Source organism: Kutzneria sp. NPDC052558 (assembly GCF_044547355.1).
GTDB lineage: Bacteria > Actinomycetota > Actinomycetes > Mycobacteriales > Pseudonocardiaceae > Kutzneria.
Genome location: NZ_JBIUAG010000016.1, coordinates 1 through 220,670 on the forward strand (window position 1 = coordinate 1; position 220,670 = coordinate 220,670).

The 220,670-nt window shown below is 70.7% G+C and carries 187 protein-coding genes and 3 pseudogenes; 82 read left to right on the forward strand and 108 right to left on the reverse strand.

Annotated features, from left to right (window positions below):
• Nucleotides 1-183: 183 nt before the first annotated feature.
• The 8 genes and pseudogenes from ACIG5F_RS27000 to ACIG5F_RS27035 form a co-directional block, all read right to left on the reverse strand.
• Complete coding sequence (locus ACIG5F_RS27000) at nucleotides 184-1,248, reverse strand: HAD-IIIC family phosphatase (protein ID WP_396522071.1); 1,065 nt, start codon at nucleotides 1,246-1,248, stop codon at nucleotides 184-186.
• Nucleotides 1,245-2,351 (reverse strand): acyl-CoA dehydrogenase family protein, encoded by a 1,107-nt coding sequence (locus ACIG5F_RS27005; protein WP_396522073.1) that lies wholly within the window; start codon nucleotides 2,349-2,351, stop codon nucleotides 1,245-1,247. Before ACIG5F_RS27005 ends, ACIG5F_RS27000 begins: the two co-directional genes overlap by 4 nt.
• Nucleotides 2,344-2,598, reverse strand: coding sequence for an acyl carrier protein (locus ACIG5F_RS27010; RefSeq protein WP_396522075.1), 255 nt, complete (start codon nucleotides 2,596-2,598; stop codon nucleotides 2,344-2,346). Before ACIG5F_RS27010 ends, ACIG5F_RS27005 begins: the two co-directional genes overlap by 8 nt.
• Complete coding sequence (locus tag ACIG5F_RS27015) at nucleotides 2,595-3,455, reverse strand: 3-hydroxyacyl-CoA dehydrogenase family protein (RefSeq protein ID WP_396522077.1); 861 nt, start codon at nucleotides 3,453-3,455, stop codon at nucleotides 2,595-2,597. Before ACIG5F_RS27015 ends, ACIG5F_RS27010 begins: the two co-directional genes overlap by 4 nt.
• Nucleotides 3,452-5,149, reverse strand: a complete 1,698-nt coding sequence (locus ACIG5F_RS27020; protein WP_396522079.1) for a type I polyketide synthase — start codon at nucleotides 5,147-5,149, stop codon at nucleotides 3,452-3,454. The genes ACIG5F_RS27015 and ACIG5F_RS27020 overlap by 4 nt, the downstream gene beginning before the upstream one ends.
• A pseudogene (locus ACIG5F_RS27025) lies at nucleotides 5,146-14,322 on the reverse strand (SDR family NAD(P)-dependent oxidoreductase); the annotation flags it as partial. The gene ACIG5F_RS27020 and the pseudogene ACIG5F_RS27025, both read right to left, overlap by 4 nt.
• Before the next feature lie 92 nt (nucleotides 14,323-14,414).
• A pseudogene (locus ACIG5F_RS27030) lies at nucleotides 14,415-18,911 on the reverse strand (SDR family NAD(P)-dependent oxidoreductase); the annotation flags it as partial.
• A 33-nt stretch (nucleotides 18,912-18,944) separates the two neighbouring features.
• Entirely contained in the window at nucleotides 18,945-23,870 is a 4,926-nt protein-coding gene (locus ACIG5F_RS27035; RefSeq protein ID WP_396522425.1) for a beta-ketoacyl synthase N-terminal-like domain-containing protein, read from the reverse strand.
• 640 nt (nucleotides 23,871-24,510) lie between these two features.
• On the opposite strand from ACIG5F_RS27035, the gene ACIG5F_RS27040 reads away from it, so the two are divergent.
• The gene (locus ACIG5F_RS27040; RefSeq protein ID WP_396522081.1) at nucleotides 24,511-25,185 is read left to right on the forward strand and encodes a Crp/Fnr family transcriptional regulator; all 675 of its coding nucleotides are present in this window, start codon (nucleotides 24,511-24,513) and stop codon (nucleotides 25,183-25,185) included.
• A 238-nt stretch (nucleotides 25,186-25,423) separates the two neighbouring features.
• On the opposite strand, the gene ACIG5F_RS27045 is transcribed toward ACIG5F_RS27040, so the two are convergent.
• Both ACIG5F_RS27045 and ACIG5F_RS27050 read right to left on the reverse strand, forming a co-directional pair.
• Nucleotides 25,424-26,434 (reverse strand): hypothetical protein, encoded by a 1,011-nt coding sequence (locus tag ACIG5F_RS27045; RefSeq protein WP_396522082.1) that lies wholly within the window; start codon nucleotides 26,432-26,434, stop codon nucleotides 25,424-25,426.
• On the reverse strand, nucleotides 26,431-27,048 hold the full coding sequence (locus tag ACIG5F_RS27050; protein WP_396522084.1) for a hypothetical protein: 618 nt from the start codon (nucleotides 27,046-27,048) through the stop codon (nucleotides 26,431-26,433). The genes ACIG5F_RS27045 and ACIG5F_RS27050 overlap by 4 nt, the downstream gene beginning before the upstream one ends.
• A 76-nt stretch (nucleotides 27,049-27,124) precedes the next feature.
• On the opposite strand from ACIG5F_RS27050, the gene ACIG5F_RS27055 reads away from it, so the two are divergent.
• A complete protein-coding gene (locus ACIG5F_RS27055; RefSeq protein WP_396522086.1) occupies nucleotides 27,125-27,289 on the forward strand; it encodes a hypothetical protein in 165 nt (54 codons plus the stop codon).
• Here the strand turns inward: ACIG5F_RS27055 and ACIG5F_RS27060 are convergent.
• On the reverse strand, nucleotides 27,233-28,138 hold the full coding sequence (locus ACIG5F_RS27060) for a hypothetical protein (RefSeq protein ID WP_396522088.1): 906 nt from the start codon (nucleotides 28,136-28,138) through the stop codon (nucleotides 27,233-27,235). The two genes, ACIG5F_RS27055 and ACIG5F_RS27060, sit on opposite strands and share 57 nt — an antisense overlap.
• Nucleotides 28,139-28,259: 121 nt before the next feature.
• On the opposite strand from ACIG5F_RS27060, the gene ACIG5F_RS27065 reads away from it, so the two are divergent.
• Nucleotides 28,260-29,213 (forward strand): hypothetical protein, encoded by a 954-nt coding sequence (locus ACIG5F_RS27065; RefSeq protein ID WP_396522090.1) that lies wholly within the window; start codon nucleotides 28,260-28,262, stop codon nucleotides 29,211-29,213.
• Here the strand turns inward: ACIG5F_RS27065 and ACIG5F_RS27070 are convergent.
• Nucleotides 29,207-32,968 carry a hypothetical protein gene (locus ACIG5F_RS27070; RefSeq protein WP_396522092.1) on the reverse strand — a complete coding sequence of 1,254 codons (3,762 nt, stop codon included), beginning with the start codon at nucleotides 32,966-32,968 and terminating at the stop codon, nucleotides 29,207-29,209. The genes ACIG5F_RS27065 and ACIG5F_RS27070 overlap by 7 nt on opposite strands.
• Nucleotides 32,969-33,014: 46 nt before the next feature.
• Here ACIG5F_RS27070 and ACIG5F_RS27075 point away from each other — a divergent pair, with 46 nt between their 5' ends.
• Both ACIG5F_RS27075 and ACIG5F_RS27080 read left to right on the forward strand, forming a co-directional pair.
• The gene (locus ACIG5F_RS27075) at nucleotides 33,015-33,365 is read left to right on the forward strand and encodes a hypothetical protein (RefSeq protein ID WP_396522094.1); all 351 of its coding nucleotides are present in this window, start codon (nucleotides 33,015-33,017) and stop codon (nucleotides 33,363-33,365) included.
• A 50-nt stretch (nucleotides 33,366-33,415) separates the two neighbouring features.
• Nucleotides 33,416-37,012, forward strand: coding sequence for an AAA domain-containing protein (locus ACIG5F_RS27080; protein ID WP_396522096.1), 3,597 nt, complete (start codon nucleotides 33,416-33,418; stop codon nucleotides 37,010-37,012).
• 33 nt (nucleotides 37,013-37,045) lie between these two features.
• Here the strand turns inward: ACIG5F_RS27080 and ACIG5F_RS27085 are convergent, their stop codons facing one another.
• From ACIG5F_RS27085 to ACIG5F_RS27105, 5 genes are read right to left on the reverse strand one after another with little or no spacing between them, the layout of a single operon-like run.
• On the reverse strand, nucleotides 37,046-37,345 hold the full coding sequence (locus ACIG5F_RS27085; protein ID WP_396522098.1) for an STAS domain-containing protein: 300 nt from the start codon (nucleotides 37,343-37,345) through the stop codon (nucleotides 37,046-37,048).
• A gap of 9 nt (nucleotides 37,346-37,354) precedes the next feature.
• Nucleotides 37,355-38,260: an SRPBCC family protein gene (locus ACIG5F_RS27090; protein ID WP_396522100.1), complete on the reverse strand. Its 906-nt coding sequence runs from the start codon at nucleotides 38,258-38,260 to the stop codon at nucleotides 37,355-37,357.
• A 26-nt stretch (nucleotides 38,261-38,286) separates the two neighbouring features.
• Entirely contained in the window at nucleotides 38,287-39,294 is a 1,008-nt protein-coding gene (locus ACIG5F_RS27095) for an S-adenosylmethionine:tRNA ribosyltransferase-isomerase (protein ID WP_396522102.1), read from the reverse strand.
• A complete protein-coding gene (locus ACIG5F_RS27100; RefSeq protein ID WP_396522104.1) occupies nucleotides 39,291-39,629 on the reverse strand; it encodes a VOC family protein in 339 nt (112 codons plus the stop codon). Before ACIG5F_RS27100 ends, ACIG5F_RS27095 begins: the two co-directional genes overlap by 4 nt.
• Entirely contained in the window at nucleotides 39,626-40,291 is a 666-nt protein-coding gene (locus tag ACIG5F_RS27105) for an SDR family oxidoreductase (protein ID WP_396522105.1), read from the reverse strand. The genes ACIG5F_RS27100 and ACIG5F_RS27105 overlap by 4 nt, the downstream gene beginning before the upstream one ends.
• A gap of 156 nt (nucleotides 40,292-40,447) precedes the next feature.
• Here ACIG5F_RS27105 and ACIG5F_RS27110 point away from each other — a divergent pair, with 156 nt between their 5' ends.
• Nucleotides 40,448-41,581, forward strand: coding sequence for a GAF domain-containing sensor histidine kinase (locus ACIG5F_RS27110; RefSeq protein WP_396522107.1), 1,134 nt, complete (start codon nucleotides 40,448-40,450; stop codon nucleotides 41,579-41,581).
• The gene (locus tag ACIG5F_RS27115; protein WP_396522109.1) at nucleotides 41,574-42,203 is read left to right on the forward strand and encodes a response regulator; all 630 of its coding nucleotides are present in this window, start codon (nucleotides 41,574-41,576) and stop codon (nucleotides 42,201-42,203) included. The genes ACIG5F_RS27110 and ACIG5F_RS27115 overlap by 8 nt, the downstream gene beginning before the upstream one ends.
• 170 nt (nucleotides 42,204-42,373) lie before the next feature.
• Here the strand turns inward: ACIG5F_RS27115 and ACIG5F_RS27120 are convergent, their stop codons facing one another.
• Both ACIG5F_RS27120 and ACIG5F_RS27125 read right to left on the reverse strand, forming a co-directional pair.
• A complete protein-coding gene (locus ACIG5F_RS27120) occupies nucleotides 42,374-43,438 on the reverse strand; it encodes a class I SAM-dependent methyltransferase (protein ID WP_396522111.1) in 1,065 nt (354 codons plus the stop codon).
• A 20-nt stretch (nucleotides 43,439-43,458) separates the two neighbouring features.
• Nucleotides 43,459-44,001, reverse strand: coding sequence for an ABATE domain-containing protein (locus ACIG5F_RS27125; RefSeq protein WP_396522113.1), 543 nt, complete (start codon nucleotides 43,999-44,001; stop codon nucleotides 43,459-43,461).
• A 79-nt stretch (nucleotides 44,002-44,080) separates the two neighbouring features.
• Here ACIG5F_RS27125 and ACIG5F_RS27130 point away from each other — a divergent pair, with 79 nt between their 5' ends.
• Together ACIG5F_RS27130 and ACIG5F_RS27135 are read left to right on the forward strand one after the other, a co-directional pair.
• The gene (locus tag ACIG5F_RS27130; RefSeq protein ID WP_396522115.1) at nucleotides 44,081-44,812 is read left to right on the forward strand and encodes a metallophosphoesterase; all 732 of its coding nucleotides are present in this window, start codon (nucleotides 44,081-44,083) and stop codon (nucleotides 44,810-44,812) included.
• Nucleotides 44,812-45,387, forward strand: coding sequence for a LysE family translocator (locus ACIG5F_RS27135; protein ID WP_396522117.1), 576 nt, complete (start codon nucleotides 44,812-44,814; stop codon nucleotides 45,385-45,387). Before ACIG5F_RS27130 ends, ACIG5F_RS27135 begins: the two co-directional genes overlap by 1 nt.
• A 5-nt stretch (nucleotides 45,388-45,392) precedes the next feature.
• Here ACIG5F_RS27135 and ACIG5F_RS27140 read toward each other — a convergent pair whose 3' ends face one another.
• Together ACIG5F_RS27140 and ACIG5F_RS27145 are read right to left on the reverse strand one after the other, a co-directional pair.
• A complete protein-coding gene (locus ACIG5F_RS27140) occupies nucleotides 45,393-46,754 on the reverse strand; it encodes a radical SAM protein (RefSeq protein ID WP_396522119.1) in 1,362 nt (453 codons plus the stop codon).
• On the reverse strand, nucleotides 46,754-49,282 hold the full coding sequence (locus ACIG5F_RS27145) for a glycosyltransferase (protein ID WP_396522121.1): 2,529 nt from the start codon (nucleotides 49,280-49,282) through the stop codon (nucleotides 46,754-46,756). Before ACIG5F_RS27145 ends, ACIG5F_RS27140 begins: the two co-directional genes overlap by 1 nt.
• 210 nt (nucleotides 49,283-49,492) lie before the next feature.
• Between ACIG5F_RS27145 and ACIG5F_RS27150 the strand changes: the two genes are divergently transcribed.
• The gene (locus ACIG5F_RS27150) at nucleotides 49,493-50,623 is read left to right on the forward strand and encodes a low temperature requirement protein A (RefSeq protein ID WP_396522123.1); all 1,131 of its coding nucleotides are present in this window, start codon (nucleotides 49,493-49,495) and stop codon (nucleotides 50,621-50,623) included.
• Here ACIG5F_RS27150 and ACIG5F_RS27155 read toward each other — a convergent pair.
• The 15 genes from ACIG5F_RS27155 to ACIG5F_RS27225 all read right to left on the reverse strand — a co-directional run bounded on the left by ACIG5F_RS27155 (nucleotide 50,565) and on the right by ACIG5F_RS27225 (nucleotide 65,155).
• Nucleotides 50,565-51,593 carry a LacI family DNA-binding transcriptional regulator gene (locus ACIG5F_RS27155; RefSeq protein ID WP_396522125.1) on the reverse strand — a complete coding sequence of 343 codons (1,029 nt, stop codon included), beginning with the start codon at nucleotides 51,591-51,593 and terminating at the stop codon, nucleotides 50,565-50,567. The genes ACIG5F_RS27150 and ACIG5F_RS27155 overlap by 59 nt on opposite strands.
• A 24-nt stretch (nucleotides 51,594-51,617) precedes the next feature.
• Nucleotides 51,618-52,448: a sugar phosphate isomerase/epimerase family protein gene (locus ACIG5F_RS27160; protein ID WP_396522126.1), complete on the reverse strand. Its 831-nt coding sequence runs from the start codon at nucleotides 52,446-52,448 to the stop codon at nucleotides 51,618-51,620.
• Nucleotides 52,445-53,473: a dihydrodipicolinate synthase family protein gene (locus ACIG5F_RS27165; RefSeq protein ID WP_396522128.1), complete on the reverse strand. Its 1,029-nt coding sequence runs from the start codon at nucleotides 53,471-53,473 to the stop codon at nucleotides 52,445-52,447. Before ACIG5F_RS27165 ends, ACIG5F_RS27160 begins: the two co-directional genes overlap by 4 nt.
• Complete coding sequence (locus ACIG5F_RS27170; protein WP_396522130.1) at nucleotides 53,470-54,621, reverse strand: Gfo/Idh/MocA family protein; 1,152 nt, start codon at nucleotides 54,619-54,621, stop codon at nucleotides 53,470-53,472. The genes ACIG5F_RS27165 and ACIG5F_RS27170 overlap by 4 nt, the downstream gene beginning before the upstream one ends.
• A gap of 162 nt (nucleotides 54,622-54,783) precedes the next feature.
• Nucleotides 54,784-55,089: a hypothetical protein gene (locus ACIG5F_RS27175; protein WP_396522132.1), complete on the reverse strand. Its 306-nt coding sequence runs from the start codon at nucleotides 55,087-55,089 to the stop codon at nucleotides 54,784-54,786.
• Nucleotides 55,090-55,164: 75 nt separating this feature from the next.
• On the reverse strand, nucleotides 55,165-55,524 hold the full coding sequence (locus ACIG5F_RS27180) for a helix-turn-helix domain-containing protein (protein ID WP_396522134.1): 360 nt from the start codon (nucleotides 55,522-55,524) through the stop codon (nucleotides 55,165-55,167).
• 94 nt (nucleotides 55,525-55,618) lie between these two features.
• The gene (locus ACIG5F_RS27185; RefSeq protein ID WP_396522136.1) at nucleotides 55,619-57,049 is read right to left on the reverse strand and encodes a wax ester/triacylglycerol synthase family O-acyltransferase; all 1,431 of its coding nucleotides are present in this window, start codon (nucleotides 57,047-57,049) and stop codon (nucleotides 55,619-55,621) included.
• 8 nt (nucleotides 57,050-57,057) lie between these two features.
• Nucleotides 57,058-57,993, reverse strand: coding sequence for an alpha/beta fold hydrolase (locus ACIG5F_RS27190; protein WP_396522138.1), 936 nt, complete (start codon nucleotides 57,991-57,993; stop codon nucleotides 57,058-57,060).
• Nucleotides 57,990-58,769, reverse strand: coding sequence for an esterase/lipase family protein (locus tag ACIG5F_RS27195; protein ID WP_396522140.1), 780 nt, complete (start codon nucleotides 58,767-58,769; stop codon nucleotides 57,990-57,992). Before ACIG5F_RS27195 ends, ACIG5F_RS27190 begins: the two co-directional genes overlap by 4 nt.
• A gap of 120 nt (nucleotides 58,770-58,889) precedes the next feature.
• Complete coding sequence (locus ACIG5F_RS27200) at nucleotides 58,890-60,788, reverse strand: 4-alpha-glucanotransferase (RefSeq protein WP_396522142.1); 1,899 nt, start codon at nucleotides 60,786-60,788, stop codon at nucleotides 58,890-58,892.
• 33 nt (nucleotides 60,789-60,821) lie between these two features.
• A complete protein-coding gene (locus ACIG5F_RS27205; protein ID WP_396522427.1) occupies nucleotides 60,822-61,325 on the reverse strand; it encodes a DoxX family protein in 504 nt (167 codons plus the stop codon).
• 60 nt (nucleotides 61,326-61,385) lie between these two features.
• Nucleotides 61,386-62,021 carry a GAF domain-containing protein gene (locus ACIG5F_RS27210; protein ID WP_396522143.1) on the reverse strand — a complete coding sequence of 212 codons (636 nt, stop codon included), beginning with the start codon at nucleotides 62,019-62,021 and terminating at the stop codon, nucleotides 61,386-61,388.
• Between the two features lie 33 nt (nucleotides 62,022-62,054).
• Nucleotides 62,055-62,801, reverse strand: coding sequence for an aspartate/glutamate racemase family protein (locus ACIG5F_RS27215; RefSeq protein ID WP_396522145.1), 747 nt, complete (start codon nucleotides 62,799-62,801; stop codon nucleotides 62,055-62,057).
• Complete coding sequence (locus tag ACIG5F_RS27220; RefSeq protein WP_396522147.1) at nucleotides 62,795-64,237, reverse strand: NCS1 family nucleobase:cation symporter-1; 1,443 nt, start codon at nucleotides 64,235-64,237, stop codon at nucleotides 62,795-62,797. Before ACIG5F_RS27220 ends, ACIG5F_RS27215 begins: the two co-directional genes overlap by 7 nt.
• A gap of 237 nt (nucleotides 64,238-64,474) precedes the next feature.
• Nucleotides 64,475-65,155, reverse strand: a complete 681-nt coding sequence (locus ACIG5F_RS27225; protein WP_396522149.1) for a GntR family transcriptional regulator — start codon at nucleotides 65,153-65,155, stop codon at nucleotides 64,475-64,477.
• A 103-nt stretch (nucleotides 65,156-65,258) separates the two neighbouring features.
• Between ACIG5F_RS27225 and ACIG5F_RS27230 the strand changes: the two genes are divergently transcribed.
• Nucleotides 65,259-66,899: a phospholipid carrier-dependent glycosyltransferase gene (locus tag ACIG5F_RS27230; protein WP_396522151.1), complete on the forward strand. Its 1,641-nt coding sequence runs from the start codon at nucleotides 65,259-65,261 to the stop codon at nucleotides 66,897-66,899.
• Here the strand turns inward: ACIG5F_RS27230 and ACIG5F_RS27235 are convergent.
• From ACIG5F_RS27235 to ACIG5F_RS27245, 3 genes are read right to left on the reverse strand one after another with little or no spacing between them, the layout of a single operon-like run.
• On the reverse strand, nucleotides 66,896-68,818 hold the full coding sequence (locus ACIG5F_RS27235; RefSeq protein ID WP_396522153.1) for an ABC transporter ATP-binding protein: 1,923 nt from the start codon (nucleotides 68,816-68,818) through the stop codon (nucleotides 66,896-66,898). The two genes, ACIG5F_RS27230 and ACIG5F_RS27235, sit on opposite strands and share 4 nt — an antisense overlap.
• Nucleotides 68,815-70,632 (reverse strand): ABC transporter ATP-binding protein, encoded by a 1,818-nt coding sequence (locus tag ACIG5F_RS27240; RefSeq protein WP_396522155.1) that lies wholly within the window; start codon nucleotides 70,630-70,632, stop codon nucleotides 68,815-68,817. Before ACIG5F_RS27240 ends, ACIG5F_RS27235 begins: the two co-directional genes overlap by 4 nt.
• A complete protein-coding gene (locus ACIG5F_RS27245; RefSeq protein ID WP_396522157.1) occupies nucleotides 70,629-71,105 on the reverse strand; it encodes a MarR family winged helix-turn-helix transcriptional regulator in 477 nt (158 codons plus the stop codon). Before ACIG5F_RS27245 ends, ACIG5F_RS27240 begins: the two co-directional genes overlap by 4 nt.
• 146 nt (nucleotides 71,106-71,251) lie before the next feature.
• Here ACIG5F_RS27245 and ACIG5F_RS27250 point away from each other — a divergent pair, with 146 nt between their 5' ends.
• Nucleotides 71,252-71,566, forward strand: coding sequence for a hypothetical protein (locus ACIG5F_RS27250; protein WP_396522159.1), 315 nt, complete (start codon nucleotides 71,252-71,254; stop codon nucleotides 71,564-71,566).
• A gap of 102 nt (nucleotides 71,567-71,668) precedes the next feature.
• On the opposite strand, the gene ACIG5F_RS27255 is transcribed toward ACIG5F_RS27250, so the two are convergent.
• Both ACIG5F_RS27255 and ACIG5F_RS27260 read right to left on the reverse strand, forming a co-directional pair.
• The gene (locus tag ACIG5F_RS27255; RefSeq protein WP_396522161.1) at nucleotides 71,669-74,173 is read right to left on the reverse strand and encodes a DEAD/DEAH box helicase; all 2,505 of its coding nucleotides are present in this window, start codon (nucleotides 74,171-74,173) and stop codon (nucleotides 71,669-71,671) included.
• 40 nt (nucleotides 74,174-74,213) lie between these two features.
• Nucleotides 74,214-74,708, reverse strand: a complete 495-nt coding sequence (locus ACIG5F_RS27260) for a MarR family winged helix-turn-helix transcriptional regulator (protein WP_396522163.1) — start codon at nucleotides 74,706-74,708, stop codon at nucleotides 74,214-74,216.
• A 71-nt stretch (nucleotides 74,709-74,779) separates the two neighbouring features.
• On the opposite strand from ACIG5F_RS27260, the gene ACIG5F_RS27265 reads away from it, so the two are divergent.
• Nucleotides 74,780-75,907: an amidohydrolase family protein gene (locus tag ACIG5F_RS27265; RefSeq protein ID WP_396522165.1), complete on the forward strand. Its 1,128-nt coding sequence runs from the start codon at nucleotides 74,780-74,782 to the stop codon at nucleotides 75,905-75,907.
• Nucleotides 75,908-75,948: 41 nt separating this feature from the next.
• On the opposite strand, the gene ACIG5F_RS27270 is transcribed toward ACIG5F_RS27265, so the two are convergent.
• Together ACIG5F_RS27270 and ACIG5F_RS27275 are read right to left on the reverse strand one after the other, a co-directional pair.
• Nucleotides 75,949-76,323, reverse strand: coding sequence for a VOC family protein (locus ACIG5F_RS27270; RefSeq protein WP_396522167.1), 375 nt, complete (start codon nucleotides 76,321-76,323; stop codon nucleotides 75,949-75,951).
• Nucleotides 76,324-76,325: 2 nt separating this feature from the next.
• Nucleotides 76,326-77,438, reverse strand: a complete 1,113-nt coding sequence (locus tag ACIG5F_RS27275) for an amidohydrolase family protein (protein ID WP_396522169.1) — start codon at nucleotides 77,436-77,438, stop codon at nucleotides 76,326-76,328.
• A gap of 451 nt (nucleotides 77,439-77,889) precedes the next feature.
• On the opposite strand from ACIG5F_RS27275, the gene ACIG5F_RS27280 reads away from it, so the two are divergent.
• Complete coding sequence (locus tag ACIG5F_RS27280; protein ID WP_396522171.1) at nucleotides 77,890-79,035, forward strand: DUF222 domain-containing protein; 1,146 nt, start codon at nucleotides 77,890-77,892, stop codon at nucleotides 79,033-79,035.
• Nucleotides 79,036-79,627: 592 nt separating this feature from the next.
• Here ACIG5F_RS27280 and kstR read toward each other — a convergent pair.
• Complete coding sequence (gene kstR, locus ACIG5F_RS27285) at nucleotides 79,628-80,227, reverse strand: cholesterol catabolism transcriptional regulator KstR (RefSeq protein ID WP_396522173.1); 600 nt, start codon at nucleotides 80,225-80,227, stop codon at nucleotides 79,628-79,630.
• Between the two features lie 173 nt (nucleotides 80,228-80,400).
• On the opposite strand from kstR, the gene ACIG5F_RS27290 reads away from it, so the two are divergent.
• The 7 genes from ACIG5F_RS27290 (at nucleotide 80,401) to ACIG5F_RS27320 (ending at nucleotide 88,746) form a co-directional block, all read left to right on the forward strand.
• Nucleotides 80,401-82,362 carry an acyl-CoA dehydrogenase family protein gene (locus ACIG5F_RS27290; RefSeq protein WP_396522175.1) on the forward strand — a complete coding sequence of 654 codons (1,962 nt, stop codon included), beginning with the start codon at nucleotides 80,401-80,403 and terminating at the stop codon, nucleotides 82,360-82,362.
• 43 nt (nucleotides 82,363-82,405) lie between these two features.
• A complete protein-coding gene (locus ACIG5F_RS27295) occupies nucleotides 82,406-83,344 on the forward strand; it encodes an acyl-CoA dehydrogenase family protein (protein WP_396522177.1) in 939 nt (312 codons plus the stop codon).
• Nucleotides 83,329-84,483: an acyl-CoA dehydrogenase family protein gene (locus ACIG5F_RS27300; RefSeq protein ID WP_396522178.1), complete on the forward strand. Its 1,155-nt coding sequence runs from the start codon at nucleotides 83,329-83,331 to the stop codon at nucleotides 84,481-84,483. The genes ACIG5F_RS27295 and ACIG5F_RS27300 overlap by 16 nt, the downstream gene beginning before the upstream one ends.
• Complete coding sequence (locus tag ACIG5F_RS27305) at nucleotides 84,480-85,367, forward strand: bifunctional MaoC family dehydratase N-terminal/OB-fold nucleic acid binding domain-containing protein (protein WP_396522180.1); 888 nt, start codon at nucleotides 84,480-84,482, stop codon at nucleotides 85,365-85,367. The genes ACIG5F_RS27300 and ACIG5F_RS27305 overlap by 4 nt, the downstream gene beginning before the upstream one ends.
• Nucleotides 85,364-85,735: a MaoC family dehydratase gene (locus ACIG5F_RS27310; protein ID WP_396522182.1), complete on the forward strand. Its 372-nt coding sequence runs from the start codon at nucleotides 85,364-85,366 to the stop codon at nucleotides 85,733-85,735. The genes ACIG5F_RS27305 and ACIG5F_RS27310 overlap by 4 nt, the downstream gene beginning before the upstream one ends.
• Nucleotides 85,732-86,892, forward strand: coding sequence for a lipid-transfer protein (locus tag ACIG5F_RS27315; RefSeq protein ID WP_396522184.1), 1,161 nt, complete (start codon nucleotides 85,732-85,734; stop codon nucleotides 86,890-86,892). Before ACIG5F_RS27310 ends, ACIG5F_RS27315 begins: the two co-directional genes overlap by 4 nt.
• A gap of 90 nt (nucleotides 86,893-86,982) precedes the next feature.
• Nucleotides 86,983-88,746, forward strand: coding sequence for a caspase domain-containing protein (locus ACIG5F_RS27320; protein ID WP_396522185.1), 1,764 nt, complete (start codon nucleotides 86,983-86,985; stop codon nucleotides 88,744-88,746).
• Here ACIG5F_RS27320 and ACIG5F_RS27325 read toward each other — a convergent pair.
• Nucleotides 88,709-89,524 carry a MaoC/PaaZ C-terminal domain-containing protein gene (locus ACIG5F_RS27325; protein ID WP_396522187.1) on the reverse strand — a complete coding sequence of 272 codons (816 nt, stop codon included), beginning with the start codon at nucleotides 89,522-89,524 and terminating at the stop codon, nucleotides 88,709-88,711. The genes ACIG5F_RS27320 and ACIG5F_RS27325 overlap by 38 nt on opposite strands.
• Nucleotides 89,514-91,142, reverse strand: a complete 1,629-nt coding sequence (gene kstD, locus ACIG5F_RS27330; RefSeq protein WP_396522189.1) for a 3-oxosteroid 1-dehydrogenase — start codon at nucleotides 91,140-91,142, stop codon at nucleotides 89,514-89,516. The genes ACIG5F_RS27325 and kstD overlap by 11 nt, the downstream gene beginning before the upstream one ends.
• 84 nt (nucleotides 91,143-91,226) lie before the next feature.
• Here kstD and ACIG5F_RS27335 point away from each other — a divergent pair, with 84 nt between their 5' ends.
• From ACIG5F_RS27335 to ACIG5F_RS27360, 6 genes are read left to right on the forward strand one after another with little or no spacing between them, the layout of a single operon-like run.
• Nucleotides 91,227-92,714 (forward strand): FAD-binding protein, encoded by a 1,488-nt coding sequence (locus ACIG5F_RS27335; protein WP_396522191.1) that lies wholly within the window; start codon nucleotides 91,227-91,229, stop codon nucleotides 92,712-92,714.
• Nucleotides 92,701-93,504, forward strand: a complete 804-nt coding sequence (locus ACIG5F_RS27340) for a 2-keto-4-pentenoate hydratase (protein ID WP_396522193.1) — start codon at nucleotides 92,701-92,703, stop codon at nucleotides 93,502-93,504. The genes ACIG5F_RS27335 and ACIG5F_RS27340 overlap by 14 nt, the downstream gene beginning before the upstream one ends.
• Nucleotides 93,501-94,382 carry an acetaldehyde dehydrogenase (acetylating) gene (locus ACIG5F_RS27345; protein WP_396522194.1) on the forward strand — a complete coding sequence of 294 codons (882 nt, stop codon included), beginning with the start codon at nucleotides 93,501-93,503 and terminating at the stop codon, nucleotides 94,380-94,382. The genes ACIG5F_RS27340 and ACIG5F_RS27345 overlap by 4 nt, the downstream gene beginning before the upstream one ends.
• Nucleotides 94,383-94,385: 3 nt before the next feature.
• A complete protein-coding gene (gene dmpG, locus ACIG5F_RS27350; protein WP_396522196.1) occupies nucleotides 94,386-95,387 on the forward strand; it encodes a 4-hydroxy-2-oxovalerate aldolase in 1,002 nt (333 codons plus the stop codon).
• Nucleotides 95,388-95,396: 9 nt separating this feature from the next.
• On the forward strand, nucleotides 95,397-96,227 hold the full coding sequence (locus ACIG5F_RS27355) for a DUF1932 domain-containing protein (RefSeq protein WP_396522198.1): 831 nt from the start codon (nucleotides 95,397-95,399) through the stop codon (nucleotides 96,225-96,227).
• 59 nt (nucleotides 96,228-96,286) lie between these two features.
• Entirely contained in the window at nucleotides 96,287-97,468 is a 1,182-nt protein-coding gene (locus ACIG5F_RS27360) for an ATP/GTP-binding protein (protein ID WP_396522200.1), read from the forward strand.
• A gap of 64 nt (nucleotides 97,469-97,532) precedes the next feature.
• Here ACIG5F_RS27360 and ACIG5F_RS27365 read toward each other — a convergent pair whose 3' ends face one another.
• Genes ACIG5F_RS27365 through ACIG5F_RS27375 form a run of 3 tightly spaced genes read right to left on the reverse strand, consistent with a single transcriptional unit; the run spans nucleotide 97,533 to nucleotide 99,719 of the window.
• Entirely contained in the window at nucleotides 97,533-98,288 is a 756-nt protein-coding gene (locus ACIG5F_RS27365) for an SDR family oxidoreductase (RefSeq protein ID WP_396522202.1), read from the reverse strand.
• Between the two features lie 31 nt (nucleotides 98,289-98,319).
• The gene (locus ACIG5F_RS27370) at nucleotides 98,320-98,745 is read right to left on the reverse strand and encodes an ABA4-like family protein (RefSeq protein ID WP_396522204.1); all 426 of its coding nucleotides are present in this window, start codon (nucleotides 98,743-98,745) and stop codon (nucleotides 98,320-98,322) included.
• Nucleotides 98,742-99,719, reverse strand: a complete 978-nt coding sequence (locus ACIG5F_RS27375) for a hypothetical protein (protein ID WP_396522206.1) — start codon at nucleotides 99,717-99,719, stop codon at nucleotides 98,742-98,744. Before ACIG5F_RS27375 ends, ACIG5F_RS27370 begins: the two co-directional genes overlap by 4 nt.
• Before the next feature lie 890 nt (nucleotides 99,720-100,609).
• On the opposite strand from ACIG5F_RS27375, the gene ACIG5F_RS27380 reads away from it, so the two are divergent.
• Nucleotides 100,610-101,707 carry a sensor histidine kinase gene (locus ACIG5F_RS27380; protein WP_396522208.1) on the forward strand — a complete coding sequence of 366 codons (1,098 nt, stop codon included), beginning with the start codon at nucleotides 100,610-100,612 and terminating at the stop codon, nucleotides 101,705-101,707.
• Nucleotides 101,661-102,311: a response regulator gene (locus tag ACIG5F_RS27385; protein WP_396522209.1), complete on the forward strand. Its 651-nt coding sequence runs from the start codon at nucleotides 101,661-101,663 to the stop codon at nucleotides 102,309-102,311. Before ACIG5F_RS27380 ends, ACIG5F_RS27385 begins: the two co-directional genes overlap by 47 nt.
• 43 nt (nucleotides 102,312-102,354) lie before the next feature.
• On the opposite strand, the gene ACIG5F_RS27390 is transcribed toward ACIG5F_RS27385, so the two are convergent.
• From ACIG5F_RS27390 to ACIG5F_RS27400, 3 genes are read right to left on the reverse strand one after another with little or no spacing between them, the layout of a single operon-like run.
• Complete coding sequence (locus ACIG5F_RS27390) at nucleotides 102,355-103,440, reverse strand: beta-ketoacyl synthase N-terminal-like domain-containing protein (protein ID WP_396522211.1); 1,086 nt, start codon at nucleotides 103,438-103,440, stop codon at nucleotides 102,355-102,357.
• Nucleotides 103,437-104,660 carry a beta-ketoacyl-[acyl-carrier-protein] synthase family protein gene (locus tag ACIG5F_RS27395; RefSeq protein WP_396522213.1) on the reverse strand — a complete coding sequence of 408 codons (1,224 nt, stop codon included), beginning with the start codon at nucleotides 104,658-104,660 and terminating at the stop codon, nucleotides 103,437-103,439. Before ACIG5F_RS27395 ends, ACIG5F_RS27390 begins: the two co-directional genes overlap by 4 nt.
• Entirely contained in the window at nucleotides 104,653-104,928 is a 276-nt protein-coding gene (locus ACIG5F_RS27400) for an acyl carrier protein (RefSeq protein WP_396522215.1), read from the reverse strand. The genes ACIG5F_RS27395 and ACIG5F_RS27400 overlap by 8 nt, the downstream gene beginning before the upstream one ends.
• A 235-nt stretch (nucleotides 104,929-105,163) precedes the next feature.
• Here ACIG5F_RS27400 and ACIG5F_RS27405 point away from each other — a divergent pair, with 235 nt between their 5' ends.
• From ACIG5F_RS27405 to ACIG5F_RS27425, 5 genes are read left to right on the forward strand one after another with little or no spacing between them, the layout of a single operon-like run.
• Nucleotides 105,164-106,135 carry an AfsA-related hotdog domain-containing protein gene (locus ACIG5F_RS27405; protein WP_396522217.1) on the forward strand — a complete coding sequence of 324 codons (972 nt, stop codon included), beginning with the start codon at nucleotides 105,164-105,166 and terminating at the stop codon, nucleotides 106,133-106,135.
• Complete coding sequence (locus ACIG5F_RS27410) at nucleotides 106,132-106,782, forward strand: HAD family hydrolase (protein ID WP_396522219.1); 651 nt, start codon at nucleotides 106,132-106,134, stop codon at nucleotides 106,780-106,782. Before ACIG5F_RS27405 ends, ACIG5F_RS27410 begins: the two co-directional genes overlap by 4 nt.
• Nucleotides 106,779-107,483: a 3-oxoacyl-ACP reductase FabG gene (gene fabG / locus ACIG5F_RS27415; RefSeq protein ID WP_396522221.1), complete on the forward strand. Its 705-nt coding sequence runs from the start codon at nucleotides 106,779-106,781 to the stop codon at nucleotides 107,481-107,483. The genes ACIG5F_RS27410 and fabG overlap by 4 nt, the downstream gene beginning before the upstream one ends.
• A gap of 27 nt (nucleotides 107,484-107,510) precedes the next feature.
• Entirely contained in the window at nucleotides 107,511-108,023 is a 513-nt protein-coding gene (locus tag ACIG5F_RS27420; RefSeq protein ID WP_396522222.1) for an ester cyclase, read from the forward strand.
• A gap of 58 nt (nucleotides 108,024-108,081) precedes the next feature.
• Nucleotides 108,082-108,423, forward strand: a complete 342-nt coding sequence (locus ACIG5F_RS27425) for a hypothetical protein (protein ID WP_396522224.1) — start codon at nucleotides 108,082-108,084, stop codon at nucleotides 108,421-108,423.
• Between the two features lie 26 nt (nucleotides 108,424-108,449).
• Here the strand turns inward: ACIG5F_RS27425 and ACIG5F_RS27430 are convergent, their stop codons facing one another.
• From ACIG5F_RS27430 to ACIG5F_RS27440, 3 genes are all read right to left on the reverse strand, one after another.
• A complete protein-coding gene (locus ACIG5F_RS27430; RefSeq protein ID WP_396522226.1) occupies nucleotides 108,450-109,604 on the reverse strand; it encodes a DUF222 domain-containing protein in 1,155 nt (384 codons plus the stop codon).
• Between the two features lie 738 nt (nucleotides 109,605-110,342).
• Complete coding sequence (locus tag ACIG5F_RS27435) at nucleotides 110,343-111,371, reverse strand: TIGR03617 family F420-dependent LLM class oxidoreductase (protein ID WP_396522227.1); 1,029 nt, start codon at nucleotides 111,369-111,371, stop codon at nucleotides 110,343-110,345.
• 31 nt (nucleotides 111,372-111,402) lie between these two features.
• Nucleotides 111,403-112,218 carry a BTAD domain-containing putative transcriptional regulator gene (locus ACIG5F_RS27440; RefSeq protein WP_396522228.1) on the reverse strand — a complete coding sequence of 272 codons (816 nt, stop codon included), beginning with the start codon at nucleotides 112,216-112,218 and terminating at the stop codon, nucleotides 111,403-111,405.
• Between the two features lie 229 nt (nucleotides 112,219-112,447).
• Between ACIG5F_RS27440 and ACIG5F_RS27445 the strand changes: the two genes are divergently transcribed.
• From ACIG5F_RS27445 to ACIG5F_RS27475, 7 genes are all read left to right on the forward strand, one after another.
• On the forward strand, nucleotides 112,448-112,900 hold the full coding sequence (locus tag ACIG5F_RS27445) for a MaoC family dehydratase N-terminal domain-containing protein (RefSeq protein WP_396522230.1): 453 nt from the start codon (nucleotides 112,448-112,450) through the stop codon (nucleotides 112,898-112,900).
• Nucleotides 112,897-113,340, forward strand: coding sequence for a MaoC/PaaZ C-terminal domain-containing protein (locus ACIG5F_RS27450; protein ID WP_396522232.1), 444 nt, complete (start codon nucleotides 112,897-112,899; stop codon nucleotides 113,338-113,340). Before ACIG5F_RS27445 ends, ACIG5F_RS27450 begins: the two co-directional genes overlap by 4 nt.
• 234 nt (nucleotides 113,341-113,574) lie before the next feature.
• The gene (locus ACIG5F_RS27455; RefSeq protein ID WP_396522234.1) at nucleotides 113,575-115,038 is read left to right on the forward strand and encodes an FAD-binding protein; all 1,464 of its coding nucleotides are present in this window, start codon (nucleotides 113,575-113,577) and stop codon (nucleotides 115,036-115,038) included.
• A gap of 24 nt (nucleotides 115,039-115,062) precedes the next feature.
• The gene (locus tag ACIG5F_RS27460) at nucleotides 115,063-116,112 is read left to right on the forward strand and encodes a substrate-binding domain-containing protein (protein WP_396522236.1); all 1,050 of its coding nucleotides are present in this window, start codon (nucleotides 115,063-115,065) and stop codon (nucleotides 116,110-116,112) included.
• A gap of 121 nt (nucleotides 116,113-116,233) precedes the next feature.
• On the forward strand, nucleotides 116,234-116,647 hold the full coding sequence (locus ACIG5F_RS27465) for a MaoC family dehydratase N-terminal domain-containing protein (protein WP_396522238.1): 414 nt from the start codon (nucleotides 116,234-116,236) through the stop codon (nucleotides 116,645-116,647).
• Nucleotides 116,644-117,066, forward strand: a complete 423-nt coding sequence (locus ACIG5F_RS27470; RefSeq protein WP_396522240.1) for a MaoC/PaaZ C-terminal domain-containing protein — start codon at nucleotides 116,644-116,646, stop codon at nucleotides 117,064-117,066. The genes ACIG5F_RS27465 and ACIG5F_RS27470 overlap by 4 nt, the downstream gene beginning before the upstream one ends.
• Nucleotides 117,067-117,069: 3 nt before the next feature.
• Nucleotides 117,070-118,122, forward strand: coding sequence for a lactonase family protein (locus ACIG5F_RS27475; protein WP_396522242.1), 1,053 nt, complete (start codon nucleotides 117,070-117,072; stop codon nucleotides 118,120-118,122).
• A gap of 60 nt (nucleotides 118,123-118,182) precedes the next feature.
• Here ACIG5F_RS27475 and ACIG5F_RS27480 read toward each other — a convergent pair whose 3' ends face one another.
• Complete coding sequence (locus ACIG5F_RS27480; protein WP_396522244.1) at nucleotides 118,183-119,586, reverse strand: MFS transporter; 1,404 nt, start codon at nucleotides 119,584-119,586, stop codon at nucleotides 118,183-118,185.
• A 140-nt stretch (nucleotides 119,587-119,726) separates the two neighbouring features.
• On the opposite strand from ACIG5F_RS27480, the gene ACIG5F_RS27485 reads away from it, so the two are divergent.
• Both ACIG5F_RS27485 and ACIG5F_RS27490 read left to right on the forward strand, forming a co-directional pair.
• On the forward strand, nucleotides 119,727-121,901 hold the full coding sequence (locus ACIG5F_RS27485; RefSeq protein WP_396522246.1) for an MMPL family transporter: 2,175 nt from the start codon (nucleotides 119,727-119,729) through the stop codon (nucleotides 121,899-121,901).
• A gap of 22 nt (nucleotides 121,902-121,923) precedes the next feature.
• On the forward strand, nucleotides 121,924-122,949 hold the full coding sequence (locus tag ACIG5F_RS27490; RefSeq protein WP_396522248.1) for an aldo/keto reductase: 1,026 nt from the start codon (nucleotides 121,924-121,926) through the stop codon (nucleotides 122,947-122,949).
• 295 nt (nucleotides 122,950-123,244) lie between these two features.
• Here ACIG5F_RS27490 and ACIG5F_RS27495 read toward each other — a convergent pair whose 3' ends face one another.
• The 9 genes from ACIG5F_RS27495 to ACIG5F_RS27535 all read right to left on the reverse strand — a co-directional run bounded on the left by ACIG5F_RS27495 (nucleotide 123,245) and on the right by ACIG5F_RS27535 (nucleotide 129,745).
• Nucleotides 123,245-123,499: a hypothetical protein gene (locus tag ACIG5F_RS27495; protein ID WP_396522250.1), complete on the reverse strand. Its 255-nt coding sequence runs from the start codon at nucleotides 123,497-123,499 to the stop codon at nucleotides 123,245-123,247.
• A gap of 8 nt (nucleotides 123,500-123,507) precedes the next feature.
• Nucleotides 123,508-124,485 (reverse strand): TNT domain-containing protein, encoded by a 978-nt coding sequence (locus ACIG5F_RS27500; protein WP_396522252.1) that lies wholly within the window; start codon nucleotides 124,483-124,485, stop codon nucleotides 123,508-123,510.
• Entirely contained in the window at nucleotides 124,482-125,261 is a 780-nt protein-coding gene (locus ACIG5F_RS27505; RefSeq protein ID WP_396522254.1) for an ESX secretion-associated protein EspG, read from the reverse strand. The genes ACIG5F_RS27500 and ACIG5F_RS27505 overlap by 4 nt, the downstream gene beginning before the upstream one ends.
• Before the next feature lie 33 nt (nucleotides 125,262-125,294).
• Nucleotides 125,295-126,533: a WXG100 family type VII secretion target gene (locus ACIG5F_RS27510; protein ID WP_396522256.1), complete on the reverse strand. Its 1,239-nt coding sequence runs from the start codon at nucleotides 126,531-126,533 to the stop codon at nucleotides 125,295-125,297.
• Nucleotides 126,533-127,132 carry a DUF3558 domain-containing protein gene (locus ACIG5F_RS27515; RefSeq protein WP_396522258.1) on the reverse strand — a complete coding sequence of 200 codons (600 nt, stop codon included), beginning with the start codon at nucleotides 127,130-127,132 and terminating at the stop codon, nucleotides 126,533-126,535. The genes ACIG5F_RS27510 and ACIG5F_RS27515 overlap by 1 nt, the downstream gene beginning before the upstream one ends.
• Nucleotides 127,133-127,162: 30 nt before the next feature.
• A complete protein-coding gene (locus ACIG5F_RS27520) occupies nucleotides 127,163-127,639 on the reverse strand; it encodes a hypothetical protein (protein ID WP_396522260.1) in 477 nt (158 codons plus the stop codon).
• Nucleotides 127,640-127,873: 234 nt separating this feature from the next.
• Complete coding sequence (locus ACIG5F_RS27525; protein WP_396522262.1) at nucleotides 127,874-128,110, reverse strand: hypothetical protein; 237 nt, start codon at nucleotides 128,108-128,110, stop codon at nucleotides 127,874-127,876.
• A gap of 531 nt (nucleotides 128,111-128,641) precedes the next feature.
• On the reverse strand, nucleotides 128,642-129,094 hold the full coding sequence (locus tag ACIG5F_RS27530) for an N-acetyltransferase (RefSeq protein ID WP_396522264.1): 453 nt from the start codon (nucleotides 129,092-129,094) through the stop codon (nucleotides 128,642-128,644).
• Between the two features lie 30 nt (nucleotides 129,095-129,124).
• Nucleotides 129,125-129,745, reverse strand: coding sequence for a MerR family transcriptional regulator (locus ACIG5F_RS27535; RefSeq protein ID WP_396522429.1), 621 nt, complete (start codon nucleotides 129,743-129,745; stop codon nucleotides 129,125-129,127).
• A gap of 132 nt (nucleotides 129,746-129,877) precedes the next feature.
• Between ACIG5F_RS27535 and ACIG5F_RS27540 the strand changes: the two genes are divergently transcribed.
• From ACIG5F_RS27540 to ACIG5F_RS27550, 3 genes are all read left to right on the forward strand, one after another.
• Nucleotides 129,878-132,043 carry an MMPL family transporter gene (locus tag ACIG5F_RS27540; RefSeq protein WP_396522266.1) on the forward strand — a complete coding sequence of 722 codons (2,166 nt, stop codon included), beginning with the start codon at nucleotides 129,878-129,880 and terminating at the stop codon, nucleotides 132,041-132,043.
• A gap of 169 nt (nucleotides 132,044-132,212) precedes the next feature.
• Nucleotides 132,213-132,932: an acetate uptake transporter gene (locus ACIG5F_RS27545; protein WP_396522268.1), complete on the forward strand. Its 720-nt coding sequence runs from the start codon at nucleotides 132,213-132,215 to the stop codon at nucleotides 132,930-132,932.
• A gap of 17 nt (nucleotides 132,933-132,949) precedes the next feature.
• A complete protein-coding gene (locus ACIG5F_RS27550) occupies nucleotides 132,950-133,597 on the forward strand; it encodes a phosphotransferase (protein ID WP_396522270.1) in 648 nt (215 codons plus the stop codon).
• On the opposite strand, the gene ACIG5F_RS27555 is transcribed toward ACIG5F_RS27550, so the two are convergent.
• Nucleotides 133,569-134,147 (reverse strand): TetR/AcrR family transcriptional regulator, encoded by a 579-nt coding sequence (locus ACIG5F_RS27555; protein ID WP_396522272.1) that lies wholly within the window; start codon nucleotides 134,145-134,147, stop codon nucleotides 133,569-133,571. The two genes, ACIG5F_RS27550 and ACIG5F_RS27555, sit on opposite strands and share 29 nt — an antisense overlap.
• A 141-nt stretch (nucleotides 134,148-134,288) precedes the next feature.
• On the opposite strand from ACIG5F_RS27555, the gene ACIG5F_RS27560 reads away from it, so the two are divergent.
• From ACIG5F_RS27560 to ACIG5F_RS27570, 3 genes are read left to right on the forward strand one after another with little or no spacing between them, the layout of a single operon-like run.
• Nucleotides 134,289-134,837, forward strand: a complete 549-nt coding sequence (locus tag ACIG5F_RS27560; protein WP_396522274.1) for a hypothetical protein — start codon at nucleotides 134,289-134,291, stop codon at nucleotides 134,835-134,837.
• Nucleotides 134,838-134,877: 40 nt separating this feature from the next.
• On the forward strand, nucleotides 134,878-135,654 hold the full coding sequence (locus tag ACIG5F_RS27565) for a class I SAM-dependent methyltransferase (protein WP_396522275.1): 777 nt from the start codon (nucleotides 134,878-134,880) through the stop codon (nucleotides 135,652-135,654).
• Nucleotides 135,655-135,664: 10 nt separating this feature from the next.
• Nucleotides 135,665-136,564, forward strand: a complete 900-nt coding sequence (locus ACIG5F_RS27570; protein ID WP_396522277.1) for an LLM class flavin-dependent oxidoreductase — start codon at nucleotides 135,665-135,667, stop codon at nucleotides 136,562-136,564.
• Between the two features lie 6 nt (nucleotides 136,565-136,570).
• Here the strand turns inward: ACIG5F_RS27570 and ACIG5F_RS27575 are convergent, their stop codons facing one another.
• Both ACIG5F_RS27575 and ACIG5F_RS27580 read right to left on the reverse strand, forming a co-directional pair.
• Complete coding sequence (locus ACIG5F_RS27575) at nucleotides 136,571-136,726, reverse strand: hypothetical protein (RefSeq protein WP_396522279.1); 156 nt, start codon at nucleotides 136,724-136,726, stop codon at nucleotides 136,571-136,573.
• A complete protein-coding gene (locus ACIG5F_RS27580) occupies nucleotides 136,704-137,729 on the reverse strand; it encodes an Lrp/AsnC family transcriptional regulator (protein ID WP_396522281.1) in 1,026 nt (341 codons plus the stop codon). The genes ACIG5F_RS27575 and ACIG5F_RS27580 overlap by 23 nt, the downstream gene beginning before the upstream one ends.
• Nucleotides 137,730-137,821: 92 nt before the next feature.
• Here ACIG5F_RS27580 and ACIG5F_RS27585 point away from each other — a divergent pair, with 92 nt between their 5' ends.
• Nucleotides 137,822-139,501 carry a CocE/NonD family hydrolase gene (locus tag ACIG5F_RS27585; protein WP_396522283.1) on the forward strand — a complete coding sequence of 560 codons (1,680 nt, stop codon included), beginning with the start codon at nucleotides 137,822-137,824 and terminating at the stop codon, nucleotides 139,499-139,501.
• On the opposite strand, the gene ACIG5F_RS27590 is transcribed toward ACIG5F_RS27585, so the two are convergent.
• The 3 genes from ACIG5F_RS27590 to ACIG5F_RS27600 are packed head-to-tail and all read right to left on the reverse strand — an operon-like array spanning nucleotide 139,498 to nucleotide 141,795.
• Entirely contained in the window at nucleotides 139,498-140,442 is a 945-nt protein-coding gene (locus ACIG5F_RS27590) for a 2Fe-2S iron-sulfur cluster-binding protein (RefSeq protein WP_396522285.1), read from the reverse strand. The two genes, ACIG5F_RS27585 and ACIG5F_RS27590, sit on opposite strands and share 4 nt — an antisense overlap.
• Entirely contained in the window at nucleotides 140,435-140,674 is a 240-nt protein-coding gene (locus ACIG5F_RS27595) for a hypothetical protein (RefSeq protein ID WP_396522287.1), read from the reverse strand. Before ACIG5F_RS27595 ends, ACIG5F_RS27590 begins: the two co-directional genes overlap by 8 nt.
• A complete protein-coding gene (locus tag ACIG5F_RS27600; RefSeq protein WP_396522289.1) occupies nucleotides 140,671-141,795 on the reverse strand; it encodes a Rieske 2Fe-2S domain-containing protein in 1,125 nt (374 codons plus the stop codon). Before ACIG5F_RS27600 ends, ACIG5F_RS27595 begins: the two co-directional genes overlap by 4 nt.
• Nucleotides 141,796-141,898: 103 nt before the next feature.
• Between ACIG5F_RS27600 and hsaA the strand changes: the two genes are divergently transcribed.
• From hsaA to ACIG5F_RS27645, 9 genes are all read left to right on the forward strand, one after another.
• Nucleotides 141,899-143,065: a 3-hydroxy-9,10-secoandrosta-1,3,5(10)-triene-9,17-dione monooxygenase oxygenase subunit gene (hsaA, locus tag ACIG5F_RS27605; protein ID WP_396522291.1), complete on the forward strand. Its 1,167-nt coding sequence runs from the start codon at nucleotides 141,899-141,901 to the stop codon at nucleotides 143,063-143,065.
• Complete coding sequence (gene hsaD, locus ACIG5F_RS27610; RefSeq protein WP_396522293.1) at nucleotides 143,062-143,886, forward strand: 4,5:9,10-diseco-3-hydroxy-5,9,17-trioxoandrosta-1(10),2-diene-4-oate hydrolase; 825 nt, start codon at nucleotides 143,062-143,064, stop codon at nucleotides 143,884-143,886. Before hsaA ends, hsaD begins: the two co-directional genes overlap by 4 nt.
• A 4-nt stretch (nucleotides 143,887-143,890) precedes the next feature.
• Complete coding sequence (gene hsaC / locus ACIG5F_RS27615) at nucleotides 143,891-144,790, forward strand: iron-dependent extradiol dioxygenase HsaC (protein ID WP_396522295.1); 900 nt, start codon at nucleotides 143,891-143,893, stop codon at nucleotides 144,788-144,790.
• Nucleotides 144,791-145,318, forward strand: a complete 528-nt coding sequence (gene hsaB, locus ACIG5F_RS27620; protein ID WP_396522297.1) for a 3-hydroxy-9,10-secoandrosta-1,3,5(10)-triene-9,17-dione monooxygenase reductase subunit — start codon at nucleotides 144,791-144,793, stop codon at nucleotides 145,316-145,318.
• An 81-nt stretch (nucleotides 145,319-145,399) separates the two neighbouring features.
• On the forward strand, nucleotides 145,400-146,632 hold the full coding sequence (locus ACIG5F_RS27625; protein WP_396522299.1) for a cytochrome P450: 1,233 nt from the start codon (nucleotides 145,400-145,402) through the stop codon (nucleotides 146,630-146,632).
• Nucleotides 146,633-146,649: 17 nt separating this feature from the next.
• Nucleotides 146,650-146,844, forward strand: a complete 195-nt coding sequence (locus ACIG5F_RS27630) for a ferredoxin (RefSeq protein ID WP_396522301.1) — start codon at nucleotides 146,650-146,652, stop codon at nucleotides 146,842-146,844.
• A gap of 79 nt (nucleotides 146,845-146,923) precedes the next feature.
• A complete protein-coding gene (locus ACIG5F_RS27635) occupies nucleotides 146,924-149,710 on the forward strand; it encodes a BTAD domain-containing putative transcriptional regulator (protein ID WP_396522303.1) in 2,787 nt (928 codons plus the stop codon).
• A gap of 158 nt (nucleotides 149,711-149,868) precedes the next feature.
• Nucleotides 149,869-150,603, forward strand: a complete 735-nt coding sequence (locus ACIG5F_RS27640; RefSeq protein ID WP_396522305.1) for a sugar phosphate isomerase/epimerase family protein — start codon at nucleotides 149,869-149,871, stop codon at nucleotides 150,601-150,603.
• The gene (locus ACIG5F_RS27645) at nucleotides 150,600-151,709 is read left to right on the forward strand and encodes a Gfo/Idh/MocA family protein (RefSeq protein WP_396522307.1); all 1,110 of its coding nucleotides are present in this window, start codon (nucleotides 150,600-150,602) and stop codon (nucleotides 151,707-151,709) included. Before ACIG5F_RS27640 ends, ACIG5F_RS27645 begins: the two co-directional genes overlap by 4 nt.
• Nucleotides 151,710-151,959: 250 nt before the next feature.
• On the opposite strand, the gene ACIG5F_RS27650 is transcribed toward ACIG5F_RS27645, so the two are convergent.
• On the reverse strand, nucleotides 151,960-152,568 hold the full coding sequence (locus tag ACIG5F_RS27650) for a TetR/AcrR family transcriptional regulator (RefSeq protein ID WP_396522309.1): 609 nt from the start codon (nucleotides 152,566-152,568) through the stop codon (nucleotides 151,960-151,962).
• 95 nt (nucleotides 152,569-152,663) lie between these two features.
• Between ACIG5F_RS27650 and ACIG5F_RS27655 the strand changes: the two genes are divergently transcribed.
• On the forward strand, nucleotides 152,664-153,434 hold the full coding sequence (locus ACIG5F_RS27655) for a DeoR/GlpR family DNA-binding transcription regulator (RefSeq protein ID WP_396522311.1): 771 nt from the start codon (nucleotides 152,664-152,666) through the stop codon (nucleotides 153,432-153,434).
• Nucleotides 153,434-154,633 (forward strand): MFS transporter, encoded by a 1,200-nt coding sequence (locus tag ACIG5F_RS27660; protein ID WP_396522313.1) that lies wholly within the window; start codon nucleotides 153,434-153,436, stop codon nucleotides 154,631-154,633. The genes ACIG5F_RS27655 and ACIG5F_RS27660 overlap by 1 nt, the downstream gene beginning before the upstream one ends.
• On the opposite strand, the gene ACIG5F_RS27665 is transcribed toward ACIG5F_RS27660, so the two are convergent.
• Both ACIG5F_RS27665 and ACIG5F_RS27670 read right to left on the reverse strand, forming a co-directional pair.
• The gene (locus ACIG5F_RS27665) at nucleotides 154,612-156,453 is read right to left on the reverse strand and encodes a maleylacetate reductase and hydroxyquinol 1,2-dioxygenase domain-containing protein (protein ID WP_396522315.1); all 1,842 of its coding nucleotides are present in this window, start codon (nucleotides 156,451-156,453) and stop codon (nucleotides 154,612-154,614) included. The genes ACIG5F_RS27660 and ACIG5F_RS27665 overlap by 22 nt on opposite strands.
• A gap of 198 nt (nucleotides 156,454-156,651) precedes the next feature.
• Complete coding sequence (locus tag ACIG5F_RS27670; protein ID WP_396522317.1) at nucleotides 156,652-157,296, reverse strand: class I SAM-dependent methyltransferase; 645 nt, start codon at nucleotides 157,294-157,296, stop codon at nucleotides 156,652-156,654.
• 71 nt (nucleotides 157,297-157,367) lie between these two features.
• Here ACIG5F_RS27670 and ACIG5F_RS27675 point away from each other — a divergent pair, with 71 nt between their 5' ends.
• Nucleotides 157,368-158,309, forward strand: a complete 942-nt coding sequence (locus tag ACIG5F_RS27675; RefSeq protein WP_396522319.1) for an Lrp/AsnC family transcriptional regulator — start codon at nucleotides 157,368-157,370, stop codon at nucleotides 158,307-158,309.
• Here the strand turns inward: ACIG5F_RS27675 and ACIG5F_RS27680 are convergent.
• On the reverse strand, nucleotides 158,265-158,804 hold the full coding sequence (locus ACIG5F_RS27680; RefSeq protein ID WP_396522321.1) for a TetR/AcrR family transcriptional regulator: 540 nt from the start codon (nucleotides 158,802-158,804) through the stop codon (nucleotides 158,265-158,267). The two genes, ACIG5F_RS27675 and ACIG5F_RS27680, sit on opposite strands and share 45 nt — an antisense overlap.
• Before the next feature lie 78 nt (nucleotides 158,805-158,882).
• Here ACIG5F_RS27680 and ACIG5F_RS27685 point away from each other — a divergent pair, with 78 nt between their 5' ends.
• Both ACIG5F_RS27685 and ACIG5F_RS27690 read left to right on the forward strand, forming a co-directional pair.
• Complete coding sequence (locus tag ACIG5F_RS27685; protein WP_396522323.1) at nucleotides 158,883-159,302, forward strand: DUF1348 family protein; 420 nt, start codon at nucleotides 158,883-158,885, stop codon at nucleotides 159,300-159,302.
• A 10-nt stretch (nucleotides 159,303-159,312) separates the two neighbouring features.
• Complete coding sequence (locus ACIG5F_RS27690; RefSeq protein ID WP_396522325.1) at nucleotides 159,313-160,545, forward strand: amidohydrolase; 1,233 nt, start codon at nucleotides 159,313-159,315, stop codon at nucleotides 160,543-160,545.
• On the opposite strand, the gene ACIG5F_RS27695 is transcribed toward ACIG5F_RS27690, so the two are convergent.
• From ACIG5F_RS27695 to ACIG5F_RS27745, 11 genes and pseudogenes are all read right to left on the reverse strand, one after another.
• Nucleotides 160,542-160,700: a hypothetical protein gene (locus ACIG5F_RS27695; RefSeq protein WP_396522327.1), complete on the reverse strand. Its 159-nt coding sequence runs from the start codon at nucleotides 160,698-160,700 to the stop codon at nucleotides 160,542-160,544. The genes ACIG5F_RS27690 and ACIG5F_RS27695 overlap by 4 nt on opposite strands.
• A gap of 86 nt (nucleotides 160,701-160,786) precedes the next feature.
• The gene (locus ACIG5F_RS27700; protein ID WP_396522329.1) at nucleotides 160,787-161,086 is read right to left on the reverse strand and encodes a hypothetical protein; all 300 of its coding nucleotides are present in this window, start codon (nucleotides 161,084-161,086) and stop codon (nucleotides 160,787-160,789) included.
• Nucleotides 161,087-161,124: 38 nt separating this feature from the next.
• Complete coding sequence (locus ACIG5F_RS27705) at nucleotides 161,125-161,610, reverse strand: hypothetical protein (RefSeq protein WP_396522331.1); 486 nt, start codon at nucleotides 161,608-161,610, stop codon at nucleotides 161,125-161,127.
• A gap of 281 nt (nucleotides 161,611-161,891) precedes the next feature.
• On the reverse strand, nucleotides 161,892-163,274 hold the full coding sequence (locus tag ACIG5F_RS27710; RefSeq protein WP_396522333.1) for a sialidase family protein: 1,383 nt from the start codon (nucleotides 163,272-163,274) through the stop codon (nucleotides 161,892-161,894).
• Nucleotides 163,275-163,307: 33 nt separating this feature from the next.
• Nucleotides 163,308-163,973 (reverse strand): YoaK family protein, encoded by a 666-nt coding sequence (locus ACIG5F_RS27715; protein WP_396522335.1) that lies wholly within the window; start codon nucleotides 163,971-163,973, stop codon nucleotides 163,308-163,310.
• Nucleotides 163,974-163,984: 11 nt separating this feature from the next.
• Complete coding sequence (locus ACIG5F_RS27720; protein WP_396522431.1) at nucleotides 163,985-165,316, reverse strand: serine hydrolase domain-containing protein; 1,332 nt, start codon at nucleotides 165,314-165,316, stop codon at nucleotides 163,985-163,987.
• A gap of 69 nt (nucleotides 165,317-165,385) precedes the next feature.
• Entirely contained in the window at nucleotides 165,386-166,750 is a 1,365-nt protein-coding gene (locus ACIG5F_RS27725) for a ricin-type beta-trefoil lectin domain protein (protein WP_396522337.1), read from the reverse strand.
• A complete protein-coding gene (locus tag ACIG5F_RS27730) occupies nucleotides 166,747-167,811 on the reverse strand; it encodes a ricin-type beta-trefoil lectin domain protein (protein WP_396522339.1) in 1,065 nt (354 codons plus the stop codon). The genes ACIG5F_RS27725 and ACIG5F_RS27730 overlap by 4 nt, the downstream gene beginning before the upstream one ends.
• Nucleotides 167,811-169,046, reverse strand: coding sequence for a ricin-type beta-trefoil lectin domain protein (locus ACIG5F_RS27735; RefSeq protein ID WP_396522341.1), 1,236 nt, complete (start codon nucleotides 169,044-169,046; stop codon nucleotides 167,811-167,813). The genes ACIG5F_RS27730 and ACIG5F_RS27735 overlap by 1 nt, the downstream gene beginning before the upstream one ends.
• Nucleotides 169,047-169,365: 319 nt before the next feature.
• Nucleotides 169,366-170,136 (reverse strand): annotated as a pseudogene (locus tag ACIG5F_RS27740) (family 16 glycosylhydrolase); the annotation flags it as partial.
• 305 nt (nucleotides 170,137-170,441) lie between these two features.
• A complete protein-coding gene (locus ACIG5F_RS27745) occupies nucleotides 170,442-171,668 on the reverse strand; it encodes an ROK family protein (RefSeq protein ID WP_396522343.1) in 1,227 nt (408 codons plus the stop codon).
• A gap of 524 nt (nucleotides 171,669-172,192) precedes the next feature.
• Here ACIG5F_RS27745 and ACIG5F_RS27750 point away from each other — a divergent pair.
• The 10 genes from ACIG5F_RS27750 (at nucleotide 172,193) to ACIG5F_RS27795 (ending at nucleotide 184,611) form a co-directional block, all read left to right on the forward strand.
• The gene (locus ACIG5F_RS27750; protein WP_396522345.1) at nucleotides 172,193-173,866 is read left to right on the forward strand and encodes an ABC transporter substrate-binding protein; all 1,674 of its coding nucleotides are present in this window, start codon (nucleotides 172,193-172,195) and stop codon (nucleotides 173,864-173,866) included.
• 1 nt (nucleotide 173,867) lies between these two features.
• Entirely contained in the window at nucleotides 173,868-174,899 is a 1,032-nt protein-coding gene (locus tag ACIG5F_RS27755) for an ABC transporter ATP-binding protein (RefSeq protein ID WP_396522347.1), read from the forward strand.
• Nucleotides 174,896-175,876 carry an ABC transporter permease gene (locus tag ACIG5F_RS27760; protein WP_396522349.1) on the forward strand — a complete coding sequence of 327 codons (981 nt, stop codon included), beginning with the start codon at nucleotides 174,896-174,898 and terminating at the stop codon, nucleotides 175,874-175,876. Before ACIG5F_RS27755 ends, ACIG5F_RS27760 begins: the two co-directional genes overlap by 4 nt.
• A gap of 3 nt (nucleotides 175,877-175,879) precedes the next feature.
• Nucleotides 175,880-176,851 carry an ABC transporter permease gene (locus tag ACIG5F_RS27765; RefSeq protein WP_396522351.1) on the forward strand — a complete coding sequence of 324 codons (972 nt, stop codon included), beginning with the start codon at nucleotides 175,880-175,882 and terminating at the stop codon, nucleotides 176,849-176,851.
• Nucleotides 176,851-177,846 (forward strand): ABC transporter ATP-binding protein, encoded by a 996-nt coding sequence (locus ACIG5F_RS27770; RefSeq protein WP_396522353.1) that lies wholly within the window; start codon nucleotides 176,851-176,853, stop codon nucleotides 177,844-177,846. The genes ACIG5F_RS27765 and ACIG5F_RS27770 overlap by 1 nt, the downstream gene beginning before the upstream one ends.
• Before the next feature lie 28 nt (nucleotides 177,847-177,874).
• The gene (locus ACIG5F_RS27775) at nucleotides 177,875-179,272 is read left to right on the forward strand and encodes a GH1 family beta-glucosidase (RefSeq protein ID WP_396522355.1); all 1,398 of its coding nucleotides are present in this window, start codon (nucleotides 177,875-177,877) and stop codon (nucleotides 179,270-179,272) included.
• Nucleotides 179,273-179,535: 263 nt separating this feature from the next.
• On the forward strand, nucleotides 179,536-180,708 hold the full coding sequence (locus ACIG5F_RS27780; RefSeq protein ID WP_396522357.1) for a DUF3089 domain-containing protein: 1,173 nt from the start codon (nucleotides 179,536-179,538) through the stop codon (nucleotides 180,706-180,708).
• A gap of 73 nt (nucleotides 180,709-180,781) precedes the next feature.
• Nucleotides 180,782-181,060 carry a hypothetical protein gene (locus ACIG5F_RS27785; protein WP_396522359.1) on the forward strand — a complete coding sequence of 93 codons (279 nt, stop codon included), beginning with the start codon at nucleotides 180,782-180,784 and terminating at the stop codon, nucleotides 181,058-181,060.
• Nucleotides 181,057-181,935: a methyltransferase gene (locus tag ACIG5F_RS27790; protein ID WP_396522361.1), complete on the forward strand. Its 879-nt coding sequence runs from the start codon at nucleotides 181,057-181,059 to the stop codon at nucleotides 181,933-181,935. The genes ACIG5F_RS27785 and ACIG5F_RS27790 overlap by 4 nt, the downstream gene beginning before the upstream one ends.
• A 24-nt stretch (nucleotides 181,936-181,959) precedes the next feature.
• Nucleotides 181,960-184,611 (forward strand): ATP-binding protein, encoded by a 2,652-nt coding sequence (locus ACIG5F_RS27795; RefSeq protein ID WP_396522363.1) that lies wholly within the window; start codon nucleotides 181,960-181,962, stop codon nucleotides 184,609-184,611.
• Here the strand turns inward: ACIG5F_RS27795 and ACIG5F_RS27800 are convergent.
• The 6 genes from ACIG5F_RS27800 to ACIG5F_RS27825 all read right to left on the reverse strand — a co-directional run bounded on the left by ACIG5F_RS27800 (nucleotide 184,577) and on the right by ACIG5F_RS27825 (nucleotide 192,346).
• Entirely contained in the window at nucleotides 184,577-185,716 is a 1,140-nt protein-coding gene (locus ACIG5F_RS27800) for a YcaO-like family protein (RefSeq protein ID WP_396522365.1), read from the reverse strand. The two genes, ACIG5F_RS27795 and ACIG5F_RS27800, sit on opposite strands and share 35 nt — an antisense overlap.
• 384 nt (nucleotides 185,717-186,100) lie before the next feature.
• On the reverse strand, nucleotides 186,101-187,258 hold the full coding sequence (locus ACIG5F_RS27805) for a DUF222 domain-containing protein (RefSeq protein WP_396522367.1): 1,158 nt from the start codon (nucleotides 187,256-187,258) through the stop codon (nucleotides 186,101-186,103).
• A gap of 625 nt (nucleotides 187,259-187,883) precedes the next feature.
• Nucleotides 187,884-188,780, reverse strand: a complete 897-nt coding sequence (locus ACIG5F_RS27810) for a GlxA family transcriptional regulator (RefSeq protein WP_396522369.1) — start codon at nucleotides 188,778-188,780, stop codon at nucleotides 187,884-187,886.
• A 7-nt stretch (nucleotides 188,781-188,787) separates the two neighbouring features.
• Complete coding sequence (locus ACIG5F_RS27815; RefSeq protein WP_396522371.1) at nucleotides 188,788-189,336, reverse strand: cysteine hydrolase family protein; 549 nt, start codon at nucleotides 189,334-189,336, stop codon at nucleotides 188,788-188,790.
• Nucleotides 189,337-189,422: 86 nt separating this feature from the next.
• A complete protein-coding gene (locus tag ACIG5F_RS27820) occupies nucleotides 189,423-191,054 on the reverse strand; it encodes a copper resistance CopC/CopD family protein (protein ID WP_396522373.1) in 1,632 nt (543 codons plus the stop codon).
• On the reverse strand, nucleotides 191,051-192,346 hold the full coding sequence (locus ACIG5F_RS27825; RefSeq protein ID WP_396522375.1) for a DUF1775 domain-containing protein: 1,296 nt from the start codon (nucleotides 192,344-192,346) through the stop codon (nucleotides 191,051-191,053). Before ACIG5F_RS27825 ends, ACIG5F_RS27820 begins: the two co-directional genes overlap by 4 nt.
• 113 nt (nucleotides 192,347-192,459) lie before the next feature.
• On the opposite strand from ACIG5F_RS27825, the gene ACIG5F_RS27830 reads away from it, so the two are divergent.
• Both ACIG5F_RS27830 and ACIG5F_RS27835 read left to right on the forward strand, forming a co-directional pair.
• Nucleotides 192,460-192,996 (forward strand): sigma-70 family RNA polymerase sigma factor, encoded by a 537-nt coding sequence (locus ACIG5F_RS27830; protein ID WP_396522377.1) that lies wholly within the window; start codon nucleotides 192,460-192,462, stop codon nucleotides 192,994-192,996.
• Between the two features lie 89 nt (nucleotides 192,997-193,085).
• Entirely contained in the window at nucleotides 193,086-193,817 is a 732-nt protein-coding gene (locus tag ACIG5F_RS27835; protein WP_396522379.1) for a polyprenol monophosphomannose synthase, read from the forward strand.
• Here ACIG5F_RS27835 and ACIG5F_RS27840 read toward each other — a convergent pair.
• Genes ACIG5F_RS27840 through ACIG5F_RS27855 form a run of 4 tightly spaced genes read right to left on the reverse strand, consistent with a single transcriptional unit; the run spans nucleotide 193,814 to nucleotide 198,418 of the window.
• A complete protein-coding gene (locus ACIG5F_RS27840) occupies nucleotides 193,814-194,689 on the reverse strand; it encodes an NlpC/P60 family protein (RefSeq protein ID WP_396522381.1) in 876 nt (291 codons plus the stop codon). The genes ACIG5F_RS27835 and ACIG5F_RS27840 overlap by 4 nt on opposite strands.
• Nucleotides 194,690-194,698: 9 nt before the next feature.
• Nucleotides 194,699-195,181 (reverse strand): poly-gamma-glutamate biosynthesis protein PgsC/CapC, encoded by a 483-nt coding sequence (locus tag ACIG5F_RS27845; protein ID WP_396522383.1) that lies wholly within the window; start codon nucleotides 195,179-195,181, stop codon nucleotides 194,699-194,701.
• Nucleotides 195,178-196,353, reverse strand: coding sequence for a poly-gamma-glutamate synthase PgsB (gene pgsB / locus ACIG5F_RS27850; RefSeq protein ID WP_396522385.1), 1,176 nt, complete (start codon nucleotides 196,351-196,353; stop codon nucleotides 195,178-195,180). The genes ACIG5F_RS27845 and pgsB overlap by 4 nt, the downstream gene beginning before the upstream one ends.
• Nucleotides 196,354-196,363: 10 nt before the next feature.
• Nucleotides 196,364-198,418, reverse strand: a complete 2,055-nt coding sequence (locus ACIG5F_RS27855) for a HAMP domain-containing protein (RefSeq protein WP_396522387.1) — start codon at nucleotides 198,416-198,418, stop codon at nucleotides 196,364-196,366.
• A gap of 265 nt (nucleotides 198,419-198,683) precedes the next feature.
• Between ACIG5F_RS27855 and ACIG5F_RS27860 the strand changes: the two genes are divergently transcribed.
• Both ACIG5F_RS27860 and ACIG5F_RS27865 read left to right on the forward strand, forming a co-directional pair.
• Nucleotides 198,684-199,568, forward strand: a complete 885-nt coding sequence (locus ACIG5F_RS27860; RefSeq protein ID WP_396522389.1) for a hypothetical protein — start codon at nucleotides 198,684-198,686, stop codon at nucleotides 199,566-199,568.
• Nucleotides 199,565-201,217 (forward strand): ArnT family glycosyltransferase, encoded by a 1,653-nt coding sequence (locus tag ACIG5F_RS27865; protein WP_396522391.1) that lies wholly within the window; start codon nucleotides 199,565-199,567, stop codon nucleotides 201,215-201,217. The genes ACIG5F_RS27860 and ACIG5F_RS27865 overlap by 4 nt, the downstream gene beginning before the upstream one ends.
• Here ACIG5F_RS27865 and ACIG5F_RS27870 read toward each other — a convergent pair.
• The 4 genes from ACIG5F_RS27870 to ACIG5F_RS27885 all read right to left on the reverse strand — a co-directional run bounded on the left by ACIG5F_RS27870 (nucleotide 201,201) and on the right by ACIG5F_RS27885 (nucleotide 205,961).
• Entirely contained in the window at nucleotides 201,201-202,616 is a 1,416-nt protein-coding gene (locus ACIG5F_RS27870; RefSeq protein WP_396522393.1) for a serine/threonine-protein kinase, read from the reverse strand. The genes ACIG5F_RS27865 and ACIG5F_RS27870 overlap by 17 nt on opposite strands.
• Nucleotides 202,617-202,741: 125 nt before the next feature.
• Complete coding sequence (locus ACIG5F_RS27875; RefSeq protein ID WP_396522395.1) at nucleotides 202,742-204,160, reverse strand: DUF4153 domain-containing protein; 1,419 nt, start codon at nucleotides 204,158-204,160, stop codon at nucleotides 202,742-202,744.
• 95 nt (nucleotides 204,161-204,255) lie between these two features.
• Nucleotides 204,256-205,278 carry an ATP-binding protein gene (locus ACIG5F_RS27880; protein WP_396522397.1) on the reverse strand — a complete coding sequence of 341 codons (1,023 nt, stop codon included), beginning with the start codon at nucleotides 205,276-205,278 and terminating at the stop codon, nucleotides 204,256-204,258.
• Nucleotides 205,275-205,961, reverse strand: a complete 687-nt coding sequence (locus tag ACIG5F_RS27885; RefSeq protein WP_396522399.1) for a response regulator — start codon at nucleotides 205,959-205,961, stop codon at nucleotides 205,275-205,277. Before ACIG5F_RS27885 ends, ACIG5F_RS27880 begins: the two co-directional genes overlap by 4 nt.
• 76 nt (nucleotides 205,962-206,037) lie before the next feature.
• Here ACIG5F_RS27885 and ACIG5F_RS27890 point away from each other — a divergent pair, with 76 nt between their 5' ends.
• On the forward strand, nucleotides 206,038-207,516 hold the full coding sequence (locus ACIG5F_RS27890) for a serine/threonine-protein kinase (RefSeq protein WP_396522401.1): 1,479 nt from the start codon (nucleotides 206,038-206,040) through the stop codon (nucleotides 207,514-207,516).
• Between the two features lie 161 nt (nucleotides 207,517-207,677).
• On the opposite strand, the gene ACIG5F_RS27895 is transcribed toward ACIG5F_RS27890, so the two are convergent.
• The gene (locus tag ACIG5F_RS27895) at nucleotides 207,678-211,007 is read right to left on the reverse strand and encodes an indolepyruvate ferredoxin oxidoreductase family protein (protein WP_396522403.1); all 3,330 of its coding nucleotides are present in this window, start codon (nucleotides 211,005-211,007) and stop codon (nucleotides 207,678-207,680) included.
• 133 nt (nucleotides 211,008-211,140) lie between these two features.
• Between ACIG5F_RS27895 and ACIG5F_RS27900 the strand changes: the two genes are divergently transcribed.
• Nucleotides 211,141-211,611 (forward strand): Lrp/AsnC family transcriptional regulator, encoded by a 471-nt coding sequence (locus tag ACIG5F_RS27900; protein WP_396522405.1) that lies wholly within the window; start codon nucleotides 211,141-211,143, stop codon nucleotides 211,609-211,611.
• 35 nt (nucleotides 211,612-211,646) lie between these two features.
• On the opposite strand, the gene ACIG5F_RS27905 is transcribed toward ACIG5F_RS27900, so the two are convergent.
• Nucleotides 211,647-212,084 carry a DUF5997 family protein gene (locus tag ACIG5F_RS27905; protein WP_396522407.1) on the reverse strand — a complete coding sequence of 146 codons (438 nt, stop codon included), beginning with the start codon at nucleotides 212,082-212,084 and terminating at the stop codon, nucleotides 211,647-211,649.
• A 32-nt stretch (nucleotides 212,085-212,116) separates the two neighbouring features.
• On the opposite strand from ACIG5F_RS27905, the gene ACIG5F_RS27910 reads away from it, so the two are divergent.
• Nucleotides 212,117-212,902, forward strand: coding sequence for a LysR family transcriptional regulator substrate-binding protein (locus tag ACIG5F_RS27910; protein ID WP_396522409.1), 786 nt, complete (start codon nucleotides 212,117-212,119; stop codon nucleotides 212,900-212,902).
• A 190-nt stretch (nucleotides 212,903-213,092) separates the two neighbouring features.
• On the opposite strand, the gene ACIG5F_RS27915 is transcribed toward ACIG5F_RS27910, so the two are convergent.
• Both ACIG5F_RS27915 and ACIG5F_RS27920 read right to left on the reverse strand, forming a co-directional pair.
• Nucleotides 213,093-213,941 carry an alpha/beta fold hydrolase gene (locus tag ACIG5F_RS27915; protein ID WP_396522411.1) on the reverse strand — a complete coding sequence of 283 codons (849 nt, stop codon included), beginning with the start codon at nucleotides 213,939-213,941 and terminating at the stop codon, nucleotides 213,093-213,095.
• Nucleotides 213,942-214,085: 144 nt separating this feature from the next.
• Nucleotides 214,086-214,289, reverse strand: a complete 204-nt coding sequence (locus tag ACIG5F_RS27920; protein WP_396522413.1) for a cold-shock protein — start codon at nucleotides 214,287-214,289, stop codon at nucleotides 214,086-214,088.
• Nucleotides 214,290-214,592: 303 nt separating this feature from the next.
• Between ACIG5F_RS27920 and ACIG5F_RS27925 the strand changes: the two genes are divergently transcribed.
• Nucleotides 214,593-215,705, forward strand: a complete 1,113-nt coding sequence (locus ACIG5F_RS27925) for a hypothetical protein (protein WP_396522415.1) — start codon at nucleotides 214,593-214,595, stop codon at nucleotides 215,703-215,705.
• On the opposite strand, the gene ACIG5F_RS27930 is transcribed toward ACIG5F_RS27925, so the two are convergent.
• The 4 genes from ACIG5F_RS27930 to ACIG5F_RS27945 are packed head-to-tail and all read right to left on the reverse strand — an operon-like array spanning nucleotide 215,659 to nucleotide 220,304.
• Complete coding sequence (locus ACIG5F_RS27930; protein ID WP_396522417.1) at nucleotides 215,659-216,147, reverse strand: sarcosine oxidase subunit gamma; 489 nt, start codon at nucleotides 216,145-216,147, stop codon at nucleotides 215,659-215,661. The two genes, ACIG5F_RS27925 and ACIG5F_RS27930, sit on opposite strands and share 47 nt — an antisense overlap.
• Nucleotides 216,137-218,845, reverse strand: coding sequence for a 2Fe-2S iron-sulfur cluster-binding protein (locus ACIG5F_RS27935; protein ID WP_396522419.1), 2,709 nt, complete (start codon nucleotides 218,843-218,845; stop codon nucleotides 216,137-216,139). Before ACIG5F_RS27935 ends, ACIG5F_RS27930 begins: the two co-directional genes overlap by 11 nt.
• Nucleotides 218,842-219,084 (reverse strand): sarcosine oxidase subunit delta, encoded by a 243-nt coding sequence (locus ACIG5F_RS27940; RefSeq protein ID WP_396522421.1) that lies wholly within the window; start codon nucleotides 219,082-219,084, stop codon nucleotides 218,842-218,844. Before ACIG5F_RS27940 ends, ACIG5F_RS27935 begins: the two co-directional genes overlap by 4 nt.
• 14 nt (nucleotides 219,085-219,098) lie before the next feature.
• A complete protein-coding gene (locus ACIG5F_RS27945) occupies nucleotides 219,099-220,304 on the reverse strand; it encodes a sarcosine oxidase subunit beta family protein (protein WP_396522423.1) in 1,206 nt (401 codons plus the stop codon).
• Nucleotides 220,305-220,670 lie beyond the last annotated feature (366 nt).

Sequence of the window (220,670 nt, forward strand, 5' to 3'; positions counted from 1 at the left end):
AAAACCTCCGCCACAAACCGGGTCAACTCGTCATTGAGCGACTCCACCTGACCAAGATCCACAGCACAAGATCAAACCACACTCCCTGACAAAGTACTGTTCGGTGTCATGAAGGGGCCCTTCCTCACGTTCAACGTCAGTATGGGGCCCTTCATGACATCAAAACCGCTGCTGAGGCGGGAGCTAGACCGGGGCGGCGACGTCGGTGGCCACCACGGTCACCGTGGGTGAGGGCTGCTGGCGGGACGGGATCAGGTGCAGGCGCTGGATGTCCTCGCCGCCGGCGACGGCGGACCGGCAGGCGCAGTCCTGGTCGTCGAAGCCGGCGAACCGGTAGGCGATCTCCATCATGCGATTGCGGTCCGTGCGGCGGAAATCGGCGATCAGGTGCACGCCGGCCCGGGCGGCCTGGTCGGTCAGCCAGGACAGGATGGTCGAGCCGGCGCCCCAGGTGACGACCCGGCAGGACGTGGCCAGCAGCTTGAGATGCCAGGCCGGACCCAACTTCTCCAACAGCACGATGCCGACGGCGCCGTGATCGCCGAAGCGGTCGGACATGGTGACGACGAGCACCTCGTGCCGGGGATCGGTCAGCAGGCCCCGAAGTGTGCTGTCCGAGTAGTGCACGCCGGTGGCGTTCATCTGGCTGGTGCGCAGCGTGAGCTCTTCCAGCCGGGTCAACGCCTCCTCGCCGGCCGGGTCGATGGTCATGCGCAGCTCCAGCGACCGCAGGAACTGCTCGTCCGGCCCGGTGAACTCGCTGCGGGCGGCGGTGCGCCGCTGCCCGGCCTGGTACATCTGCCGCCGCCGCCGGGAATCCACCGTGATGGACGTTGGCGTGAACTCGGGAAGGTCCATAAGGGACAGTGCGTCCTCGGCCCGGTAGCACCGGACCTCGGGTAGCGCGTAGGCGACCTCGGCCCGCTCGGCCGCCTGGTCGTCGACGAAGGCCACCGTGTCGAGGGCGAAGTTGAGCTCCTCGGCGATCTCCCGCACCGACACCGACTTCGCGCCCCAGCCGATCCGCGGGGTCAGGAAGTACTCGGCCACGCCCAGCTTCTCCAGCCGGGCCCAGGCCAGGTCGTGGTCGTTCTTGCTGGCCACGGCGTGCAGGATGCCCCGCCCGTCCAACTCGGCCAGAACCTCCTTGACGCCTTCGGCCAGTTCTACGTCGCCGTCCTCGAGGAGAGTGCCACGCCAGAGCGTGTTGTCCAGGTCCCACACCACGCACTTGACGACCTTGCTCACGCGCGCTCCCCCTTCCGGCTGACGGCGTGCTGCGCCAGCAGCAGCCGGCACAGCTCGCTGCTGCCCTCGATGATCTCCATCAGCTTGGCGTCCCGATAAGCCCGTGCGACAACGTGCCCGTCCAGGCTGCCGGCCGAGGCCAGGACCTGCACGGCGGTCGCCGCGCCGGCGGCGGCCTGGGTGGCGCTGACGTGCTTGGCCAGCACGGCGGCGGTCACCATCTCCGGCGATCCCTCGTCCCAGCACCGGCTCGCGTGCTCGCAAGCCCGCCGGGCCGTCTGCTCGGCCACGTACAGATCGGCCAGGTGTCCGGCGACGAGCTGGTGGCTGGCCAGCGGCTGGCCGAACTGCTCGCGCCTGGCGGCGTGCCCGGTCGCGGCGGCGAGGCAGGCGGCGAGGATGCCGACACAGCCCCAGGCCACCGACATCCGGCCGTACGCCAGCGCCGAGGTCACCAGCAGCGGCAGCGCCGCGCCGGCCCCGCCGAGCACGTTCTCGGCCGGCAAGCGAACGCTGTCAAGCCGGATGTTGGCGTGGCCGGCGGCCCGACAGCCCAGGGGATCGACGATCCGCTCGATGGTCACGCCCGGCGCATCGGCCGGCACCAGCGCGGCGGCGGCCCCGTCCTCGTACCGTCCAAACACGACAATCACGTCGGCGTAGTGGGCGGCCGTCGTCCAAACCTTGTGTCCGTTGACCATCACCTCGTCACCGTCGGCGGTGATCGTCGTCTCCATGGCCGACAGGTCGCTGCCGGCATGGCGTTCGCTGAAACCGACGGCAGCGAGCGTGCCGGTGGCCAAGCGCCGCAGGTGATTCTCACGCTGGCGCCGGTCGCCCAGGCGTTGGATGGTCCAAGCGGCCATGCCCTGCGAGGTCATGACGCTGCGCAGGGAACTGCACAGCCGGCCGACCTCGGCGGTGAATTCGCCGTTCTCCCGGCTGCTCAACCCGAGTCCGCCGTGCTTGACCGGAACCTGCGCGCACAGCAGGCCGTTCTCGCCCAGCTTGAGCAGCACGTCCGCCGGCAGCAGGCCGGTGCGGTCCCACTCGTCGGCCCGGTCCCCGACCAGATCGCCGACCAGCGCGGCCCGATCAGTCATCGGTCTCGAGCCGCAACCGGGCCACCAGCTCGGACATCGCCGTCACCGTGCGGAAGTTGGCCAGTTGCAGGTCCGGCCCCGCCACCTCGATGTCGAACGTGCTTTCCAGCTGCACCACCAGTTCCATGGCGAACAGCGAGGACAGCCCGCCCTCGGCGAACAGGTCCCGGTCCACGGTCCACTCCTGGCCGGTCCGCTCGCGCAGGAAGGCCAGCAGCTTGTCCTGGACCTCGGTGTTCGTGCTCATGACAGCGCGTCTCCGTACTCGTAGAAGCCACGTCCGGTCTTGCGGCCGAAGTGGCCGTCGCGGACCTTGGACAGCAACAGCTCGCAGGGCCGGCAGCTCTCGTCGCCGGTGCGTTCGTGCAGCACCCGCAGGGAGTCGACGAGGTTGTCGATGCCGATCAGGTCGGCCGTGCGCAGCGGGCCGGTGGGGTGGCCCAGGCAGCCCTGCATCAGGGCGTCCACTTCGGACACCGAGGCGGTGCCCTCCTGCACCACCCGGGCGGCGTTGTTGATCATCGGGTGGAGCAGCCGACTGGTCACGAAGCCGGGCGCGTCGCTGACGACGATCACCTTGCGCCGCCAGGACTCCAGCACTCGGACGGCGGCCTGTTCGGCGGCATCGCCGGTGCGGCGGCCGCGGGCCAGTTCGACCGTGCTGATCAGGTACGACGGGTTCATGAAGTGCACGCCGAGCAGGTCCTCGGGCCGGGCCACGGCGTCGGCCAGCTCGTCGATCGGGATTGAGGACGTGTTGGTCACCACCGGCGTGCCGGGCTTGACCGCGACCGCGACCCGTCCGAGCACCTCGGCCTTGAGGGCAGCGTCCTCGGTGATCGCCTCGATCACGGCCAGCACCGGGCGGGCGGCAAGCGCCTCGGCCAGGTCGACGGACGTCGTCAGCTCGGCCGGCTTGACGCCTTCCGGCGCGGCGCCCATCAGCTGGGCCATGCGCTGGCCCTTGGCGATGGTCCGGCGGGCGGCGGTCAGCGCTTCCTCAGTCGTGTCAACGAGAGTCACGGGTGTGCCGTGCACCAGGGCGAGGGTGGCGATGCCCGTCCCCATCACGCCGGCCCCCAGGATCACCAGCGCGTCTGTCATCGAGCCTCCTTCTCCAGCCAGAACCGTCGGCGCTGGAAGGCGTACGTGGGCAAGGCCACGAGCCGCCCGTCGGATACGTCCATAGTGGAATCGTCAGTGCCGTGGCCGTCGGCCACGGCGGCCAGGCCGTTCAAGAGCGATGCGGTGTCCACACCGGACACTGTGGCCCGGTGGGCCAGCTTGGCCCGCCGGGACAGCGAATACGCCACGTCGACCGGGTCCAGGTCCTCGTGTTTGGTGCAGTGCTCCAGCAGCCGAGCCGCCTGCGCGCGCAACGCGTCGGGGGTGTGCCCGGACAGCGGCCAGACGATGGTCGTCGGGGCGGGCTTGGCCGGCGCTGGTTGCTCCGGCTCGGGTTGTTCCAGGAGCACGTGGGCCAAGGTGCCGTTGACGCCGAACGCCGACACCGCCGCCCGGCGCGGCTTTCCGGTGGCCGGCCAGGGTTCCGCCTCGGTGAGCAGTCGCAGCGCACCCTCGGACCAGTCCACCTGCGGGGTGGGTTGGTCGACGTGCAGGGTGCGGGGGAGCAGCCCGTGACGCATGGCCTGGACCATCTTGATCACGCCGCCGACCCCGGCCGCTGCCTGTGTGTGGCCGAAGTTCGACTTCATCGAGCCGACAAGCACCGGATTGGCCCGCTGCTGGCCGTAAATCGTCAGCAGCGCGTTGGCCTCGATCGGGTCGCCGACCGGGGTCGCCGTGCCGTGCGCCTCCACGGCGTCGACCTCGGCCGGCGTCAGGCCGGCGTCGGCCAGGGCGGCTCGGATCAGCCGCTCCTGGGACGGCCCGTTCGGCGCGGTGAAGCCGTTTCCGCTGCCACTCTGGGCCACCGCGCTGCCGCGCACGATGGCCAACACCGGATGGCCGTTGCGCCGCGCGTCGGACAGCCGCTCGACCACCACGAGGCCGATGCCCTCGCCCAACCCCATGCCGTCGGCCGAGGCGGCGAACGACTTGCAGCGGGCGTCGGGGGACAGGGCGTCGTCGTAACGGGCGCTCTCCTCGAACATCTCCGTCGTCGCCATCACCGCCACCCCGCCGGCCAGGGCCAGTGAGCATTCGTTGCGGCGCAAGGCCTGTACGGCCAGGTGCAGAGCCACCAGCGACGAGGAGCAGGCCGTGTCCAGGGACATCGTCGGGCCCTCGAAGCCGTAGGTGTAGGCCAGCCGGCCGACCGCGATGCTGCCGGCGCTGCCGAAGTAGGTGTGCCCGGCCACCGGCGCCGGCCGGGGCAGCCGGTAGCTGTAGTCGTGGAAGATCACCCCGGCGTACACGCCGGTTCTGGTGCCGCGCAACGAGGCCGGGTCGATGCCGGCCCGCTCGAACGCCTCCCACGACGTCTCCAGCAGCAGCCGCTGCTGTGGATCGGCGGCCAGCGCCTCGTCGTCGGTCAGGCCGAAGAACTCCGGGTCGAAGTCGGCGACGTCGTGCAGGAAACCGCCGCCGGGCAGGCCTTCGGTGTGCCAACCCCGGTCGGCGGGCACGGCCCCGATGGCATCCCGGCCCTGGGCCACGAAATCCCAGAGCTCGTCCGGCGTCGTGACACCGCCGGGGAACCGGCAGGCCATGCCGACGATGGCCACCGGTTCGTCCCGGCGCGAGGCCTGCTGCTTGAGCCGCTCGTTCTCCCGCATGGCCGCCCGCAGCGCGGCCGCCAGTCTGTCGACATCGACGCTCTTGGGATCAACGGTCACGAGCGGTCGCCTTCCAGGGCCAGATCGATCAGCGCGGACAGGTCCATCGAGTCCAGGCCGTCCGCTTCCGGGAACAGTTGCCCGCGAAGGAAACCGGCCATGGTGACCGGCGTGGGGTGGTCGAAGGCCACGGTGGCCCGCAACCGCAGGCCGGTGGCCGCGCCGAGGCGGTTGCGCATCTCGACCGACGTCAACGAGTCGAAGCCGAGCTCCTTGAACGTCTTGTCCGGTATGACCTCCGCGCCCGAGGCGTGCCCGAGCGCGCCGGCCACGACCCCGCGCACCAGCTCCAGCAACGCCTCCTCCTGCGCGGCCGGGCTCAGGCCGGCCAGGCGCTCGGCCGGCGAGGCCTCGTTTGCCGCCACATCCTGGACGATGCGACGGGCAGTGGTGCGGATCAGGTTGCGCAGCACCGAAGGCAGCGGCGTGACGTTGGCGCGGGCCCGCAGCACCGCGTGGTCCAGCCGCAGCGGGAACACCACTGGCTGGGTCCCGCTGATCGCCGCGTCGAACAGCGCGAGGCCGTCGGCGGCGGAGATCGGCAGCACTCCGGTGCGGGCCATGCGGTCGGTGAGCCCGCCGCGATCCAGGTGCCGGGTCATGCCACTGGCCTGGGACCAGTAGCCCCAACCCAGGCTGACCGCCGGCAATCCGCTGGCTCGGCGTTGGGCCGCCAGGGCGTCCAGATAGGCGTTGGCCGCCGCGTAGTTGCCCTGGCCGGCGCCGGCCAGCACCGACGCCGCCGAGGAGTAGAGCACGAACGCCTTCAGCGGCTGGTCCTTGGTCAGCTCGTGCAGGGCCAGCGCCGCATCGGCCTTGGGCCGCAGCACGGTGTCGATCTGCGCCGGGGTCAGCGCCGTGACCAGGCCGTCGTCGAGCACACCGGCGGTGTGGATCACGGCAGTGAGCGGGCGGTCCACCGTGGCCAACAACTCGGCCAGCGCGGTCCGGTCGGCCACGTCACAAACGGCGATCCGCACCTGGGCCCCGGCGTCGGTCAGCCCCGCCGCCAGTTCCGTTGCGCCCTCGGCGTTTTCGCCGCTGCGGCTGACCAGCAGCAGGTGCCGAACGCCACGGTTGGCGACCAGGTGCCGGGCCAGCAGGCCGGCCAGGGAGCCGGTGCCGCCGGTGACCAGGACCGTGCCCTCGGGATCGAACGGCTCGGGTTTGCTTGCCGGTGCGGCCATTCGGACCAGCCGAGGCGCGAGCAGTCGGCCATCACGGATGATCACCTGGGGCTCGGTGGTCGCCGCCGCCGGCGAGACGTCGCTGCCGTCGGTGTCGACCAGGAGGAACCGGTCCGGGTGCTCCGACTGCGCGGACCGGATCAGGCCCCACACCGGGGCGTGCGCCAGATCGGTCACGTCATCGGTGGGCACGGCCCTTCGAGTGACCACCGCGAGCCGCGAATCGGCGAACCTCTCCTCGGCCAGCCACTTCTGCACGGCCGCAGCCGCCTGGGCGGTCGCCGCGTGGGGATCGGTCGCGTGCAGGGTGAGGAACACCAGCGGCGGAACGAGACCGATCGCGTCCAGGTCGTCGACGAGCACGTGCTCCGGAATCGTTGCTCGTGACGGAATGTGGACGAAGTCCAGGCCGTACAGGGAATCGCTCACTGACGCCGGCTTCGGCGCGCCGTAGGTCAGGGATTCCACCGACGCCACCGGTTGGCCGAACTGGTCGGCCAGCTGCACGGAGACGGCGTTGTCGCCGATCTTCGTCGTCCGGACCCGCAGGGCCCGGGCCCCGGCGGCGTACAGCGAGAACCCTTGCCAGTGAACGGGAATCCGGTCGGTCGACACGGCGGCGGCCAACAGCGCGGGGTGGATGAGGAACCGGTTGTCGTCCTCGTCGATCCGCACTTCGGCGAAGGTCTCGTCGCCGTGCCGCCACATCCGGTCGCCATCCAGGACCGCGCCCGGCGGCGGCCATTCGGTCATGTCGAACTCCGGCACGGCCGCGCCGACCGCCAGCACACCCGTGGCGTTGGCCACCCACGCCTCGCCGTCGGCCTTGGAGTGCAAGGTGAAGGCTCGGCGATCCTCGGCGTCGGCCGACCCGATCCGAAGTTGGAGCTGACGGGCCCCTTCGGTCGGGACCACCAGCGCAGCGCCGAGTTCCAGCTCGGCCAGGACATCGCAGCCGACCTCGTCACCGGCCCGAATGGACAGTTCGACCAAGGCCGCGGCCGGCAGCGTTTCCCCGGCCGGCCACGGCTGGTTCGCGGCCAGCCGCCCCTGCGCCACCAAGCCGTCGCCGTCGGCCAGCGACAGCGTCGAGGTCAGCAGCGGATGGCCCAGCGGGCTGTCCTCGACCTGCTGCCCGGCGTAGTCCGGCCAGAACCGGCTGCGCTGGAACGGATACGTCGGCAGCTCCACCCGGCGGACGCTGCCCTCGGCGAAGGTCGCCGACCAGTCCGCCGGCACGCCCCGCACGTGCAGCTCGGCCAGCGCGGTGAGCATCCGCTGGCGGCCGTTCTCGTTGCGCCGCAACGACCCCAGGACCGTCGCCGTGGGCGCGGCCTCGTCGAGGATCTCCTGGATCGGCACCGCCATGGTCGGATGTGGGCTCACCTCAAGGAAAATCCGGTGCCCGGCGTCGAGCAGCCCGTGGACGGCGTCCTCGAACCGCACCGGCTCCCGCATGTTGGCCAGCCAGTACGCCCCGTCCAGCGTGCCGGCGGCCTGACGGGAACCGGTGACCGACGAGAAGAATGGGACCGATCCCGGCCGAGCGGTGACCGGGGCCAGCACCGCGGCTACCTCGTCCCGGATGCGGTCGACCTGGTCGCAGTGCGTCGCCACCGAGGACGCCACCACACGGGCCCGGATTCCCTCGGCGGTCAGCTCCGCCACCAGCTTCTCCACCGTCGCCACATCACCGGCGACGGTGACCGAGGTGGGGGAGTTCACCCCGGCCACGCTCAGCGCACCGCCGAAAGCCGCGAGCCGGTCCCGGATCCGGTCGACCGGCAGCGAGACCGAGGCCAGCACTCCCTTGCCCACCAAGTGTTCCTGTAACAACCGGCTGCGCAGGCCGACCACGCGGGCGGCGTCGGCGAGGTCGATCTCACCGGCCACGTAGGCGGCGGCGATCTCGCCCTGGCTGGACCCGGTCACGGCCGCCGGCGCCACGCCCCACGACCGCCACACCGCCGCCAGCGACACCATCACCGAGAACAAGGTCGGCTGGAGCACGTCGATCCGGGCCAGCGGCGGCGCGTCCGGCGCACCCCGCACCACGTCCAGCACCGACCAGCCCAGCAAGGACTCGAACGCCGCCGAGCACGTCGTCAGCTCGGCGCGGAACACCGGCGAGGTCTCCAGCAGGTCGCGGCACATGCCTTCCCACTGGGAACCCTGGCCGGGGAACACGAACACGACCTCGGCCTCGCCCCGGGCCACGCCGCGCACGACGTTCTCCGCCGCCGCGCCGGAAGCCAGCGCCGCCAGCCCGGCCCGCACGTCACCGCCGACGATCACGGCCCGGTGATCATGCGTAGTTCGCGTCGTGGCCAGGGAATAGCCGACGTCGGCCGGCCTGAAGGCCGTGACCGCTTCGTCCAGACCGGCGGCCTGGGCGGCCAGGGCTTGATCGGTCTTGGCCGACAACGGAAGCGCGACGATCTCGTCCGCCGGGGCCTGGGGCACAACGGGTTCCGGGGTCGACACCTGCTCCACGATGATGTGGGCGTTGGTGCCGGACAGGCCGAACGAGGAGACGCCGAACCGGCGCGGATGCCCGGTCGCCGGCCAAGGCCGGGCCTCAGTCAGCAACTCCACGTTTCCGGCGGTCCAGTCCACGTGCGGCGTCGGCTCGGCGACATGCAGGGTCTTGGGCAGCACCCCGTGCCGCATGGCCAGCACCATCTTCATCACGCCGGCCACCCCGGCCGCCGCCTGGGCGTGGCCGATGTTGGACTTCAGCGACCCCAGCCACAGCGGGGTCTCCCGGTCCTGGCCGTAGGTGGCCAGAATCGCTTGCGCCTCAATGGGATCGCCGAGCTTGGTGCCGGTGCCGTGGGCCTCGACGACGTCGATGTCGGCGGCGGTCATCCCGGCGTCGGCCAGCGCCGCCCGGATCACCCGCTGCTGTGACGGACCATTGGGCGCGGACAGGCCGTTGGACGCCCCGTCCTGGTTGACCGCGCTGCCGCGGATCACCGCCAGCACCTCGTGGCCGTTGCGCTCGGCGTCGGACAGCCGCTCCAGCAACAGCAGCCCCAGGCCCTCGGAGAGCACGGTTCCATCGGCGTCGCCGGAGAACGCCCGGCAGACCCCGTCGGCGGCCAGCCCCTGCTGGCGGCTGAACTCCACGTAGCTGAGCAGGGACGACATGGTGGTCACGCCGCCGGCCAACGCCAGCGGGCATTCGCCGTGCCGCAGCGCCTGCACGGCCAGGTGGATCGCCGACAGCGAGGACGAGCAGGCCGTGTCCACGGTCATCGCCGGGCCCTCCAGCCCGAATACGTAGGCGACCCGGCCCGACATAACGCTCGCGGCGTTACCGACGCCGGCGTAGCCGCCGGTCAGGTCGTCGCCGCGCAGCACGTGGGCGGCGTAGTCCTGGATGTTGCTGCCCACGAACACGCCGGTCCGGCTGCCGCGCAGCGTCGCCGGGTCGATGGCCGCCCGCTCCAGCAGCTCCCACGAGGCCTCCAGCAGCAGCCGCTGCTGCGGGTCGATGATCAGCGCCTCACGCGGGTTGATCTCGAAGAACGCCGGGTCGAAGTCGGCGAACCCGGCCAGGAAACCGCCGCGCCAGACATAGGACTTGTTGGGCGTGCCCGGCTCGGCGTCGTACCAGCTCCGGTCCCAGCCCCGGTCGGACGGGAACGAGCCGACCACGTCCCGGCCCTCGTCGACCAGCTGCCAGAGCTGCTCGGGTGAGGTCACGCCGCCGGGGAACCGGCAGCTCATGGCCACGATCGCGATCGGCTCGTCGACGGCCCTGGCGACCGTGGTCGCGGTGACCGGCTCGTCGGCCTCGCCCAGCAGCTCGGACCGGATGAAGCCGGCCAGCGTCTCGGGGGTGGGGTAGTCGAACACCAGCGTGGCCGGCAGCCGGAAGCCGACCTCCGCATTGAGCCGGTTGCGGACCTCGACTGCCGTCAGCGAGTCGATGCCCAGATCCTTGAACGGCCGCTTGGGCGACACCGCCTCGGGGCCGGTGAATCCGAGGACCAGCGCCGCGTGGCCGCGCACGAGATCGAGCAGCGCCCGGTGGCGCTCGGGCGCGGACAGGGCCAGCAACCGTTGCCGCAGTGGGGAATCCGCCTCCGTGTCATCGGATTCCAGGAGCCGCCGGGCCTCCGGCACGCCGAGCAGCAGCGGGCGCGGCCCGGCCGAGGCGAAGACGGGAACGAACCGCTCCCAGTCGACCTCGGCCACCGTCACGGTGGTCTCGTCGTGGGCCAGGGCCTGCCGCAGCGCCTCGCAGGCTACCGTCGGGCGGAGGAAACCCGTGCCGCGCAACCGGTGTTCGGACTGGTCGCCGCCGATGTCCCACAGCCCCCAGGCGATCGAGGTCGCCCGCAGCCCCCGGGCCCGCCGCCGCTGGGCCAGCGCGTCGAGGTGGGCGTTGGCGGCGGCGTAGGCGGCGTGATCGCCGCTGCCCCAGACGCCGGTGACCGAGGAGAACAGGACAAACGCGTCCAGGTCGTAGTCGAAGACCTCGTCCAGGAGCTCGGCGACGCCGGCCTTGGACACCACCACCTCGGCGTATTCCTCTTGTCTCAGCCGGGTTATCGGCGCCAGCCGACCGAGGCCGGCGGCGTGCACCACGGCCCGGATCGGCGCGAACGCCCGCAACAGGGACGACAGCTCGTCGCGGTCGGTGAGGTCGTGGTCGATGACGCCGAGCTCCGCGCCGTGCTGTTCGAGCTCGGCCCGGAGCTCCTCCTGATCGGGCCCGGCGCCGGCGAGCACGATGCGCTCGGCGCCCTCGCGGGCCAGCCACCGCACGACGTGCGAGGTGACCGGGCTGCCGTCGCCGGTGACCAGGATCGTGCCGGCCGGCTGCCAATCCCGGCTCGGGGGAACCGATCCGAGCGGCGCCCGCCGCAACCGTCGCATGTGGACATTGCCGTCGCGGATCGCCAGCTGATCCTCTTGCCGGGCGTCGGCCAGCACGGCGCGCAGCCGGGCCAGCGTCTGGTCGTCGAGTTCGTCGGGCAGATCGACCAGGCCGCCCCACAGCTGCGGGTGTTCGAGGGCGACCACCCGGCCCAGACCCCAGATCTGGGCCTGTTCCGGCCGTTGCGTTTCGCCGTGCACCGACACTGCGCCCGAGGTCAGGCACCACAGCCGCGTGTGGCCGCCGACCAGCGCCTGCACCACTTCCAGCACGCCGAGTGCCGGCAGCAATGCCACAACGTTGTCGTAGCCGGGGAGTGTGTCGGTCCCGAACCGCACCTCGGCCCCCAGGGCCTGGGCGATGGCCTCGGCCCGCTCGTCGCCCGGGGTGGCCAGCACCAGCCAACTGCCGGTCGGCGCGGCCTCGGCGTGCGGGAACTCCTCCCAGGCGACGCGATACCGCAGTCCGTCCACAATGGATGGAGCGGCCGATGTGCCGGCCTCCAGCCAGTAACGCTGCCGCTGGAAGGCATAAGTGGGCAAGTCGACATGGTGACCGGCCACCGGCCAGGTCACGTCGACGCCGCCGACGTACAGCTCGGCGACACTGCGCTGGAACCGGGACTCGCCGCCGTCGTCGCGGCGCAGCGTTCCGGTGACCAGGGCCTCGATCCCGGCCGCCTCGGCGGTCTCCTGGATCGCGGCCGTCAGCACCGGATGCGGGCTCATCTCCACAAAGACCGTGTGCTCGGCTCGGAGCAGCGCATCGACGGTGTCGGCGAAGCGCACGGTCTGGCGAAGATTCCGGTACCAGTACTCGGCATCGAAGGTCGACGTGTCGACAACGTCACCGGTCACCGTGGACCACAGCGGTGTCGTCGCGGCGACCGGCGTGATCGACGCCATGGCCGCCAACAGCCGGTCCTTGATCGACTCGACCTGCTCCGAGTGCGAGGCGTAGTCCACGGGAATGCGCCGGACCCGAACCTCCGCCGGCTCCAACTCGGCGAACAGCTCGTCCAGCGCCGCCGGCTCGCCGGCCACGACGACCGCCGTCGGCCCGTTGACTGCCGCGACCGAGATTCGGCCTTCCCAGCGGCGAATCCGCGCCGTCACGTCGTCCACGGCGAGCGCCACCGACATCATGCCGCCGCGCCCGGCCAGATCCTCGGCGATGGCCTGGCTCCGCAGGACCACCACCGCCGCCGCGTCGTCAAGACTGAGCGCACCGGCCACACAGGCCGCCGCAATCTCCCCTTGAGACGAGCCCACCACCGCGTCCGGCTCGACCCCGTACGACCGCCACAGCAAGGCCAGCGACACCATCACCGCGAACAGCGCCGGCTGGACCACATCGACCCGCTCCAGCAGTGCGGAATCGGCCAGCACCTCCCGTAGCGACCAGTCGACCAGCCCGTCGAACACGGCCTCGCACTCGGCCATCCGCTCCGCGAACACCGGCGACTCGGCCATCAGCTCGACCGCCATGCCGGCCCATTGCGCGCCCTGACCGGGGAAAACGAAGACGGTCTTGCCGCGTTCGGGCGCGACAACACCTTGCACCAGCCCGTTGGCCGGCCGCCCGTCGGCCAGGGCAGCCAGCGCCTCACCCCGGCCATCGGCCAGGATCACCGCCCGGTGCTCGTGACTGTCCCGCGTCGTGGCCAGGGAGTAGGCGATGTCGGTGTCGTTGGGGTCCACAGCCTGCACGTGGGCGAGCAGGCGCGAGGCCTGGGCCTGGAGGGCGGCGGCGGAACGGCCGGAGAGTACCCACGGGGCGGTGGTTTCCCCGGACGCGACCGGCTCGGCCGAGGCCGGCGCCTGCTCGATGATCACGTGGGCGTTGGTGCCGGAGATGCCGAACGCGGACACGGCGGCCCGGCGCGGGCGGTCGACGGTCGGCCACGGCTGGGCCTCGGTCAAAGGGGACACGGCGCCGGCGGACCAGTCGACGTGCGGCGTGGGCTGCTCGATGTGCAGGGTCTTGGGCAGCACCCCGTGCCGCAGGGCCTGCACCATCTTGATCACGCCCGCGACGCCGGCGGCGGCCTGGGCGTGACCGATGTTGGACTTGACGGAACCGATCCACAATGGACGGTCAGCCGGGCGGGCGCGGCCGTAGGCGGCCAGCAGGGCCGAGGCCTCGATGGGGTCGCCGAGGGTGGTGCCGGTGCCGTGGGCCTCAACGGCGTCGACGTCGGCAGGGGAGAGGCCGGCGCTGTCCAGGGCGTCGCGGATCACCCGTTCCTGGGCGGGACGGCTGGGCGCGCTGAGGCCGTTGGACGCGCCGTCCTGGTTGATCGCGGAGCCGCGGATCACGGCCAGCACCCGGTGGCCGTTGCGCTCGGCGTCGGAAAGCCGTTCCAGCACCAGCATTCCGACGCCCTCGGCCCAGGCCATGCCGTCGGCGGAGGCGGCGAAGGCCTTGCAGCGGCCGTCCGCCGCCAGGCCACGCTGCCGGCTGAACTCGATGAACCCGCGAGCGGTGGCCAACACCGCCACGCCGCCGGCCAATGCCAGCGTGGACTCGCCGCGGCGCAGCGACTGGGCGGCCAAATGCAGCGACACCAACGAAGACGAGCAGGCGGTGTCCACGGTGATCGCCGGGCCCTCCAGCCCGAGCGTGTAGGCGACCCGGCCCGAGGCCACGCTCATCGCGTCGCCGGTGATCAGATAGCCGGAGACCTCCTCGGCCACGTCCTGATCACGGGTTCCGTACCCCATGTAGCACATGCCGACGAACACGCCGGTGCGGCTGCCCCGCAGCGCCGACGGCCGAATTCCGGCCCGTTCCAACGCCTCCCACGACGCCTCCAGCAGCTGGCGCTGCTGCGGGTCCATGCCCAGCGCCTCGCGCGGCGAGATGCCGAAGAACTCGGGGTCGAAATCCGCCGCGTCATGGAGGAAACCGCCGTGCCGGACGTAGGTGCGGCCGGGCTTGCCGGGCTCCGGGTCGTACAGCGCGTCGAGGTGCCAACCCCGGTCGCCGGGGGCCTCGGAGATCACGTCCACGCCGTCGGCGACCACCCGCCACAGGTCCTCGGGCGAGCCGACGCCGCCGGGATAGCGGCAGGCCATGCCGACGATCGCGATCGGCTCGCGGTCGGCCTCCTCCAGCTCCCGCACCCGCCGGCTGGCCTGGCGCAGCTCGACCGTGGCCTGCTTGAGGACGTGGCGGAGCTTCTCCTCGTTCATGAGATGCCGAACTCCTTGCTGAGCACGTCGAACACGTCCTCGTCGGCGGTCAACTCGTCGTCGGCGGACGGCCCGTCGTCGAGGGTTCGCAGCAGCGCCCGCAGCCGGGCCGCGACCTCGGTCCGGATCGCCCCGTCGGGTTCGGCGGCCGCGATCGTGGCCTGGAAGCGCTCCAGTTCCTGGAGAAGGTCCGTCGGCTGGTCCTCGGGGACGAGCTCGGAGACCAGGTGTTCGGCCAGCCGCGCCGGGGCCGCGTGGTCGAACGCCACCGTGACCGACAGCCGCAGGCCGGTCGCCGTGGTCAGGCGGTTGCGCAGCTCGACCGCGGTCAGCGAGTCGAAACCGATGTCCTTGAACGCCTGGTCGGCCCGGACGTCGTCGGGCGAGTCGTGGCCGAGCACCGCCGCGGCCTCGGTCCGGATCAGGGTCAGCACCGTGCGCAGCCGGTCGTCGGCCGACAGCGGCGCGAGACGCCCCCGTAGCCCGGGATCCGTTGTCTCCTCGACGTTTCCGTCGATCGCGCGGGCCGCTTCCGGGATCTCGGTGAGCAGCGGGCTCGGCCGCCGGGCGGTGAAGCTGGGGGCGAACCGGTCCCAGCGCACGTCGGCCACCGCCACGCAGGCCTCGCCCAGGGCAACGGCCTGTCGCAGGGCCAGGATGTTGAGCTCCGGGGCCATCGGCGGAAGTCCAACGGCGTCAAGCTGTTCCCGCTGCCCCGGGGCGGAGGCCATGCCGCCGCCGGCCCAGGAGCCCCAGGCCACCGAGGTCGCGGCCAGGCCCCGGGCGCGGCGGTTCTCGGCCAGCGCGTCGAGATGGGCGTTGGCGGCGGCGTAAGCGCCCTGCCCGCCCGCGCCCCACACGCTCGACAGCGAGGAGAACAGCACGAAGGCGTCGAGTTCCTTGTCTCCCAACAGTTCGTCCAGGTGCGTGGCGCCGATGGCCTTGGACGCCATGGTCGCCGCGATGTCGTCGGCGGCCAGGTCGTTGATCGGCACGGCCTCGCCGATGCCGGCGGCGTGCACCACGGCGGTGAGCTCACCCGGCAGTTTTGCCAGCAGGGCTTGGAGTTCGTCCCGATTCGCGACGTCACAGGCGGTGATCGTGGCGGCGGCCCCGAGTTCGGCCTGAAGCTCGGCCGCGCCCGGGGCGTTCGGGCCGCGCCGGCTGGCCAGGACCACGTGCTCCGCGCCATCCCGCACCAGCCACCGGGCGATGTTCGCCCCGGCCGCGCCGGTGCCGCCGGTGACCAGCACCGTGCCGCGCGGCCGCCATTCGCCGACGGCACGGTCGGTGGGCAGCGGCGCGTGGCGCAGGCGTCGCACGAAGATGCCGGCCGGCCGGATCCGGATCTGGTCCTCGGGACCGGACAGCACCGCCGCCAGGCGTGCAGCGACGGCGTCGTCCACGTGTTCGGGCAGGTCGACGAGGCCGCCCCACCGCTGCGGGTGTTCCAGGCCGATGACCCGGCCGAGCCCCCAGACCTGGGCCAGCTCCGGCTTGGTCGCGGCCTCTCGGGTCAGACACCACAGTGGACGGTCGATGCCGGCATCGCCTAATGACTGGGTCAGAGTCAGCGTTCCCGCCAGCCCTAGCTCCGCCACCACGATGTTCACGTCCACACCGGACAGTGCCGCCGCCAGCTTCTCCCGGTTGGCGATCTCCAGGTCGATCACCCGCGCGCCTTGGGCGATGAGCCCCCGCCGCACGTCGTCGGAACCGGTGTCCGACACCAACAGCACCGTGCCCGGGTTGACCGGTGCGGGATCGGCGATGCCTTGCCAGTCGACCCGGTAGCGCCAGCGGTCCACTGTGGACACCGAAGCGTGGTTGAGTCGCGGGGCCTCCAGGAAGAACCGTCGGCGCTGGAACGGATAGGTGGGCAGGTCGACCCGGTTGCCCGGCGTCGGCCAGGTCACGTCCACGCCACGGACGTGCAGCTCGGCGGCGCTGGCCAGCATCCGGCGCGGGCCGTTGGTGTCGCGGTGCAGGGAGCCGACGGCGATCACGTCCCGGTCCAGGGCCTCGGCCGTCTGCTGCACCGCCACGGTCATCACCGGATGCGGGCTGACCTCGACGAACGTGCCGAAGCCTGCCTCGGTCAGCTGCTCGACCGCCGACCGGAACCACACCGTCTGGCGCAGGTTGCGGAACCAGTAGCCGGCGTCCATGGTCGGCCCGTCCACCCACTGACGGTCTACAGTGGAGTAGATCGGCAGCTTCGGGGTCAGCGGCGTGACCGGGGCCAGCACCTCGGCCAACTCGGCCCGGATCTCCTCCACCTGGCCGGAATGGCCGGCGAAGTCCACTCCCGGCAGCTGCCACCGCATCAACTTGGCCTTGGACAACGCCTTGTTCAGCTTGGACAGCGACTCGGCGTCGCCGGCGACCGTCACGTTGGCCGGACCGTTGACGCCGGCGACCCACAGCCCCGCGTCCCAGCGGTCCGACAGCTCGCGGACCTGCTCCTCGGGCGCGAGCACGGTCTGCATCGTGCCGCGTCCGCGCAGGGCCAGCAGGGCCCGGCTGCGCAGCGCGACAATCCTGGCCGCATCGGACAAGGACAGCGCCCCGGCGACGTAGGCGGCGGCGATCTCGCCCTGCGAATGGCCGACCACGGCGTCGGGCCGCACGCCCAGCCACTCCCACATCTTGGTCAGCGCGGCCAGCATGGAGAACAGCACCGGCTGCACCACGTCGACCCGGTCCATCGACGGCGCACCGTCGGCGCCTCTGATCACGTCCAGCACCGACCAACCCGTCAGCGGCTGAAGCGCTTCGTTGCAGGCGGTCAGCTCGTCGCGGAAAACCTCGTTGGACGCCACCAGGTCCCGGCCCATGCCGGGCCATTGCGTGCCCTGGCCCGGATACACGAACACGATCCGGCCGGTGTCGCCGGCAATCCCGGGCGTGAGCCCGGACAGGCCTTCGGTGAGCTCTGCCCGAGTGTCGCCGATGACCACCGCGCGGCGCTCGAATCTGGCCCTGGCGGCCAGGGAATGCGCGATGTCGGCCGGGTCGGCGTCGACCGTGCGCAGCCGTGCGACCTGATCCTGGAACGCGGCCTCGGATCGGGCCGACAGCACCCAGGTCATCGGCGTCGGCACGGCCCGGGCGGAAGTCTCCTCGGCCTGCGGCTGCTCCAGGATGATGTGGGCGTTGGTGCCGGAGATGCCGAACGCGGAGACGGCGGCCCGGCGCGGCCGGTCGGCCTCGGGCCAGGGCTGGTGCTCGGCCAACAGCTCGATGGACCCGGTGCTCCAGTCGACCTGGGGCGAGGGCGCGTCGATGTGCAGGGACTTCGGGAACGTCCCGTGCCGCATGGCCTGCGCCATCTTGATGACGCCGGCGACCCCGGCGGCGGCCTGGGTGTGGCCGATGTTGGACTTGACCGAGCCCAGGCGCAGGGGACTGGCGCGCTGCTGGCCGTAGGTGGCCAACAACGCCGAAGCCTCGATGGGATCGCCGAGGGTGGTGCCGGTGCCGTGCGCCTCGACGACGTCGATGTCCGAAGTGGACAGACCGGCGTCGGCCAGGGCTTGGCGGATGACCTGTTGCTGGGCCAGGCCATTGGGCGCGGTCAGGCCGTTGGACGCGCCGTCCTGGTTGATGGCCGAGCCGCGGATCAGGGCGTGGACGGGATGGCCGTTGCGCCGGGCGTCGGAAAGCCGTTCCAGCACCAGCATTCCCGCGCCCTCGCCCAGCCCGACCCCGTCGGCGGCCGCGGCGAAAGCCTTGCACCGGCCGTCCGGCGCGAGGCCGCGCTGCCGGCTGAACTCCAGGAACGCGGTGGGCGTGAACATCAGCGTGACACCGCCGGCCAGGGCCAGCGAGCATTCGCCGCGACGCAAGGACTGCACGGCCAGATGCGCCGCCGTCAGCGACGAGGAGCAGGCGGTGTCGACGCTGACCGCCGGCCCCTCCAAACCGAAGGTGTAGGACAGTCGGCCGGACAACACGGCGAAGGTGTTGACAGTGCCCAGATAGCCCTCAAGCTCCGGCGGCGCGCCGGGCAGGCGGCTGGCGTAGTCCTGGTACGTGGCGCCGACGAACACGCCGGATCGACTGCCCCGCAACGAGGTCGGGTCGATGCCGGCCCGCTCCAGCGCCTCCCAGGCGATCTCCAGCGCCACCCGGTGCTGCGGGTCCATGGCCAGCGCCTCGCGGGGCGAGATGCCGAAGAACTCCGCGTCGAAGTCGGCGGCGTCGTGCAGGAAACCGCCTTCCGTGCTGTAGGTGCGGCCGGGCTGGCTCGGGTCGGGGTCGTACAGGCCGGCCACGTCCCAGCCGCGATCGGTGGGGAAGCCGGACACGGCGTCCACACCGTCGGAGACGATCTGCCACAGTCGCTCCGGCGTGGCCGCCCCGCCGGGATAGCGACAGGCCATGCCCACGATCGCGATCGGCTCGCGGTCGGCCTCCTCCAGCTCGCGCACCCGCTCCCGGGCGCGGCGCAAGTCGGCCACGGCCCGGTTCAGGTAGTCGCGGAGCTTCTGTTCCTCATGCATGGCGGGTCGCTCTCCAGTGCGTCATGACGAGCCGAGCTCGCGGTCGAGCAGCGCGAACATCTCCTCGTTGCTGACCGAGGTGATGTCGTCGCCGGCGGTCGGCTCGATCCGGCGCAGCAGGGTGCGCAGCCGGTCGGCCAGCGCGACCCGGGACTCGTCGTCCAGCGTGTCCACCGACAGCTCCAGCTGGGCCAGGTCGTCCCGCCGGTGGAACTCCTCGGCGATGTGCGCGGCCAGCTCGGCCGGCGTGGGGAAGTCGAACACCAGGGTGTCCCGCAGGTTGCGCCCGGTCGCGGCCCGCAAGCGTTTGCCGAGCGTGGTCACGGTCAGCGAGTCGAAGCCGAGCTCCTTGAACGTGCGGGTGTCGGCCACCACCCCGGCGTGGCCGAGCACGGTCGCGACCTCGGTGCGGACCAGGTTGCGCAGCACCCGGCCGCGGTCCTCGTCGGGCATCGCGGCCAGCCGGTCGGCCAGCGACCGGTCCGGCTCCGGCAGTCGGGACGCCGAGTCCTCCGGCCAGAACCGGGTGTGGGTGAACTGGCGGGTGGGCGCCGGCGGCGCGGGGAACTCCGCCGGCTCTTCGAGGATGAGGTGGGCGTTGGTGCCGGAGAAGCCGAACGAGGACACGCCGGCCCGCCGTGGCCGGTCCTCGACCGGCCACGGCACGGACTCGGTGAGCAGCTCCACCGCGCCGGCCGTCCAGTCCACTTGGGATGATGGCCGGTCGACGTGCAGGGTCTTGGGCAGCACCCCGTGCCGCATGGCCTGCGCCATCTTGATGACGCCGGCGACTCCGGCCGCCGCCTGGGCGTGGCCGATGTTGGACTTCAGCGACCCCAGCCGGAGCGGGGTGACCCGGTCCTGGCCGTAGGTGGCGATCAGCGCCTGGGCCTCGATCGGGTCGCCCAGCACGGTTCCGGTGCCGTGGGCCTCGACGGCGTCCACATCGGACGGTCGCAGGCTGGCGTTGGCCAGGGCCTGGCGGATCAGCTGCTGCTGGGCCAGGCCGTTGGGCGCGGTGATGCCGTTGGACGCGCCGTCCTGGTTGACCGCGGAGCCGCGGATCAGGGCGTGGATGGGATGGCCGTTGCGGCGGGCGTCGGAAACCCGTTCCAGCAGAAGGAAACCCACACCCTCGGACCAGGTGGTGCCGTCGGCCGCCTCGGCGAACGACTTGATCCGGCCGTCGGCGGCGAGACCCCGCTGCTGGCTGAAGGCGATGAACGGCTCGGGCGTGGCCATCACCGTGACGCCGCCGGCCAGCGCCAGCGGGCACTCGCCGCGACGAAGCGACTGGGCGGCAAGGTGAATCGCGACCAGGGACGACGAGCAGGCGGTGTCGACGCTGAGCGCCGGCCCCTCCATGCCGTAGGTGTAGGCCACCCGGCCGGACAGCATGCTGCCGGTGGTGAGGTATCCGACCGCCTCCGGCTGCTGCCGCAGCAGCTGCGCGTAGTCGTTGCGGTCGGCGCCGATGAACACGCCGGATCGGCTGCCGCGCAGGGATTCCGGGTCGATGCCGGCGCGCTCGAACGCCTCCCAGGTGGTCTCCAGCACCAGTCGCTGCTGCGGGTCCATGGCCAGCGCCTCGCGGGGCGAGATGCCGAAGAACTCCGCGTCGAAGCCGGCCACGTCGTCGAGAAAGCCGCCGGACCGCGAGTAGGAGGTGTACGGGTGGTCGGGGTCCGGGTCGTACAGGGCGTCCAGGTCCCAGCCGCGATCAGCCGGGAATTCCGAGATCAGGTCCAGGCCCTCGGCCACCGCCCGCCACAGGTCCTCGGGCGAGCCGATGCCCCCGGGATAGCGGCAGCTCATGGCGATGACCGCGATGTCCTCATCGTCCACAACGGACTCGTCTACCGGAGCCTGCTCGACTGTCGTTGGCGCGCCGAGGAAACCGGCGAGGCTGGTGGCGGAAGGGTGGTCGTACAGGGCCGTCACCGGCACCGCAGTGCCGGTCGCCTCGGCCAGCTGCTCGGACAGCAGCATCAGCCCGATGGAGTCGAAGCCCAGGTCCTTGAAGGCCAGGTCCGGGGCCACCTGGTCGGGGGAGTCGTGGCCGAGCACGTCGGCCATCTCCTTCAACACCACGTCGAGCAGGCCCGCCGGCGCTTGAGGGTCGGCCGGTTCCGCCACGGTCGGCGCAGTGGCCTCGGCCTGACCCGGCCGGGAGCCGTAGTTCAGCCAGAAACGCTTGTGCTGGAAGGCATATGTCGGCAGTGGCACGATCCGGCCGGTCAGCACTGCTCCCCAGTCGATCGCCACGCCGCGCACGTGCAGCTCGCCGAGGGCCGCGAGCATCGACCGCGTCTCCGGCTGGAGTTTGGTCGACACCGGTACGACCGCCGCCGAGCCCGTCGGCAGGCATGCCTGGGCCATCGCCGACAGGGCGCCGGACGGCCCGATCTCGACGAAATCGGTCACGCCCTCGGCGTGCAGCCAGCGCACACTGTCGTGGAACCGCACGGCTTCCCGGGCATGCCGGACCCAGTACTCGGCGTCGACCACCTCGACCGGGTCGCCGGTCAGGTTCGACACCAGGGCGATCTGCGGGGCCCGGAACTCGATCTGCTCGGCGACGGCCCGGAACTCGGCGAGCATCGGCTCCATGCGGGCCGAGTGGAACGCGTGGCTGACGTTGAGCCGCTTGCACTTGTCCGGCAACCGATCCGTCACCGCCGACACCGCGTCCTCGTCGCCGGACAGCACCACGGCCCGGGGGCCGTTCACCGCCGCGATATCGACGCCGTCACGCAGCAGCGGGCGGACTTCCTTCTCAGACGCCTGGACGGCGACCATGACGCCGCCGGTCGGCAGCGCCTGCATCAACCGGCCGCGCGCCGTCACCAGCTTGACCGCGTCCGGCAAGGAAAGCACGCCGGCCACATGGGCGGCGGCCAGCTCACCGATCGAATGCCCGGCCACGAACTCCGGCGTCATGCCCCAGTGCGCCAACGACCGGAAAGCCGCCACCTGGAAGGCGAACAGCGCCGGCTGGGTGTACTCCGTCTGGTCGAGCCGATCGGTGTCGGACCCGTACACCACGTCCCGCAGCGCCGGGTCGAATTGCCGGCTGACCTCGTCGAACGCGGCGCGGAACACCGGAAACCGTTCGCGCAGCTCAAGTCCCATGTGCGGGCGCTGCGATCCCTGGCCGCTGAACAGGAACGCCACCCGTCGCTCCGCGCCGGTGACCCGCGGGGGCGTCGGTCCCAGCGCGGACAGCCCTCGTACCAGACTGTCACGGTCGGCCGCGAGCAGCACCGCCCGGTGCTCGAGGGCGGATCGGCTGGTGGCCAAGGACAACGCGACATCGTCGAGCCGCAGCTCCGGGTGATCATCCAGGTGCGCGACGAGCCGACGGGCCTGCTCCGGCAGCGCCGCCGCCGTTCGGGCCGACAGCACGAACGGCCGCAGCACACGGGTTTCCTCGACCGTGGGCGGTTGATCCTCGGCCGGGGCCTCTTCGACGATCACGTGCGCGTTGGTGCCGCTCGCACCGAAGCCGGACACGCCGATCCGACGCGGCTGGTCACCGCGCGGCCACGGCCTCGCCTCGGTCAGCAGCCGGACCGAGCCGGCCGACCAGTCCACGTGCGGCGACGGCGCGTCCACGTGCAGGGTCTGCGGCAGCGTCTCGTTTCGCAGCGCCAGCACGGACTTCACCACGCCGACGACCCCGGCCGCCGCCTGCGCGTGTCCGATGTTGGACTTCAGCGAGCCCAACCACAGCGGCTGTGAGCGGTCCTGGCCGTAGGCGGCGATCAGGGCCTGGGCCTCGATTGGATCACCGAGCGCGGTCCCGGTCCCGTGCGCCTCGACCGCGTCGACGTCGGCCGGCGTGAGGCCGGCGTCGGCCAGCGCCCGCCGGATCACCCGCTGCTGCGAGGGGCCGTTGGGGGCGGTCAGGCCGTTGGACGCGCCGTCCTGGTTGACCGCGGAGCCGCGGATCACGGCGTGCACGGGGTGGCCGTTGCGGCGCGCGTCCGACAGCCGCTCCAGCACCAGCATGCCCGCGCCCTCGGCCCAGCCCGTGCCGTCCGCCGCGGCCGCGAAGGACTTGCACCGCCCGTCCATGGACAGCCCGCGCTTGCGGCTGAATTCGGTGAACACGCCAGGGCTCGTCATCACCGTCGCACCGCCGGTCAGCGCCAGCGCGCATTCCCCACGGCGCAGCGAGTGGGCGGCCAGATGTATCGACACCAGCGATGCGGAACAGGCCGTGTCCACGGTTATCGCCGGCCCGGTCAGCCCGAGTGAGTAGGCTATTCGCCCGGAAGCCATGCTCGTGAACGAGCCGGTGAGCGCGTAGCCCTCGATCTGCTTCGGGGCCCACTCCATTCCGCGCTGGTAATCCTGGTAGATGATGCCGGTGAACACCCCGGTGTCGCTGTCGCGGAGACCGGCCGCGTCGATGCCCGCGTTCTCGATCGCCTCCCAGGCGATTTCCAGCAGCAGCCGCTGCTGCGGATCCATGCCCAGCGCCTCGCGCGGCGAGATCCCGAAGAACTCCGCGTCGAATCCGGCCGGGTCCCGCAGGAAACCGCCCTGACGGGTGATGGATGTGCCCGATCGCGTCGGGTCGGGGTCGTGCAGATCCGGGTCCCACCCGCGGTCGGCCGGGAACTCGCCCACCGCGTCCACGCCGGCGGCGACCAGCTCCCACAGGTCCTCGGGCGACTCCACGCCGCCGGGCAGGCGGCAGGCCATCCCCACGATGGCAATGGGTTCCTCGGCCGGGGCCGGCGCCGGGCCGGCCGCGTCGGCGGCGGCCGGTCCGGCCGGCTCCGCCACCAGCACGCCCAGTAGGTATTCCACCAGAGATTGGGGGTGCGGGTAGTCGAAAAGCACTGTGGCCGGTATCTTCAGCCCGAGTTCCGAGCCGAGTTCGTCCCGGAATCGACTGGCCCGGTCGCGGCTGACACCCATTCTCCGGAACGGGACCATCGGGCCGAACGCGTCCGATCCGACGAGTTGGCGCACCACGCCCAGGACGGAACGGCGGCGTTCCGCGTGCGACATTCGGTCCAGTCGATCCCGCACGGTCCTCCCGTAGTCGACCATGCAGCCACACGCCTTCTATTCATCGGACTTCGCCCCCTGCGGTCAAAGAGTGCATGTGACCGGATCCGCAGGCAAGGGACAGCATCTTGACAGGTGAACAACGGGCATGCTCTCGGGTGGTTCGGTCACCGCCGGGTCGCGGGCATTGAGTCCTTCGGGGGCTGCTGGTAACATAACGCCCCAATCTCGCGGATGTTCACGTTTGGGCAGGTTTGCGCGGCTTTTTGTCCCCCGCGGCCGTTGGTGGCAGATTCGGACGCTGTCGACGGATCCTCTGGGAAGGGCGGCCCACAGCTCCCCGGAAGTGCGACCGGACGTGTGACCAGAAACGCGGCCATGGCGGTGACGGCGATCATCGCGGCGTGCGCGGCGCCGGCGATCCGACGGCCGTGACCAGCTTCACCTGCGCCAGCACCTACTCCTAGCCTCGGCCGACCGGACGAAGCCGGCATCTCGGCCCTCGTCGAGCTTGAGTCGAGCGGATCCGCGTTCGCCGGCCGCCGACCGGCGCTACGGTGACCGGATGGATGATCCGGTCACCGGGAGTCTGCTCGCCTATCTCGCCGCCGCGGACCGGGAACACCTGGTGGGCGGCGGCGTCCGCCGGGCCTACGCCGCCGACGAGGTGCTCATCCGCGAGGGCGATCCGGCCGACTTCGTGCACGTGATCATCGCCGGCTGGGTGCGGGTGTCCACGGTGCTGCCCGACGGCCGGGAACTGGTCTACGCCCTGCGCGGTCCCGGGGATGTGTTGGGGGAGTTGGCCGCCCTGCACGGTTGGGACCGCACCGCCTCGGTGCGCAGCATCGAGCCGACCACCGTGGCCCAGCTGACCGCCGCCCAGTTCCAGGCCGCCCTGCGGGCCCGGCCCGAGACCGGCATCGCGGTGATCAAGACGCTCGCCTACCGCCTGCGCGAGGCCGAGTTGGCCCGGGTCGGGGCCGTGCACCTGGACATCAGCCACCGCCTGGCCCGCCACCTCGCCACCCTGATGGCGGAGCGCGGCCGGCCGTCGGCCGAGGGCATCGTGATCGCGACGCCGTTCACCCAGGAGGAGATCGCCAACCAGCTCGGGGCCTCCCGCCGCGCGGTCGCCCGCGCCATGGCCATGCTCCGAACCCGGGGAGTCCTCACCACCGCCCGCCGCCGCATCGTCGTCAGCCGCCCCGACGTGCTGCGGGCGCTGGCCCGGCGCTGAGTGCCACATGGCACATTCGCGCCGTGCCGCGCGGCGCTGATCGGAATTCCTCTTTCTCCCATGCTGAACGCAGGTCGGATTCGCCGCAGCGAATTCCCGGCCTCGTTCGGAGAAAGAGGGAGGGAATGTCATGGAGAGTCACCTCATCGTGCTGATCGCCGGCCTCGTCCGGCTCTGATCGGCGCATACCCTCGCGACGCCCGCCGACCGGCCACTCCCCGGTCGGCGGGCGCCTTTCCTATTCCGGCACGAACAGCCACGCCCGTTCGCTGAAGCCCTTTCCGGGAATGTCCACGTCGATCTCGGCAAACGGGCCGAATCCGTCACAACCGTGCCGGATCACGTCCCGGAACAGCGTCCGCGACACCATCACGACGTGGTCGGCGTGGTCGTGCACGGTGAGCGCGGCCCGCAACGGCGGCGAGTCGAGCATCCGGTGCACGGCGATCGTGGCGCCCCCGACCCAGCCGTTCACGCTGGGTGTGAGCAGGCCACGGTCCATCGCCATCCGGATCCGCAGCCGCTCGTGCCGGTCCAGCCCGCGGTTGACCTCCCGCATCGCCTTGGCCACTCCCTCCAGGAGCAGCGGCACCACCGTGGCCTCGTCGAGCCCGTCGGGCAGAATCGCGAACTGGCTGTCCCCGGCCCCTTCGATCAGCACCGCCGATTCGTCCACGCCCGCGTGCGTCCGGGCCTGCCGCAATACCTCCAGCAGCCGCTCCTGGGCCAGCATGGCCTCCGAATTGGCGAATCGGCTGTAGCGCTCTATGTCCGCCGCCAGACACAGGCGCACCCGCGGCTGCCCCGTTTTCAACGGCCGTCGCGCCGGCGCGACCAGCCGGAACTGCCACAGCCGTGGAATACGGTGGTGATCGAGCGGCCGACGCCCCAAGGCGAATCCACGCCGGGCGAAGGACATGTCCACGCGAATCGTCAGCTCGATTTCCCGCGGCGCCGACTTCAGGGGCAGAAACGCCTGGAGGACGGCCGGCGCCGCCGGCAGCGGCGGGCCGTCGAGCCGGCCGAGGGTCCAGCCGAAGGTCGACTCCCCGATGCCGGAGACCGACCGCGGCGCCGGGCCGGACAGGTCCGTCACCGCGACGGCCGGCGAGACCTGACCCCGCACGTGCGTCACCACCCGGGACCAGCCCGCGGCCGCCGGGCCCGGCGTCAGCACCACCCCCAGCACCGCCACCTCCGAACCCGGGGCGACGGCCACCGGCAGGCAGCTCACGACGGTCGCGTTCACCGTAGCGACGGGGTGCGGGCGACCCGGGTGAGGTAGCCGGCGTGCGGGGCGATCAGGGCGGCGCCGGCTCGGCCGTGCGCGATGTCCGCCGGGGTCGCGGTCAGCGCCGAATGCACGCGCGGATCCGTGGCCAGGGCCAGGATCCGGTCCCGCACCCGCAGCGCGGACTGGTCGGCGCACACGAGGTCGTAGCACTCGAACTGCCGCAGCTGCCGGTACGGCCTGTCCAGCACCTCCACCTCGGTGCGGAACCGAGCGAAGCTCAGATGCCGCACACCTGGTGCCAGGCCGGGAAACCCCGCCTCGGCGAGTTCCCGGCGCAGGCACTCCGCCGCGTCCTCGCGGTACGCGCCGCTGTCGAACCAGCGCAGCAACTCCGGCAGCGACCGAGCCGGCACCTCACCGCGCAGGTCGTCCCGGTCGCTGCGGAAACCCAGCCGCCCCAACACTTCCGTGGCCGGCCCGAAGTGCCTGAACACCCCACCCGGCGGTGTGAACGCCCCCGGCCGGGACCGGGCCTCGAACAGCACGATGCCCTCGCCGTCCCGGATCCTCAGCATCGCGGCGAAGGACACCCGGACCAACGGCGGAGCCGAACCCGGCAGCCGGACCATGGTCCCCACCTCCTCTCGTGTTCCGCCGGCACGTCCGTCAGTGACCGGCGACGTCGTTCGCGGAGGGACCGAACCGATGACCAGACGAGACCGGCCGCTGTCGGCCCGGCAACGGCAGCTGCTGCTGGAGCTGCTGCGCGCCGAGCTGCGCGCCGCCGCCGACCGGCCCGAGCCGCCTTCCGCCTCACCCGACGATGTCGACGACGGCATCGACGATCCCGGCCAGTCGGACGGCGGGTAGCCCGTGGAAAGCCCGCCCCACCACGTCGACCGCCACCGCGCGGGGATCCTCGCCGGCGTCGACCCGCCGGCAGATCAACCACATCGCGAGCTTGGCGGTGTGCTCCTCGTCCACGCCGGCCGGGGCCAGCGCCAGCGGGGTCGACACCTCGTGCATCGGTGTCGGGGTCTGCTTGCGCCCCAAGGGTTGTTCGATGTTCCTCTGGTGCCACGACGGCCGGCTGCGCATGGCCGCCAGCACCTGCTCGACCTCCCGGTGCACGGTCTCGGCGGCGCCGGACCAGTCGCCGGTCACCCGGGCCCGGCGCTCCGTCCACGCGTCGAGCGGCCACAGCTGGTGGCCGGCGGTCATCGGCACGCCGACCCATTCCATGACGTGCAGGGCCAGCGCGGTGAGCCAGGGATCGTCGCCCAGGCGGTCCGAGAGCCACCCCGGGACCCTCGGCCGCTGGGGCGCCCCGAGCAGGCCGCGCCGCCGGCGGTAGCCGTCGATCGTGGCCGCCCGGGCCATCTTGGCGATCCACGCCTCCAGGTCGTGGATCGGCGTCGTCGCCCGGCGGCGCACGCCGTCCATCACCGCCTCCACGTCGTCGTGGAAACCGTCGACGCAGTCCGCCGACAGACGCGTCACCCGACTGGCGCATCGCCGGTGACCGCGGCGTAATTCCAACGGTTTGGTAAGGCGGTCGAAAACGATCGGCCACACGAGTGAATACAACGCCTCGTTCAGCTTGGCCTGCCTAGCATTGGCCGGGCTGGCCAGCCGCGCGCCGAGGCGTCCGCCGCGGGCGAGTTCACGCAGCTCGTCGAGGTCGCCCCGGTGGACGACGGGAGTGTGCGCTGCCGACACCGACGATCTCCTCGCCCATCCGGATGCCCTGTCCGGGTGGATGGTGGCGTGGCCGCGGCGTCGGGACTGGCCAATCCCTGGCCGTTCTCGGCCGGGGCCGGCCATCGACCGTGGAGGGGGCATGACGGGGTTCGAGGCGGAGCTGACCCGCGAGTTCATCGTGCTGCGGCGGGGGCGCGGGCTGCACCGCGCGGCCGTGCACGACCTGATCGGGCCGGCGGCCGCGCGCTGGGCCGACATTCCGCCGGGCTGCTCGAACGCCGAGGTCAGACGGCTGGTCAACGCCGCCGTCGCCGGGATCCCGGAGACCGACCTGGTGGCGGAGGACCGGCGGGTCGTCCTGGTGGCCCTTGCGCTGGACCGGGAGTTGCAGGCCGGCACCCTGTCCAGCCGCACCGAGTTGCTGGCCACCGAGTTCCGCTGGTCCGAGCGGACCGCGCGGCGGCGCATCGACGACGCGTTCGCCAAGCTGGCCCAGGCCATCGCCCGGCGCATCGACCCGTCCGATCCCGAGCGGGGCTGGGCCGTGCGCCAGCTGCGGGCGCTGGTGCGGCTGGACCGGTCGACCCCCGAGGTCATCGAGGAACGCACCATCGTCGCCACCCGCGACGCCGTCTCGCAGATCGTCGCCCGCTTCAGCGTGCCGCGCCGCCCCGACGGTGCCGACCTCGACCGCGAGGTGCACGCCGAGATCCAGCACGGGGCCCGCATCGTCGCCCACAACCGCCTGGGCCCCAGCCACTTCCGCTACCTGCTGGAGCTGCCCCGGCCGCTGGCCCGCAACGAGGAGCACACGTATTCCATCGTGTTCCAGGTCCGCGACGGGCAGCCCATCGCCGACCACTACGTGTTCAATCCGCTGGTCAGCTGCTCCCTGTTCGAGACCCGCGTCCGCTTCGACGCCACCCGCCGGCCGGTCGCCGTCTGGCGCACCGACCGGGCCTCGCCCCGCACCCTGCCCCACCACGGCATCCCCGACGGCCCGCTGCTCGCCCTGGACGGGGCCGACGAGGTCATGGCCCGCTTCGACCGCCCCGAACAGGGCTTCAGCTACGGGGTCAGCTGGCGCTACTGATCAGAGGTCAAGTACTCCAACGCTTTCTGCAGCACTGGTTCGCTCCGGCCGCCCGCGATGTGCTCCCTGATCACCGGCACGGCTTCGGTCAGGCCGACCGTCGCCGCCGCGTGGGCCCAGTCCACCAGGTTCTCATCGGTCACCGCGTGGAGCAGCTTCTCCTTGGCCGTCTCCCCGAACACGTGATCGGGCCGTTCCTCGCCGTTCAGCAGGAACCCGTAACTGGACAGGGCGTCGATCGCCAACTCCACCTCGCCCTCGTTCAGCAACGCTTCGTGTTCCTCAGGCCGGCCGTGGCAGATCCCCAACGCCACCGACCACGGCCAGAACCGCCGTTCCGCGATGTCACGATCCCGTACGATCCGGCCTGCACGTAGCGCCAGCTTGATTCCTCGCATCCGGTCGATCCAGAACACCGATGCCAATACTGCCGCTGGTCCCTCCAATTCGCTGGGATGGACGTGGTGCAGCATCCGCAACGTGAAGTTCTCCACCCAATCCAGGTCGCCTACGCTGAACGCCGCCGCCGCGATCAGCAGCCGGTCGTTCCTCGGTGGATCCCCGATCCGGTCCAGAATCTCGGAAGCCCGCCCCTGCGCGAGAAGATGATGCGCCGCCAATGCGGCCTCCTCAGTCGAGCCGTGCTCGACCAGATCGAGCCACTCGTCCGGCCCGCCTTCGATCGTAGGTGCCTCGCCGAGTTCCGTGGCAATCATGCCGAAACCGAAGCGCAGCCGGATATACCAGCTTCGGCGCCGTTGCGCGTCAAGATTCTGGAGCAGACCGATCTGCTCGAACCGAAGGGAGATCGCTTCTCCCACGCTGTCCAGCGAGCGCAGTTGGAGCTCGGTGTCGGCGAGGCGGGTGGAACACGCGTCCGCGTATGCGCTCAGCGTCCGCCGGGCAGGGATGACGTCGATTTTCAGGAGGGTTCGCATAGCGACCAGGTTCATCGGCCACGGGCTGCGGTCGGATATCTGCTCCGCCACGACAAGGCTGAGTTCTTTCAGGTCGGCCCGTCGCACGACGTCGCAGGCGACTTCACGCATGCCGGGATCGGTCTCATGGTTGAGGAGCGACTCGAGTGTCGCGATGAGTTCGGCGGCCGCGGAATGACGGGGTTGGCCGGGGCGCGCTTTGTCCGTCAGTGCTTCAAGTTTGCGTAGGGCCCGCGTTCGCGCGTGCTTGGAGATGGTGCCGTCCAGTGCGATCTGGGCCAACGCGGCATGCTGACGCAACAACTTCAGGACGGTGAGGATGATGGCGGCCCTGACGATACTGGCGGTCCGCAGACGGGCAAGTTGGTCGGCGACGAACGCGCTTAGGGTCTCGGTCGGACAGTTCGCCGCCGAAGCGAGCAGTTCTGCCTTCCAGATCGGGTTGGGAATGGCGTTGGCCAGGGATGCGACCTCGTTCGCGGACACCTCGGGAAGCTCGACGAAGGCGATGACGGCATCGCGCCACTGGATCTCCTCAGCCAGCCTGTGAATGCGATCGGGGTCGGATTCCTCATGCCGGAGGCCCAGTGCGGCGAGGTGATCGCGGTCGCCGCGCTCTGCGAATCTCACCTCGGTGTCGTCGGCGATGATCAGCCCCGATCGGATGAGCTTCGGATGGATCGGACCAGGGGGAACGTCTTCGAGCAAGGCGATCGCCACGGCCTCGCCTGCTCGCAACGCCTCCTCGTCGCCGTCCACCTTGGCCAGCAACATGGCCCGGTGCAGGTCCACTGGTGAGTCCGGCATCCCGTGTAGCGCCAGGTAATCCGCCAGCAATGACAGCGTTCGGGGGTGTTGGATGTTCAGCCGCCGCCAGGCGGGGTCGGTGAGCAGCGTGTCCATCAGCCTGTTGACGCCCAGTTCCGGAACGCGGCGCCACAAGTAGATCTCGATGGCTTGCTCGTCGAGGCCCCTGAGCTGGGCGTGTCCGAAGCCGGCCGTCGGGTCGCCGGAGGCGAGGATGGGCATCGTCGGATACCTGTCCCGCAGGTCGGCCAGCTGGTCGGGGGAGGCGTCGTCGAGGATGAGGTGTCGGACGCCAAGCCGGGCCTCCTCCGCGTCGATCATGGACTCCTGGAAGTCCTGGGCGTGCGCGAACAGCGGCACCCGCGCCGATTCGTCGGCGAGCAAGCGTCGGCCGGATTCTCTCAGGACGGTGGTCTTGCCGCTGCCCGGCGGGCCACTCACCACGACGTGGTACTCGGAGGACATGAGCTTGTCGATGGAAGGTGAGTAAGGGTCGGAGAGGTCCATGGTGAGGTCCACGTAGTGCTCGACAGTCAGCTCACGGGCCAGCTCCGGCATGCCCTCGCGCAGCTTGCGCCGCAGGTGCCGCTGCAGGAGCGACACCGCCTCGTTGACGTGGTGGTCCCAGTGCTCGAACGGGTCGCCGTCCGTCAGCCATTCCGTGGCGACGGCGGCCATCGCCGTGACGGCATGCAGCTTGGCGACGCTCTGACTGTCGTCCGACCACTTGAGCGTGCGGTGCGCGGAGAGGAGCAGCTGAGCGAGGTGATCACGCCACCAGACCGGTCGGGCCTTCTCCGGGTAGACGCGGTGCGCCTGCGTGCGGATGGTCAGCAGCACCCGCAGCGCGTCGTGGTTGTCGGCGGGAACGAATTCTCGGCAGGCGTCGAGCACTTCCTCCGCGGTGACGCCGAGGTGCAGCAGGCGGCTGCCGATGGCCAGGGCGCGTTGCAGGCGGATCAGCCCGGCCGGATCGCGCGCGGCGTAGACGTCCCGCAGCAGCGAGACCTCCAGCCAGGCGAAGTCCAACTGCTGCGGCAGGTCGGCGGCGAACTCGGCATAGTCGATCAGGTACGGCCGGCCGTTGACGACCAGCACGTTGCGGGCGTTGAGATCCCCGTGCGACCTGGAGGTGACGCGGCTGGTGATGGTCTCGGTCAGCACCCGTGGCAGGGCGGCGAACAGGTCGGCGCACGACAGCGCCGGTTCCGGCAGCAGCTCTCGACGGGCCAGTCCCCGGCTGACCTCGACGATTCCCTGACCCTGTCGGGCATCCTTGCCGTCGACCCTGATCTGGACGTGGTCGTGTTCGGACAGTGTGAAACGGATCCGCCGGCCCGGCGCGATGTCATCGGCCGCGCCGGTCAGGGCACGGCGGAAGATCTTGTTCGGCATCGGCGCCTCGGCGGTCCCGGGGTCGGAGCGGATCTCCAGCACCGGACCCAGCCGGCGGTTCAAGCGGGCCAGCGAGGTCGGTTGGTCCTCCACGTGATGCGCATTGTGCAAGGTCACCGCGATGCCTCTGAACAACTGTTCGATCACTGCCACGGTCTCGTCCACCCGGGCCGGATCGCGGGCGATCTCCTCCAGGGACTGCAGTGCCGCCGAAGCGTCACCGTTGTACTCGGCTGCGTCGCCGTAGACGACCGCGCCGCAGTCGTACGGCCCGCGCCGTCGAGTATCGACGACGTCGCGGGAAGCGGCGAACACCGGTGCGAAAAAGGCGTTGTTGAATTGGCTGATCTCCTGCCATCCCCGCCATTCCCGGGCCATCACGTCGATGCGGTCGACCTTGAGCACGCGACTGAGCACGACCTGCCCGGTCGACAGCTCCACGTGCAGTGCGAGGCTGCCACTGCGGCCGTTGCCGAAAACCTTGCGCACCTTGACATACCCCACCGGATGCCGCCAGGCTCCCGTCCCGTCGAAGTCGATCTGGTTGAGGGCGAAACGAACCCGATCCTGGTCGTGCTCATCGAGCACGCCGTCGGCGAAAACGACTTCCGGCACGGGCACCATCCTCCACACCGCACTGACGGACAGGGACACCACCCCGATGACGTTTCACCCGGACGAGCGAGCACAATGGTCCGGCATCTGCCGCGACGCCAGGCGGATCGCGGTCGCCGCCGACACTCTCGGATTCGGGGCCCAGCTGCGGAAACTGCGCGCGCAGCCGGGCTCCCTGCCCGAGTGGCGGCGGCTGATGGCGGACATCGAGGCGGCGACCCGAGGCGCGGACGGGCACATCACCAAGGGGGACAACGTAAGACGACGCCGACTGCTGGCCGCGGACGAGGACGCCTACGTCTGCCCGACCGACCGCTGCGATCGGCGCGAGCCGTGGACGGCGGTCGGTGGCACGCCGCAGTGCGGCCTGCTCGGCCGGCCGATGACCGAGAGCTGACCGCGTCCGTCAGAACCGTGTGTCGGGCGAACCTGGGAGGAAGGCGGGCGATGAAAGGGCCGCAACGACGGCGGGCGCTGCTCATCGGCACCGCCAACTACCAGTGCGACAGCTACGACCAGCTGCTGTGCGCGGAGACGGACGTCAAGCAGCTGTTCCGCGCGCTACACGACTCGCGGATCGGCGCGTTCGACCGGGTCGAGGTTCGTCAGGACCTGACCGCGGACCGGATGCGCCAGGAGATCGCGGACTTCCTGGAGGATCTGGCCGAGAATGAGCTCGGGCTGCTCTACATCAGCGGCCACGGCGTTCGGCTGGCCGGCCTGACCGGCGAGTTCCACTTCATCGCCGCCGACACCGACGACAACGTCCAGCGCACCGGCGTCGACGCCGGCTATGTCAACGAGCGGCTGGAACAGTGCCGGGCCCAGCAGAAGGTCGCCATCCTGGACTGCTGCCACAGCGGAGGTTTCGTTCGCGGGCACACCACCAAGGGCAAGGCGGGCCAGGATCCGATGCTCGCGCCGCGGGACGTGTACATCATGTCGTCCTGCCTGGACGATCAGGAGTCCTACGCCGGGGCCGTCACCGAGGACGGTCCGGAGCCGTCGAAGTTCACCGGGGCGCTGCTCAAGGCCCTACACAGCAGCGACGCCGACGCCAGCGGCGACGGCATGGTCTCCGCGCACGACCTGTTCGAGCAGACCAGGAAGCTGCTCAAGCAGACGTTCAAAGGCCTACAACTGCCGGTCTACTCGGCACTCAACATCACCGAGCAGATCTACATCGCCCACAGCTTCCGCGGCCCGCTGCCCCGAACGTCGGCGATCGCCGTGCCCGCGCCGACATCATCCGCGCCGGCCCCGGAGACCATGGGGACCTGGCCGAAGCTCCTGGAGTACTACCGCAGGTGCATCGGCGCGGAAGCGACCTCCCTCCAGCTGATGGGCGTGACGGAGACAGGGGAGAGCTACGTCTGCCTCGACGGCGAGGAGCGGCTGCTGTCGGGCAATGTGGACGAGGACGGGTCGATGCCCGTGCCGCCCGAGGCCGCCGAGCTGGTCGAACGGGCCATCGAGGAGGAAAGCGATCTGTGGTGCGGCTATCCGGCTGTGGTGGTGACGGAGTCACCGGACGGCCGGCGGTTGCCCACGCACCAGTTCGCGCCGCTGTTCATCCGCCGGGTCGAGGTCAGGGTCGAGGGCGACGAGCTGCGGCTCGCCCCGGTCGGCGCGCCCGAGCTGCATCCGCAGCTGCGCGGCGGCGCCCCCGACGACTTCCGGCCGATGTGGCGCGGCGGCGGGCACATCGAGATGGTGCGGGAGATCAACAGCGCCCTGGCCAAGTACGCCGAGCTGCCGGCGATGGGCAACCTCGACCCGGGCGCGCTCGAACCCGTGATCGACATCCGCACGCCGAACTCGGGCGCCCGCAACTCGGCGGTGCTGTTCGCGGTCAAGGACGAGAAGCAGGCCGGTGCGCAGATCATGACCGAGCTGGACGCGATCGCGGGCAAGGCCACGGCTATCGACCGGACCGCCCTCGGAGCACTGCTCGGCCCGCTCACCGGCGTGGACGGTCGGCCGTGGGAGCCGGTCACGCCGATGCCGCTCAACGAGGGCCAGCAGGCGATCATCGAGTCGGCCATGGACAACCGGCTGACCGTGGCCACCGGTCCGCCCGGCACCGGCAAGAGCCAGCTGGTCGCCAATCTCGTCGCCACCGCCGTGGCCAATGGCCAGAAGGTCCTGGTCGCCTCCACCAACAACGCCGCGGTCAACGTCGTCTGGGAGCGGTGCGAGCAGCTGGCGCCCGGTTCCGTGGTCCGCACCGGCAGTACCCGGCCGGTCAACTATCGCGAGGAGGAACGGAACTCCCTTCAACAGCTCGCCACCGTCACGCCGCCGAGGACGAACGCCAGCACTGCCTGGGCCCAGCTAGCGATGGCGCGAGCCGACCTGGACGTGGTCAAGAAGACCATGGGGCACAAGGCCGAACTCGAGCGACGACTCCTGGGTGCCGGGCAGCGGCGGCAGCAGGCGGCGACGGATCTCGGCGCGGTTCCCGGCCAGCTGCGCGCGGCGTTCGCGGACGTCACGGACCTGGGTGGCCGCGCGGTCAAGGCTGGCCGAGTGGCTCAGGCACGCTTGTTCGGCACCTGGCGACGGCGGCGGTTCCTGAAATCCCTGCGTTGGCACCAGGAGCCTACGCCCGAGGTGTGTGCCGCCTTGGCGGCGTGGTTCGGCGTGGAGGCGGAGTGGGTGCGTGAACGGGCGCTCGCCGCCCAGCTGCCGCCGGACGACACGGAGACCCAGGCCCTCGCGCGATGCCAGCAGGCTGTCCAGGACGCGTCCCGGCAGCTGCTCGACACCGTCGTGCGTCACCGGGCGACCGTCGGCAAGGCGAAGATCCTGGGGTTGATGAACGCTTCCGCCTCGGCCAAGCCCGACTGGCCGGACGTGCCGCCGGCGTTGGTGGCGGTCGGCGGCTGGGCGGTCACCACCCGCAGCATCCGCCGCTTTCCCACCCAGGAGGCCCTGTTCGACCTGGTGATCATCGACGAGGCCAGCCAGTGCACGATCCCGGACGTCATTCCCGCGCTGTTCCGGGCGAAACGAGCGCTGATCATCGGCGACGCCATGCAGCTGGCCCCGGTGGTGACCCTGAAGCCCGCGTTGGAGGCCCAGATCCGGCGCGAGGTCGGCATCGCGGCGGACTGGCTGGAGACACGCCGCCTGACCTACCACCGGCACTCGTCGTTCCACGCCTTCGACAGTGCCCGGGGCGGCAGTCTGTTGCTGGACGAGCACTTCCGCTGCCACCCGGACATCGCGGCGATCGCCAACCGGCACTTCTACGGCAACCAGCTGACCGTGTTCACCGACGTGCGGGGCCTGCGGAGGTTGCCGGACCGCGACGCGGGTGTGATCTGGGCCCAGCGGCCGGGCCGGCCTGTGCGTGGCATGCGGGGTTCGTGGGTCAACCACGACGAGGCCCGGCGCGTGCTGGCGGTTGTGGCCAAGTTGCGAGCGGACCTGCCGCCGGGCAGCGACATCGGCGTGGTCACGCCGTACGCCGCTCAGGCGGCGCTGCTGAAGCGCCACCTCCGTGACCAGCCCGACGTGCTGGTGGGAACCGTGCACACCTTCCAGGGCGGTGAGCGTGATGCCATGGTCTTCTCGCTGGTGGCCAGCCAGGACATGCCGGCGGGCAGCCGGTCGTGGCTCAACCGCCAGCTGAACCTCTGGAACGTCGGGATCACCCGGGCGAAGTCGCATCTGCTCGTGGTCGGTGACCAGCAGCTGTGGCAGCAGGAGCGTGGCCTCGGCGGCGTGCTCGCGGACGCGGCCGAGCAGGCGAAGGACCGGCAGCCCGGCGGCCCCGACGACGAGCTGTCGAGGCTGCTCTTCGCCCGGCTGAGCGGTCCGTCGGTCACGGTCGAGCTGAACACGACGGTGCACGGACACCGCGCCGACGCCGTTGTCCTCGGTGCCGAGCCGACGCGGGCTGTGTTGCTCGATCGGGGCAGCCCGGATGCCTTCCCGGCGCGGCACCTGCGACGCCAGCACGTTCGTACCGACCTGATCGGCGGTGTCCGGTTGCCGGCGTGGCGGCTGTTCGCCGAGGACGTACAGCCGCTGCCCTGAGGAAAACTGTCCGGATAGCGAGGAATGTCGTCTTCAGAGGCCGAGCAGGCCGTCGATGCCGGTCACGCGCATGACCTTGAGCAGGTGGGCCTGGGGGTTGGCGACGGTGAAGGCGATGCCGCGCTGCTCGGCGGCCTGGCGGCCGGACAGCAGCACGCGCAGGCCGGTGGAGTCCATGAAGGAGACCGCGGCCAGGTCGATTCTCACGGCCTGCGCGCCGGCGGTGGACACGGCCTCGGTGACCGCCTCCTCCAGGCCCGGCGCGGTTCCCAGGTCCACCTCGCCGGACACGGCGAGGACCACGGTCTCCGTCCCTTCGCTGCTGATTCGCACCCGGCAACCCTACTTGCGTCCGTTCAGGTGGCGCAGGGCCGTGTCCAGGTCCGGATGCCGGAACACGTGCCCGACGGGTGGCGTGGCGATCCGGTCGGGGGCGTGCGCGGCCGGCAGGTGGGCGGTGAAGTCTTTGCGCGGCAAGGGATTGGGCGACACCGCGTCGACGTCGCCGCGGACGTCGGTGAGCAGGGTGAACAGGAACACGCCGGCCAGATCGTCCAGTGAGATCCAGTTCACCAGGCGGTCCCCGGCGGCCAGCAGCGGCGTCCGGCGGCGGACCAGACCGCCCGAGGGGTAGCTGACCCGAGCCGTGCGGTCACCGACCGTCACCTTGCCGGTGGTGAGGTCGATGCGGGCCCCGCCGTCGGCGACGAGCCGGTGGCCGCCCGTGGTGAGCAGCGCCTTGAGCGTCTCCGCGACCGCCGGGTCACCGCCCGTGACCGTGACGTCGAGCCGCGGGCCGTCGAGACGGTGGTGCAGGGCGAGGTCCCCGGCCAGCTGCCGATGCCGGTACTGGAACATCCGGAACAGCCTGAGCTCGACGAACGGGGCCGCGAAGGTGGCGAGCGGCAGGTCGTAGCCGATCTCGTCGACCAGCTTGGTCCCCAGCGGCACCTTGAAGAACCGGTGACGGTGCGTCCACGACCGGAACGGCCCGCGCTCCTGCACGTCGGTGAACTCGTGCGGCGGCTGGTAGCCGGTGTGCCGCGCCACCCAGCGCGGCCGCAGCGGCCCCGGCACGTCCAGCTCCATCACCGCGCGTGACCCCTCGGTGAGGTCCGGCGCCTCGGTCACGATGCGCACCGGCTCCCACGGTGGCGTCAGCCGGCGCATCGCGCCCGGGCGCTCGTGCCAGCCGTACACCTCCGCCACCGGGTAGGGGAAGGTCGTGGCGAACACGAACGTCTCCATGCCCCCAGTCTGCCCCGGCCCGGTGCTTACGGCAGGAGCAGGTTCACATCGCCGAACTCGTGCCACAGGTAGCCCTCGCGCACGGCCTCGGTGTAGCAGGCCAGCAGCAGCGGCTCGTCGGCGATCGCGGCCAGCATGTCCAGGTGCGAGGCCATCGGCTCGTGGAAGCCGGTGAGCAGCCCGTCCACCACCCGCACACCCCGCTCCGGCGTTATCACCAGGTCGGTCCAGCCCCGGGCCGCCACCACCTCGTCCCCGACCACGGCGCTCTCCAGCGCCCGCACGGCGGTGGTGCCCAGGCCGATGACCCGGTGGCCGGCGGCGCGGGCCTGGTTGACCACGCGGGCGGTCGTCGCCGACACGGAAAACCGCTCAGGGTAAGGACGTTCGTGCGCCTCGGGGGAGGCGACGCCGGTGTGCAGCAGGATCGGCGCGAACTGGACGCCGGCGGTCACCAGCCGGGTGACGATCCGGTCGGTGAAGGGCCGGGACGCGCTGGGCATCTCGGCGCTGCCCGGATGCTCGGCGAAAACCGTCTGGTAGTAAGGGAGCGGCCAGGACCGCGGCACGTAGCCGTAGCGGATGGGCACGCCGTGGTCGAGCAGATACCTTGGCACGGAAGGGACATCGAACACCGCCGTCCACAGTCGACCCCGCGAGTACGGCTCTAGCAATGTGACCGTGGCCCCGCCGGGGAGGTCGTAGCGCTGCCCGGCGACGCCGTCCGGGAACGGGCCGTCGGCGGTGCGCAGCTCGATGAGCCAGCTGCCGTCGGGTTGCTGCGTCGAGACATGCAGGCGCAGTTCGGCGTTGAGCACCGGCACCGCCGCCGGCATCGTCGCCGACGTGTTGACCACCAGCACGTCGCCGGGCGTCAACAGGGTCGGCAGCTCGTCGAACCGGTGATGGCTGACCTCGCCGGACGCCCGCCTGCCGACCATCAGCCGCACGCCGTCGCGGGCCAGCCCCCGAGCCTCGGGCGGTTCGTGCGCCTCCAGCTCCGCGGGCAGCGTGAATTCCACTGTCGCAGTCATCGCTCACTCCAGATCATCACGGTCGCCCCGGCCGGGCCGCGCACCTCGAAGCCGTAGTGGCCCCGGGGATAGCGGCCCGGACCGCGCACCAACTCCTCGGTCCGCAGGGCGGCGTAGGCCTCGTCCACCTCGGCGTCCGTGGCCAGCTCGAAGGCCAGCGGCGCGGGCTTGTCCCTGGCCCTGGCCAACTCCACGTAAGCGCCGTCGGCGGCCTTCAGCACGACCCCGTCCGCAAATTGGTCCACTTCGGACAGTCCAAGTCGGACTGTGTAGAACGTGGTGGCCGCCGCCAGGTCCTCGACCTCGTACGGCAACCATAGGGCGATCGGCTTCACAGCCGGATCCGCCCCGACTCCGGGCGTTCGGTCAGCAGCTTCACGTACGCCGGGACCACGGCCTCCGGCAGCTGCCGATCGCTGATGTCCTCGCCGGGAAAGGCGTCCTGGTGCATCTTCGTGCGCAGGTTGCCGGGATCGACCACCCACACCCGCAGCGCCGGCGCCTCCACCGCCAGCACCTTGCCGATCTGCTCCAGCGCCGCCTTGGCCGAGCCGTATCCACCCCACCCGGGATACGGTTCGACGGCGGCGTCGGAGGTGACAAAAACGACCGCGCCGTCCCGCTCCAGCAGCGTCGGCAGCGCCTGCTGGGTCAACGCCAGCTGGGCCAGCACGTTCACCTCGTACACCTCGCGCAGCCGGTCCAGCGGGAACTCCGACAGCGCCGGCAGCGGACTCGGCCCCAGCACGCCGGCGTTGTTGACCAGCAGGTCCGGGCCGCCCAGCTCCTCGGCCGCCGCCACCAGCTCGGCCCGGTGGCCGGCGTCGGCGATGTCGCCCGGGATCGCCCGGACCGGGCCGTCCAGCTGGTCGGCGGCGGCGTGCAGGTCCTCGGCCCCCCTGGCGTCGAGGACCAGGCCCCAGCCGGCGTCGGACAGGCCGTGGGCCAGGGCGAGCCCCAGCCCGCGGGACGCGCCGGTGATGATCGCGACGGGCATGCCCCGTCACCTCCTCGCTGTGTCGTTCGTGCTCGTCATCGACGCTAGGCGGCCGAGGAGGCGCCGCCATCGGGCTCGGGGTCCGCCCGGTCTACGACCTTGGACCTAGGACCGCCGCCCGATCCGCCCGCGCCCGGGACTGGGTACGGTGTCGCCATGGGCACGTGCGACCGGGAAGAGCTGCGCGATCTGAGCGCGGCCGTGCTGGCCGTGACCGCGCGGCGGTCGGTGCGCGAGGTGTTGCAGACCATCCTGACCTCCTCGCGGCGGCTGCTCGACGCCCGCTACGCGGCGCTGGGCGTGCCGGACGAGAACGGCTCGTTCGCCGAGTTCCTGGCCGACGGCATCACCGACGAGCAGTGGCAGGCGATCGGCCCGGTGCCGCGCCAGCACGGGCTGCTCGGCGTGCTGCTGCGTGACCCGAATCCGGTGCGGCTGCGGGACATCCGGGAACACCCGCAGTTCGACTGGTGGCCGGCGGCGCACCCGGTGCTGACCGACTTCCTCGGCATGCCGATCACCGACGGGGACGAGATCCTCGGCGAGCTGTTCCTGGCCAACAAGAACACGCCCGGCGGCTTCAGCGCCGAGGACGAGGAGCTGCTGCGGCTGCTGGCCGCGCACGCCGCCATCGCCATCATCAACGCCCGCCTGTACGAGCGCAGCCGTGAACTGTCCATTGTGGCCGAACGCAACCGGATCGCCCGCGAGCTGCACGACGCCGTGACCCAGAAGCTGTTCTCCCTGCGGCTGACCGCCGACGCCGCGGCGGCGCTGGTCGACCGTGATCCGGCACGGGCGACGGTCGAGCTCGGCACCGTGCGGCGGCTGGCGGCCGAGGTCAGCGACGAGCTTCGGGCGGTGGTGGTCGGATTGCTGCCGGTCGACCTGTCCGGCGACGGGCTGGATGCCGCGCTGCGCAAGCAGGCCGAGCTGCTGGACCGGGTGCACGAGGCCGAGGTGGCCTTCGTCGGCTGCCCGGTGCCGAAGCTGACCTCCGCGCGGCGCGAGGCGCTCTACCGGATCGCCCAGGAGGCCCTGCACAACGCCCTGCGACACGGCCGTCCCGGGCGCGTCGAGATCGACCTCGCGTCCGCCGACGGGCAGGTTGTCTTGCAGGTCAGGGATGACGGCGTCGGCTTCGATCCCGCGCTGTCCGAGCAGGCGGCCCGGAAACTCGGGCTGTCGTCCATGCGGGAACGGGCCCGCAGCGTCGGCGGCCGGTTGACCGTCACCTCCGCGCCCGGCGGCGGCACGACCGTGCGGGTGGAGGTGGCGACCGGTGGCTGAGCCGATCAAGGTGTTGGTGGTGGACGATCATCCGGTGGTCCGGCAGGGGCTGCGCACCTTCCTCGACCTCCAGGACGACATCACGGTGGTGGGCGAGGCGGCCGACGGGCAGTCCTGTGTGGACGCCGTCGGGGAGTTGGCGCCGGATGTCGTGCTGCTGGACCTGAAGATGCCAGGCAGCGGCGGAGTCGAGGCGCTGCACGGACTTCGGGCCGCCGGTAGCTCGGCCAAGGTGCTGGTGATCACCAGTTTCACCGACCCCGTGGCGGTCCTGCCGGCCGTCCGCGCCGGCGCCGCCGGCTACGTCTACAAGGACGTCGACCCGCCGGCCCTGGCCGCCGCCATCCGGGCCGTGCACGCCGGGCACGTGCTGCTGCATCCCGATGTCGCCCGCCTGCTCGCCGCCGGCGAGGCCCAGCCCTCCGGCGTGCACCTGACCGGGCGGGAACGGGAGGTGCTGGGCGAGCTGGCCCGGGGCCGCTCCAACCGGGAGATCGCCAAATCCCTTGTGCTGTCGGAGAAGACGGTCAAGACCCACGTCAGCGCCATCCTGTCCAAGCTCGGCGTGCAGGACCGCACCCAGGCCGCCCTGCACGCCGTGCGCACAGGATTGCTGGACTAACCCCCTCGCCCCTCGCCCCCCCAAGATCAAGGGACCGATCCTCTCGTTCAACGTCAGGAAGGACCCCATCACCGCATCCAACGTCATGAAGGGGCCCTTCCTGACGTTGAACGTCAGGAAGGGGCCCTTCATGACACCGAAAAACGCCAGGAAAGGGCCTTTCACTGGCGTCAGTTGCGGACCAGGAGCACCCGGTAGGCGTTGGACCAGCCGTGCTTGCGGCCGTACGGGGCGAACAGCCGGTCGGCCAGGAACAGCAGGATCATCGCCGGCACGGTGAGGACCATGCTGGCCATGCGGGCGATCCGGTGCGCCAGGCTCGGGGGCTTCGGCCGCCAGGGCACGTTGTTGCCGCCGACGGTCCAGTTGGCCCAGAGCATGAAGGCCGTGACCATGTCGATGGGCCCGTGCGGTTCGGCGCGCTGCTCGTCGACGACCGTGAAGCCGGCTTCCGCGGCGGCCGCCTTGAGGTTGGCGATGGGCATGAGGTTGAGGTGCTGGGGTTGCAGCCACGGCATCCAGTACTTGCCGAGCACCCGGCCCCACTTGCACTCCGGATCGGGCAGCTCGATCACCAGGTAGCCCCCGGGGTTCAGCACCGAGGCGGCGGCGGTGAGTTCGGCGCGGGGGTCGAGGGTGTGCTCCAGGTAGTGGAACATGCTGAGCACGTCGTAGTTTCCGGCCAGCTCGGCGGTCATCTCCGGGAAATTTCCCCGAAATCCCCGCGTGATCCGGCCGTGCTCCTGGGCCAGCTCGACGCCGGCGCTCAGGTCGAGGCCGTGGAACTCGGTGTCGGGCAACACTTCCGCGGCGGCCTTGCAGAAATGGCCGTGACCGGTGCCGACGTCCAGCCAGCGCTTGGGGGAGTGGCGCCTGGTCAGCAGGGACGCCCGGTCGCGCAGGCCGGCGGAGTTGCCCTCGAACATGCCGGCCATCTGCTTCTCGCCGAGGCCGTCGTAGCAGTCGCGGTAGTAGAAATCCAGGCCGGCCAGGCTCAGCCGCGGATTCTGGAAGATGTGCCGGCAGTCGTCGCACTGGGCCAGTTCGAACCGGCCGGGCTTATGCTGCAACAGGTCCACGGTGCGCAGCCGGGTGGACAGCCGCGTGCCGCCGCACCACGGGCAGTCGTCGCGCCGGGGCTCGAAGAAGCGGTCCAGCCCGGCCTCGATGTCGGCCAGGTACTGGGGACGCCGCGCGGCGACAGGATCCGTCTCCGGCAGGGAGGAAGCGGTCATGTGGCGCAGCGTAGCGGCGATCAGCGCTCGTTGTCAGCGCGCTGTCGGTGGTAAAAACGGGCTGCCCGGGCCCGGTTGGCGCACGAGGTCTTGCAGAACTCCTGACGGCCATGGGTCTTCACGAAGTAGCGGACGCAGCGCGGCGCGGTGCAGGCGGTGAGTTTGGCTCTGTCCGGCCCGGACAGGAACTCGATGGCGGATCGGGCGTATCCGGCGAGCAGCCGGGCCCGCGCGTCCTCGTGCACGGAGCGAAAGCTCGCCAGCGGAGCGTCCGACCAGGAGAGTTGCGGCGCGACCGGGTCCAGCGCGGCGGCGTTGTTCACCACGGACAACGCCTCGTCCACGGGCATCAGCCGATGGGCGTCGGCCGGGCTCACCGGCCCCGGCCGCACGGCGTGGGCGAACAGGGCCCGGATCGCCCGCCGCAGGGCGATCAGCTCCGGCAGCACGTCCTCGTCGACGTCGGGCCGCCACTGCCGCGCCGCCTCGACGGTCGCGAGATCGTCGGCCACGCCGCCGTGACCGTCGTGGCGGATCGTGCTCGCCAGTTCCAGTGCGTCCATCGCCCTTGACCGCCTCCTTGGCCATCACCTACCGTGCCTAACGGTAAACAGTGGAATTACCGTTCACAAGGGGGGCGACATGACCGCGCTGTTCGCACAGATCAGCGACCTGCACCTGGACGGCTCCGAGCGGGCGGCCGACCGGGCGCGGCGGACGATCGACTACGTCAACGGCCTGGCCGGCCCGCTCGACGCGCTGCTGGTCACCGGCGACATCGCCGACAACGGCACCGAAGCCGAGTACGAGGAGGTCCGGGAGCTGCTGGCCACGGTCGAGGCCCCGGTGCTGACCTGCCCGGGCAACCACGACGTGCGCGGCCCCTACCGCAAGGCGCTGCTGGGCGAGGAGCCGAGCGGCGGCCCGATCAACCGCCGGCACGACGTCGCCGGCCTGACCATCCTGATGGTTGACGCGACCGTGCCGGAGCGCGGCCACGGCTATCTCGACGACGAGACCGCCGAGTGGATCCACGGCCAGCTCGGCGAGGACACGCCGGCCCTGATCGTCCTGCACCACCCGCCGGCCCGGATCTACGAGCCGTTCGTGGACACGATCCTGCTGCACGAGCCCGACCGCCTGGCCGCCGTCGTCGAGGCCCACCCGCAGGTGCTCGCCGTGCTCACCGGCCACGCGCACACCGCCTGCGCCACCACTTTCGCCGGCCGGCCGCTGATCGTCGCGCCCTCAGTGACCTACGCCCTGCGCATGCCGTGGGAGGGCGGCTCCCTCGACAACTGGGACCAGCCGCCGGGCGTGGCTTTCCATGTGGTGGACGGCAATCGCGTCACCACGCACTTCCGGGTCGCGTGATGAACCCTTATGCCGTCGCCGGTTTCCTGGCGGCGGTTTTTCCGATCACCGCCACACCCGGCGCCAGCGTCGCCCTGCTCATCCAGGGCGGCCGGCGTCGGGCGCTGCCGGTCATCGCCGGCACCATCAGCGGTCTGTACGTGCACGCGACGCTGGCGGTGCTGGGGTTGTCGGCGATCGTGATGCAGTCCAGCGAGGCCTTCGCGGTTGTCCGCATCGTCGGCGCGGTCTACCTCGTCGGCCTCGGCCTGTGGACCTGGTTTGCCACCGGTAGCTCGAAACCTCGGCCCAGGTCGGAGCCGAGTTACGTGAAAGCGTTGCTGGCCAACGTGCTCAACCCCAAGGCCGCCTCCATCTACCTAACTCTGGTGCCGCAGTTCGTGACACCGCAGGAGAACCTGGCGGTCCAGATCTCCGTGCTGGTCACGGCGCACGCGGTGCTGGCCGTGGTGTGGTTGTCGCTGTGGGCCTTCTTTCTCGGCCGGCTGCCCCGCAAGGAGGCGTTCCGCCGGTGGATGAGGCGGGTCACCGGCACGGTGCTGGTGGCGTTGGGGGTGCGCGCCGCAGTCACCTGACGTGCTCAGAACTCCGTGTTGATGATCGCTTCCACCAGCGTCTCGCCGACCGGGGTCAGCGTGACGGCGTCGGCCGACAGCACGGCCAGGCCGCGGTCCTCCAGCGAGCGGAAGCGCGACGCCCACGGTTCGTCGAACAGAGATCGGCCGAACCGGTCGCGGTGCAGGGAATCCCGCAGCGGCTGTAGGGACGTCATGGCCATCTTGATCGCCCGGTTCTCCTGGCCGTCGGGCGAGAACGCCGTCGCCGAGCCGATCGGCACCCGGCCGGCCTCCACCGCGGCGGCGTAGGTCTGCCAGTTGACGTCGGTGATCGCCTCCGACCGGCGGCAGCTGGAGCTGCCGCCCAGCCCGATGGCCACCTCGGCGTCCTGCCGGTCCTGGTCGACCATGATGGACTTCCACTTCTCCGGCCCGATCCCGCCGGAGGCGAAGTACATGGTCGGATGCTCGACGTAGCCGGCGTCGCGCAGGCCCTCGGTCAGCACCGCCCGCATCTCGTACTGCTCGTCCAGCGTGGGCCAGAAATGCCCGTCCCGCGCCAGCTTCTCCCGGTAGCTGTCGACCTGCCAGGCGGCCGGCTTCTCGCCGGCCACGCCGGTGCGCGTCTCGGCGTACGACTTGAGGTGCAACTTGGTGCACACCACCGAGTTCACGCCGGTCTCCAGCACCACGTCGAGATCCCGGCGCACGCTGTCCACGGTCTGGTCCAACAGCCCGTACATCAGGTCGATGCTGATCCGCTCGAACCCGACCCGCTGCGCCTGCTTGATGAAGTCCACGCACATCTGCGAGGTGTGCTCCCGGCCACACAGCTTGAGCACCGGGTCGTCGAAGGACTGCACGCCGCAGGACAGCTTGGTGCAACCCAAGGAGGCCAACAACTCCAGCTTCTCGGTGGTGAACGTGCTCGGATCGCCCTCGAACCGGATGGTCGACTCCGGCCCGAAGTTGAAGCTGGACTTGTAGAAGTCCAGCAGCCGGGCGATGTCCGCGGGCGGCAGCAGCGACGGCGTGCCGCCGAAGACGTTGAACTCGCCGATCGGGGCGCCGGCCAGCGAGGGCACCTTGTCCAGCCACAGCTGGGCCTCCCGGATGTTCCAGTCGGCCCACTGGGTCAGCTTGCCCGGGTCGCCCTTGACCAGCACCACCGGGTACTGGCAGAACCGGCAGCGGTAGGCGCAGGTCGGGATGTACGACCAGAGATGGATCGGCGCGGTGTCGCGCAGTTGCTCGTCCAGGTCGGCCAGGAAGGCCTCGGGGGAGTAGTCCGGGGTGTCGCCGGGGAACACGTGCGCCCCGAACGGATCCCGCGTCACGTACTCCAGCAGGTGGGCGTTCTCCTTCTCCTGCAAGGCCTGCAACATCAGAACACCCCGCCGTTGCCGAAGTAGTTGTGAGCCTCGCCGGACTCCCGGTCCTCGCAGTAGTAGCGGACGAACTCCCGGAACCGCTCCGGCGGCACCCCGTCGAAACAGGCCGGCAGCGGCGGCGGATAGCCGATGTCCTCGCCCACGGTGGCCCGCAGCCGGGCGAAGATCTCGTCGCGGAACTCGAAGTACAGCCGGTAGGACGGGGTCTTGTAGGCGTGGATCGGGGTGAAGTCGACCACCCGCATCTCGTCGGCGATCTCCTCGATCCGGGTCCGCAGCCGCCGGGCCAGGTCGGCCCCGAAGAACTCGACCACGTCCTCGGAGTCCACAAGGGACGGTGTCAGCAGCAGCGGCAGGATGGTGTTCTTGGGCGTGAAGTCCTTGATGGAGAACTCGTGCGCCTGGCGGGCCTGCGCCTCGGTCAGGTCGACGTCGCGGGTGCTGGGCCGCTCGGGGCGGATGTCCCGCATGACGATGATGCCGTCGTTGCCGTAGGCCCGGCCGGTGATCACCTCGTCGATGGCGTGGTCGACCCGGCGCGGGTTGATCTCCACCCGGGCCGTCGGCGCGTACACGATGTCCTCGCCGCTGCCCCGCACCCGGATGCCGAAGTCCCAGTCGTCGGACAGGTGGTTGACGAACCGTCCGTCGTGGAGCTGGTAGAAGATCTCGATGCCGCCGACCTTCTCGTAGACGTCCCGGTCGACCGCGAAGCCCTTGCCGTCGGGGAAGCCGCCGAACAGCGCGAAGGTCACGGCCCGGCAGCGCAGCGTGCGCTGGATGGCGTCCCACAGCCGCGGCCGCTCGGTGAAGTGCTCCTGGTTGTAGTAGTAGTCGCAGACGCCGATGGCCGCCTTGTTGGCCTCCATGGTGCGGAACAGCTCCGGCAGCCAGCGCCGGTCCACCCGGCAGTCGGCGTCGGCCGAGACCAGGTAGTAGCGGGTGCCGGCGGCCCGGCCCAGGCGCTTGGCCGCGAAGTCCATGCCGGTCTTGCGGGCGCAGGCCACGCCCTGCTCCGGCTCGTCGAGCACGTGGATCTTCAGGTCCGGGTGCGCCCGCGCGAACGCCGCCGCCACCGCGACCGTGTCGTCGGTGGAGTTGTTGTCCACCAACACCACGTCGTACAGGTCCTTGTCCAGCTCCTGCTCGTGCAGACTGGCCAGCACGGCCGGCAGGTTGCGCGCCTCGTTGAACACCGGCAGCACCACCGAGAGCCGGGTCCGGGTGGCCAGCATGTCGTCGACCAGCTGCTCGGTCCGGTCCCGGTCGAAGTGCTGCCGGCCGATCCGGTGGTTGTGTTCCGCCATGCGCGCACGCTTCCCTTCGTCCCGCAGCAGTTCCGCGACACTGTCCACAAAGGAGTCATCGGGCAGGTCGGCGACCAGCACCGGGGCCTGCAACCCCAGGTGGCCGTAGACCGTGTGGTACAGCTCGTAGTCACTGGTCAGATAGGGCACCCCGGAGGCGATCGCCTCGCCGATCGGGTTGCCGTAGCTCTCGTAGTCGTAGGAGGTGAGGAACGAGACCACAGTGGCCTCGGCCAGCAGGTCCCGGATCGAGAACGACCGCCCGGTGCGCACCTCGCGCGGCGCCAGCCGGCCGCCGAAGACCACCCGGTCGGCCACGCCCAGCCGGTCGGCCAGCCGGCTCAGGTTCTCGTGCTCCACGGGATCCTCGGCCGGATCGCCGGCCACGAACAGCCACGTGCCGGGCAGTCGGGAGATCAGGTGCAGGTCCCGGTCGATGCGCTTCTGCGGGATCACCCTCGTGCAGCGGGCGATCAGCGGCGCCCCGGCCGGAATCCCGAAGTGCCGGCGGAAGCCCGGGTTCGGGCAGGTCGGCGAGTGGTCGAAGGTGTTGGGCAGCACGGCGATCTCCCGCAGCCCGGGGGCCCAGGAGAGCGTTTTCCGCCTGGCCTCCTCGTGCAGGGCGACGTACTGGATGTGCGGCGAGTCGGCCGGGCGGGTGGCGTGCGGATACGGGTAGCGGCCGTACTTGCCGGTGCCGGGCTCGCTCTGCCACATCAGGTCGTGGTCGCGCCACAGCACGAACCGGCCCAGCCCCTCCTCGCGCCCGTAGCGCTCGATGGCCAGGCACAGCGCCCGGGTGTAGGTGATGTTCTCCGGCAGCGTGCCGTTCTCCACCGCCACGAAGGTCACGCCGGCCCGCCGCCACGCCGCCACGATCCGGTCGGCGATCCGCTCGGCCAGCGCCGTCACCTTGGGCAGCAGCTCGGTGCGGCCGGCGGCGACCACCTCGCGCAGCACCGCCGACACGAACTCCGCGTCGTAGCCCTCGATGCCGGTCAGGTCCACCCGGTCCAGCCGCACCCACTCCGGCAGCGCCGAGGATTCCTCCCGATAAGGGCGGAAGAAGGCGTTCTTGTCGGCCTTGATGTCGTAGCCCAGGTCCAGCCGCACCCGGAAGCCCCGGTCGCGCAACACCGATGCCGTCTTCACGAACTCGACGACGAGTCCGGAGATCGGGGTCGCGTCGAACGAGATTCCCCACAGCACCGACATGTCCTGCACGCTAACGCCCGATGAGCCCACCTCGACCGTCTACCCGTTCAGATCTGCCCGGAACCCCCGTTCGAGCTGCGATCGCCGACGACAACCACTACGCTGCCCCCGCGAGATGCCCGCCCGGCGTCACACCGAATGTGTGAAACGGATTCAACAGTTCGGCAGGACGCTGGGCGTGACTCGCCGGGGTTTGCGAGAGTGTGCGGCGTGACTACGTGGTATCGGCGGATGGCGCCGCGGGCGATGCACGAGGTGCATCGGGTGTCGACGCCGCTGGAGCTGTTCTTCGACCTGTGCTTCGTGGTCGCCGTCTCGCAGGCGGCGGCCCAGCTGCACCACGCCCTGGCCGGCGACCACGTGGGCGTCGGCGTCCTGCACTACGTGATGATCTTCTTCGCCATCTGGTGGGCGTGGATGAACTTCAGCTGGTTCGCCTCGGCCTACGACACCGACGACGGCGTCTACCGGGTGACCACGCTGGTGCAGATCACCGGCGTGCTGATCCTGGCCGCCGGCGTGCCGAGGGCCTTCGATGGCGACTGGCGCATCGGCATCGCCGGCTACGTGGTGATGCGGCTGGCCCTGGTCAGCCAGTGGCTGCGGGCCGCCCGCTCCGACCCCGAACGGCGCCGCACGGCCCGGCGCTACGCCGCCGGCATCGCGGCCGTGCAGGTCGGCTGGGTGCTGTGGCCGCTGCTGCCGGTGTGGGTGTTCGTGCCGCTGGGCCTGGTCGAGGTGCTCATCCCGGTCTGGGCCGAGCGGACCGCCATGACCACCTGGCACCCCCACCACATCACCGAGCGCTACAGCCTGTTCACGCTGATCGTGCTGGGCGAGTCGGTGCTGGCCGCGACCACCGCCACCCAGGCCGCGCTGGACTCCGGCACCGCCATCGGGGAGCTGCTCGCCCTCGCGGCCAGCGGCCTGGTCATCGTGTTCGGCATGTGGTGGCTGTACTTCGACCGGCCCGCCCAGTACCTGCTCACGTCGCTGCGGACCTCGATCACCTGGGGCTACAGCCACTACGTGGTGTTCGCCTCGGCGGCGGCGGTCGGCGCCGGGCTGGAGGAGGCCGTCGCCGCGCACGACCACATCGGCTGGGCCGTCGCCCTGCCGGTGGCGGTCTACGTGCTCAGCGTCTGGGCCCTGCAAGTGCGGCCCCGCAAGGAGTACCTGTGCGACGCCGTCCACCTGGCGGCGGTCGTGCTGATCCTGCTGACGCCGCTGACCCCGTGGGCGGTGCCCGGCACCGCCGCGGTGATGGCGGTGCTGATCGTGGTCAGCGTGATCCTGGGGCAGCGGTCGACTCTCGAACCACCAGCGCGGTCGGCACTGTGATCACGGTCCGCGGCTCGGCCGGGCCGAAGGCCAGCTCCACCGCCTTGCGCCCGATCTCCTCCAGCGGCACGTGCACGGTGGTCAGGTTCGGCCACAGGTCCAGGGCGGTGGGCAGGTTGTCGTAGCCGGCCAGCGACACGTCGTCCGGCACCCGCTGCCCGGCCTCCCGCAGCGCCTGGGCCGCGCCCGCGGCGACGAGGTCGTTGGCCGCCAGCACGGCGGTGAACTCGCGGCCCTCGGCCAGCAGCCGGGCCACCGCCTCGCGGCCGGACTGGCGGCTGAAGTCGCCGTGCACGACCAGCTCCTCGGCCGGCTCGACGCCGGCTTCGGCCACAGTGGACCGGAAGCCGGCCAGCCGGGCCGTGGTCGTGGTGCGGCGGTCCGGCCCGGTGAGGTAGGCGATGCGGCGGTGGCCCAGCTCCAGCAGGTGCCGGGTGACCGCCGCCGACCCGCCCTCGTTGTCGATCTGCACGACGTCGCCGGGCGCGTCCTCGCTCGGGGCGGGCCGCCCGCACAGCACCAGGCGGGTGCCGGTGCTGCGCAGCCCCTTGGCCCGGGCGGTCGCCTCGGCCAGGTACTCCTCGTCCTCCGGGGCCGCCCCGACCAGGATCACCGCGTCGGCCCGGTGCCCCCGCATCAGCTCCAGGAACGCGAACTCCTGGGTGGGATCGCCCTCGGAGTTGCAGATCACCGACAGCCGGCTGGTCTCGGCGGCCGCGCCCTGGATGCCCCGGGCGATGCCGGCGAAGAACGGGTCGGAGGCGTCGTTGAGCACCACGCCGACGATGCCGCTTGTGCTGTGCAGCAGGGCCCGGGCGTGCGCGTTGACCACGTAGTCGAGCTCGCGCACGGCCTCCTGCACCCGCTGGCGCGTGCTCTCGGCGACCGGGTAGTTGCCGTTGAGCACCCGGGACACCGTGGCCGGCGACACCCCGGCGCGGGCGGCCACTTCGACCAGCGTGACGGGCATTCGGCCACCCCCGGGTTCGTCCTGTCAGAGCAGGTGATCACGGTAGCGCTGAACGACCTCCGCCAGCACCTCGACCCCGCGGCGCGTCCACAGTCCGGGGTTGAAGATCTCGACCTCGACCGGGCCGCCGTGGCCGGTGGCGTCGACCAGTTCGCGGATCTCCCGCAGCGGCACGTGCCCGTCGCCGAGCTGGCCCCGGCCCAGCAGCACGCCCTCGGGCAGCGGCGTGGTCCAGTCGGCCACCTGGAACAGGGCGAGCCGCCCGGTCGCGCCGGCCCGCTGTACTTGCGCGTTCAGTTCGGGATCCCACCAGCAGTGGTAGGTGTCCACGACCACGCCGACCTGCTCGGCCGGGAACGGCAGCGCCAGGTCGATGGCCTGGGCCAGGGTGGACACCACGCAGCGGTCCGAGCAGAACATCGGGTGCAGCGGCTCGATCGCCAGTGTGACGCCCCGTTCGCCGGCGTACGGGGCCAGCTCGCCGAGCGCGTCGGCGACCCGCTGCCGGGCGCCGGCCAGGTCCCGGTCGCCGTCGCCAAGCCCGCCGGAGACGAGGACCAGTACTGGGCAGTTCAGTTCGGCTGCCTCGTCTATGGCTCGGCGGTTGTCGTCGAGCGCGGCTTTGCGAGCCACCGGCGCGGCCACGGTGTAGAAGCCGCCCCGGCACAGGCTCGTCACCTTCAGCCCGGCGTCCCGAACCAGCCGGGCCGTGCGCTCAAGGCCGTATTCCGCCACGGGCGCCCGCCACAGCGCCACGTTCGGCACGCCGAGGTCGACGCAGCCGGCGACGAGCTCCTCGACCGACCACTGCTTGATCGTCTCGCTGTTGACACTCAGCCTGGCCAGGTCGCTCACCGCAGGGCCGCCCGCTTGGCCGCCAGCTCGGGATCGGCGAACAGGTCCAGCTCGGCCGCCAGCTCGTGGCAGCGCCGGAGATGCTCGGCGGAGCGAGCGGTCTCCAGGCCGGCGAGCATGGTGAAGTGGTCCTGGTGGCCGGCCAGCCAGGCCAGGAACACCACGCCCGTCTTGTAGAACCGGGTCGGGGCCTCGAACACGTGTCGTGCCAACGGAACCGTCGGCTCCAGCTCGGCCAGGAAACCCGCGGAGTCGCCGGCGTCCAAAAAGGACATCGCCCGCCGGGCCACCACCGCGAGCGGGTCGAAGACGCCCAGCAGGGCGTCGCTGTGGCCGTGCTCGTCGCCGGCGATCAGGCGCGGGTAGTTGAAGTCGTCGCCGGTATAGCAGCGCACGCCCGGCGGCAGCCGGCGGCGCAGCGCGATCTCCCGGTCGGCGTCAAGCAGCGAGATCTTCACGCCGTCCACGCGGTCGGAGTTGGCCTCGATCACCGACAGGAACGTCTCGGTGGCCGCGTCCAGGTCCTCGCTGCCCCAGTAGCCGGTCAGCGCCGGGTCGAACATCGGGCCCAGCCAGTGCAGGATCGCCTTGCCCGACAACTGTCCCAGCAGCCGGCCGTACACCTCGTGGTAGTCGTCGGCGTCCCGGGCGATCTCGGCCAGCTGCCGGCTGGCCATGAGGATCGGTTGCGCCCCAACGCTTTCCACCACCGACAGCTGCTCGGTGTAGGCGGCGGTCACCTCGTCGAGGCCGGTCGGCGGGGCGGCCAGCTGGTCGGTGCCGGCGCCGCAGGCGAGCAGGCCGCCCTCGGCGTTGGCGTCGGCCGCGCTGCGCTTGATCAGCTCCGCCGCGGTCGCCCAGTCCAGGCCCATGCCGCGCTGCGCGGTGTCCATCGCCTCGGCCACGCCCAGGCCCTGCCGCCACAGGTGATGGCGAAACGCCAGCGTGGCATCCCAGTCCAGGGCAGTGGAATCGTTCGGGTCGGCGACGACGTGAGCGGCGGCGAAGATCGTCCGGGCCGTCATGGCGTCAGCTCCGGGATCTCGATCCGACGGCCCTCGGCCGCCGACTTCAGGCCCAGCTCGGCCAGTTGCACGCCGCGCGCGCCGGCCAGCAGGTCCCAGTGCCACGGCTCGTCCAGCACCACGTGCCGTAGGAACAGTTCCCACTGCGCCTTGAAGCCGTTGTCGAATTCGGCGTTGTCCGGCACCTCCTGCCACTGCGCGCGGAAGTCCACCGGGGACGGCAGATCGGGGTTCCACACCGCCTTCGGCGTGATGGAGCGGTGCTGCACGCGGCAGTGCCGCAGGCCGGCGACGGCGCTGCCCTCTGTTCCGTCCACATGGAACTCGACCAGCTCGTCCCGGTTCACCCGGGTGGCCCACGAGGAGTTGATCTGGGCCACGATTCCGTTGTCCAGCTCGAAAATCCCGTACGCCGCGTCGTCGGCGGTGGCCTCGTAGGCGAGGCCGCGCTCGTCCACCCGTTCCGGGATGTGGGTGGCGGTAAGCGCTTGCACGCTGCGGACCGGGCCGAAGATCTCCCGTAACACGTACTGCCAGTGGCAGAACATGTCGAGCACGATGCCGCCGCCCTGGTCGGCCCGGTAGTTCCAGGACGGGCGCTGGGCCGGCTGCCAGTCGCCCTCGAAGACCCAGTAGCCGAACTCGCCGCGCACCGACAGGATCCGGCCGAAGAAGCCGCCGTCCACCAGCCGCTTCAGCTTGCGCAGGCCGGGCAGGAACAGCTTGTCCTGCACCACTCCGGTCTTCACGCCCTTGGCCGCCGCCACCCGGGCCAGTTCCAGCGCGCCGGCAAGGGATTGCGCCGTCGGCTTCTCGCAGTACACGTGCTTGCCCGCGTCGATCGCCGCCAGCACCGCCTCGCGGCGGGCCGAGGTCACCTGGGCGTCGAAGTAGATCTCCACGTCGGGCTCGGCCAACGCCTTGGCCACGTCCGTCGTCCACCGCTCGATCCCGTGCCGCTCGGCCAGCGCCCGGATCCGGTCCTCGTTGCGGCCGACGAGCACCGGCTCGGGCCAGATGACGGTACCGTCGGTGACAGCAAGGCCGCCTTGCTCCCGGATGGCCAGCACGGAGCGGAGCAGATGCTGGTTGTAGCCCATCCGTCCGGTCACGCCGTTCATGGCCACCCCGACGGTCCTCCGCGCCACGCGCCACCTCCCGACAGAAAAGCCTTTCTATCGGCGAGGCTAGGAGGGCTGGTGCGGGGTGTCAACAAACACCACCCGCATGCGTCCCCCTTCCGGCACACGTGAGTGGCTCAGGTGGCCCTGGGAGCCACCTGAGCCACTCACGTGGGGACCTGAAGGAGGTCAGCCGGCGACCTTCTCCTCGGCCTTGGTCTCGGCCTGGCCCAGCAGGCGGGCGGTGAAGTCGCGCTGGGCGACCAGGACGCGCTCGGCCAGGGCGAAGTTGGCCTCGACGATCTCGGCCGGCTGGGGCAGGGCGGAGCCCAAGGCGGTGACGGTCTTGGCGATGTCCTCGACGAAGGGGACCTTGCTCAGGTCGACCAGCGAGGTCAGGCGGGTGACACCGTCGGACACGGCGTCGCCGGTCTTCTGCACGGCCGCGACGTACTGGTCGCCGAACTGCTGGGTCATCTCGCTGTACGTGGTCATGGCAGTCTTCTCCCTTAGAGGTGGTGACGTGAACAGGGCATGGCGGGGCCACGCGGATACTTCAAGTGCGACCGGTCAGCTGTCGCCGACCATGGCCTTGTAGGTCTGGGCGAGCGCGGACTTCTGCGCCGGGCTCAGCCGCTCGTCGGCGGCGATGGCCGCCAGCACGGTGGTCTCGGTGGCCGCCTCGTCGCCGTCCTGGTCCAGCCAGCCGAGCCGGCGGAACAGGTCGTCGGCGGAGATGCCCAGGCCTTCGGCGATCGATTTGAGGACCTCGGCCGACGGCCGGTAGAGACCCCGTTCGACCTGGCTCAGGTACGAGTCGGACACGTTGGTGACCCGGGCGAGGTGACGCAGCGAGAGGCGAGCCACCTCGCGCTGCGCCCGGATGTACTTGCCGAGGTCGGAGAGCGCCTCACTGTGCTGGTCCGGCATCTCCGACCTCCCTCGCTTCCGGTTGCTGACATAAGTCAACCACGCGGTGCGTGGTACGTCAAGCACCTGCGAAGTGGCCTACGCAACTGCGCGGTTACCGGGCGGCGGCCGCCTTGAGCAGCAGGTTGAGCTCGTCCACGAGGTAAGTGGCCAGGGTGTCGATGTCCGGCACCAGCTCCCGGCAGGCCACCAGCCCGAAGTGCAGCTCGCCCAGGTAGCCGACCAGGGTGATGTTCAGGCCCTGCCCGTCCAGGATCACCGACATCGGGTACTGGGCCAGCATCCGCGCCCCGGCCAGGTACACCGGCACGTTCGGCCCGGGCACGTTGGAGATGCAGACGTTGAACGGCGGCAGCCGGTGCATCATGCCGGTGGCGAAGGCGACCCGGGCCACCCGAGCGGTCAGCGCCGGCGGCGCGAAGTCGGAGATGTCGTCGACCAGCCCCTGGGGAATGGTCGCCTGCTGGGCCTTGGCGATCTTGGTGGCCTCGTGCACCACGGCCAGCCGCTGCTCCGGGTCCTCCAGGTGGGTCGGCAGCGCGGCCAGCATCGCCGACACCCGGTTGCCCATCGCGCCCTTGGCCGCCGCGTCCCGCACCGACACCGGGATCATGGCGTTGAGCGGGTTGGCCGGCAGCGCGTCGTGATCGGCCAGCCAGTGCCGCAGCGCGCCGGCCGACATGGCCATCACCACGTCGTTGACCGAGGTGCCGAAGGCGTTCTTGACCGTCTTCACGTCGGCCAGGCTCACGCTGCGGAAGGCCACCCGGCGGTGCGGGGTGATCTTCTTGTTGAACGGGGTCGAGGGCGCGAGGCCCAGCGTGGTCGGGATGACGCTGCCGTCGCCGCGGTTGAGCCCCAGCATCTCGCCGACCAGCGGGCTGACCAGCGGGGCCAGCGTCGGCACCTTGCGCACGAACTCCCCGGCCAGCTGCACGGTCTGCACCGGCCGCCAGGCCAGCCGGGCCGCCGCCCGGGCCATCAGGGTCAGCGGGCCGGGCGGCCGGGCCGGCGTGAACTCCTTGGCCGGCGGCAGTTTCCGCCCCTCCGGCTTCAGATCCAGCAGCACGGTGAGCAGCTCGGCCCCGGACACGCCGTCGATCGCCGCGTGGTGCACCTTGGTGTAGACGGCGACCAGCCCGTCGGCCAGGCCGGTGATCAGGTAGGTCTCCCACAGCGGCCGGCGGCGGTCCAGCGGGCGGGCGTGCAGGCGGGCCAGCTGCTCGGTGAGCTGGGCCTGCGAGCCCGGGCTGGGCAGCGCCACCTCGCGGATGTGGTACTCGATGTCGAACTCGGGATCGTCCACCCAGTACGGCTGGTCCAGTCCCAGCGGCACCTCCAGCAGCTTGCGCCGCATCACCGGCACCAGTGGCAGCCGCTGCCCCAGCACCTCGGTGAGCAGCGCCAGGTCCAGCGGCCGGGGCGCGTCGCTCGGGTCGAGTATGCAGACACCGCCGACGTGGCCGGTGGAATTGGTGGTCTCCAGGGCGAGGAACGCGGCGTCCAGTCCGGTGAGTTGCTGCATGGCACCCTTCACTTTCCGGCGATGGTGGTGGTGCGTGCGAGCCAGGTCGACACGGCGTCGATCACCGTTGCCGGCGACTCCAGTTGGGGCGTGTGGCCGACGCCGGGCAGGAACAGGGAGTCCCAGGTCGGGTTGGCCGCCGCGGCCCGGCGGGCGGCGGCGATCGGCACCAGCCGGTCCTCGGCGCCGCTGATCAGCAGCACCGGCGCGGAGATGCCGGCCATGATCCGCCGGTAGCGGTCGCCCCGGGACAGCAATCGCAGCAGCGACCGGGTGGCGCCGAGGAAGGACTCCTCCTTGCCGGGAATCTCGCGGCGCTGGTCGACCATCGCCACCGAGGCCTCGGTCAGCTGCGGATCGGCCTTGCGCGGATCGGCCAGCACCAGGTTGTGCATGCGCAGCACCTGTTGTCGTGACGACAGCCGGGACTGCATGAGCCGCATGGACAACTCGCCGAGGCCGGGCATCAGGTACGCGGAGAACATGGCCGCGACCCGCAGGTCCGGGCGGACGGTCGTGGGCGGCAGCGCCGGGTCGAGCAGCACCAGCCCGGCGACCGTCTCCGGGTTGTTGTGGGCCTGTAGCACGGAGATCACGCCGCCCATGGAGTTGCCGACCAGCACCACCGGCCCGCCGACGACCTCGTTGACGAAGCTGTTGAGCAGCCCCACGTTGGCCCGGATCGACGTGCTGCGCGGCGCGCCCGGGGTGAGGCCGAAACCCCGCAGGTCCAGGGCGACCGCGCGGCGGCCCTTGGCCAGCGCCTTGGCCACCAGCGACCAGTTCAGGTGCGAGCCGCCGAGGCCGTGCACGAACACGATCGGCGGGGCGTCACCCTCGCCGCCGAAGTCGACCCAGTGAACCGGTCCGTTCAGGTCGGTGATCCAGCCGCGCGCGCCCCACGGTTCGGCGAACGTCCACGGGGCCGGCTTGTGGGCCGTCACGCCGCCGCCGCCGGATAGAAGGCGCGGGTCCAGCCGGTCGGCCGGAACGGCCGCCAGCCGTTCGCCGGCTGGGCCAGCCGGTCGGCGATCACCCACAGCGTCAGCGGGTCGACGCCGAAGCCCAGGTGGCCGCAGGTGACCTCGACGTTCTCCCGGTCCGCCGCCGGCTCCTGCATGCAGGCCCGCCAGTCAACGATGCCGTCCGACCTGGAGTACAGCGCGGTGGACGGCACCGGGATCGGCCGGCCCAGCTCGTGCCGCTTGGGCACCCGGTCGGGATGGGCGTGCCGGTGGGAGCCGCGCCGGAAGGCGTACTCGGCGCGGCTCTGCCGGGAGTCGACCAGCGCGAACGGGCTGGCCATGGTGATCACCTGGCGGACCAGGTGCGGGTGGTCGCGCCCCAGCTCACGGGCGTAGATGCCGCCCAGGCTCCAGCCGACCACCGAGACCGGGCCGCCGGTGCGGGCGGCCAGGTCGGCCAGCAGCACCGGCATGCCGTCCAGCACCGCCTCGGTCGGGCCGATGTTGCGGCCAAGGCCCCAGCCCCGCGTGGTGTAGCCGAGCCGGGACAGATACCAGCGCAGCGGCTCGTTGCTGGTGTCGTCGGCCATCAATCCCGGTAACAGCAGCACACCGTGCCCGTCGCCCCTGGGTGCGCGTGACAGCAGCGGCGCCGCGAACGGCAGCGCGCCGAAGGTCATCGCGCCGCGGACCGGCTCGGTCAGGAACCAGTGCAGGGACGGACGGTGCGTCGTTGCACGTCGGGCACCAGACATGGCTGCCCCTCTCGTCTCGGCGGGGCGTTTCACCGTTGTTCACATTGCGTTATCTCCGCATGGTAGGAAGCCCGTCCTGCTCGAGGCAATGCGGAAGGGGATCTTCGGGCAGATGTCCTGTCACCGATCTCGCATCGTGCTCACGGCGCGTGACACCCGCGGGTCGGCCAGGAACGCCGCTACGTCAACCGGGAACGGGATACGCCAATTCGGGTACTCGTCGACGGTGCCGGGGAGATTGGGCTGGCGGGTCTCGCCGATCACGTCGTACGGGGACGCCAACACCAGCCGGCACGGGGTGCCGGCCAGCAGGGCGTGCATCGCGACGATCACGTCCTCCTCGGCGGCGCTCTCGTCCAGGCCGAGAACGGCCAGCAGCTCCCGGCGTTCCTTGGCGGCGTTGGCGTATTCGGCGTCCACGTCGCCGGCCAGCACGCCCAACTCGGCCCGGACCCGCACGTGCTCGCTGCGCAGGAAACCGGCCGCCGTGGGCAGGTCGTGGGTGCTGATGCTGGCCGTCGCCTCCTGCGGCCAGTCCTGCTGCGGCACGAGGTTCCCGTCGTCGTCGCGCTCGAACCAGAGCACCGCCGAGGACAGCATGTTGTTGGCGTGCAAGGTTTCCGTGACGACGGGCTCGACCGTGCCCAGGTCCTCGCCGATCACCGCCGCCTGCGCGCGGTGGGCCTCAAGGGCCAGGATGCCGGTCATCGCGTCGGCGTCGTAGCGGACGTACGTGCCCCGCCGGGCGTCGCCGCCGGGGATCCACCACAGCCGCCACAGGCCGGCGATGTGGTCGATGCGCAGGCCCTGCGAGTGCCGGAACACCGCCCGCAGCAGGTCGCGGTACGGCTTGTAGCCGGCCTCGGCCAGCCGTCGCGGATGCCAGGGCGGCAGCGACCAGTTCTGGCCCTGCTGGTTGAAGGCGTCGGGCGGGGCCCCGACCGTGACGCCCGTGGCCAGCACGTCCTGCAGCGCCCAGGCGTCCGCGCCGCCCGGGTCCACGCCCACCGGCAGGTCGTGCACGATGCCGACCGCCATGCCCTCGGCCGCCTCGCGGGCCGTTTCCAGCTGCTGGTCGCACAGTTGCTGAAGCCAGGCGTGGAAGCCGACGCGCTCCGGATCGGCTTGGGCGCGGACTTCGGGGTTGTCCGGGTGACGCAGTTCCTCCGGCCATTCCCGGTAGTCGGCCCCGTGCACCTCGGCCAGGGCGCAGTAGAGCGCGAAGTCGTCGCCCGCCGGCGTGGTCGCCGGCTTCAGCAGCTCAAGCGCCTTGATCTTGGCGTCCCAGACCTGGTCGTAGTCGATCAGCTCCGGCTCGTGGTCCGGCTTCAACGCATCGACGGCCGCCTTCGTGGCGTCGTCGGCCCGCCGGTACTCGGCCGTCTCGGTGACGCGGAGGTAGACCGGATTGGTGTGCCGGCGGCTGGAGGGGGAGTAGGGGGAGGGCTGGATCGGGTGCACCGGGGCCACCGCGTGCATCGGGTTCAGCAACACCACCCCGGCGCCGTTGTCCTTGGACCAGGTGACGAAGTCGGTCAGGTCGCGGAGGTCGCCCACGCCCCAGGAGCCCGTGGAGTGCATCGCGTACAGCTGGAGCATCCAGCCCCAGGTCCGGGGCGGTTCCGGCAGGCTCTTCGGCGCCACCACCAGCGTGATCTCACGGTCCCCGGCGGTCAGCGTGTGCCAGCCCAGCGGCAGGTCCCCGGGAATCTCGTCCCCGATCTCCAGGGTCTCGCCGTCCTCGGTCCGCACCGTCGCCGATGCCAGGAAAGGCCCGTTACCGGCGTGGGGGAGGGGGAGGGGGTGGCCCTGGCGGAGCACGATGGTCGGAGGGAGTGTGTCCGCTGTGACCTGGGCCAATGCCGTTCGGATGGCCTCCGGTCCGCTCGCGTCGACACCGAGCTTGGCCAGCACCTCGACCACCACGTCGGCGGCCACCTCGATGCGGCGGCGCTCGCTGCCCTCGTACCAGGTGGCGACCCCGTGGGCGTCGGCCAGCTTCACCAGCTGATCATCCATGGACCCCATTCTGTCGGGGTCGCGACCGCGGCGTCAGAACAGGGAGCCCACCGCCGCCGCCCCGCCGAAGGCCAGCACGAGTCCGCCGATGGCGAAACCGAGCGGCTTGCGCCGCCACGCGGTGTGCCGGTCCAGGGCGTACCAGCCGGGGCCGGCCATCAGCAGCGCGAGGGCGACGACCGCCAGGACCAGCTCCAGCTCGAAACCCTCGCCCGAAGTGAACCCACCCGTCCACTTGGCCTTGACCGCGCTGACCGCCACCCCCAGCAGGCCGGCCGCGGCCAGCGGCGTGAACAGGCCCAGCACGATCAGCACCGAGCCGGCGACCTCGGTGATCCCGGTCAGCCAGGTCAGGAACTCGATGTTGCGGCTGAAGCCGTAGCCCTGAAGCAGCACGCCGAACCGCGCCAGGCCCGGGCCGCCGAACCAGCCGAACACCTGCATCAGGCCGTGCGCCCCCATCGCCGCCGCCAGCATCAGCCGCAGCGCCAGCAGACCGAAGTCCAGCCCGCCGTTCTCGTCCGACCACCGGGACATGCTCGTCACCCGGACACCCTAGCCACCCCGGCGAGTCCCGCTCACAGACACACCGAAACGTCAGCCGGTTGCCTGTTCTGGGCCCTGTACCTCGGGTGACAGCATGGCCAACTCCCCGGCGACGACCTCGCCGGCGAGTTGGCTGTAGAGGCGCATGCCGCGCAGGTCCCGCTCGGGCGGGCGGCCGGGCCACGGCAGGTGGGTGGAGATCATGCCGATCAGCCGGCCGGTTCCGTCGAGCAGCGGCGTGGACACGACCGAGCGCACGCCGGCGATCCGGAAGACCCGCCGGTGCGGCGCGGACGTCAGGTCCTGTTTGACGTCGTCGACGACCACCTGCACGCCCCGCAGCGCCGCGCGCCCGCACACCGAGCCCGAGTCCCGGACCACGGCGAAGTGGTCAAGGAACTCGGCCCCGAAGCCGGACTGGGTGACCAGCACCAGCGAATCCTCGTCGGGGTCGAGCAGTTGGATGTTGCCGGCCTCGGCCCCCATCAAGGTCAGCGCGCCGTCGAGGACCTTGGGTAGCACCGCGTCCAGCCCCTGGGCGTCGAACAGCTCGCCGGTGACCTCGCTCAGCCCCGAGGGCACGCCGGCGCCGAGTTCGAGGTCGGCGGCCACCCGGCCGACCGGCGGCGTGCGGTAGTAGGTCGTCACGTGTCGCAACGGCCCCAGCAGGTTCTGCCCCGTGCGCATCGACCACGTCCTCGCCTGGACGGAACCTCCAGGCTACGACGTGACCGGCCCGCCCGACTCCGCCGAACGTGCCCGTCCCACCGCGAACTCGGCGAGCAGACCGGTGTAGGGCTTGGGCGGGGGAGGGGCGTACTCGTGCCGGGATCCGGTGCGCAGGCCCATCGCGACCAGCGACTGCGCCTGGAGGGTGGCGGCGGCGACGCCGTCGATCACCGGCAGCCCGATCTCGGCGGTCAGACGCGCCGCCAAGTCCGCCATGCCGGCACACCCGAGCACGATGGCGTCGCACCCGTCCTGCACGGCGGCGGTGCGGCACTCCTCGGTGATGGCCTTCTCGGCGAGGGCGACCTCCAGCACCGGCACCTCGCAGGCCCGAACCCGGCGGCAGAGCCGGGCCAGGCCGTAGCGGTCGGCCAGATCCCAGGCGCGGCCGGCGGTTCTGGCCAAGGTGGTGACGACGGTGAAACCCCGGCCCAGGAACGACGCGGCGTGCATGGCGGCCTCGGCGACGCCCACGACCGGGCCGTCGGCGATCTCGCGGGCGGCGTCCAGGCCGGGGTCGCCGAAGCAGGCGATCACGTAGCCGTCCGCGCCGGCGATCTCGGCCAGCACCCCCGGCACGCTCAGCGCCTCGTCGTAGTGGCTCTCGATGGACGCCGGCCCCATCCGCGAGGTCACGGCCCGGATCGTGGTGCCGGGAGCGGCGACGCCGAGGGCGGCCTGCCCGATGATCGCCGTCATGTCCGCGCTGGTGTTGGGATTCACCACTTTGATCAGCACTTCGGCGACACCGCCCGGTAGACGACCAGGCTCAGGCCCATGCCGATGAACCAGCTGTACGGGGCCACGGCGGCCAGGCCGGGAGCCAGCACGGGCGTGACGGCGACGGCCGCGCCGACCACGGTGGCGATGATCGCCCGCGGGTTGAAACCCCTGCGGTACCAGTAGGTTCCGGTCGGGGACATGCTGAACAGGTCGGCGACGTCGATCACCTGCCGGCGCACCAGGTAGTAGTCGGCGATCAGCACCCCGAACAGCGGGCCGATGAACGCGCCCAGCGTCTCCAGGGTGTAGTGGATGACCTCCGGGTTGTCGTAGAGGTTCCACGGCGTGATCAGCACCGAGCCGACCGCGGCGATCATGCCGCCGGTGCGCCAGCTGATCCGCTGCGGGCTGAGGTTGGAGAAGTCGAAGGCCGGCGAGATGAAGTTGGCGACGATGTTGATGCCGATGGTGGCGGTGGTGAACGTCAACGCCCCCAACACGATCGCCGTGGTGCTGTCGATGCGGGCCACCGTCTGCACCGGGTCGGTGATCAGCTGCCCGAACACCGGCACGGTCAGCGAGGCCGTCACCACCACCAGCACCGAGAAGGCCAGGAAGTTCACCGGCAGGCCCAGCAGGTTGCCGCGCCGGACCGCCGCGAAGGAGCGGCCGTAGCGGGAGAAGTCGCCGAAGTTCAGCATCGGGCCGGAGAAGTACGACACCACAAGGGCGATCGCCCCGAGCATCACCGGAATCACGTCCAGGCCCTGGTATTTCACCGCCCCCAGGTCGAGGTCGATCGCGCCCCAGCCGGCCCGGTAGAGCAGGTAGCCGGCGAGCAGGATCATCACCACGTACACCGCCGGGCCGCAGAAGTCGATGAACCGGCGGATCGTGTTCATGCCGGTCCAGAACACCGCCGCCTGCAACACCCACAGCAGCATGAACGAGCCCCAGCCCAGCGCCGACAACCCGAGAAAACCGTGCCGCCCCACGTCCGCCAACGGGGTCAACGTCGGAAAGAGCTTGAGCAGCAACACATCCAGCGCCGCCGAGGCGAGATAGGTCTGGATGCCGTACCAGGCGACGGCGATCAGCCCGCGGATCAGCGCCGGGATGTTCGCGCCCAGCACCCCGAAGGCGGCCCGGCAGATCACCGGGTACGGCACCGCCGCCGCCTGGCTGGGCTTGGCCACCAGGTTGCAGAACACCTGCACGATGACGATGCCCACCAGCAGCGCCACCAGCACCTGCCAGCTGCTCAGTCCCAGCAGGAACAGGCTGCCGGCGGTCACGTAGCCGCCGACGCTGTGCACGTCCGACATCCAGAACGCGAAGATGTTGTATGCGCCCCAACGCTGTTCGGCCAGAGGCTGGAGATCGTCGTTGGCCAGCCGGGGATCGGGCTCGGTCGCGGCGGTGTCCTCGGTGCGGGCCAGGATCTCGGTCATGGGCGCTCCTAGGTTCGGTTGCAGCGAACGCTAGGAGCGCCGTGTTACGACCCGGTGACGCGAACCATATATGTCAGCCCGTCAGCGAACTGGCGGCGTCGCGGATGATGTCCAGCACCTACTCCGGCTGCGAGAGCATCGGCACGTGGCTGCTGTCGATCTCGTGGGTCTTCGCGCCCATGCGCTTGGCCGCGAACCGCTCCAGATCAGGTGATGGCGGCGTGCGGCCGAACATGGTCAGGCGAACAGGCCCGTGTCGCTCGGCAGCGAGTCCAGGGCCACGCGCAATCCGCCGTGATGGGCGCGGGCCGCAGTGAGCAACGCCTCAGTGTCGCGGGCCAGGAACGCCGCCAGGATCTCGTCGTGATCCCGTTGCAGCGCCCCGCGTTCGGCCGCCGTCAGGTGCGTCATGGATTGCAGCGGCTCGGTGATGTTCCAGGCCGATTCGAACATGCCCAGCAGCCGGCGCATGCCGCACGGCGTCACCAGCGCGAGGTGGAATCGGCGGCTCTCCCGGTGATACGCCTGCGCGTCGCCGTCCCGGACCGCCCGCGCCATCGCCTGATGCGCCTGTTTCACCGCTTCGTCGGCTTTGTCGTCGGCGGCCTTCACCGAGGCGGTCAACGCCGCCGTCTCCAGCACCTCCCGTACGAGGTACATCTCCCGCAGCTCGGCCGGCGTCAGCTTCGCCACCGTGTACCCCAGGTTGGGCCGGTGCTCGACCAAGCCCTCGCCGATCAGCGTCTTCAGCGACTCGCGGACCGGGATCACGCTCACCCCGAACACCGCCGCCACCTCGTCCAGCGGAATCGCCGACCCGGGCGGCACCCCGCCGTCCAGCAGGCACCGCCGCAGCTCGGCCAGGATCGCCGCCTGCGAGCTGTCCCGGTGCTCGCCCGCCAGCCTGGAGATCAGCACCGACCGTCGTCTAGGACCCGGCATCCCCGCAGTCGACCACTGAACCGCATCGCCCGGCAAGACGTGTGACCATGACAGAACGTCATCAGAAGGGATCCACCCGGTGTTGTCCTCCCCACGCCCGTGGCCCGGCGCGGACGAGACGACACCGAGGGGTCGGCCGCGGCGCTGGGCCTTCGCGCTGGCCGTCGTCGCGCTGCTGGCCCAGATGGCGATCGTGATGGTGACGACGGCGGTGGAGCAGACGCCGACCATCGACGAGCCGGTCTACGTGGGCGCCGCCGTCGCCTACCTGGACCAGCACAGCCTGCGCTACAACCCGGAGCACCCGCCGCTGGGGAAGCTGATCATCGCCGCCGGAGTGGCCTTCGCCGGCCCGCACCTCGACCGGTCGTTCGCCGGCGACGAGTCGCAGCTGGGCCAGCAGGTGCTGTACCGGTCGGGCAACGACCCGGGGCGGCTGATCCTGCTGGGCCGGCTGCCGGTGATCGTGGTGACCCTGCTGTTCGGGCTGGTGGTGCTGGCGTTCGCCCGGGACCTGGTCGGGCCGGTCGGCGGGCTGGTGGCGCTGGCCCTGTACGCCTTCTCGCCCGACGTGATCGCCAACGGGTCGCTGGCCACCCTCGACGTGCCGGTGGCCGGGTTCCTGCTGACCTCGGTGTGGCTGGTGTGGCGGGCCCGTGATCGTCCCGGCCGCTACCTTCCGCTGGCGGGGCTGGCCCTCGGCGCGGCGGTGGCGACGAAGATGAGCGCCCTGGCCGCGGTTCCGGTGGTGTTGGGGCTGGCCGTGCTGTCCTTCCGGCACGCCAGCCCCACGCGCTGGCTCCGGCGCGGCGCGGTCGCGGCCGCAGGGGTGGGGGTGCTCGCGATCGTGGTTGTCTGGGCGTCGTACCTGGTGGTGGATCCGCAGCTGCGCTGGGAGCCGCCGGCCGACGCTGCTCCCGTCGTCCATGGGCTGCGGGCGATCGTCGACTGGTTGCCGCTGCCCGAGCCCTACCGGTACGGGATGCGGTTCCAGTTCGGCCTGGAGGACCAGGTCTGGGGCACGTTCCTGTTCGGCCGGCACTACGACGGGCCGCTCTGGTACTACCTGCCCGCCGCGCTGCTGGTGAAGACGCCGTTGGGAATGCTGGCGCTCTGGGTGGCCGGCGCCGCCGTGATGCTCTCGGTTCCTCGGCTTCGGATCGCCGCGCCTTACGTGCTCGTGCCCACAGTCGTGCTGTTCGTGGCGGCGATGACCGGCAGCCGGGACCTCGGTGTCCGGTACGTCGTGTTCACCCCGATGTTCCTCGCCGTCGCCGCCGCGTTTGTGGTGATCCTCCGCGTTCGCTGGGCCCGTGTTCTCGCCGCCGCCATGGTCGCCTTCACGGCGGTCAGCTCGCTGCTGACGTTTCCGTACTACCTGCCGTACTCCAACGAGGCCTTCGGCGGGCCGGCGAACACCCACCTGGTCCTGCACGACTCCAACGTCGACTGGGGCCAGGACCTGGGCCGGCTGGCCGCGCGCCTGCGCGAGGACTACGCGGGCCAGCCGGTCTGGCTCGTCTACAAGGGCAGTGGATTGCCGTCCTACTACGGCATCCGCGCCGCCGACCCGCTCGCCGTGCCCCCGGACCAGGTCCACGGTCTGCTCGCCGTCTCCGACTCCGCGGTCGCCAAGGACGACCCGAAGCTGATGGCTCTGCTCGCCACCAGCACGCCCGTCGACGACGTCGGCCACTCCATCACGCTGTACCGCCGCTAGTGGACGTCGGCGGTTTGGCTGGTCCAGGTGGCGTACATCTGGGTGTACTTGCCGCCGGCGGCCACCAGTTCGTCGTGGCTGCCGACCTCGACGATGCGGCCCTCGTCGACCACGACGATGCGGTCGGCCTTCATCGCGGTGGAAAGCCGGTGGGCGATGAGGATGGCGGTGCGGCGCTCCAGCAGGACGTCCAGCGCGTCCTCGATCTTGGTCTCGGACTGGAGGTCCAAATTGGACGTCGCCTCGTCCAGCACCAGAACCCGGGGCTGGGCCAGGAAAGCGCGGGCCAACGCCACCAGCTGGCGTTCGCCGGAGGACAGTGACTGGCCGCGTTCCTGGACGATGGTGTCCAGGCCCTGGGGCATGCGTTCGACGACCTCGACCAGGCCGACGGCCCGCAGCGCGCCCCAGACCTGCTCGTCGGAGGCGTCGGGGCTGGCGAAGCGGACGTTGTCCCGCAGCGGCCCGGCGAACAGGAACGGTTCCTGGGGCACGACGCCGAGTTGCCGACGCAGGGACTCGATGCGGACCTCGCGCAGGTCGTGCCCGTCGATGAGCACCCGGCCCGAGGTGGGGTCGTAGAACCGGGTCACCAGTTTGGCCAGGGTGGACTTGCCGGCCCCGGTGGGCCCGACGAAGGCCACCGTCTCGCCGGCCCGGATGTCCAGCGACACGCCGGAAATCACCGGACGGTCGGGGGAGTAGCCGAACGTCACGTCGTCGAAGGTGATCTCGCCCTCGACCGGCGGCAGGTCGACCGCCCCGGCGGACTCCGGCACGGCCGGCTGGGCGCCGAGCAGGGACTTGAGCTTGGTGATGGAGGACTGCCCCTGCTGGTACATGTTGTAGAGCTGCACCAACTGCTGGATGGGCTGGAAGAACGCCCCCAGGTAGAGCAGGAACGCCACCAGCTCGCCGATGGTCAGCTGCCCGGCCGACACCATGCCGGCCCCGATGGCCAGCAGGGCCAGCTGCCCGGCCACACCGACGACCTGGGTGCCTGGACCGTAGATCGAGTTGATCCGTCCGGTTTGGACGTTGGTGTCGTAGTACCTGCCGGTGACCTGCCGGTGGTGCTCGGTGTTGCGCCGCTGCCGGTTGTGCGCGGTGACGATGCGAACACCTTGCAGGCTCTCGGAGAGGTCGGCCAGCACGGCGGCGATGTTGTCCCGCACCCGCACGTAGCCCTTGCTGGACGCGCGGTGGAACCACAGCGACATCAGCGTCAGCACCGGCACCACCAGCACGACGGTGATCAGCGCCAGCCGCACGTCGTAGGTGAACAGCACCACGGTCACCACGACCATGGTCAGGCCCTGGATGGCGAACTGCACCAGCCCGTCCTGGAGAAGTTGTTGCAGGTTCTCGATGTCGCTGGTCATCCGGGTCATGATCACGCCGGCCTTCTCGCCGGTGTAGAAGTCCAGCGACAGCCGCTGCAACTGGGTGAACACCCGCACCCGCAGGTCGTTCATCACCCACGCGGCGATCCGCCCGGTGACCTTGACCCGGATCGCCTGGGCGATGCCGGTGACCAGCAGGCTGAGCAGGAACACGCCGGCGACCACACAAAGCACCACGTAGTCCTTGGCGATGATGCCGTCGTCGATGCCGATCTGGGTCAGCTTGGGGCCGGCCTGAAGCGTCAGGGCCTCGACGACCACCAGCAGCCCGGCCCACAGCGCCATCGCCCAGTACGGCCGGACCAGCCGCCGCAGGCTGAGCTTGGCGCCGTCGGGATCGGGCCGCCCGTGCTCGAAGACGACCTCGGGCTCGGGATGCTCGGGCTCGGTCTTGAGCAGTTTGTCCACGCCGGCCTGCATTTCCGACGGCACGCCGGCGAACGGCAGCCCCGACGCGCCGGCCCGCGCGGCGCCGAACATCGGACCGCCGCCGCCTCCACCTCCGGGAAACGTCATCGCGCCACACCCCCCAACTCGTGAACATCGCCCTCGTGAACATTGCCCTCGTGAACATTGCCCTGGGCCAACACTTCGGCGTACAAGGGCGTGCTCTCCAACAGTTCCGCGTGCGTGCCGTCGGCCACGATCCGGCCCTCGTCCAGCAGCACCACCCGGTCGGCCAGGCTGATCGTGGACAGCCGGTGCGCGATGATCAGCGTGGTGCGGCCGGCGAACAGGGTCCGCAGCCCGGCGTGGATCTCCTGCTCCACCTGGACGTCGATGGCGCTGGTGGCGTCGTCCAGGATCAGCACCGGCGGGTTGACCAGCAGGGTCCGGGCGATCGCGATGCGCTGCCGCTGCCCGCCGGACAGGGTGTAGCCGCGTTCGCCGACCACGGTGTCGTAGCCCTGCGCCAACTCGGTGATGAACTCGTGCGCGCCGGCCAGCTTGGCCACCAGTTCGATCTCGGCGATCTCCGCGTCCGGCCGCCCGTAGGCGATGTTGTCCCGCACCGAGGCCGAGAACAGGAAGGGCTCGTCCAGCACGATGCCCACGGTGTCGCGCAGGCTGTGCAGGGTCACGCCCCGCACGTCGTGGCCGTCGACGCTGACCGAACCCTCGCGCACGTCGTAGAACCGCGGCAGCAGTCTGGCCACAGTGGACTTTCCGCTGCCGGTCCGGCCGACCAGGGCGACGGTCTCGCCGCTGTCCAGCCGCAGCGAGAACCCGTCCAGCACATCGGGTCCGTCGCCGTAGCCGAAGCGCACGCCGTCGAAGACCACGTCGCCGCGGGCCTCGGTCAGCGGCACGGCGTCCGTGGCGTCCACGATCTCCGGCTTCTCGTCGAGCACCTCGTACAGGCGCTTGGCCGATGCCGACGCCCGCTGCCCCATCATGATCAGCATGCCGAGCATGGTGAACGGGATCTGCAACATCAGCAGGTAGGAGTTGAAGGCCAGGATGGCGCCGACGCCCAGATTGCCCTGGATGGCCAGGAATCCGCCGTACAGCAGCACGATCGCCATGCCCACCCGGGGCAGGTTCTGGGTGGCCGGCGTCCACCGGGCCCGCAGGTCGGCGTCCTTGACATAGGCCCAGCGCACCTTGATCGCGGCCCGTTGCAGCAGCGACAGCTGCCGTCGTTCGGCCGCGAACGACTTGACCACGCGCACGCCGTTGACGTTCTCGTCGACCACGGTGGCCACGTCGGCCAGCCGGGCCTGGATCAGCCACGACACCGGGAACATTGAGCGCTGCATCTGCCGGCTGGTCACGAACACCAGCGGCATCGGCAGCATGGCCAGGATGGCCAGCGGCATGCTGATGGCCAGCATGTAGCCGAAGGCGACCACGGCGATGCCGCACTGCACCAGCATGAACGGCGCGAAGGCCAGGTACATCTGCACCGAGCGGATGTCGGAGTTGGCCCGGGAGATCAGCTGCCCGGTCTGCGAGCGGTCGTAGAACGGGAACGACAGCCCGGTCAGGTGCTCGTACATCAGGTTGCGCAGGTCGTACTCGATCTTGTACGCGGTGCGGAACAGCAGCTGCCGGGCGAAGAAGCCGGCGATCAGCATGACCGCGGTCAGCCCGACCAGCCACCACATGTAGGTCGACAGCGGCACGGTGTGGGCGACGATCGAGTTGTCCAGGGCGTCCTGGATCAGCGTCGGCACCTGCACCGACACCAGCAGGCTCAGCGCCGACGAGGCCAGCGCCGTGCCGAACATCCACTTGTGCGCCCCGAGCAGCGGCAGTGCCCGCCGCAGCCACGACTTCCGCGGATCCGGGTCGATCGCGGCGGTCGGCGGCGGATACGTCTTGCTCACCGGCATTCCCCCCTCTGCGCGCCCTCGCGGGCGGCCCATTCGGCTTGTCTGGCGCGTCCCAGCGCCTGGTGCCACAGCGTCAGCGCGGCCATCGCCTGGTCGGCCTGCTCCTCGTCGAGGAACGTGGCCAGCCCGGCCAGATGGCCGCGGATGGCGTCGTTGGCCGCGGCCAGCAGGCGCCGGCCGGCGTCGGTGACCTCGTGCGTGACCTTGCGCCGGTCGGTCGGGTCCGGCTCGCGCCGCACGTATCCGCCCGCGACCAGCCCGTCCATCACCGCGGTGACGGTGGCCGGCTTGACCGACAGCATCCACGCCACCCGTGACGCCGTCGACGGATTTGCCGCCGTCAGCACGGACAGCATCCGGTACTGAGGCAGCGTCAGCTCCACGCGCAGCAGCGCGCGCTCGGCGACGCGGGCCAGCCGGGCCAGCACCATGCCCGGTTCGACGGTTTCGGGTGTTTCGGGTGTCACATATTCAGGGTATCAAATACTGAGTCTACATCCGTAGTTGTGGATGTACGGGGTTTCCCGGATGTCGTGACGGGCGGTGAAGCAGCACCATGGCCGTGCCCGGGGGGACTGGGCACAGCACCACAGGTGAGGGGAGAGAGGGCGGGATGGTTTCGGTGGACGTGGCCACGGCCGTGGCGGGGCTCGACGAGTCGCTCCAGGCGCTGCCGGCCACGATGATCAGCGCGCTGAACGGCTGGCGCCTGGTCAACCCGGAGCACGACCCGGACGACCCGGCCAGCCAGGAGACCTACTCCTTCCCGGAGTGGCTGGTGCGGTCGAGCGTGCGGGCCGGCCGGGCCGAGGCGATGGCCATCGCCGCCCTGGAGGCGGTCAAGGCATTGGCCGCCGTCCAACCGGGGCTCGACCCGGACGAGGTGCTCGAGCTGATCGAGCGCCGGGTCGACGCCGCGATCTCCTGATTGGCCGGGGAGGGCCGGTCAGGAGCGCCCTGAAGGGGATTCCGACCCGTCGGGTGGGGGCCGGAGTTCCCTTCAGGTGGACGGCCGAGCGATCGGCGGCCGTCAGGAGGTGAGGGGGCCGACGTCCGTGACGGTGATCGCCGCCGTCCCGGATTCGTCGGACCCCAACAGGTCCACCTCGGCGCTGATGCCCCAGTCGTGGTCGCCGGCGGGGTCGTCGAACACCTGCCGGACCAGCCAGCGCTCCGGCTCGATCTCGATCTGCAACAGCTGCGGCCCACGGGCGTTGGGCCCGGTGCCGATGCGGTCGTACTCCTCGAAGTACGGCTCCAGCGCCTCCTGCCAGGCCTGCGCGTCCCAGCCGTACTCGGAGTCCAGCTCGCCCAGGTCGTAGTAGCGGCGCAGCGCGGCCAGCTCGACCCGGCGGAACAGCGCGTTGCGCACCAGCACCCGGAAGGCCCGCTCGTTGGTGGTGACCGCCGGCGGCCGCTCGTCGAGCGGCTTGTCCAGCTGCTCCTCGGGATTGGCCAGCTTCTCCCACTCGTCGATGAGGCTGGAGTCGACCTGCCGGACCAGCTCGCCCAGCCACTCCACCAGGTCGGTGAGCTCCTCGGTCTTGGCCTCGTCCGGCACCGTCTGCCGCAGCGCCTTGAACGCGTCGGCCAGGTAGCGCAGCACCAGGCCCTCGGACCGGGCCAGCTGGTAGAAGCCGATGTACTCGGTGAACGTCATGGCCCGCTCGAACATGTCACGGACCACGGCCTTGGGCGACAGGTGGTGGTCGAGCACCCACGGGTGCCCGCGCCGGTAGGCGTCGTAGGCCGCGTTGAGCAGCTCCTCCAGCGGCTTCGGGTAGGTGACGTCCTCCAGCAGCGCCATCCGCTCGTCGTACTCGATGCCGTCGGCCTTCATCCTGTTGACGGCGTCGCCGCGGGCCTTGAACTGCTGCGCCGACAACACCTGGCGCGGGTCGTCCAGCGTCGCCTCGATGATCGACACGACGTCCAGCGCGTACGTGGGGGAGTCCCGGTCGAGCAGGTCGACCGAGGCCAGGGCCAGCGGCGACAGCGGCTGGTTGAGGGCGAAGTCCAGTTGCAGGTCGACGGTGACGCGGATGGTCCGGCCCTGCTCGTCGGGCTCGTCCAGTTTCTCGACCACGCCGGCGGCCAGCAGCGCCCGGTACATGGCGATGGCCCGCCGGATCAGCCGGATCTGCGACTTGCGGTCCTCGTGGTTGTCCTCCAACAGGTGCCGCATGGCCTGGAAGGCGTCGCCGGGCCGGCCGATCACGTTGAGCAGCATGGAGTGGCTGACCTGGAAGCTGGAGGTCAGCGGCTCCGGCTCGGCCTCGACCAGGCGGGTGAACGTGGCCTCGCCCCAGGACACGAAGCCCTCCGGCGGCTTCTTGCGCACCACCTTGCGCCGCTTCTTGGGGTCGTCGCCGGCCTTGGCCAGGGCCTTCTCGTTCTCCACCACGTGCTCGGGGGCCTGCACGACGACCATGCCGACGGTGTCGTAGCCGGCGCGGCCGGCCCGGCCGGCGATCTGGTGGAACTCGCGGGCCTTGAGGTGGCGGGTGCGCACGCCGTCGTACTTGGACAGGGCGGTGAACAGCACGGTGCGGATCGGCACGTTGATGCCGACGCCGAGGGTGTCCGTGCCGCAGATGATCTTGAGCAGGCCGGCCTGGGCCAGCCGCTCCACCAGCCGCCGGTACTTGGGCAGCATGCCGGCGTGGTGCACGCCGATGCCGTGCCGGACCAGACGGGACAGCGTCTTGCCGAAGCCCGAGCTGAACCGGAACCGGCCGATCAGCTCGGCGATGGCGTCCTTCTCGGCCCGGGTCGAGACGTTGATGCTCATCAGGGCCTGGGCCCGTTCGATGGCCGCGGCCTGGGTGAAGTGCACGACGTAGACCGGGGCCTGCTTGGTCTGGAGCAGCTCCTCCAGGGTCTCCTGCAACGGCGTCAGCACGTAGCTGAAATGCAGCGGCACCGGCCGTTCGGCGTTCTTGACCACGGCGGTGGCGCGCCCGGTGCGGCGGGTCAGGTCCTTCTCGAATTTGGTGACGTCGCCGAGCGTGGCCGACATCAGCACGAACTGGGCCCTGGGCAGCTCCAGCAGCGGCACCTGCCAGGCCCAGCCCCGGTCCGGCTCGGAGTAGAAGTGGAACTCGTCCATCACGACCTGGCCCACGTCGGCCTCGGCCCCGTCGCGCAGCGCGATGTTGGCCAGGATCTCGGCCGTGCAGCAGATGATCGGCGCGGTCTCGTTGACGCTGGCGTCGCCGGTGAGCATGCCGACCTTGTCCGCGCCGAAGGTCTCGCACAGGGCGAAGAACTTCTCCGACACCAGGGCCTTGATCGGCGCGGTGTAGAACGTCCGCACGCCGTTGGCCAGCGCGGCGAAGTGCGCGCCGGCGGCGACGAGGCTCTTGCCGGAGCCGGTGGGCGTGCTGAGGATGACGTTCGAGCCGGAGACGACCTCGATCAGCGCCTCCTGCTGGTGCGGGTAGAGCGACAGGCCCTGCCCGTCCGCCCAGGCGGAGAAGGCCTCGTAGAGGGCGTCCGGGTCGTTGTCGGCGGGCAACTGGTCGGTGAGCGTCATGATGGCTTGATCGTGCCCTGTCGTCGGGGTCGGATGCGAATCAGGGCCGGTCGCCCAGCGCGAGCAGCACCTCGCGCAGGATGTCGGCCGCTTGGCGCGCGGTCTCGGGCGGCACGGCCTTGAGCAGCGTGCCCTGGGCTTCGGTGCTGGCGAGGACCGCGGCCTCGGCCGTGTCGGCGCCCTGCGGGGTCAGCTGCACCCAGCTGGAGCGCGCGTCGTCCGGGTCGGCCTCGCGGGTGACCAGGCCCTCCGCGGCCAGCCGCCGCAGCACGTTGCTGGTGCCGCCGGAGGACAGCAGCAGCCGGGCCGCCAGATCGGTCGGGCGCAGCCGGTGGGGCTCGCCGGTCGAGCGCAGGACCGCGAGCACGTCGTACTCGGCCTTGGTCAGCCCGAACCGGCTGAGCTGGCCGTTCGTGGCCTCGGCCAGCATGGTGTGCAGGCGGCCGGCCCGTTTGGACAGCTCCAGCTCGATGCCGGCGATCTCCGGCAGCTGGCCGCGCCAGGCGTCGAGAATGCCGTCGACCACGTCCCGCATGTCACTCAGGGTAGCTTGCGTGACGAAAGCTTTCGGTATAGCTTTTGGAAAAGCTTTCAGGGGAGGTAGTCGTGCTGGTGGTCAGGGGCGGGCACGTGCTCGGCGTGGGGATCGCCGACGTGCTGGTGGACGACGGCGTGATCGCGGGGATCGGGTCCTGTGACGCCCCGGAGGTGATCGACGCGGCCGGCCTGGTGGTGTTGCCGGGGTTCGTCGACACCCATCGGCATCTGGTGCAGGCGGCGATGCGGGGAAGCGGGGCCGACACGCCGATCGACATGTACCTGTCGGAGGTGTTGCCCAGGGTGCAAACCCTGTCCGCGGACGAGGTGCACGCCTCGGTGCTGCTGGGTGCGGCCGAGGCGTTGAACGCCGGCGTGACCACGGTGCTGGACTGGGGACACGTCGGCGATCCGGCCGTCGCCCACTCGGCGCTGACCGCGTCGGGCATCCGGGCCGTGTTCGGCGTCTACCGCGATCATGCGCATCGCTTTGCCGGGGCGCAGGGGCTGGTCACCGCGGCCGTCGCCTGCCTGTCCCCTGAGGACAGTGCGCGGGACATCGCGGTCGCCCGGTCGCTCGGGCTCGTGACCACCATGCACGTCAACGGAACCGGCGTGGTGGCCGAGATGGCGGAACTGCTCGGCCCGGACCTGCATTTCGTGCACGGCAACAACCTCGCCGACGACGAGATCAAGCTGCTGGCCGCCGCCGGCAGCGGGCTGACCGTCACGCCGGTCGTGGAATCCATGATGGGCCACGGATTCCCGGCCTACGGTCGCTTCGCCGCCGCCGGCGGCACCCCCGCCCTCGGCGTCGACGTCGTGATCAACTCGGTTGCGGATCTGTTCGAGCCGATGCGGTTGGCGCTGTGGCTCGAACGCATCCACAGCGTGGCCCGGCCGGCTTCGTCCCTGCTCGCGTCGGCGACGTTGGACGGGGCCCGGGCCATCGGTCTCGGCCCCCGGACCGGTTCCCTTGAGGTCGGCAAGCGAGCCGACCTCGTGCTGCTGGACGGCTTCGCGCACCTGCCCGCCGACCGAGTGGCCGGCGGCATCGTGGCCACCGCCGGCGTCGCCGACGTGCGCACCGTGCTGGTGGACGGTCGGGTCGTCAAACGGGACGGCGTGTTGGTCGACCACGATCTCCCGGCCCTACGCGCATCCGTGCGATCCCTGGCCCGCAAGGTTTTGGCGTAGGTGCAGTGAAAGGGCCTTGCCTGGCGTTTCTTGTGGCGCCGCTAGGCGTAGGTGAACAGGCAGAACTCGTTGCCCTCGGGGTCGGCCAGTTGCACCCAGTCCGGGTGCCGCGCGGTGACGGTGGCCCCGAGGGCGAGGAGGCGGGATAGCTCGGCCGGGTCTTCGGTGCGCAGGTCGATGTGCATGCGGTTCTTGACGACCTTGGACTCGGGGACGAGCTGGAACCAGATGCGCGGGGAGCCGGTGAGCAGGACGGTCGGGTCGTCCTCGGGGTCGGTGATGCCCTGTGCCCGCAGGTAGTCCATGGCGGCCTCGTCGTACGGGGCGATGGCGTGGTCGTCGAGGGCGGCGGCCCAGAAGCGGGCCAGCGAGGCGGGATGGCGGCAGTCGACGACGAGGTCCTTGAAGGCGGCCATGGTCAGCGGAACCTCCTTCCGTTGCGCCACACGGCTTTGATCCGACCGGCGAGGTTGTCCACGGAGAGGTCGTCGCCGTCGAGGAGGACGAGGTCGGCCCGCTTGCCGACGGCGATCTCGCCACGGTCGTCGAGCTGGAGCAGCTGGGCGGCGTGGAGAGTGGCGGCGCGGAGAGCCCCGACGGCGCCGAGGCCGGCGGAGGCCAGCAAGGTGATCTCGTTGAGGGCATTGGCATGCGGCGTCACGGGATTGTCGGTGCCCATGGCGATCGGCACGCCGGCCTCCAGGGCCAGCCGCACGGAGTGCAGGTGCTCGGGGCTGCCGATGGCGGAAAGCGTTGGCACGTAAAAGGTATCGTGCTCCACCATGGCGGCGACGGCGGCCTCGTCGAGGAAGACGCCATGCTCGATGCTGCGGGCCCCGGCGCGGGCGGCGAGCTCGGCCCCGCGAGCGCCGTGGGCGTGCACCATGACGGACCGACGCCGGCTGGCGGCCTCGGCGACCAGGGCCTGCATCTCCTCGGGCGTGAACTGCACATCGTGCTTGCTGTCGCTGCGGATGGAGCCGGTGACAGCAGCCTTGATCCAGTCCGCGCCGGCCCGCACCATGCGGCGGACGGCCGCCCGAGCCTCGTCGGGGCCGTCGAACACCGGATTGGGCATCGAGGGGTCGGAGGTGAGGTCGATCGGCCCGGTGGCCGGCGACCAGTGATCGCCGATGCCGCCGGTAGTGCCGACCTGACGCAGCGAGATCAGCAGCTGCGGCCCGTCGATCCAGCCCCGCTCCACCGCGAGCCGCAGCCCGGCGTCCGCGCCCCACGCGTCGCGCACGGTGGTGATGCCCAGGCTCAGCAGCGTGCGGAGCACGGGCACCGCCGACAGCGCCCGGGCCGAGCGCGGCAGATCCAACGGGTCCTGGCCGAGGGTCGCCGTCAGGGCCACGTGCGTGTGGCAGTCGATGAAGCCGGGGACCAGCAGCGATCCCCGGCAGTCCACCGTCTCGTCGGCCTCGGTCCCCGACCCGATGATCTCCCCGTCGATCAGCACGTCGTCGTGCACGATCTCGCCCGCGGCGACGTCGAGATAGGCGGCGGAGCGGAGCAGCGTGCGCGTCACACCGCCGAGGCTAGCGGGCGGAGTCGTTGTCGGTGGCTGGGTTTCCTGCTCTCGGGGCGGGTGTGGGTGTGGGTGTGCTTTGGGTGCCCGCGCCGCGCGGTTGCCGGGTGGGTGGGGTTTGTGGCGAGGGGCGGGGTGGAGTCTGTTTGAGGGGTGAGGGGCCGTTATCCAGCTGACTCCGGGTGGATTTTGCGCGGAGACCTCTGGGCGATGGCGTATCAAGGCGCTATCGGGCAGGCTCCGCCTGCCTCGATACGCAACAAGCTTATGCCATCGCCCCCCTCCGCGCAAAATCCACCCTCCGGAGCCTGAAGGTGAAGATGATTGTCGCCGTGGTGCTTTCGGTGGGGTCGTGATGCTGGTTGTGGGGCCGTCGTCGCGATTATGCATGAAACGGGATTTCACCCGTTAGTGGTTCGATTTCGATCTTGATCGGGAGTATTCTAGGGATATGGAAGAAATCACCCGAGAGCTGGAGTCTGCTGAGCCTTCGGGAGCGATGCTGGACCTGCTCCTCGGCGCGGATCTCTCCACTCTGACCGCTGAGCAACAAGTCACTGCGTTCGTCATGGCCCGCATGATCACGGCGGTTGCCGACCATGCCCGGTTGTGCATTCTTCGGAATTTCGACGATCTGGCCGAGATGTCCATGGCCACCCACGAGTCCGAGCAGTCCCTGTTCCGCCAGCAGGAGCGCGCCGAGGTCCTGGACCGGCTGCCTCGGCTGTGTGAGCAGCTGCGGCGCGGGGAGATCGACCTGCGCCGGCTGGAGACCGTCGATGAGCGGGTGGTCCACCTCGACCCCGCCACGATCCCCCAGATCGAAGACCAACTGGTCGAGGTCGCCGCCGAGCTCACCCGCACCCAGTTGGCCCGCCGGACCACTAAGCTCGTCGCCGAGGCTGATCCGCTGGGCTATGAGCAGCGCCGGCAGAAGGCCCGTGATAAGGAGCGGCGGATCGAGTTCTACCCGCTGCCCAACGGCATGGCCGAGCTGCGGATCCGCATGTCGGCGATCGACGCCCGGCAGTGCTACGACATCGCCACCGCCGACGCCCGCGCCTTGTGCAAGGACTGCCGCACCACCGACCAGAAACGAGTGGACGCGTTCCTGGACCGGTTCCTGGGCTACGGCATCGACCGCACAGTCCAGGTCCACGTCACCCTCTCCATGGAGACCCTGATGGGTCTGACCGAGGACTCGGGCCTGCTCGACGGGTATGGCCCGATCAGCGCCGACTCCGCCCGCGAACTGGCGATGTTGGGCCCGTGGCGCGGGGTCCTGTTGGACGAGTATCAGCGGGCCGCCGCGATGGCCACCCACCTCTACAAGCCCCCGGCCCGCTGCCGGGAGTTCACCAAACTCCGTGACGGCGGCACCTGCTGCGCACCGGGTTGCGTCAACCCCATCCAAGAAATCGACCACACCATCCCCTGGCCGAAAGGCAAAACGAACCCGGACCAGCTCAAGGGCTACTGCCAACACCACCACCACCTCAAGCACGGCGACCACACCGTCACCCTCGACGACGACGGCACCCTGCACTGGGTCACTCCCCAGGGCCGGCACTACACCACCCAACCCCACCAGTACTGACCACGCCGCATTCCCGCCCCACCCGCCGCCCGCACCGCGCTACCGTTCTTTGACAATTTCACAGCGAACCAAAAATCCCTCTCCAACAACGCGGGTCGGCGACCCGGGAAAGCGACCGGCAACACAGACTTTCCGCTTCGACAATCGGAGGGTGGATTTTGTGTGGAGGGGGGCGATGGCATAAGCTTCTTGCGTATCGAGGCAGGCGGAGCCTGCCCGATAGCGCCTTGATACGCCATCGCCCAGAGGTCTCCACACAAAATCCACCCGGAGCCACCAACCAACCGCCCCGCACCACCCCCAACTACGCAAAAACCCCAACCTCACAAAGCAAACCCCACCCTCAGCCGAATAACGTCCCCACCCCGCCCCCAACCACACAAAAACCCCACCCACAAAGCAGACTCCACCCCACCCCCAAGCACACAACGCCCCTCACCCCTCAATGCAAAAACCCCGCCCCACGGCAACCGCGCGGCGCGGGCACCCGAATCACACCCACACCCCGCACCCACACCCAACACCCTCATACCCACAGACCAGCACACACCCGACCCGGCCAAAACCCAGCCGGTCCGAGGGGCCGCCGAGCCTAGTCGCGCATCAGCAGTCGGACGGTCAGCTCCAGGCGGTTGGTGACGTCGGTGGCCGAGGCCCTCCTGGTCACCCAGGCGACCAGGTTGGACAGCCACACGTCGCCGATCACCCGGGCGATGGCCTTGTCCTCCTCGGACGGCTCGTCTTTGCCCAGTGCCAGCGTGAACAGCTCCTCGAGCTGGCGGGCGACCTGGTCTACCTCGGCGGCCGCCGAGGTGTCGGCGAACATGAAGGCCCGGGTCATGGCCTCGGCCAGGTGCGGGTCCCGTTGCATGTTGCGGGTGATCCGGCTGAGCACGTGCAGCATGCGCTCGCCCCGGGTGTCGCCGGGGATGGGGGCCCGGCGCATCCGGTCCAGGGCCCGGTCCAGCTGCGCGCCCAGGCCGGACACCAGCAGGTGGATCTTGGACGGGAAGTACCGGTACAGCGTGCCCAGCGCGACGTCGGCCCGCTCGGCCACGGCCCGCATCTGCACGGCCTCGAAGCCGCCCTTGGAGGCCAGCGCGATCGTCGCGTCGATGATCCGCCGCCGCCGGTCCCGCTGGGCCGACGAGCCGAGGTCCTCCTCGGCGATCTGGCGTGGCGTGGCTGCCATCAAGCCCCCTGCGAGCGCTCGTTGTCGGACCTCAAACTACACGATCGGAACGTGTTTCATTTTCACCGTGGCGTGTGATCACCCATACACCGGGCTGACGGGCCAGCTCACCCGGACGCCCGTCGCCCGCCTGGAGCAGTCCGGGCAACTGGAACACGTTCTATTATCGGCCGATGTCGATGGTCATCGATGACGCCGGTCGCCAGCTGCGCGACGCCGTGCTCAAAGCCGGTCCGACCTGGTCGGAGCTGGCCGCGCTCGGCCTGTTCGGCCTGGCCCTGCCCGAGCCGGCCGGGGGCCTCGGCAACCCGGTCGCCGACCTGGCGGTCGCCGTCGAGGCGGCGGCCGAGGTGCTGGCCGAGGGGCCGGTCCTTCCCACCCTCGCCGCCGGCGTCGCCCTGGCCAGAGTCCCCGACCACCCGCTGGCCGCGACACTGCTGCCCGGCATCGCCGACGGCCGCGTCGCCGTCGCCGTCCACTGTGGACACGTTGCCCTGGGCGAAACCGGGCCCATGCTGGTCAAGGACGGTGACGAGTGGGCCCTCCAGCACGTCGTGATCGACCCCGCCGACGCGGTGGATCTCCACCGCCCGCTGGGGTTTGCGCAGGTAGGGCCGATCACTGACGATCAGCGGCTGGGACCGTTGCCGGTCGAGGACATCCTCGCCACGCTGGCCGCCGCCGAGGCCTCCGGCATCGCCGACTGGTGCCTGCGCACGGCCGTCGACTACGCCAAGATCCGCACCCAGTTCGGCCGGCCCATCGGGTCCTTCCAAGCCGTGAAGCACCTGTGCGTGGAGATGCTGTGCCGGTCCGAGCGGGCGGCCGCCGTGGCCTGGGACGCCGCCCGCGCCTACGACCAGGAGCCGGCCGAGTTCCCGCTGGCCGCCGCCACCGCCGCCGCGATCGCAATCGACGCCGCCGTCGCCAACGCCAAGGACTGCATCCAGGTGCTCGGCGGCATCGGCTTCACCTGGGAGCACGACGCCCACCGCTACCTGCGCCGCGCGGTCTCGACCCGGCAGCTGCTCGGCGGCGCCGAGCGCTGGCGGCATCGGGTCGCCGAGCTGGCCAAGGCCGGTCACCGACGCACGCTCCGGCTCGACATCGACGCCGACCGCACCGAGGTACGGCACACGATCCAGGCCATTGCCGACGCCGATGACCAGCGGAAACTGTTGGCGGACACCGGGTTGCTGGCCCCGCATTGGCCGCGCCCGTACGGCCTGGACGCCGGCCCGGCCGAGCAGTTGGTCATCGACGAAGAGCTGGCCGCCGCCGGCGTGGCCCGGCCCGACCTGGTGATCGGCGCCTGGGCGGTGCCGACGATCCTCGCCCACGGCACCGAGGCCCAGCGCGACCGGTTCGCCGGGCCGACGCTGCGGGGCGAGATCACCTGGTGCCAGCTGTTCAGCGAGCCCGGCGCCGGCTCCGACCTGGCCGCCCTGCGCACCAAGGCGGAGCGGGCCGAGGGCGGCTGGACGATCACCGGGCAGAAGGTCTGGACCTCGCTGGCCCAGCACGCCGACTGGGCCATCTGCCTGGCCCGCACCAACCCCGACGCGCCCAAACACCGTGGCATCACCTACTTCCTGGTCGACATGCGCACGCCCGGCCTCGACATCCGGCCGCTGCGGGAGATCACCGGCGATGCCCGGTTCAACGAGGTCTTCCTGGACAACGTGTTCGTGCCCGACGAGTGCGTGGTCGGGGCGGTCGACGGCGGCTGGCCGCTGGCCCGCACCACGCTGGCCAACGAGCGGGTGGCGATGGGCCGTGGCTCGTCCATCGGCGACGAAGTGGAACGTGTTCTGGCCGCCGTCGAGCCCTCGGAGCGGGTCGGCGCGCTGGTCGCCGAGGGGCTGGCGCTGTCGGTGCTCGACCTGCGGGCCGCGCTGCGCCGGCTGGCCGGCCTCGACCCGGGCGCGGCCTCCAGCGTGCGCAAGCTGGTCGGCGTCCGGCACCGGCAGACCGTGGCCGAGACGGCGTTGGATCTGGACGGGCCGCTGGGCGCGGTGGCCGGCGACCACAGCCACGAGTTCCTGCTCAGCCGCTGCCTGAGCATCGCCGGCGGCACCGAGCAGGTCCTGCTCACCCTGGCCGGGGAACGGCTGCTGGGCTTGCCCAGGGCGTGACCGTGCGCTAGAACTAGAACACGTTCCAGTTTAGGGGGTGCGGGTGGACTTCACGCTCGACGACACGCGGGTCACCCTCCGCGAGGTGGCCGCCGACGTGTTCCGCGACGCCCCCGAGGCCGCCTGGTCCACGCTGGTCACGCCGGACATCGACGTGCTCAGCGCGATGGTCGTGCTGGCCGAGGCCGGCCGCGCCGCGATCTCGCTGCCCGGCCTGGCCCTGGGCGTGCTGCCCTTGGCCCGACACGGCATCGAGGTGCCCGAGGGCGCGCTGGTGACCGCCGCCCTGCACGAACCGTCCGCTCCCATGACGTCACGGCCGCGCACCACGGCCCGTGGCGGCGTGATCAACGGGGTGAAGATCGGGGTTCCCGACGCCCTCGCGGCGCACCGGATCCTGGTGCCGGTGTCCACCGACGAGGGCGTCGCCGTCGCACTCGTCGACCCGGCCGCGCCCGGCGTCACGCCGCATCCCGCCCCCACTTCCAGCGGCAGCCCCGAGTTCGGACTGCACCTGGTCGACGTGCCCTACGAGCGGACCTTCGACGGGCTGGCCGACCTGCACCGGCTGGCCCTCGTCGGGGCCTGCGCCAGCGCCGACGGCATCCTGGCCGCGGTGCTGGAGCTGACCCGCAAGCACGTCGCCACCCGTGAGCAGTTCGGCCGGCCGCTGGCCGCCTTCCAGGCCGTGGCCCAGCAGATCGCCGACGTCTACGTCGCCTCGCGATCGCTGCACCTGGCCACCTGGTCCGCGTGCTGGCGGCTGGCCGAGGGACTCGATGCCGAGTCCGATGTGGACATCGCCGCGCACTGGGTGGCCGAGGAGTTGTTGCCGGCCATCAGAACCTGCCACCACCTGCACGGCGGCCTCGGCCTCGACATCACCTACCCACTGCACCGCTACTACTCGCTCGCCAAGGACCTGGTGCGCTCCATCGGCGGCGCACGCCACCGGCTGGAGGCGCTGTGCACATCGAACTGACCGGGGCGCAACGCAAACTCCGCGACGAGCTGCGGGCCTACTTCTCCGGCCTGCTGACGCCGGCCGAGCGCGAGACGATGCTGACCGCCCGGCACGGCGAGGTCTACCGGGACGTGGTCAGACGGATGGGCCGGGACGGCTGGCTCGGTGTCGGCTGGCCGGTCGAGTACGGCGGCCGGGGCTTCGGCGAGATCGAGCAGCAGATCTTCGTCAACGAGGCGGCCCGGGCCGACGTGCCCCTGCCCTACGTGACCCTGCAAACCGTCGGCCCCACCCTGCAAGCGTTTGGCACCGACGAGCAGAAGTCCTTCTTCCTGCCCCGGATTCTGTCCGGGGACCTGCACTTCGCCATCGGCTACACCGAGCCCGGCGCCGGCACCGACCTGGCCTCGTTGCGCACCAAGGCGGTCCGCGACGGCGACCACTACGTCGTCGACGGGCAGAAGATCTTCACCACCGGCGCCCACGACGCCGACTTCATCTGGCTGGCCTGCCGCACCGATCCGGACGCCCCCAAGCACAAGGGCATCTCCATCCTGATCGTGGACACGGCCGATCCCGGGTACTCGTGGACGCCGATCATCACCTGCGACGGCGCGCACCACGTGAACGCCAGCTACTACAACGGCGTCCGGGTGCCGGCGAACCGGTTGGTGGGACAGGAGAACGCCGGCTGGCGGCTGATCACCACCCAGCTCAACCACGAGCGGGTCATGCTCGGCCCGGCCGGGCGGATGGCCGCCCTGCACGACCGCGTGCACGAGTGGGCGGCCAAGCACGACCTGCTGGCCCATGTGGACGTCGCCGCCACGCTGGCCCGGGTCCGGGCGGTCGTGCGGGTCAACGAGCTGCTGAACTGGCAGGTGGCCGGCTCGCGGTCGACCGGCCTGGACCGGGTCGCCGACGCCTCGGCCACCAAGGTGTTCGCCTCCGGCCGCACCCAGGTGATCACCGCCGAGCTGGAGGAGATCGTCGGTCGGCACGGCGACCCGGCCGACCGGGACACCGCGGACCTGGTGCGCTGGCTGGACGTGCAGGCCAAACGCAACCTGGTGCTGACCTTCGGAGGAGGCGTGGACGAGGTGCAGCGGGAACTGATCGCCACCGCCGGGCTCGGGCTGCCCCGGGTGCCGCGATGACCGGGCCCAAGCAGGTCGGGCGCCGCGAGATCCTGGCCGCCGCCCGGGAACTGGCCGAGCAGGGCGAGTGCTCGCCGCGTGTGGGCCGCGACCCGGTGAACGAGCCGATGATCAACAATTGGACGGAGGCCCTCGGGGACAGGAACTCGGCGTACCCCGCGGTCGCGCCGCCGGCCATGATCCAGGTGTGGACCATGGGCGGCCTGCACCCCGAGCGCAGCGACGACGACCCCATCGGCCGGATGATCGAGGTGCTCGACGCCGCCGGCTACACCTCCGTGGTCGCCACCAACAGCGAGCAGACCTACCACCGGCTGCTCAAGCCGGGGGAGCGGCTGTCGGTGACCAGCCACCTGGCCGACGTGGCCGGCCCCAAGCAGACCGCGCTGGGCGAGGGCTACTTCGTCACCACCCACAACACCTGGTGGTCCGGCGACGAGGCCGTGGGCGAGATGGACTGGCGGATCCTGAAGTTCAAGCCCAGGCCGAAACCCGGCGTCTCGGTGCCGCCGATGGTCAGCAGGGACACCGCCTTCTTCTGGGAAGGCACGCGGGGCAACGAGTTGCGGATCCAGCAGTGCGCGGCCTGTGGGGCGCTGCGGCACCCGCCCGGCCCGATGTGCCCGCGCTGCAACGCCCTGGACCCGACCTACACCGTCTCAAGTGGACTCGGCGAGGTCTACAGCTACGTCGTGCACCACCATCCGCAGGTGCCGGGCAAGCGCACGCCGTTTGTCATCGCCCTGGTGGAGCTGGAGGAGGGCGTGCGCATGCTGGGCGAGTTGCTCGATGTCGACCCCGAACAGGTCAAGGTCGGGCTGCCGGTGCGGGTGCGGTTCGTGCCCTCCGGCGAGTTCACGCTGCCGGCCTGGGAGGCGCGATGACCCAGCTGCCCGATCTTGTCATCGACGTCACGCCGACGTTCGTGATCAGCACCGCGCTGGCCACCCGGGACTTCCAGGACGTGCACCACGACCGGGACAAGGCCGTGCAGCGCGGGTCCAAGGACATCTTCCTCAACATCCTCACCACCACCGGGCTGGTGCAGCGCTTCGTCACCGACTGGGCCGGGCCGGACGCCTTCGTCCGCACTGTCTCGATCAAACTCGGAGTTCCCTGCTACGCCGGGGAAACGCTGACCCTGAGCGGCCACGTCGCCGCCCAGGAGGGGGCCGAGGCGACGATCGCGGTCGTCGGGCGCAACAGCCTCGGCGACCACGTCACCGGCACGGTCCGGGTGGTGCTGCCATGACCGCCGCGATCGTGGGCATCGGGGCCACCGAGTTCTCCAAGGACTCCGGCCGCAGCGAGCTCCGCCTGGCCGTGGAGTCGGTGTCGGCGGCGCTGGCCGACGCCGGGCTCACGCCGTCCGATGTGGACGGACTCGTGTCGTTCACCATGGACAGCAACGCCGAGATCGCCGTGGCCCGGGAACTCGGCATCCCCGAGCTGACCTTCTTCAGCCGCATCAACTACGGCGGCGGCGCGGCCTGCGCCACCGTGCAGCACGCGGCCATGGCCGTGGCGACCGGCATCGCCGAGGTCGTGGTCTGCTACCGGGCGTTCAACGAGCGGTCCGGCAACCGGTTCGGCCAGTTCGCCACGGCCGCCGCCACCATGCCGACTTCGTCCGGTGTGGACAACAGCTGGTCGTATCCCATGGGGTTGGGCACGCCGGCCTCGACCGTGGCCATGGTCGCGCGCCGCTATATGCACGAATTCGGGGCCACCAGCGAGGATTTCGGCCGCGTGGCGGTGACGATGCGCGAACATGCCGCCACCAACCCGAAGGCGTGGTTCCACGGCCGGCCGATCACCCTGGCCGACCACCAGGCGTCGCGCTGGATCACCGAGCCGCTGCACCTGCTCGACTGCTGCCAGGAGAGCGACGGCGGCGTCGCCATCGTGGTCACCAGCCAGGAACGGGCCCGGGACCTGGCCCAGCCGCCGGCCCTGATCTCCGCCTCGGCGCAGGGAAGTTCCGCCGACCAGTACGTGATGAGCAGCTACTACCGGGACGAGATGAGCCGCCTGCCGGAGATGGGCCTGGTCGGCCGGCAGCTGTGGCGGCAGGCCGGCTTCGGGCCGGACGAGATCGACGTCGCCGTGCTCTACGACCACTTCACCCCGTACGTGCTGATCCAGTTGGAGGAGCTGGGTTTCTGCGGCCGGGGCGAGGCCAAGGAGTTCATCGCCGACGGCCGCATCGGCCTCACCGGCACCCTGCCGCTCAACCCTCATGGCGGCCAGCTCGGCGAGGCCTACATCCACGGCATGAACGGCATCGCCGAGGCCACCCGGCAGATCCGGGGCAGCTCGGTCAACCAGGTCCGGGGCGTGGACAACGTTGTCGTCACCGCCGGCACCGGCGTGCCGACCAGCGGCCTCGTGCTCACGCGGGACCGCTGACCCTGACGTGTGACGATGCGGTCCAGGGGTTAACGTTTCGCCGGGTTCGGGCGATTCTCGGGCGGATTGCCCGAACCTGGAGGAACGGCGATGGCCGATCGGCGGGACGCACTGATCATCGCGACCGGTGAGTACGAGCACGAGGGCCTGCGCGACCTGAGATCGGCGGCGGCGGACGCGCGGGCGCTGGCCGGGGTGCTGGGGGATCCGGCCATCGGCGGGTTCGAGGTGGACGTGCTGCGCGACGCCGGCGCGCACGAGGTGCGCTCTCGTATCGAGGACTTCTTCGCCGACCGCCGGCCCGGGGACGTGCTGCTGCTGCACCTGTCCTGCCACGGCCTGAAGGGCGAGGCCGGCGACCTGTACTTCACCGCCCGCGACACCCGGCCGCAGCGCCTGGCCTCGTCGGCGATCTCGGCTGACTTCGTGCAGCAGTGCCTGCGGCTGAGCCGGTCCCGCTCCATCGTGCTGCTGCTGGACTGCTGCTACGGCGGAGCGTTCGCCAAAGGCGTCCGGGTCCGCGCGGCCGGCGACATCCCGGTGATGGACAGCTTTCCCACCGGGCGCGGCCGGGCCGTGATCACCGCGTCCAGCGCCATGGAGTTCGCCTTCGAGGGCGACGAACTGGCCGACGCCCACGAGCCCACCCCATCGGTGTTCACGTCCGCGCTGGTCGAGGGCCTGCGGACCGGCGAGGCCGACCTGGACGGCGACGGCCTGGTGGCGCTGGACGAGCTGTACGACTACGTGTTCGACAAGGTCCGCGAGCGCAATCCGGCGCAGACGCCGACCAAGTCCATCGAGATGTCCGGCGACCTCTACCTGGCCCGCAGCCGCCGCCGGGCCCGGCTGCCGGAGGAACTCATGGCCGCCCTGACCGCGCCCAACGTGTTCACCCGGCTCGGCGCGGTCAGCGGCCTGCGGGAAGTGTTGCTGGGCCAGGACATTCCGCTCGCCACCGCGGCCAGGAAGGAGCTGGACCGCATCGCCGGCCGCGAGGTGCCGCAGGTCGCCGACGCTGCGCGGGCCGCGCTGCGGGAGCTGGTGGTCGTCCCCTCGACCCGGGTGATCGAGCTGACCGAGGCCCGCCCCACCTGGCTGCTCCGCCTGGACGGGCCGCCGCTCGTGCGGCGCGGCCGCTGGCAGGTCACCGACCAGCGGATCACGGTCCGGCCGGTCGAGGCCGGCCTGGAGGTCTCGGCCCCGCCCGGGGTGCGCGGCGAGCTGCTGATCACCAGCGACGGCGGCAGCATTCCGATCCAGGTGGTGACGACCACGCCGGTGCCCATGAATCCCGGCCCCGCGCCGACCATGCCGACCTGGCAGCCATCGGGGCACCGGCCGGCGGTGAAGCCGAGCCGGCCGACGGGAGCCTTGTGGCCCGGGCAGATTCCGGTGTCGATCCTGTACGCCTTCTTCGGTCTGATGCTGGGGATCGCCCTGCTGGCCGGCACTTCGCGGTCGGCCGGCTGGTTCGGCTACGGGATTCTGGCGTTCACGGCGCTGCGCCTGGTCGAATCCTTCCGGACCGGCCTCGGCCCGATGCGCCGACGCTGGGTGTGGGGTCTGTGCGGGCTCGGTGCGCTGGCCGGGGTGTGGAGCCTCATTTCCCCCGTGGCCGGCTACGCCATCATGTTCTGGGTGGCCGCCGCCGCGATCGAGTTCTTCGGCCGGCCGCTCGACCGGATCCGGGCCGGGGCGATCGCCGCGGTGGCGGCGCCGACCTTCGTCATCATCGTCAGCGTGCACATCGATTCCGACCTCGACCGATTCCTCTACTTCCTCAACGGCCTGCTGCCGATCGCGCTGGGTCTGATCACGCTGGCGCCGCTGGTGTTCCGGCGGCTCCGGTGAGCACCAGGCGATCGTCCACATAGGTCTCGAACCGTCCGCCCCACAGCTTGGTGCGCAAGGTGTCCCCGGGGAACACCACGCCGGCGAACCGGGCCTGGAACTCCGGCACGGCCGTGCCCAGGTAGTCCACAATGGACTTGTACACCATGCCGTAGGTGCACAGGCCGTGCAGGATGGGCCGGGGGAAGCCGGCGCGGGCGGCGAACTCGGGATCGACGTGCAGGGGATTGCGGTCGCCGCAGAGCTGGTACCACAACGCCTGCTGCGGCAGGGTTTCCGTGACGAGCTCGGTGTCGGGCGGGCCGTCGGGGGCGGTGGTCCGGGCCGAGGGCCCGCGCTGGCCGCCGAAACCGCCGTGGCCACGGGCGAAGATCTCGCCGCGCATGGTGTAGAGCGGCGTGCCGGCGGGGTCGGCGACCTCGTACTCGGTGACGATCACCGCCGCCGAGCCCTTGTCGTAGACGTCGGCGATACGGCCGCAGGCGCGGGCCTTTCCGTTCACGGGCAGGGGATTGTGCACGGTGATCTGCTGCGAGCCGTGCAGGGTGGAGGCCAGGTCGATGTCGATGCCGGGGAACACCACCGCCGGCGGCTCGGTCGCGTGGAAGGTGGGCGCGACGATGCCGAAGGTCGGCAGCACGGTCAGCTGCGGCTCGAAGGCGTAGCGCAGCTCGGTGGCGCCCAGCGCCAGGTGGTAGAGGATCACGTCCGAGGCCGACCACTCGAACTCGCGGACACCCAGCGACGCGCCGACGGCGATCTCGGGATCAATGGACACCGGACTGCTCCTTCACCGCCGACATCGCCAGCGCCGCAAGGTAACCGAAGGTCATGGCCGGTCCGATGGTAGCGCCCGGCCCGGCGTAGGTGTGGCCCATCACCGAGGCGCTGGCGTTGCCGGCGGCGTACAGGCCGGCGATGGCCGAGCCGTCGGGCCGCAGCACCCGGCCCTCGGTGTCGGTGCACAGCCCGCCCTTGGTGCCGAGATCGCCGGGCACGATGCGCACGGCGTAGAACGGCGGCTTGACCAGTTCGGCCAGGCTGGGGTTGGGGCGCACCCGAGGATCCCCGTAGTAGTGGTCGTACGCGCTGTCGCCCCGGCCGAAGTCCTTGTCCTTGCCGGTCCTTGCGTAGCCGTTGAAGGTGGACACGGTGTCCCGCAGGGACTCCGCCGGCACCGAGATCGCCGAGGCCAGCTCCGCCAACGTCTCCGCCTTGTACACGGCCCCGTGTTTGTACCAGCGCCCGGGCAGCGGCCGCCGTGGCGGTATGCCGGCGAACACGTAGCGGTCACGGTAGCGTTGGTCGGAGATCAGCCACGCCGGCACGCTTGCGGTGTCCAGCATGGCATGCACAGCGTCGACATAGGGCGCGGCCTCGTTGACGAACCGCTGTCCGGAACCGTTGACCAGGATGCAGCCGGGCAAGGTCCGCTCCGACAGGCAGAAGTACGGCCCGCGGTTGAGCGGGATCGACGGCCCCCACCACGCGTCGTCCATCAGGGCCACGTCCGCGCCGAGCTCCTGCCCGGCCAGGATGCCGTCGCCCTCGTTGGCCGACGCGCCGACCGTCCAGTCGATGCCGATGTCCTGCCACTTCGAGCGCATCGCCTCGTTGCGCTCGAAACCGCCGCTGGCCAGCAGAACCCCATAGCGGGCCCGATAAGTGCCGGTCGGGGTGACCACGCCGACGACCCGGTCGCCCTCGGTCAGCAGCGACTGCATGGGCGTGCCGAGCAGCACCTCCACGCCCGCCTGGCGAAGCCCGAGCCGAAGGCCGGCGGCCAGCGCCTGCCCCATCGTCAACAACCGTTGGCCGCGTAGGCGTCCGATGATCCCGCGCACGCCGACCCGGGCCGCCCGGACCGGGCCGCGGAGGTTGCGGGCGATCAGGGTCAGCCACTTGTAGTCGGCCTGGGTGATCGGCAGCGGGCTGGGCAGGTAGGGCGGCTCCAACCGCCCCAGGTCCGCGCCGAGCCGGTTTCCGTCGAACGGACGCGGCTCGACCGACCGGCCGCGCGGCCGGCCGCCGGGCCGCTCCGGGTAGTAGTCGCTGTAGCCGGTGACCCAGCGCAGCCGCAGCGGGCTGTTGGCCAGCACGAACGACAGCATCTCGGGCCCGCGGTCGAGGTAGGCGCGCTGCCGCTCGGCCGACGCGCCCGTGCCGACGATCGACGCCAGGTAGGCCCGGGCGTCCTCGTCGCTGTCCCGCACGCCGTCGCGCGCGAGCACCTCGTTGTTGGGGATCCAGATGCCGCCGCCGGACCGGGCGGTCGAGCCGCCGAACCGGTCGGCCTTCTCCAGCACGACCGTGCTCAGGCCGCGTCGAGCCGCGGTCAGCGCGGCCGTCATGCCGGCGGCCCCGCTGCCGACGACAACGGTGTCGAACTCTGGCATGTAGAACAGGTTATAGACAAGGACGCCCAGAACGCTATGGTTGGGACCGGGAGAAACTGAAACACGTTCCACTCGGGAGGTCGGGTGCTCGCCGGGGTCGTGGTGGTCGGATTCGGGGCGGCCGGCGCGTGCGCCGCGATCGAGGCCGCCGAGGCCGGGGCGGACGTGCTGGTGATCGACCGGTTCGCCGGCGGCGGGGCGACCGCGCTGTCCGGCGGCGTGGTCTACGCCGGCGGCGGCACCACCCAGCAGGCCAAGGCCGGCATCGCCGACACCCCCGACGCCATGTACGACTACCTCGCGCACGAGGTCGGCGACGCCGTCAGCGACCGGACCCTGCGCGCCTTCTGCGACGGCAGCGCCGACATGCTGGCCTGGCTGGAGGACAAGGGCGTGCCCTTCGCCGCCAGCGTCTGCCCGTACAAGACCTCGTACCCGACCGACCGGCACTACCTCTACTTCTCCGGCAGCGAGACGCTGTACGACAAGCCGGCCCCGCGCGGGCACCGCACCGCCGGCCGTGGCACCTCGGGCAAGCTGCTGTTCCAACGGCTGGAGCGCGCGGCTGTCGACCGGGGCGTGCGGGTCCTGCGGCAGACCACGGCCCAGCGCCTGATCACCGACCCGAACGGCCGCGTCACCGGCGTGGTGTGCCGGCAGCTGACCGGCTTTGCCGCGCGGCTGCACAAGTTCCTGGGCAAGCTGGCGGCCAAGCCCGGCCTGTACGTGCCGGCACTGCGACGGCGACTGCACCGCTCGATCCGGCGCATCGAGAGCCGGCACGGCGCCGAGATCACCGTCTCCGCCCGCGACGGCGTCGTGTTGTGCGCCGGCGGTTTCATCGCCAATCCGGTGATGATGCGGGAACACGCGCCCGCCTACCGGCGGGGCCTGCCGCTCGGCACCCTCGGCGACGACGGCAGCGGCATCCGCCTCGGCGCGGAGATCGGGGCCGCCACCGCCAAGCTCGACCACGTCTCGGCCTGGCGGTTCGTCACCCCGCCCAGCGCCCTGATGAAGGGCCGGCTCATCAACGAGCGGGGCGAGGAGATCTGCGACCTGCACCGCTACGGCGCGGCCGTCGGGCACGCCATGATCACCGGGCACGGCGGCAAGGGCTGGCTGCTGGTCGACGGGCCCACCGTGGCCGAGGCCAAGCGGCAGATCCCTTGGCAGACAACGTGGTTCCAGCGGTTGCAGACCCGCTACCTGTTCGGCCGGGCCCGAACGACCGCGCCGACCCTGGACGAGCTGAGCCGGCGCACCGGCGTCACCATCGGGGATTTCGACGGCACGCCACCGTTCTCGCTGATCGACGTGTCGATCAAGCGCTCCATCGGCTACCCCTGCCCGATGCTCACCCTCGGCGGCCTGGTCGTCGACGAGGACAGCGGCGAGGTGCTCGCCGCCGACGGGCAACCCGTGCCCGGCCTCTACGCCGCCGGCCGCAACGCCGTCGGCATCTGCTCCAACTCCTACGTCAGCGGCTTGTCCCTGGCGGACTGTGTCTACTCGGGTCGACGGGCCGGCCGGCACGTCGCGGTGGTGAGGAGGTCTGGTGCTCAGCGCTGACCAGCGGGCCGACGCGGCCGACCGGCTGTGGGCCGCCGAACGGGACCGAGCCCCGATCCCGCCGCTGACCGAGAGCTGGCCGGAGATCGACGTGGTCGACGCGTACGAGATCCAGCTGCTCAACATCGGCCGGCGCGGCCGGCCGGTGCTGGGGCACAAGGTCGGCCTGTCGTCGCTGGTGATGCAGCAGATGATGGGCGTGGACGAGCCGGACTACGGGCACCTGCTCGACGACATGGCCCTCGACGAGCGCCACCGCGTGCCCGCCTTGAGGTACTGCCAGCCGCGGGTGGAGGTCGAGGTCGGCTTCGTGTTGGGCGCGGACCTGCCCGGCGCCGCCTGCACCGAGGACGACGTGCTGCAAGCGACCTCGGCGCTGGCCCCGGCGATCGAGCTGATCGACAGCCGGATCGCCGACTGGAAGATCGGGCTGGCCGACACCATCGCCGACAACGCCTCCTCGGCCGGCTTCGTGCTCGGCGCGGCCCGGGTTCCGCCCGGGGCGCTGGACATCCGCAAGATCGAGGCGACGCTGCGCCGCAACGGGGACGTGGTGGCCGAGGGCCGATCCGACGCCGTGCTGGGCAATCCGGTCACCGCCGTGGCCTGGCTGGCCCGCAAGGTCGCCGGCTTCGGCGTCCGCCTGCGGGCCGGCAACATCGTGCTGCCCGGCTCCTGCACCCGCGCCATCGACGTCCGCGCCGGCGACAAGTTCCGGGCCGACTTCACCGGCCTGGGCCGGGTTTCCCTCAACTTCGCACCGATTTCCCTCGGGGAGGGCGGGCAATGACCGCGACGGCCGCGATCGTCGGCTCCGGCAACATCGGCACCGACCTGATGCACAAGCTGCTCCGCTCCGACCTGGTCGATCCACTGTGGATGGTCGGCATCGACCCGGCCAGCGAGGGGCTCAAACAGGCCAGGGAGCACGGGTTGCGGACGTCCACCGAGGGCGTGGACTGGCTGCTGGCCCAGGACTCCTTGCCGGACCTGGTGTTCGAGGCGACCTCCGCCGCCGTGCACCGGGCCAACGCCCCGCGCTACGAGGAAGCCGGCATCAAGGCGATCGACCTCACGCCGGCGGCGATCGGCCCCTACGTCGTCCCGCCGGTCAACCTGGGGGAGCACCTCAACGCCCCCAACGTCAACCTGATCACCTGCGGCGGCCAGGCGACCATCCCGATCGTCAAGGCCGTCTCCCGCGCGGTTCCGGTCAGCTACGCGGAAATCGTCGCCACCGTGTCCTCGCGGTCGGCCGGCCCCGGCACCCGGGCCAACATCGACGAGTTCACCCGCACCACCAGCCACGGCATCGAGGTGATCGGCGGCGCGCAGCGAGGCAAGGCCATCATCGTGCTCAATCCGGCCGAACCGCCGATGGTCATGCGGGACACCATCTTCTGCGCCATTCCCGAGGACGCCGACACCGAGCTGGTGGCCGTGTCCATTCGGGACATGGTCGCCGAGGTCGCCGGCTACGTGCCCGGCTACCGGCTGCTCGACGAGCCCCAGTTCGACCCGCCCTCGGCCGCCACCGGCGGCATGGCCCGGGTCTGCGTGTTCGTCGAGGTCGAGGGGGCCGGCGACTTTCTCCCGCCGTACTCCGGAAATCTGGACATCATGACCGCCGCCGCCACCCGCGTCGGCGAGCAACTGGCGAAGGGCTGAGCGATGGACGTCCGTGTCACCGACACCTCGCTGCGGGACGGCTCGCACGCCAAGCGGCACCAGTTCACTGTGGACGATGTGCGCAACATCGTCGGGGCGCTGGACGACGCCGGCGTGCCGGTGATCGAGGTGACCCACGGCGACGGCCTGGGCGGCTCCTCGTTCATCTACGGCTTCAGCCACACCCCCGAGCAGGAGCTCATCAAGACCGCCGTCGCCACCGCCAAGAACGCCAAGATCGCGTTCCTGATGCTGCCCGGCGTCGGCGTCAAGGACGACATCCTCGTCGCCGCCGACAACGGCGCGCGGATCTGCCGCATCGCCACCCACTGCACCGAGGCCGACATCTCCGTGCAGCACTTCGGATTGGCCCGCGAACGCGGCCTGGAGACCGTCGGCTTCCTGATGATGGCCCACTCCCAGCCGCCGGAGAAACTGGCCCGACAGGCCCGGATCATGGCCGACGCCGGCTGCCAGTGCGTCTACGTCGTCGACTCGGCGGGGGCCCTGATCATGGACCAGGTCGGCGACCGCGTCTCCGCCCTCGTCGCCGAGCTCGGCTCCGACGCCCAGGTCGGCTTCCACGGCCACGAGAACCTCGGCCTCGGCGTGGCCAACTCCGTGATCGCCTACCGCGCCGGCGCCCGCCAGATCGACGGCAGCGCACGGCGATTCGGCGCCGGCGCCGGCAACACCCCGGTCGAGGCCTTCGTCGGCGTCTGCGACAAACTCGGCATCGAGACCGGCATCGACTTCTTCAAGGTCCTCGACGCCGCCGAGGACGTCGTCCGCCCGGTCATGGACCAGGAATGCCTGCTCGACCGCATGGCCCTGCTCATGGGCTACGCCGGCGTCTACTCCAGCTTCCTACGCCACGCCTACCGCCAGGCCGAGCGCTACGGCGTCTCCGGCCCCGAGATCCTCGTCCGCGCCGGCGAGCGGCGGCTGGTCGGCGGCCAGGAGGACCAGCTCATCGACATCGCCCTGGAGCTGCGCGGCCGGTAGAACTGGGCCATGACCGTTGTCACCTTGCTGCATCCCGGCGCGATGGGCGCCGCCGTCGGCCGGCAGGCCGTGTCCGCCGGCCACACCGTGTTGTGGGTCGGTTCCGGGCGCAGCGACGCCACCCGTCGGCGGGCCGCCGACGCCGGGTTGACCGAGCGGCCGGACCTGGCCTCCGCGTTGGCGGAGTCCGAGGTCGTGTTGTCGGTCTGCCCGCCCGCGTATGCCGAGGACGTGGCCCGGGAGGTCGCCGGCTTCACCGGTGTCTACGTCGAGGCCAACGCCATCGCCCCGGAGCGGTCGCTCCGCATCGCCGGGCTGCTGCCGTCGGCCCGGGTCGTCGACGGCGGCATCATCGGCGGGCCGCCCAAGCACCCTGGCGCCACCCGGCTCTACCTCTCCGGCGACGCCACCAACGTGCCCGAGCTGTTCGCCGGCACCGCCCTCGACGTCGTCGTCCTGCCCGGCGATGTCGGCGTCGCCTCCGCGCTGAAGATCGCCTACGCCTCGTACCAGAAGACCACCTGGGCCCTCGCCGCCGTCTCCCATGCCCTGGCCGCCGCCCACGGCGTCGGGGACCAGCTGCTGGCCGAGGCCGAGCGCCTGCACGCCCGCCCCCTGCTCCAGACCGAGTCCTACCCCGACATGGCCGCCCGCGGCTGGCGCTGGGCCCCCGAGATGCTCGAAGCCGCCGCCACCCTCCGCGCCGCCGGCCTCCCCACCGGCCTCGCCGAAGGCTCCGCCGAGGCCATGCGCCGCTGGGACCCGGCCAAGGACCGCCCCGACCTGCCCCTGGCCGACATCCTCAAGCTGCTTGCGCCGGGAGAGCCGACAGAGGTCTGATTTCGTCGAGACTTGACGAATTAGCCGGTCTGTCGACGGCGGCAGTGTAGTATCGAGCCGTGCTGATCCGATTCGAGGTGACGAACTTCCGGTCCATCGCGGCTCCGGTGGAGCTGTCGATGGTCGCCGTCGACCGGGATCGTCCGGCCGCCCGGAACCAGCCGATGCTGGGCGAGAGCCTGCTGCCGGTGGCGGCCGTCTACGGGCCGAACGCGTCCGGCAAGTCGAACGTCGTCACCGCGCTCCGGTGGCTGCGGGACGCCGTCGCGCACTCGCTGCGGACGTGGGAGGAGGACATTCCGACCGAGCCGTTCGCCTTCGGGTCCTGGCCGAGCCGACCCACCGAGTTCGCCTACGAGGCCGTGATCGACGGCGTCCGCTTCGAATACCTGGTCGAGCTCAACGCCATGCGAGTCGAGTTCGAGGCGCTGTTCCACTACCCGGAGAAGAAGCGCCGCCGAGTCTTCGAGCGGGCCGGCGCCGAGCTGAAGCTCCAGCGCGGGTTGGGAGCGTTGTCCGGCACACGGGAACTGCTCACGGACCGCACGCTCGCGCTGTCGGTGGCCCGTCGGTTCGACGAGCCACTGGTGACCAGCTTCGCCGACGAGCTGACCCGGATCGCCGTCGAAGGGCTGTTCGCCGAGCCCAAGACCTGGCACCAGCGCACGGTGGAGTGGTTCGAGGCCGGTGACGATCGCAGCAAGAGCCTCGCCCTGCTCCGGCTGGCCGACCTGGGCATCGAGGACGTCGTGCTGGACGTGCCGGAGCGCGGTCCGCGACGGATCTGGTTCGTGCACAACACCGAGGCCGGCACCGCGCCCTTGAACGTCATCGAGGAGTCCAAGGGCACGCTGGCCTGGTTCCGGCTGATCGGGCCGGTGCTGACCGCCCTGAGGCACGGATCGCTGCTGCTGTGCGACGAGTTGGACGCCAGCCTGCATCCGGCCCTGTCGGCCCAACTGATCGAGCTGTTCCACGACCCGATGATCAATCCGCGCGGTGCGCAGCTGGTGTTCACCTCACACGACACGAGCCTGCTCAACCACCTCAACCGGGACGAGGTGTGGCTGACGGAGAAGAACCCCGACGGCTCGACCAGGCTCGGCGCGCTGGCGGACTTCGCCGGCGAGCGGGTCCGCAAGTCGCGGAACCTGGAGAGCGCCTACCTGCACGGCCGCTTCGGCGCCATGCCCCAGCCGGACCGGGGCGAGCTGCTCCGTGAACTGGGGCTGACCGGCTGATGTCCTTGCGCCGCCGCCATCCCAAGCCGCTACGGCGTACCGTCGCCGACCACGCCGCCGTAGGTCAGAATTTTGTGGTCATGCCGCCGTCGACGGCGAGGGTCTGGCCGGTGATGAACGAGGCGGCGTCGCCGGCCAGGAAGGTGACGACGCCGGCGATCTCCTCCGGTCGTCCCCAGCGGCCGAGCGCGGTGCGGGACTCCAGCCAGCGTGCCCAGTGCGGGTCCTCGGCGAGCCGGGCGTTGACCTCGGTGGCGAAGGTGCCGGGCGCCACGGCGTTGACGGTGATGCGATGCGGGCCGAGGTCGGCGGCGAGGCCTCGGGTGAGCCCGTCGAGGCCGGCTTTGGCGGTGGCGTAGGCGATGTCGCCGAGGCGGCCGAGTTGGCCGATGACCGAGGACACGTTGACGATCCGTCCCGGTCGGCCGCGGTCGACGAGGTCGCGGGCGACCGCCTGGCACAGGGTGTACGCCGAGACCAGGTGCACGTCCAGCATCCGGGTCAGGTCCGCGGGCGTCAGCGCGTCGACGCCGCGCCGGTCTCGGTGCCCGACGTTGTTGACCAGGATGTCGATGTCGCCGAGCGCGGTCACCGCGTCCCTGGCCGCGTCGAGGTCGGTGACGTCGAACGCCGCGCCGGTCACGTCGAGTCCGTCGCCACGTAGGCGCGCCACCGCCCGGTCCAGCGTCGCCGGGTCGCGTCCGTTGAGCGCCACCCGTGCCCCGGCCCGGGCCAGACCGCGCGCCATCTCCAGCCCCAGCCCGCGGACCGAACCGGTGACCAGGGCGTTTCGGCCCGCGAGGGAGAAGTCGGACGCCATGACCACCCCGCCTTCCACTGAAACGACTGTTTCAGTGAGAGGGTACCCGGGCGGTCGTGCGGAGGCCTAGGTAGATCAGCACGCCGATGGGGGAGAGCAGGATCGTGAACACCAGGAGCGGGGCCATCAGCAGCGGATGCAGACCCCGCTCCCGCGAGTCGAGGTACATCCAGCGGCCGATGAACAGGTCCCAGGCGATGACCTGGGCCCAGATCGCGGCCGCGCCGGCCGGGGTGGCCAGGAAGGTCTGGAGCACGGCCAGGTCCGGCCGGCTGACCGCCGCCCAGAGGTCGCCGAACACCGGCAGGGCCTGGAACAGGTAGACGACCAGCGGCGGGACCATGATCCACGGGGACGAGACCACCCGGTGCGTGACCGACCAGGTCGGGGCGAAGATCATCAGCCCCCAGCACGGCACCGTCAGCAGGAAGGTCAACTGGAACAGGGATTGGATCACGTCAGCACCGCCGCCCGGCGGCGCAGCGCGAGGGCGGCGGCGACGCCCACCGCCACGACGACGACCGCCAGTGCGCCCAGGGTAAGGGCGTCGGGCCGGGCCACCGACTGGCCCCGTTCGGCCTGCCACACCAGCAGCGCGATCACCGCGAGGTAGCCGCCGGCGGCCACCCACACCAGCCGGGTGCGGACGGCGGCGTCGGCCAGCGCCGGGAACCGGCGGCCGAGCAGCGTCAGGGCGAACAGGATCAGCGGCAGCGCCTGGAGGGCGTGCAGGCCGAAGAAGTGCGGGACCCGGAGGTCGCCGACGTCCAGGTTCCAGCCGGTGATCGGCATGACCGGGCCGCCGTCGGGCGCGCCGACGCTGTGCGCGCCCATGACCCCGTCGAAGGCGCCGCTGGCCATGGCCGCGCGCTGGGACGCGGTCGGCCCGACCATCAGCGCCCCGAGCCCGGCCCCGAGCACCGACAGCAGCGCCCCGAGCTGGACCGCCCGGGTGGTGGCGCGGTCACCGACCCGCTCCGACAGCAGCATCACCGACAGGATCAGGGTGCCGACCCAGATGACCACGATGGACGTCCCCATCAGGCCGAACAGGGAGGCGTTGAACGGCGTGGTCTCGTTGAAGTGGCTCAGCTGCCCGCGCAGCACCTGGCCGACGATGATCACGTACTCCAGGGTGAACAGGCCGACCAGGCCGGTGGCCAGCAGCCCGGCGCGGCGGCGGTTGGCCGGCCCCATCCGGGACAGCAGCCAGGCCCAGCTCACCGAGTAGACCGCGATCGACACCGCGAACTTGAACGGCTTGAGCCAGATCGGCGCGCCGACCAGCACCTGCGGGTCCACCGCCACGCCGACCGCGCACACGCCGGCCATCACCGCCATCAGCGCCGACAGCGCCATCAGCGGCGGATGCCAGCCCAGGGCCCGCCGCGCCGTCGCGCCTAGGGCCATCGTGCCTGCTGGGGACGACATCGCCCCACCCCTCCCGGAATGGACAACTGAAGTATCCGTAGCTACACTATCCACTATCTAAGCCGGCCGGGGCAAGCGGCCGACCGGCGAAGACACGCAGGTGACCGCCCAGATCCGGGCCGGCGGTCGCCGGGCCGATCACCGTCCCGCCGCCGCACGTGAGTGGCTCATTTCGCCCTGGAAGCCACCTGAGCCACTCAGGTGGGGGGTTAGGGCTACATGAGTGGCTCACTTCGCCCCCGAGGCCGGCTGGGCCGCTCGGGTGCGAGGGGCCGTGTCGGCGGGGGATTGCCGGCGTCCCGAAGCCCTCGGCGCCCGCCCGCTGACGTCCGCGCGGGTATGGGCATTGCCGTGCTTTCATAATTCTTGCCGCCGGTCGGCGGGTATGTTCGACAGAACGTCGACGTCTCGCATTGCGAGTTGTTTTCCACATTCTCCCCGCGCGGGTGTCGGCAATCCTTGGGCCGTTCGCCGCAGTGTGCGGGACTCGGTCGTAACGATCATGTCAACACGGTCTGACCAGCGAGTTCACGCCGTTAACCGTGCTGCCTGCCCATTCCCTGGCGGTCACTCCGGCAATCCAACCGATCACATCGGGTCACCGATATACGCGTTGTGACCACTCGAAAGCGATACGTGAACAATCGCCGATTGGGGTCACTCTGCCGTTTGGGCGAGCTTTTGTTTTATCCCGCATTGGTGTTCCCGGCTGCGGGAATAGGTGTTAGAGTCCGAATACCGGAAATGCTATGAGGCTGGTCGACGCTGGGGGCGACGACGGGGGGCCACGTGCGCGACGGTCGCATCATCACTCAGGGGGAGAGTTCCGTTGCAGTCCGCGAAAACAAGTGCCATTGCCGAGTTCGGCACCGCGCCCGCGGGGGGTGGGCGTGTCCGAGCCGGAACGAACGGCAGCCGCAGATGAGCTCGACGGCTGCGTCGGCGAGATCCTGCGCCGAATCGAGGCGGCCATGCGGGACAGCCCGCTGGCCGCGGACCGCGAGGCCTGGTCGGAATGCCTGCGCCAGGCCGGCTTCGTGCTCGCCGACTGCGCGCGGGGACTGAGGCTGGGACAGGTGGCCGCCGACGAGGAGCAGGCGGCCCAGGCGACGAGGCTGGCCATGCTGTGCGGCCGGCAGAAGGCGACCCGGCTCTGGGCGGAGATGCTGTCCGTCACGATCGGGACGCTGAGCGAACGTCACGGCGACCGACCGGGCGCCGCGCGGCGGCTCGGCCTGGTCACGGCCATGCTGCACCGCTGCGTGGCCGGCCGGACCGTGACCGGTGTGCCCACGGAGTACGTGGCGCTGCACCGGGTGCGCGAGATCCACGCGGCCGACCGCGGCCGGCTGGCTCGCGAGATCCACGACTGGCTGGGCAACCACATCAGCCTGGCCGTGCGACATCTGGAGCTGTACGAGATCTACCAGGGCACCGGCAGTCCCCGCGCCAGCCATGAGGTGGCGCAGGCCCGCACGGTGCTCGGCGAAGTGCTCGCGGAGGCGAGGCGGCTGGTCGCGGACCTGCGACCGCAGCCGCCCGTGACCGATCTGGCGACCGCCATCGGGGCCTTCGTGCGCGCGGCCTATCCGCCGTCCGTCACTGTCCGCGTCGAGGTGGCCGGACCGGCCGACCTCATGCCCGACAGCACCAGGCAGGAGCTGTTCCTGGTGATCAGGGAGGCTCTGCGCAACACCCTGAGCCATTCGAGGGCCAACAGTGTGGTTGTGCTCGTGAACACCATCCCCGGTCAGGTCCACGCCGTCGTGGAGGACCACGGCGTCGGCTTCGACGTCCGCGCGGCCGCCGCCGGCGGCCGCGGCTACGGCCTCGTGTCCATGCGGGAGCGAACCGAGCTGCTCGGCGGCACCTTCACGCTGACCAGCGCCCCCGGGCACGGCACCCGACTGGAGATCCGAGTACCACTCTTGGAGCGGAACTATGTCGACGACAGTTCAGACGCGGACCGTGGGCATCCTCATCGCTGACGACCACACGCTGTTGCGGGAGGCGATGCGGGACGTCCTGCTGGCCGAGGACGACTTCCGGGTCGTCGGGGAGGCCGCCGACGGCGAGTCGGTGGTCGAGGTCGCCGCCCGCACCCAGCCGGACGTCGTGCTGCTGGACGTGGAGATGCCCCGGCACCACCCGGTGAACACCGTGCAGGAGCTGCTGGCCGCCTCGCCCCGGACCCGGGTGATCGTGCTCAGCATGTACGACGATCCGAGGCTGGTGCAGGAGCTGCTGGAGACCGGCATCTGCGGCTACCTGCACAAGAGCGTGAGCCGGCGGGACCTGGTCGCGGCCATCCGCGGCGCCTGCGGAGACCTCAGACGGGTCACCGTGCTGGTCTCGCAGGGCGCGTTCAGCCAGGCGCCGGTGACCACCGGGGCACTGTCCTATCGGGAGCAGGAGGTGCTGACCCTGGTGGCCAGCGCCATGAGCAACCGGCAGATTGCCGGCAAGCTGTGCATCACCGAGGGCACGGTGAAACGCCACCTGCGCAACATCTTCGGCAAGCTGGACGCGGTGTCCCGGATCGACGCGGTGAACAAGGCCGTCTCGGCGTCGATCATCCGGTCCGTGCGCTGAACACAAGTGTGGCCGGCTCCTGCGAGCCGGCCACACTTGCTTGTCAGGCACGACGGTCGCGCACCACCAGGCACCCGACGTTGCCGTCCCGGCCCACCGAGGTGACCAGCCCGACCGCGCCGTCCCCCGGGGTCCAGCGCCGCCACAACGCCAGCAGCCCGGCCAGCTGCAACGCGCCGCTGGCGCTGTAGCACTCGCCGACCACGTCCACCACGTTCACGGTGGCCGGGGTGCGGCCCAACGCCGCCTCCACGCCCCGCCGCTCGGCGTGGCTGAGCGCCGAGTCGGTGGAGGGGGCGCTGAGGCTGACCGTCGCCACGTCCGCGGCGTCCACGCCGGCCTTGGCCAACGCCCGGGTGGCGCAGGCCGCCAGGCCGTCGGCCAGCGCGCGACCGTGGAAACCGACCTCGCAGGCCGGAATCTCGGCCAGCACCCGGTTGTTCGTGGTCGCGGCGTCCTCCAGCACGAACATCGCGCAGCCCTCGCCGACCGCGGTCTGCTCGCCCAGATCGCCGGCCAGGTGCCAGGCCCAGGCCATCGGCGGGCTCAGCTCCTCCACGCCGCCGACCACCAGCCGGGTCACCCGACCCAGCCGGATCGCGGTGTCGGCGTAGCGGACCGCGCTCAGCGTGGACAGCTTGCCGCTGGCCACGGTGGCGTTCACGCCCCGCAGCTTGTTGCGGATGGCGATCTGGCCGGCCGCGCTGTTGAGCACCGTGTTCGGGAACCGCCCCGGGTGGATCAGGTACGGCTTGTCCTGCACGAGGGTGTCCCGCGCGACCTCCGTGATGCTGCGGATGCTGCCGGTCGCGGTGCCCAGCACGACACCGGTGTCGGCCGGGTCGCCCTCCTCCAGCCCGGCCAGCGCCATGCCCGAGGCCACCATGCCCAGCGTGGTCAGCCGGTCCACGTACCGCAGGCCGCGCTTTCCCAGCTCCGCCAACACTTCCTCGTCCGACACCACCCGCAGCGGCCGGGGCGGGAACTCGGCCACGATGTCCGCGGTCGGCACCGTGTGCCCCGGCTTGCCGTCGAGCAGCCGGTCGCCCAGCGCGTCCAGGCCGAGGCCCGCGCTGGACACCACCCCACATCCGGTCACGGCCAGGCTCGCCGTGGCGACCGCGGTCATGCCATCCTCCCCAACACCGTGACGACGTTGTTGCCGCCGAAGGCCAGGCCCTGGTTCTGCACGATCCGCGGCGTCGCCGGCCGGGCCACGCCCGGCACCACGTCGATGCCCGGCCCGAGGTCGGGATCGACGGTCTCCACGTTCGCGGTCGGCGGCAGGAAACCCTGCCGCAGCGCCTGGCAGCAGATGATCGCGCCGAACGCGCTGGCCGCGCCCATGGTGTGGCCGATCATCGACTTGATCGAGCTGACCGGCGGCACCCGCTCGCCGAACACCTCGCGCACGGCCCCGATCTCGGTGACGTCGTTGGTCCGGGTCCCGGTGCCGTGGGCGCAGATGTAGTCGATCTCCTCCGGTTTCACGCCGGCCGCCTGGTGGGCCTGCCGGATGCACTCGGCGATGCTGGCCGCGTCCGGGTTGACCATGTGCTTGGCGTCGCAGTTGACGCCGTAGCCCAGCACCTCGGCGTAGATCGTCGCGCCGCGGGCCAGCGCCGCCTCCAGCGGCTCCAGCAGCAGCGCCGCGCCGCCCTCGCCGGTGATGATGCCGGCCCGGTCCACGTCGAACGGCCGGCAGACCTGTTCGGCCAGCGCGCCGAGCTGGTAGAAGCCGCCGTGGCAGGACTTGTTCACCGCGTCCGCGCCGCCGGCGATCATGTAGTCGGCCTGCCCGGTGCGGACCAGGTCGTAGGCGTAGCCCAGCGCGAAGTTGCTGGCCGAGCAGGCCGTCGGAATGGTCTGCACGTCGCCGCCCAGCCCCAGTTCCACCGCCACCGCGTTGGCGATCTGGCCGGCCGGCGCCTGGCGGATCAGGTGCGGGTCGGCGGCGGCGAGGCCGTCGTTCACCCACGTCTCCACCAGGCTCTGCAACGCCTGCGACTCGCTGGCCGTGGTGCCCATGATCGTGCCGGCCTGCGGCCCGGCCAGCAGCGCCGGGTCGATGCCGGCGTCCCGGACGGCCAGCCGGGCCGCCGACGCGGCGAACTGCGCCGACCGGCCCCAGTGCGTCGGATTCACGACCTCGGTCAGCGCCGCCGGGTCGAAGTCGTGCACCTCCGCCGCCGTGACGTACGGGTATTCCGTGGTGTCGAAGCTGCGGATCGGCGACGCCCCGTTGCGGCCCTGCTTGATCGCTTCGGTGAACGCGTCGACCCCGATCCCGACGCAGCTGACCGCGCCGAGACCGGTGATCACGACGCGCCGCAGGCCCGTCTCAGACACTCTGGGGCTCCCCGGCGGTGTACTGCTGCACCAGGGCGTAGACGCTGTTCAGGTCGACCAGCTGGGCGACCTCGTCCTTGGGCAGCACGATGCCCAGCTCCTTCTCGAAGCGGGTGATGATGGTGATCAGCGACAGCGAGTCGGCGTCGTACTCGTCGATGAAGCTGCCGGTCTCGGTCAGCTCGCCGGGGGCCAGCTCCAGCTCGTTGCTGATGATGTCCCGGATCCGCCCCCGCAGGTCGGCGCCGCCGACGATCTCCTGAGTCATGTCTGCTTTCCCCTCTGTCCGAATAGCGTTCGGGCTTCAAGATATGCTGGATCGACGGTGTATCCCCATTCCACCAAAGAGGTACCGGCCGTCGTTAAAAATAGATGAACAGGCCTCTGGCCTGCGGTTATGACGTCTCGTTGTCTTTTTTGAGACGCTATTTACCGCCGATTGACGACGCCGTGCGAGCGTCCTTGGTGAAACGAACCGGTGCTTGCCAGAATGGGGTTCCGCCATGACCGCCGGAGTCGCACAACCGACCGACCGGGCCCGGCCGCCCGACCTGGCCGTGGACCGCACCATCGACCGGGCGCTGGTGCACCGCGCGTCGGTGGCCGAGGTTTTTGTCACCGACATCCAGGTCGTCGGCGAGCTCGACCACGTGGCCGCCGCCCAGCTGCCGCTCAGCCACGGCTACTACAGCGACCATGTCCGCCGGCCCGCGGTGTTCGATCCCGTGCTGCTGCTGGAAGTCGGCCGCCAGGTCGGCATCGCCGGCGCGCACCTGGTCGGCATCCCGTCCGACGTGGTGATGCTGGTCGGCGAGTTCTCCTTGCGGCTGCACGATCCTCGCGGCCTGCTGGTTGGGCGCAAGCCGGGCCGGCTGGTGATCGACACCGTCACCGAGCCGACGCGCAAGCGGGGCGGCCGGATCCGTCGTGGTCTGGTCCGTCAGGTGCTGGAGCTGGACGGAATGCCGGTCGGCACCCACACCATGGAGTGCCAGCTCGTCACGTATGCGGAGCTGGATGCCTTGCGGCACACCATGCGCGGCACCCCGGCGCCGTCCACACGGGACATGGGCACCGCCGTTGCGGCGACCCAGCTCGCCCCGCACCTGGTGGCCCGGGTCAACCCCCTGAACGTCGTTCTGTCCGATGTGGAGCGTGCGGATTCCTTTGTCACCGCGGCCGTCACGCCTCGGTACGACAACCACGCGCTGTTCGACCACGACTACGACCACATTCCGGCGATGACCCTGACCGAGGCCGCCCGCCAGTTGGCGCTGGTCGCCGTGGACGACGGCACCGGCGCGGTCGCCGCCTCGTCGTTCGTCGCCGGCATCCAGGGCCGGTTCGACCGCTTCGCCGAGCTCGACTCGCCGCTCACCGCCGCCGCCGAGGTCGCCGCCGGCGGCGATGTGCTGGTGGCGTTCCACCAGGACGGCGACGTGATCGCCTCGCTGTCCGTGGAGGTGGCGCGGTGACCGTCAAGGCCGTGTGGACCGACTTCGGCGGTGTCCTGACCCCGCCGATTTCGGTCACCCTCAAGGCTTTCTGCGTCAAGACGAGCCTCGATCCGGCCCCGCTGATGGCCGCCACCATGAAGGTCACCGCCCGCTACGGCACCGACGACATCATGCTGCCGCTGGACACCCCGCTGGTGTCCGAGGACGAGTGGCTGGGCCAGGTGCGGGCCGTGCTGCGTGAGGAGCACGGCGTCGACGCCGAGATCGACAACTTCGCCTCCGCCTGGTTCGGGGACCGTCCGGCCAATCAGGGCTGGCTGGACCGCTTGCGGGAGCTGCGGGAGAGCGGCTTGTTCGTCGGTCTGATCTCCAACATGCCGCCGGCGTGGGACCAGCACTGGCGGCGCATGGTCGATCCCGCCGGCCTGTTCGACGAGGTGCTGCTGTCGTTCGAGGTCGGCCTGCGCAAGCCCGACCGCCGCATGTTCGACCTGGCCGTCGAGCGCACCGGGATCGCCGCCGAGCACAGCGTCTTCGTCGACGACCTGGCCCGCAACTGCGATGGCGCAAGGGAAGCCGGCTGGCATGCCATCCATTTCACCGACACCGAGTCCGCCGTCGAGCAGCTGACGGCCCTGCTGGACAGCAAGGGAGAAGCACAGTGAGCCGTTCCGTTCTGGTCACCGGCGGCAACCGGGGCATCGGGCTGGCGATCGCCCGCTCGTTCGCCGACGCCGGTGACAAGGTCGCCGTCACCTATCGTTCCGGCGAGCCGCCCGAGGGCCTTTTCGGCGTGCGGTGCGATGTCACCGACACCGAGTCCGTGCAGCGGGCCTACGATGAGGTCGTCGCCCAGCACGGGGCCCCTCAGGTGCTTGTGTGCAACGCCGGCATCACCCGTGACGGCCTGCTGCTCGGACTGTCCGAAGAGGACTTCACCGCCGTCGTCGACACGAATCTGCTCGGCGCCATGCGGGCCGTGAAGGCCTGTCTGCACAACATGGTTCGGGCTCGTTGGGGCCGGATCATCCTGATCGGCTCCACCCAGGCCTTGTGGGGTTCTCCCGGCGTCACCAACTATGCCGCCTCCAAGGCCGGTCTTGCCGGCTTCGCCCGTTCTCTGGCCTGGGAGGTCGGTCAGCGCAAGGTGACCGTCAATGTCGTTTATCCGGGTCTCATCGACACCGACATGGTTTCCGGTCTCGCCCCTGAGCATCGGGACTATCTGCTCAGCATCACCGCCCTGCGCCGTTCCGGCTCGCCCGAGGAGGTCGCCCCCGTCGTGCGCTTCCTGGCCAGCGATGAGGCCAGCTTCATGACCGGCGCCCTTGTGCCTGTCAGCGGCGGCCAGGGCCTCGGTCACTGATTTCCACCATCCGAAGGGATTCCATCCATGTCCGAGGTTGACCAGATGCTGGCCCCGGTTTCCGAGCAGCTCGAGGCCGCCCAGCCCGCCGTCGCCCCCGGCCTTTTCGAGGTCGCCCTGGGCGTCGCCCGCGTGTTCGGCGAGCTCGACGAGGAGGCCGCCCAGCGTTACATCGCTGTGGATTTCATCGACCACGAGGCCTCTCCCGGCGTCGCCACCGGCCCCGCCGGCTACCTCTCCACCGCCCGTTACATGCGCAGCGCCTTTTCCGATGCCCGCTGGCAGGCCGACGACTTCATCGCCTCCGGCGACAAGTTCGCCGTCCGCGTCACTTTTTCCGGCGTCCACACCGGTGACTTCCTCGGCATCGCTGCGACCGGCAAGCCCGTCCAGGTCCAGCACCTGCACTTCTACCGTGTTCACAACGGCCAGGCCGCCGAACACTGGGGCGCCCGCGACGAGCTCGCCCTGCTCCGCCAGATCGGCCTGTTCACCCCCGACCACCCCACTCCCGCCGACGCCGGCGTAGCCACCGACTGACCGCCGCCTTGCCATAAGGGAGGGACATCCACCCCTCCCTTATGGCAGATTTCCCGCCATGACCACTCCGCCCGTGTCCCGCGTCGTCGTCCTCGACCAGCCCTTGCCCGCTCCGCTGCCCACCCACCGCGTCGAGGTCCGCCGCATCACCATCGCCCCCAACTTCGCCGCCGGCCTCCACGTCCACAACGGCCCCGTCTTCGGCAACATCGAGTCCGGCTCCGCCATCTACCAGATCGAGGGCCACCCTTCGTCGGTCCTCGGCCCCGGCGCCGTCTTCTATGAGCCCTCCGGCGTCCGCATCGCCCGCTTCGACGCCGGCCCCGAGGGCGTGACCTTCCTCGGCTACTTCCTCCTGCCCGAGGGCCTCGATGCCGACATCACCTTCCCCGACGCCTGATCAGTCCCGGGAGCGGAACCGCCGGATCAGCCCGCTTTCCGCCACCGCCCGTGTCCGTCACTGAACACGGGCAGCCCCTCGTTGATCTTCACCTTCCAGTCGCTGTGGTGGATCAGCCTGTGACAGGCGCTGCACAGCAACACCAGATTGTCCAGGCTGGTCGGCCCTCCCTCAGCCCATTCCACCACATGATGCGCGTGGCATTGCCGAGGTTTCCTTCCACATCCCGGAAACGCGCACCCCTTGTCTCGGATGATCAGTGCTCTGCGTATCGCGTTGGGGATTGTCCGGCTGGCCCGTCCGATGTCGAGGACTTCGGACTTGGCCCCCAGCACCACCCGCAGGATCGTGCTGTCGCAGGCGATCCTGCGCACCGAGGCGGCGTTGAGCGGCCCCATGCCCTCCAGATCGGCCGTCCCGCGCTGCTGCTGGAAGTCCTTGAGGGGCATGGTGAGGGCGATGTGCGGCTTCTCCCCACCCTCCTCGGGCAGGTCCTTGCATCCGGCCGCCAACTCGAGGATCTCCACCAGCGCGTCACCCTGCCGTTGCGGGGTGGTGCGGGTGTCATCAGCCGAGGTCGGTTTGGCCAAGCCGCTGACGAGGGTCTCCAGTAGCGCGGTGCTTTCCAGGTCGAGGAAGCCGTCGATCTTCGCGCCGTTGTGGCGTTTGCGGATGTTCAACTCTCGGGTGGGCTGGGCCAACTCCCGGTCGTCGGGCGCTTTCCCGTCCTGGTCCAGCAACACCAGGATCCGCTGGGCGACATCCTTGAACTGGCCGAGGTCAAGCGTCGTCACGTGTTCCACCAGCGCTGCCTCGACGCGATCCCGGTCCGGCTCGGGCGCCTCGGCGAGCGTCTTGTCCATGATGACCAGATGCTGCCGGCTGAGCTGCTCTTCCTGCGCCACGTCCCGAACGGCATCCCGTTGGAACAGCTCCGCGTACCGGACCAGTTCCCGGGCCTCTGCCCGGGTGATGTTCCAGCCGACGCTCAGGTCGGCCACGATCGCCGCCCGATCATCCTTGGTGCGGCTGGTGCGGTTCCACCATTCCCGCACAACCTCGATCTGTTCCAGGTAGTCGGCCTTACGCCGCTCCTCCAGCCACTTCCCACGTTCCCGCAGCCCCCCGTCACTCAGCCGCCACCTCTCGGTGCCGACCGACATTTCCGGGTTCGCTGACATACCCCCATCTTACCACTCCCCAGAGACCAATCCCCTTATCCGGCAATGATTACCCGATCGTGTCCACCCTGAAGATTCCTTCAGGAAAGCGCTTTCCAACCTAGCAACGCGCCCACCCCTCAAACGGCAGGCAAACAACCAAAGCCGCACCCTTCCCACGTCCCAAGCCCTCTGTAAACCGCACCGCCCACCCTCCTGCCACCGCGCCACGACCCCCACCCCCCCACCTGACTCGCCGCACCCCACCCCCAAACGGCAACCGAACAACGAAAGCCGCACCCTTCCCACGTCCCAAGCCCTCTGTAAACCGCACCACCCTCCCTCCCTGCACCGCGCTACGAACCCCACCACCCACCTGACTCGCGGCAACCGGCCCCGGGAGAGAAAAGTTGGTGTTGGGGCGAAAGAGCAGTGCACGGCCGGAGAGGAGCCCACACCAAACAGCCCCCGTCCTCGCCTGAGCGAGCACAGGGGCTGCCTGACACCAAACACCCAAAAACCCAAAAACCCCCAACCTCAAAACCCTCAACCCTCAACCCAAAACCCAAAACCCCCAACCCCGAAACCCTCAACCTCCAACCCCAAAACCAAAACCCCCAACCCCGAAATCCTCAACCCCCAACCTCGAAATCCTCAACCCCAACCTTAAAGCCAAAACCCTCAACCCCAAAACCCTAAAACCCTCAACCCCAAAACCCCAAAACCCAAACCCCAAAACCTCCAACCTCAAAACCCCAACTACCCAGCAGTCGCCTGAAGCTTCCGCAGCTCCTCATACAGCGGCCGCCACGCCTCCGGCGTCCCCCCTTGCTGGCGGAAGAACGCCAAACTGGTCGCGATTCCGTCGAACCGGTCGTGGATCTTCTTCGCCGCCACTGCCGGCTCGCCGACGATCGCGAACGTCTCCACGACCTCATCGTCGATCACGTCGACGACTTCGTCGCCACGTCCGAGGTGCGCCAGCCGGTGGAGCTCGTCGCGTAGGTCTTCCAGCCCGTGTAGCTCCAGAACCGGCGCATAGCTGGGAATCGACGCGTAATACGCGATCTCGACCTTGGCCCGCTCCACCTCGGCCCGAAGCTCCTCCTCGGTGGATCCGGTGGCGACGATGGGAGTGGCGTGCAGCTCATACCCCTCCATCGACCGGCCGGCCTTCTCCCGAGCCGCCCGCAAGGCCGGCAGGGTGTGTTCCTCCAGTAGTCGCCGGGTGCTGATGATGTGGGCGAGGAACCCGTCACCCAGTTCCCCGGCCAGTTCGGTCATCAGCGGTCCGACCCCCGCCACCAGGATCCGGGGCCGCCCGAAGGGGTTGGGGCCGGGGTTGAAGAAGGGGCTCATGACGGTGTGCCGGTAGAACTCGCCACGGAAGCGCAGCCGGCCACCGGTCTCGAAGCAGTCCCAGATGGCGTGCAGTGCCCGCACGTACTCCCGCATCCGTGCCGCCGGCTTGTCCCACGGCATGCTGAACCTACGGGTGATGTGGGTCTTGAGCTGTGATCCGATTCCCAAACTGAACCGGCCACCGGAAACGAGTTGCAGGTCGTTGGACAGCATCGCGGTGGTCATGGGGTTGCGGGCGAAGACCACGGCGAGGCCGGTGCGGATGGCGACCCGTTCGGTGCGCAGGGCGGCGGCGGTGAGGCCGATGAAGGGATCGTGCCGGGTCTCGGACATCCACAGGGAGTCGTAGCCGGCCTCCTCGACCTCCCGCGCCCAGCCGGCGAACACGTCGGGCGGTGTGGTCACGCCGTGGAAGTCGACTCTCACGGGCCCTCCTCCTGGTTGTGCAGCAACGGGTTCACCCGGCCTGGGCGCCGAGGGTCTCGGCGAAGGCGGGCCGCGGGATCCGGCTCAGGCTGCCGGCAGCGAGGATCTCGTACTGTAGGCGCTTGAGCTCGGCGGACGGTTCGATGCCGAGCTCACGGTCGAGCACGGTGTGCAGGGTGCGGTACGCGTCGAGGGCCTCGCCACGGCGACCGCAGCGCCGCAGGGCGTCGATGAGCTGAGCGTGCAGCCATTCGTTGAGGGGATCGACGGACACCAGGCCACGGAGCTCGGACACGAGTTCACGGTGGCGGCCCAGGCGCATGTCGGCCTCGACTCGGAGTTCGAGGGCACGGATGCGCAGCTCGTCCAGCTGTGCCACGTAGCGCGACAAGACACGGCCGGGCACGATGTTGCTCAGCGCGGGCCCCTGCCACAGCGCCAATGCCGAGCGCAGGGTTTGGGCGGCGCGGTCGGCGCGGCCCTCGGCCAGCAGGCCACGGCCGCGGTCGAGGAGCTGGGTGAAGACCGTGGCGTCCAATTGGGACGGATCGATCCGCAGCGCGTAGCCGCCGCCGGGCAGGGTGCTGAGCAGCTCGATGCGGTCGGCGCCGGATCCCTGCTGCTCCAACAGGGTGCGCAGGTGGTAGACGTGCGTGCGGATGGTCGCCAGCTCGGTGCGCGGCGGGTTGCCGTCCCACAGCTCTTCGGCCACTGTGGACATGTCCACCGTGTTGCCGGGGCGTAACAACAGCAGGGCAAGGAGTTTGCGGACCTTCGGGCCTCGCGGCGCGTACGGGTCCTGCCCGCCGCGCAGGGCCAGCGGCCCGAGAACGGTGAAGCCGAACATGGATAGAGCCCCCACTCTGGTTGGTGTCCTCCGGATGACGTCCCCCCAACGAGACCTGCTCCCGGATCGACGCAGCTTTTCTAGCAACGCGACGGAACCCGGGACAACGGGCTTGTCCCCAAGGGACGTGTCGCATGTGTCCAAGGAGGTACGGCCGGGGTTCGAAGTGGCACAGCGCGGCCGGCGCCGCCGACGCGAGAATCGGGGGCAGACAGAGAGGGGAGCCGGGATGGCCATCAACCCGAGCATGGTCGGCGAGGTCTTCGCCGCCCTACCGTACGAGGTGAGCCGGGAGAAGATCCGCGAGTTCGCCGAGGCGCTGCGCGACGACAACCCGGCCTATCACGACCCGGAAGCGGCGCGGGCGCTGGGCCACCCGGACGTGATCGCCCCGCCCAGCTTCCTGATGATCATATCGTTGGAGGCCGAGCGCAAGCTGGTCTACGACCCGTCCTTCGGCATCGGGGACCCGCGCCGGCTGGTGCACCGGGAGCAGCGTTTCGCCCACCGCCGCCCGGCGCACGCCGGCGACCGGCTGACCGTGGCGATCCGCGTCACCGACGTGGAATACCTGGGGGACAACGAGGTTCTGCACTTCGAGGACCGGATCACCGACGCCGGCGGCGAGCTGGTCTCCACCGCCACCTCGACCTTCGTGTCCTTCCCCGAGGAGCGCGCATGAGCACCGCCACCGTGACCGGCCGCCGCCCGCACGCCGGCGTCGAGCTCGGACCGATCGGGCCCGACCGCTCGTTCACCTTGCACCGCCGGGACCTGGTGCGCTATGCCGGTTCCTCCTGCGACTACAACCCGATCCACTACGACGACACGCTGGCCCGCGAGGTCGGCCTGGCCACGCCGATCGTGCAGGGCATGTTCACCATGGGCCTGGCGCTGACCATGGTCACGGACTGGGCCGGCGACCCGGCGGCGGTCATCGATTTCGGCGGCCGGTTCCCGAGACAGGTGCCGATGCCGAACACCGGCGAGGGCGCGGACATCGTCGCGTCCGCCGCGGTGGTCGACATCCTGGGCGCACCCTTGGTCCGCCTGTCGGTCTCGGTGCGACTGGGCGATGCCAGGGTGCTGACCATGCCGCGCGTGCTGGTGGAGCTGGCTTAGCCGCCACGGCAAGGAAATCCGGCGGGGCCACAGAGCCCCGCCGGATTCCCCTGCGACACGAGGGCGGCACAAGAACGGCCCAGGGCCACGGCCCAGGGATACGGCACAGGGACACGGCCCAGGGCAACGCAACGCAAGGCAAGGCAAGGGTCACGGTGGATTCCCCCAACGGGACCCGGCAATGTCACTAATGGTCCGGTGTGGCAACGGAATTCGGGGATTACGGTTCGAAACATGGTCACTCGACGACAGTTTCTCGCCCGACTCGGATCGGGCGTGGCGATCGTGGGATTCGCCCCGGCGACGGGCATGTGGGTCAGTTCGGCCGAAGCGGCCGCGGCGACCCCGTTCGACCGGCTGCCGCGGCTGGACGGCGCCCTGCACTTCGACGTGGACACCAGGATGGCCGACTCGGTGGATCTGGGCCGGGTCGCCAAGCAGCTGCCGCTGGCGGTGCTCAAGCCGGGCTCGGTGGCGGACATCCAGAAGATGGTGCGGTTCTGCGGCCAGCACGGCATCAAGGTGTCCATGCGCGGCCAGGGCCACAGCACCCAGGGCCAGGGCCTGACCTCGGGCCTGCTGATCGAGAGCCGCTCGCTGGCCACCATCCACTCGGTCGGCCCGCAGGGCGCCGACGTGGACTGTGGCGTGCTGTGGCGGGAGATCGTGCGGGCCGGCCTGCCGCAGGGCCTGACCGTGCCGCTGACCACCACCTACGTGGGCCTGTCGGTCGGCGGCACGCTGTCGATGGGCGGCTTCGGCGCGCGCAACGACACCGGCGTGCAGGTCGACACCGTCAGCAAACTCCAGGTGGTGACCGGAACCGGCGAGCTCGTCGAGTGTTCGGCCACGCGCAACCGGGAGCTGTTCGAGGCGGCGCTGGCCGGCATGGGCCAGTGCGGGCTGATCGTGCGGGCCACGGTCCGCACCGTCAAGGCCCACCAGCACGCCCGGATCTACCAGTTCTACTACACCGACAACACCCAGTTCTTCGCCGATCTGCGGCTGCTGGTGGACCGAGGCGAGCTGGACGGCGTCTACAACCTGTTCACGCTGACCAACGGCAAGATTCCCTACCAGCTCAACGCGATGACGTTCTACGACGACGGCGCGACGCCCGACGACGCGCACCTGCTGCGCGGCATCAGCCAGCCGCTGTCCAAGGCCACCGTGGTCAACTGCACCTACCAGCAGTGGGCCGAGCGCTACGACCCGATCATCCAGCGCTGGCGCGACACCGACGACTGGGACAACCTGATCAAGCCGTGGCAGGACGTGATCATGCCGGACTCCACGGTGGAGCGGTACGTCGGCGAGGTGATGCCGACCATGACCCCGGAGGACTTCGGGGCCACCGGCGTCGGCTTCGTGTTCCGGATCCGCCGCTCCGACCTGACCCGGCCGTTCTTCCGCGTCCCGGCGCCGGACGGCAGCGACTGGGTCTATCTGTTCGACATCCTGACCTCCTCGGCGAAACCGGGCCCGGACCCGGCCTTCGCCCGCCGGATGCTGGACCGCAACCGGCGGCTGTTCGACCGGGCCCGGCAGCTGGGCGGCGTGCGGTACCCGATCGGCTCGCTGGAGTTCGACCGGCAGGACTGGCAGCGCCACTACGGTCCACTGTGGCCGGAGCTGGTGCGCCGCAAGCGCCGCTACGACCCGCACAACATCCTCACGCCCGGCCCGGGGATCTTCTAACTGCGTTCCAGCGAAAGGAATCCCGTGCACACCACCACCAGGGCGCTGGCCTGCGCCGCGGCGCTGGCCGCCGCGGTCGCCACCGCCGCCCCCGCGGACGCGCACCCCGAGCACCGGCCGGCGCCCCGGCCGACCGACATCGTCGGCGTCGGCGGCGACATGTCCGAGACCCTGTTCGACGGCCTCGGCGACGTCTACAACGCCGAACACCCCGGCGGCAGCCGGTTCTACAGCTACGCCTCCAGCGGCCCGAGCCCGCTGACCCCGAAGCGTGGCTGCGCGCCGATCGCCCGTCCGGACGGCTCGTCGGCCGGCATCGCCGCGCTGGCCGCTCGGCAGACGCTGCCGAGCGGCCAGCCGTGCCTTGACTACGCCCGCGGCACCCGGGACAAGCAGCCGACCGACCCGAAGGCGTTGCAGTTCCTGCCTTTCGCCAGCGACGGCATCACCTGGGCCGCCAACGCGAACGGCAACGCGCCGCAGTCCATGACCCCGCCGCAGATGGCGGCCATCCTGACCTGCAAGGTCACCACCTGGGACCAGGTCGGCGGCGCCAGCCACGCCACCATCAAGCCGCTGCTGCCCGATGTGGGCGTGGGCATTCTCGGCTTCCTCAAGACGGGTCTGGGCATCGACGCGCCGGGGCCGTGCGTGGGCGAGGGTGTGCAGCAGGACAGCGGCAACGACCCGCAGGTGGCCGGCGACCCGAACGCGATCGTCTTCTACTCCATCGGCAAGTACCTGGCGCAGACCGAGTACCACCACCAGGACGAGCACGGATCGTTGACGCTGCGGGACATCGCGGGGGTGCCGCCGACCGTGTACAACCCGAAGAGCCACCGGGTGGAGCTGAACATCGGCCAGGCGCCGGGGATCCCGAACTTCCCGGTGCACACCCACCAGTACGTGGTGGTCATGCGCGACGCCGACGGCTCGCTGCCGGCGAAGACCAAGAACCTGTTCGTGGGCCAGGACAGCTGGCTGTGCCGGGACCCGTGGGCCAAGGCCCAGGTGGCCGACCACGGCTTCATGCCCCTGATCGACGGCACCTGCGGCGTCCCCTTCATCGACTGACAACAGCCCACCAAGATCAAGGGACCAAACCTCTCGTTGAACGTCAGGAAGGGCCCCTTCATGACGTTCAACGTCAGGAAGGGGCCCTTCATGACATAAAACGGCCGACCGGGAGGACCCGATGGGGCTCAACACCGAATTTCTGGGCCGGGTCTTCCCGGCCACCGAGCCGTACGAGGTGGGCCGGGAGAAGATCCGCGAGTTCGTGCGGGCCACCGGGGGCACGCCGCCGGCGGAGAATCTTGTCGCCCCGCCGACTTTTGCCGTGCTGCTGACGATGAACGCCGAGTTCCGGGTGATGTTCGACCCGGGGCTCGGGCTGGACGCGGGCCGGCTGCTGCACCGGGACCAGCGGTTCGAGCACCACCGGCCGATCGTGCCCGGCGACCGGTTGACCGTGACGGTGCGGGTGGCCGGCGTCGACGACGTCGGCGGCAACGACGTGCTCACGCTGTCCAGCAGAGTATCCACTGTGGACGATGAACCGGTCTGCACCGGCACCTCGGTGATCGTCTGCCCGAGGGCCGCGCAATGAGCGCCGTGACCGTCGGGGAAAAGCTTCCCGAGCTGCGGCAACGGATCACGCGCCTGGACCTGATCCGCTACGCCGCCGCGGCCGGCGACTTCAACCGCATCCACTGGAGCGACCGAGCCGCCGCCGCGGCCGGCCTGCCCGACGTGATCGCCCACGGCATGCTCACCCTGGCGGTGGCCATGCGGGCGGTCACGGACTGGGCCGGCGGCCTCGGCGGCGTTGTCGAGTGCACCGGCCGGTTCGCCCGCCCGGTGGTGGTGCCCGACGACGAGCACGGCGCGGAGCTGGTGGTGAACGCGGTGGTCGCCGAGGTGTTGGCCGATGCGCGGGTCCGCGTCGACATCACCGTGACCTGCCAGGGACAGAAGGTACTGACCAGATCCAGGGCGCTGGTCGCCCTGGCCTCACCGGAGGAATGAGCCATGACTGATCTGCGCCGCCCGACGCGGCTGCTCGTCGGCGGCTACGCGGGCACCGACACCCCGTCGGCCGCCGTGCACAGCGTCGCCCTCGACCTGGACATGAGCCTGCTCGGCACGGCCGAGGCGGTCGTCGACGTGCCCAACGCGTTCCATCTCGCGGCCTCGCCGAGCGGCCGAACCGTCTACGCCGCAAGCAATGTCGCCGACGGCCATGTGCACGTGCTGCGGCTGGGCGCCGGCGGTTCGGTGACCCGGATGGGCACCCGCTCGACCGAGGGCGCCGGTCCGGTGCACGTGGCCGTGCACCCGGCCGGCCGGCATCTGCTGGCCGCCAACCACGACTCGGGCACGGTGGCGGTGTTCGAGCTCGGCGACGACGAGATGGTCGGCGCGGTGACCGATGTCGTGCAGCACAAGGGATCCGGTCCGAACCCGATGGGGCAGGCCGGCCCGCACCCGCACGCCGTGGTGCCCGATCCGACCGGCGAGTGGCTGCTGGTGCCGGACAAGGGCGACGACCACGTGCACGTCTACCAGCTCGATGTGACGACCGGAAAGCTGGTGGCGCAGGGGCAGTACCGCGTCGGCTCCGGAGTCGGCCCGCGGGCGCTGGTGTTCCACCCGGACGGCGAGCACGTGTATGTCGTGGGGGAGCTGGACAACACCATCACGGTGTGCCGCTGGGAGGCCGAGAACGGCACGCTGTCGGTGTTGTCCACGGTGTCGACGCTGCCGCCCAACACCCAGTCGTGGAACGCCCCGTCGGCGCTGGTCGTGTCGAGCGACGGCCGGCAGGTTTTCGTCGGCAACCGCGGGCACGAGAGCATCGCGGTGTTCACGGTCCGGCCTGGGGGCCTGGATCTGGTGGGGCATCAGCAGTTGGGCGTGCCGGTGACCACGCTGCCGTGGGATCTGGCCCTGGACGGCGACCTGCTGTTCGCGGTGAACCAGTTGGCCGGCACCCTGGTGACGCTGCGCCTGGACGGGGCGAGGCTGGAGACGGCGGGGGAGCCGGTGGCCGTGCCGCACCCGGCGTGCATCCTGCTGGTCTGACTGCCGGTCGGACGGGACAAGACAATGCCGCCAGGACGACGTCCTGGCGGCATTGTCTTGTCAGGCCGGCACCGGCTCGGCGACCGCGGCGGCCTGGCGGGTGGCGGTCCGAGGCATCAGCACGGACAGAACCGTTGCCACCGCGAGGATCGCCACGCCGACCCACAGCGCGGCGTGCAGGCCGGCGACGAACGCCGGGGTCGAGCCGTAGCCGCCGACGCTGGAGAAGACCGCCGCCAGCACGCCGATTCCGAGCACCACCCCGACCTGGCGCATCGAGCTGTTCACGCCGGCGGCGACGCCGTCGAAGGCCGGCGGCGTGAAGTCCAGCGTCTGCCGGGCGCTGAGCGCGAAGAAGATGCCCATGCCCACGCCGGCCAGCAGCAGCGCCGGCAGCGCGGCCAGGTAGTTCATGGTCGGCCCGCTGACCAGCGCCAGCCAGGCCAGCGCCACCGCCTGCACCACGCCGCTGAGCACCATCAGCCGGTGCACGCCGACCCGTTCGGCCAGCATGCCGGCCAGCGGGGCCACCACCAGCGGCATGATCGTCCACGGCAGTGTGCGCGCCCCGGCCGTCAGGGCGGAGTAGTGCAGCACGTTCTGCAGGTACTGCATCAGTAGGAACACCGCCCCGAACATGCCGCCCTGCTGGAGCAGCGCGACCAGGTTGGCGAGGCTGAAACCCCTGGTGCGGAACAACATCGGCGGCACGACCGGGAAGCGGGACCGGTTCTCCCACAACGCGAACGCCACCAGCAGTGCCACGCCGGCCACCGCCGAGACCAGCACCAGCGGGTCGCCCCAGCCGTTCTCGCCGGCGCCGATCAGGCCGTACACCACGCCGAGCAGGCCGCCGGTGACCAGCAGCGTGCCCGGCACGTCCAGCTTGGCGTGCGGTCCGTGGCTCTCCCTGAGCCACAGCATGGCCAGCGGCACCAGCAGCACGCCGATCGGCACGTTGACCCAGAAGATCCAGTGCCAGTCGCCGAACTGCACGATCAGGCCGCCGACCACCGGGCCGAGCGCGATGGCCAGCCCGCTCATGCCGGACAGGCCGGCGATGGCCATGCCGCGGCGGCGCTCCGGGACGGCGTTGACCAGCAGGGTCAGCGCCAGCGGGAAGATCACCGAGCCGCCGGCGCCCTGGAGGGCCCGGGCGGCGACCAGCGTGCCGATCGAGTCGGCGGTGGCGGCCAGCGCGCTGGCCAGCGTGAACACGGTCAGACCGGCGACGAAGGTGGCCCGCCGGCCGAACCGGTCGCCCAGCAGGGCCGCGGTCAGCAGGAACACCGCGTAGGTCAGGGTGTAGGCGTTGACCGTCCACTCCAGGGTGGACAGCGAGCTGTGGAAGTCCCGCTGAATGGTGGGCAACGCCGTGGTCACCACCAGGTTGTCCAGCGAGGCCATGAACGCGGCCACACCGGTGATCAGGAAGGTCGGCAGCCCGGCTCCCCGCTTGGACATCGCTCCTCCAGGTGTCGGTGCCCGTGGGCCATCCGCGTGAACTGGCGCCGAAGGAACCTTGCGCACCCCCGCGGGCAATGTGGATAGTATAGGTACCGATAGTGGATATGTTAACTACCAGCCGCACGTTAGGGGAGATCATGTTCTCTGCGCTGGGTGCGTTTGTCGTCGCCAGGCGGCGCTGGGTGCTGATCGGTACCCTGATCTTCCTGGTGTTCGCCGGGATCTTCGGCGCCGGCGCGTTCTCCGGCTTCTCCGGCTCGGCCGGCTTCGACGACCCGGGCAGCCAGTCCAGCCGGGCCGACGCCCTGCTGGCCGGCCCGCTGGGCACCGGGGGCGCCGATGTCGTCGTGCTGTACGAGAACCCCAACGCCACCGTGGACGACCCGCAGTTCGCCGGGCCGGTCCAGCAGGCGCTGGCCGGGGTGCCGCGGGCCGGGCTGGCCCGGCTCGACAGCTACTGGACCACGCACGACCCGGCCTACGTCTCGGCCGACAAACACTCCACCTACGTCGAGGTCCAGTTCAGGACCACCGACGACCCGAGCCGGATCACCGCGCTGCGCCAGATCAAGAGCTCCTTCGCCGCGCCCGGCTTCCAGGTCCGCTTCGGCGGCTACACCGCGATGATCGACCAGATCAACGCCCAGACCTCGCGGGACATCGGGCTGGCCGAGGGCGTGTCCCTGCCGATCCTGTTCCTGTTGCTGATCCTGATGTTCCGCAGCCTGGTCGCCGCCTCGCTGCCACTGGCCGTCGGCATCACCGCCGCGGTCGGCTCGCTGGCCGTGCTGCGCGGCGTCATGTACTTCGTCGACCTCTACACGTTCGCCATCAACGTGGTCACGATCCTGGGACTGGGACTGGCCATCGACTACGCGCTACTCATGGTCAACCGGTTCCGGGAGGAACTGGCCGCCGGCCGCACGGTCGAGGCGGCGGTGCGCCGAACGGTGTCGACCGCCGGCCGCACCGTGGTGTTCTCCGGCCTGGCGGTGGCGATCTCGTTCATCGGCCTTGCCCTGTTCCCGTCGCGCTTCCTCCAGTCCATGGGCTACGCCGGCGTGGCCACGGTGCTGTTCGCGGTGATCAGTTCGTTGACCGTGCTGCCGGCGTTGCTGAGGGTCGTCGGCACGCGGGTCAACTCGCTGCGGATTCCGTTGCCACGCCGGCGTTCTGCTGCGCAGGTGACCGACGAGCGGCAGGGCCGCTGGTACCGGACGGCGCAGGCGATCATGCGCCGGCCGCTGGTCAGCACGGTCGGCATCGTGGTGGTGCTGCTGTTGCTGGGCACGCCGTTCCTGGGCGTGAACTGGGCCCGGCCGGGCGACTGGGTGCTGCCGGTCAACTCCGACGCCCGCGCGGTGACGCAGGTGCTGGGCAGCCAGTTCACCGCCGACCCGGCCAAGACCGTGACCGGCGTGGTGGAGTTCCCGGGCGCGGCCGACACCGCGCAGGCGGCCGACTTCGCGCAGCGGCTGGGCGCGGTGCCCGGCGTGACCAGCGCGAAAGTCACGGGCAGCAACGGAAACCTGGCCCGGGTGACCCTGGGCTACACCATGGACCCGATGTCCCCGCCGGCCGAGACCATGGTCCGCGACATCCGCGCGGTGTCGCCGCCGGCCGGCAGCCAGGCCCTGTTCACCGGCATGCCGGCGTCCCGTGTGGACATTCAGCAGATGATCGTCTCGCGGCTGCCCTGGCTGGCCCTGTTCGTCGCACTCGTGTCTTTTGTGGTGATGTTCCTTGCCTTCGGTTCGGTGGTCCTGCCGCTGAAGTCGTTGCTGATGAACCTGTTGTCGCTGTCGGCCTCGTTCGGCGCGATCAAGCTGATCTTCCAGGACGGCTGGCTGTCCGGGCCGCTGAACTTCGTGCCGGTGGGGGCGGTGGACATCAACTTCCCGGTGCTGATCGTCGCCGTGGCCTTCGCGCTTTCCATGGACTACGAGGTTTTCCTGCTCTCGCGGGTCCGGGAGCAGTACGCTCGGACCGGCGACACCACCGAGTCGATGGCCCTGGGCCTGCAGCGCACGGCGAAGATCATCACCAGCGCCGCGCTGCTGCTGGTCGTGGTCACCGGCGGCTTTGTGCTCTCCCAGGTGACGCTGATGAAGATGATCGGCGTCGGCCTGGTCATCGCGATCGTGGTGGACGCGACCATCGTGCGCGGCCTGCTCGTGCCGGCCACCATGCGGCTGCTGGGCAAGTGGGCCTGGTGGGCGCCCGCGCCGATGGCCCGCTGGTGGCGGCGGCACGGCATCCGCGAGGACGACGAGCCCGATCCCGTGGCCACGCGTGAACCGGTCGCCGTCTGACTTCGTGAAAGGACTTCCCGAGATGGACTACCGACCGCTGGGCCGGACCGGCATCAAGGTCAGCCCGATCTGCTTGGGGGCCATGATGTTCGGCCCCTGGGGCGGCACCGAACTGGACGAGTCCGCGGCCATGATCGGCCGCGCCCTGGATGCCGGGGTCAACTTCGTCGACACCGCCGACGTCTACTCCTGGGGCGGCTCCGAGGAGATCGTCGGGCAGGTGCTGGAGAAGACCGGCGCCCGGGACAAGGTGGTGCTGGCCAGCAAGTTCCACAACCCGATGGGGGAGGACCCCAACCAGCGCGGCAACTCGCGGCGCTGGATCATGACGGCCGTCGAGAACAGCCTGCGGCGGCTGCGCACCGACTGGATCGACGTGTACCAGGTGCACCGGCCCGATCTCGACACTGACATCGAGGAGACGCTCGGCGCCATGAGCGACCTCGTGCGGTCGGGAAAGGTGCGCCAGATCGGCACGTCCACCTTCCCGGCGTCGATGCTGGTCGAGGCGCAGTGGGCGGCCGAGCGGCGAGGGTACGAGCGGTTCACCACCGAGCAGCCGCCTTATTCCATCCTGGCCCGCGGCATCGAGGCTGAGGTGCTGCCGGTGGCCCAGCGCTATGGGCTCGGCGTGCTCACCTGGAGCCCGCTGGCCGGCGGTTGGCTGTCCGGCCGCTACCGCATCGGCGACGTGCCCGAGAGCCGGCGGACCGTCATGCTGCCCGACCGGTACGACCTGGCGGTGGAGGGAAACCAGCGCAAGCTGGCCGCCGCCGACGCGCTGGCCAAGCTGGCCGAGGAATCGGGGCTCACGCTCATCGAGCTCTCCCTCGGCTTCGTGCTGGCCCACCCGGCCGTCACGTCGGTGATCATCGGGCCGCGCACCATGGAGCACCTCGACAGCCAACTGCCCGGGGCCGACGTCCGGCTGCCGGCCGACGTGCTCGACCGGATCGACGAGATCGTGCCGCCCGGGGTCACGCTGAACGCCGCCGACGACGGCTGGTCCCACCCGGCACTCAGCGACCCGGCGCACCGTCGGCGGTAGCGCGGTCGCTCGCGGGCGGCGGCCGCCATCACCCCCTCCGACGGCCGCCGCCACTCCTCCCCGAACGCCAGGAAGGCCCTTTCACTGCGATTCCATCCACTCTCGCGGCCGCGAGCAGCATGGCCTCCTTCAACTGGACCTGGGCCCCGTGCTGGGCGTGCAACCGATCCAACCACTCGTGCCGGCGCTCCGGAGACATCGCGTCCAGCTCAGCGCGAACGTCCTCAGGCAGGTCCAGGGCGTAGGCTCGTCCATGATCACCTCGCCTTGTCGGGGCGTGCCAGGACTGGTCGGGTCACTCCGGCAGAACCAGCCTCTTGAACATCACCTGCTCGTGTGCGAGAACGCCAAACAGGTACATGCACGCTGTGTGCTCAGTCGGGACCACCACGTGTTGGTTCTTCTGGCCACGCTCGTAGTAGAACACCTCCCACTGACCATCGGCGGTTTGTTGGACGCAGTAGCGCTCGTCCCCGATCCCACCGACAACGATTTCCGTCGCCGGCAGTCCGATGTACTTCAGGTCTGAGATCAGGTCCCGCGTGTTCATTCTGGCCTCTAGTCATCGCCGGTGGCTTCCCTGAGGTAGCCCTTTTCGAGAAGGTCTTTGACGCTGTATTGTCCCAGGTAGTACTGGGTACCGCCGCCGGCCTGGTCGAACCAGCCGGCAGCAGGACCAACCCACGCCGGGAACGGGCGGGCGACCTCGTAGCTGTGGTACGGCGCGTCCAGCGTGAACGGCGGCAGCGCCCGCGCCTCCCACGGAGCGCCCTCGGGGGCAAGGAACTTGCCGCGCTCGGCGCCGAACCGGTCCAGCCGTGTGCCTGAAGGAACCCATTCCGCGTGTTTGTCGTCTGGTGATTGGAAGCCTTCGGGGTGGCCGTGTTCGGCCGTCGGATATCGGTACTGCTCGAACCCGCTGTGGGGATCACGCCCTTCGGACCACTTCGCATTGAACTGATCAAGTTCAGCGCCTTGTAGTGGCCGGCGGCCGCTCACGATGGCGTCGTACTTCTCTGCCCCCGGTTTGAGTCCCGGGTGCACATCAACCGGAGCGTTCGGCCCGCTGATCCAGTCACTGTCCGGCTTCGGCTCGCCGAACTGCTCCCGCAACCGGCGTTGTTGCTCCGCACGGGAATCGTGGCCCTTCGGCGTCGATGTCGTTGTGCGGGAACGTGGATTGCCTCTGCCCTTGGGGCCGATGTCGCCCTTGGTGTCGGGGTGCAGCTTCTTCAGCAGGCCGGCGCCGTGCTCGTCGGCTTGCTCGTGCAGATCGGCGGTGGTGTGCAGGCGTTTGCCCGCGCCTTCGGCGACGCGCCCGCCTTCGTTGAAGACCTTGCCGGTGGTCTGCACGCCCTTGCCGAGCGCCTTGCTGATCACGCTGCCGAGCCCGGACCGGTCCCCACTGGCATGTGAGACCAGCCGCTGTCCGGCCGACTCCAGCTTCTGACCGCCGTCGGCCAGCTTCCCGCCGAAGGTGCCCAGCTTGGCACCGGATCGGCGGAGGTGTTCAGGGTTGGTGTGGATCTTGCTCACGAACGGTCACCCGCGTCGGAAAGCACACGCCAGGTCTCGTACAACTTGGTCATCAGCAACTGCGGACTGCCCGGTGCTGTGATCACCCATCGCTGGCCAGAGGTGGTCGTGGTCTGCGTCAACCAGCGGCCCTCGGCGGTGTCCCGCACGGTGATCGGACTGCCGGACTGCCGGCGACGACCGTCCCGGCCACGCACCGCCACATACAGCTGGCCGCCGCCCAGCGCCGGTTGCGCCAACAGGGCGCGCAACGCCCGCACGTCCTGAGCCTCGGCCTGTTGTCCGAACCCGGCGAACCCCTCCTCACCACCCGCGGCGCGCTCGCCGGTGAGGTCGCTGGCCGCCACATTCAACGACCGGCCCTGCGCCGGCGCGAGCGGCGGTAGCTGCGCCACAACTGCGTCGGCCACCGCGTCCGGCCGCACCGACGACAGCGTCACAGCCTGCCCGGACCGCACGACCAACACCGCTTCGCGACCGCAGGCGGCGCCCAGCACCCCCACCGTCTGGTGCGCGCCGCCGATCCAGCCGAAGAACTCCACCTCGGGCCGGGTCAGCGCCTCGATCGTCTCGCGCAGCTCCCCGGCGACCACGCCCGCGGTCACCAGGCCACACGCGGCGAGCTCGGCCAACGCCCGCTGATCAGCTTCTCGTCGGGCCTGCTCGTCCAGCCATTCCACGGTGGACACCAGCACCGGCGGCATCCGGTCGAGGCCCTCCCACCGCCAGAACGCGGTGAGGACATCCATCGACAACTCGACGCGCGCACGCAGCACGCCCAACCCCCAGGTGTGTCGTTCTCGTGTCTGCTAGTCCATGCCGATGACCGGCGGCACCGTCGGCGGCAGCTTGCCGACCAGCTCGTCGGAGTAGTCGTCCTCCAGGTAGGCCGCGGACTTGTGCTCGCGGTCCTCCTCCTTGCGGCCGCCCCGGCCAGCGCCGCCACCGGCCATGCCCGACGCGCCCGCCGCCCCGGCCGCACCGGGGCGACCAGCTGCGGCGGCCGCGCCCGGACCGCCCTCGCCGACGCCGCCGACACCTGCCCGGTTACCCGCGCCAGCCTGGCCGCCGGACGATCCCGTGCCGCCGACGCCACCGGCACCCGAGCGGAACCCCCGCGCGCCAGCGCCGCCGGCCGAGGCACCCGCACCGCCGGAGCCGAGCGGGCCGAACGCGCCGCCGAACCCGTCCACACCGCCACTACCCGGACCCAAGCCGGAACCCGAGCCACCGCCGGGCGGATTCAGACCGCCGCCGCCCGGATAGGACTGACCGCCCGGCCAGCCTTGAGTGTTGGTCGACCCGCCGCCGCCCGGGTACCCGGGCGTGCCCGGACCTCCCGAGCCACCGGGACCGCTTCCCCCGCCGGCAACACCGCCAGCGCCACCGCCGAGCGAAGGGGACCACCCCGGCGCACCCGGGCCGCCACCGGTGTTCGGGACGACGTGACGCCCCGAACCGCCGGGCCCATCAACACCGGTGTCGCCGGTCTGTGTCTGGGTGGGTGCGAGCGCGATGTCCGAAGTCGACCCGCCCGGGGTGCCGTAGTCGGTCGGCAATCCGTTGTGGTTGTAGGTCGAGGCGTTGGCGTAGCTGTTGTAGGCGGCGACGTTGGCGTGGGCCTTGTCGGACCAGTCCTGCACCTTGTTCATGTAGCCGCCGCCGGTGATCAGGCTGACGCCGCTCGCGTCGCTGAGCACGTCCATGACCGACGCCGACGGCGGGTCGTTGGGGATGTCGTGGACGCTGTTGTTGGCGACGTGGAAGGAGTCGGTTTGCCGGGACAGCAAGTCCTGGTGGGTGCTCAGCGCGGTTTGCGCCGTCTTCAGGTAGTCCTCCAGCGGACCCGTGCCGGACTGGGCGGCTTCGGAGGCGTCGCCAGACCACGCGGATCCCAGGCTCGCCTTCAGCGCCGCGACATCGGTGATGCGGTCCAGATGGGTCTTCGCCAGGGCCGCCGAGGCCCGCTGTGCGTCCTGGGTGCTGCCGGTGCCGGGCCCGGCGGTCACCGCGTTGTGGATGTCACCCGGACCGAGTCCTCCGCCCATCACGCCCCCGCTCGGAGATTGGTCATCACCATGTCCGCGATCTTCTCCGCCACATCGCACGGAGTCTTCACATTCGGCCCCGAGTTGACGTTCACCGACACCGAGTAGTCGAGAGTGTCACTCACCCCGACCGCAATACCGCAAGCTCCATCCGGGCGGTCCTCAACCTGCCCGTACAGCACAGCCGGATACCCCTGAATTGGGTTCACCGGTTCGAAGTAGCCACCCTGGCGCAACGAGTCCTTCTGCTCGTAGAGCGAACTCAATCCGGACTTGTTCGAGGTGACGAATTGCACTTCGAATCCGAGCATCGCCGGCAATTTTGAGGTGTCATGCCAGTCACAGCTCGGCCCCAGGGAAGCGTCGCTCAGTTTCTTGTCGGCGACGATACCCAGTTGCGCGATTTGCTGGTCTGTGATGACGCTGCACGGGGCGGCCTGAGCCTTGGACGTGTCGAGCGGATTGGCCACGTGCGGCGTGCCGGCCGGCAGCGAGGTCGCAGGCGTGGAGGTTTGCGGTGACGGCGTCCCTCCGGTCGACGGGGAAGAGCAGCCGGTCGCGACCACGGCCAGGGCCGCCGTCGCGGCGAGACTGAACATGGCCTTGCGGCTTCGACGACGCACTTACAGTCACTTGCCCTTCTGGTCCGGCTGGCCGGTTTTTGACTGATTGATTTGATTGAACTGCTGCGCGTTCGACTGGTCGACCTCGGTGTGAGCGTTGAGCACCACGGTCAGCTTGTCAATGTACCCTTTGACGTACCGCTGTGCCGCCAGATTCGCGTTTACGTAGGCTTGCCCGGACCTGTTAGCCCCATCGGCGAACGACTTTCCCGCCGCGTCGAGATCGCTACCCGCAGGTTTCACCTGCGTCATGGGTCGAGCCGTTCGGGCGTCCTCTTGGAGCTTTTCCAGGAACTGGCTCCATTGCTTGAGGGAGGCGTTCATCTGGTCGATGTCCATGGTGAACTTGCCGCCGCCGGGCGATACTCCGCCGAACACGTGCATCGACAGAGCGTGGATCGCCGCCTCCCGGATCGCCGGGCTGCGGCTGGCCCCCACCTGCGGAGTCGGCGGCGTTTGCGCCTGCCCACCTTGGTCGCTCATCGCGCCCTCTTCCCCTCGCGTCCACGCACCCCCACGGAGTGGTCGTGGCGACGACTCGCCTGCCACTGCCACTCCGACGCAGCCCGCCATCGATCCGTTCCCTCGGCAGGTCACGCTGTGCCGATCGATGGTAGCGGTCAGCGCATGAACCGGGCGGCGTCGCGAAACGCGCAATCACCCGCCCGGGCCACCACCCTGGTGGTCGGACGGGTGCGCGTAGATACGAGACAAACATCACCTACCGGTGGCAGCCTCCAGATTCGTCAGCAGCATCCCGATCTGCGCGCCGGTGAACCGCAGCACCTCGCCGGTCGCGGTGGTCAGCACCAGTTCGCTGTCCTGGACGCTGATCGCCAACTGGGCCTGCTCACCGTTGGCGTCGGTATAGAAGCACCACAAGCCGCTCGCCAGCGCGGCGAGGCGGGCCGGGTTGATGTGGTCGTCGGGGTGCTGCTCGTCCTCGGTGTTCATGGAGTCCTGTTCGCAGAGGTGTCGACGGCGGGCAAGCACCTCGGGGGGTATGTGCGGCGCAGCCGAATCAATCGCGCGGTCAACGACTCGGTTCGGGTCATGATGTCCCTCGCTGCGGCCGCCCGGCTCGGCGCACGACAAGGACGCCCGTGATTGGTGCGTCGACGAAGTACGGAGGCACTGCTGCGGTGGGCTACGCAAACCCTCTGACGGACTGTGGCCACTCCAGCCGGGATGTGGCCCCGCTTGGCACCCACGCGTGCCGTGGCCGAGCATAGTCGGCCGCGATCAGGCGGTGATCCAGGCTCCCCTTGAACGGACGGCTTGTCATGCCTGATCGCTAACTCTGTGTGAAGGATCAGCTGCGAGGCACCCTCACCCACCCGGCCAGCCCCCCGCGAAGGCAGCGCCGGCCGCGACCGACAACCCACCCATTGGCAACTGCGCGGCGCGGGCGCACGAAGCACAACCAGGCCCATCCACCACACCAGCGAGGGACCACGGTCTGACCGACACACTCCCTTGCCCGTATCAGGGCCTGGGGGCGTAGCGCACGGCGGTGAAGGGCCAGGCGGTCGCCAGCCAGGCGGAGACGGTCTCGTACAGCGGTTTGTCCAGCTCGGCGCGGTCGGCCCGGACCCACGAGTGCACGCGCGCGGCGGTGTCGTCCCGGGTCGGGTAGATGTAGAGGCAGCCGATCACGTCGTCGCCGTCGAGGACCGAGTAGGTGAAGCCGGCCCGGCGGGCGAAGTCGGCGGCATGGCGGGTCAGGTCGGCGAGGTTGCTTTCCAGCGGCATGCCCTCGGCCGGGGGCCAGGTCCACTCGTCGAAGCCCGGCGTCGCCCTGATGTGCGCGATGCTGCTCGTCCACGCCGCGTGGTCGCGCTCGTTGTGCTGCGGCCCAAGGGGTTCCAGGCGGAACCGGTCGGCGGCCGGCACGGGTGGGGCGGCGAAGTCGTCGGTGATCCACTCTGACCAGGACATGCGGCCAACGTAGCCCGCGCCCGCAAGCCGTTAGTGCGGCTTGGGGGTGGTGGCCACGCTTTCCTGGGCCAGGCGGCGCATCGAGGCCATGATGGCGTCCCCGAGCAGGGTCCAGATCACCACGGTCTCGGCCATGCTGTCGGCGTCGGCCAGGCCCTGCACCATGCCGACCTCGTCGACGGCGAGGCGGCCGGCGGCGTCGGCGTAGGTGTCGAGCACGCCGAAGAGGTCCTGCTGGCCCAGCCGGGTGAGGGTGGCCAGCACGTCGGCCAGGGCGCGGCGGGCCGGGTTGGTGGGGCCGACCCGCCAGCCGTGGTCGGCGATGAGCTTGTTGACCCGCTCCACAGCCTCGTGCCAGGCGTCGTCCTCGACGTGCTCACGCAGCGTGGTGGTGGAGTACTGGGCCTTGCCCACGGCGTAGAGCGGATTGCCGCCGCCGGCGCTCATCTTGTCCAGCACCTCGCGGGCGGCGGCCACGGACAGGCCGCCGACGTCGATCAGCGCCCGCACCAGCTTGAGCCGCCGCACGTGCGACTGCTCGTACTGGGCCTGGTTGGGACTGGTCCGCTCGCCGGGCGGGACCAGGCCTTCCCGCATGTAGTACTTGATGGTCGGGACCGGCACGCCGGACTCGCGGCTCAGCTCCGTCATCCGCACGGCGCGCTCCCATCCTTCGGTTACCACACAGTTTACTTGCCATCACCGCTTTCGGTAGTGGATAGTGTCGATACAAGTATTAGATAGTGTAGCTATCAGACATTTCGCCACAATTGGGGGAAGCCGATGTTCGCCGCACTGGGCGCGTTCGCCGCCCGCCGCCGTCGCCTCGTCCTGCTGCTCGCGCTCGCGTTCCTCCTGGTCGGCGGGGCCTGGGGCGCGGGCGCGCCGGGCTCGCTGTCCGGCGGCGGCGGCTTCGACGACCCCGGCAGCGAGTCCAGCCACGCCGACACGCTGCTGGCCGGGCAGCTCGGGCGGCAGGTCACCGACGTGGTCGCCGTCTATCACAGCGACACGGCCACGGTCGACGATCCGGCCTTCGCCCAAGCCGTGCGGACGGCGGCCGCGCGCGTGCCGCGGACCACCGTGACCCGGCTGGAGACGTTCTGGAGCACGGGATCCGCCGCCTTCGTCTCCGCCGACCGCCATTCCACCTACGTCGGCGTGCAGCTGGCCTCGGCCGACGACCAGACCCGCGTCACCCAGTTCAAGGCCATCCAGGGCAGCTTCGCCGCGCCCGGGCTGACCGTGAGGTTCGGCGGCATGACCCCGATGACCCAGCAGGTCAACCAGCAGGTGGGCCAGGACATCGCCCGGGCCGAGCTGCTGTCGGTCCCGGTGCTGCTGATGCTGCTCGTGGTGATCTTCGGCAGCGCGGTGGCGGCCGGGCTGCCGTTGGTGATCGGCATCCTGGCCGCGGTCGGCTCGCTGGCCGTGGTCCGCGGCGTCACGCTCGTGACCGACCTGTCGACGTTCGCCATCAACGTCGTGTCCATCCTCGGCCTCGGCCTGGCCATCGACTACTCGCTGCTGCTGGTCAACCGGTTCCGGGAGGAGCTGGCGGCCGGTCGCTCGGCCGACGACGCCGTGCGGCGGACCGTCGCCACCGCCGGCCGGACGGTGGCGTTCTCCGGCGTGACGGTGGCGATCTCCTTGCTGGGCCTGGTGGTCTTCCCGTCCAAGTTCCTCCAGTCCATGGGCTGGGCCGGCGCGTCGACGGTGCTGTTCGCGGCTCTCAGCTCGATCACTGTGCTGCCGGCGCTGCTGCGGGTGCTGGGCCCTCGGGTGAACGCCCTGCGGGTGCGGCGGCTGCGGCCGGCCGGCGACGTCAGCCGGGGCCGGTGGTACCGGGTCGCCCACGGCGTGATGCGCCGGCCGGTCGCTTCCACCGTCGGCATCGTGGTTGTGTTGGTGTTCCTGGGATCCCCGTTCTTCGGCGTCAACTGGGCCAGGCCGGGGGACTGGGTGCTGCCGGTCGGCGCCGACGCCCGCGCGGTCACGCAGATCATGGCCGGCCAGTTCCCGGCCGACCCGGCGAAGATCGTCACCGGTGTGGTCGAGTTCCCCGGCGCCGTGGATTCCGCGCAGGCCAGGGACTTTGCCAGGCGGCTGGCCGAGGTGCCCGGGGTGACCAGCTCCGCGGTCACCGGCACGTCCGGCGATCTGGCCCGGATCTCCTTGGGGTACAAGGCCGATCCGATGTCGGTGGCCGCGTCCGACATGATCCACGGCATTCGCGCCGTCGCCGCGCCGCCCGGCGCCCGCGCCTCGTTCACCGGCATGCCGGCGTCCCGCGTGGACATCGTGCGGATGATCGGTTCCGGGCTGCCGTGGATGGCCCTTTTCGTGGCGCTGGTGTCGTTTGTGGTGCTGTTCCTGGCCTTCGGTTCGGTGGTCCTGCCGCTGAAGTCGTTGCTGATGAACCTGTTGTCGCTGTCGGCCTCCTTCGGCGCGATCAAGCTGATCTTCCAGGACGGCTGGCTGTCCGGGGTGCTGAACTTCGTGCCGGTGGGGGCGGTCGACGTCGACTTCCCGGTGCTGGTGATCGCCATCGCCTTCGGTTTGTCCATGGACTACGAGGTTTTCCTGCTGTCGCGGGTGCGGGAGGAGTGGGTCCGCACCGGCGACACGACCGAGTCCGTCGCCGTCGGCCTGCAACGCACCGCCCGCATCATCACCAGCGCCGCGTTGCTGCTCGTCGTGGTCGTCGGCGGGTTCCTCATCTCCGGCATCACCTTCATGAAGATGCTCGGCGTCGGGCTGATCATCGCCGTGCTCGTCGACGCCACCGTCGTCCGTGGCCTGCTCGTGCCGGCGACCATGCGGTTGCTGGGCAAGTGGGCCTGGTGGTCGCCGGCCCCGTTGGCCCGCTGGTGGAATCGCCACGGGCTGCCCGATGTCGACGAGGAGGCCGTTTTTCCGGTGCGCCACGAGCGAGAGCTCATCGGCTGACCCGTTCACGTGAGTGGCTCACTTGACTTCCACGGTCAAGTGAGCCACTCACGTGCGTGTGTGATCGGTGACGGGAAGTAGTTGGTCCGCTTTGGGCGTGACCCCTGCTACAGTCCGATTCTCGCTGGAATAGCTATTCCGCATCGTGGACTGAAGGGCCAAAACCGCCATGACAGAGTTGTCGGCTCCCCCACTGTCTGCCCCTGCCAACGGAAACATTCCCGCCGTCGCCGCCGGTCCCCGCATCGGCCATGCCCTGCCCATCGGGGCCGCCGGCTTCGCCTGGTGCTCGCTGGCGCTGGGCCTGGCCACCCTCGGCGTGCTCAGCCCGGCCGGCGCCCCGGTCATCCTGGCCGGAACGTTCTTCTACGGCGGGATCGTCCAGCTGGTGGCCGGATTTTTCGCCCTGGCCGCCGGGACCACGTTCGCCGCCGCGTTCCTCACCGCGTACGGCGCCTTCTGGATCGGCTACTCGGCCATCGAGGTCTACGTCGTCCCGCACATCGTCGAGTCGGTCATGTCCGCGCCGGCCAATGCCGGTCTCGCCAAGGAAGTCGTCGCCGCGCAGGCGGCCCACACGGTGACCCAGTCGCTGGGCATCTTCCTGATCGCCTGGTTGGTCGTCACCCTGATCTTCACCGTCGTCAGCCTGGGCACCAACGCCGTGACCGTCACCGCTTTCCTGCTGCTGGACCTCACCATCGTGTCCCTGCTCGTGGCCTACCTCGGGGCCTCCGCCGCCGGCGCCCCGCTGTCCGCCGCCCTGCACATCGCCGGCTACGCCGAGATCGTCCTGGCCGGAGTCGCCTTCTACATCGTGCTCGCCGAACTGGTCAACGAGACGAGGGGCCGGGCCCTTCTGCCGTTGTTTCCCCTGGTGCGGGGCTGATCGCCTACGATCCACCCGTGCAGCTGCTGGCATCCGGCCGTGAGTCCGACGTCTACGACATCGGCTCCGGCCGGGTGCTGCGCCGCAGCCGTCACATCGTGGACACCTCGTTCGAGGCCGAGGTGATGATTCGCCTGGCCCGCAACGGTTTTCCCGTGCCCACCGTGTACGAGGCCGCCGGATCCGACCTGATCATGCAGCGGGTCGAGGGTCCGAGCTTGCTCACCGCCCTGTGCCTCGGCGACGTGACCGCCGCCGAGGCCGCGGCCACGATGGTCGACCTGCACCGCCGTTTGCACGAGATTCCTTGCGGCACAACCGAGAACCGTGTCCTGCACCTGGATCTGCACCCGGACAACGTGTTGCTCGGGCCGGACGGGCCGGTGCTGATCGACTGGTCCAACACCACCGAGGGCTCGCCGGCTTTGGACACGGCCGTGTCGGCACTGATCCTGGCGCAGGTGGCGGTGGGCGGCACGGAGCTGGCCGACCTGGCCGCCGACCTGTTGCGGGCGTTCGCCCCGGCGGTCGACGCCGTGAGTGAGCTGCCGGCGGCATTGCGGATGCGCCGGGCCAATCCGACGATGTCCGCTCAGGAGCTGGCTGAGCTCGACCACGCCGTCGAGCTGGTGGTGGCTACGGCAACGCCGTCGCCAACACCGTGACCACCATGCGCCGCACCGCTTCCGGATCCGGCGGGCCGGCGTGGCGGTCGGCGAACAGCAGGTGCCCGGCGCCGACCAGCGTCGGCGCGAGGGTGTCGACGTCCGCGTCGAAGGCGATGCGTCCGTGCTCCCGCTCGGCCCGCAGATAATCGCCGATCATCACCGCCGCCTCGGTCGCCAACGGCACGCCGCCCGTGCCGCGGGCCTGGCGCAGGCGGTGCCGCAGGTCGTCGCGGAAGGTGATCAGGGCGACGATCGCCACCGCCACCGAGGAGAAGAGCCGGGTCAGCGTCTCCGTCAGGTTGTCCACGACCGTCCCCAGGCCGGCGATCGGGGCCAGCTCGGCGAGCCGGTCGATGCGGTCGAGCACCAGCTGGGTGAGGAAGGCGTCGAAGTCCTCGAAGTGCCGGTGCAGCACCCCCTTGGCCACGCCCGCCTCGGTCGTCACCGCCCGGCTGGTCAACGCGTGCGGCCCGTCGCGCAGCAACACCCGCTCGGCGGCGTCGAACAGCTGCGCGCGAGCGTCCTGGATGTGCACTCCGGTCGGCACGGCACGACCCTATCCAACGACTCCTCGCCGCATGGTCACGCGTTCTGGTCACGGGCTCCCGGTCGGCCCGGGAAACATTCCCGACCGTGCATGGGTCCGCCCCCTGTCGGCCGGGGCCCGGCCGATCCGATGATGATCATCATGACCGACACCACCGGCCGCCGCGCCTTCCTGTCCCGGGTCGCCAAGATCGCCACCGGCGCCGCCGTCGTGGCCGCGCTGCCCACCGTGCTCGCGGGCACGGCGTCGGCCGCCATGGACGGCCTCTGGTGTTTCTGCACGAAGTGCTACGGCCTGTTCAGCGGCAACGTCATCAACTTCAGCGGCGTCTGCCCGGCCGGCGGCCAGCACAGCTACGCCGGCTACATCTTCTCGCTGCCGTACAACGTGTCGGAGAACGCGAACGCGCAGGCCAACTGGTGGGAATGCGGCAAGTGCCTCGGCCTGTACTACCGCGGCTACCCCAGCGACGGCGTCTGCCCGGCCGGCGCCGGCCACAACCCGTCGTCCGACACCGTGAACCACGTGCTCACCCATGACGTGCCGCAGACTCCGACCGCCCAGGACTCCTGGCGGTTCTGCGTCAAGTGCTACGTGCTGTTCTTCAACGGCTATCCCACCGCCGGCCGCTGCCCGACCGGCGGCGAGCACAAGGAGGCCGGCTACAACTTCGTGCTCGCCCACAACTGAGCCCTGGCTCTAGTGGGCAGTCGCCCACTAAGGTGGGCGCATGCCCACTTCAGAGTCCTTTCGCGCGGTGGCCGAGTCGTTCGGGGTCGACCCGGCCGGTTACGACCGAAACCGGCCGGCCTATCCCGAGGCCCTGATCACCCGGATCCTCGCCGGCAGCCCCGGCCGTGACCTGCTCGATGTCGGTGTCGGCACGGGCATCGAGGCCCGGCAGTTCCAGGCCGCGGGCTGCACGGTGCTCGGCGTGGAGCCCGATGCCCGGATGGCCGAGTTCGCCCGGGGGACCGGGGTCGAGACCGAGGTGTCGACGTTCGAGGACTGGGATCCCCGCGGCCGCCGCTTCGACGCGGTGGTCTCGGGCACCGCCTGGCACTGGGTCGATCCGGTCCGCGGCGCGGCCAAGGCGGCCGAGGTGCTGCGTCCCCAGGGCCGTGTCGCCGCGTTCTGGCACGTCTTCGACCTGCCGCAGCCGATCGGCGAGGCCTTCGCCGAGGTCTACCGGCGGGTCGTGCCCGACAACCCGTTCACCGTCGACCCCGCCCGCTCCATGATCGACCTCTATCAGGCCCAGTTCACCCGGACCGCCGATGGCCTGCGGCAGGCCGGCTTCGACGAGCCCGAGCAGTGGCGCTACGACTGGGAACGCTTCTACACCCGGGACGAGTGGCTGGAGCTGCTGCCCACCCATGGCGGCATGACCCGCCTCACCGCCCGACAGCGTGCGGAGGTCCTGGCCGGCGTCGCCCCGGCCCTCGGCGACGGCTTCACCCTTCCGTACGCGACCGTGGCGGTCACGGCCCGGATTTCCGCCCGGTAAACTCCGGTCCGTGCGGGTCGGTGTGTTCCTGCCGACCGTGGGTCGGGGCGGCAGTCCGGGCGACGTGGTCGCGTTCGCGCGGCACGCGGAGCAGCATGGGCTGGACGCGGTGTGGGCCGGCGACCAGATCGTGGTCGGGTCGGGCACGCCGATGCTGGACGCGATGGTGGTGCTGACCACGGCGGCGGCGGTGACCTCAAAGCTCAGGGTCGGGTTCGGGGTGCTGATCCTGCCGTTGCGGCCGGTGGCGGCGGTGGCCAAGCAGATCACGGCGTTGCAGCAGATCTCCGGGAACCGGGTGCTGCTCGGCGTGGGCTCGGGCGGCACGCCGCACGGGATCTCCTCCTGGCAGGCCGTCGGCGTTCCCCAGGGTGATCGCGGCCGGTTGACCGACGCGACGCTGGCGGTGCTGCCGGGCCTGGTGACCGGGAAGCCGACGAAGCTGAGCCACCTGCCGGGCACCCCGACGATCACCCTGGCCCCGGGCTCGCCGATGCCGCCGGTGATCGTGGGCGGCGCGGGCCGGGTGGCGATCCGCCGGACGTTGCAGTACGGCGACGCCTGGTTCCCGTCGATGGTGACGCCCACCTCGGTGGCGGCCGTACGGCAGATCCTGCGCGAGGGCGCGGAGCAGCGCGGCCGGCCGACCCCGGGCATCACCACCGGCGTCGTGGCCTCCCTCGGCGACGGCGCGCCCAGCCGGCAGGCCCTGGTTTCCAGCCTGGCCAACGGATTCAAGATGCCGGTCGAGCAGGCCGAGGCCATCCCGGTCACCGGCGTCGGCCGAGAGGCGGCGGACCGGATGGCCGGCCACTTCGCGGCCGGGGCCGAGGAACTGGTGGTCAGCTTCGCCGGCGGCGACTGGTTCAAGCAGGTCGAGCTGCTGGCCGAGGCCCGCCAGGCGCTGTAGGCCGGGTCACAGCCAGCCGTTGTCCTCGGCCAGCCGGACGGCTTCGGCCCGGGCGATGTCGGCGGCGGTGCCGCCGATCGTGGTGACGACGGCGGTGTCCCACGCGGTGCGGACGCCGTCCAGGAAGGCGTCGGCCGCGTCAGAGGTGGTCGGACACGACAAAGCGGTCGCCGGCCATCAGCGAGCCCGCCTGTTTGACCTGGCGCATGATCGGGGAGACCTCGACGGACCGGACGCCGTCGACCGAGCCGACACGATGGTGCAGGAAGGCGTAGACAGCGGTGAGATCGCGGCCCACAACGCTGAGATAGAGGTTGTGCGGGCCGGAGATGGCGGCGGCGAAGGTGACTTCGGGCATGGCGGCGAACGCGGCGCCGGCGGCGTCGATGAGGGCCGGTGTGACGCGCAGCCAGTACGCGGTGCGGGTGGTGCGGCCAAGGACCTCGGGCGCGATGTCGACATCGACGGAGACGACGCCGTGGGCGAGCAGCGCGGCCAGTGCCCTGGCGGCCCGGCCCTCGGAGATGGCGGCGGCGGAGGCGAGCTCGGCGTAGCTGGCCCGGCCGTCACGGGCGAGCACGGCGAGAATCGCCTCGTCGTGTGGCTCCAGACGCACGCGGCTGGTGGGTTTCCGCGGTGCGGGGGCGGCGTCCAGGGCGGCGATCTCGCTGTCGGACAACACGTCCTGGAACGCGCGGATGGTGTGCCCCACGTAGCTGGTGTACTGGTGCAGCATCACGGCGGCTTCGATGCCGAGCACGGGCGTGCTGCGCGGCAGGCGGTGCACGAGCAGGTCGTCGCGCTGCGCGGCGGACAGGGCGCGGACGGCGCAGAACACCTCGGAACCGCCAGCGGTGATCGCCACCCAGCCCACGTCGGCCCGCGCGGCCAGGGACTGGGCCAGCGCGTTGGTGCCCTGCGGCCGGCACCGGACCCGGACCTGCCAGCTGCTCTCGCCCAGCGCCCGCGGGTCGATCACGCCCTTCACACGCAGCGACCCGTCCTTGGTCAGCCGCCGATAGCGGCGGGCCACGGTCGGCTCGGACACCCCGAGCACGGCGGCGACGCGGGCGAAGCCGGTGCGCGGGGCCAGCTGGAGGCAGCGAATGATTCGCGCGTCCAGCTCGTCAATCGTGTTGGACTCCTCGTTTCCAACGAGAATCATGTGCGGAAATCTACACCGAGCTCGCTCATGGCGTGGGGGTCCCGGCCGTGCTTCGTTAGCGTGGCGGCGGAACTGAAAGGGGAACTGGTGGCATGACTCCCATTGTCGAACGTGGCGTCGAGACGCCGATGCGGGACGGTGTCGTCCTGGTCAGCGACGTCTACCGCCCGCGAGCCGGCGGCGACTTCCCGGTCCTGCTGACGCGGACCCCGTACGGGCGGGACGCGGTGTTCGAGACGCTCACCGGGGATCCCGCCGAATTCGCCGAGGCCGGCTACATCGTGGTGGCCCAGGACGTGCGAGGGCAGGGCGCGTCCGGCGGCGAGTTCTACCCGCTGCGCGACGAAGGACGGGACGGCTACGACACGGTCGAGTGGGCGGCCCGGTTGCCGGGATCCACCGGACGCGTGGGCATGTTCGGCATGTCCTACCTCGCCGCCTGCTGCTGGCTGGCCGCGGTCGAGGCGCCGCCGAGCCTCGGCGCGATCGTGCCGGCCATGTCGTTCAGCTCGCCGCGCAGCCCGATCTACCAGGACGGCGCGTTCAACTACGGGACCGCCACCGCCTGGGTGCTCGGCCAACTGGCCGCCAGGGCGGTCGGCAAGATCGACCCGGTCCTGGGCGCGGATCTGCTCGACCGGGCGGCCGAGCTCGAGGAGCGCTGGCGGTGGCATCTGCCGCTGAACACGTTCCCGCCGCTGCGCCCCGAGGATCCGCGCGTCGCGCCGTACTACTTCGACTGGATCGCCCATCCGGACGCCGCGGATCCGTACTGGGAGACGATGCGGATCGCCGGGCGCCACCACGACGTGCGCGTGCCCGCCCTGAACATCGAGGGCTGGTGGGACATCATGCTCACCGGTGGCATCGAGAACTTCACGGGGCTGCGCGCGTCGGGGGCGACCCGGACGGCACGACAGGACAGCCGCCTGGTCGTCTTCCCGTGGACCCACTTCGGGTGGGGGCCGTCGGTCGGCGATGTGGAGTTCGGTCCGGACGCGGTCAACACCGTGCCCCGCATGACACTGGAGTTCTTCGACCACCATCTCAAGGGCGAGCGGATCGAGGCCACGCCACCGGTCCGGGCTTTCATGTCCGGAGCCAATCGTTGGCGCCACTGGGAATCCTGGCCGCCGCCGGCCGAGCCGCTCGATCTCTTCCTGATGTCGCCGAACTGTCTCGGGCCCGAACCCGCGGCGCAGGCCGCGGCCGACCGCTACACCTACGATCCGGCGGATCCGGCGCCGACGCGTGGCGGCCACAGCCTGATGGGCCAGGACTACGTGCAGGGCCCGGTGGAGCAGAGTGCGGTCGAGGACCGGGCCGATGTGCTGGTCTACACCGGGCAACCGCTGGCGAAGCCGTTGGCGGTGACCGGGCCGATCACGGTGACGCTGTTCGCGGCGACCACCGCGCCGGACACCGACTTCACCGCCAAGGTGGTCGACGTGCGTCCCGACGGGCGAGCATTCATCGTGACCGACGGCATTGTGCGCCTACGGTATCGGGACGGCGAGCAGCGGCCGGCGGCGCCGGCCGAGCCGGGGACGGTGCACCGGCTGTCGATCAACGTGTGGCCGACCAGCCACTGCTTCGCGGCCGGGCACCGGGTCCGGCTGGAGGTGTCGAGCAGCAACTTTCCCCAACACGACCGCAATCCGAACACCGGTGATCCCTTCGGGGCGGCGACCACGACGGTCCCGGCCGACCAGACGGTCTTCAGCGGCGGGGCGTGTCCGTCGCGCCTGACACTGCCCGTGGTCTCGGACTAGTCCTCGTAGGTGATCTCGACCTCGTCGGTGACGGGGAGGGCCTGGCAGGCCAGGGCGTAGCCGTCGGCGAGGTCGGTGGCGTCGAGGACCTCGTTGTGCAGGAGGCGGACCTCGCCCCGCGCAACGCGGCAGGCGCAGGCGCTGCACTGGCCCTGGCGGCAGGAGTAGGGGGCGTCGAGGCCGTTGTCGAGCAGGACGTCGAGCAGGCGGCGGTGTGACGGCCAGGCCAAGCGTTTGCGGACGCCGTCCAGTGAGACCTCTACAGTGGACGAAGAGCCGTCCTCGGCGACGGTCTCCTGCACGACGTCGAAGCGTTCGACCCGGGCCGACGGGAGCACGGCCACGACAGCGTCCATGAAGGGGCCGGGGCCGCAGACGAAGGCCTCCCGGTCGGCGAACGGCGCGGCCCAGGCCGCCAGCTGGGCCCGGGAGGGAAGGCCCTGGAGGCACTCGAGCCAATGGGTGACCTGAAGGCGGGACGGGTGCTCGGCCGCCAGCCGCCGAAGCTCGGCGGCGAAGATCACGCTCGCCGGATCGCGGTTGGCGTAGAACACAACGATGCGACCGGAGCCGGCGGCCAGCACGGACTTGACGATGGACATCACCGGGGTGATGCCGCTGCCCCCGGCGAACAGGACCAGATCGTCGTCCAAAGAGGACGGTGTGAACACCCCCGCCGGCGGCCGGGCCGCCAGCACGGTGCCGGCGACCACGCAGGAGCAGATCCACGGCGAGCACGCGCCGCCGGGCATGTGCTTGACGGTGACGGTGGGTTTCTCGCCGGTGTAAGGGGAACTGGACAGCGAGTAGCAGCGCTCCAGGCCGTTGGGCAGCCGGAAGGTGAGGAACTGCCCGGGCGCGTAGTCGAGTTCGGCGTCCAGCACCAGCGACACGGCGTCGGGGGTTTCCTCGATGACCTCGGCGACTCGCAGCTCAGTCATCGGTGGGCACCTCGATCGAGCCGTCCCGCACGGCGCGCTCGATGCTGTCCCGCAGCAGGGCGCAGCCCGACACCAGCGGCCCCAGCAGGGGACAGGCGGCGGTGTCGGACTGCCACTGCACGCTGGTGTGCTGGAGGCTGTTCTTCTTGACCAGCACGGTGGTTCCGCAGCCGTCGCAGGCGTGCGGGCGCAGCCCCTCGGTGAGGTATCGGGCGGATTCGCGCACGGTCATCCGCCGCGCCGGGCCAGGTTCTCGGCGACCTCGGCCTGCCAGGCCTCGTTGGCCCGGGTGGTGTCGACCTCGAACTCGAAGCGGCGGACCATGTCCTCCTGCACGTCCTCGACGTCCACGTAGAACTGCTCGTACCAGCGGCGCAGCTGGTAGACCGGGCCGTCCTCCTCGCACAGCAGGGGATTGTCCACTCGGGACTTGTTCTTCCAGATCTCCACGTCCTGAAGGAATCCCACTCCGGTGTTCTTGGCGAACCTGGCCGCGATCTTGTTGGCCTGCTCGTCGTCGATGCCGGGGAACTTCTTCACGATCGCGCCCCACTGGAGCACGAAGGAGTTGGGCGTGACCGGGTAGTGGCAGTTGATCAGCACGGTCTCCACGGTCGCGCCGTGGAAGTCGTTCCACAGGTAGTCGATCATGTACGACGGCCCGTAGTAGGACGCCTCCGAGCGGGTGGCCAGGTCGTCGGCCCCGGAGTAGCTGGACCTGGCGTGCACGTCCGGCCGGGCCTTGGAGTTGAGGTACTGGCTGGCCGTGTGGCCCTCGAAGACGTTCTTGAAGTACGTGGGGAACGCGAAGTGCACGTAGAAGAAGTGGGCCATGTCCACCACGTTGTCCACGATCTCGCGGCAGTTGGCCCCCTCGATCAGCACCGAGTCCCAGGTCCAGTCGCTCCACTCGTCGGAGAAGGCCCCCTCGATGCGGGGGATGGCCAGCTCGGGCGGCGGCGGGTTGCCCTGCGGGTCGTTCCACACGAACAGCTGGTGGTTCTGCTGGCACGTGATCCACGCGCGGGTCCGGGCCCGCAGCGGCACCCGCTTGGCGTACGGGATCGACTTGCAGCGCCCGTCGCCGCCCCACCGCCAGTCGTGGAACGGGCAGGCGACCTCGGCCCCCTTGACGGCGCCCTGGCTGAGATCCCCGCCCATGTGCCGGCAGTAGGCGTCCAGCACGTTGAGCGAGCCGTCCGAGCCCTGGAACACCACGAGCTTGGTGCCGAAGGCCTGCACGGCGTGCGGCTGCCCGTCGGCGAAGTCCTTGACCAGCCCCAGGCAGTGCCAGCCCCGGGCGAACCGGGACGGCGGCGCGCCGGCCTCGATCACGCGGACGTCGGTACCCATCACACCTCCAGAGGCGACTACTGGAACAGGTTATAGTTTTGCCGGCCCGGATGGCTACCGCCAGCGGTCGACACAAACGAGAACACGTTCTAGTCTAGGCCCCATGAGCGAGCAGGTGACCGCGGCGGTCCGGGATGTCCTGCCGGCGCTGCGCGAGCGGGCCCAGGAGGCCGAGGACCGCAGGCGGGTGCCGGACGAGTCGATCAAGGCCTTGCAGCTGGCCGGCGTGTTCAAGCTGCTGCAACCGGCCCGCTACGGCGGCCTGGAGGCGGACCCGGTCACGTTCTACGAGACGATCCGGCTCATCGCCGGCGCGTGCGGCTCGACCGGCTGGGTCAGCTCGGTGGTGGGCATCCACCCCTGGCAGCTGGGCCTGTTCCCGGACGAGGCGCAGCGCGAGGTCTGGGGCGACGACCCGGACAGCCGCATCTCCTCCTCCTACGCGCCGACCGGCCGGGCCAGGCTGGTCGACGGCGGCTACGAGCTGACCGGCCGCTGGAGCTTCTCCTCCGGCTGCGACCACGCCAGCTGGGTCTTCCTCGGCGGCATCGTCACCGACGCCGACGGCAAGCAGGTCGACTTCTGCACGTTCCTGTTGCCGCGCAAGGACTACACCATCGAGGACGTGTGGGACACGGTCGGCCTGCGCGGCACCGGCAGCAACGACATCATCGTGGAGAACGCGTTCGTGCCCGGACACCGGGCGCTGAGCTTCGGCGACACGGCCAAATGCGTGTGCCCGGGCCAGGAGGTGAACACCTCGCCGCTGTACAAGCTGCCCTTCGGCTCGCTGTTCTCGTACACGATCACGACGCCGATCATCGGCATGGCCACCGGAGCCTACGAAGCCCACGTGGAGCACATGGCCGCCCGGGTTCGGGTGTCCTACAAGGGAGAACGCGCCAACGAGGACCCGTTCGCCAAGGTCCGCATCGCCCACGCCGCCGGCGAGATCGACGCGGCCTGGTTGCAGCTCAAGCACAACATCACCGAGTTGATGGACCACGCCAACCGCGGCGAGCGCATTCCGCTGCCGCTGCGGCTGCGGGTCCGCCGGGACCAGGTGCGCGGCACCGGCCGGGCCATCGAGGCCATCGACCTGCTGTTCGAGAACTCCGGCGGCCGCGCGCTGCGGGTGGGCACGCCGATCCAGCGCTTCTGGCGCGACGCCCACGCCGGCCGCGTGCACGCGATCAACGACCCGGAGCGGGCGCTGATGATGTACGGCAACGGGGAGTTCGGCCTCCCGGTGCAGGACGCGATGCTATGACGTACACCGAGAAAGCCGCGATCCGCCTGCACTTCCACGACTCGGGCGAGGGCAAGCCGGTGGTGCTGCTGCACGGCGGCGGCCCTGGCGCCTCGGCGTTGAGCAACTTCGGCCGCAACATCCCGGTGTTCGCCAAGCACTTCCGGGTGATCGCGCCGGACCAGCCCGGCTTCGGGCAGTCGGACAAGCCGACCGAGCACGGCCAGTACTTCACCCACAGCGCCGACGCCCTGGTGGCCCTGCTCGACGAGCTCGGCGTGGACAAGGCCGACCTGCTGGGGAATTCCCTCGGCGGCGGCGCCGCCGTGCGGTTCGCGCTGAGGTATCCCGACCGGGCCGGCCGGCTGGTGCTGATGGCCCCGGGTGGTTTGGGCCTGAACGTGTTCGCCCCCGACCCGACCGAGGGTGTGAAGCGACTGGGGGCGTTCGGCGTGGCCCCCTCGCGGGAAGCGCTCAAGGCGTTCCTCAAAACCCTGGTGTACGACCAGAACCTGGTCACCGACGAGCTCGTCGACGAGCGCTTCGAGTACGCCAGCCAGCCCGAGTCGCTCAAGGCCATGGCCGCCATGGGCGCGTCCTTCTCCCGGCCGGACACGTTCGAGGAAGGCATGCTCTGGCGCGAGGCGTACCGGCTGCGGCAGCGGGTGCTGCTGGTCTGGGGCCGTGAGGACCGGGTCAACCCGCTGGACGGGGCGCTGGTGGCGTTGAAGCTGATCCGCCGCGCGCAGCTGCACGTGTTCGGCGGCTGCGGCCACTGGGCGCAGCTGGAGAAGTTCGACGAGTTCAACCGACTCGCGATCGATTTTCTGAGCGAGGGCTAGGGACATGGGCATCAGGTCACTGGGCTACCTGCGGATCGAGGCCACGGACGTGGCGGCCTGGCGCGAGTACGGCCTCAAGGTGCTGGGCATGATCGAGGGCCAAGGCAGCGACCCGGAGGCGCTCTACCTGCGTATGGACGACTTCCCGGCCCGGCTGGTGATCTTCCCCGGCGAGCGGGACCGGCTGGCCCAGGCCGGCTGGGAAGTGGCCAACGAGGGCGAGCTGGCCGAGATCGCCGCCGCCCTGGACACGGCCGGGGTGGCGGTGGAGAAGGCCAGCGACGCCGACCTGGCCGACCGCCGGGTGGCCGGGCTGATCCGCTTCGACGACCCGTCCGGCAACACGCTGGAGGTCTTCCACGGCGCGGCCCTGCAACACCGGCGCGTGGTCAGCCCGTACGGGCACACTTTCGTGACCGGCGAGCAGGGGTTGGGCCATGTGGTGCTGAGCACCCGTGACGACGAGGAGGCCCTGCACTTCTACCGGGACGTGCTGGGCTTCAAGCTGCGTGACTCGATGCGGCTGCCCCCGCAGCTGGTCGGCCGCCCGGCCGACGGGCCGCCGGCGTGGCTGCGGTTCTTCGGCTGCAACCCCCGTCATCACAGCCTGGCCTTCCTGCCGATGCCCACGCCCAGCGGCATCGTGCACCTGATGATCGAGGTCGGCAGCGCCGACGACGTGGGCCTGGCCATGGACCGGGCGGCCCGGCGCAAGGTGCCGATGTCGGCGACGCTGGGCCGGCACGTCAACGATCTGATGCTCAGCTTCTACATGAAGACCCCCGGCGGCTTCGACGTCGAGTTCGGCACCGAGGGCCGGCAGGTCGAGGACGAGAGCTGGATCGCCCGCGAGAGCACGGCGGTCAGCCTGTGGGGCCACGACTTCGGCGTGGGCAACCGGTAGATGGACCGCTTCCGGCAGGTCCTCGGCCACTTCTGCACCGGTGTGACGGTCGTCACCACGATGGCCGGAGGCGGGCCGGTGGGCTTCGCCTGCCAGTCGTTCGCGGCGCTGTCCCTCGACCCGCCGCTGGTGCTGTTCTGCCCCGACCGGCGGTCCGGAACCTGGCCCGCCATCAGGGAATCCGGCCTGTTCTGCGTGAATGTGCTTGCCGAGGAACAGAAAGAGGTGTCCCGGCTGTTCGGCACGCGCGGCGCGGACCGGTTCAGCGCCACCGGCTGGCGGCCGTCGCCGAGCGGCTGCCCGGTGCTCGAAGGGGTGCTGACCTGGATCGACTGCAAGGTGGATGAGGTGCACGACGCCGGCGACCATCACGTGGTCGTCGGCCGGGTGACCGAGCTCGGCGAGTGCCGCGACGGTCAGCCGCTGTTGTTCTACCGCGGGGCCTACGCCGCCACCGAGTCCCGCTACGAGGTCGACGGGGAACTGGACAACCTTCTCACCTGGTCACGGAGTGCCGACTGGCTGTAGCGAAGTATGTGGACGATTTTCCTCCACTTCGCTACGTTGGTTGTAGCAGGCAACCGTGGCTTGGCTGGGGAGTGGATCCAGATGACCGAGATGCTTGACGAAGAGCTGCGTTCGTTCCCGATGGCTCGCGAGTGCCCCATGCACCCGCCGGCCGAGTACAAGGAGATCCGCGAGCAGGCGCCGGTCAGCCGGGTGCGGATGCCCGACGGCCAGCTGGCGTGGCTGGTCACCGGCCACGAGGAGGGGCGCAGGATCCTGGCCGACCCGCGGGTCAGCTCCGACCGCCAGCACCCGGCCTTCCCGCTGGCGCTGACCGTCGAGCAGCGCAAGGTGTTCCAGCGCAACAGCCGGCTCAGCATCCGGCGTTCCATGATCGGCCTGGACGCGCCCGAGCACGGCGCCCACCGCAAGATGCTGATCAGCGAGTTCTCCGTGCGCCGGATCGCCGCGCTGCGCCCGCGCATCCAGGAGATCGTCGACCAGTCCATCGACGACCTGCTGGCCGCCGGGCCCGGCGCCGACCTGGTCGAACACGTGTCGCTGGCGGTGCCGTCGCTGGTGATCTGCGAGCTGCTGGGCGTGCCCTACGAGTCGCGGCACGGCTTCCACGAGTGGACCCGCAAGCTAATCAGCCGGACCACCTCGCCGCAGGAGCGGACCGAGGCCGCCGACCGGCTCAACGACTTCCTGGAGAAGCTGGTCACCGAGAAGGAGGCCGGCGAGCCTGCCGACGACGTGATCGGGCGGCTCATCGCGCGCAACCGGGAGACCCCGGTCATGACGCACGACGAGATCGTCGGCACCGCGATCCTGCTGCTGATCGCCGGCCACGAGACCACCGCCAACATGATCTCGCTGGGCGCGGTGGCGCTGATGGAGAACCCGGAGCAGAAGGCCCAGGTCGTGGCCGACTCCTCGCTGCTGCCGGCGGCGATCGAGGAGATGCTGCGCTACTTCAGCATCGTGGAGAGCGCGACCTCCCGGGTGGCCACCGAGGACATCGAACTCGGCGGCGTGGTGATCCGCAAGGACGAGGGCGTCATCGTGTCCGGCCTGGCCGCCGACTGGGACAGCGAGGTCTTCGCCAACCCCGACCAGCTGGACTTCCACCGCGGCGCGCGGCACCACGTGGCCTTCGGCTACGGCGTGCACCAGTGTCTGGGGCAGAACCTGGCCCGGCTGGAACTGGAGATCGTCTTCGAGACGTTGTTCCGGCGGGTGCCGAACCTGTCGCTGGCCGTGCCGGCCGACGACCTGCCGTACAAGAACGACGCGGGCATCTACGGTATCTACCAGGTGCCGGTGAATTTCTGAGGGAAGAGGCAACACCAATGCACATCACCGCGGACAGGGAACGGTGCGTCGGCGCCGGCCAGTGCGTGCTGGCCGCGCCCGCCGTCTTCGACCAGGACGACGACGGGCTGGTCGCGCCGCTGACGGTGGATCCGGAGACCGGGGACCAGGATGCCGTCCGCCAGGCGGTCAACGTGTGTCCCTCGTCGGCCATCTGGATCGACAAGGAGTGACCGTATCCATCGGCCGGCCGGGCTAAATCACCTTCTCGTGTAAGGAATACACCCGGCTGGCCGATGGAGCGCCCGCGTCGTGGCGTCGATCTGTGCGTTCGTGTCCGACGACATCAGAATGCGGGTGCTCGGCCCCGTGGAGATCGCCGGCCCGCACGGGCCGGTCGCGCTGCGGGGCCGCGGGCACCGAACCCTGCTGGCCCGGCTGGCGCTGCGTCCCGGGCAGCCGGTCGCGTCGTCCGCGCTGATCGACGCGCTGTGGGACCAGGCCCCGCCGACCGCGCCCAAGACGCTGCGCAGCCACGTCGCGCACATCCGCCGCGACCTGCGCGCCGCCGACGTGCTCAACATGATCGTCACCCGGGATCCCGGGTACCTGCTGCGCATCCCGCCGTTCTCGGTGGACGTCGTGCGCTTCGAGTCGCTGGCCCGCCGGGGCCGCCAGTCGCTGGCCGCCGGCGACCACCGGGCCGCCGCCGACCAGTTGCAGGCCGCCCTGACGCTGTGGCGCGGCGACGCCATGGACGACTGCCGGCCGGGCCAGTGGGTGCGGCAGGAGGCCACCCGGCTGGCCGAGGCCCGGCTGGACGCCCAGGAGGACCTGTTCGGCGCGGAACTGGCGCTGGGCCGGCACTGCGAGGTGGTGGGGGAGCTGTCCGGGCTGGTCGTGGCCCACCCGTTCCGGGAACGCCTGTGGGAGCTGCTGATGCTGGCCCTGTACCGGTCGGGGCGGCAGGCCGAGGCGCTGGCCGCGTTCCGGCGGGCCCGGTCGACGCTGGTGGAGCAGCTCGGGGTGGAGCCGGGGGCGCGGCTGCGGCGGCTGGAGAGCGCCATTCTGGCCGAGGAGCCCGTGCACGAGCCTCCCGTCTCCGTGCCGGTGGTGGTGTCCGGCCTGCCGGCCGAGGTCACGAGTTTCATCGGCCGCGAGGAGGAACTGGCCAAGCTGGGCGGCATGTTCGCCGGCGGGCGGCTGGTCACGCTGGTCGGCACCGGCGGCGTCGGCAAGAGCCGGCTGGCCCTGCGGTCGGCCGGCCAGCTGGCGGCGTCCGTGCAGGGCGGGGTGCGGCTGGTGGAACTGGCCGGCCTGAGCGACCGGGCCCTGGTCCCGCACACCATGGCCGAGGCGCTGGGCGTGCGCGACCAGTCCGGACGGTCCCCTCTGGACGTTCTGGTGGATGTGTTGCGGGATCAGGACGTGCTGATCGTGCTGGACAACTGCGAGCACCTGCTGGACGCCTGCGCCGACTTCGTGGCCGCGCTGCTGCGGGGCTGCCCGCGGCTGCTGATGCTGGTCACCAGCCGGCAACCCCTTGGCGTGGAAGGGGAACAGGTGCTGATCGTGCCGCCGATGCCGGTCGAGCACGCGGCCATGCGGCTGTTCGCCGACCGGGCAAGGGCCGTGGTGCTCGACTTCGAGGTCACGGCCGACAACGTGCGCGTGGTGGAGAAGCTGTGCCGGCGGCTGGACGGCATCCCGCTGGCCATCGAGCTGGCCACATTGGTGTTGCGCACCTTGACACCCGAGCAGATCCTGTCCCGTTTGGACGATCGATTCGCCCTGCTCAGCGGGGCCCGGCGAGGCGTGATGGCCCGGCACCAGACCATGCGGGCCGCCGTGGAGTGGAGCTACGAGCTCTGCACGCCGCCCGAACGCCTGCTGTGGAGCCGATTATCGGTGTTCGCCGGCAGTTTCGACATCGAGGCCGCCGAGCGCGTGTGCGGTGACTCGCTGGCGCTGGTGGCCCGGCTCGTGGACAAGTCGGTGCTGATCTCGCGGACCGTGCGCGGGGTCGTCCGCTACCGGCTGCTGGAGACGCTGCGGCAGTTCGGCGCCGAGCAGCTGGTGGCCGAGGAAGCCTTGCGGCGTCGGCATCTCGAGTGGTGCCAGTGGCTGGCCGAGTGGGGCGAGCGGGAGTGGTTCGGGCCCAACCAGGCCGTCGTCTTCGCCCGCGTGCACGCCGATCGCCTGAACCTGCGGGCCGCCCTGGAGTTCTGCCTGGAGCGTGATCCGGCCGCCGGGTTGCGGCTGGCCGGGACCCTGTGGTTCTACTGGATCGGCTGCGGCGTGTTCGCCGAGGGCCGGCGGTGGCTGGATGCCTTGCTGCGGCAGCCCCATCGCGGCGTGGAGCGGAACAAGGCCTTGTGGGTCAACGGATACGTCGCCACCTTGCAGGGCGACACCGCCGCCGCCGTGCTGCTGCTCGACGAATGCCGCGCCCAGAGCGACGACCGTGTCGCCCTGGGATACGCCACCTACGTCCGGGCCATCGCCGCCCTGTTCACCGACGATCTGCCGGCCGCCACCGAGCTTTTCGACGAGGCGAGCCGGTCGCTGACCGAACTCGGCGAGCTGACCAGCAATGTGGTCATGACCAAGGTCGGGCTGGCCATGACCACGGCGTTGGCCGGCGACCTGCCCGCCGCCGTGGCCGTGGCCCAGCAGGCCCATGCCGTCGCCGAACAGCACGGCGAGCAGTGGGCCCTGGCCTACGCCCACTACGTGCTGGCCTTCGCCGCGTGCCTGGAGGGGGCCATGGGCCAGGCCGTCGCCCACGCCCGGAAATGCCTGTCCGTCAAGCAGACCTTCAACGATCTGCTCGGCATCGCGCTGTCGGTCGAACTCCTGGCCCTGCTCGCCGCGCTGGCCGGCGAATGCTCCCGGGCCGCCACCCTGCTCGGCGCGGCCTCGGCCATCTGGCCCCGGGTCGGCGTGCCGCTGTTCGGCTCCCAGCACTTCGCCGCGCCCCACGACCAGTGCGAGTCCCTGGCCCGCCAGGCCCTCGGCGACCGTCCCTTCGACCTGGCCTTCGCCAGCGGCGTCACACTGTCCATCGACCAGGCCGTGACGATGGCGTTGAGCTGCTGAGCGGCGCTGGCCCCGACGGAGTCGATCAACCGGCCGCCAGCCAGCGTGAACGCGCTCTCACGATGACCGGCTCGTCTCGCCGGCAAACCTCTGGCGCAGATTTCTACCGGGTGGTAGAGATTTGGGGTGACGGCGGTCACCGACCTCGAGGAGCCAGGATGAGCGAGCTTTCCGTGCAGCTGTACTCGGTCCGTGACCAGTTCGCCGAGGATCCGGGGGCGGTGTTGGCGCGGCTGGCCGAGATGGGCTTCAAGCACGTCGAGCCGTACGGCGTGCTGGAGAACGTGGCGACGCTGCGGACCGGCCTGTCGGGCAACGGCCTGACCGCGCCCACCGCGCACGCCCGCCTGATCGGGGCCGACCAGGCCGCGGTGTTCGCCGCGGCGGCGGAGCTGGGCATCGACGTGGTGATCGACCCCTACGTCGGCGACGAGCACTGGCAGAACGCCGGCGACATCGGCGCCACGGCGGACGCCCTCAACGCGGCGGCGAAGCTGGCGGCCGAGCACGGCGTGCGCGTCGGCTACCACAACCACTGGTGGGAGCTGCGTTCCCGGCTCGACGGCCGCAGCGCCTTCGAGGTGTTCGCCGACCAGCTGGACCCGGAGCTCGTGCTGGAGGTCGACACGTACTGGGCGACGGCCGGCGGCGAGAACGCGCCCGAGCTGCTGCGCCGGCTCGGCGACCGGGTGCACGCCATCCACGTCAAGGACGGCGGCCTGGAAACCGATGCCACCGGCCAGGTGCCGGCCGGGCAGGGCCAGGTCCCCGTCGCCGACGTCCTCGCCGCCGCCCCGCAGGCGCTGCGGGTCGTCGAATTCGACCAGTACGCCGGCGACATCTTCGAGGGCATCTCCGCCAGCCGCGCCTTCGTGCTCGGACTCGAGCCGTGACCGGGCCCCAGGGCGCCGGTGTCATGGGCGTCGGTGTCATCGGCGCGGGCGTCATCAGCGACAAGTACCTCACCAGCCTCACCAGCTTCCCCGACCTGCGGGTGCTGGCCGTCGCCGACCTCGACACCGCCCGCGCCGCCGCCCAGGCCGCCAAGTACGGCGTGCCCAGTTCCGGCGCCGTCGCCGACCTGCTGGCCGATCCGGCGATCGAGCTGGTGGTCAACCTGACCGTGCCCACCGCGCACGTCGACGTCGGCCTGGCCGCGCTGGAGTCCGGCAAGCACGTGTGGGCCGAGAAGCCGTTGGCCATGGACCGGCAGACCGGCCGCAAGCTGCTCGACCGGGCCCGTGAGCGTGGGCTGCGGGTCGCCAGCGCCCCCGACACCGTGCTCGGCGCCGCGCTCCAGACCGCCCGGCGGGCCATCGACTCCGGCGTGATCGGCGTGCCCCTGTCCGCGCTGGCGCTGCTCCAGACGCCCGGGCCCGAGGACTGGCATCCCTCGCCCGAGTTCCTGTTCCAGCCCGGGGCCGGACCGCTGCTGGACATGGGGCCGTACTACCTGACCGAGCTCGTCCAGCTGCTCGGGCCCGTCCACCGCGTCACCGGCCTCGGCGGCCGGGCCCGGGACCGGCGGGTCATCGGCAGCGGACCCAAGGCCGGCGTCGAGTTCCCGGTCGACGTGCTCACCACCGTCAACGCCCTCATCGAGTTCGAACGCGGCGGCTTCGCCCAGGCCGTCTTCAGCTTCGACTCCGGCGTCCGCCGCTTCCTCATCGAGGTCACCGGCCCTGGTGGCACCGTCGCCGTGCCCGACCCCAACCAGTTCACCGGCGACACCGTCCTGCACCTCCGCGGCGCCGCCCCGGAAACCCTTGCCGCCCAAGGCCCCGTCACCGAACGCGGCACCGGCGCCCTGGAGCTCGCCCGCGCCATCCGCGCCGGCGTGCCCGAACGGGCGTCCGGGGAGATGGCCTACCACGTCCTCGACGCCATGCTCGCCATCGAGGAGTCGATCGCCGCCGGCCATCCCGTGGAGATCGCCAGCACAGTGGAGGTCCCGCCCGCCCTCCCTGCCGACTGGGACCCCTTCGCCGCCACCCTCTGACGGCTCCCCCGCCCCCATCCGCCACGCTCCCCTCCCCACGTGAGTGGCTCATATGCCTTCAATGCGCAAGTGAGCCACTCACGTGGCGTGGTGGTGGTGGAGGCGTGCGCTACGTGAGTGGCTTATTTGGCTTCAGCGCGCGAATGAGCCACTCAGGTGGCGGGGGTGCTGTAGGGCGTGGGGGCACGTGAGTGGCTCAGGTGGCTTCAGGGGGCGAGTGAGCCACTCAGGTGGGGAAAAGGAGAGGGGATCAGGCGGGGTCGAGGGGGACGGTCAGGAGGGACTGGAGGTAGAAGCGGAGGGAGGCGACCAGGTCGACGGTGTCGGGGGTGGTGAGCCACTGGACCTGGAGGCCGTCCATGAGGGCGATGAAGGTGACGGTGGCGAGCTCGGGGTCGATGTCGGGCCGGAGCTGGCCGCGTTCGGCGAGGACGAGGAAGGTGTCGCGGATGCCGGTGCGGGCCTCGTCGTAGTGGCGACGGAAGTAGTCGTGGGCGGGGTGGTCGGGGGCGACGGCTTCGGCGGCGAGGCGGGTGTAGAGGTCGACGATGCCGGGGTGGCGGACGTTGTGGGAGGCCAGGGCGAGGTAGTGGCGAAGGACCTCGAGCCCGGGCGGGGAGGCGAGCTGCTCGCGTTCGGCGTCCTCGGCGTCGCGGCGTTCGAGGACGGCGGCGAGCAGGGCCTCCTTGCTGGGGAAGTAGTACAGCAGCCCGGCGTGGGACATGCCGACCCGCTTGGCGATCTCCCGCATCGACGCCCCGTGGTAGCCGACCTCGCCGTACACGACGGCGGCCGCGGAGAGGATGTCCTCCCGGCGGATCCGGCCCTTGAGGTAGCCCCCGGTGTCGACGGCGCGCATGAATCCATCATGCCGCAGCCGGAAAAGCACAAACGGGGTGATAGAACGAACATGCGAGTTGTGCGAACGGGCAGGGAGGTGCGAACATCCCAGGGGTGAGGGGTAACGAGCGCCAGCGCTTGATCGTCGAGCGGCTGCGAGGCGCGCAGCAGGTCACGGTGGCCGAGCTGGCCGAGGTGACGGGCGCGTCGGAGATGACGGTGCGGCGCGACCTGGACGTGTTGGCGGCGCACGGAGTGCTGCGCCGCGTGCACGGCGGCGCGGTGCCGGCGACACCGTCGGGAGTGGAGCCGCCGTTCGCGGCCCGCGCGGTTTCCGCGCCGGGGGCCAAGAAGGCGATCGCCCGGGCGGCGGTGGAGCTGATCCGCGACGGCGAGACGATCGTGCTGGACAGCGGCACGACGGCGCTGGAAGTGGCCCGCCTGCTGCGCGACCGCGCGGTGACGGTGATGCCGTTGTCGCTGCACGCGGTCACCGAACTCCTTGACGCGCCAAGGGTTCGCCTGCTGGTCCCGGGCGGCGAGCCGCGGCCGGGGGAGCTGGCCATGATCGGCCCGCTGACGCTGGCGTCGCTGCGGATGCTGCGGTTCGACGTCGCCGTGCTCAGCCCCTGCGCGTTCGACCTTGAGGCCGGCCTCACGGCCTTCGACCTGCACGACGCCGAGGTCAAGCAGCAGGCCATCGCGGTGTCGGCCCGCAGCCTGGTGCTGGTGGACGGCGCGAAGTGGGACCGCGCCGCGCTCGCGCACATCTGCGCCGCCGACCGACCCGATGTCGTCGTGACGGACCCGACCGCACCCGAGGACCAGCGCCGCGCGCTGGCCGAACGCGGCGTGCTCGTGCACGTCGCCGCCGAGGAGCACTGATGCGAGAAACTCTGACCTCCCCGCCCCGGGCCGCCCGGTTCGCGACCTTCCTGCTGTTCTCCCTCAACGGTTTCGGCATCGGCATGTGGCTGGTGCACCTGCCCAACATCGAACGGGACGTCAACGTTCCGCACAGCGTGCTGGGTCTGCTGCTGCTGGTGCTCGGCGGCGCGGCCCTGATCGGCATGCAGGTCGTGGGCCCGCTGGTGGACAAGTACGGCCCGCGCCGGATCGCGCCGGCGGCGCTGGGGGCTTTCGGGCTCGCGCTCACGGTGCCGGGCTGGCTGACCTCGTGGTGGTCGCTGGGCCTGGTGCTGATCGTGGTGGGCTTCGCCAACGGCGCGCTTGACGTGTCGATGAACGCCCATGCCGTTGTGGTGGAACGAGGATACGACCGGCCGATCATGGCCACATTCCACGCGATGTGGTCGATCGGCGGCGCGTTCGCCGCGTTGATCGGCGCGGCGGTGCTCAACGCCAACGTGCAGACCGGCCTGACGCTCACCGTCACCGGGCTGTTCTGTGCGACGGTGGCGGCGGTGGCCGCCCGGTTCACCATGGACGCCGACCACCACGGCAAGACCGAGGAAACCGTTGACACGGAAGCGAAGCCGGCCCCGAAGGGGCTGGTGTGGATCCTGGGCGGCCTGGCCTTCGCGCTGATGCTGGCCGAGGGTGTGGCCAACGACTGGGCCGCGTTGGAGCTCAAGGGCGTGCTCAACGCCTCGGCCAGTGAAGCCGCCTTGGGCTACGGCTCGTTCGCGGTGGCGATGACCGTCGGCCGGTTCGCCACCGACCGGGTCGCGGCGGCGGTCGGCGCGACCCGGGTGGTGCGCTACGGCGCGGCGATCGCCGCCGTCGGCCTCACCCTGGCCGCGGTCGCGCCGTGGGTTCCGTTGGCGCTGGTGGGATACGCGCTGTTCGGCATCGGGTTGTCCGGCGGCGTGCCGCAGTTGTTCACCGCCGCCGGCAACCTCGACCACCGCTCGGCCGGGGCCCTGATGGCCCGGGTCGTCGGCCTCGGCTACGTCGGCCTGCTGGCCGGGCCGGCCGTCATCGGCGGCCTGACCCGGTTCATGCCGCTCAACGCGGCCTTCGCGCTGCCGATCCTGTTGTGCGTGCTGACCGTGGTGTTCGCCTGGGCGCTCAATCCCCGCGCGGACAAGGCGTCCGCGGCTCAGCCGATGCGGAAGGTGTAGTCCAGCCGGCGCCAGCCGCCCGTCACCTCGCGCCCGGCGGGCGGCGCGCCCTCGGCCACCGGGAAGTCCACGATCAGACCGTTCTTGACACCGAACACGGTGTCGGAGTCCATGTAGAGCCCGCCCTTGACGAACAGCTGGGTGACCAGCCTGTGGTGGCCGGGCGCCATGATCATGAAGTGCACGTGCGGGGCCCGGTAGGGATGCCGGTTGGCGCCGTTCAGCATCTGCCCGACCGGCCCGTCCTCCGGCACCGGGTACTCCTTGGGCAGCGTGGTCCAGAACTCCAGCCGGCCCTGGTCGTCGGCGACGAACCGGGCCCGCAGCACCGGGCCGTCCAGCTCGGGCAGCTGCACGTCGTAGAAGCCGTCCTTGTTGGCCTGCCACACGTCCACCACCGCGCCCGGCACCGGCTTGCCCTCGGTGTCGACGATCGCGGTGGACACCCACAGCGGCTCGCCGTCCAGCCCGCCGGAGATGTCGGCGCCGTGCTCCATGGCCGGCGGACCCTCCACATAGAACGGTCCGAGCACCGCCGACGGCGTGGTCAGCGGGCTGCGCGAGTTGGTCAGAGCGTCCACAATGGACGACACGCCGAGCGTGTCCGACAGCAGCACGAACTCCTTGCGCTTGTCGTCGCTGATCTGCCCGGTGCGGGTGAGGAAGTCGATGGCGAACAGCCACTCCTGCTCGGTCAGGTCCGTGTGCACGGCGAAGTGGTGCAGGTGCCGGACCAGGTCGGTGAGCAGCCGCTTGAGCCGCGGGTCCGGCGTGTTGTCGAAGCTGCCGATCACCTGCGCGGTCAGGGCGCTCAGGTCCGGCGCGCCCTCGGGCCGCTGCCCGGCCCAGGCCGCGCGCAGCACCGATGCCGGCTCGATACCGTCCAAAGAGGACTCAGCCAGGCCCAGCTCTCGCAGCGAGGTCGGCCCGCCGAGCGAGGTCACGAGGTCGTACACCGCCGCGGCGGCGTCCGGCACGTCCAGCGCCTCGGCCACGCGGGCCAGCGCCGCCGGCGCCTCCTTCTCCATGTACGCCATGACCTGCGGCAGCATCACCGTGTGGGTCTCGGAATGCGGGAGGTCGAACTGCCCGCCGAGGAGGTGACACAGCTTGTGGTGCAGGCCCATGCTCACCGACAGGCAGGTCCCGGCCAGCCAGGCCGATTCCAGCAGCTCGGCCCGGGCGTCCACATCGGACGGATCGGCGGCGACCAGCGGCAGCGAGTGCGCGATGCCGCGGATCGCCTGCAGGGCAACGGCGTTGACCTGGGGGTTGGCCTCGGGGGAGTAGAGCGCCTCGACGGCGTGGGCCAGGGCGTTGATCGCGCTGGTCACCGTGGTCGGGACCGGCAGCCCCAGCGTCAGGTTGACGTCGTAGATCACGGTGCCTGGCAGGATGTCCGGCGACCGGCGGGTGGTCTTGACGCCGTTCTCGGTCTCGCCGAGCACCGGCGTCACCTCGGAGCCGGCGTAGGTGGTGGGCAGGATCACCTGCGGCACACCGGTTCGCGCCGCCAACGCCTTGGCCAGTCCGGTGGTGGAGCCGCCGCCGACCGCGACCACGCAGTCCGCGGCGGCCGACTTCAGCACGTCGAGCGCCTGCGCGGTCACCTCGACGGGGGTGTGCATGCGGGCCCCGTCGAACTGTGCGACGACCAGCTCCCCCAGCGCCTCGGCGACCAGCTCGGCGTGCCGGGGCCGGGCCAGCAGAAGCACTCGGGAACCGCCCGCGCGCCGCACCTCCTCGGCGACCTCAGCCACCGTGCCGGCGCCGAAGACGACCCGGGCGGAACTGGGGGAATGCACGAAACCGCGCGTCATGGCTCAGCCTCGGATCTGGTCGCGCCGCGTGGTCAGCAGCCCGCGCGGCAGGTTGGTGGGGCCGGAGATGCCGAGAACGGTCCGGTCGGTCATCGGGGGCTCCTCACGATTCGACAAGGTCCACTTAAACGCTAACGGGCCCCCGGTGCCAGCCCGCATCCCGCGGTCGACCCATTCGGAAAGTTTCGGTGTCCTGGATCACTGCCGGGTGGCGCGGACCTGCCAGCAGGCCAGTTCGGTCCGGTCGCGCGGTGTTCGGCCGACCGCGTCGAACAGGGCCACCATGGTCGCGCCGGCCGCCAGCAGGGTCGTCTCGGTGAACTCGGTGATGGTCCAACCATTGTCGGACAACGGGTTCCGCACGTCCTGGGCCGACAGCGGGAACGGCGAGGGCAGGCCGTGCAGCCGCCGGTCGGAGAAGGTGATCAGGTGCAGCACGGCGTCGCGCCGGGTGGCCCGGTGCAGGGCCTTGAGGTGCCGGACACGGTCGGTCTCGTCCAGGCAGTGGAACACCGAGCAGCTCAGCACCGTGTCGAAGCAGGCAGGGAATTCGCTCAGATCGGTCGCGTCGGCCACGGCGAAGCGGACCGCGCTGTCCGGAAAGCGCTGGCGGGCCTGGGAGATCGCTGTCGGACTGCTGTCGACGGCGGTGACGTTCAGGCCTCTGCTCGCCAGGTACGCGGCGTTGTCGCCGAGGCCGCAGCCGAGGTCGAGCACGTCGCCGTGGTAGTCGAGGTCGGCGATCGCCGGCTGGGCGCGTCCGATGTCCCAGGGGATGCCGTTGTGCTTGAGGCCGGGGGCCAGGGGCGCGCCTCGGTAGAAGGCGTCGTAGTCGTGGCTCATGTCGCCCAGTCTGCGCGGGGCCCGGCGTCGAACCGACGGTGACGGCGCAATCCGGCGCTAGACTGCCCGATGTGACGGAATCGGTCGTTCTGGACGACGTGGATCGCGGACTCCTGCACGCATTGCAACTCGACGGCCGGGTGGCCTTCGCCCGGGTCGCCGACGTGCTGGGCGTGTCGGAGACGACGGTCGCGCGCCGGTACAAGCGGCTGCGGTCGGTGGCCGCGCTGCGGGTGGTCGGCGTGGTCAACGGCGTGTTGTTCGGGCGGACCGCGTGGACGCTGCGGCTGCGCTGCACGCCCGATGTGGGCATGCCGTTGGCCAAGGGGTTGGCCAAGCGGTCGGACGTGTCCTGGGTGCATGTGATGTCCGGCGGCGCGGAGATCTCCTGCCACGCCCAGCTGCCGCCGGGCGAGGAGTCGGTGTTGCTGGAGAAGCTGCCGAGGGCCGGCCGGGTGCTGGACGTCAGCGCGCATTCCGTGTTGCACGCCTTCACTTTGCCGCCCGACTGGGCCGGTTTGCGCTGGCTGGCCGATGATCAGGCGGCGCGGCTGCGACCGGAGGAACCGAGGATGGCTCGGGTTGAGGTCGATGATGCCGATCGGGCGTTGCTTGAGCTGCTCGCGGCCGACGGGCGTGTCCCGTACGCGGAGCTTGCGGCGCGGACCCGACTGTCCGAGTCGACCGTGCGGCGGCGGCTGGATCTGCTGCGGCACAACGGGGTCGTTTCGTACCAAGTGGACATTCCGGCAGCCTTGCTGGGCTACGGCACGCAGGCGCGGCTGTGGATGACCGTGCCGCCGCACGCGCTGACCGAGGTCGGCCGGCGGCTGGCCGAGCACGACGAGACGTCGTTCGTGGCCGCCACCACGGGGCCGGCCAACCTGGTCGCGGTGGTGGCCTGCCATGACAGCGGCGGGCTCTACCGGTACCTGACCGAGAAGGTCGGGCCGCTGCGGGAGATCACGTCACTGGAGACGGCGGTGCTGATGCGCACCGTCAAGCAGGGCTAGCGCCGCCTTTCTGGCCTGGTGAGCCGGTTCGGCCGTGCCGAAGATGGCCGCCATGGTGATCGCGCCCTCGGCCAGCAGGGTGATCTGGTCACCCAGCTCGTCGTCGCCGGCCAGGTCGCGGATCAGCTGCCGGAACGCCTCCTTGTGCCGGCGGGCGATGTCGGCGACCGGCTCCGAGGTGCCGCCCAGCTCGCCGAAGGTGTTGACGAAGGCGCAGCCGCGGAAGTCGGGCTCGGCGAACCACTCGGCCAGCCAGTCGAACACCGCCAGCACGCTGCCGGCCCCGCGGGCGTGGCGGCCGACCGAGGCCAGCCAGCGCTCGTCCCGGGCGTTCAGGTAGTCCAGCACGAGCCGGTCCTTGGACGGGAACAGCTGGTAGAGCCGCTTGAGCGAGACGCCGGCGGCCGCGCGGACCTGGTCCATGCCGACCTGCTGCACGCCGCGCTCGTAGAACAGCGGCTCGGCCGCGGCCAGCACCTCGGCGTGCTCGATCATGTCCGCCCCTTGCGTAGAGAACCAACGTTCTCCTAGGGTAGCTCGGAGAACGCCCGTTCTCTACCAAGGGAGCCGATCATGGCCGAGCAACGCCCGCCGCTGCCGCCGTTCACCGAGGAGACCGCCAGGGCCAAGGTCCAGGCGGCCGAGGACGCCTGGAACAGCCGGGACCCGGAGCGGGTGTCGCTCGCGTACACGGTCGACTCGCAGTGGCGCAACCGGGACGTGTTCCTCAAGGGGCGCGACGAGATCCGCGAGTTCCTGCGCCAGAAGTGGGCGCGGGAGCTGGACTACAAGCTGCGCAAGGAGCTCTGGGCCTTCACCGGCAACCGGATCGCCGTGCGCTTCGAGTACGAGTCCCGCGACGCCGACGGCCAGTGGTGGCGCAGCTACGGCAACGAGCAGTGGGAGTTCGACGAGAACGGCCTGATGGCCCGGCGCTACGCCAGCATCAACGACCTGAAGATCTCTTCAGGCGAGCGGCGCATCGCTCTGTAGTGTCGGGGGCATGACCTCGCCGCGTGAATCCGTGATGAAGGGCCTGGAGGACGTCCGGCCCGGCCTCGAAGACCTGTACCGGGACCTGCACGCCCACCCGGAGCTGGCCTACGAGGAGCATCGCACCGCCGCCGAGATCGCCCGCCGGGCCGAGGCCGCCGGCTTCGAGGTGACCGCCGGCGTCGGCCGCACCGGCGTGGTCGCCTTGCTGCGCAACGGATCCGGGCCCACCGTGCTGCTGCGGGCCGACATGGACGCGCTGCCGGTGCAGGAGCAGACCGACCTGCCCTACCGGTCCACCGTGGACGGCGTCATGCACGCCTGCGGGCACGACATGCACACCGTCTGCCTGCTCGGGGCGCTCGACCTGCTGGCCCGCGGCCGGGACCAGTGGTCCGGCACCGTGCTGGCCGTGTTCCAGCCGGCCGAGGAGCTGGCCAGCGGGGCCGCCGCCATGGTCGACGACGGCCTGTACGAGCGGTTCGGCCGGCCCGACGTCACCCTCGGCCAGCACCTCGCGCCCATTCCCGCCGGCTGGCTCGGCTGCCACCCCGGGCCGGCGTTCGCCGCCACCGACACCATCGACGTCCGGCTGCACGGCAAGGGCGGGCACGGCTCGCGGCCGGAGACCACCGTCGACCCGGTGGTGATGGCCGCCGCGACCGTGCTGCGCCTGCAGACCGTGGTGTCCCGTGAGGTCGCGGCCAAGGACTCGGCCGTGGTCACCGTGGGGTCGATCCACGGCGGCACCAAGGACAACATCATCCCCGACCACGTCGACCTGGCCCTGAACGTGCGCACCTTCGACCCGCAGGTGCGCGCCCGGGTGCTGGCCGCCATCGAGCGCATCATCCGCGCCGAGGCCGCGGCCGCCGACGCCCCACGGGAGCCCGAGCTCACCGAGCGCAGCTCGTTCCCGGTGCTGGTCAACGACGAGGCGGCGATGGCCCGCACCAAGGCCGCCTTCGAGCAGGCGTTCCCGATGGTCATCGACCCCGGCCCGGTCACCGGCAGCGAGGACTTCGGCCACTTCGGCACCGCCGCCGGCGTGCCCACCGTGTACTGGCTGTTCGGCGGGGAGGACCAGGAGCGCTTCGTCACGGCCTACACCGGCGGCACCTTCGAGCGGGACATCCCGTCCAACCACTCGCCCACGTTCGCGCCGCTGGTGCAGCCCACCCTGGACGGCGGCGTCACGGCCCTGGTGACGGCCGCCCTGGCCTGGCTCGGCCCGGCCAGTTAGCGGTCCGACCGGTGCGCGGGCGTGGTCGGCTCGCGCGCCGGTTCCTGCGGTCTGGGCTCCCCCAGTGCGACCTTGATCCGCCCGTCGGGCAGCAGCACCCAGCGCAGGCCGCTGGCCGCGGCCAGCTGGTCGAAGATCGGAGTGCCTGGCGACATCAGCGTGACTCCCTCCCCGTCTGATGTCTGCCTACCAAACTCCGGGGTCACGGATGGGCAAAACTACCCCGGCGGGGGTAACCCGATCAGGCTCTTTCCACGCGCCAGTACTGCCGGGCCGCCGGCAGGGCCACCGGGGCGGACTCGGCGAACTCCTTGAAGCGCAGCAGAATTCCGGCCGGCGTGCTGTCGGCGTCGGCCCACAGCGCCAGTCTGGTGGTGTGGGTGTCGAGGTACTGGAACGTGACGCGGCCACCCGGCCACGCGATCAGCTCGCCCTGCCGCCGCATGGTCACCGGGCGCGGCGAGGAGCTGTAGCTGGTCCACAGCTCGAACGCGGTGCTCAGCGGCACCGCGAGCTCGACCGTCTCCTCGAAGGTGTTCATCTGGGGTGCTTTCCTTGTCGTTGCGACCGGGGGCCGCGCTAACCGGCCGAGGAGTCCACCAACCAGTCCGGCGCCCGCGCGCCGCCCTCCCGGCAGGCGTTGAGCAGGTCGGTGGTCCACAGCAGCAGGTGCATCAGGGCCACCGTGTCCTCCTCCGGGTCGTGCCGGTCGAACACGAGGTCCAGCTGGATGTCGGCGGCCTGCTCGTCGGAGTTCACCAGGGCCATCACCGCGCGGAAGCTGGCCCGCAGCGGCGGGTCGATGTCGTCGATGGCGATCTCATTGCCCTCGGTGTCGCCCAGCTGCATCTTGATCGGTGCATTATGTCCGACCTGCACACACAGGGACTTCAGCATGTCGGCCGAGGCGTCGGCCAGCACGTCGGCGGCCTCGCGCGGGCCGTGGTCGGTGGTCCGGTAGACCGCAGTCAGCGCCTCGAGCGCGCCGTCCGGGTCCGACGCCTGCATGCGGTCCACGGCCGTTCGGACCAGCAGCCGCACTGTCCCGTCCCGATGCTCGTCCATCCGTCCTCCCCTCCATGAGTCCGGGGGATTACCCGTTCCGGTTGATCTCAATCCTCCGTCCGCCGGAACTGGGGATTTTGCTCGTTCAGCAACCGGTGGATACCCCGTAGGGCCTCGTGTACCCGCGCATACGCCTGGTAACGCGCGGGATCCGGTCCAGGTTCGAAGACGCCGGCAACCCCCGCGAGTGACGGGAGCCCAACAGGGCCGAATGTCGGTTTCCGGCATATACGCGGAACCGACATTCGGCGCGTCCTGAGCGCGACTCGCGGGGGCTGGGGTTATGAACCCAGGGTGATGAAGATGTCTGTGCGGTTGTCGGGCTGCGCGGTGTTGGTGCGGGCGAAGACGGAGACGAAGCAGGCGCCGGCGGCGGCCATGCCGTGGTAGTCGCCGATGTAGTACGAGCCGTTGGTGACGACCGGGGCCGAGGTGATGTCGAACGGCCCGTCCAACTTGCTGGTGCGCCAAGAGGTTCCGTCGGCCGAGGTGGCCAGCCAGTAGGTCGTGCCGGTGCTGTCGAGCTGGTAGTAGGTGACGCCGACGAGGCCGTCGGAGTTGACGGCGACCGCCGGCATGAACCGCTGCGCCGGCGAGGAGCCGACCGGAACCGGCGTGGACCAGTGCGCCCCGGCGTCGGTGGACGTGGCCATGATGACGCCGTCGTGGTCGCCGCCGAACTGCGAACCCTGCCACACAGCGCGGAGTTCGCCGTTCGGGCCGGCGGCGAGCTGCCCGATCGCCTGATGCCCGTCCCGCACGTTCTTGCCGCCCGGCTCCTTGGTGCCGACGGCCGGACCCGGCGCGATCACGGTCGGCGCCGACCAGGTCTCGCCGCGATCGGCCGAGGTGATCGACTGCCAGGAGAAGGCGTAGTCGCTGGTGCCCGGAATCGGCTCGTAGTAGTTGAAGAAGGCGGTCAGCTTGCCCTGCACGGCGGCCAGCCGGACACCGGAGACGCCCTTGCCCTGGCCGAAGTCGACGACCTTGCGGGGCGCGCCCCAGGTGGCGCCGCCGTCGCTGCTGTGGGCCAGGTAGATCGGCCCGGTGCCGTCGTTGAGGTCGATCCGGTCCCAGGCCACGTAGACGTCCCTGCCGGTCGTGTAGATCACCGGCAGGTCGTTCCAGATGTTGTCGGTGTCGCCGGTGCCCTCGCGGGTGATCGTGGCCGGCGCGCCCCAACTGCGGCCGCCGTCGCCCGACTTCACCACCAGGAACGCGTGATCACCGTGCGGTGTCGTGGTGTTCATGCTCAGCGACACCAGGAAGACCATGCCGTTGGGGGCGATGGTCACCTGGGTGTCGGTGGCGCGGTCGAAGCTCCCGCCCGCGCACGTCGACACCGCCGGCGGCGTGGCGTAGGTCCAGGTGCGGCCGCCGTCGAAGGTGGCCGCGGTGATCAGGCCGTGGCCGCCGACGCCGGACCAGCGGTCGGTCTGCCAGGCCGAGACCATGTGCGCCGGATTGCGCGGGTCGACCGCGATGTCCGGCTGCACCTCGGCGTTCGGATAGTTGGTGCCGACGGGGTCCTTGTGGTCGCAGCCCGCCGGGAAGGGACTGGGCGCGGAGATCTTCGTGACGGTCGGGGCGGCGCCGGCGTGGGCGACCGGGGCCAGAGCCATCGCCAGTACGCCGGCAACCGCCGTGACCAGGTGCTTTTTCATGTAGTTCCCCCCTGCTCGGTGGCGGTGGGGACCCTAACCCGGTGACCGCTCGTCGAGGAAGAAAAGCGCCAATCCGGTCACGATCAGCAAATTGGCCACCCAGGCCGCCATGTTGCCGATCAGCTCCGTGACGAGCGCCCCGACGCCCGCGCCGATCAGGAAGGCCAGCACCACCAGGCCGAAGGTGCGGGCCTGCTGGGCCGCCGCCGCGTCGTGCCGGAACACCGCACGGTAGGTCGCCCTCGCCGCCGTGCGCAGGTTGCCGGTGGTCATGGTCGTGTTCACCGACCACTCCCGCACCGTGCCGAAGGTCGCGTTCTGCAACGCCGCCACGAACGCCACCGCCAGCACCACCGCGCTGCTCGCGAACCAGGTCGGGGTCGCCCCCACCACCAGCAGCACCCCGATCTCGACGCCCAGCGCCACCCGCACCGGCCGTCGCACCAGCGGCGCCACCCGGGGATGCGTGAGCGTCTCCGCCGCCGCGACCCCCAGCACGAACGCGATCAACGGCGGCACGTGCCGCAGCGCCCCGGCCACGTCCCCGTGCGCCGCGTCCACCCCGAGCAGCACCACGTTCCCCGTCTGCGCGTTGGCGAACACCCCTCCGTGGGCCACGAACGTGAACGCGTCCAGGAAGCCCCCGGCCACGCCGAGCAACACGATCAGCCGAAGCGTCTTGGCGGTGATGACCTCCATGCGGCCCAACCCTAGCCGCGGAGAGCGCTTGCCCGGCCGCTGAAGTGCAGGTACGGGGAACCGTCGGCCAGCTGGTAGAAGCTGACCGGGAGCCAGTGATCGCTCCCGGTCAGGGGAACCAGGTAGACGTCCGGTTCCAGCGCCACCATGGGGAGTTCCTCGACGGGATCCGACACGTACTCGGCGAGCTTGCCCAGGGTGGTCACCCGAAGCACCGGTTGGCCGGACTGGACGAGGACCTCGATGCGTTGGCCGGCCCGTTCGTAGGTGCCGAGGTAGTCGGTGGGCAGCAGGCCGAGCGGGGGTGAGGGCGGGCAGGGCTGGCGGGCCATGTCGACGCCGGCGAGCTCGGCGAAGATCTCGCGGAAGAGGTCCTCGTAAAGGTGCGGGGTGCGGCGGTTGGACAGCAGCGCGACGGCCAAGCCCTGGGAGGGCAGCAGCACGAGGTGGGACTGCTGGCCGATGGTGGCGCCGTCGTGCCCGATGAGCGGCTGCCCGTCCCACACGAGCCGGGCCCAGCCCAGGCCCCAGGTCTCGGCCAGCGAGTACTTGGCGTCGACGCGGACCTGTTCGGCCTGCATCTGCTCGATGGACAACGGAGTCAGCGGCGAGCCGCCGTCGAGATGCATGCGGGCGAACGTCAGGAGGTCCGAGACGGTGGAGGCGATGAGGCCGGCGGGGCCGATGGAGCGGGGGAGCTGCCACTGGCGCACGGGCACGGCGACGCCGTCCTCGACCATGTGGCCGACGGCGGCTGAGCGCATCAGGGCGTCCTCCGGAAGGGTGAGGGTGTCGCGCAATCCGAGGGGCTCGAACACGAGTGCTCGCATGGCCTCGTCCCACACCTGCCCGGTGACCTGCTCGATGACCCGGCCGGCGAGGCTGAAGCCGGAGTTGCAGTACGACCAGGTGGCCCCGAGCGGGGAATTCTGGGCCACGTCGGCCAACTGGGCGACGTAGCGGGCGATGCAGTCGTCGCCGCGGCCGGTGTCGAGGAAGACATCGCCGTCGATGCCACTCGTGTGGGTGAGCAGGTGACGAAGGCTCACCCGATCGGTCACGTCCGTGCTACCGAGGCGAAGCTCGGGCAGCACCGCGGCGACCGGCTTGTCCAGATCGAGCCTGCCGTCCTGGACCAGACGCATGACGGCGGTGGTGACGTACACCTTGGTGATGGATCCGAGGTGGAACACCGAATCCGGCCGCACCGCGGCCCCGGTTCTGACGTTGACCACGCCGGTGGCGGCCACTCCGGTCGAGGACGGGGTGGAGATCCCCAGTACGGCGCCCGGCACGCCGTGCCGCCGGGCCAGTTCGTCGAGCCTGTTCTGCCAGTGCTCCATCCGCTGCACCGGAGCGAGCATACGGACGGCGCGGGTCGCCCCGCGCCGTCCTGTCAGGTCACGTCGGCCTCAGCCCTGGTACTGCGCGAACGTCCGGGTGAAGTCCCAGGCGTTCTGCGACACACCCGAGCAGGTGTCGTCGTTGGGGTAGGCCCCGGGGCAGGGCCGGTCCCGGTTGGCCGACCAGAAGGTGAACCGGCCCAGGTGGTGCTGGTTGGCGTAGGCCAGCATGGTCTGCGCGTTGGCCACGGTCACGATCTCGTTGACGTCGGTGATGCCGTTCATCGACGACAGCCCGCTGTGCCGGTAGGCCACGTCGTCGGTGTAGTGGTAGGCGTCGCGGACCGCCCGCTCCAGGCCGTCGGTGGCCTGCTGGGTCAGCCGCCCCATGTCCTGCCCGGCGCCGCCGAAGTCGAACGGCATGATCGTCCACACGTCCACGGTCAGCCCGGCGTTGGCGGCCCGGGTGATCAGGTCGTTGCCGGGGCCGTTCTGCCCGCTGCCGATCGTCACGTAGATCGCCAGGCCCGCGTTGTTGGCGCGGATGATCTTCAGGGCGTCGACCAGGCGCTGCTGGATGGTGGCGTTGCCGTAGACGTCGCCCTCGAAGTCGAGGTCGATCGCCTTGAGGCCGTAGGCGTTGATGACCTTCTGGTACGCCCCGGCCAGGTCGGTGGCGTTGGCGCAGGAGGCCTCCAGCTTGTTGCCGCTGGCCCCGCCGAAGGACGGCACGATGTCGCCGCCGGCCGACCGGACGGTGTTGATGGTGTTCTGGTCCACGCCGCCGGTCAGCGGCCGGCCGCCGTCCCACATCGGGGTGCAGTACCCGTTGTTGAGCACGAAGGCCATCGTGAACCACTTGACCCCGGTGGCGGTCATGATGGTGCGCGGGTCGGGCGGGCTGCCCCAGCCGTTGTAGTAGTACGGCGCGACGGCCATCGCCCCGCTGGGCGGCGGCGGGGGCGGCGGGGGAGTGGTGCCGCCGCTGGGGGCGGTCCACTTCTGGTTGGCCGAGCCGGCGCAGTCCCAGATCTGCAACAGGGTTCCGTTGGCGGAGCTGTTGCCGGTGGCGTCGAGGCACTTGCCCAGGGCGCGGATCGTGCCGTCGGACCCGATGGTCCAGTTCTGCGCGGCGGTGCCGTTGCAGTCGTAGAGCTGGACCTTGGTGCCGTTGGCCGAGTTCGCCCCGGCCACGTCCAGGCACTTGCCCAGCGCCTGGAGGCTGCCGCTGGCCCCGGTGGTCCACTGCTGGGCCGTGGTGCCGTTGCAGTCGTAGAGCTGGATCGCGGTGCCGTTGGCGGAGTTGGCGCTGGCCACGTCGACGCACTTGCCGCCGATGCCGGTGATCGCACCGGTGGCGGCGTCGGCCATGCCGGGCAGCAGGGCCGCCATCGCGGCCATGCCGGCCAGCAGCGTGACGGATTTCCTGATCATGCCACCGTCCACTTCTGGTTGGCGGAGCCGGCGCAGTCCCAGATCTGCAGCCGGGTTCCGTTGGCAGAGCTGTTGTTCGAGGCGTCCAGACACTTGCCCAGGGCCCGGATGGTGCCGTCGCCGGGGCGGGTCCACGCCTGCGCGGCGGTGCCGTTGCAGTCGTAGAGCTGGACCGGGGTTGCGTTGGCGGAGTTGGCACTGGCGATGTCGAGGCACTTGCCCAGGGCGCGGATGGTGCCGTCGGAGCCGGCGGTCCACTGCTGGGCGGTGCTGCCGTTGCAGTCGTAGAGCTGCACTGCGGTGCCGTTGGCGCTGCTGGCGCCGGCGACGTCGACGCACTTGCCGCCGATGCCGGTGATCGTGCCGCCGGTGGGCGGCGGCGGCGTGGTGCCGCCACCGCCGACGAACGTCGTGGCCAGTTGCTGGCCGAGGGAGACGGCGCTGCCGTGGTTCTCGATCGGGTTCACCTTGGAGTGCGGGAACACGATGTAGGTGACGCCGCTGTCGGTGCCGCCGTTCTTGGGATCAGGGTTGATGCCCAGGGATTGTGCTGTGGCGTAAGAGGATTCGCCGATGATGCCGGTCGGGCCGGTGTCGCCGACGACCGCGTAGGTCACCTGGTTGTTGTAGATCACGGCCACCACCGCGCCGCCGTCGATGCCGGCCGTGCGGTAGTCCCAGGTGCCCGACGGGCTGGGCAGCACGATGTACGGCAGCTTGGCCGCGTCCAGGGGCTGGTCGGTCGAGGTGTGGAAAGCGGTGTCCGGGTAGAAGCAGCAGTCGGTCTGCTCGTTGCACTGCGCGGTCCGCACGCCGTCGCAGTCGACGTCCATGTCGGCCTTGAAGAACACCGCGCCGCCGGTGCTGCACACCGGGATGGTGGCGGCCTGGCCCTCGTCGGTGGCGTACTTGCCGTTGGAGATCTGTTGGCAGTTGGTCACCTTGGCCAGCAGTTGGGCGGCAGACGGGCCGCCCGGGTCGGACGCCACGGCCGGCGCGGAGCCGAACAGGGGCAGCGCCAACAGCACGCCGGCCAGCACGGTCAGAATGCGCCGGCGCATCAGCCGTTCACCGACCATTTCTGGTTGGCGGTGCCGGCGCAGTCCCAGATCTGCAGCCGGGTTCCGTTGGCGGAGCTGTTGTTCGAGGCGTCCAGACACTTGTTGGCCTGGACGTTGACGATGTCGTTGGCCCCGCTCACCGCCCAGTTCTGCGCGCCGGACCCGTTGCAGTCCCACAGTTGCACGACGGTGCCGTTGGCGGTGCCGCCGCTGGAGACGTCCAGGCACTTGCCCAGGGCGCGGATGGTGCCGTCGCCCGGACGCGACCACTGCTGGGCGGTGCTGCCGTTGCAGTCGTAGAGCTGGACCGCGGTGCCGTTGGCGCTGTTGGCCCCGGCGACGTCGACGCACTTGCCGCCGAGGCCGGTGATGCTGCCGCCACCGCCGGGCGGGGTGGTGCTGCTGGTGGTCACGTGCACGTAGTCGACGACCAGCCGGGCCGGGAACTGCGTGTTGCCGTCGGGGTTGCCGGGCCAGTAGCCGCCGACGGCCAGGTTCATGATGATGTAGAACGGGTGGTCGAACACCCACTGGTTGCCGCCGATGTCGGCCGGAGTCCTTGTCTCGTAGGCATTTCCGTCCACCGACCAGACGATCTTGTTGGGCGACCAGTCGACCGCGAAGGTGTGGAAGCCGTCGGCGAAGGACTGCCCGCCGGGCAGCGTGTAGCCGGCGCCGACGCCGGCCGAGCCGGAGTAGCCGGGGCCGTGGATGGTGCCGTGCACCGAACCCGGCTCGAAGCCGACGTTCTCCATGATGTCGATCTCGCCGCTCTGCGGCCAGCCGACGCTGCCGATGTTGTCGCCGAGCATCCAGAACGCGGGCCACATGCCCTGGCCGCGCGGGATCTGCATGCGCGTCTCGAAGTGGCCGTAGGCCTGGGTGAAGCGCTGCGAGGTGTTGAGCCGGGCCGAGGTGTACTGGCAGTATCCGTACCAGCAGTTGTTGTTGCCGGGGTTCTCCCGCTTGGCCGTGATCACCAGGTGGCCCTGGCCGTCCAGCGCGGCGTTGTTGGCGCCGGCGGTGTACCACTCCAGCTCGTGGTTGTTGACGTTGTCGCCGGTCTCGTACTGCCACTTGCTTGCGTCGGCCGGGCTGCCGGCGGCGCCGTCGAAGTCGTCGGTGAAGGTGGCGGCCGCGGGCGCGGCCGGGGCCGAGGCGGCCGTCAGTCCCAAGGGGACGATCGTGGCGGCCGTGAGCACCGCGGCCATCAGCAGATGACGTCTTCTGTGCATGGGAGATCTCGCCTCTCAGGGGAACGTCAGTTCGCACCGCAGGAGGCACCGGCCGAGGGCGGATCCCGGCTGTGTGCGGCGGTTTTCCTTGCAGGGTTGCGAAATCGGTCGGGGCAGGGTCACACGTCCAACGGGCGCAGGGGATCGGCCCGCCGTGCCTGCGAGTATCCGAGGTATAGACCAGATTTGGCAATGCTTTGGGCGCCCAGTTCGGCCAGGACTAGGAACAAGTCCCGTCGCGTCAAGATCAACTAGGACGCGGCGAACCGTCCGGCGCGGGAGTCCACGCCGGACGGTTCGCTGAAACCGTGATATGTCAGCTCACGTGCACATAATCCACGACGAGCTTGGCCGGGAACGGGGTGCTGCTGTTGGGGTCGCCGGGCCAGTAGCCGCCGACCGCCAGGTTGAGGATGATGAAGAAGCCGTGGTTGAACGCCCAGCTCTTGCCGCCCAGATCGGCCGGCGTGCGGGTCTGGTAGGCGTGCCCGTCCACCGACCACACGATCTTGTTGGGCGACCAGTCGACGGCGTAGGTGTGGAAGCCGTCGGCGAAGACCGGTCCGCTGTAGGCGGCGCCGATGCCGCCGGAGCCGGAGTAGCCCGGGCCGTGAATGGTGCCGTGCACCGTGTTCGGCTCGAAGCCGACGTTCTCCATCACGTCGATCTCGCCGCAGTTGGGCCAGCCCACGCTGCCGATGTTGGTGCCCAGCAGCCAGAACGCCGGCCACATGCCCTGGCCGCGCGGGATCTGCATGCGCGCCTCGACATGGCCGTACTGGGCGGTGAACTTGCCGGAGGTGTTGAGCCGGGCCGATGTGTACTGGCACGCGCCGTACCAGCAGGTGTGGCCGCCCTCCTTCTTGGCGGTGATCACCAGGTGGCCCTGGCCGTCCAGGGCCCCGTTGGCCGCGCCGGAGGTGTACCACTGGCGCTCGTGGTTGTTGACGTTGTCGCCGGTCTCGTACTGCCACTTGCTGCCGTCGGCGGCCGCGCCGGCCGGTCCGTTGAAGTCGTCGGTGAAGGTGGCGGCCAGCTGGGGCTGGGCGGGCGCGGCGTTGCCGATCGCGCCCGTCGTGGTCATGGCCATCACCGCCGCCGCGGCGGCCGCGACGGCCACCGCGATACGACGGGATCGGGTAAGTGACGTCATTGTCGCCTCTCCAGGTCGAACCGCGACGCGTCTTGGGAGGCGGCGGCGGCTCACGTGTGGTGAACCGCCCAAAACGCGACGTGCAGGGGTGCTCAACATAGCGAACGGACATAGTTCACGGCTAGATGCAAGCCGTGAGCTATGGGGCGAAGCCTAGAAAGACGACAACCCGCCCGTCGGGGTCGCCGGGGTGCGGAGCAGGGAGAGCCGGCGGTCGGAGCGCGCCGGCCACACCCGAGGCTTCAGGCCACGCTGCGGGTGGACTCGCGGGGATCGCCGCCGGCGTCGAGCAGCGCCGCCACCGGAAGTGTCGCCGCCCCAACGGCGACCGCGTCCGGCCCGAGCTTGCACAGATCAATCGAGGTTTGCTCATACGGGTGCCGAAGCGCGTGTTCGGCGGTGGCCTTCTTGACCCCCTCCAGCCACTGCTCGCCCATGGCCAGCCCGGCCCAGCCGCCGATCACGATGCGCTCGGGGTTGAACAGGTTGACCAGGTTGGCGATGCCGGCCCCGACGTAGCCGGCGGTGTCGTCCAGCACCTTGGCCGCGATCTTGGAGGTGTCGGCCGCGGCCACCAGCGCGGCCAGCGCCGCCTGCTCGTCGGCGTCGACCGTGCCGCGGCCACCGCGGGCCTTGCGGTAGCGGTCGAGAATGCCCTCCGCGCCGATGTAGGCCTCCAGGCAGCCGCGCGCCCCGCAGCGGCACTGCCGCCCGCCGTAGACGATGGTGGTGTGGCCCCATTCGCCGGCGCTGCTGCTGTAGCCGGCGTAGGTCTGGCCGTCGGTGATCACCGCCGCGCCCACCCCGGAGCCGACCAGCACGATCACCGCGTGCCGCGCGCCCCGGCCGGCGCCGAACCACATCTCGGCCTGGCCCTGGGTCTTGGCCCCGTTGTCCAGGAACAGCGGCAGCCGGATGCCCTGGTCGCGCAGCATGGACGGCAGCGGCACGGCGTCCCAGCCGATGGTCTGGGCGTGCACCAGGGTCCGGGTGCCCTTCTCCACGGTGCCGGGCACGCCGATGCCCACGCCGAGCACGCTGCTCTCGGTCACGTCGGCGGCCTCGATCACCTGGCGCAGCCCCTCGGCGGTGCGGGCCACCACCTCGGCCGGGTCCGGCTCCACCGAGTTGAGCTGGAGGTCGGCCGCGGCCAGCCGGGTCATGGCCAGGTCGAACAGCTCCACCTTGACCCCGGTCTCGCCGACGTCGATGCCGACCACGTGCGCGTACTGGGGGTCCACGCGCAGCAGCACCCGGGGCCGGCCGCCGTCCGACTCCACCAGGCCCGCCTCCACGATCAGCCGATCCTCGACCAGCTCGGCGGTCACGTTGCTGACGGTGGCCGCGGACAGGCCGGTGAGCTGGCTCAGCTCGTGCCGGCTCAGCGGCCCGTCGAAGAACAGCTTCGACAGCAGCGTGGACCTGTTGTGGCGGCGAAGATCGCGAACCGTGGTGCGCTTTGGTTCCATGGGGTGCCCATCGACGGTGGGGACGTCTGCGTGACAGGATGCCGGACCGACTAAGTTAGCGCCATAATTTAATACAGCAAGAAACCCGGTCGGGGGACCCTGGCGGTCGCGGAAGTCCATGGCCTGTCTTGTGCCCCGAGGTTAGCCGACGTTCACAACCGTGGACGTTCGGCTCCGTCCGATCCCGACCCCTGGAACGCGGGTCCGGCCGGTCGACGCGGGCGCGGTTGCGCCGTTCGTCAGCATACGTTGACCTGTTCACGTGACCGGACGGCCCGCGAACTCGACACTCTGGGTACTCCCGCGATCGCGCACCGTGCGACTACGCTCACACTGCCCGACCGGCTGGTCGGGGCGGGCAGCGGCCCTAGCCTGGGTTTTTGTTCAAGGCTTAAATTTAGGGTTAATTTTGTGACCGCTCCGTTATTGACGTGAGCTGTGACACGCAGGTTGACTCTGCCGCAACACCGCGCCGCCGCGGGCGGCGCACCGTCACACCTCCTCGCAGACGACAAGGAGGACCCATGCGCGTCAGTCGCAGAGTGGTCTTCGCCGTAGCCGGCAGCATCCTGGCGGCCTCCGCCCTCACCGCGTGCGGTGGCGGCGGCGGATCGACCGCGAGCAGCAACGCGGCCGGCGTGCTCAACGTAGGCATGCCCAACGGGCCCCAGACGGACAACAACAACCCGTTCCTGTCCTCGTCGGCGGCCAACTCGCTCGGCTACAAGAACGTGATCTTCGAGCCGCTGGCGCTGTTCAACAAGGTCAAGCCGACCGACCCGGCCAAGCCGTGGCTGGCCACCAAGTGGGACTGGTCGAACAACTACCAGACCCTCAACGTCACCGTGCGCGACAACGTCAAGTGGTCCGACGGCCAGGCGCTCACCGCCGACGACGTGAAGTTCACCTTCGATCTGCTCAAGGCCACGCCCGGGCTCAACCACAACGCGATCCCGGTCGACACCACCACGGTCAGCGGCAACCAGGTGACGATCACGTTCACCAGCCCGCAGTTCGTGAACGAGTACCAGATCCTCACCGACACGCCGATCGTGCCCAAGCACCAGTGGTCCACCTTCAAGGACCCGGCCACCGACGCGGTGAAGGACCCGGTCGGCACCGGTCCGTACACGCTCAAGACCTTCACGCCGCAGACGGTGACGCTGGACGTCCGCAGCTCCTACTGGCAGGACCTGCCCAAGGTGAAGGAGCTGCGCTACACCTCCTACACCGACAACAACTCGCAGACCACCGCCCTGGCCAACGGCTCCTGCGAGTGGGCCTTCGTGTTCATCCCGAACGCCAAGGCGGTCTTCACCAGCAAGGACCCGGCGCACTACCAGCTGTTCTTCCCGCCGGACCTGGCGCTGCACGGCCTGTGGATCAACACCCAGAAGGCCCCGTTCAACGACCCGACGCTGCGTCAGGCGATGAACATGGTGGTCAACCGGGACGACATCTTCAACCAGGGTGAGTCCGGCTACTTCTACCCGCCGGTCACCAACATCACCGGCATCCCGACGCCGGCCGGCGAGTCCTTCATCGCCCAGCAGTACAAGAACCAGAACGTCAAGGTCGACGTGGACGGCGCCAAGAAGAAGCTGACCGACGCCGGCTACACCTACGACGGCGCCACGCTGAAGGACAAGACCGGCAAGCCGGTGACGCTGACCCTGACCGACCCGGCCGGCTGGTCCGACTACCAGACCGACCTGGAGATCATCAAGGACAACTTCTCCAAGATCGGCATCACCGCCACCGTCGACAAGGCCAACCAGGACACCTGGACCAAGGACATCGACACCGGCAACTTCGACGCCGCGATGCACTGGACCGACGGCGGCGCCACCCCGTACAAGCTGTACAAGTCGATCATGGACGGCGACCTGTACAAGCCGATCGGCACCCCGGGCGTGAACGGCAACTACGGCCGCTTCCAGAGCCAGCAGGCCACCGACGCGCTGAAGGCCTACGCCAACGCCGCCGACGACGCCGGCCGCACCGCCGCGCTCAACACGCTCCAGCAGATCTTCGTGGAGCAGATGCCGATCATCCCGACCAGCGCGTCCAACCTCGGTGGCGAGTACAGCACCAAGAACTGGACCGGCTGGCCGAGCAACGACAACCCGTACGCCGACGCGCACCCGACCCTTCCCGGTGCCCTCGACGTCATCCTGCACCTGAGGCCGGCCTCCTGACATGACTGACAAGACCGGTGAGGTCGTCCTGGAAGTAGACGGTCTCAGCAAGCACTTCCCGGTGCGCAGAAAAGGCCGGGAGCTACTGACCCGCAAGGCACGCAGCGTGCACGCGGTCGACGACGTCAGCTTCACGCTGCGCCGCGGCCACGTCACGGCGATGGTGGGCGAGTCCGGTTCGGGCAAGTCCACCGTCGCCCGGCTGCTGGCCCAGCTGCACCACCCGACCTCGGGCGAGATCCGCTTGCACGGCAAGCCGGTCAACGTCAGAGCCGGGCGCCGGTTCCGGGAGTACGTCCGGCGGGTGCAGATGATCTTCCAGGACCCCTTCGGCTCCCTCAATCCCGTGCACACGGTGCGCTACCACCTGACCAGGTCGCTGCGCATCCACGGCAACGCCAACGGGAATCTCGAGGAGGCCCTGCGTGAGCTGCTGACCCGGGTGCAGCTCACGCCGCCGGAGCGCTACATCGACAAGTTCCCGCACGAGCTGTCCGGCGGGCAGCGCCAGCGCGTGGCCATCGCCCGCGCGCTCGGCGCCAACCCGGAGGCGCTGCTGGCCGACGAGCCGGTGTCCATGTTGGACGTCTCCATCCGGCTCGGCGTGCTGAACCTGTTGCGGGACCTGAAGGAACGCCTCAACCTGGCGATCCTCTACATCACCCACGACATCGCGTCGGCCCGCTACTTCGCCGACGACACGGTGGTCATGTACGCGGGCCGGATGGTGGAGGGCGGCGACAGCGAGACCGTCACCCAGAATCCGGCCCACCCGTACACCCAGCTGCTGATCGACTCCGCTCCCGACCCCGACCGGCCCGCGCGGGCCGACGAGGTCGGGGGCGAGCCGCCCAGCCTGATCCGGCCGCCGCAGGGCTGCCGGTTCAACCCGCGCTGCCCGCACGTGATGCAGCGGTGCAAGACGGAACTGCCGCCCCGGCTGGAGATCGGCGACGAGCCCGGCCACTGGGCCGCGTGCTGGCTCTACGCCGAGAAGCCGGCGGTGGCGGCGAGCGGGGAGGCGGCCGGATGAGCTATCTGCTCAGGCGGATCGTGTTCTACGTCTTCACCGCGTGGGCCGCGATCACCATCAACTTCTTCATCCCGCGACTGATCCCGGGCGACCCGGTGCAGGCCCTGATCGCCAAGGAGCAGGGCCAGCTGTCCACAGACGCCGTCCACTCGCTGTACGTCCTGTTCGGACTGGACAAGCAGCAGCCCCTGTGGCAGCAGTACATCGACTACCTGGGCCAGCTGACCCACGGCGACCTCGGCCTGTCGTTCACCTTCTTCCCGTCGCCGGTGTCGGAGGTGATCGGCTCCAGCCTGCCGTGGACGCTGGCCCTGGTCGGCATCACCACCGTGGTCAGCTTCATGATCGGCACCGGGGTGGGCGTGCTGGCCGGCTGGCGCCGCGGCAGCTGGGTGGACCTGGTGCTGCCGGTGACCACCTTCCTGTCCTCGGTGCCGTACTTCTGGTTCGGCCTGATCATGATCGAGCTGCTGGCCGGGCCGGACAGCCTGTTCCCGTCATCGGGCGGCTACGACCCGGGCGTCACGCCGGGCTGGGACATCGACTTCATCGGCAGCGCGGTGCAGCACAGCCTGCTGCCGGCGCTGACCATCCTGATCTCGTCGATGAGCGGCTGGATCCTGAGCATGCGCAACATGATGGTGACGGTGTCCTCTGAGGACTACATCACCGTCGCGCACGCCAAGGGCCTGTCCGACCGCCGGGTGATGCTCAGCTACGCCGCCCGCAACGCCCTGCTGCCCAACGTGTCCGGCTTCGCGCTGTCGCTGGGCCTCATCGTCGGCGGCACGCTGCTGGTGGAGATCGTGTTCTCCTACCCGGGCGTCGGCTTCCAGCTGTTCCAGGCGGTCGGGGCCAAGGACTACCCGCTGATGCAGGGCATCTTCCTGATCATCACGCTGTCCGTGCTGGCCGCCAACTTCATCGCCGACCTGGCCTACCTGGTGCTCGACCCGCGCACCCGCAAGGAGGGCTGAGCCGTGGCCATCTCCACCGTCGATCTCCAGGCCGCCGCCGGCGCGCCCGCGCCGACGCCCAAGGCGGCCAAGCGCCAGAAGTTCCGGTTCATCAGCAACGGCAAGACGATGACCGGCCTGATCATCCTCGGCTTCTACGTGCTGCTGGCCATCTTCGGCCCGATCCTGGCGCCGTACGACCCGGACGCGCGCGGCAGCGACCTGATCGCCGCGCCGTCGGCCGCGCACTGGTTCGGCACCACGCACCTGGGGCAGGACATCTTCAGCCAGGTGCTGGCCGGGGCCCGCGGCGTGGTCTACGTCGGCCTGCTGGCCGGCCTGGTGGCCACCGCGCTGGCCGTGATCATCGGCGTCAGCTCCGGCTACCTGGCCAACACCGGAGGCGAGGCGCTGTCCGCGCTGTCCAACGTGTTCCTGGTGATCCCGGCGCTGCCGCTGATCATCATCGTGGCCTCGATCCTGCCGTCGGTCAGCAACACCACGATCGGCCTGGTGATCGGCTTCACCTCGTGGGCCTGGGGCGCGCGGGTGCTGCGGGCCCAGACCCTGTCCCTGCGGGGCCGGGACTACGTCGACGCGGCCAAGGCGACCGGCGAGTCCTCGTGGCGCATCATCTTCTTCGAGCTGCTGCCCAACCTGACCGCGATCATCGCCTCCAGCTTCGTCGGCACGGTGATCTTCGCGGTGCTCTCGGAGATCACGCTGGCCTTCATCGGCGTCTCCGACCCGAGCGACTGGAACTGGGGCACCATCCTGTTCTGGGCGCAGAGCCAGCAGGCGCTGGCCCAGGGCGCGTGGTGGTGGTTCGTGCCGGCCGGCCTGGCCATCGCCGTGCTGGGCACCGCGCTGTCGCTGCTCAACTTCGGCATCGACGAGATCGTCAACCCGCGGCTGCGCAGCTCGGGTCGGATCAAGGGCAAGTCGGTGCGCATGCGGATCGGCTTCACGCCGGTATTGGGGAAGGACAACCGGTAATGGCCGAACCACTGCTGGAAATCAAGAACCTGAACGTCGACTACGGCCTGGGCGAGGACGCCGTGCACGCGGTCAGCGACGTCACGCTGACCCTGCACCGCGGCGAGGTGCTTGGCCTGGCCGGGGAGAGCGGCAGCGGCAAGTCCACGCTGGCCTACGGCATGACCCGGCTGCTGCCGCCGCCCGGCGTGATCGCCGGCGGCGAGGTGATCTACCACGACCCGGAGCTCGGCCCGTACGACGTGCTGTCGCTGAGCAACAGCGAGCTGCGCGAGTTCCGCTGGGCCGAGACGTCCATCGTGTTCCAGGGCGCGATGAACTCGCTCAACCCGGTGCACCGCGTCGGCACCCAGCTCACCGACGTGATCAAGGCGCACGACCCGAGGAGCACGCCGCAGGCCCGGGCGGCCCGGGCCCGGGAGCTGCTGACCCTGGTCGGCATCCCGGCCGACCGGATGGACAGCTACCCGCACCAGCTGTCCGGCGGCATGCGCCAGCGCGTGATGATCGGCATGGCGCTGGCGCTGGAGCCCAGGGTCGTCATCATGGACGAGCCGACCACCGCGCTGGACGTGGTGATGCAGCGGCAGATCCTGGGCGAGCTGGTGCAGCTGCGGGAGCGGCTGGGCTTCTCGGTGCTGTTCATCACCCACGACCTGTCGCTGCTGGTCGAGTTCTCCGACCGGATCGCCATCATGTACGGCGGCCGGATCGTGGAGGAGGCTCCGGCCAAGGAGATCTACACCAACTCGTTCCACCCCTACAGTGCCGGACTGCTCGGCTCCTTCCCCGCGCTGCGCGGGCCCAAGCGGGAGCTGACGGGCATTCCGGGGTCGCCGCCGGACCTGCGGGCGATGCCGACCGGGTGCGCATTCCACCCGCGGTGCCCCAAATCCTTCGAGCCCTGCGCACAGGACCTGCCATTGCTCGGAGTTCCCGACGCCCCCGGCGGATCGGACAGAACGGTGGCCTGCTGGCTGCACCCCGTTCGCTGATCCGCGCACCAACACTGGAGGAGAAACGATGGAAACCACCGCCGCCGCGGTCGAGGCCGATCTCATCGGCCGTCTGCCGGCCGACTTCCGTTGGGGCGTGGCCACTTCCGCGTACCAGATCGAGGGCGCAGTCGACGAGGACGGCCGCACGCCGTCCATCTGGGACACCTACTGCCGCACGCCCGGCATGGTGCACAACGGCGACAACGGCGACGTGGCCTGCGACCACTACCACCGGATGCCCGAGGACGTCGCGCTGATCAAGGAACTCGGCGTGGACACCTACCGGTTCTCCGTGGCGTGGCCCCGGGTCCAGCCGCGTGGCACGGGTCCGGTCAACGAGAAGGGCCTGGCCTTCTACGACCGGCTGGTCGACGAGCTGCTGGGCCAGGGCATCGACCCGTGGGTCACGCTGTACCACTGGGACCTGCCGCAGGAGCTGGAGGACGCCGGCGGCTGGCCGGCGCGCGACACCGCCTACCGGTTCGCCGACTACGCGATGATGGTGTTCGACAAGCTCCAGGACCGGGTGCGGATCTGGACCACGTTGAACGAGCCGTGGTGCACCGCCATGCTCGGCTACTCCGAGGGCCGCCAGGCCCCGGGCCGGCAGGAGTTCCCGGCCGCCATCGCCGCCGTGCACCACCTGCTGCTCGGGCACGGCCTTGCCACGCAACGGATGCGGGAGGCGGCCACCTCGCCCATCGAGCTCGGCATCACGCTGAACATGGGCTCGTCCTACCCGGCCACCGACAGCGCCGCCGACCGCGAGGCGGCTCGTCGGGCCGACGGCCTGGGGACCCGGATCTACCTCGACCCGCTGCGCTACGGCCGCTACCCCAAGGACGTCGTGGCCGACCTCGTGCAGCAGGGCGTGGAGATCCCCGTGCAGGACGGCGACCTGGAGATCATCTCCGCGCCGCTGGACGTGCTGGGCGTGAACTACTACTCCAGCCACCGGTACTCCGGCGTCGACGAGAACGGCCAGACCCGCGACGCCGACGGCGCGCCGGTGAGCCGGCAGATCATGTCCGGCCTGCCGGTGACCGACATGGGCTGGGAGATCGTGCCCGCCGGCTTCACCGACCTGCTGGTGCGCCTTGGCCGCGACTACCCCGGGCTGCCCATGGTGATCACCGAGAACGGCTCCGCCTTCGCCGACGAGGCCGACGCCGACGACTTCGTGCAGGACGACGACCGGACCGCCTACTTCCAGTCCCACATCGGCGCCGTCGCCGCCGCCCGCGAGGCCGGGGCCGACGTCCGCGGCTACTTCGCCTGGTCGCTCATGGACAACTTCGAGTGGTCCTACGGCTACGCCAAGCGCTTCGGCATCGTCCGGGTCGACTACGAGACCCAGCGGCGGACGCTGAAGGCCAGTGCCCTGTGGTACCGCGACACCATCCGCCGGGTCCGCGGGTCGTAACAGGCTTTGGGCACGCGGCGGCGCGTGCCCGAAGGGCCGGGTGCGGTGGTGGCGGCCGCCGCACCCGGGTTTTTTTCACATGCGCTTCCCATGTGGCACCTGAGCGCAAGTAGGAAGCGCATGTGGCAAAAACTGTGCGGTTTTGCCACATGCGCTTCCCATTTGCGTCTGTGTGCCACATAGGAAGCGCATGTGGCGTATAGGTGCCCCGAACGGGTGAGGGGGTGGGGTCGGGTGGGGGAGGGACCTGGTTCACTTCTCCCATGATCTGGGGATCCCTCGCGGCCGCCGTGACACTGGTGGCCAGCCTTGCCGCGCCGGCCGATGCTCTGCCGGCCCCGGTGTGGATGTGCCAGGACACCTGCGGGCCGGCGACGGCTACGTACCCGGTGAGCCACGACCAAGTACCCCTGGACACCACGGACGTGACCGGCGGCCCGGCCCCGGCGTCCGGGCCGAAGGTGGACTGCTTCTACGTCTACCCGACGGTGGACAACCTGCCCAACCTGGTCCCGGCGGCCTCGGACGACGAGTTCGCGCAGTCGATCGCCCAGGTCGGCATGCTGCTGCCCCGGTGCCGGATCTTCGTGCCGGTCTACCGCCAGCGGACCCTGCCCGAGCTGGCCCTGTCCATGATCACCAAGATCCCGCCGGACTACTCGACCGGCATCGGCGACGTGGAGCAGGCCTTCCAGTACTACTGGGACCACGACAACACCGACCCGGCCACCGGCAAGCGTCGCGGCGTGGTGCTGCTGGGCCACTCGCAGGGGGCGGCGGTGCTGGAGGCGTTGATCCAGCACAAGTTCGACGGCAAGCCCGACATGACCAAATACCTGGTGTCGGCGATCCTGCTGGGCGGGAAGGTCGTGGTGCCGACCGGCCGGCCGGACGGCGGCGGCAGCGACCCGAAGGCCACCTTCCAGCACGTGCCGGCCTGCCAGCACGCCACCGACACGGCCTGCGTGGTGGCGTACTCCAGCATGAAGCCCGGCGGCCAGACGCCCGGCTCCGACGCCGACATCGTGCGGGTGCCCAACGACCCCGGCCACCAGGTGCTGTGCGTGAACCCGGCGGCCCTGCTGGCCAACGCCGCTGGACCGGTTCCGCTGGACACGATCCTCTACACCCGCAAGCTGGTCGGCGGCAACGACCTCAACCAGTACGGCCGGATCAGCGGCCTGGGCCAGTCCCTGACGGTGCCGAACTACCCGACCGGCTTCGCCCGGTTCCACGGCACGCTGACCGGCCAGTGCAAGCAGGCCACCGACGCCGGCGGCACCGTGTCCTGGCTGGACGTCGTCGGCGGCGACAACCTGGTCGGCCCGCCCCAGGTCAACTTCTACGGCCTGCACGCGCTGGACTTCAACCTCACCGCCGGCGACCTGGCCGACCTGATCGCCCGGCAGGCCCAGGCCTGGACGGCGGGTACGTAACTTCACCGCGCGGCCCCGATTACGTACCGGATCGCATTGTCCGGTTCCCCTGAACGCCGCCAGCATTGCCGGCATGGGGACCAAGCAGGACGTCATCCGGCAAGCGGAGAGCTGCTGGGGCATTCCGCACGGGGAATGCCACCGCTCGGACGCCGTGGAGATCACGGAACGAGCGGTGGCGGTGTTGCGCGAGCGCGCCGCCACCGAGCCCGACAACGACGACCACGGGCAGCAGCTGTCCTGGGCGCTGATCAACCTGGCCCAGTTGCACTCGGCCCGCCGCGAGCACACCAAGGCCGACGCGGCGGCGCTGGAGAGCGTCGCGATCATGCGCCGGATGCTGGCCCGATGACCGCCGCGCTGCTGGGGCTGCACCGCGCCGCGGCCACGCTGTCGGCCTACTCGGCGGCGGTGCAGCTGGGCCTGATCGACCAGATCGACCGCACGCCGGCCAGCGTCGAGGACCTGGCGATGACCTGCGGCGCCAGCGTTCGCGGCGTGCGAGTGGTGCTGGCGACGCTGGCCGACAGCGGGCTGGTGCAGCGCCGGGCCGACGGCCGCTACGAGCCGGCCACGCCCGGCCTGGCCGGGGTGCACCCGCTGCTGCCGTGGCGGGACCAGGTCACCGACTCGGTGCGCACGGGCCTGCCGGCCCGCGAGGCCGAGCGCGACGTGATCACCGCCCTGCTGCACGGGATGCGCTCCGACGTGGTGACCAAGCTGCCGGCCGCCCGTCGGGTGCTGGACGTCAGTGTGGACGGGGCGCCGTGCGGCGCGGCGCTGGCCGCCCGCGACCCCAAGTGCCGGATCAGCCTGCTGGACGTGCCGGCCAACCGCCGGATCGACTGGTCCCCGCAGGTCGACTTCCTGCCCGGCGGCCTGTTCGACGCCCGCCCGACGGCCGGCGAGTACGACCTGGTGGTGCTGCCCGGCGTCTGCCACCTGCTGGACGGGGACGCCGCCGCCGAGCTGATCCGCCGGCTGGCCCCGGCCCTGCGGCCCGGCGGCACGCTCGCGGTGATCGACACCCTGGCCGGCTCGCACGGCGCGGCCACCCACGAGCTCTCCCTGCTGCTGCGTACCCGCGGCGGCACCATCCACGACCCGGCCGACTACCGCCGCTGGCTGGTCGGGGCCGGGTTGGTCTCGCCCGCCCGCGCCGACGTGGGCAGGGCCGACGCCGGCCGGCTGCCGGCGCTCACCGTGCTGACCGGGCTCAAGCCCTAGTCCGATTGGTGCATACTCTGCCGCGTGGAGTCGAGGCTGGTTGGCCGGGATCGTGAGCTGGGGATAGTCGACCGGGCGATCGACGCGGTGCGGGGCGGCGCGGGCCGTGTGCTGCTGGTGTCCGGCCAGGCCGGCATCGGCAAGTCGCGGCTGGCCATCAGCGCGCTGGGCAAGGCCAAGGAGCACGGCTTCGCGGTGCTGATGGGCTCGTCCAGCCCGTTGCAGGCCGGCCTGGCCTACGCCCCCGTGGTGGAGGCGCTGCGGCGGTACCTGGGCACGCTGCCGGAGCCGGAGTCGGCGAAGCTGCTGGACGGCCTGCACGACATCGCCGGCCTGATCGCCGATCCCCGGCTGTCGCCGGCCCCGCCGACCGGCGATCCGGAGCTGGAGCGGACCCGGATGTTCGAGGCCGTGCTGCGCCTGATGGAGCGGATCACCGCCGGGCGGCCGGCCCTGTTCGTGGTGGACGACCTGCACTGGGCCGACCGCGGCACCATCGAGCTGCTGCACCACCTGAGCCGGGGCAGCCGCCGCCGGCTGCTGCTGTGGTGCGGCTACCGCAGCGCCGAGCCCGGCGGGCCGCTGGCGGCGTTGGCGATGACGGTCCGGCGGGACGACTCGTCGGCCGATCTGGCCCTGGAACCGTTGTCGGACAACGCGGTCGGCGACCTCGTCGGCGATCTGCTCGGCGTCCGGCCGCAGGAGGACGTGCTGAGCCGGGTCACCGCCCGTGCCCAGGGCGTGCCGCTGTTCGTCACGGCGCTGGTCGGCGGCGGGGCGTTGCGGGACGGCGCCGGGCTGCCGGTGATCGTCCGCGATGTGGTGCTGGATCGCTTGCAGCGCTTGGACGACCGGGCCCGGCGGCTGCTGGAGCTGATCGCCGTGGCCGGGGCCGGCGGCTCGCCGCGCCTGCTGCGCGCGGTGTGGGCCGAGGACGGATTCGACGCCGTGCTGCGGAAGTTGTTCGACCAGGGCCTGATCGAGGAGCTCGTGGACGGCCCGGCGCTGACCTACCGGGTCGCGCACCCGCTCTATGCCGAGGTCGCCTACGCGGAACTCACTGTGGGGCAACGACGTTCGCTGCACGCGGCGATCGCGGCCGAACTGGGGCCCGGCGACGTGCTGGAGTCCGCGCCGCACTACCGTGACGCCGGCGACATGGTCGATCCGGTCCGAGCCAGCGAAGTCCTTGGCGCGGCCGGGAAACGCGCGCTGGACGTGCACGACGCGCACGAGGCGGTGAACTATCTGAGCGTGGCCCTCAACCACGCGCGGGCCGCCGGGCGCGTGGACCGGGTGCCGGAGCTGGTCACCGATCTGGCCTTCGCGTTGCAGGCCAGCGGCCGTCTCGACGACGCCGCCTCGATGTGGGACGACGCCGACTCCATCGCCCAGAGCGTGGGCGACACGCTGCGGCAGCGGCTGCTCGGCTACTACCGGTCGATGCTGGAGGCCGAGCGTGGGCACCCGGAGGACCTGCCTCGCCCGGTGCCGTTCGTGAAGGACGACGATCCGCCGATCGGGTTGATGGTGCACTGGCTGGTCGCGGTGCGGGCCAACGACACCTCGACGATGTGGCAGGCGCTGGACCAGATGATCGACCTGCCTCGGGTCCAGGACAACGACGAGGCCCGGTCGGTCGCCCACTTCTCGGCGGGCATGGTGGCGCGGCTGCGGCTGGACTACGCCGGGGCGTACACCCAGAACCAGATCGCCTTGGAGACGGCCGAGTTCGCCCCGCCGGACGTGCGCGACCAGTACATCTACACGCCGCGGCTGCTGGCCCCGAGCCTGGAGTTGCTACGCGGCGACGCCGCCGGCGGCGTCCGGGCCGTCGACAATCCCGGCGCCGCGTCGGTGCAGGTCTTCCTGCCCAGCGCGGTGTACTACGTGGCCAATGTCCGGATCTTCGCGCTGTTCGCGGCCGGCGACATGGCCGGGGCGCTGGCCATGGCCGACGAGAGCCTGGGGCTGGCCGAGCAGGTCATCGGGCAGGACCGGCTGGTCGGCCGCGCGCTGGCCGCCCGCGCGTTCCTGTTGGTGGAGAACGGAAATCTGGCCCGCGCCGAGCAGGACCTGCGGGACGCGCGGGCCACCTACGACACCACGTACGACGACTTCGTGCTGGCCGTCGACCTCGCTGAGCTCGCCTACGCGCTGCGCACCGGCGCCCCCGTCGACGACTCGGCGCTCATCCCGCACCAGCCGCTGCGCGACCTGACCATCGACTGGCTGCGCGTCGCCTACGCCGGTTATCTGGCCGTGGCCCGCAAGAATCACGAGTTGGCGCAGCAGGTTCTGGGTGATCTACGGGCCGGCGCCAAGTCCTCCCCGTTCCTCGACGCCCTCGCCGTCCGCCAGGAGGGCCTGGTTCTGACCCTCGACGGCGAGAGCGCCCGGGCCCAGGAGCTGCTCGACACCGCCGCCGCCCGGCTCGACGCCATGGGCTCCGGCGTGCTGGCCTCGTTGAACCTGGCCGGCACCCAGCCGTTGAGCAAGCGGGAGCGGGAGATCGTGCGGCTGGTGGGGGAGGGGCTGACCAACGGGCAGATCGCCGAGCGGCTGTTCCTCAGCGAGCGCACCATCGAGACGCATCTGCACAACAGCTACAAGAAGCTGCGGCTGTCCACTCGTCCCGCCCTCACCCGGTGGGCGCTTGAGCACGCTGCCGACTGACCCGTAGCCGCCGCCCGTCGGTCGACCGGTTCAGCCCTGGCACGAACACGTTGACCACCGCCAGGTTTCTGGTCGCGTACTGCTCGCGGGCGTACGGGGTGAATCCCTTGCCGCGCAACAGGGTCACCAGCTGGTCCAGGTGGTCGCCCGGGGTGGCCGGCAGGTCGGTGTCGTCGAAGTCGACCTCCGCCGCGTCCGGCAGCCGGGCCGCCAGGTCGGGCGCCGGGCGCTGGGCCGGCACGCTCTGGCCCTGGATCAGTTCGGTCAGCGCCCGCCCTGCCGCGACCCGGCTGCACAGCGCCGCCGCGCTGCCCGCCGCCGTCGGCCGTCCGTCGGCTTCCTGGTAGGCGTAGAAGGCCGGCACTTCCAGGTCGGAGGTCATGTCGATCAGGTGCACCGACCGCCCCGCCCGGTCGGACGCGGTGCACAGCAGCTTCGCCAGGTCCTCGGGCAGCGCCGCCGGGGCCACCACGTGGAGCGGGCGTGAGTGGTCGGCCAGCAGGTGCGCCAGCGCGTCCCGCTCGATCGTCTCGTTCACCGCGTGCACCAGCGCCTCGGCCGGGTACGCGCCCGCCGCCCAGCCCACCGCCTCGATGCGGGGGTCCGCCGCCGTGTAGTCGTAGAAGTCCTCGACCGTGAACCTCGCCGACTCGCCCGATTCGCCGCGATAGTCGGGAATTGTGAGGAACACCGGCACGTCCGCCTCGGCGCCGCCGTCCAGCGCCTGGTAGCGGACGCAGCCCAGCTCTCGGTCCGGTCCTTCGGCCAGCTGCGCGATCAGCGGGTCCGCCGCCAGCGGTCCGTGCGCCACTTCGTGGGCGTCGTGCAGCCGGATCTGCCGGTTGCGCAGGCCGTCCAGGCCGCACAGGTAGTGCTCCAGGGCCTCGAACAGCGCGCCCACCTTGGCCGTTTCCCGGTCTCCTTGGCCGAGGCCGCCGGCCGCCTGCACCTTCACGCACCCGTACCGCAGCGTGCATTTCCAGCTGCCCGGGTTCTTGTCCAGCAGCGGCGCGAAGTCCGGGCTCAGGCCCAGTTCCCCGGCTGCCGCCAGGCCACGCGCGAGCGCCGCGTCGAGCGGTAGACCCCGTTCGGCCGGTACCGGCATCACGTGCAACGTCCACTCCGTCCTGCTGGATGCACCCCCGGGTATGCCAGTGCAGGAGAGTCCGGGGCCGGCTCCAGATACCCCACGCTGACATCCGTGCCTACTTTTTCCAAGATTTGCACGAAGCCCCGTTCGCCTTTTGGTTCGAACGGGCAACCCTGGACGTCCCGCACGGACACTCCCGACGAAGTGACCAACTGGTTGGTCACACCCCGAGATCATGTGCCAGATCACCAGGTCAGACCGGTGATCACTGGTTGCCTCGCCCCTTGTCAACTCTGCCCGCGCCGCTCAGCCGGCCGCGCCGCCCCGAATCGTTGTCCCGTGCACGCTCCAGCCACCTCTGCGCGCCAATTCGGGGAGCGACTCGGCCCGTACTCGCCCTCAAGCGGCACCTTGCTCCCCCTGCATCGCCCGCCGACCGAATTTCGGCAGCCCGTCGTTGATCTCCACTGTCCAGTCGCTGTGGTGGATCAGCCGATGACAGGCGCTGCACAGCAGCACCAGGTTGTCCAGACTGGTCGGCCCCCCGTCAGCCCATTCCACCACATGATGCGCGTGGCATTGCCGAGGTTTCCTTCCACATCCCGGAAACGCGCACCCCTTGTCTCGGATGATCAGTGCTCTGCGTATCGCGTTGGGGATGGTCCGGCTGGCCCGTCCGATGTCGAGCACCTCGGACCTAGCTCCCAGCACCACCCGCAGGATCGTGCTGTCGCAGGCGATCCTGCGCACCGAGGCGGCGTTGAGCGGCCCCATGCCCGCCAGGTCGGCGGTGCCCCGCTGCTCCTGAAAGTCCGTCCACGACATGGTGAGGGCGATGTGCGGCTTCTCCCCGCCCTCCTCGGGCAGGTCCTTGCACCCCGCCGCCAGTTCGAGGATCTCCACCAGCGCGTCGCCCTGCCGCTCGGCGGTCGTGCGCGTGTCCTCAGCCGATGTCGGCTTGGCCAACGGGCTGATCAGCGCCTCCAGCAACGCCAGGCTCTCCAGGTCGAGGAACCCGTCGATGTCTCCGCCGTTGCGGCGCTTGCGGATGGTCAACGTCCGCTTGGGCTGGGCCGACTCCCGGTCATCAGGCGCTTTCCCGTCCTGGTCCAGCAACACCAGGATCCGCTGGGCGACATCCTTGAACTGGCCGAGGTCGAGCGTGGCCGCGTACCGCACCAACGCCGCCTCGACCTTCTCCCGGTCCGGCTCCGGCGCCTCGGCGAGCGTCTTGTCCATGACGACCAGATGCTGCCTGCTCAGCAACGCCTCGGCCGCCACCTCCCGGACCGCCTCCCGCTGAAACAACTCCGCGTGCCGCACCAGCTCCCGGGCCTCACCCCGCGTGATCTCCCACTCCACCGTCAGATCCGCGACCAGCGCCGCCCGATCGTCCTTGGTCCGGTTGGTGCGGTTCCACAACTCCCGCACATCCTCGACCTGCCCCAGGTAGTCGGCCTTACGCCGCCGCTCCCGCCATTTCCCGTCACTGCGCAGCGCCCCGTCGCTCAGCCGCCACCTCTCGGCGTCGACTGGCAATTCCGGGTTCGCTGACATACCCCCATCTTACCACCCATTCGACACCAATCCCCTTACCCAACAAGGATTACCCGATCGTGTCCACCCTGAAGATTCCTTCAGGAAAGCGCTTTCCAACCTAGCAACGCGCCCACCCCCCAAACGGCAACCGAACAACCAAAGCCACCCCCCCTCCCACGTCCACAGCCCTCTGTAAACCGCACCCCCACCCCCCTGCCACCGCGCCACGAACCCCACCCCCCCACCTGACTCGCCGCACCCCACCCCCCAAACGGCAAGCAAACAACCAAAGCCACCCCCCTCCCACGTCCCAAGCCCTCTGTAAACCGCACCCCCCACCCCCTCCCACCGCGCCACGAACCCCACCCCCCACCTGACTCGCCGCACCCCAGCCAGACACAGCAAGAGCTAGATGGTGGGTAGCCATGCGTGGCTCAGGTGAGGGTGTTCGTTGGTGGAGCGGGAGAGAAGTCTATGGCGGCCATGGGAGGAAGTACGGGCTGCGGCAGAGGAGGAACTGCTGGCGGGGCGGAAGAGTGACCTGCGACGAGAGAGAAGTCACCGGCGCGGACCGAGGTCCAGTCCCAACCCAACCCACCCAACCCAACCCACCCAACCCAACCCACCCAACCCAACCCACCCCTCATCCCCGAGCCCGCAACCGCCGCAACATCCGCCCGTCTTCAAACCCCACGGCCTGCGCGGCACGATCCACTGTCGCCCCTTGCCCGATGAGGTGTTCGGCCCGCTCCACGCGCAGCATCTGCTGATACCGCAACGGTGTCACCCCTGTCGCCCGTACGAACAGCCGTGTGACGGTGCGCTCACTGCACCCCACCGATCGGGCCAGCTCGGCCAGTGGCAATCGGTCGGAGTAGCGGGCGTCGATGTGGTCTTGGAGGCGGTGGACGGTGTCGCTGAGGTGCGATCGGTGGCGGAGCATGGCGCTGGCTTGTTGCTCATCGCCGTTGCGGCGGGCGTAGATGACCATCTCGCGCGCGATGCGGGCGGCCATCCCGGGGCCGTGGGCGGTGGCCACCAGGTGCAGCGAGAGGTCGATTCCGGACGCGATTCCAGCTGACGTGACGATCCGGCCGTCGATGACATACAGCACGTCGCGGATCACGGTGGCGGCCGGGAACCGCAAGCCCAGTTCGTCCTGCAACGAATGATGGGTGGTGCACCGCCGCCCATCAAGCAATCCCGCTCGCCCGAGTTGGACGGCCCCGGAGCAGACGCTGGCAACGGTGCCGGGGAACTCCCGCAGCAACTCGGCCAGCGCCGCGCCGAACCGGGGCGTCCGGGTCAGGCTGTCCCCGGAACAGCCGGGCACGACAAGCATGTCCTCGGCATCCAGGGCCGGGATCGAAACAGACGCCTGCAAGCTCACTCCCTGCGCCGTGGGCACGACCGGCGCGTCGGCGAGGTAGCAGAGCCGGTAGTCGAGGCCGAACTTGGCGGCAGCGCCGAACACGTGCGCGGGCCCGGCCAGGTCGAGCAGGTGCACGCCAGGGGCGAGCAGGAAGGCGATGGTGGGCATGATCTGGTCAGCTTACGGCGAGCTCCGCGATTGTGCTGATGGTGGCGAACCGTCCGGACAACGCGTATTCCGTACGTTCGATGATGTCCTCCACACCCAGCTCCCTGACTCCGTCCCGGTGGGGGATGGGGAACGTGGCGGTGGCCTCCGTGACGAACGTGACGTCGTAGCCGAGGTCGCCGGCGACGCGGGCGGTGGTCTCGCAGCACTGCTCGGTCTGGATGCCGCAGAGCACCAGCTCCCGAATGCCCTTCTCGGTCAGGATCTGCTGGAGGTTGGTGGTGGTGAAGCAGTTGCGGGACGTCTTGGCCAGCATCGGCTCCCCGTCCTCTGGCTTGAGCCCGTCCATCAGCCGCACGAAGCCGCTGTCCGGGTCGAACGGGTTGCCGGTGCCGGGCTCGGTGTGCAGCACCCACACCACGAGGTCCCCGGCCGCGCGGGCGAGGTCGACGAGCCGCCCCGCCCGCTCCGCGATGTCCGGTGCGGACACTCGGGCCCAGCTTTCCCGCTGCCGGAACGATTCCTGGATGTCGATGACGATCAGTGCCTTGGTCACGCCACCGATCGTGCCCGCCGCCCCTTCGCCCCGACAGACACGGTCACGTCGCAATGCGGAACGATCCGGTCACGTCCTGGATCCGGTCACGACACCGACCACATCCCGGCGGCGGTGGTCTCGTCGACGTCGGAGGTGCGCACGGTGATCGCGACCTGCCACGCTCCGGCCAGGGGGATCTGGGCCTCGGCGGCACGGTAGCGGCCGGTGCCGACATGCTGCATGTCGATCTTCAACGGTCCGACGTCGCGCTCCTTCAGGGTGAGGTTGACGGTCAGCTCGGCCACGTCCTCGGGGGTGCCGGTCGGGTCTTCGACGGTGACGTCGAGCAGGTTGGGCCCGGCGTGCGCGGGGGTGATGTAGACCTTGAGGTTGCCCTTGCCGCCGGCGCCGCCGGTGTCGAAGGGCAGGGTCTGACCGTCGGGCGTGGCCTGCACGACCGGCGTGGTGGCGGCCTCGGCGGTGCGGGCCGGCTCGGCGTTGACCAGGGCCGCGGTGAGGCCGAGCACGATCACCGCCCCGGCGGTCTCGATCAGCACGGGGCGGCGGAGTGCGCCGACCCGCTCGCGAACCCACTTGCGGGAGAAGTACGCGGCCCCGAGCACGACCAGCACGGCGGCGATCTTGAGCAGCAGCAGGCGGCCGTACTCGGTGTCGAGGAACCCGGCCCAGCTGCCGAGCTGCCGCCAGCTCTGGAACGTGCCGGTGGCCACCAGCACGCCAACGCACAGGAAGGCCACCTGCGAAAATCGTTGCACGGCAACGCGGGGCGGCTTGGCCCGCCACAGCACGACCAGCCCGCCGAGCCAGATGCCCATGGCGTCCAGGTGCAGCACGTCGACCGGCATGGCCAGCCCGGCCTGGAAACCGGCGGCGGCGTGCCCGGACATCGACCACGTCCAGGCCAGGCCGTTGAGCAGCAGCACGCCGATGCCGCCGAACACCGCCCGCCGGTCGGGCGTCCACTCGGCGGTGGCCAGCAGCTCGCCGAGGTACGGGGCGGCCAACGCCAGCACCACGATCCGCACGATCACGCCGGTGCCCAGCGCGATGTCCAAAGTGGACGAGAACAGGTTCCCGTCGAACAGGCGGTCCAGCCCCGCGCCCGCGCCGTACGGGCCCTGCAACAGCGCGCCGGCCACGGTCGCCAGCAGCAGCGCCAGCCACGAGTAGCCGATCAGCCGCCGCACGCCCCGCTGCACACCGCCGCCGGGCCAGCACCAGAACACGAACGCCACCGAGCCGACCAGCAGTGCGAACGCGGCGTATTCGATACCACGGGCGGTCCAGTACACAATGGACACTGCCAGGCTGCCCGAGGACGGGGCGGCCACGGGGGCGGCGGCCGAGGCGTGGCCGATGGAGAAGGTGAACGCGCCGGAGATCGGGTGCGAGTCGGCCGAGACCACGTGCCAGGACACGGTGTACGTGCCCTGGGCGGTGGAAGTCAGTGGCACGCCGACGGTTTCGCCACGCCCGTCGATGTGGTCGGTCTTGCCGTTGTCGGCCGACGAGCCGTCCGGCGCGATCACGTGCACCCCGTCCGGCTCCACCTGCACCGCCTCGCCGAACGTCAGCGTGACCCGGGTCGGCGCGGAGTCCACCACCGCGCCGTTGGTCGGCGTGGTGGACTCCAACACCGCGTGCGCGGACGCCTGGCCGGCGGTCGCGACCATCGCCGCGAACACACCGGCCAGGACCAGGAGGAACGTCCTCACTCGGCGGCTCGACCGCGTCGCAGCGCCGCCACCGCCACGCCGCCGGCAGCCAGCCCGATCACGATGCCGGCGATGCCGAAGACCAGCGGCAGCGAACTGTCAGAAGTGGAGCCGGTGGCCGCCGCCGGCGTGATCGTGGCGGCGGTGTTGGCGTTCTTGGCGGTCAGCGCCACCGTCGGCGCCGGGTGCTCGGGCTCCGCGCCGCCGGCGGCCGAGGTGTCGATCCACCGCACCACATCGCCGTTGTCGTAGGTCTGGACCGCCTTGAACACCAGCTTGTCGGTGTCGGTGGGCAGCGGGCCCATCGACACCTCGAACTCGGCGAAGTGGTCGGGGCCGAGCGAGCCGCCGCTCCAGGTGATCTTGGAGACGGCCTCGGTGATCGGGCCGTCGTCGGACTTCAGCGGCGTGGCCAGGGTGGCCTTGTCGATCTGGGCGGTCCAGCCCGGCACGTCCTTGACCTCGACCGAGGCGATCGGATGGTCGGTGGGGAAGGTGACCTCCAGCTTCACCGTGGCCGCCTTGTCCTCCTCGTTGGGCACCCGGAAGGCGATCTTCGTGTAGCTGCCCTGCTCAGCGGTGCTCGGCTGGGCCGTCACGTGCGCGTACGCGCTGCCCGTCACCGCGAGCAGGCCGCCCACCACGATCGAGCCGAGCGCGCCGAGCCGCTTCGCTGTCCTCATCGGGAACCTCCGTGTCCGTGCGTCCGTCGCTGTACGGGTCGTCCCCGATCCCGGATTGGTTCCCAGCAGTGCCACGAGGATCAGGCCGACCGCCAACGGGATGTGCGTCACCAGCCGGCTCCAGCCCACCGCGTGTGCGCCGAGGTCGAAGGTCGACACCAGCACGAGCACGCCGACCACGCTGCCCAGCAACGGAAGTTGGGCCCGGGCCCGCCGCGGGTCGGCCGCCACGAACGCCAGCACCACCCCGATGGCGAAGTTGAAGGCGGACGTCTCGTGGTCCATGTGCCCGGCCATGGCCATCATCGGGTCGCCCTGGCCGGCCAGTTCGACGATCGCCACCGCCGCCTGGGCCAGCGCGGCGAGCACGAGCCCGATGCGCACCAGCACAAAAGGCACGCCCGGCCGCGACACCGAAGCATTGCCCGCCGGCAGCGTCACCTTGGCCAGCACCGCCTCGGCCAGGTCCCGCTCCTCGCCCGCGGGAGAGATGACCGCCAGCCGGTTGATCCGGGCCGCGCGGTCCTGCCAGCGTGCGCACGGGCCGCAGCCCTGCACGTGCCGGTCCACGTCCGTCATGGCCAGGCCCGGGACAGGCTCCCCGTCCATGGCCGCCGAGAGCGCTTCACGCGCGATGCCGCAGTCCACGTCGAGCCAGGTCGTCGCGGACGCGCGGAAAGTTCCCGTGAACCCGCCAGTAACCGCTGGCGTATCTACCCGGCGTGGGCTTCGACGACGCCGAGATCACCCAGTTCGCCCTGGCCGCGCAGCGCGGCGACCGGGCGGCCGCCGCCGACTTCGTCCGGTCGACGCAGCGCCAGCTGCGCCGGCTGATGGCGTACCTGGGCGACCCGGGCCAGGCCGACGACCTGGCCCAGGAGACGTATCTGCGGGCGTTCGCGGCGCTGCCCCGCTACGAGGGCCGGTCGCCGGCCCGGATGTGGCTGCTGGCCATCGCCCGCCGGGTCGCCGCCGACCAGGTCCGCACCGCGCAGCGCTCGCCCCGCACGACCAGCGCGGAGGCCTGGCTGGAGGCGGAGGTGGCCGGCCCCGAGGGCCTGGTGGCGCTGCGGTCGGCGATCGACGCCCTGGAGCCCGAGCGGCGCGAGGCGTTCGTGCTGACCAGGGTGGTCGGCCTGTCCTACGCCGAGGCGGCCGAGGTGTGCGACTGCCCGGTCGGCACGATCCGGTCCCGGGTGTCCCGGGCCCGCGGCGACCTGGTGGACGCCCTCGACGTCCGGCTGGAAATCGCCCGCTGACCTCGACACGCCCGACCATGATCGGTGGATTGGTCCGAACGGGCCGGTAGGCTGCCGCCACCCGTTGGCAGACCTGTGAGGACCGATCCATGGCCGAGGCCAGCCCGAAGACCACCGTTGTCGTGCCGACGTACAACGAGCGCGAGAACCTGCCCGTGCTGGTGGCCCGGCTGCGCGATCTGGGGATCCCGGACCTGCACGTGCTGGTGGTGGACGACAACTCGCCCGACGGCACCGGCGCGGTGGCCGACGGCCTGGCCGGCCCGGACCTGGGCGTGCTGCACCGCACCGAGAAGGACGGCCTCGGCCGCGCCTACATCGCCGGCATGACCCGGGCCCTGGACGAGGGCGCGGACGTGGTGATCCAGATGGACGCCGACCTGTCGCACCCGACCGACCGCATCCCGGCCCTGCTGGAGAAGCTGGCCGGCACCGACGCCGGGGTGGTGTTGGGTTCGCGTTATGTCGAGGGCGGGCGGACGGCGTCGGAGTGGCCGTGGCATCGCAAGGCCCTGTCGGCCTGGGCCAACTTCTACGTCAACGCCATCCTGCGCCTGAAGGTCAAGGACGCGACCGCCGGCTTCAAGGCCTGGCGGGCCGACACCCTGCGGGCCATCGACCTGCCGTCGATCCGCAGCAACGGCTACTCGTTCCAGGTGGAGATGAACTACCGCACGGTGCAGCGCGGCCTGCGCATCCTGGAGGTGCCGATCGTGTTCGAGGAACGGGCCGAGGGCGCCTCCAAGATGACGCTGGCGGTGCAGCTGGAATCGGCGCTCGCGCCGTGGAAGCTGCGGTTCGGGCGCAAGGAATCCCGTTAGAGGCGGCGGATTCCCCGCAGTCCGGTGGCGTAGGGCCCGTTGTCGTCCAGCACGTCGCTGAAGGTCGGCCCGCTGCCCCGGCAGGCGAGGAACCGTGGCCGCCCGGAGTCGTCCGCGCCCAGGTAGATGCCGACGTGGTCGATCTCCTTGCCGTCGATGGCGAACAGCAGCAGATCTCCGGGCTGGGCCAGGAACTTGGCCCGCGCGGCCCCCGGCGCCTGGTCGGCGACGACGGCCCCGAGCGACGCCGTGGCGATCTCGGCCGGGTTGCGGGGAATGGCTGGGTATCCCATTCGGTAGCCGTAGACCAGCCGCGCGTAGCCGGCGGAGTCCAGAGTGCCCAGCTTGGTCTTGCGGGGCGTGCGTCCCTGCCACGGCTCGCCAAGGAAGTCGGCGACGTCGGCGTCGGGGCCGAAGCGCGCGCTGGCGACGTATTGTGTTGCCACGGCGAGGAGATCGGGGCCGCTGTCGGCGAGGGCGTGGGTCAGCCACGGCCGGAACCACTCCGCCTTCTCATCCCCGGCGTGCCAGGGCTGGTCGGTGAACCGCACCCAGGCGTCGGTGGTGACGACCGCCGGTGTCCTTGCTGGGTCGGAAAAGGTCCTGTTCGGTCCATTGAGGACGGCCGAGCGGGCACCGTCGGTGAAGGTGGCCACCAGTCCGTTGTCCTGGTCCAGCACTTCGGTTCGCGGCGGGTTGTCCAGCCGGAGGAAGCTGTAGCTGGTGGCCGGCGGGCGGACGGCCCTGGTCGCGACGACCACGCCGCTGTCGCGGGCGAAGGCCGGGGCCTCGCTGGACTGGGCGAGGTACACCACGGCCGTGCCCGACACCACCAACGTCGTCAGCAACACCGCTGTGCGTATGTACTTCACGACAAGCTCCTACGAGGTGGGAACGAGGCCGACCAGCACGCCGCTGGCCAGCACGCCGTACGAGGCAAGGGCGACCGACCCGGTGGCCAGCACGGTCACGGCGGGCGGCTGGCGGACCAGCTGGTACGCGATCAGTCCGGGGACCACGAATCCCAGCGTCTCGTGCACGTACAACAGCGGGAAGTGGTTCTGGATCAGCACGAACACGGTGGTCTGCAACAGAACCCCGAGCAGCACCACGGCCGCGAACTGACGCTTCCCGTACAGGATAACGATTTTGCTCATGCCGAGCGTGGCCAGATAGGTCAGCACGGTGGTGAGCACGACCAGGGCGGCGCGGCGGTAGTCCTCGACCAGGGTCAGCGCCAGCCAACCGGGCGTGATCATGCCGCCCGGCGACAGATTTGTGGTCAGGTAGCACAGCAGGGAGAACAGCAACCCGATGGCCAGGCCGAGAGTGGCGACCTCGGGCGTGAGGTGCTGGCTGATCATATCCGCTCCAACGTGTCGAGTTCAGCCAGCAGGACTTCGCCCTGGCCATGGATGTTGCCGATCGCGGCCAGCGACGCGTGCTCGTCGATGCCGGACACCAGCGCCTGCACCATCTCCGGCGCGCTGCGGCGGCCGCCGAGGTCGACCACCTTGTCCCGCCAGTCCGAGGGAATCGCGGCCAACGCGCTGCGGGTCGGCTCGCCGATCAGCAGCACCCGATCCGGTTGCAGGCGAGGCACGATCGCGCCCATCTGGCCGTTGCGCTCGATCCGGTCCGGCCGGCAGTTGATCACGATGTGCAGGGGACGGCCGATCGCGCCGTGATCGAGCAGATGCTCGATGTTCATCACCGTCGACTCGGGATCGTTGGCAGCGAACACGTTCGCGAAGTTCAGCCGCTTGCCGGCCGCCGTGTAGCGATCCACCCGCAGCACGCCCGGATCCGGCGGGGCGGCCCACATCCCGGCCATCGCCTCGGCCCGCCCGACGTCCAGCAACTCCGCCACCGTCAACGCGATGGCCACGTTCTCCTTGAACGTGATCCAGCTGAAGCCGGCCATGTCCTCGTCCGTCACCGTCTCCGGATCGACTGCGATCAAACGACAATCGCGGCGATCGGCCTCCTCCTGAAGAATGTGCAGGCGATCCCGCTCGGCCGTCACGCACACGCCGCCGACCGGCATCGACCGACACAGCGACCGGGCCACATCGTCCAGTGTGGGCCCCATCTCGGCCAGGTGATCTTCACGTACGTTGCACAGCACGCCGATGCCGGACTGGATCAGCTTGGTCTGGTTGATCTCCTGCAACGGCGGTGCGACCGCCATGCACTCCATCACCAGCGCGTCCGGAGCGTAGCCGGCCGCCCGCCGCACGATGGCGATCTGCTCGACCACGTTGGCGATATTGAACTTGCGGTGCACCGGCTCCTCCCGGGCATCTGGATGGATGAACCGCGCGGCGGTGCCGGTGGTCTTGGCCACCGTCACCAACCCACCGCCACGCAACGCGCCCGCGCACAAGCGCGTGATCGACGACTTGCCGCGAATCCCGTTGACCAGCACCCGATGCCTGATCCGGCGCAGATTTCGGTTGTGCCGCCGCTGCTCCAGCACGCCGCCGGCGAACAACAGCAGGCAGGCGGCCAGGTACACGAAGTAGAGAAACAGCATCAGGATTCCCCTAGACCAGAACCGGCTGCGGTTGCTCGGCCGGCGCCGCCCGTCGGCGGCGACAGGCGTCCAGACACTGGGCCAGGGTGCCGATCTCGTTGAGCCGCTCGGGATAGAGCACGGTCTTGAGATCGCCGTCGGCCAGCCGTTCGGCCGCCGTGGCCAGCCGGCGCAACGGGCCCACGAAACACCAGTGATACCACCCGAACAGGGCGAGGCCGAGTGCGCCGCAGGCCATCGCCACGAATAGCCAGAGGTTGCGGACGCTGTTGTCCGGCAAGGGAAGTTCGGTCACCGGCTGTTGCAGCAGCACGGTCCAGCGCAACGGGTCGGTGTTCGGCGATCCGGCCAGCGAGGCGGACGCGATCACGTACCGCTGGCCGTCGATCTCGGCGATGCCGGGCTTGGCGGTGTTGGCCAGCGCGTCGTTCACGTTCTGCCGCAACGGTTGCGCGTCCACGACGTCGAAGGCCCGATAGCCGTCGGCGGCGGCCAGCGTGCGCAGCCCCGAGTCGACCAGCCGGGCGCTGCCGGCCGTGCGCCGCAGCACCGAGGAAAGTTTGGTCACGTCGAGCTCGCCGACCAGCATGTGGGAACCGTCCGGCAACGGCGTGCTGGCGAACAGGACCGGCACTCGGCCGGCGGTGTTCTGTTGGTGCAGGCCGGATCCAGCCGGCGGACGTTCCTCGGTGCGCAGCGCCGTGCGTCCGGCGCTGACCTGCACGGTCCCGGCCGCGTCGGTGACGTAGACGCTGCGGTAGCGCGGATTCTGCGACACCAGGTCGGCCAGCGCCGGCCGGAGCGAGGAGAAGTCCTTGCCCGCACGGGTCGAGAACGTCTGCAACGTGGTCAAGCTCGCGGACAGCTGTTGCCGCAGCGCCTGCGCCGCGGTGGCGGCCAGGGCTCGTTGCCCCTGCACGACCACGTCCGGCACGGTCGGCGTGCTCTGCCCGGCGACGATCCCGACCGTGGCCGCCCACCCCAGCGGCAGCGTCGCGGCGACAAGAACGACCGTCCAGGCCGGAACCCGTGACCGCCGTCGGTCGACCGGCCGGCCGTCGAGCGCGGCGGCGATCCGCTCGGCCTCCCGTAACCGGTACCGGCCGCCGGGGGCGCCGGTCAGGGCGGCGGCCCGTAACCGGCGGATCGGCCGTACGAAGCCGAATCCGATCAGGGCCGCCGCCGCTGCCACCGCGAGGGCCATGGCGGCCATTCGGCCGATCCCCAGGGGAACCGGGTTGTCGCCCGACACCGGGGACACCGCCACCAGCAGCACGTTCAGGCCGACCGGCGTGGCCGGGTCGCCGGTCATGACCGGGGCGTAGACGGCCACCGGCGTGGTGCGGGCGCCGTTGACCACCGGTCCGCTGCCCTCGGCCCCGATGGTGAAGCCGCCGCCGTCGGCCGCCGCCGCGCTGCTCGACGCGACCAGGCTCCGGGTGCTGGGATCGGGGCGGCCGTGCTGCTGGACGATCCGGCCGTCGGCCATGGTCAGCAGGATCGTGCCGGCCGAGTCCCGGGTCGACTTGTCCACCGGCACCTGGATTCCCGTGGACACCACGACAATCCAGTCGGTCCCGTCGACCGGCGTGGCCGTGAGCACGACCGTCGAGCCGTTCGGATCATGCACGACGCGCACCGTGATCCGGTCGATATCGGTTCCTGAAAAGGATTCCACGGAGATCGGCTCGCCCAGTCTGGCCAGCGGTTTCGCACTTCCCCGGTGCAGCAACACCAGTCCGCGGGCCTGTGGGCAGCTGCGGGCGAATGCGGCCACCGCCTCGGTCGGAGTCCGGTCTGGATTGATCGAGTACAGCTTGGTCGCCGTGCTCAGCGCCACCGCGACCTCGCCCAGTGAGTCGGCCGTCGCGTGCGCGAGATCGTCGACCAGTTTTTGTTGCGACTGGGCAAGAATGTGCGCGCTGTCACCGGAGCCGATCGCGGGCGCGGCCGTCAGGAAACATCCCGCCAACAGCGCGAACGCCGCCGCGACGACGGCGAGCGGGGTGCGCACGCCATCCGGAAACCCGTTCTCGACCGGTGTTTCCGCACGAGTCCTCGCCACCACGTACTCCTAGTCAGTGTGCACGGCGCATTCACGCTTAATTAACCGAAAGAGCTTCGCGTCCGGTTCCAGCCACTCGGATCGCGTAACACCTACGAAAGTCGGTGGACGCCGCGGCCGGGAAAGGCCACGGTGTCGGCAGGGTGTCGCGTCACACTCTGTCCGACTGTCACATCACCCATTAGAGTATGGTTCGGGTGGTTATGCAAGCATCACTCATAAATGGGCAACCAGGCCGGGTCGACTGTCGCTGAGAGGTACTCGGATGCTGTCCGGACGAAACCTGCTGATCATCGCCGTGCTGGTGGTCGGCGTGGTGGTGCTCGTGCTGCTGCGGCCGCCCGGCACTGTGACGAAGATCGACCTGGCGGCGGAGGTGACCCGGTTCGCCGACGCCCTCAGCCCCGACGCCCCCTACCGTCCGCCCGGTGAGCAGGAGCGGGCCGCAGCCCTCGACGGCCTCGTGCCGCTGCTGACCGGCCACGTCGACCTCGACGCGCAGCGAAAACCCTTGGAACCGCTGGGTTTCACCGTGTCTGACGGCGTCGACGAGGCGACCGGGCGGCACTTCGTGCTGGCCGCCACCGAGCCCGACGCCGCTCGCGGCTGGGGCATGTACATCGCCGACTACGACGTCAGCCCGCGGCTGGTCATCGAGGTCCCGCACCCCAACTTCGACCTCAACACCGAGCAGGTCGGCATCGACCTCTTCCGGCGCAGGCCCGGCTCCGCCGTGCTGGTCGCCGGGGCCCACCGCAAGGCCGGCGACGGCACCGCCGACGTTGCCCACAATGTGGACTCCCTGTTCAACGCCGTCGCCGTGGAGCTGGCCAAACGGGGCCTGCCCCAGGTGCAACTCCACGGCTTCGACGACCGGAGCCTGCCCGACACCGATGTCGTCGTGTCCTCCGGCGCGACCCAACACACTCCCGTGCACGAGCGCATCGCTGACCGCCTCAGCGACGGCGGCCTGGCGGTCTGTCGAGTGTGGACGGAGCCCTGCGGCAACCTGGAGGGCAAGCGCAACGTCCAGGGCGCAGCCACCACCGGTCTCGGCAGCGTCTTCGCGCACATCGAGTCCGACAGCGAGGTCCGCTCCCGCCCCGAACTGCGCGCCCGCCTGGTCGACGCCCTCGCGGACCTGCTGTGATCCGACACCTCCGGCCGACGGCGGTGGGGCTGCTGGCGGCGGTGATCTATGCCTGGGGCATCGCCGTCCACCCGGTGCACAACTACTACGCGTCGGCCGTGCGGAGCATGGCCGGCAGCTGGGAGGGGTTTCTGTTCGGGGCGTTCGACCCGGAGGGGTCGATCACCTTGGACAAGATCCCGGGCGGGTTCTGGCCGCAGGCGCTGTCGGTGCGGATCTTCGGCTTCCACGACTGGTCGGTGGCGCTGCCCGGGGTCATCGAGGCCGTGCTGACGGTGCTCGTGCTCTACCGGGTGGTGACGCGCTGGGCGGGGGAGACGGCGGGTCTGCTGGCGGCGCTGGCGATGGCGTTGACGCCGGTGGCGGCGGCGTTGGCCAAGTCGCAGATCGTGGACACGCCGCTGACCCTGCTGCTCGTGCTGGCGGCCGGGGCCTGGCAGCGGGCGGTGTTCGAGGATCGGCTGCGGCCGCTGCTGGCGTGCGGGGTGTGGGTGGGGGTGGCGTTCCAGGTCAAGATGCTCCAGGCCTGGGTGGTGTTGCCGGCGTTCGTGGTGGCGTACCTGATCCTGGCGCCGGTGCGGCGGTGGCCGCGCCTGTTGGCCGCCGGGGCGGTATGCCTGGCGGTGTCGTCGACCTGGCTGCTCATCGCGCTGGCGACGCCGGCCGGGAGCCGTCCGTACTTCGATGCCACGGCCGACAACAACCCGTTGAGCATGGTCTTCGGCTACAACGCCGCGAGTCGCTTGCACGGCAAGGGTTTCCTCGCCCTGTTCACCAGCAGGACCGCGCCGCAGGTGGGCTGGCTGCTGCCGGTGTGCCTGCTGGCGATCGTTCTCGGTCTACTGTGGACGCGGGGCAGGATGCGCAGCGGGTTCGTGTTGTGGGGGTTGTGGCTGGCGATCCACGTGGCGGCGTTCGGGCTCGGGGATTTCCGGCACAGCTACTACGTTGTCGTCCTCGCGCCGGCGGTGGCGGCGTTGACCGGGGCCGGCCTCGTGCTGTTCTGGCGTGCGCGGGAACGGCATCGCTGGGCACTGCCGACGGCGATCCTGCTGACCGTCGCGTGGGCGGTTGTGCTGCCGGCGCGGTCGATCCTGCCCCAGATCGCGCCGCTGGCCGCCGTGCTCGCGGTGTTCGGGGTATTGGCCTTGTTGGCGGCCAAGGATCCACGTCTGGTCACGGTCGGCGGTGTCGTGGGGCTTGTGGCGATGCTGATGACACCGGCGGCCTGGACGCTGTCGACCGACGCCAAGGTGGCGACGGCCGACGCGGCCAGCCCGGCCGCCGGGGCCCCGCATCGCAAGCCCAGCGGAGTGTCCACAAAGGATGCGGAGTTGCTGGACTGGTTACGGGTCAACAACAGTGGCACTCGCTACCTGATGGCCGTGGACGGCGCCGGCAGTGCGGCGGCGATCATCGCGCACACCGGGGCCAGCATCCTGCCGATGGGTGGATTCACCGGACGAACCCCGTTTCCCACCACGGCACAGTTCGTCGACCTGATCCGCAGCGGCGCCCTGCGCTACGTCAAGGGGGAGGTGCGCAACCCGGCCCGCACGGTGGCGGACGCCAATGTCAACTGGGCGGCCGAACACTGCCCCCAGGTGCGCGATCACCTCTACGACTGCGGGGTCACGCGGCCCGGATAGCGACCGCCCGCATCGTCGCCGTGACGGCGATCGCGCCGGCGACGGCGCAGCCGATTCCGTACAGCGGCATGGGTTCGTTCCCGGTGAGGACCGAGATCAGCAGCCACGCGCCGATGCCGAACAGCGCGCCGAGCCCCGCCCCGCCGGCGTACGTCCCGATATGACTCTGTCCACTTCGGACCGACCGCAGCCGGGACCGCACGAACAGCCCCGACAGCGCGCAGGCCAGCAGGCTGCCCAGGCCGATCCCGCTGGCCAGCGGGAACTGCTGGGTCACGGCCGGGAATTCCTGCACGCCGCCGGCCGACCGCAGGCGTCCCGTGACCGTGCCGCCGACCAGCCAGCGGGTGATGGCCGGGAAGGCCACCGAGCTCTGGCCGCTGGCGGTGGCGACCGGAATTCCGCCCACGGACAGCGATATCGTGGCCGGGCCGCCGGTGATCGGCACCGGCAGGCTCAGGTCCACATTGGCCGGTTGGCCCGGGGCGGCGCCGAGCACGGACATCTGCGTGACGGCCGTGCGCGGGCCCGGGGCCGGGGCGACAAAGGGCAGGATCACCAGGGCCAGCAGGGAGATCGCCGCCACCAGGGCCGGCAACAGCCCCGGCCGGCCCGGTTCCGGTTCCGGCTCGGCGGCCGGCTCCGGGGCAAGATGCATGGGGACGCCCGACCGTGACTGCCAGCCCCGGCCGAAGGTGGCGTCGGCGGCGGCGGTGAGATCGGTGGCGAAGGCCTCGGTGTCGGGGTAGCGGCGGCTCGCGTCCCAGGCCCGGGCCCGCATCACGACCCGGGCCAACGGCTCCGGCACGCCGCGCTGGCGCAGCGTGGCCGCCGCGTCACGGTCCGGCAGCGTGCCGGAGAGAAGCTCGTAGAGCACGGTTCCGGCCGAGTACACGTCCGCGGCCGGGGTCAGCGGGCCGCCGGCGGCCCGCTCCGGCGCGGTGTAGGCCGGCGGGCCCTGGGCCAGGCCGAAATCGACGACCTTGAGCACTCCTTGCCCGGTGAACAGCAGGTTCTTCGGCCGCACGTCCAGGTGCAGCACGCCGGCCCGGTGCGCGGCCTGTAACCCGGACAGCGTGGCGAGGGTGATCGCGCAGGCGGCGTCGGGCTTGATGCCGTCGCGGCGGAACCGCTCGAAGACCGTGCCGCCGTCCAGGCGCTCGGTCACCAACAGCCCGTCGCGCCCGGCCCGCACGTAGTCGTGCACCGGCGCGACGTGCGGATGGTCAAGGCTGGCAAGGATTTTCGCCTCACGGTCGAACCGGTCACCGATGCCCGGCAGCTGCTTGATCGCCACCGGGCCGAACGAGCGGTGCACGCCCGCGTAGACCACGCCCGTGCGACCGGCCCCGATTGCCGGCCCCACCTGGCACTGCGGCAGGGCTTGGACAACGTTCATCGCGAACTCCCGTCGGGCCGGGCATGCCTGGCGGCAGGATGCTACCGCCGCTGGCAACCCCATGGGAGCAACGAAACCCTGGCGAAACAGGCTTGTTCGCACAGTGACGCCGTCGGCGCGCAGCGTCAGGGGCAGAGCTGGTGAGGGATTTGCCGAGCGCCGGCGCGACTGGCGTTCCATTCACGCCAGTCGTCCGACGGCAGCCGACGCCACGGGGCCGCGCAGGCCTTCAACTGGTCGGGCAGGCCGTCCAACGCCGGCAGGATGTCCACCGACAGCCCCGACAGGTACACCGCGTCCAGCCGCTGGGTCTGCTGCCAGCGCTGCACATCCTGACGGGCCACCAGATATTCGGGGTTCAGCGCCGCCAGCACCAGCAGCGCGGCGATGCCGGTGCTCAGCATGGCCTTGGGCAGCCAGCGGCCGCTCAGCCGCACGCCGGCCACGATCACCATGACGTACACCAGGCCCAGCCAGATCTCGCACGCCTCCACCAGCAGCCGCAGCACCGTGAAGCCGTACGCCTCCTGGTAGGCCCACATGCGGCTCAGCGCCGAGGCCACCACGACCAGCGTCAGCACTGCCAGCGCGCCGAGAATCGCCCTGAGCCACAACCGATCCGTGCCCGACTCACGCGGGGCGATCCGGGCCGTGACCCCGATGACCGCCAGCGTCAGCACCGTGACCGCGGTCAGCTGCCAGAAGGCCGTGCGGGCGTACTGGGCGTAGGTCAGATCGGCCGTGTGCATCACGTAATCGCTGCCGCCGAACCAGGAAACCAGCTGCACGCCGACAAAGGCCGCGAACAGCACCACCAGCATGCCCACCGGGACGGCCCATTCCAGCCGGCGGACCACCGACCGGCGTGCCACCACGCGCTGCTGGCGGACGTGCGGTCGCAACGCCCCGGCGGCGATCAAACCGCCGCCGCAGAACAGGAACAGCGTCCGGAACGTCGAGCCGACGTCCACCGTGGGCATGCCGTCGCGGACGAGCGCCGCGAAGTCCGGGTCGGCCGCCGCGAACAGCGCGCCGAAGATCGCCACCATGGTCAGGCCGACGCCGACCGACAACACCATCCGCCCGGCTCCGGCCTCCGAGCTGTCGTGGGGGTGTGCGCCGCTGTCGCTGCCGTCCGGGCTGCTGGTGACCGCGCCGCCCCAACCGCCGCCGCCGATGACCCGGCCGATGGCCTTGCTGATGGACGGGAACGCCCGCCCCACACCGAACACCAGCGCCGTGACCGAGCGGCCCCCGCTCACCGCCAGCGACGCCGTCACCACAGCCGCCAGCAGACACAGCGTGAACAGCCACTCCGCGGCCCTTACGGTGCCCACGCCCGCCAGCAGGACCGTGACCACCGCCCACCCCACGCTCACCAGCTTCGGCCGGCTGATCTGCGTGCACACCACCACAACCAGCAGCAGCGCCGCCAACAGCCAACCGAGCCCCGGTCTGTCCAGCGGCACCAGGGCGGCGGTCACCACTCCGGCCATCAGCACCGGCCACGGCTTGGGCGCGGGATTGACTGCCGCCGGGGTCATGTGGACCTGATTCATCGGGCGGTAGCTCATGACAAGTCTCCAAGGCAGGTGTCATCGCCGCCGCACCCGAGTGGATGGGCGGGAAAAGCGGGGAGTCAGGCGGTGGGGAGGGTGACTCGGATCCGGCAGCCCTTCCGCCCCGGATCCACCACGGCGATGGTGCCGCCGTGCAGGTCCACCACCCACTGGGCGATGGCCAGGCCCAAACCGGTTCCGCCGTCGCCGGAGCGTTCGCCGCGGGTGAAGCGTTCGAACACGCGGTCACGGTCGGCGGCGGCGATGCCGGGGCCCTCGTCGACGACCTCGATCACGGTGTGGTCGGCGTGGGCGACGGCCCGCACCTGGACCAAGCCGCCACGGGGGCCGTGCCGGGAGGCGTTGTCCAGGAGGTTGGCCACGACCTGGTGCAGGCGTCCGCGATCGGCGTAGGCGGTGGCGTCGGCCGGCTCGACCTTGACCTCGAACCGGGTGCCCCGGCCGGCGACCTCGGCCTCCGCCACCATGTCGGCCAGCAGCGGGGCCAGCGCCAGCTCCTCCCGGGCCAGGGTCAGCACGCCGGCGTCCAATCGGGACAGGTCCAGCAGCTCCTCGATGAGCCGCCCGAGCCGCTGGGTCTGGGCCAGGGCGGTGCTCATGGTCGCCGGATCGGCCGGGGTGACGCCGTCGACGACGTTCTCCAGCACGGCCTGGAGCGCGGTGATGGGGGTGCGCAGCTCGTGGGACACGTTGGCGATCAGGTCCCGCCGCTGCTGGTCGGCCGCGCCCAGGTCGGCGGCCATCTGGTTGAACGCGACGGCCAGCTCGCCGACCTCGTCCTTGGCGGTGGCCCGCACCCGCACCTCGTAGCCGCCGCGGGCGATGGAGTGCGACGCGGCGGCCATGGCCCGCAGCGGCCGGGTCATGCCGTGGGCCAGCACCTGCGAGGTGCACAGGGCCAGCAGGATCGCCGTCACGGAGGTGGCCGGCGGCAGCCAGCCGATGCGCCACCAGAAGAAGGCCAGCGCGATCGCCCCGGATGCGATCACCACGATGCCCAGCTTGAGCTTGATCGAGCGGACCGGGTCCAGCGGCCGGGGCAGCAGGTCGGCCAGGGTCCGCACCAGCTGACGGGTCCTCATCGCGGCACCTCCAGGGCGTAGCCGACGCCGTGCACGGTCCGGATCAGGTCGGCGCCGAGCTTGCGCCGCAACGCCTTGACGTGACTGTCGACGGTGCGGGTGCCGGCGGCCTCGCCCCAGCCCCACACCTCGGCCAGCAGCCGCTCCCGGGGCAGCACCGCCCGCGGCCGCCCGGCCAGGTGCACCAGCAGCTGGAACTCGGTCGGCGTCAGGTGCACCTCATCGCCGGCCCGGTGCACGCGCCGTTCGATCATGTCGATCTCCAGGTCGGCCAGCACGATCCGGCGGCCGTCCAGCTGCTCGGACCGGCCGGCCCGACGCAGCAGGGCGTGCACGCGGGCGGCCAGCTCCCGGATGGAGAACGGCTTGGTGAGGTAGTCGTCGGCCCCGACGGCCAGCCCGACCAGCAGGTCGGTCTCGTCGTCACGGGCGGTCAGCATCAGCACCGGGACCGGCCGCTCGGCCTGGATCCGCCGGCACACCTCCAGCCCGTCGAAGCCGGGCAGCATCACGTCCAGCACCACCAGGTCGGGCCGCCGGGCGGACGCCGCGGCCACCGCCGACGGCCCGTCGGCGGCGATCTCCACCTCGAAGCCCTCGGCCCGCAGCCGGGCCGCCACCGACTGGGCGATCGTCGGCTCGTCGTCGACGACCAGCACCCGGCGCTGCTGTGGATCTGCCATGGGACCGACCCTAGACGCGGGGCGTGGAGAGCGATGGCGGAAGATGTGAAGGTCTCGTGGAGGGGGGAGCAGCAGCGTGAACCGGGTGGTGGCCGACCGGTACGTGATCGTCGGCGAGCTGGGCCGGGGCGGCATGGGCGTGGTGTGGCGCGCCGACGACCGGGTCATCGGGCGGCAGGTCGCGCTCAAGGAGATCCAGGTCCCGCCGGGCGGCATGGAGCGGGTGCTGCGCGAGGCCCGCACCGCCGGCCGGCTCAACGACCCGGGCGTGGTCACGGTGTACGACGTGCTCGTCGACCAGGGCTCCACCTTCGTGGTGATGGAGCTGGTGGAGGCCCCGACGCTGGCCGAGATCATGGCCGCGCAGGGCCCGCTGGCCTCGGACCGGGTGGCGACCATCGGCCTGGCCCTGCTGTCGGCGCTGGAGGTCGCGCACGCGGCCGGCATCGTGCACCGGGACGTCAAGCCGGGCAACGTGATGCTGCTGCCGGGGGACCGGGTGAAGCTGGCCGACTTCGGCATCGCCCGGGCCATCGACGACCCCAACCACACCGGCGCCGGCGGCGGCGTGCTGGGCTCGCCCGGCTACATGGCCCCGGAGCTGTTCAACGGCGGCTTCCCCGGCCCCGCCTCGGACCTGTGGGCGCTGGGCGCGACCTTGTTCCACGCGGTCGAGGGCTACGGGCCGTTCCACCGCGACACCACCGCCGCCACCCTGCACGCGATCATGTACGAGGAGCCGAGGCTGCGGCTGTGCCGGCCGCCGCTGGCCGACGTGATCATGGGCCTGCTGGTCGCCGACCCGTACCAGCGGTGGCTGCCGGCGCAGGTGCGGCAGGTGCTGTCCGGCGGGCCGCCGCTGTCCCCGACCAAGCCGGTCGACCCGTGGGATGGCGAGCCGAAACCCCGGCGCCGCAAGGCTTTCCTCATCGGCGGCGCGGCTGCGGCGGCGGTCGCGGCGGCCACCACCGCCGCAGTGCTGGTGGCCAACTCCGGGCCGCAGGACGGCGTCGCCTCGGCCGCGGCGGTCGCTTCGTCGACAACGACCACCACCGCCTCGGCGCTGCCCACCACGACCACCACCGCCGTCACGACCACCTCGTCGAGCACCACCACGAGCACCACGACGACCACCCACACCACGACCACCACCACGAAGCCGCCGCTCGCGCTGGCCCTGCTCACCCGCTACAACAACCCCAAGGGCTTCCACTTCACCGGCACGCCCAAGTCGGCGGCGCCGGCCGGCTTCACCGCCGAGGGCCCGCTGGGCTCGGTGGTGGCCAAGTCCGAGCCCGGCACGATCAAGCTCTACTCGTGCAAGATGAAGACCACCGACGACCACTTCAGCTCGGTGGACCAGACCGGCAACTGCGAGGGCCAGACCTCGCTCGGCCTGCTCGGCTACCTCTACCAGGCCAAGCCGGCCGGCGTCGCCAGCACCGCGCTGTACCGGTGCAACGCCGGCAACAGCCACTTCGACTCGGTGATCGCCAACTGCGAGAGTCCGAAGGTCACCAAGGAGGGCACGCTCGGCTACGTCGTGACCGGCTAGCGGATCCTTGGGCCGCGCGGCGACGGTGTTTTTGACGTCACGGAGCCGGGCGCGGCCCCCGTAACGTGATCCGGGCCAGCCCCCGTTTCACCCCCCGTGACGGGGACCGGCCAGCTGTCCCCGGCTCCTCACCCTTCTGGAGCCGGGGCAGCCCCCATTCCTCAGCGCACCGCGTGCGGGTGTCTGCCCAGCTCGGCGGCCAGTTCCGCCAGCTCGGCCCGGTAGCCGCGGACCGATTCGACCTTGATCTCCTCGTAGCCGCGGACCCGGTCGGGCAGGCCGGCCACCCTTAGCGCCAGCTCCTCCGGGGCCGCGGCCAGCCGGCCGACCACCTCGACGTACTCGGTGATCAGGTCACGCTCCATCCGCCGCACCGCGGCGTAGCCGAACAGGTCGAGGCGGCTGCCGCGCAGGCGGCGCATCGACCGCAGCACCCGGAACGCCGGGCCAGCTGTGCGGCCCAGGGCCAGCTTGCGGCGCATGCCCATGGCCCGCAGCAGCGGCGGGTGCAGCATCACCTTCACCTTGGCGTCCGGGCCGAACTGCCGGCGCACGGCCGGGTCGAGGTGCAGGCGGGCCACCTCGTACTCGTCCTTGTACGCCATCAGCTTGTAGAGCTGGCGCGCCACGACCTCGCGCACCGCCACGTTCTCGACCCCGGCGAGAACGTCGACGTAGCGGCGGGCGTAGCGCGTGTCCTGGTAGCCGATCAGGTCGGCCGTCCGGGTCAGGGCGGTCTTGGAGTCGATGCCGGCGGCGGCGAGGATCTCCTTGGCCTGGGCCAGGAACGGCTCCGCCCGCAGCAGCCCCTCATCGTCGGTGCTCTCGGCGCGGCCGGGCCAGGTCGGGTCGAGCACGAGCTGGCGGCCGGCCCGGAACGCCTGGACGGTGGTGGCCACGCCGACGCCGTTCTGCGCGATGGCCGCCTCGATCGCCTTGGCGCTCATCGGCAGCAGCCCCGACTGGTAGGCCGCGCCGATGATCAGGAAGTTAGCCGCGGTGGTGCTGCCGAACAGGCGCGCGGCCACGCCCAGCGCGTCCACCGCGACCATACGGCCGCCGATGGTCCGGTCGGCGATCGTGCCCAGCAGCGTGGCGCTGGCCGGCAGGACCTTGGACGGATCGGTGACAGTCTCGCCGGTCGCGGTCTGGCTGGTGGACACCACCGCCACCGTGCGGTCGGCCGCGCAGCGGTCCAAATTGGACGGTGCCGTGGCCGCCAGGGCGTCGAAGGCCAGATAGGCATCGGCGGCGCCCAGGCCGACCAGGCCCGGCCGTTCCCGGTTCTCCGGGCCGACCCTCAGGTGGGACACCACCGCGCCGGCCTTCTGGCTCAGGCCGGTCTGGTCCATCGCGCGGGCGTCCAGACCGTCCAGCAGCGCCGCGCCAGCCAGCACCTGGTTCGCCGTCACCACACCGGTTCCGCCCACGCCGACCAGCACCACGTTGGCCTGGCCGGGTTTCCGCGCCGGCTCGGGCAGATCGCCCGGCAGCTGCGGCGGCGTGACCTTGGCCTTGGTGGCCTTGCCGGGCACGACCGTCATGAACGACGGGCAGTCGCCCAGCAGGCAGGAGAAGTCCTTGTTGCACGAGGTCTGGTCGATACGGGTCTTACGGCCGAACTCGGTCTCCACCGGCTCCACGCTCAGGCAGTTGGACTTCGCGCCGCAGTCGCCGCAACCCTCGCAGACCGCCTCGTTGATGAACACCCGCTGCGGCGGCTCGGGAGCCTTGCCGCGCTTGCGCTTGCGGCGGGTCTCGGCCGCGCAGGCCTGGTCATAGAGCAGGACTGTCGTGCCTGTGACAGTCCGGAGTTCACGTTGTACGGAATCGAGATCGTCACGATGCCGTACCGTCACGCCATCGGCCCATGCCGTGCCGCGCGGGTACTTGCCCGGATCATCAGCCACCACAACGATTTTCGCCACGCCCTCGGCGTGCAGCAGGTGGGTGACGCCGACCGGGTCGATGCCGCCGTCGGCGTCCTGGCCGCCGGTCATCGCCACCGCGCTGTTGTAGAGCAGCTTGAAGGTGATGTTGGTGCCGGCCGCCACCGCCTGCCGCACGGCCAGGCTGCCGGAGTGGAAGAACGTGCCGTCGCCGATGTTCTGGAACATGTGGCCGGCGCCGCTGAACGGGGCCGCGCCGACCCAGGTCGCGCCCTCGCCGCCCATCTGCGTCATGCCGAGGCTGCGGTCCATGAACGTGGTCATGGCGTGGCAGCCGATGCCCGCGCCGGCCATCGACCCGTCCGGCACCACCGTGGACCGGTTGTGCGGGCAGCCCGAGCAGAAGAACGGGGTCCGGCTGACCGCCGTCAGCGTCAGCTGCGGACGCCGCCGCGGCAGCGGGTGCACCGCGTCCGCGCCGAACCGCTCGGCCAGGGTTGTGGTCAGCGCCAGGGCGATCCGGTCCGCGTCGAGCTCGCCGGTGACCGGGATGAGGTCCTTGCCCCGCACCCGCGGGCGGGTCGGCAGGTCGTAGAGCGCGTCCCGGACCAGCGGCTCCACGAAGGCCCGCTTGTCCTCCACCACCACGATCTCGTCCAGGCCCTCGGCGAACTCCCGCACCGTCTCCCGGTCCAGCGGGTGCACCAGGCCCAGCCGCAGCATCCGCACGCGGTGGATCTGCTCGTCGACCCCGAGCCGGTGCAACGCCTCGCGAAGCTCCACAAAGGACCGTCCGACGCCGATGAAGCCGATCTTCGCCCCGTCGCGCGCGCCCTCGATCCGGTTGATCCCGTTGGCCCGCGCGAACGCCGTGGCCGCGGCCAGCCGGCCGTCCAGCACCTCGCGCTCCATCGCCAGCGCCGCCGGGATGTCCACGCCCGGCTTGCGCGTGGGCTGCCAGGAACGGCCCAGCCAGCTGAACTCAGGGACCGTGATCTCCACCGGCTGCGCGGTGTCGACCACCTCGGTCGCGTCGGCGATGCTGGTCAGCACGGTCATGCCCACCCAGGCGCCGCTGAACCGGGACATCTCGATGCCCAGCCGGCCCAGCCGCAGCACGTCGGCCACCGAGGCCGGGGCCAGCACCGGCATGAACGACTCGGCCAGCGTCATCACCGAGTTCGACGGCAGGGTCGAGGACTTGCAGGCCGGGTCGTCGCCGGCCACCACCAGCACGCCGCCGCGCGGGGTCGTGCCCATCCAGTTGGCGTGCTTGAAGGCGTCCGACGAGCGGTCCACGCCCGGGGCCTTGCCGTACCAGAGGCCGAACACCCCGTCGAAGCCCGGATCCGGCAGCTGGGTGCTCAGCTGCGAGCCGTAGACCACGGTCGCCGCCAGCTCCTCGTTCACGCCCGGCACGAACCTGATGTCGTGCTCCGCGAGCAGCGTCGACTGCTTCAGCAGCAGCTGGTCCAGCCCGGCCAGCGGCGAGCCCCGGTACCCCGAGACCAGGCCAGCCGTGCGCCAGCCCCGGGCCCGGTCGGCCTCGCTCTGGTCGACCAGCAGCCGGGCCAGCGCGTGCACACCATTGAGCAGCTGCACTTCGACCTCCCACAACCCTGCGCAAGTTGACTAGATTGCACGTCCAATGCGGGCGATGCGCAATACGAGGGTCCGCTCATTGAGCGATATGCTCAACGAAGGCGGCCGACGCGACGACGGGGTGAGCAGAACGGTGACTCTCGACACACTAGACCTGCGCATACTGCGTGAGCTGGTGCGACGGCCGCGCGCCGGCATCACCGAGCTGGCCAGCCTGCTCGGCGTCGCCCGCAACACCGCCCACGCCCGGGTCCAGCGCCTCGAACGCGACGGCGTCATCGGCGCGCGCGGCCGTGAGATCAACATGGCCGCGCTGGGCCTGGAGGTGACCGCCTTCGTCACCATGGAGGTCGCCCAGGGGCGGCTCAGCGAGGCCGTCGCCGCCATCCAGAAGGTGCCCTATGTGCTGGAGGCACACGGCATCGCCGGCTCCGGCGACCTGCTGGTGCGGGTCGTCGCCCGCAGCAACCGTCACCTCCAGCAGGTCGTCGCCTCCGTGCTGGCCTGCCCCGGCATGCTGCGCAGCAACACCACCGTGGCCCTCATCGAGCCCATCGCCTACCGCGTCGACCCCCTCTTCGAGGTCGTCCACCCCGACCCCTGACCCCGCCCCCCAAAAAACGCCAGGAAAGGCGTTGGTCAGCGGGACTTGGCCGGCTTGGCCTTCCTGACCGGCTTCACCGGCTTGGCCGCCGGCTTCACCGGCTCGGCGGCGCGGTCCTTGAGCTTCTGCTGCTCCTCGCGGAACTCGGCCTGCGTCTCCTGCTCGCGGACCAGCCAGTCCGGGTTCTCCGTCTTGATCTGCTCGATCTGCTCCGTGGTCAGCGCCTCGGTGACGCCGCCGCGGGCCAGGCCGCCGATGGAGACGCCCAGCTTGGCCGCCACCACCGGTCGCGGGTGCGGGCCGTTGCGGCGCAGGTCGCGCAGCCACTCCGGCGGGTCGGCCTGGAGGGCGTTGAGCTCGTCGCGGGAGACCACGCCGTCCCGGAACTCCGCGGGGGTGGCTTCGAGGTACACACCCAGCTTCTTCGCCGCGGTCGCGGGCTTCATCGTCTGGGGGGTCTTCTGCGACGTCATGGGCCCAAGCCTACGGCCGGTAGCCTGACCCCGTGACGTTCAGGCTGGCCTACGTGCCGGGGGTGACTCCGGCCAAGTGGGTGCGCACCTGGCGGGAGCGGCTGCCCGAGGTCCCGCTGACCCTGGTCCGGGTGACCGCCGCCGAGGCCGAGACGGCCGTCCGGCGGGGCGAGGCCGACGCCGTGCTGCTGCGGCTGCCCGTCGACCGGGACGGCCTGCACGCCATCCCGCTCTACATCGAGGCCACCGTCGCCATCGTGCCCAAGGACCACTTCCTGGCCGCCGCCGAGGAACTGTCCGAACAGGACCTGGCCGACGAGGTCGTGCTGCACCCCCTCGACGACGTTCTCGAGTGGACGGCCCCGCTGCCCGGCAAGCCCGCGTTCGAGCGCCCCGCCACCACCGAGGACGCCGTCGAGCTGGTGTCGGCCGGCATCGGGCTGCTGATCGCCCCCCAGTCGTTGGCCCGCCTGCACCACCGCAAGGACCTCACCTATCGGCCCCTGCCGAGCGGCCCCGTGTCGCAGGTCGCGCTGTCGTGGCCGGCGGGGGAGACGTCCGAGCTGATGGAGCAGTTCATCGGCATCGTGCGGGGACGGACCGTGAACAGCTCCCGCGGCGGCCAGCCGGCGGAGCGGGGCGGCCAGTCTCCCGAGCTGGGCGCCCAGCCAGCGAAGTCTGCTGAGCGGGGCGGTCAGCCGGCGAAGTCTGCTGAGCGAGGTGCCCAGCCGGCCAAGGGCGGCGCGCGGCGCAAGCCGGCCGCCAACACCGGCCGACAGCGCAACGCCGCCCGCGGCAAACCCCGCCGCCGAGGCTAACCCCACCCCCAGCCTCCCACCCCCTCTTAAGCCACACGCGCTTCCCATTTGGGCTCTGACGCCACATGGGAAGCGCATGTGGTGAAGCGCCTGCCCGTGTGCCACGTGCGCTTCCTATGTGGGCCTGGGTGCCAAATGGGAAGCGCATGTGGCGAAAAAGAGGCGGGGGAGGGGAGGGGAGGGGAGGGAGTCAGCCCTTGTGGGTGGCGAGGTGGTCCAGCAGCAGGGGGATGACCTTGTCCGCGGACTCCTCGGGCAGCCAGTGGCTGGCGCCGGGCAGCTCCACGAACTGGTACGGCCCGTCCACCCAGTCCTTGGTGGTCTCGGCGGCCAGCCGGCCCAGGGCCTTGTCCTCGCTGCCCCAGATGTAGAGGGTCGGCGCGGTGACCCGGCCGGCCTCGATGTTCAGGTCGTCGGTGGGCACGGCCCGGTACCAGCTCAGGGCGGCGGTCAGGGCCCCGGGCTCGGAGAAGCGCTTGACGTTGCGGGCCACCAGTTCCTCGGACACGGCCCCGCCGTAGGCGGCGGCGAGCCGGGCGGCGTTGTCGCCGAGCAGGGCTTCCTCGGCCGGCCCGACCCCGCTGCGGAAGAACCGCACGTAGCCGACCCGGTCGTACTGGTCCTGGGAGGACGTCACGGCGGCGTGCAGGGCCTGCGGATGGGGCGTGGCCAGGACGCTGAACGACTTGAGCCGGTCGGAGTGGGCGCCGGCCAGGGCCCAGCCGACGATGCCGCCCCAGTCGTGGCAGATGAGGTGGAAGCGGTCGGCGCCTTGCGAGTCGGCGAAGCCGAGGGCGTCGGAGACCAGGCTGGCCACGACGTAGTCGGCGATCTCGGTGGGCCGCGCGCCGGGGGAGTAGCCGCGCTGGTCGACGGCCACGGCCCGGTAGCCGGCCGCGCCGAGCGCGGTGAGCTCCTCGGTCCAGCAGTCGGCGAACTCGGGGTAGCCGTGCAGCAGCAGCACGAACTCGCCGTCGACGGGACCGGCGGCGAGCGCGTCGAACACGTGCTCGCCGAGCGTGATCGTCAGTGATTCCATGCCGGCAGTCTGCCGGACACCACCGTGGCCGGCCGCCCCGGTCGACGGCGATCGGGGACGTCGGCGGCCTGCCGTGGTGCCCGATCGGCCGGAAATACGGAAGGGCCCGCGCCGTTGCCGGCGCGGGCCCTCCTGTTCGGCTGCTCAGATGGCGCGGACGCCCTGGGCCTGCGGGCCCTTCTGGCCCTGGCCGATCTCGAACTCCACGCGCTGCCCCTCGTCCAGGGTCTTGAAGCCCGTGCCCTGGATCTCCGAGTAGTGCACGAAGACGTCGGGACCGCCACCGTCCTGCGCGATGAACCCGAAGCCCTTTTCGCTGTTAAACCACTTCACACTGCCCTGCGCCATACCACTAACTCCCTGTAAGCCGAGCCAGGCCATCACAACGAAAAGCCCCGGTCTCAGCGCACATCATGCCACCACCGGGCCCCGGTGCGGAGTGTGCGGCGCGGATAAGTTCGCGTTTCTCGCCCGAAAGGGGAGTTTTCCCAGGTCATCGGCGGTCGACCGGGTACGGTGCGACGCCCGTGGTCACGCTCGGTGTGCCCTGATCGGGGTAACGGGCACCGCTGAACGGCCTGATCAACAGGCCCCTGGGCCCGGTCGGGCCGGCCGGCGTGACACCATGGAGCGAGTAGCACAGGGGGCGACATGTCGGACAATCCGGAGCAGTACATCCACTACCCGCAGCAGCCGCCGCCGGCGGGGCCGCTGGGACCGCCACAGGGACCGACTGAGCCGATGTACTACCAGGCGCCGCAGCCCGGGGTCGTCCCGCTGCGCCCGCTGGACGTGGGGTCTCTGATCGGCGGCTCGTTCAAGGCGATCTTCCGCAACTGGCAGCCGGCGCTGCTGCTGCCGTTCATCGCGAGTCTGGTCACCGCGGCCATCGGCATCGTGCCGGCGTTCATCCTGTTCAGCCAGACGCTGGCCAACGTCAACGGGCGGACGACGCCCGACCAGGCCCTGTCCTTCCTCGGCGGCTGGCTGCTGATCATGGTGATCGAGCTGGTGCTGGTCATCGCGGTGTCGGTGACCACCCAGGCGGTCGTGACGATCACGGTGAGCCGGGCGGTGCTCGGCCGCTCCACCACGATCGGGCAGGCCCTGCGCGCGGCCGCGCCGCGACTGCTGCCGCTGCTCGGGCTGACGACGCTGATCTGGCTGATCGTGGCCGGCTGCGCCTTCGTGCCGTTCGCGGCGCTGGTCGCGCTGGCCGTCGCCGCGCAAGCCCCGGGCCTGGCCCTGCTGGCCTTCCTGGTGCTCGTCGCCGGCATCGTCGCCGGCGCCTACTTCTGGGTCTCCTACGCCTTCGCGCCGGCCGCGCTGGTCATGGAGCCGGCGCCGGTGCTGACCGCGCTGCGCCGGTCCCGCTGGCTGGTCACCGACAACTGGTGGCGGTCGTTCGGCATCCTGCTGCTGTGCGGGGTCATGGTCTACATCGCCAGCTACCTGGTCGAGCTGCCGGTGTCGCTCGCGCAGTTCGGGCAGCTGGCGCAGTACTCGACCATGGGCGGACGGCCGGACCCGGCCCAGGTGTTCGGCGCCCTGTTCTCGCCGACCACAGCGATTCTGATCACCGTGGGGTCGGCCGTGGTGTACGCGCTCGGCCAGGCGTTCATGATCGGCGTGAGCACGCTGCTCTACCACGACCTGCGCATCCGCAAGGAGAGCTTCCACCTGGCGCTGTGGCAGATGTCCCAGCTGCCCGACGACCTCAGCCCGGGTGCGACGGCGACGCCGCATCCCGAAGCCACGATCTGAGGTAGCCGGCGAACGAGGGCCGCACCAGGATCCGGTACGTCGGCGCGGCGTCGACCTGGTGTAGCACCACGTTCGCGCGGGCCAGCATGGTCTGCGCGCACCGGCCCGGCCCGAACGCCCTGGGGTGCAGGTCGATGCCGCAGCCCTGTTCCAGCACGTCCCGCGCGTCCGGTCCGGACAGCTCGAACACCACCCGGTTCGCCGAGACGTCGGTGACCGAGCCGGGGGTGTCGCCCAGCGCGGCTCGCAGCCGCTGCTCGTCGGCGCCGAACACCAGCCACTGGTCCGGCCCCAGCCACAGCACCGACTCGGACCCGGTGTTCGGCACCACCGGCAGCGGCGTGCCCAGCAGCTCCCCGATCCGGGTGGCGGCCGGGTCGACGGGGTCGACCCGCAGGTCGACCTGCCGGTCGAGGGCGATCTCACGCAGCTCAGCCGTCACGGCGGGTCCCCTCCGGGTCGTAGAAGATCGGCTCGGTGACGGTCGCGGCGATGGTGCGGTCGCCCAGCGGCGCGAGCACGGTCTGCCCGATCAGCTGCCGGCCACCCTTGAGCAGGGCCAGCGCGAAGGTCCGTTCGAGCGCGGCGCTGTGGTAGCTCGACGTGACGTGCCCGAGCATCGGCACCGGCGGCGTGAGCGGCGTGTCCGGTGCGATCAGTTGCGCGCCCTCGGGCAGCAGGTCGTCGGGGTCGGCCGGCAGCAGTCCGACCAGGTGCTTGCGGTCCGGGCGCGCGGTGTCGACCCGCCGGTAGGAGCGTTTGCCGACGAAATCCTTGCGCGGTGAGACGATCCACTCCATGCCGAGGTCCTGCGGCGTGACGGTGCCGTCGGTGTCCTGGCCGACGATCACGTAGCCCTTCTCGGCCCGCAGCACGTGCATGGTCTCGGTGCCGTACGGGGTCGGCAGCCCGGTGGCCATCACCGCGTCCCACACCCGGGCCCCGTGCCGACCGTCCACATTGATCTCGAACGCCAGCTCGCCGGAGAACGACACCCGGGCGATCCGGGCCGGCGTGCCGTCGGCCAGCTTGACGTCCTTGAAGGTCATGAAGTCGAAGGCGGCCGCCGAACAGTCCACGTCCGGCGCGACCATGGCCAGCACGGTCCGGGCCTGCGGGCCGACGACCGCGATCGTGGCCCACTGCTCGGTGACGGAGGTGAACCACACCTTGAGCTCCGGCCACTCGGTCTGGGACCACTCCTCGAACCAGTCGAGCACCGTGGCCGCGTTGCCGGTGGTCGTGGTGGCCAGGAACCGGTCCTCGGCGATCCGCATCACCACGCCGTCGTCGAACACCATGCCGTCGGCCTTGCACAGCAGGCCGTACCGGCAGTGGCCGACCTTGAGCTTGGCGAACGCGTTGGTGTACATGCGGTTGAGGAACTCGCCGGCGTCCTGTCCCTGGATGTCGATCTTGCCAAGGGTGGAGGCGTCCATCACCGCCACGCTGGTGCGGGCGGCCCGGCATTCCCGGAGCACGGCGGTTTTCATGTCCTCGCCGGGCTGCGGGTAGTACCAGGGGCGCTTCCACTGGCCGACGTTCTCGAACCGCGCGCCGTTGCGGACGTGCCAGTCGTGCATCGGGGTCGTGCGCACCGGATCGTGCAGCTCGCCCCGATCCCGCCCGGCCAGCAGGGCAAAGGACACCGGAGTGTAGGGCGGCCGGTAGGTGGTCGTGCCCTGCGGCGTCTCGGCCCCGAGCAGTCGCGCGATCACGCCGATCGCCGCGAAACCGGAGGTCTTGCCCTGGTCGTGCGCGGTGCCGATGGTGGTGTAGCGCTTCACGTGCTCCACCGACCGCATGCCCGCCCCGGTCGCCCGCCGCACGTCGGCGACGGTCGCGTCCCGTTGCAGGTCGACGAACTGCCGGTCCTCGGGACCGTCGACGAACCACACCGGCTGCGGGTCCTTGCCGCTTTCCCTGGCGGTGTGGGGAATCCCTGGCCGGTCCCCAGCGAACCCGGTCAGCGTGGCCGCCTCCAGCCCGGCTTCGGCGCCCCCTTCGAGGCACCCGGCGAGATCGTAGACGGCGTTGGCCGCGCCCACGATGTGTTGGGCCTGAACGGAGGTGTCCGGCACGAACGCGGCGACGCGCTCGTCGTAGCGGGTCCTGCCCTGGGACTGCGAGAACAGGTGCACGGCCGGGTTCCAGCCGCCGGACACCGCGAGCAGATCGCAGGCGATCTCCCGGTCGCCGACCAGCACGCCCTCGATCCGCCGCTGGCCCAAGGCTTGTCGCACCACCGATCCGGCGATCACCTCGATGCCGAGATGACGGGCCCGGGCGGCCAGCGCTGCCGGCGGCTCGGCCCGACTGTCCACAATGGTCGAAACCTGGCCGGCGAGATCGAACGCCGTCCCGTAGGCACCGTCGTTTGTCGTCGCCACCACGATGTCACGGCCGGGGAGCACCGCGTACCGGTTGGCGTACTGGCGAACCGCCGAGGCCAGCATGATGCCCGGCAGGTCGTTGTCCACGAACACCAGCGGCCGCTCGTGCGCCCCGGTGGCCAGTACCACGCGCTTGGCGCGGACGTGCCACAGTCGGGTTTTCGACGCCAGGGCAACGAAGTTCTGGTCGTAGTAGCCGAACGCCGTGGTCCCGGTCAGCACCCTCGTCTCGGGCAGCGCGCCCAGCTCGCGGGCGGTGTCGGCCAGCCATCCCATTAGCCGGTTCTCGGTCAGCAGTGACCCGCCGAGCTCGCGCTGCTCGTCGACCAGGATCGTGCGTGCCCCGGTCCGACCGGCCGCCAGCGCGGCCGCGAGGCCGGCCGGGCCGCCGCCGATCACCAGCACGTCACAGTGCGCGTTTCGCTTGTCGTAGCGGGTGTTGTCCGGTGTGTCGGTGAGCCTTCCCCTGCCCCGCAGAGTGGTGGCGGCCAGGCCGTCGACCAGCTCGACGGTGGTGGCCAGCAGCATCGGATCGTCCAGCTGCACCAAGGCGTTCGGCTCGTCCACGCCGGCCGCGAAGATCCCGCGCGGCCTTCCCCTGTACGTGCTGGGTGCGACCTCCAGCAGACCGTTGGCGATCATCGCCGACGCCAGCGTGTCGCCGGCGTAACCCAGGTATTCGACGTCGTCCACGGTGAAGCGCAACGGTTTCGCGCGGTCGATTCGACCGCCTTCCGGGAGCCTCATCGCACGATCTCGTGGGTCGCCGTGTCACGGACGATGCTGAACCAGCGACGGCACCCAGCCGAGTGCGACCAGCGCTCGGCGAACTTCCCCTTGGGGTTGTCCCGCACGAACAGGTACTCGCCCCAGTCCACATCGGACAGTTCGGCCGGCTGCGCCGGGTACGGCACGCCGGCCTGGCCGCCGTAGTGGAACTCCGTCTCGTCGCGGTCGCCGCACCAGGGGCACGGGATGAGCAACATCGGAACCTCTCCCTCTAGTGGGCGACGGCCGCCGCGCCGTGCTCGTCGATCAGCGCGCCGGTGGTGAACCGTTCGAGGGCGAACGGTTCGTTCAGCGGGTGGGCGTGGCCGGTGGCCAGGGTGTGGGCGTAGGTCCAGCCGGAGGCCGGGGTCGCCTTGAAGCCGCCGGTTCCCCAGCCGCAGTTGACGAACAGGTTGTCCACCGGCGTCGGGCCGATGATCGGCGACGCGTCCGGCGTGACGTCCACGATGCCGCCCCAGGTGCGCAGCACGTGGGCCCGGGCGAAGATCGGGAACAGCTCCAGCGCCGCCGCCATCTGCTGCTCGATCACGTGCACCGAGCCGCGCTGGGCGTAGGAGTTGTAGGGGTCGATGCCCGCGCCCATCACCAGTTCGCCCTTGTGCGCCTGGCTGACGTAGACGTGCACGTGGTTGGACATCACGACGCAGGGGTGCACCGGCTCCAGCAACTCGGACACCAGGGCCTGCAACGGATGGCTCTGCACCGGCAGCCGAATTCCGGCCAGGCTGGCCAGCACGCTGCTGTGCCCCGCCGCCGCGAGGCCCACCCGGCCGGCGCGGATCGGCCCCAGGTTCGTCTCCACCCCGGCGATCGTGTTGCCGTGCTTGATGAATCCCGTGACCTCGCAGCCCTGGATCAGATCCACCCCGAGCTCGTCGGCCTTCCGGGCGAACGCCCAGGCCACGTGATCATGCTTCGCGATGCCGGCCCGCGGCTGCAACGTCGCCCCCAACACCGGGTAGCGCACGTCGTCGGCGGTGTTCACGATCGGGCAGAACTTGCGAACCTCGTCCGGATCCAGCCACTCCGCGTCCACCCCGTTGAGCCGGTTGGCGTGCACCCGCCGCGTTCCCTCGCGCACGTCCTGGAGCGTGTGCGCCAGGTTCAGCACGCCCCGCTGGCTGAACAGGATGTCGTAGTCCAGCTCCGCCGACAGTCCCTCCCACAGCTTGAGGGCATGCTCATAGATGGCGGCGCTCTCGTCCCACAGGTAGTTGGACCGGATGATCGTGGTGTTGCGGGCCATGTTCCCGCCGGCCAGCCAGCCCTTCTCCAGCACCGCCACGTTTCGTATGCCGTGGTTGGCCGCCAGGTAGTACGCCGTGGCCAGCCCGTGCCCCCCGCCGCCGACCACGACCACGTCGTAGCCGGCCTTGGGCTCGGGATTGCGCCACAGCCGGTCGGGGTGCTCGGACATGCCCACCTCCACGAAGCCTGTTGCAGATTAAGCGCCCAGTTGCGCTCTCCACAACACCCGGATGAGCTGCCCCCGGCTTCAAGCGGCGAGGTGGGGGCGCGACTGGCGGGGTGGGGTTGGTGCGGGAGCGGTCGGGCGTGTGGCTTTGGCTGATGGGTGGGTGTGGTTGTGGTTTGGGTGCCCGCGCCGCGCGGTTGCCGGGTGGTAGGGTTTGCGGTGAGGGGTTGGGGTTGTTGTGTGGTTGGGGGTGGGGTGGGGCGGTGGGTTGGTGGCTCCGGGTGGATTTTTTGTGGAGGCCTCTGGGCGATGGCGTATCAAGGCGCTATAGGGCAGGCTCCGCCTGCCACGATACGCAAGAAGCTTATT

Excerpts from the sequence above, each read along its gene's own strand:
- ACIG5F_RS27005 (WP_396522073.1), bottom strand. The coding sequence starts at position 2,351 with ATGACTGATCGGGCCGCGCTGGTCGGCGATCTGGTCGGGGACCGGGCC.
- ACIG5F_RS27010 (WP_396522075.1), bottom strand. The coding sequence starts at position 2,598 with ATGAGCACGAACACCGAGGTCCAGGACAAGCTGCTGGCCTTCCTGCGC.
- ACIG5F_RS27015 (WP_396522077.1), bottom strand. The coding sequence starts at position 3,455 with ATGACAGACGCGCTGGTGATCCTGGGGGCCGGCGTGATGGGGACGGGC.
- ACIG5F_RS27035 (WP_396522425.1), bottom strand. The coding sequence starts at position 23,870 with ATGGTCCCGTTCCGGAGAATGGGTGTCAGCCGCGACCGGGCCAGTCGA.
- ACIG5F_RS27040 (WP_396522081.1), top strand. The coding sequence starts at position 24,511 with ATGGATGATCCGGTCACCGGGAGTCTGCTCGCCTATCTCGCCGCCGCG.
- ACIG5F_RS27050 (WP_396522084.1), bottom strand. The coding sequence starts at position 27,048 with ATGGTCCGGCTGCCGGGTTCGGCTCCGCCGTTGGTCCGGGTGTCCTTC.
- ACIG5F_RS27055 (WP_396522086.1), top strand. The coding sequence starts at position 27,125 with ATGACCAGACGAGACCGGCCGCTGTCGGCCCGGCAACGGCAGCTGCTG.
- ACIG5F_RS27065 (WP_396522090.1), top strand. The coding sequence starts at position 28,260 with ATGACGGGGTTCGAGGCGGAGCTGACCCGCGAGTTCATCGTGCTGCGG.
- ACIG5F_RS27075 (WP_396522094.1), top strand. The coding sequence starts at position 33,015 with ATGACGTTTCACCCGGACGAGCGAGCACAATGGTCCGGCATCTGCCGC.
- ACIG5F_RS27080 (WP_396522096.1), top strand. The coding sequence starts at position 33,416 with ATGAAAGGGCCGCAACGACGGCGGGCGCTGCTCATCGGCACCGCCAAC.
- ACIG5F_RS27090 (WP_396522100.1), bottom strand. The coding sequence starts at position 38,260 with ATGGAGACGTTCGTGTTCGCCACGACCTTCCCCTACCCGGTGGCGGAG.
- ACIG5F_RS27095 (WP_396522102.1), bottom strand. The coding sequence starts at position 39,294 with ATGACTGCGACAGTGGAATTCACGCTGCCCGCGGAGCTGGAGGCGCAC.
- ACIG5F_RS27105 (WP_396522105.1), bottom strand. The coding sequence starts at position 40,291 with ATGCCCGTCGCGATCATCACCGGCGCGTCCCGCGGGCTGGGGCTCGCC.
- ACIG5F_RS27110 (WP_396522107.1), top strand. The coding sequence starts at position 40,448 with ATGGGCACGTGCGACCGGGAAGAGCTGCGCGATCTGAGCGCGGCCGTG.
- ACIG5F_RS27120 (WP_396522111.1), bottom strand. The coding sequence starts at position 43,438 with ATGACCGCTTCCTCCCTGCCGGAGACGGATCCTGTCGCCGCGCGGCGT.
- ACIG5F_RS27125 (WP_396522113.1), bottom strand. The coding sequence starts at position 44,001 with ATGGACGCACTGGAACTGGCGAGCACGATCCGCCACGACGGTCACGGC.
- ACIG5F_RS27130 (WP_396522115.1), top strand. The coding sequence starts at position 44,081 with ATGACCGCGCTGTTCGCACAGATCAGCGACCTGCACCTGGACGGCTCC.
- ACIG5F_RS27135 (WP_396522117.1), top strand. The coding sequence starts at position 44,812 with ATGAACCCTTATGCCGTCGCCGGTTTCCTGGCGGCGGTTTTTCCGATC.
- ACIG5F_RS27140 (WP_396522119.1), bottom strand. The coding sequence starts at position 46,754 with ATGTTGCAGGCCTTGCAGGAGAAGGAGAACGCCCACCTGCTGGAGTAC.
- ACIG5F_RS27145 (WP_396522121.1), bottom strand. The coding sequence starts at position 49,282 with ATGTCGGTGCTGTGGGGAATCTCGTTCGACGCGACCCCGATCTCCGGA.
- ACIG5F_RS27155 (WP_396522125.1), bottom strand. The coding sequence starts at position 51,593 with ATGCCCGTCACGCTGGTCGAAGTGGCCGCCCGCGCCGGGGTGTCGCCG.
- ACIG5F_RS27165 (WP_396522128.1), bottom strand. The coding sequence starts at position 53,473 with ATGACGGCCCGGACGATCTTCGCCGCCGCTCACGTCGTCGCCGACCCG.
- ACIG5F_RS27175 (WP_396522132.1), bottom strand. The coding sequence starts at position 55,089 with ATGACCACGTACAGCGAGATGACCCAGCAGTTCGGCGACCAGTACGTC.
- ACIG5F_RS27180 (WP_396522134.1), bottom strand. The coding sequence starts at position 55,524 with ATGCCGGACCAGCACAGTGAGGCGCTCTCCGACCTCGGCAAGTACATC.
- ACIG5F_RS27185 (WP_396522136.1), bottom strand. The coding sequence starts at position 57,049 with ATGCAGCAACTCACCGGACTGGACGCCGCGTTCCTCGCCCTGGAGACC.
- ACIG5F_RS27195 (WP_396522140.1), bottom strand. The coding sequence starts at position 58,769 with ATGTCTGGTGCCCGACGTGCAACGACGCACCGTCCGTCCCTGCACTGG.
- ACIG5F_RS27200 (WP_396522142.1), bottom strand. The coding sequence starts at position 60,788 with ATGGATGATCAGCTGGTGAAGCTGGCCGACGCCCACGGGGTCGCCACC.
- ACIG5F_RS27205 (WP_396522427.1), bottom strand. The coding sequence starts at position 61,325 with ATGTCCCGGTGGTCGGACGAGAACGGCGGGCTGGACTTCGGTCTGCTG.
- ACIG5F_RS27210 (WP_396522143.1), bottom strand. The coding sequence starts at position 62,021 with ATGCGCACGGGGCAGAACCTGCTGGGGCCGTTGCGACACGTGACGACC.
- ACIG5F_RS27220 (WP_396522147.1), bottom strand. The coding sequence starts at position 64,237 with ATGACCGAGATCCTGGCCCGCACCGAGGACACCGCCGCGACCGAGCCC.
- ACIG5F_RS27235 (WP_396522153.1), bottom strand. The coding sequence starts at position 68,818 with ATGACGTTTCCCGGAGGTGGAGGCGGCGGCGGTCCGATGTTCGGCGCC.
- ACIG5F_RS27250 (WP_396522159.1), top strand. The coding sequence starts at position 71,252 with ATGGTTTCGGTGGACGTGGCCACGGCCGTGGCGGGGCTCGACGAGTCG.
- ACIG5F_RS27255 (WP_396522161.1), bottom strand. The coding sequence starts at position 74,173 with ATGACGCTCACCGACCAGTTGCCCGCCGACAACGACCCGGACGCCCTC.
- ACIG5F_RS27260 (WP_396522163.1), bottom strand. The coding sequence starts at position 74,708 with ATGCGGGACGTGGTCGACGGCATTCTCGACGCCTGGCGCGGCCAGCTG.
- ACIG5F_RS27270 (WP_396522167.1), bottom strand. The coding sequence starts at position 76,323 with ATGGCCGCCTTCAAGGACCTCGTCGTCGACTGCCGCCATCCCGCCTCG.
- ACIG5F_RS27280 (WP_396522171.1), top strand. The coding sequence starts at position 77,890 with ATGGAAGAAATCACCCGAGAGCTGGAGTCTGCTGAGCCTTCGGGAGCG.
- kstR (WP_396522173.1), bottom strand. The coding sequence starts at position 80,227 with ATGGCAGCCACGCCACGCCAGATCGCCGAGGAGGACCTCGGCTCGTCG.
- ACIG5F_RS27290 (WP_396522175.1), top strand. The coding sequence starts at position 80,401 with ATGTCGATGGTCATCGATGACGCCGGTCGCCAGCTGCGCGACGCCGTG.
- ACIG5F_RS27305 (WP_396522180.1), top strand. The coding sequence starts at position 84,480 with ATGACCGGGCCCAAGCAGGTCGGGCGCCGCGAGATCCTGGCCGCCGCC.
- ACIG5F_RS27310 (WP_396522182.1), top strand. The coding sequence starts at position 85,364 with ATGACCCAGCTGCCCGATCTTGTCATCGACGTCACGCCGACGTTCGTG.
- ACIG5F_RS27315 (WP_396522184.1), top strand. The coding sequence starts at position 85,732 with ATGACCGCCGCGATCGTGGGCATCGGGGCCACCGAGTTCTCCAAGGAC.
- ACIG5F_RS27320 (WP_396522185.1), top strand. The coding sequence starts at position 86,983 with ATGGCCGATCGGCGGGACGCACTGATCATCGCGACCGGTGAGTACGAG.
- kstD (WP_396522189.1), bottom strand. The coding sequence starts at position 91,142 with ATGCCAGAGTTCGACACCGTTGTCGTCGGCAGCGGGGCCGCCGGCATG.
- ACIG5F_RS27345 (WP_396522194.1), top strand. The coding sequence starts at position 93,501 with ATGACCGCGACGGCCGCGATCGTCGGCTCCGGCAACATCGGCACCGAC.
- dmpG (WP_396522196.1), top strand. The coding sequence starts at position 94,386 with ATGGACGTCCGTGTCACCGACACCTCGCTGCGGGACGGCTCGCACGCC.
- ACIG5F_RS27355 (WP_396522198.1), top strand. The coding sequence starts at position 95,397 with ATGACCGTTGTCACCTTGCTGCATCCCGGCGCGATGGGCGCCGCCGTC.
- ACIG5F_RS27365 (WP_396522202.1), bottom strand. The coding sequence starts at position 98,288 with ATGGCGTCCGACTTCTCCCTCGCGGGCCGAAACGCCCTGGTCACCGGT.
- ACIG5F_RS27375 (WP_396522206.1), bottom strand. The coding sequence starts at position 99,719 with ATGTCGTCCCCAGCAGGCACGATGGCCCTAGGCGCGACGGCGCGGCGG.
- ACIG5F_RS27385 (WP_396522209.1), top strand. The coding sequence starts at position 101,661 with ATGTCGACGACAGTTCAGACGCGGACCGTGGGCATCCTCATCGCTGAC.
- ACIG5F_RS27390 (WP_396522211.1), bottom strand. The coding sequence starts at position 103,440 with ATGACCGCGGTCGCCACGGCGAGCCTGGCCGTGACCGGATGTGGGGTG.
- ACIG5F_RS27400 (WP_396522215.1), bottom strand. The coding sequence starts at position 104,928 with ATGACTCAGGAGATCGTCGGCGGCGCCGACCTGCGGGGGCGGATCCGG.
- ACIG5F_RS27405 (WP_396522217.1), top strand. The coding sequence starts at position 105,164 with ATGACCGCCGGAGTCGCACAACCGACCGACCGGGCCCGGCCGCCCGAC.
- ACIG5F_RS27420 (WP_396522222.1), top strand. The coding sequence starts at position 107,511 with ATGTCCGAGGTTGACCAGATGCTGGCCCCGGTTTCCGAGCAGCTCGAG.
- ACIG5F_RS27425 (WP_396522224.1), top strand. The coding sequence starts at position 108,082 with ATGACCACTCCGCCCGTGTCCCGCGTCGTCGTCCTCGACCAGCCCTTG.
- ACIG5F_RS27430 (WP_396522226.1), bottom strand. The coding sequence starts at position 109,604 with ATGTCAGCGAACCCGGAAATGTCGGTCGGCACCGAGAGGTGGCGGCTG.
- ACIG5F_RS27440 (WP_396522228.1), bottom strand. The coding sequence starts at position 112,218 with ATGTTCGGCTTCACCGTTCTCGGGCCGCTGGCCCTGCGCGGCGGGCAG.
- ACIG5F_RS27445 (WP_396522230.1), top strand. The coding sequence starts at position 112,448 with ATGGCCATCAACCCGAGCATGGTCGGCGAGGTCTTCGCCGCCCTACCG.
- ACIG5F_RS27450 (WP_396522232.1), top strand. The coding sequence starts at position 112,897 with ATGAGCACCGCCACCGTGACCGGCCGCCGCCCGCACGCCGGCGTCGAG.
- ACIG5F_RS27455 (WP_396522234.1), top strand. The coding sequence starts at position 113,575 with ATGGTCACTCGACGACAGTTTCTCGCCCGACTCGGATCGGGCGTGGCG.
- ACIG5F_RS27465 (WP_396522238.1), top strand. The coding sequence starts at position 116,234 with ATGGGGCTCAACACCGAATTTCTGGGCCGGGTCTTCCCGGCCACCGAG.
- ACIG5F_RS27470 (WP_396522240.1), top strand. The coding sequence starts at position 116,644 with ATGAGCGCCGTGACCGTCGGGGAAAAGCTTCCCGAGCTGCGGCAACGG.
- ACIG5F_RS27475 (WP_396522242.1), top strand. The coding sequence starts at position 117,070 with ATGACTGATCTGCGCCGCCCGACGCGGCTGCTCGTCGGCGGCTACGCG.
- ACIG5F_RS27480 (WP_396522244.1), bottom strand. The coding sequence starts at position 119,586 with ATGTCCAAGCGGGGAGCCGGGCTGCCGACCTTCCTGATCACCGGTGTG.
- ACIG5F_RS27485 (WP_396522246.1), top strand. The coding sequence starts at position 119,727 with ATGTTCTCTGCGCTGGGTGCGTTTGTCGTCGCCAGGCGGCGCTGGGTG.
- ACIG5F_RS27490 (WP_396522248.1), top strand. The coding sequence starts at position 121,924 with ATGGACTACCGACCGCTGGGCCGGACCGGCATCAAGGTCAGCCCGATC.
- ACIG5F_RS27495 (WP_396522250.1), bottom strand. The coding sequence starts at position 123,499 with ATGAACACGCGGGACCTGATCTCAGACCTGAAGTACATCGGACTGCCG.
- ACIG5F_RS27510 (WP_396522256.1), bottom strand. The coding sequence starts at position 126,533 with ATGGGCGGAGGACTCGGTCCGGGTGACATCCACAACGCGGTGACCGCC.
- ACIG5F_RS27515 (WP_396522258.1), bottom strand. The coding sequence starts at position 127,132 with ATGTTCAGTCTCGCCGCGACGGCGGCCCTGGCCGTGGTCGCGACCGGC.
- ACIG5F_RS27520 (WP_396522260.1), bottom strand. The coding sequence starts at position 127,639 with ATGAGCGACCAAGGTGGGCAGGCGCAAACGCCGCCGACTCCGCAGGTG.
- ACIG5F_RS27525 (WP_396522262.1), bottom strand. The coding sequence starts at position 128,110 with ATGAACACCGAGGACGAGCAGCACCCCGACGACCACATCAACCCGGCC.
- ACIG5F_RS27530 (WP_396522264.1), bottom strand. The coding sequence starts at position 129,094 with ATGTCCTGGTCAGAGTGGATCACCGACGACTTCGCCGCCCCACCCGTG.
- ACIG5F_RS27535 (WP_396522429.1), bottom strand. The coding sequence starts at position 129,745 with ATGACGGAGCTGAGCCGCGAGTCCGGCGTGCCGGTCCCGACCATCAAG.
- ACIG5F_RS27540 (WP_396522266.1), top strand. The coding sequence starts at position 129,878 with ATGTTCGCCGCACTGGGCGCGTTCGCCGCCCGCCGCCGTCGCCTCGTC.
- ACIG5F_RS27545 (WP_396522268.1), top strand. The coding sequence starts at position 132,213 with ATGACAGAGTTGTCGGCTCCCCCACTGTCTGCCCCTGCCAACGGAAAC.
- ACIG5F_RS27560 (WP_396522274.1), top strand. The coding sequence starts at position 134,289 with ATGACCGACACCACCGGCCGCCGCGCCTTCCTGTCCCGGGTCGCCAAG.
- ACIG5F_RS27565 (WP_396522275.1), top strand. The coding sequence starts at position 134,878 with ATGCCCACTTCAGAGTCCTTTCGCGCGGTGGCCGAGTCGTTCGGGGTC.
- ACIG5F_RS27580 (WP_396522281.1), bottom strand. The coding sequence starts at position 137,729 with ATGATTCTCGTTGGAAACGAGGAGTCCAACACGATTGACGAGCTGGAC.
- ACIG5F_RS27585 (WP_396522283.1), top strand. The coding sequence starts at position 137,822 with ATGACTCCCATTGTCGAACGTGGCGTCGAGACGCCGATGCGGGACGGT.
- ACIG5F_RS27590 (WP_396522285.1), bottom strand. The coding sequence starts at position 140,442 with ATGACTGAGCTGCGAGTCGCCGAGGTCATCGAGGAAACCCCCGACGCC.
- ACIG5F_RS27595 (WP_396522287.1), bottom strand. The coding sequence starts at position 140,674 with ATGACCGTGCGCGAATCCGCCCGATACCTCACCGAGGGGCTGCGCCCG.
- ACIG5F_RS27600 (WP_396522289.1), bottom strand. The coding sequence starts at position 141,795 with ATGGGTACCGACGTCCGCGTGATCGAGGCCGGCGCGCCGCCGTCCCGG.
- hsaA (WP_396522291.1), top strand. The coding sequence starts at position 141,899 with ATGAGCGAGCAGGTGACCGCGGCGGTCCGGGATGTCCTGCCGGCGCTG.
- hsaD (WP_396522293.1), top strand. The coding sequence starts at position 143,062 with ATGACGTACACCGAGAAAGCCGCGATCCGCCTGCACTTCCACGACTCG.
- hsaC (WP_396522295.1), top strand. The coding sequence starts at position 143,891 with ATGGGCATCAGGTCACTGGGCTACCTGCGGATCGAGGCCACGGACGTG.
- hsaB (WP_396522297.1), top strand. The coding sequence starts at position 144,791 with ATGGACCGCTTCCGGCAGGTCCTCGGCCACTTCTGCACCGGTGTGACG.
- ACIG5F_RS27625 (WP_396522299.1), top strand. The coding sequence starts at position 145,400 with ATGACCGAGATGCTTGACGAAGAGCTGCGTTCGTTCCCGATGGCTCGC.
- ACIG5F_RS27630 (WP_396522301.1), top strand. The coding sequence starts at position 146,650 with ATGCACATCACCGCGGACAGGGAACGGTGCGTCGGCGCCGGCCAGTGC.
- ACIG5F_RS27640 (WP_396522305.1), top strand. The coding sequence starts at position 149,869 with ATGAGCGAGCTTTCCGTGCAGCTGTACTCGGTCCGTGACCAGTTCGCC.
- ACIG5F_RS27650 (WP_396522309.1), bottom strand. The coding sequence starts at position 152,568 with ATGCGCGCCGTCGACACCGGGGGCTACCTCAAGGGCCGGATCCGCCGG.
- ACIG5F_RS27660 (WP_396522313.1), top strand. The coding sequence starts at position 153,434 with ATGCGAGAAACTCTGACCTCCCCGCCCCGGGCCGCCCGGTTCGCGACC.
- ACIG5F_RS27665 (WP_396522315.1), bottom strand. The coding sequence starts at position 156,453 with ATGACGCGCGGTTTCGTGCATTCCCCCAGTTCCGCCCGGGTCGTCTTC.
- ACIG5F_RS27670 (WP_396522317.1), bottom strand. The coding sequence starts at position 157,296 with ATGAGCCACGACTACGACGCCTTCTACCGAGGCGCGCCCCTGGCCCCC.
- ACIG5F_RS27680 (WP_396522321.1), bottom strand. The coding sequence starts at position 158,804 with ATGATCGAGCACGCCGAGGTGCTGGCCGCGGCCGAGCCGCTGTTCTAC.
- ACIG5F_RS27685 (WP_396522323.1), top strand. The coding sequence starts at position 158,883 with ATGGCCGAGCAACGCCCGCCGCTGCCGCCGTTCACCGAGGAGACCGCC.
- ACIG5F_RS27690 (WP_396522325.1), top strand. The coding sequence starts at position 159,313 with ATGACCTCGCCGCGTGAATCCGTGATGAAGGGCCTGGAGGACGTCCGG.
- ACIG5F_RS27695 (WP_396522327.1), bottom strand. The coding sequence starts at position 160,700 with ATGTCGCCAGGCACTCCGATCTTCGACCAGCTGGCCGCGGCCAGCGGC.
- ACIG5F_RS27700 (WP_396522329.1), bottom strand. The coding sequence starts at position 161,086 with ATGAACACCTTCGAGGAGACGGTCGAGCTCGCGGTGCCGCTGAGCACC.
- ACIG5F_RS27705 (WP_396522331.1), bottom strand. The coding sequence starts at position 161,610 with ATGGACGAGCATCGGGACGGGACAGTGCGGCTGCTGGTCCGAACGGCC.
- ACIG5F_RS27710 (WP_396522333.1), bottom strand. The coding sequence starts at position 163,274 with ATGAAAAAGCACCTGGTCACGGCGGTTGCCGGCGTACTGGCGATGGCT.
- ACIG5F_RS27715 (WP_396522335.1), bottom strand. The coding sequence starts at position 163,973 with ATGGAGGTCATCACCGCCAAGACGCTTCGGCTGATCGTGTTGCTCGGC.
- ACIG5F_RS27720 (WP_396522431.1), bottom strand. The coding sequence starts at position 165,316 with ATGGAGCACTGGCAGAACAGGCTCGACGAACTGGCCCGGCGGCACGGC.
- ACIG5F_RS27725 (WP_396522337.1), bottom strand. The coding sequence starts at position 166,750 with ATGATCAGGAAATCCGTCACGCTGCTGGCCGGCATGGCCGCGATGGCG.
- ACIG5F_RS27730 (WP_396522339.1), bottom strand. The coding sequence starts at position 167,811 with ATGCGCCGGCGCATTCTGACCGTGCTGGCCGGCGTGCTGTTGGCGCTG.
- ACIG5F_RS27735 (WP_396522341.1), bottom strand. The coding sequence starts at position 169,046 with ATGCACAGAAGACGTCATCTGCTGATGGCCGCGGTGCTCACGGCCGCC.
- ACIG5F_RS27745 (WP_396522343.1), bottom strand. The coding sequence starts at position 171,668 with ATGGAACCAAAGCGCACCACGGTTCGCGATCTTCGCCGCCACAACAGG.
- ACIG5F_RS27750 (WP_396522345.1), top strand. The coding sequence starts at position 172,193 with ATGCGCGTCAGTCGCAGAGTGGTCTTCGCCGTAGCCGGCAGCATCCTG.
- ACIG5F_RS27755 (WP_396522347.1), top strand. The coding sequence starts at position 173,868 with ATGACTGACAAGACCGGTGAGGTCGTCCTGGAAGTAGACGGTCTCAGC.
- ACIG5F_RS27760 (WP_396522349.1), top strand. The coding sequence starts at position 174,896 with ATGAGCTATCTGCTCAGGCGGATCGTGTTCTACGTCTTCACCGCGTGG.
- ACIG5F_RS27770 (WP_396522353.1), top strand. The coding sequence starts at position 176,851 with ATGGCCGAACCACTGCTGGAAATCAAGAACCTGAACGTCGACTACGGC.
- ACIG5F_RS27775 (WP_396522355.1), top strand. The coding sequence starts at position 177,875 with ATGGAAACCACCGCCGCCGCGGTCGAGGCCGATCTCATCGGCCGTCTG.
- ACIG5F_RS27780 (WP_396522357.1), top strand. The coding sequence starts at position 179,536 with ATGATCTGGGGATCCCTCGCGGCCGCCGTGACACTGGTGGCCAGCCTT.
- ACIG5F_RS27785 (WP_396522359.1), top strand. The coding sequence starts at position 180,782 with ATGGGGACCAAGCAGGACGTCATCCGGCAAGCGGAGAGCTGCTGGGGC.
- ACIG5F_RS27790 (WP_396522361.1), top strand. The coding sequence starts at position 181,057 with ATGACCGCCGCGCTGCTGGGGCTGCACCGCGCCGCGGCCACGCTGTCG.
- ACIG5F_RS27800 (WP_396522365.1), bottom strand. The coding sequence starts at position 185,716 with ATGCCGGTACCGGCCGAACGGGGTCTACCGCTCGACGCGGCGCTCGCG.
- ACIG5F_RS27805 (WP_396522367.1), bottom strand. The coding sequence starts at position 187,258 with ATGTCAGCGAACCCGGAATTGCCAGTCGACGCCGAGAGGTGGCGGCTG.
- ACIG5F_RS27810 (WP_396522369.1), bottom strand. The coding sequence starts at position 188,780 with ATGCCCACCATCGCCTTCCTGCTCGCCCCTGGCGTGCACCTGCTCGAC.
- ACIG5F_RS27825 (WP_396522375.1), bottom strand. The coding sequence starts at position 192,346 with ATGGACGGGGAGCCTGTCCCGGGCCTGGCCATGACGGACGTGGACCGG.
- ACIG5F_RS27835 (WP_396522379.1), top strand. The coding sequence starts at position 193,086 with ATGGCCGAGGCCAGCCCGAAGACCACCGTTGTCGTGCCGACGTACAAC.
- ACIG5F_RS27845 (WP_396522383.1), bottom strand. The coding sequence starts at position 195,181 with ATGATCAGCCAGCACCTCACGCCCGAGGTCGCCACTCTCGGCCTGGCC.
- pgsB (WP_396522385.1), bottom strand. The coding sequence starts at position 196,353 with ATGCTGTTTCTCTACTTCGTGTACCTGGCCGCCTGCCTGCTGTTGTTC.
- ACIG5F_RS27860 (WP_396522389.1), top strand. The coding sequence starts at position 198,684 with ATGCTGTCCGGACGAAACCTGCTGATCATCGCCGTGCTGGTGGTCGGC.
- ACIG5F_RS27870 (WP_396522393.1), bottom strand. The coding sequence starts at position 202,616 with ATGAACGTTGTCCAAGCCCTGCCGCAGTGCCAGGTGGGGCCGGCAATC.
- ACIG5F_RS27875 (WP_396522395.1), bottom strand. The coding sequence starts at position 204,160 with ATGACCCCGGCGGCAGTCAATCCCGCGCCCAAGCCGTGGCCGGTGCTG.
- ACIG5F_RS27880 (WP_396522397.1), bottom strand. The coding sequence starts at position 205,278 with ATGAGGACCCGTCAGCTGGTGCGGACCCTGGCCGACCTGCTGCCCCGG.
- ACIG5F_RS27885 (WP_396522399.1), bottom strand. The coding sequence starts at position 205,961 with ATGGCAGATCCACAGCAGCGCCGGGTGCTGGTCGTCGACGACGAGCCG.
- ACIG5F_RS27905 (WP_396522407.1), bottom strand. The coding sequence starts at position 212,084 with ATGACGTCGCAGAAGACCCCCCAGACGATGAAGCCCGCGACCGCGGCG.
- ACIG5F_RS27915 (WP_396522411.1), bottom strand. The coding sequence starts at position 213,941 with ATGGAATCACTGACGATCACGCTCGGCGAGCACGTGTTCGACGCGCTC.
- ACIG5F_RS27920 (WP_396522413.1), bottom strand. The coding sequence starts at position 214,289 with ATGGCGCAGGGCAGTGTGAAGTGGTTTAACAGCGAAAAGGGCTTCGGG.
- ACIG5F_RS27925 (WP_396522415.1), top strand. The coding sequence starts at position 214,593 with ATGTCGGACAATCCGGAGCAGTACATCCACTACCCGCAGCAGCCGCCG.
- ACIG5F_RS27935 (WP_396522419.1), bottom strand. The coding sequence starts at position 218,845 with ATGAGGCTCCCGGAAGGCGGTCGAATCGACCGCGCGAAACCGTTGCGC.
- ACIG5F_RS27940 (WP_396522421.1), bottom strand. The coding sequence starts at position 219,084 with ATGTTGCTCATCCCGTGCCCCTGGTGCGGCGACCGCGACGAGACGGAG.
- ACIG5F_RS27945 (WP_396522423.1), bottom strand. The coding sequence starts at position 220,304 with ATGTCCGAGCACCCCGACCGGCTGTGGCGCAATCCCGAGCCCAAGGCC.